The organism is Halobacillus sp. Nhm2S1, assembly GCF_019599545.1.
Classification (GTDB): Bacteria; Bacillota; Bacilli; order Bacillales; family Halobacillaceae; genus Halobacillus.
On sequence record NZ_JAIEZV010000001.1, the window covers coordinates 749,729 to 980,414 of the forward strand.

250 protein-coding genes, 4 pseudogenes and 1 other annotated feature (2 of these 255 cut by a window edge) are annotated in these 230,686 nt (G+C 43.6%); of the genes and pseudogenes, 64 read left to right on the forward strand and 190 right to left on the reverse strand.

The features are described from left to right. The 8 genes and pseudogenes from K2225_RS03815 to K2225_RS03840 all read right to left on the reverse strand — a co-directional run. On the reverse strand, positions 1 to 260 hold the start of the coding sequence (locus K2225_RS03815) for a Gfo/Idh/MocA family protein (RefSeq protein WP_370632718.1). Its footprint begins 433 nt before the window's first position; 260 of the gene's 693 nt are visible here — the first part of the coding sequence; its start codon is at positions 258 to 260; its stop codon lies beyond the left edge, outside the window. Beyond that, positions 243 to 377, reverse strand: a pseudogene (locus K2225_RS20175) (Gfo/Idh/MocA family oxidoreductase); the annotation flags it as partial. The gene K2225_RS03815 and the pseudogene K2225_RS20175, both read right to left, overlap by 18 nt. Then, positions 371 to 553, reverse strand: a complete 183-nt coding sequence (locus K2225_RS20180) for a hypothetical protein (protein WP_370632696.1) — start codon at positions 551 to 553, stop codon at positions 371 to 373. The gene K2225_RS20180 and the pseudogene K2225_RS20175, both read right to left, overlap by 7 nt. 163 nt (positions 554 to 716) lie before the next feature. Continuing rightward, positions 717 to 2,162, reverse strand: coding sequence for a PTS mannitol transporter subunit IIBC (locus K2225_RS03820; protein WP_305038433.1), 1,446 nt, complete (start codon positions 2,160 to 2,162; stop codon positions 717 to 719). 63 nt (positions 2,163 to 2,225) lie between these two features. Beyond that, on the reverse strand, positions 2,226 to 2,666 hold the full coding sequence (locus K2225_RS03825; RefSeq protein WP_220583546.1) for a PTS sugar transporter subunit IIA: 441 nt from the start codon (positions 2,664 to 2,666) through the stop codon (positions 2,226 to 2,228). A gap of 20 nt (positions 2,667 to 2,686) precedes the next feature. Next, positions 2,687 to 3,850 carry a mannitol-1-phosphate 5-dehydrogenase gene (locus K2225_RS03830; RefSeq protein WP_220583547.1) on the reverse strand — a complete coding sequence of 388 codons (1,164 nt, stop codon included), beginning with the start codon at positions 3,848 to 3,850 and terminating at the stop codon, positions 2,687 to 2,689. A gap of 231 nt (positions 3,851 to 4,081) precedes the next feature. Then, positions 4,082 to 4,642, reverse strand: coding sequence for a 6-phospho-3-hexuloisomerase (hxlB, locus tag K2225_RS03835; protein WP_220583548.1), 561 nt, complete (start codon positions 4,640 to 4,642; stop codon positions 4,082 to 4,084). Continuing rightward, positions 4,635 to 5,345 (reverse strand): ribulose-phosphate 3-epimerase, encoded by a 711-nt coding sequence (locus K2225_RS03840; RefSeq protein ID WP_220583549.1) that lies wholly within the window; start codon positions 5,343 to 5,345, stop codon positions 4,635 to 4,637. The genes hxlB and K2225_RS03840 overlap by 8 nt, the downstream gene beginning before the upstream one ends. A gap of 180 nt (positions 5,346 to 5,525) precedes the next feature. Between K2225_RS03840 and K2225_RS03845 the strand changes: the two genes are divergently transcribed. Further along, positions 5,526 to 6,278: a DeoR/GlpR family DNA-binding transcription regulator gene (locus K2225_RS03845; protein ID WP_220583550.1), complete on the forward strand. Its 753-nt coding sequence runs from the start codon at positions 5,526 to 5,528 to the stop codon at positions 6,276 to 6,278. Positions 6,279 to 6,402: 124 nt separating this feature from the next. Here K2225_RS03845 and K2225_RS03850 read toward each other — a convergent pair whose 3' ends face one another. The 3 genes from K2225_RS03850 to K2225_RS03860 are packed head-to-tail and all read right to left on the reverse strand — an operon-like array spanning position 6,403 to position 8,422. Further along, positions 6,403 to 6,774 carry an FAS1-like dehydratase domain-containing protein gene (locus tag K2225_RS03850; RefSeq protein WP_220583551.1) on the reverse strand — a complete coding sequence of 124 codons (372 nt, stop codon included), beginning with the start codon at positions 6,772 to 6,774 and terminating at the stop codon, positions 6,403 to 6,405. 50 nt (positions 6,775 to 6,824) lie between these two features. After that, on the reverse strand, positions 6,825 to 7,301 hold the full coding sequence (locus K2225_RS03855; RefSeq protein WP_220583552.1) for a GNAT family N-acetyltransferase: 477 nt from the start codon (positions 7,299 to 7,301) through the stop codon (positions 6,825 to 6,827). Between the two features lie 35 nt (positions 7,302 to 7,336). Continuing rightward, on the reverse strand, positions 7,337 to 8,422 hold the full coding sequence (locus tag K2225_RS03860) for a hypothetical protein (RefSeq protein ID WP_220583553.1): 1,086 nt from the start codon (positions 8,420 to 8,422) through the stop codon (positions 7,337 to 7,339). A gap of 374 nt (positions 8,423 to 8,796) precedes the next feature. Here K2225_RS03860 and K2225_RS03865 point away from each other — a divergent pair, with 374 nt between their 5' ends. Together K2225_RS03865 and brnQ are read left to right on the forward strand one after the other, a co-directional pair. Further along, positions 8,797 to 8,976 carry a hypothetical protein gene (locus tag K2225_RS03865; protein ID WP_220583554.1) on the forward strand — a complete coding sequence of 60 codons (180 nt, stop codon included), beginning with the start codon at positions 8,797 to 8,799 and terminating at the stop codon, positions 8,974 to 8,976. Between the two features lie 221 nt (positions 8,977 to 9,197). After that, complete coding sequence (gene brnQ, locus K2225_RS03870; RefSeq protein ID WP_220583555.1) at positions 9,198 to 10,580, forward strand: branched-chain amino acid transport system II carrier protein; 1,383 nt, start codon at positions 9,198 to 9,200, stop codon at positions 10,578 to 10,580. A 41-nt stretch (positions 10,581 to 10,621) separates the two neighbouring features. Here brnQ and K2225_RS03875 read toward each other — a convergent pair whose 3' ends face one another. Further along, entirely contained in the window at positions 10,622 to 11,278 is a 657-nt protein-coding gene (locus tag K2225_RS03875; protein ID WP_220583556.1) for a YdeI/OmpD-associated family protein, read from the reverse strand. Between the two features lie 74 nt (positions 11,279 to 11,352). Beyond that, positions 11,353 to 11,706, reverse strand: a complete 354-nt coding sequence (locus tag K2225_RS03880; protein ID WP_220583557.1) for a glyoxalase superfamily protein — start codon at positions 11,704 to 11,706, stop codon at positions 11,353 to 11,355. A 317-nt stretch (positions 11,707 to 12,023) separates the two neighbouring features. On the opposite strand from K2225_RS03880, the gene K2225_RS03885 reads away from it, so the two are divergent. Beyond that, complete coding sequence (locus K2225_RS03885) at positions 12,024 to 12,875, forward strand: protein-glutamine gamma-glutamyltransferase (protein WP_220583558.1); 852 nt, start codon at positions 12,024 to 12,026, stop codon at positions 12,873 to 12,875. A gap of 102 nt (positions 12,876 to 12,977) precedes the next feature. After that, a complete protein-coding gene (locus tag K2225_RS19985) occupies positions 12,978 to 13,157 on the forward strand; it encodes a YjcZ family sporulation protein (RefSeq protein ID WP_255574173.1) in 180 nt (59 codons plus the stop codon). A 102-nt stretch (positions 13,158 to 13,259) separates the two neighbouring features. Here the strand turns inward: K2225_RS19985 and K2225_RS03895 are convergent, their stop codons facing one another. The 3 genes from K2225_RS03895 to K2225_RS03905 form a co-directional block, all read right to left on the reverse strand. Further along, entirely contained in the window at positions 13,260 to 15,191 is a 1,932-nt protein-coding gene (locus K2225_RS03895; RefSeq protein WP_220583559.1) for a fructose-1,6-bisphosphatase, read from the reverse strand. 223 nt (positions 15,192 to 15,414) lie between these two features. Then, complete coding sequence (locus K2225_RS03900) at positions 15,415 to 15,810, reverse strand: nuclear transport factor 2 family protein (protein ID WP_220583560.1); 396 nt, start codon at positions 15,808 to 15,810, stop codon at positions 15,415 to 15,417. Between the two features lie 166 nt (positions 15,811 to 15,976). Next, positions 15,977 to 16,972 (reverse strand): NADPH:quinone oxidoreductase family protein, encoded by a 996-nt coding sequence (locus K2225_RS03905; protein WP_220583561.1) that lies wholly within the window; start codon positions 16,970 to 16,972, stop codon positions 15,977 to 15,979. A gap of 167 nt (positions 16,973 to 17,139) precedes the next feature. On the opposite strand from K2225_RS03905, the gene K2225_RS03910 reads away from it, so the two are divergent. Next, on the forward strand, positions 17,140 to 17,733 hold the full coding sequence (locus tag K2225_RS03910) for a TetR/AcrR family transcriptional regulator (protein ID WP_220583562.1): 594 nt from the start codon (positions 17,140 to 17,142) through the stop codon (positions 17,731 to 17,733). Between the two features lie 71 nt (positions 17,734 to 17,804). Here K2225_RS03910 and K2225_RS03915 read toward each other — a convergent pair whose 3' ends face one another. From K2225_RS03915 to K2225_RS03960, 10 genes are read right to left on the reverse strand one after another with little or no spacing between them, the layout of a single operon-like run. After that, positions 17,805 to 18,809: a sugar kinase gene (locus K2225_RS03915; protein ID WP_220583563.1), complete on the reverse strand. Its 1,005-nt coding sequence runs from the start codon at positions 18,807 to 18,809 to the stop codon at positions 17,805 to 17,807. After that, complete coding sequence (locus tag K2225_RS03920; protein WP_220583564.1) at positions 18,806 to 19,441, reverse strand: bifunctional 2-keto-4-hydroxyglutarate aldolase/2-keto-3-deoxy-6-phosphogluconate aldolase; 636 nt, start codon at positions 19,439 to 19,441, stop codon at positions 18,806 to 18,808. The genes K2225_RS03915 and K2225_RS03920 overlap by 4 nt, the downstream gene beginning before the upstream one ends. Before the next feature lie 13 nt (positions 19,442 to 19,454). Continuing rightward, complete coding sequence (locus tag K2225_RS03925; protein WP_220583565.1) at positions 19,455 to 20,300, reverse strand: SDR family oxidoreductase; 846 nt, start codon at positions 20,298 to 20,300, stop codon at positions 19,455 to 19,457. After that, positions 20,297 to 21,349, reverse strand: coding sequence for a mannonate dehydratase (gene uxuA / locus K2225_RS03930; protein WP_220583566.1), 1,053 nt, complete (start codon positions 21,347 to 21,349; stop codon positions 20,297 to 20,299). Before uxuA ends, K2225_RS03925 begins: the two co-directional genes overlap by 4 nt. Further along, positions 21,350 to 22,759, reverse strand: a complete 1,410-nt coding sequence (gene uxaC / locus K2225_RS03935; protein WP_220583567.1) for a glucuronate isomerase — start codon at positions 22,757 to 22,759, stop codon at positions 21,350 to 21,352. Between the two features lie 22 nt (positions 22,760 to 22,781). After that, complete coding sequence (locus K2225_RS03940) at positions 22,782 to 25,163, reverse strand: glycoside hydrolase family 31 protein (protein WP_220583568.1); 2,382 nt, start codon at positions 25,161 to 25,163, stop codon at positions 22,782 to 22,784. A gap of 15 nt (positions 25,164 to 25,178) precedes the next feature. Continuing rightward, positions 25,179 to 26,486 (reverse strand): TRAP transporter large permease, encoded by a 1,308-nt coding sequence (locus K2225_RS03945; RefSeq protein WP_220583569.1) that lies wholly within the window; start codon positions 26,484 to 26,486, stop codon positions 25,179 to 25,181. 1 nt (position 26,487) lies between these two features. Further along, positions 26,488 to 26,976: a TRAP transporter small permease gene (locus K2225_RS03950; RefSeq protein WP_220583570.1), complete on the reverse strand. Its 489-nt coding sequence runs from the start codon at positions 26,974 to 26,976 to the stop codon at positions 26,488 to 26,490. Further along, complete coding sequence (gene uidA / locus K2225_RS03955) at positions 26,969 to 28,768, reverse strand: beta-glucuronidase (protein ID WP_220583571.1); 1,800 nt, start codon at positions 28,766 to 28,768, stop codon at positions 26,969 to 26,971. The genes K2225_RS03950 and uidA overlap by 8 nt, the downstream gene beginning before the upstream one ends. Positions 28,769 to 28,820: 52 nt before the next feature. After that, entirely contained in the window at positions 28,821 to 29,828 is a 1,008-nt protein-coding gene (locus K2225_RS03960; RefSeq protein ID WP_220583572.1) for a TRAP transporter substrate-binding protein, read from the reverse strand. Between the two features lie 128 nt (positions 29,829 to 29,956). Here K2225_RS03960 and K2225_RS03965 point away from each other — a divergent pair, with 128 nt between their 5' ends. Further along, entirely contained in the window at positions 29,957 to 31,123 is a 1,167-nt protein-coding gene (locus K2225_RS03965; RefSeq protein ID WP_220583573.1) for an ROK family transcriptional regulator, read from the forward strand. 65 nt (positions 31,124 to 31,188) lie between these two features. Here K2225_RS03965 and K2225_RS03970 read toward each other — a convergent pair whose 3' ends face one another. The 10 genes from K2225_RS03970 to K2225_RS04015 all read right to left on the reverse strand — a co-directional run bounded on the left by K2225_RS03970 (position 31,189) and on the right by K2225_RS04015 (position 37,786). Then, on the reverse strand, positions 31,189 to 32,070 hold the full coding sequence (locus K2225_RS03970) for an NAD(P)-dependent oxidoreductase (protein ID WP_220583574.1): 882 nt from the start codon (positions 32,068 to 32,070) through the stop codon (positions 31,189 to 31,191). A 145-nt stretch (positions 32,071 to 32,215) separates the two neighbouring features. Beyond that, positions 32,216 to 32,707, reverse strand: a complete 492-nt coding sequence (locus K2225_RS03975) for a hypothetical protein (RefSeq protein ID WP_220583575.1) — start codon at positions 32,705 to 32,707, stop codon at positions 32,216 to 32,218. A 46-nt stretch (positions 32,708 to 32,753) separates the two neighbouring features. Continuing rightward, a complete protein-coding gene (locus tag K2225_RS03980; RefSeq protein WP_220583576.1) occupies positions 32,754 to 33,758 on the reverse strand; it encodes a DUF3231 family protein in 1,005 nt (334 codons plus the stop codon). Positions 33,759 to 34,155: 397 nt separating this feature from the next. Further along, positions 34,156 to 34,308 carry a DUF6366 family protein gene (locus K2225_RS03985; RefSeq protein WP_370632719.1) on the reverse strand — a complete coding sequence of 51 codons (153 nt, stop codon included), beginning with the start codon at positions 34,306 to 34,308 and terminating at the stop codon, positions 34,156 to 34,158. Positions 34,309 to 34,620: 312 nt separating this feature from the next. After that, positions 34,621 to 34,935: a hypothetical protein gene (locus K2225_RS03990; RefSeq protein ID WP_220583577.1), complete on the reverse strand. Its 315-nt coding sequence runs from the start codon at positions 34,933 to 34,935 to the stop codon at positions 34,621 to 34,623. Between the two features lie 490 nt (positions 34,936 to 35,425). Continuing rightward, positions 35,426 to 35,866 (reverse strand): NUDIX hydrolase, encoded by a 441-nt coding sequence (locus tag K2225_RS03995; protein ID WP_220583578.1) that lies wholly within the window; start codon positions 35,864 to 35,866, stop codon positions 35,426 to 35,428. An 18-nt stretch (positions 35,867 to 35,884) separates the two neighbouring features. Next, entirely contained in the window at positions 35,885 to 36,139 is a 255-nt protein-coding gene (locus K2225_RS04000) for an MreC domain-containing protein (RefSeq protein ID WP_220583579.1), read from the reverse strand. A gap of 122 nt (positions 36,140 to 36,261) precedes the next feature. Next, complete coding sequence (locus tag K2225_RS04005; protein WP_220583580.1) at positions 36,262 to 36,825, reverse strand: GNAT family N-acetyltransferase; 564 nt, start codon at positions 36,823 to 36,825, stop codon at positions 36,262 to 36,264. 115 nt (positions 36,826 to 36,940) lie between these two features. Continuing rightward, a complete protein-coding gene (locus K2225_RS04010) occupies positions 36,941 to 37,096 on the reverse strand; it encodes a hypothetical protein (RefSeq protein WP_220583581.1) in 156 nt (51 codons plus the stop codon). 132 nt (positions 37,097 to 37,228) lie between these two features. Further along, positions 37,229 to 37,786, reverse strand: coding sequence for a GNAT family N-acetyltransferase (locus tag K2225_RS04015; RefSeq protein WP_255574180.1), 558 nt, complete (start codon positions 37,784 to 37,786; stop codon positions 37,229 to 37,231). A gap of 491 nt (positions 37,787 to 38,277) precedes the next feature. Between K2225_RS04015 and K2225_RS04020 the strand changes: the two genes are divergently transcribed. Continuing rightward, entirely contained in the window at positions 38,278 to 38,580 is a 303-nt protein-coding gene (locus K2225_RS04020) for an EthD family reductase (protein WP_220583583.1), read from the forward strand. A 240-nt stretch (positions 38,581 to 38,820) separates the two neighbouring features. Here K2225_RS04020 and K2225_RS04025 read toward each other — a convergent pair whose 3' ends face one another. From K2225_RS04025 to K2225_RS04095, 16 genes are all read right to left on the reverse strand, one after another. Beyond that, entirely contained in the window at positions 38,821 to 39,651 is an 831-nt protein-coding gene (locus K2225_RS04025) for a GNAT family N-acetyltransferase (RefSeq protein ID WP_220583584.1), read from the reverse strand. Positions 39,652 to 39,793: 142 nt separating this feature from the next. Next, positions 39,794 to 40,813 (reverse strand): S66 family peptidase, encoded by a 1,020-nt coding sequence (locus K2225_RS04030; RefSeq protein WP_220584008.1) that lies wholly within the window; start codon positions 40,811 to 40,813, stop codon positions 39,794 to 39,796. A gap of 470 nt (positions 40,814 to 41,283) precedes the next feature. Beyond that, complete coding sequence (locus K2225_RS04035) at positions 41,284 to 41,673, reverse strand: IolE/MocC family protein (RefSeq protein WP_220583585.1); 390 nt, start codon at positions 41,671 to 41,673, stop codon at positions 41,284 to 41,286. Between the two features lie 183 nt (positions 41,674 to 41,856). Beyond that, positions 41,857 to 42,204, reverse strand: coding sequence for a hypothetical protein (locus tag K2225_RS04040; protein ID WP_220583586.1), 348 nt, complete (start codon positions 42,202 to 42,204; stop codon positions 41,857 to 41,859). Between the two features lie 336 nt (positions 42,205 to 42,540). Next, a complete protein-coding gene (locus tag K2225_RS04045; RefSeq protein WP_220583587.1) occupies positions 42,541 to 42,693 on the reverse strand; it encodes a hypothetical protein in 153 nt (50 codons plus the stop codon). 129 nt (positions 42,694 to 42,822) lie between these two features. Continuing rightward, complete coding sequence (locus K2225_RS04050) at positions 42,823 to 43,203, reverse strand: hypothetical protein (RefSeq protein ID WP_220583588.1); 381 nt, start codon at positions 43,201 to 43,203, stop codon at positions 42,823 to 42,825. 169 nt (positions 43,204 to 43,372) lie between these two features. After that, complete coding sequence (locus K2225_RS04055) at positions 43,373 to 43,594, reverse strand: hypothetical protein (RefSeq protein WP_220583589.1); 222 nt, start codon at positions 43,592 to 43,594, stop codon at positions 43,373 to 43,375. 394 nt (positions 43,595 to 43,988) lie between these two features. Beyond that, complete coding sequence (locus K2225_RS04060; protein ID WP_220583590.1) at positions 43,989 to 45,986, reverse strand: ABC transporter permease subunit; 1,998 nt, start codon at positions 45,984 to 45,986, stop codon at positions 43,989 to 43,991. Between the two features lie 316 nt (positions 45,987 to 46,302). Next, positions 46,303 to 46,959, reverse strand: a complete 657-nt coding sequence (locus K2225_RS04065) for a Type 1 glutamine amidotransferase-like domain-containing protein (protein ID WP_220583591.1) — start codon at positions 46,957 to 46,959, stop codon at positions 46,303 to 46,305. Positions 46,960 to 47,126: 167 nt separating this feature from the next. Next, entirely contained in the window at positions 47,127 to 47,504 is a 378-nt protein-coding gene (locus K2225_RS04070; protein WP_255574181.1) for a GNAT family N-acetyltransferase, read from the reverse strand. Between the two features lie 2 nt (positions 47,505 to 47,506). Then, on the reverse strand, positions 47,507 to 47,683 hold the full coding sequence (locus tag K2225_RS19990) for a GNAT family N-acetyltransferase (RefSeq protein WP_246139252.1): 177 nt from the start codon (positions 47,681 to 47,683) through the stop codon (positions 47,507 to 47,509). A gap of 713 nt (positions 47,684 to 48,396) precedes the next feature. Beyond that, positions 48,397 to 48,966 carry a hypothetical protein gene (locus tag K2225_RS04075; protein ID WP_146813064.1) on the reverse strand — a complete coding sequence of 190 codons (570 nt, stop codon included), beginning with the start codon at positions 48,964 to 48,966 and terminating at the stop codon, positions 48,397 to 48,399. A gap of 254 nt (positions 48,967 to 49,220) precedes the next feature. Continuing rightward, positions 49,221 to 49,409 carry a hypothetical protein gene (locus K2225_RS04080; RefSeq protein WP_220583592.1) on the reverse strand — a complete coding sequence of 63 codons (189 nt, stop codon included), beginning with the start codon at positions 49,407 to 49,409 and terminating at the stop codon, positions 49,221 to 49,223. A gap of 327 nt (positions 49,410 to 49,736) precedes the next feature. Beyond that, complete coding sequence (locus tag K2225_RS04085; RefSeq protein WP_146813062.1) at positions 49,737 to 50,801, reverse strand: hypothetical protein; 1,065 nt, start codon at positions 50,799 to 50,801, stop codon at positions 49,737 to 49,739. A gap of 722 nt (positions 50,802 to 51,523) precedes the next feature. Next, complete coding sequence (locus K2225_RS04090; RefSeq protein ID WP_220583593.1) at positions 51,524 to 52,606, reverse strand: mechanosensitive ion channel family protein; 1,083 nt, start codon at positions 52,604 to 52,606, stop codon at positions 51,524 to 51,526. Between the two features lie 144 nt (positions 52,607 to 52,750). Then, complete coding sequence (locus K2225_RS04095; RefSeq protein ID WP_220583594.1) at positions 52,751 to 52,960, reverse strand: transcription initiation factor TFIIIB; 210 nt, start codon at positions 52,958 to 52,960, stop codon at positions 52,751 to 52,753. 235 nt (positions 52,961 to 53,195) lie between these two features. On the opposite strand from K2225_RS04095, the gene K2225_RS04100 reads away from it, so the two are divergent. Together K2225_RS04100 and K2225_RS04105 are read left to right on the forward strand one after the other, a co-directional pair. Further along, positions 53,196 to 54,299 carry a GGDEF domain-containing protein gene (locus K2225_RS04100; protein ID WP_220583595.1) on the forward strand — a complete coding sequence of 368 codons (1,104 nt, stop codon included), beginning with the start codon at positions 53,196 to 53,198 and terminating at the stop codon, positions 54,297 to 54,299. Positions 54,300 to 54,429: 130 nt separating this feature from the next. Next, entirely contained in the window at positions 54,430 to 56,208 is a 1,779-nt protein-coding gene (locus K2225_RS04105) for a sulfatase family protein (RefSeq protein ID WP_220583596.1), read from the forward strand. A gap of 284 nt (positions 56,209 to 56,492) precedes the next feature. On the opposite strand, the gene K2225_RS04110 is transcribed toward K2225_RS04105, so the two are convergent. The 15 genes from K2225_RS04110 to K2225_RS04180 all read right to left on the reverse strand — a co-directional run bounded on the left by K2225_RS04110 (position 56,493) and on the right by K2225_RS04180 (position 68,965). Beyond that, the gene (locus K2225_RS04110) at positions 56,493 to 56,792 is read right to left on the reverse strand and encodes a hypothetical protein (RefSeq protein ID WP_220583597.1); all 300 of its coding nucleotides are present in this window, start codon (positions 56,790 to 56,792) and stop codon (positions 56,493 to 56,495) included. 139 nt (positions 56,793 to 56,931) lie between these two features. Continuing rightward, positions 56,932 to 57,375 carry a GNAT family N-acetyltransferase gene (locus K2225_RS04115; RefSeq protein WP_220583598.1) on the reverse strand — a complete coding sequence of 148 codons (444 nt, stop codon included), beginning with the start codon at positions 57,373 to 57,375 and terminating at the stop codon, positions 56,932 to 56,934. Positions 57,376 to 57,472: 97 nt separating this feature from the next. Next, positions 57,473 to 57,652: a hypothetical protein gene (locus tag K2225_RS04120; protein ID WP_220583599.1), complete on the reverse strand. Its 180-nt coding sequence runs from the start codon at positions 57,650 to 57,652 to the stop codon at positions 57,473 to 57,475. A gap of 20 nt (positions 57,653 to 57,672) precedes the next feature. Further along, entirely contained in the window at positions 57,673 to 58,029 is a 357-nt protein-coding gene (locus K2225_RS04125; RefSeq protein WP_220583600.1) for a hypothetical protein, read from the reverse strand. 116 nt (positions 58,030 to 58,145) lie between these two features. After that, positions 58,146 to 58,583, reverse strand: a complete 438-nt coding sequence (locus tag K2225_RS04130; protein ID WP_220583601.1) for a cell wall hydrolase — start codon at positions 58,581 to 58,583, stop codon at positions 58,146 to 58,148. 153 nt (positions 58,584 to 58,736) lie between these two features. Next, complete coding sequence (locus tag K2225_RS04135) at positions 58,737 to 60,698, reverse strand: phospholipase D-like domain-containing protein (RefSeq protein WP_370632699.1); 1,962 nt, start codon at positions 60,696 to 60,698, stop codon at positions 58,737 to 58,739. 210 nt (positions 60,699 to 60,908) lie between these two features. Continuing rightward, positions 60,909 to 61,268, reverse strand: a complete 360-nt coding sequence (locus K2225_RS04140) for a hypothetical protein (RefSeq protein WP_220583603.1) — start codon at positions 61,266 to 61,268, stop codon at positions 60,909 to 60,911. A gap of 78 nt (positions 61,269 to 61,346) precedes the next feature. Beyond that, positions 61,347 to 62,186, reverse strand: coding sequence for a DUF817 domain-containing protein (locus tag K2225_RS04145; RefSeq protein ID WP_220583604.1), 840 nt, complete (start codon positions 62,184 to 62,186; stop codon positions 61,347 to 61,349). Positions 62,187 to 62,196: 10 nt separating this feature from the next. Then, a complete protein-coding gene (locus tag K2225_RS04150) occupies positions 62,197 to 62,409 on the reverse strand; it encodes a helix-turn-helix domain-containing protein (protein WP_089650949.1) in 213 nt (70 codons plus the stop codon). A 10-nt stretch (positions 62,410 to 62,419) separates the two neighbouring features. Next, positions 62,420 to 62,902, reverse strand: coding sequence for a DUF2975 domain-containing protein (locus K2225_RS04155; RefSeq protein WP_220583605.1), 483 nt, complete (start codon positions 62,900 to 62,902; stop codon positions 62,420 to 62,422). Between the two features lie 128 nt (positions 62,903 to 63,030). Further along, positions 63,031 to 63,339, reverse strand: a complete 309-nt coding sequence (locus K2225_RS04160; protein ID WP_220583606.1) for a hypothetical protein — start codon at positions 63,337 to 63,339, stop codon at positions 63,031 to 63,033. An 18-nt stretch (positions 63,340 to 63,357) separates the two neighbouring features. Next, positions 63,358 to 64,677 (reverse strand): aspartate aminotransferase family protein, encoded by a 1,320-nt coding sequence (locus K2225_RS04165; RefSeq protein ID WP_220583607.1) that lies wholly within the window; start codon positions 64,675 to 64,677, stop codon positions 63,358 to 63,360. A gap of 41 nt (positions 64,678 to 64,718) precedes the next feature. Further along, positions 64,719 to 66,116, reverse strand: a complete 1,398-nt coding sequence (locus K2225_RS04170) for a YjiH family protein (protein WP_220583608.1) — start codon at positions 66,114 to 66,116, stop codon at positions 64,719 to 64,721. A gap of 87 nt (positions 66,117 to 66,203) precedes the next feature. Beyond that, a complete protein-coding gene (locus tag K2225_RS04175) occupies positions 66,204 to 67,565 on the reverse strand; it encodes a sigma-54 interaction domain-containing protein (protein WP_220583609.1) in 1,362 nt (453 codons plus the stop codon). A 230-nt stretch (positions 67,566 to 67,795) separates the two neighbouring features. Then, positions 67,796 to 68,965: a lactate 2-monooxygenase gene (locus tag K2225_RS04180; protein ID WP_220583610.1), complete on the reverse strand. Its 1,170-nt coding sequence runs from the start codon at positions 68,963 to 68,965 to the stop codon at positions 67,796 to 67,798. A gap of 266 nt (positions 68,966 to 69,231) precedes the next feature. Here K2225_RS04180 and K2225_RS04185 point away from each other — a divergent pair. Together K2225_RS04185 and K2225_RS04190 are read left to right on the forward strand one after the other, a co-directional pair. After that, positions 69,232 to 70,074: pseudogene (locus K2225_RS04185) on the forward strand (aldo/keto reductase). A gap of 286 nt (positions 70,075 to 70,360) precedes the next feature. Next, positions 70,361 to 71,089, forward strand: a complete 729-nt coding sequence (locus K2225_RS04190; protein WP_220583611.1) for a PAS domain-containing protein — start codon at positions 70,361 to 70,363, stop codon at positions 71,087 to 71,089. 90 nt (positions 71,090 to 71,179) lie between these two features. Here the strand turns inward: K2225_RS04190 and K2225_RS04195 are convergent, their stop codons facing one another. Further along, on the reverse strand, positions 71,180 to 71,482 hold the full coding sequence (locus K2225_RS04195; RefSeq protein WP_146813687.1) for a DUF3243 domain-containing protein: 303 nt from the start codon (positions 71,480 to 71,482) through the stop codon (positions 71,180 to 71,182). Between the two features lie 181 nt (positions 71,483 to 71,663). Between K2225_RS04195 and K2225_RS04200 the strand changes: the two genes are divergently transcribed. After that, positions 71,664 to 71,852, forward strand: a complete 189-nt coding sequence (locus K2225_RS04200; RefSeq protein ID WP_146813689.1) for a YjzC family protein — start codon at positions 71,664 to 71,666, stop codon at positions 71,850 to 71,852. A 66-nt stretch (positions 71,853 to 71,918) separates the two neighbouring features. Here K2225_RS04200 and K2225_RS04205 read toward each other — a convergent pair whose 3' ends face one another. From K2225_RS04205 to K2225_RS04250, 10 genes are all read right to left on the reverse strand, one after another. Then, positions 71,919 to 73,133, reverse strand: coding sequence for an aspartate kinase (locus K2225_RS04205; RefSeq protein ID WP_220583612.1), 1,215 nt, complete (start codon positions 73,131 to 73,133; stop codon positions 71,919 to 71,921). Positions 73,134 to 73,156: 23 nt separating this feature from the next. Further along, on the reverse strand, positions 73,157 to 74,968 hold the full coding sequence (locus tag K2225_RS04210; RefSeq protein ID WP_220583613.1) for an IucA/IucC family protein: 1,812 nt from the start codon (positions 74,966 to 74,968) through the stop codon (positions 73,157 to 73,159). Positions 74,969 to 74,984: 16 nt separating this feature from the next. Continuing rightward, positions 74,985 to 76,322 (reverse strand): lysine N(6)-hydroxylase/L-ornithine N(5)-oxygenase family protein, encoded by a 1,338-nt coding sequence (locus K2225_RS04215; protein WP_220583614.1) that lies wholly within the window; start codon positions 76,320 to 76,322, stop codon positions 74,985 to 74,987. After that, the gene (locus K2225_RS04220) at positions 76,297 to 76,878 is read right to left on the reverse strand and encodes a GNAT family N-acetyltransferase (protein WP_220583615.1); all 582 of its coding nucleotides are present in this window, start codon (positions 76,876 to 76,878) and stop codon (positions 76,297 to 76,299) included. The genes K2225_RS04215 and K2225_RS04220 overlap by 26 nt, the downstream gene beginning before the upstream one ends. Then, positions 76,868 to 78,616, reverse strand: a complete 1,749-nt coding sequence (locus tag K2225_RS04225; protein ID WP_220583616.1) for an IucA/IucC family protein — start codon at positions 78,614 to 78,616, stop codon at positions 76,868 to 76,870. Before K2225_RS04225 ends, K2225_RS04220 begins: the two co-directional genes overlap by 11 nt. Then, complete coding sequence (locus K2225_RS04230) at positions 78,613 to 80,124, reverse strand: pyridoxal phosphate-dependent decarboxylase family protein (protein WP_220583617.1); 1,512 nt, start codon at positions 80,122 to 80,124, stop codon at positions 78,613 to 78,615. The genes K2225_RS04225 and K2225_RS04230 overlap by 4 nt, the downstream gene beginning before the upstream one ends. 4 nt (positions 80,125 to 80,128) lie before the next feature. Continuing rightward, complete coding sequence (locus K2225_RS04235; RefSeq protein WP_220583618.1) at positions 80,129 to 81,478, reverse strand: aspartate aminotransferase family protein; 1,350 nt, start codon at positions 81,476 to 81,478, stop codon at positions 80,129 to 80,131. A 292-nt stretch (positions 81,479 to 81,770) separates the two neighbouring features. Continuing rightward, on the reverse strand, positions 81,771 to 82,718 hold the full coding sequence (locus K2225_RS04240) for an alpha/beta hydrolase (RefSeq protein WP_220583619.1): 948 nt from the start codon (positions 82,716 to 82,718) through the stop codon (positions 81,771 to 81,773). Continuing rightward, entirely contained in the window at positions 82,715 to 83,353 is a 639-nt protein-coding gene (locus K2225_RS04245; protein WP_255574195.1) for a GNAT family N-acetyltransferase, read from the reverse strand. The genes K2225_RS04240 and K2225_RS04245 overlap by 4 nt, the downstream gene beginning before the upstream one ends. 264 nt (positions 83,354 to 83,617) lie before the next feature. Next, complete coding sequence (locus tag K2225_RS04250; protein ID WP_220583620.1) at positions 83,618 to 92,998, reverse strand: BMQ_0737 family morphogenetic spore coat protein; 9,381 nt, start codon at positions 92,996 to 92,998, stop codon at positions 83,618 to 83,620. 383 nt (positions 92,999 to 93,381) lie between these two features. Here K2225_RS04250 and K2225_RS04255 point away from each other — a divergent pair, with 383 nt between their 5' ends. The 3 genes from K2225_RS04255 to K2225_RS04265 all read left to right on the forward strand — a co-directional run bounded on the left by K2225_RS04255 (position 93,382) and on the right by K2225_RS04265 (position 97,311). Beyond that, positions 93,382 to 93,609: a hypothetical protein gene (locus K2225_RS04255; protein ID WP_220583621.1), complete on the forward strand. Its 228-nt coding sequence runs from the start codon at positions 93,382 to 93,384 to the stop codon at positions 93,607 to 93,609. A gap of 333 nt (positions 93,610 to 93,942) precedes the next feature. Beyond that, a complete protein-coding gene (locus K2225_RS04260; RefSeq protein WP_220583622.1) occupies positions 93,943 to 95,529 on the forward strand; it encodes a M4 family metallopeptidase in 1,587 nt (528 codons plus the stop codon). A gap of 882 nt (positions 95,530 to 96,411) precedes the next feature. Then, entirely contained in the window at positions 96,412 to 97,311 is a 900-nt protein-coding gene (locus K2225_RS04265; protein WP_255574196.1) for an alpha/beta fold hydrolase, read from the forward strand. 154 nt (positions 97,312 to 97,465) lie between these two features. Here K2225_RS04265 and K2225_RS04270 read toward each other — a convergent pair whose 3' ends face one another. The 4 genes from K2225_RS04270 to K2225_RS04285 all read right to left on the reverse strand — a co-directional run bounded on the left by K2225_RS04270 (position 97,466) and on the right by K2225_RS04285 (position 99,993). Beyond that, a complete protein-coding gene (locus K2225_RS04270; RefSeq protein ID WP_370632703.1) occupies positions 97,466 to 97,978 on the reverse strand; it encodes a DinB family protein in 513 nt (170 codons plus the stop codon). A gap of 230 nt (positions 97,979 to 98,208) precedes the next feature. Next, entirely contained in the window at positions 98,209 to 99,054 is an 846-nt protein-coding gene (locus tag K2225_RS04275) for a DUF2785 domain-containing protein (RefSeq protein WP_220583623.1), read from the reverse strand. Positions 99,055 to 99,083: 29 nt separating this feature from the next. Continuing rightward, complete coding sequence (gene fosB, locus K2225_RS04280; RefSeq protein WP_220583624.1) at positions 99,084 to 99,509, reverse strand: metallothiol transferase FosB; 426 nt, start codon at positions 99,507 to 99,509, stop codon at positions 99,084 to 99,086. A gap of 100 nt (positions 99,510 to 99,609) precedes the next feature. Beyond that, entirely contained in the window at positions 99,610 to 99,993 is a 384-nt protein-coding gene (locus K2225_RS04285) for a VOC family protein (RefSeq protein WP_220583625.1), read from the reverse strand. A gap of 79 nt (positions 99,994 to 100,072) precedes the next feature. Here K2225_RS04285 and K2225_RS04290 point away from each other — a divergent pair, with 79 nt between their 5' ends. Beyond that, entirely contained in the window at positions 100,073 to 100,252 is a 180-nt protein-coding gene (locus K2225_RS04290) for a hypothetical protein (RefSeq protein WP_146813715.1), read from the forward strand. A 12-nt stretch (positions 100,253 to 100,264) separates the two neighbouring features. Beyond that, positions 100,265 to 100,447, forward strand: coding sequence for a hypothetical protein (locus tag K2225_RS04295; protein WP_220583626.1), 183 nt, complete (start codon positions 100,265 to 100,267; stop codon positions 100,445 to 100,447). 292 nt (positions 100,448 to 100,739) lie between these two features. Here the strand turns inward: K2225_RS04295 and K2225_RS04300 are convergent, their stop codons facing one another. From K2225_RS04300 to K2225_RS04335, 8 genes are all read right to left on the reverse strand, one after another. Continuing rightward, entirely contained in the window at positions 100,740 to 101,126 is a 387-nt protein-coding gene (locus K2225_RS04300; RefSeq protein ID WP_220583627.1) for a VOC family protein, read from the reverse strand. A gap of 40 nt (positions 101,127 to 101,166) precedes the next feature. Continuing rightward, positions 101,167 to 101,985, reverse strand: coding sequence for an MBL fold metallo-hydrolase (locus tag K2225_RS04305; protein WP_220583628.1), 819 nt, complete (start codon positions 101,983 to 101,985; stop codon positions 101,167 to 101,169). Between the two features lie 147 nt (positions 101,986 to 102,132). Next, positions 102,133 to 103,071, reverse strand: coding sequence for a ribose ABC transporter substrate-binding protein RbsB (gene rbsB / locus K2225_RS04310; RefSeq protein ID WP_220583629.1), 939 nt, complete (start codon positions 103,069 to 103,071; stop codon positions 102,133 to 102,135). Between the two features lie 10 nt (positions 103,072 to 103,081). Beyond that, complete coding sequence (gene rbsC / locus K2225_RS04315) at positions 103,082 to 104,038, reverse strand: ABC transporter permease subunit (protein ID WP_220583630.1); 957 nt, start codon at positions 104,036 to 104,038, stop codon at positions 103,082 to 103,084. Beyond that, positions 104,031 to 105,521: a sugar ABC transporter ATP-binding protein gene (locus K2225_RS04320; protein WP_220583631.1), complete on the reverse strand. Its 1,491-nt coding sequence runs from the start codon at positions 105,519 to 105,521 to the stop codon at positions 104,031 to 104,033. Before K2225_RS04320 ends, rbsC begins: the two co-directional genes overlap by 8 nt. A gap of 14 nt (positions 105,522 to 105,535) precedes the next feature. Further along, entirely contained in the window at positions 105,536 to 105,922 is a 387-nt protein-coding gene (gene rbsD / locus K2225_RS04325) for a D-ribose pyranase (RefSeq protein ID WP_220583632.1), read from the reverse strand. Next, positions 105,919 to 106,809: a ribokinase gene (rbsK, locus tag K2225_RS04330; RefSeq protein ID WP_220583633.1), complete on the reverse strand. Its 891-nt coding sequence runs from the start codon at positions 106,807 to 106,809 to the stop codon at positions 105,919 to 105,921. The genes rbsD and rbsK overlap by 4 nt, the downstream gene beginning before the upstream one ends. 5 nt (positions 106,810 to 106,814) lie before the next feature. Then, a complete protein-coding gene (locus K2225_RS04335) occupies positions 106,815 to 107,792 on the reverse strand; it encodes a LacI family DNA-binding transcriptional regulator (RefSeq protein WP_220583634.1) in 978 nt (325 codons plus the stop codon). A gap of 145 nt (positions 107,793 to 107,937) precedes the next feature. Here K2225_RS04335 and K2225_RS04340 point away from each other — a divergent pair, with 145 nt between their 5' ends. After that, entirely contained in the window at positions 107,938 to 108,606 is a 669-nt protein-coding gene (locus K2225_RS04340; protein WP_220583635.1) for an HAD family hydrolase, read from the forward strand. Between the two features lie 47 nt (positions 108,607 to 108,653). On the opposite strand, the gene K2225_RS04345 is transcribed toward K2225_RS04340, so the two are convergent. Then, positions 108,654 to 109,490 (reverse strand): LysR family transcriptional regulator, encoded by an 837-nt coding sequence (locus tag K2225_RS04345; protein ID WP_220583636.1) that lies wholly within the window; start codon positions 109,488 to 109,490, stop codon positions 108,654 to 108,656. A gap of 137 nt (positions 109,491 to 109,627) precedes the next feature. Here K2225_RS04345 and K2225_RS04350 point away from each other — a divergent pair, with 137 nt between their 5' ends. Both K2225_RS04350 and K2225_RS04355 read left to right on the forward strand, forming a co-directional pair. Then, positions 109,628 to 109,960 (forward strand): DMT family transporter, encoded by a 333-nt coding sequence (locus tag K2225_RS04350; RefSeq protein WP_220583637.1) that lies wholly within the window; start codon positions 109,628 to 109,630, stop codon positions 109,958 to 109,960. A 2-nt stretch (positions 109,961 to 109,962) separates the two neighbouring features. Further along, positions 109,963 to 110,262 (forward strand): DMT family transporter, encoded by a 300-nt coding sequence (locus K2225_RS04355; protein ID WP_220583638.1) that lies wholly within the window; start codon positions 109,963 to 109,965, stop codon positions 110,260 to 110,262. 48 nt (positions 110,263 to 110,310) lie between these two features. Here the strand turns inward: K2225_RS04355 and K2225_RS04360 are convergent, their stop codons facing one another. The 4 genes from K2225_RS04360 to K2225_RS04375 form a co-directional block, all read right to left on the reverse strand. Then, positions 110,311 to 110,490, reverse strand: a complete 180-nt coding sequence (locus tag K2225_RS04360) for a hypothetical protein (protein WP_220583639.1) — start codon at positions 110,488 to 110,490, stop codon at positions 110,311 to 110,313. Positions 110,491 to 110,517: 27 nt separating this feature from the next. Further along, entirely contained in the window at positions 110,518 to 110,901 is a 384-nt protein-coding gene (locus K2225_RS04365; protein WP_220583640.1) for a hypothetical protein, read from the reverse strand. Positions 110,902 to 110,947: 46 nt separating this feature from the next. After that, on the reverse strand, positions 110,948 to 111,823 hold the full coding sequence (locus tag K2225_RS04370; RefSeq protein WP_220583641.1) for an aminoglycoside 6-adenylyltransferase: 876 nt from the start codon (positions 111,821 to 111,823) through the stop codon (positions 110,948 to 110,950). A gap of 164 nt (positions 111,824 to 111,987) precedes the next feature. Next, complete coding sequence (locus K2225_RS04375; protein ID WP_220583642.1) at positions 111,988 to 113,328, reverse strand: S8 family peptidase; 1,341 nt, start codon at positions 113,326 to 113,328, stop codon at positions 111,988 to 111,990. Between the two features lie 228 nt (positions 113,329 to 113,556). Here K2225_RS04375 and K2225_RS04380 point away from each other — a divergent pair, with 228 nt between their 5' ends. Genes K2225_RS04380 through K2225_RS04390 form a run of 3 tightly spaced genes read left to right on the forward strand, consistent with a single transcriptional unit; the run spans position 113,557 to position 115,305 of the window. Continuing rightward, positions 113,557 to 113,997 carry a nuclear transport factor 2 family protein gene (locus K2225_RS04380; RefSeq protein ID WP_220583643.1) on the forward strand — a complete coding sequence of 147 codons (441 nt, stop codon included), beginning with the start codon at positions 113,557 to 113,559 and terminating at the stop codon, positions 113,995 to 113,997. 44 nt (positions 113,998 to 114,041) lie between these two features. Next, entirely contained in the window at positions 114,042 to 114,521 is a 480-nt protein-coding gene (locus K2225_RS04385) for a DUF2243 domain-containing protein (RefSeq protein WP_220583644.1), read from the forward strand. Then, positions 114,514 to 115,305, forward strand: a complete 792-nt coding sequence (locus K2225_RS04390; protein ID WP_220583645.1) for a cytochrome c oxidase assembly protein — start codon at positions 114,514 to 114,516, stop codon at positions 115,303 to 115,305. Before K2225_RS04385 ends, K2225_RS04390 begins: the two co-directional genes overlap by 8 nt. A gap of 6 nt (positions 115,306 to 115,311) precedes the next feature. On the opposite strand, the gene K2225_RS04395 is transcribed toward K2225_RS04390, so the two are convergent. From K2225_RS04395 to K2225_RS04415, 5 genes are all read right to left on the reverse strand, one after another. Next, positions 115,312 to 115,782: a tetratricopeptide repeat protein gene (locus K2225_RS04395; RefSeq protein WP_220583646.1), complete on the reverse strand. Its 471-nt coding sequence runs from the start codon at positions 115,780 to 115,782 to the stop codon at positions 115,312 to 115,314. A gap of 67 nt (positions 115,783 to 115,849) precedes the next feature. Then, the gene (locus tag K2225_RS04400) at positions 115,850 to 116,470 is read right to left on the reverse strand and encodes a nucleotidyltransferase domain-containing protein (protein ID WP_220583647.1); all 621 of its coding nucleotides are present in this window, start codon (positions 116,468 to 116,470) and stop codon (positions 115,850 to 115,852) included. 25 nt (positions 116,471 to 116,495) lie between these two features. Beyond that, a complete protein-coding gene (gene tyrS, locus K2225_RS04405) occupies positions 116,496 to 117,737 on the reverse strand; it encodes a tyrosine--tRNA ligase (RefSeq protein ID WP_220583648.1) in 1,242 nt (413 codons plus the stop codon). A gap of 43 nt (positions 117,738 to 117,780) precedes the next feature. Next, positions 117,781 to 118,006 (reverse strand) — a binding site (T-box leader). Positions 118,007 to 118,172: 166 nt separating this feature from the next. After that, the gene (locus K2225_RS04410; protein WP_220583649.1) at positions 118,173 to 118,799 is read right to left on the reverse strand and encodes an FMN-dependent NADH-azoreductase; all 627 of its coding nucleotides are present in this window, start codon (positions 118,797 to 118,799) and stop codon (positions 118,173 to 118,175) included. Between the two features lie 117 nt (positions 118,800 to 118,916). Then, positions 118,917 to 119,063, reverse strand: coding sequence for a hypothetical protein (locus K2225_RS04415; protein WP_220583650.1), 147 nt, complete (start codon positions 119,061 to 119,063; stop codon positions 118,917 to 118,919). A 555-nt stretch (positions 119,064 to 119,618) separates the two neighbouring features. Here K2225_RS04415 and K2225_RS04420 point away from each other — a divergent pair. Beyond that, positions 119,619 to 120,344, forward strand: a complete 726-nt coding sequence (locus K2225_RS04420; RefSeq protein ID WP_220583651.1) for an alpha/beta hydrolase — start codon at positions 119,619 to 119,621, stop codon at positions 120,342 to 120,344. A 46-nt stretch (positions 120,345 to 120,390) separates the two neighbouring features. On the opposite strand, the gene K2225_RS04425 is transcribed toward K2225_RS04420, so the two are convergent. The 5 genes and pseudogenes from K2225_RS04425 to K2225_RS04445 all read right to left on the reverse strand — a co-directional run bounded on the left by K2225_RS04425 (position 120,391) and on the right by K2225_RS04445 (position 122,991). After that, positions 120,391 to 120,618 carry a hypothetical protein gene (locus K2225_RS04425; protein ID WP_220583652.1) on the reverse strand — a complete coding sequence of 76 codons (228 nt, stop codon included), beginning with the start codon at positions 120,616 to 120,618 and terminating at the stop codon, positions 120,391 to 120,393. Positions 120,619 to 120,735: 117 nt separating this feature from the next. Continuing rightward, positions 120,736 to 121,086 (reverse strand): annotated as a pseudogene (locus K2225_RS04430) (GNAT family N-acetyltransferase); the annotation flags it as partial. Between the two features lie 31 nt (positions 121,087 to 121,117). Then, entirely contained in the window at positions 121,118 to 121,312 is a 195-nt protein-coding gene (locus tag K2225_RS04435) for a DUF2298 domain-containing protein (protein WP_220583653.1), read from the reverse strand. A gap of 109 nt (positions 121,313 to 121,421) precedes the next feature. After that, complete coding sequence (locus K2225_RS04440; RefSeq protein WP_220583654.1) at positions 121,422 to 122,459, reverse strand: hypothetical protein; 1,038 nt, start codon at positions 122,457 to 122,459, stop codon at positions 121,422 to 121,424. Next, the gene (locus K2225_RS04445; protein WP_220583655.1) at positions 122,452 to 122,991 is read right to left on the reverse strand and encodes a sigma-70 family RNA polymerase sigma factor; all 540 of its coding nucleotides are present in this window, start codon (positions 122,989 to 122,991) and stop codon (positions 122,452 to 122,454) included. Before K2225_RS04445 ends, K2225_RS04440 begins: the two co-directional genes overlap by 8 nt. 140 nt (positions 122,992 to 123,131) lie before the next feature. On the opposite strand from K2225_RS04445, the gene K2225_RS04450 reads away from it, so the two are divergent. Then, entirely contained in the window at positions 123,132 to 124,064 is a 933-nt protein-coding gene (locus K2225_RS04450) for an oxidoreductase (RefSeq protein ID WP_220583656.1), read from the forward strand. A gap of 300 nt (positions 124,065 to 124,364) precedes the next feature. On the opposite strand, the gene dnaN is transcribed toward K2225_RS04450, so the two are convergent. From dnaN to K2225_RS04465, 3 genes are all read right to left on the reverse strand, one after another. Further along, a complete protein-coding gene (gene dnaN / locus K2225_RS04455) occupies positions 124,365 to 125,480 on the reverse strand; it encodes a DNA polymerase III subunit beta (RefSeq protein WP_220583657.1) in 1,116 nt (371 codons plus the stop codon). Positions 125,481 to 125,586: 106 nt separating this feature from the next. Then, entirely contained in the window at positions 125,587 to 126,054 is a 468-nt protein-coding gene (locus K2225_RS04460; protein ID WP_220583658.1) for an NUDIX hydrolase, read from the reverse strand. Positions 126,055 to 126,068: 14 nt separating this feature from the next. Beyond that, the gene (locus K2225_RS04465) at positions 126,069 to 126,329 is read right to left on the reverse strand and encodes a hypothetical protein (RefSeq protein WP_220583659.1); all 261 of its coding nucleotides are present in this window, start codon (positions 126,327 to 126,329) and stop codon (positions 126,069 to 126,071) included. A 359-nt stretch (positions 126,330 to 126,688) separates the two neighbouring features. Here K2225_RS04465 and K2225_RS04470 point away from each other — a divergent pair, with 359 nt between their 5' ends. Continuing rightward, on the forward strand, positions 126,689 to 127,141 hold the full coding sequence (locus tag K2225_RS04470) for a PH domain-containing protein (RefSeq protein ID WP_220583660.1): 453 nt from the start codon (positions 126,689 to 126,691) through the stop codon (positions 127,139 to 127,141). A 182-nt stretch (positions 127,142 to 127,323) separates the two neighbouring features. Here K2225_RS04470 and K2225_RS04475 read toward each other — a convergent pair whose 3' ends face one another. The 6 genes from K2225_RS04475 to K2225_RS04500 form a co-directional block, all read right to left on the reverse strand. Continuing rightward, positions 127,324 to 127,854 (reverse strand): 2'-5' RNA ligase family protein, encoded by a 531-nt coding sequence (locus K2225_RS04475; RefSeq protein WP_220583661.1) that lies wholly within the window; start codon positions 127,852 to 127,854, stop codon positions 127,324 to 127,326. 12 nt (positions 127,855 to 127,866) lie between these two features. Next, a complete protein-coding gene (locus K2225_RS04480) occupies positions 127,867 to 128,049 on the reverse strand; it encodes a hypothetical protein (protein ID WP_220583662.1) in 183 nt (60 codons plus the stop codon). Positions 128,050 to 128,149: 100 nt separating this feature from the next. Beyond that, a complete protein-coding gene (locus K2225_RS04485; RefSeq protein ID WP_220583663.1) occupies positions 128,150 to 129,109 on the reverse strand; it encodes a DUF2268 domain-containing putative Zn-dependent protease in 960 nt (319 codons plus the stop codon). An 80-nt stretch (positions 129,110 to 129,189) separates the two neighbouring features. Then, positions 129,190 to 130,056 carry a DUF4097 family beta strand repeat-containing protein gene (locus K2225_RS04490; RefSeq protein ID WP_220583664.1) on the reverse strand — a complete coding sequence of 289 codons (867 nt, stop codon included), beginning with the start codon at positions 130,054 to 130,056 and terminating at the stop codon, positions 129,190 to 129,192. A 262-nt stretch (positions 130,057 to 130,318) separates the two neighbouring features. Continuing rightward, on the reverse strand, positions 130,319 to 130,765 hold the full coding sequence (locus tag K2225_RS04495; protein ID WP_220583665.1) for a glycosyl-4,4'-diaponeurosporenoate acyltransferase CrtO family protein: 447 nt from the start codon (positions 130,763 to 130,765) through the stop codon (positions 130,319 to 130,321). Next, positions 130,765 to 131,838 carry a glycosyltransferase gene (locus K2225_RS04500; protein ID WP_220583666.1) on the reverse strand — a complete coding sequence of 358 codons (1,074 nt, stop codon included), beginning with the start codon at positions 131,836 to 131,838 and terminating at the stop codon, positions 130,765 to 130,767. Before K2225_RS04500 ends, K2225_RS04495 begins: the two co-directional genes overlap by 1 nt. 101 nt (positions 131,839 to 131,939) lie before the next feature. Here K2225_RS04500 and K2225_RS04505 point away from each other — a divergent pair, with 101 nt between their 5' ends. Both K2225_RS04505 and K2225_RS04510 read left to right on the forward strand, forming a co-directional pair. Next, a complete protein-coding gene (locus K2225_RS04505; protein ID WP_220583667.1) occupies positions 131,940 to 132,818 on the forward strand; it encodes an alpha/beta hydrolase in 879 nt (292 codons plus the stop codon). Between the two features lie 93 nt (positions 132,819 to 132,911). Further along, on the forward strand, positions 132,912 to 133,736 hold the full coding sequence (locus K2225_RS04510) for an alpha/beta fold hydrolase (protein WP_220583668.1): 825 nt from the start codon (positions 132,912 to 132,914) through the stop codon (positions 133,734 to 133,736). 35 nt (positions 133,737 to 133,771) lie between these two features. Here the strand turns inward: K2225_RS04510 and K2225_RS04515 are convergent, their stop codons facing one another. Both K2225_RS04515 and K2225_RS04520 read right to left on the reverse strand, forming a co-directional pair. Continuing rightward, positions 133,772 to 133,987: a hypothetical protein gene (locus tag K2225_RS04515; RefSeq protein ID WP_220583669.1), complete on the reverse strand. Its 216-nt coding sequence runs from the start codon at positions 133,985 to 133,987 to the stop codon at positions 133,772 to 133,774. A gap of 21 nt (positions 133,988 to 134,008) precedes the next feature. Further along, a complete protein-coding gene (locus tag K2225_RS04520; protein ID WP_370632705.1) occupies positions 134,009 to 134,512 on the reverse strand; it encodes a GNAT family N-acetyltransferase in 504 nt (167 codons plus the stop codon). Positions 134,513 to 134,824: 312 nt separating this feature from the next. On the opposite strand from K2225_RS04520, the pseudogene arr reads away from it, so the two are divergent. Further along, positions 134,825 to 135,239: pseudogene (arr, locus tag K2225_RS04525) on the forward strand (NAD(+)--rifampin ADP-ribosyltransferase). Positions 135,240 to 135,317: 78 nt separating this feature from the next. On the opposite strand, the gene K2225_RS04530 reads toward arr, so the two are convergent. Further along, positions 135,318 to 136,517: an MFS transporter gene (locus K2225_RS04530; protein WP_255574202.1), complete on the reverse strand. Its 1,200-nt coding sequence runs from the start codon at positions 136,515 to 136,517 to the stop codon at positions 135,318 to 135,320. A gap of 488 nt (positions 136,518 to 137,005) precedes the next feature. Here K2225_RS04530 and K2225_RS04535 point away from each other — a divergent pair, with 488 nt between their 5' ends. From K2225_RS04535 to K2225_RS04550, 4 genes are all read left to right on the forward strand, one after another. Continuing rightward, positions 137,006 to 137,200: a helix-turn-helix transcriptional regulator gene (locus tag K2225_RS04535; RefSeq protein ID WP_220583671.1), complete on the forward strand. Its 195-nt coding sequence runs from the start codon at positions 137,006 to 137,008 to the stop codon at positions 137,198 to 137,200. A 3-nt stretch (positions 137,201 to 137,203) separates the two neighbouring features. Then, entirely contained in the window at positions 137,204 to 137,638 is a 435-nt protein-coding gene (locus tag K2225_RS04540) for a hypothetical protein (RefSeq protein ID WP_220583672.1), read from the forward strand. A 285-nt stretch (positions 137,639 to 137,923) separates the two neighbouring features. Then, on the forward strand, positions 137,924 to 138,874 hold the full coding sequence (locus tag K2225_RS04545; RefSeq protein WP_220583673.1) for a nucleoside hydrolase: 951 nt from the start codon (positions 137,924 to 137,926) through the stop codon (positions 138,872 to 138,874). A 137-nt stretch (positions 138,875 to 139,011) separates the two neighbouring features. Further along, positions 139,012 to 140,424 carry a glycoside hydrolase family 18 protein gene (locus K2225_RS04550; RefSeq protein WP_220583674.1) on the forward strand — a complete coding sequence of 471 codons (1,413 nt, stop codon included), beginning with the start codon at positions 139,012 to 139,014 and terminating at the stop codon, positions 140,422 to 140,424. A gap of 27 nt (positions 140,425 to 140,451) precedes the next feature. Here K2225_RS04550 and K2225_RS04555 read toward each other — a convergent pair whose 3' ends face one another. The 4 genes from K2225_RS04555 to K2225_RS04570 form a co-directional block, all read right to left on the reverse strand. Beyond that, complete coding sequence (locus tag K2225_RS04555) at positions 140,452 to 140,895, reverse strand: hypothetical protein (protein ID WP_220583675.1); 444 nt, start codon at positions 140,893 to 140,895, stop codon at positions 140,452 to 140,454. A 189-nt stretch (positions 140,896 to 141,084) separates the two neighbouring features. Further along, positions 141,085 to 141,378: a hypothetical protein gene (locus K2225_RS04560; RefSeq protein ID WP_220583676.1), complete on the reverse strand. Its 294-nt coding sequence runs from the start codon at positions 141,376 to 141,378 to the stop codon at positions 141,085 to 141,087. Between the two features lie 112 nt (positions 141,379 to 141,490). After that, positions 141,491 to 141,964, reverse strand: coding sequence for a hypothetical protein (locus K2225_RS04565; protein WP_220583677.1), 474 nt, complete (start codon positions 141,962 to 141,964; stop codon positions 141,491 to 141,493). Positions 141,965 to 141,976: 12 nt separating this feature from the next. Further along, positions 141,977 to 142,129, reverse strand: a complete 153-nt coding sequence (locus tag K2225_RS04570; RefSeq protein ID WP_220583678.1) for a hypothetical protein — start codon at positions 142,127 to 142,129, stop codon at positions 141,977 to 141,979. Positions 142,130 to 142,249: 120 nt separating this feature from the next. Between K2225_RS04570 and K2225_RS04575 the strand changes: the two genes are divergently transcribed. Next, positions 142,250 to 142,645, forward strand: coding sequence for a hypothetical protein (locus K2225_RS04575; RefSeq protein WP_220583679.1), 396 nt, complete (start codon positions 142,250 to 142,252; stop codon positions 142,643 to 142,645). A gap of 64 nt (positions 142,646 to 142,709) precedes the next feature. Here the strand turns inward: K2225_RS04575 and K2225_RS04580 are convergent, their stop codons facing one another. Continuing rightward, a complete protein-coding gene (locus tag K2225_RS04580; RefSeq protein WP_220583680.1) occupies positions 142,710 to 143,138 on the reverse strand; it encodes a VOC family protein in 429 nt (142 codons plus the stop codon). A gap of 249 nt (positions 143,139 to 143,387) precedes the next feature. Here K2225_RS04580 and K2225_RS04585 point away from each other — a divergent pair, with 249 nt between their 5' ends. Next, complete coding sequence (locus K2225_RS04585) at positions 143,388 to 144,755, forward strand: TrkH family potassium uptake protein (RefSeq protein WP_220583681.1); 1,368 nt, start codon at positions 143,388 to 143,390, stop codon at positions 144,753 to 144,755. A gap of 16 nt (positions 144,756 to 144,771) precedes the next feature. After that, entirely contained in the window at positions 144,772 to 145,437 is a 666-nt protein-coding gene (locus K2225_RS04590) for a potassium channel family protein (RefSeq protein ID WP_146813820.1), read from the forward strand. Between the two features lie 35 nt (positions 145,438 to 145,472). Here the strand turns inward: K2225_RS04590 and K2225_RS04595 are convergent, their stop codons facing one another. The 16 genes from K2225_RS04595 to K2225_RS04670 form a co-directional block, all read right to left on the reverse strand. Beyond that, complete coding sequence (locus K2225_RS04595) at positions 145,473 to 145,718, reverse strand: hypothetical protein (protein ID WP_220583682.1); 246 nt, start codon at positions 145,716 to 145,718, stop codon at positions 145,473 to 145,475. Positions 145,719 to 145,736: 18 nt separating this feature from the next. Then, on the reverse strand, positions 145,737 to 146,294 hold the full coding sequence (locus K2225_RS04600; RefSeq protein ID WP_220584014.1) for a DEAD/DEAH box helicase family protein: 558 nt from the start codon (positions 146,292 to 146,294) through the stop codon (positions 145,737 to 145,739). Positions 146,295 to 146,342: 48 nt separating this feature from the next. Further along, on the reverse strand, positions 146,343 to 147,083 hold the full coding sequence (locus tag K2225_RS04605; RefSeq protein WP_220583683.1) for an ABC transporter permease: 741 nt from the start codon (positions 147,081 to 147,083) through the stop codon (positions 146,343 to 146,345). Then, the gene (locus tag K2225_RS04610; RefSeq protein ID WP_370632720.1) at positions 147,080 to 147,994 is read right to left on the reverse strand and encodes an ABC transporter ATP-binding protein; all 915 of its coding nucleotides are present in this window, start codon (positions 147,992 to 147,994) and stop codon (positions 147,080 to 147,082) included. The genes K2225_RS04605 and K2225_RS04610 overlap by 4 nt, the downstream gene beginning before the upstream one ends. 438 nt (positions 147,995 to 148,432) lie before the next feature. After that, positions 148,433 to 148,783, reverse strand: a complete 351-nt coding sequence (locus K2225_RS04615; protein WP_220583684.1) for a cupin — start codon at positions 148,781 to 148,783, stop codon at positions 148,433 to 148,435. A 47-nt stretch (positions 148,784 to 148,830) separates the two neighbouring features. After that, positions 148,831 to 149,094 carry a hypothetical protein gene (locus K2225_RS04620; protein ID WP_220583685.1) on the reverse strand — a complete coding sequence of 88 codons (264 nt, stop codon included), beginning with the start codon at positions 149,092 to 149,094 and terminating at the stop codon, positions 148,831 to 148,833. A gap of 17 nt (positions 149,095 to 149,111) precedes the next feature. Continuing rightward, the gene (locus K2225_RS04625; protein ID WP_220583686.1) at positions 149,112 to 149,288 is read right to left on the reverse strand and encodes a hypothetical protein; all 177 of its coding nucleotides are present in this window, start codon (positions 149,286 to 149,288) and stop codon (positions 149,112 to 149,114) included. 239 nt (positions 149,289 to 149,527) lie between these two features. Next, a complete protein-coding gene (locus K2225_RS04630; protein WP_220583687.1) occupies positions 149,528 to 149,725 on the reverse strand; it encodes a PspC domain-containing protein in 198 nt (65 codons plus the stop codon). Positions 149,726 to 149,745: 20 nt separating this feature from the next. Continuing rightward, positions 149,746 to 150,018: a hypothetical protein gene (locus K2225_RS04635; RefSeq protein ID WP_220583688.1), complete on the reverse strand. Its 273-nt coding sequence runs from the start codon at positions 150,016 to 150,018 to the stop codon at positions 149,746 to 149,748. 35 nt (positions 150,019 to 150,053) lie between these two features. Further along, complete coding sequence (locus K2225_RS04640) at positions 150,054 to 150,302, reverse strand: hypothetical protein (protein ID WP_220583689.1); 249 nt, start codon at positions 150,300 to 150,302, stop codon at positions 150,054 to 150,056. Positions 150,303 to 150,464: 162 nt separating this feature from the next. Beyond that, complete coding sequence (locus K2225_RS04645; protein ID WP_220583690.1) at positions 150,465 to 151,130, reverse strand: response regulator; 666 nt, start codon at positions 151,128 to 151,130, stop codon at positions 150,465 to 150,467. Further along, entirely contained in the window at positions 151,120 to 152,640 is a 1,521-nt protein-coding gene (locus K2225_RS04650) for a GAF domain-containing sensor histidine kinase (protein WP_220583691.1), read from the reverse strand. Before K2225_RS04650 ends, K2225_RS04645 begins: the two co-directional genes overlap by 11 nt. Before the next feature lie 47 nt (positions 152,641 to 152,687). Beyond that, positions 152,688 to 153,206, reverse strand: a complete 519-nt coding sequence (locus K2225_RS04655; protein WP_220583692.1) for an NADPH-dependent FMN reductase — start codon at positions 153,204 to 153,206, stop codon at positions 152,688 to 152,690. A gap of 105 nt (positions 153,207 to 153,311) precedes the next feature. Beyond that, a complete protein-coding gene (locus K2225_RS04660) occupies positions 153,312 to 153,797 on the reverse strand; it encodes a hypothetical protein (protein WP_220583693.1) in 486 nt (161 codons plus the stop codon). Between the two features lie 69 nt (positions 153,798 to 153,866). Continuing rightward, on the reverse strand, positions 153,867 to 154,577 hold the full coding sequence (locus tag K2225_RS04665; protein ID WP_220583694.1) for a helix-turn-helix transcriptional regulator: 711 nt from the start codon (positions 154,575 to 154,577) through the stop codon (positions 153,867 to 153,869). Positions 154,578 to 154,684: 107 nt separating this feature from the next. Further along, positions 154,685 to 155,230 (reverse strand): GNAT family N-acetyltransferase, encoded by a 546-nt coding sequence (locus tag K2225_RS04670; RefSeq protein ID WP_220583695.1) that lies wholly within the window; start codon positions 155,228 to 155,230, stop codon positions 154,685 to 154,687. 197 nt (positions 155,231 to 155,427) lie between these two features. Between K2225_RS04670 and K2225_RS04675 the strand changes: the two genes are divergently transcribed. After that, on the forward strand, positions 155,428 to 156,261 hold the full coding sequence (locus K2225_RS04675; protein WP_220583696.1) for a hypothetical protein: 834 nt from the start codon (positions 155,428 to 155,430) through the stop codon (positions 156,259 to 156,261). Positions 156,262 to 156,348: 87 nt separating this feature from the next. Here the strand turns inward: K2225_RS04675 and K2225_RS04680 are convergent, their stop codons facing one another. From K2225_RS04680 to K2225_RS04720, 9 genes are all read right to left on the reverse strand, one after another. Next, positions 156,349 to 156,606 carry a hypothetical protein gene (locus K2225_RS04680; RefSeq protein WP_220583697.1) on the reverse strand — a complete coding sequence of 86 codons (258 nt, stop codon included), beginning with the start codon at positions 156,604 to 156,606 and terminating at the stop codon, positions 156,349 to 156,351. A 269-nt stretch (positions 156,607 to 156,875) separates the two neighbouring features. Then, positions 156,876 to 157,049, reverse strand: coding sequence for a PspC domain-containing protein (locus K2225_RS04685; RefSeq protein ID WP_220583698.1), 174 nt, complete (start codon positions 157,047 to 157,049; stop codon positions 156,876 to 156,878). 76 nt (positions 157,050 to 157,125) lie between these two features. Continuing rightward, the gene (locus K2225_RS04690) at positions 157,126 to 157,470 is read right to left on the reverse strand and encodes a VOC family protein (RefSeq protein WP_220583699.1); all 345 of its coding nucleotides are present in this window, start codon (positions 157,468 to 157,470) and stop codon (positions 157,126 to 157,128) included. After that, positions 157,467 to 157,691 (reverse strand): hypothetical protein, encoded by a 225-nt coding sequence (locus K2225_RS04695; protein ID WP_220583700.1) that lies wholly within the window; start codon positions 157,689 to 157,691, stop codon positions 157,467 to 157,469. Before K2225_RS04695 ends, K2225_RS04690 begins: the two co-directional genes overlap by 4 nt. 108 nt (positions 157,692 to 157,799) lie before the next feature. After that, positions 157,800 to 158,117 carry a hypothetical protein gene (locus tag K2225_RS04700; protein WP_220583701.1) on the reverse strand — a complete coding sequence of 106 codons (318 nt, stop codon included), beginning with the start codon at positions 158,115 to 158,117 and terminating at the stop codon, positions 157,800 to 157,802. 258 nt (positions 158,118 to 158,375) lie between these two features. Continuing rightward, positions 158,376 to 158,531, reverse strand: a complete 156-nt coding sequence (locus K2225_RS04705) for a hypothetical protein (protein WP_220583702.1) — start codon at positions 158,529 to 158,531, stop codon at positions 158,376 to 158,378. Between the two features lie 15 nt (positions 158,532 to 158,546). Next, positions 158,547 to 161,957, reverse strand: coding sequence for a hypothetical protein (locus tag K2225_RS04710; protein WP_220583703.1), 3,411 nt, complete (start codon positions 161,955 to 161,957; stop codon positions 158,547 to 158,549). 143 nt (positions 161,958 to 162,100) lie between these two features. Further along, positions 162,101 to 162,292, reverse strand: coding sequence for a hypothetical protein (locus tag K2225_RS04715; RefSeq protein WP_220583704.1), 192 nt, complete (start codon positions 162,290 to 162,292; stop codon positions 162,101 to 162,103). A gap of 54 nt (positions 162,293 to 162,346) precedes the next feature. Beyond that, positions 162,347 to 163,237: a TIGR01777 family oxidoreductase gene (locus tag K2225_RS04720; protein WP_220584016.1), complete on the reverse strand. Its 891-nt coding sequence runs from the start codon at positions 163,235 to 163,237 to the stop codon at positions 162,347 to 162,349. 203 nt (positions 163,238 to 163,440) lie between these two features. On the opposite strand from K2225_RS04720, the gene K2225_RS04725 reads away from it, so the two are divergent. Together K2225_RS04725 and K2225_RS04730 are read left to right on the forward strand one after the other, a co-directional pair. Continuing rightward, the gene (locus tag K2225_RS04725; protein WP_220583705.1) at positions 163,441 to 163,893 is read left to right on the forward strand and encodes a LytTR family DNA-binding domain-containing protein; all 453 of its coding nucleotides are present in this window, start codon (positions 163,441 to 163,443) and stop codon (positions 163,891 to 163,893) included. Between the two features lie 2 nt (positions 163,894 to 163,895). Next, positions 163,896 to 164,309 (forward strand): DUF3021 domain-containing protein, encoded by a 414-nt coding sequence (locus K2225_RS04730; protein WP_220583706.1) that lies wholly within the window; start codon positions 163,896 to 163,898, stop codon positions 164,307 to 164,309. Between the two features lie 49 nt (positions 164,310 to 164,358). Here K2225_RS04730 and K2225_RS04735 read toward each other — a convergent pair whose 3' ends face one another. The 4 genes from K2225_RS04735 to K2225_RS04750 all read right to left on the reverse strand — a co-directional run bounded on the left by K2225_RS04735 (position 164,359) and on the right by K2225_RS04750 (position 170,135). Then, entirely contained in the window at positions 164,359 to 165,012 is a 654-nt protein-coding gene (locus K2225_RS04735) for a lysozyme family protein (protein ID WP_370632706.1), read from the reverse strand. A 181-nt stretch (positions 165,013 to 165,193) separates the two neighbouring features. Next, positions 165,194 to 166,372 carry a type III PLP-dependent enzyme gene (locus tag K2225_RS04740; RefSeq protein WP_220583707.1) on the reverse strand — a complete coding sequence of 393 codons (1,179 nt, stop codon included), beginning with the start codon at positions 166,370 to 166,372 and terminating at the stop codon, positions 165,194 to 165,196. 21 nt (positions 166,373 to 166,393) lie between these two features. Next, positions 166,394 to 168,322, reverse strand: coding sequence for an IucA/IucC family protein (locus K2225_RS04745; protein ID WP_255574210.1), 1,929 nt, complete (start codon positions 168,320 to 168,322; stop codon positions 166,394 to 166,396). Next, complete coding sequence (locus K2225_RS04750; RefSeq protein WP_220583708.1) at positions 168,303 to 170,135, reverse strand: IucA/IucC family protein; 1,833 nt, start codon at positions 170,133 to 170,135, stop codon at positions 168,303 to 168,305. Before K2225_RS04750 ends, K2225_RS04745 begins: the two co-directional genes overlap by 20 nt. Before the next feature lie 212 nt (positions 170,136 to 170,347). On the opposite strand from K2225_RS04750, the gene K2225_RS04755 reads away from it, so the two are divergent. Then, positions 170,348 to 171,091, forward strand: coding sequence for an IucA/IucC family C-terminal-domain containing protein (locus K2225_RS04755; RefSeq protein WP_220583709.1), 744 nt, complete (start codon positions 170,348 to 170,350; stop codon positions 171,089 to 171,091). Between the two features lie 204 nt (positions 171,092 to 171,295). Here the strand turns inward: K2225_RS04755 and K2225_RS04760 are convergent, their stop codons facing one another. The 6 genes from K2225_RS04760 to K2225_RS04785 form a co-directional block, all read right to left on the reverse strand. Further along, entirely contained in the window at positions 171,296 to 172,441 is a 1,146-nt protein-coding gene (locus tag K2225_RS04760) for a mannitol-1-phosphate 5-dehydrogenase (RefSeq protein ID WP_220583710.1), read from the reverse strand. Between the two features lies 1 nt (position 172,442). Then, positions 172,443 to 172,880: a PTS mannitol transporter subunit IIA gene (locus K2225_RS04765; RefSeq protein WP_146813884.1), complete on the reverse strand. Its 438-nt coding sequence runs from the start codon at positions 172,878 to 172,880 to the stop codon at positions 172,443 to 172,445. 13 nt (positions 172,881 to 172,893) lie between these two features. Then, positions 172,894 to 174,987, reverse strand: coding sequence for a BglG family transcription antiterminator (locus K2225_RS04770; RefSeq protein WP_220583711.1), 2,094 nt, complete (start codon positions 174,985 to 174,987; stop codon positions 172,894 to 172,896). A 424-nt stretch (positions 174,988 to 175,411) separates the two neighbouring features. After that, positions 175,412 to 176,887, reverse strand: a complete 1,476-nt coding sequence (locus K2225_RS04775) for a PTS mannitol transporter subunit IIBC (RefSeq protein WP_220583712.1) — start codon at positions 176,885 to 176,887, stop codon at positions 175,412 to 175,414. A 175-nt stretch (positions 176,888 to 177,062) separates the two neighbouring features. Then, positions 177,063 to 177,410, reverse strand: a complete 348-nt coding sequence (locus K2225_RS04780; RefSeq protein ID WP_220583713.1) for a hypothetical protein — start codon at positions 177,408 to 177,410, stop codon at positions 177,063 to 177,065. Then, the gene (locus tag K2225_RS04785; RefSeq protein WP_220583714.1) at positions 177,407 to 177,826 is read right to left on the reverse strand and encodes a hypothetical protein; all 420 of its coding nucleotides are present in this window, start codon (positions 177,824 to 177,826) and stop codon (positions 177,407 to 177,409) included. Before K2225_RS04785 ends, K2225_RS04780 begins: the two co-directional genes overlap by 4 nt. Positions 177,827 to 177,963: 137 nt before the next feature. Between K2225_RS04785 and K2225_RS04790 the strand changes: the two genes are divergently transcribed. Together K2225_RS04790 and K2225_RS04795 are read left to right on the forward strand one after the other, a co-directional pair. Beyond that, complete coding sequence (locus K2225_RS04790) at positions 177,964 to 179,598, forward strand: acetolactate synthase large subunit (protein WP_220583715.1); 1,635 nt, start codon at positions 177,964 to 177,966, stop codon at positions 179,596 to 179,598. Between the two features lie 9 nt (positions 179,599 to 179,607). Beyond that, positions 179,608 to 181,041 (forward strand): aldehyde dehydrogenase family protein, encoded by a 1,434-nt coding sequence (locus tag K2225_RS04795; RefSeq protein WP_220583716.1) that lies wholly within the window; start codon positions 179,608 to 179,610, stop codon positions 181,039 to 181,041. 35 nt (positions 181,042 to 181,076) lie between these two features. On the opposite strand, the gene K2225_RS04800 is transcribed toward K2225_RS04795, so the two are convergent. From K2225_RS04800 to K2225_RS04810, 3 genes are all read right to left on the reverse strand, one after another. Further along, positions 181,077 to 182,384, reverse strand: coding sequence for a Glu/Leu/Phe/Val family dehydrogenase (locus K2225_RS04800; protein WP_255574211.1), 1,308 nt, complete (start codon positions 182,382 to 182,384; stop codon positions 181,077 to 181,079). Between the two features lie 84 nt (positions 182,385 to 182,468). Next, on the reverse strand, positions 182,469 to 183,443 hold the full coding sequence (locus K2225_RS04805; protein WP_220583717.1) for a cation diffusion facilitator family transporter: 975 nt from the start codon (positions 183,441 to 183,443) through the stop codon (positions 182,469 to 182,471). Positions 183,444 to 183,620: 177 nt separating this feature from the next. Beyond that, on the reverse strand, positions 183,621 to 184,247 hold the full coding sequence (locus tag K2225_RS04810; protein ID WP_220583718.1) for an FMN-dependent NADH-azoreductase: 627 nt from the start codon (positions 184,245 to 184,247) through the stop codon (positions 183,621 to 183,623). A gap of 306 nt (positions 184,248 to 184,553) precedes the next feature. On the opposite strand from K2225_RS04810, the gene K2225_RS04815 reads away from it, so the two are divergent. Then, complete coding sequence (locus K2225_RS04815; protein ID WP_220583719.1) at positions 184,554 to 184,739, forward strand: YjzC family protein; 186 nt, start codon at positions 184,554 to 184,556, stop codon at positions 184,737 to 184,739. A gap of 54 nt (positions 184,740 to 184,793) precedes the next feature. Here the strand turns inward: K2225_RS04815 and K2225_RS04820 are convergent, their stop codons facing one another. Further along, positions 184,794 to 185,018, reverse strand: a complete 225-nt coding sequence (locus K2225_RS04820) for a hypothetical protein (RefSeq protein ID WP_146813904.1) — start codon at positions 185,016 to 185,018, stop codon at positions 184,794 to 184,796. 97 nt (positions 185,019 to 185,115) lie between these two features. Beyond that, positions 185,116 to 185,748, reverse strand: a complete 633-nt coding sequence (locus K2225_RS04825) for a hypothetical protein (RefSeq protein WP_220583720.1) — start codon at positions 185,746 to 185,748, stop codon at positions 185,116 to 185,118. 100 nt (positions 185,749 to 185,848) lie between these two features. Between K2225_RS04825 and K2225_RS04830 the strand changes: the two genes are divergently transcribed. The 7 genes from K2225_RS04830 (at position 185,849) to K2225_RS04860 (ending at position 191,995) form a co-directional block, all read left to right on the forward strand. After that, positions 185,849 to 186,166, forward strand: coding sequence for an ArsR/SmtB family transcription factor (locus K2225_RS04830; protein WP_220583721.1), 318 nt, complete (start codon positions 185,849 to 185,851; stop codon positions 186,164 to 186,166). 65 nt (positions 186,167 to 186,231) lie between these two features. Further along, complete coding sequence (locus K2225_RS04835; protein WP_220583722.1) at positions 186,232 to 186,663, forward strand: DMT family transporter; 432 nt, start codon at positions 186,232 to 186,234, stop codon at positions 186,661 to 186,663. Positions 186,664 to 186,675: 12 nt separating this feature from the next. Continuing rightward, positions 186,676 to 187,134: a DMT family transporter gene (locus tag K2225_RS04840; RefSeq protein WP_220583723.1), complete on the forward strand. Its 459-nt coding sequence runs from the start codon at positions 186,676 to 186,678 to the stop codon at positions 187,132 to 187,134. Between the two features lie 311 nt (positions 187,135 to 187,445). Next, positions 187,446 to 188,681 carry a Zn-dependent hydrolase gene (locus K2225_RS04845; protein WP_220583724.1) on the forward strand — a complete coding sequence of 412 codons (1,236 nt, stop codon included), beginning with the start codon at positions 187,446 to 187,448 and terminating at the stop codon, positions 188,679 to 188,681. Between the two features lie 15 nt (positions 188,682 to 188,696). Further along, positions 188,697 to 190,307: an amidohydrolase gene (locus tag K2225_RS04850; RefSeq protein ID WP_220583725.1), complete on the forward strand. Its 1,611-nt coding sequence runs from the start codon at positions 188,697 to 188,699 to the stop codon at positions 190,305 to 190,307. Then, complete coding sequence (locus tag K2225_RS04855; RefSeq protein ID WP_146813912.1) at positions 190,304 to 190,525, forward strand: DUF3311 domain-containing protein; 222 nt, start codon at positions 190,304 to 190,306, stop codon at positions 190,523 to 190,525. The genes K2225_RS04850 and K2225_RS04855 overlap by 4 nt, the downstream gene beginning before the upstream one ends. Next, on the forward strand, positions 190,526 to 191,995 hold the full coding sequence (locus K2225_RS04860; protein ID WP_220583726.1) for a sodium:solute symporter family protein: 1,470 nt from the start codon (positions 190,526 to 190,528) through the stop codon (positions 191,993 to 191,995). A gap of 141 nt (positions 191,996 to 192,136) precedes the next feature. On the opposite strand, the gene K2225_RS04865 is transcribed toward K2225_RS04860, so the two are convergent. The 4 genes from K2225_RS04865 to K2225_RS04880 form a co-directional block, all read right to left on the reverse strand. Beyond that, on the reverse strand, positions 192,137 to 192,697 hold the full coding sequence (locus tag K2225_RS04865) for a histidine phosphatase family protein (RefSeq protein ID WP_220583727.1): 561 nt from the start codon (positions 192,695 to 192,697) through the stop codon (positions 192,137 to 192,139). A gap of 13 nt (positions 192,698 to 192,710) precedes the next feature. Then, positions 192,711 to 193,085 carry a hypothetical protein gene (locus tag K2225_RS04870; RefSeq protein WP_220583728.1) on the reverse strand — a complete coding sequence of 125 codons (375 nt, stop codon included), beginning with the start codon at positions 193,083 to 193,085 and terminating at the stop codon, positions 192,711 to 192,713. A gap of 130 nt (positions 193,086 to 193,215) precedes the next feature. Continuing rightward, positions 193,216 to 194,682 carry a sodium/pantothenate symporter gene (gene panF, locus K2225_RS04875; protein WP_220583729.1) on the reverse strand — a complete coding sequence of 489 codons (1,467 nt, stop codon included), beginning with the start codon at positions 194,680 to 194,682 and terminating at the stop codon, positions 193,216 to 193,218. After that, the gene (locus tag K2225_RS04880) at positions 194,679 to 194,960 is read right to left on the reverse strand and encodes a YhdT family protein (RefSeq protein WP_255574216.1); all 282 of its coding nucleotides are present in this window, start codon (positions 194,958 to 194,960) and stop codon (positions 194,679 to 194,681) included. The genes panF and K2225_RS04880 overlap by 4 nt, the downstream gene beginning before the upstream one ends. Before the next feature lie 278 nt (positions 194,961 to 195,238). On the opposite strand from K2225_RS04880, the gene K2225_RS04885 reads away from it, so the two are divergent. Next, positions 195,239 to 195,541: a hypothetical protein gene (locus K2225_RS04885; RefSeq protein WP_220583730.1), complete on the forward strand. Its 303-nt coding sequence runs from the start codon at positions 195,239 to 195,241 to the stop codon at positions 195,539 to 195,541. Positions 195,542 to 195,734: 193 nt separating this feature from the next. Here the strand turns inward: K2225_RS04885 and K2225_RS04890 are convergent, their stop codons facing one another. The 8 genes from K2225_RS04890 to K2225_RS04925 all read right to left on the reverse strand — a co-directional run bounded on the left by K2225_RS04890 (position 195,735) and on the right by K2225_RS04925 (position 202,632). Continuing rightward, positions 195,735 to 196,262 carry a GNAT family N-acetyltransferase gene (locus K2225_RS04890; RefSeq protein WP_220583731.1) on the reverse strand — a complete coding sequence of 176 codons (528 nt, stop codon included), beginning with the start codon at positions 196,260 to 196,262 and terminating at the stop codon, positions 195,735 to 195,737. 52 nt (positions 196,263 to 196,314) lie between these two features. Continuing rightward, positions 196,315 to 196,701, reverse strand: coding sequence for a VOC family protein (locus K2225_RS04895; RefSeq protein ID WP_220583732.1), 387 nt, complete (start codon positions 196,699 to 196,701; stop codon positions 196,315 to 196,317). Between the two features lie 16 nt (positions 196,702 to 196,717). After that, complete coding sequence (locus K2225_RS04900) at positions 196,718 to 197,374, reverse strand: HAD family hydrolase (RefSeq protein ID WP_220583733.1); 657 nt, start codon at positions 197,372 to 197,374, stop codon at positions 196,718 to 196,720. Beyond that, the gene (locus K2225_RS04905) at positions 197,371 to 197,814 is read right to left on the reverse strand and encodes a GNAT family N-acetyltransferase (RefSeq protein ID WP_220583734.1); all 444 of its coding nucleotides are present in this window, start codon (positions 197,812 to 197,814) and stop codon (positions 197,371 to 197,373) included. The genes K2225_RS04900 and K2225_RS04905 overlap by 4 nt, the downstream gene beginning before the upstream one ends. Before the next feature lie 4 nt (positions 197,815 to 197,818). After that, positions 197,819 to 198,244: a DUF1801 domain-containing protein gene (locus K2225_RS04910; protein WP_220583735.1), complete on the reverse strand. Its 426-nt coding sequence runs from the start codon at positions 198,242 to 198,244 to the stop codon at positions 197,819 to 197,821. Positions 198,245 to 198,352: 108 nt separating this feature from the next. Further along, positions 198,353 to 199,894, reverse strand: coding sequence for a methyl-accepting chemotaxis protein (locus tag K2225_RS04915; RefSeq protein ID WP_220583736.1), 1,542 nt, complete (start codon positions 199,892 to 199,894; stop codon positions 198,353 to 198,355). A gap of 144 nt (positions 199,895 to 200,038) precedes the next feature. Further along, positions 200,039 to 201,181: a D-alanyl-D-alanine carboxypeptidase family protein gene (locus K2225_RS04920; RefSeq protein ID WP_255574218.1), complete on the reverse strand. Its 1,143-nt coding sequence runs from the start codon at positions 201,179 to 201,181 to the stop codon at positions 200,039 to 200,041. Between the two features lie 287 nt (positions 201,182 to 201,468). Further along, positions 201,469 to 202,632, reverse strand: coding sequence for an iron-containing alcohol dehydrogenase (locus K2225_RS04925; RefSeq protein WP_220583737.1), 1,164 nt, complete (start codon positions 202,630 to 202,632; stop codon positions 201,469 to 201,471). A gap of 247 nt (positions 202,633 to 202,879) precedes the next feature. On the opposite strand from K2225_RS04925, the gene K2225_RS04930 reads away from it, so the two are divergent. Then, positions 202,880 to 203,689 carry an alpha/beta fold hydrolase gene (locus K2225_RS04930; protein ID WP_220583738.1) on the forward strand — a complete coding sequence of 270 codons (810 nt, stop codon included), beginning with the start codon at positions 202,880 to 202,882 and terminating at the stop codon, positions 203,687 to 203,689. Between the two features lie 290 nt (positions 203,690 to 203,979). Here the strand turns inward: K2225_RS04930 and ilvA are convergent, their stop codons facing one another. The 9 genes from ilvA to ilvE form a co-directional block, all read right to left on the reverse strand. After that, positions 203,980 to 204,909: a threonine ammonia-lyase gene (gene ilvA / locus K2225_RS04935; RefSeq protein ID WP_370632707.1), complete on the reverse strand. Its 930-nt coding sequence runs from the start codon at positions 204,907 to 204,909 to the stop codon at positions 203,980 to 203,982. 44 nt (positions 204,910 to 204,953) lie between these two features. Continuing rightward, positions 204,954 to 205,559, reverse strand: coding sequence for a 3-isopropylmalate dehydratase small subunit (gene leuD, locus K2225_RS04940; RefSeq protein WP_220583740.1), 606 nt, complete (start codon positions 205,557 to 205,559; stop codon positions 204,954 to 204,956). A gap of 4 nt (positions 205,560 to 205,563) precedes the next feature. Further along, on the reverse strand, positions 205,564 to 206,976 hold the full coding sequence (gene leuC / locus K2225_RS04945) for a 3-isopropylmalate dehydratase large subunit (protein ID WP_220583741.1): 1,413 nt from the start codon (positions 206,974 to 206,976) through the stop codon (positions 205,564 to 205,566). 21 nt (positions 206,977 to 206,997) lie between these two features. Then, entirely contained in the window at positions 206,998 to 208,104 is a 1,107-nt protein-coding gene (gene leuB / locus K2225_RS04950) for a 3-isopropylmalate dehydrogenase (RefSeq protein ID WP_220583742.1), read from the reverse strand. A 16-nt stretch (positions 208,105 to 208,120) separates the two neighbouring features. Beyond that, the gene (locus tag K2225_RS04955; RefSeq protein WP_220583743.1) at positions 208,121 to 209,665 is read right to left on the reverse strand and encodes a 2-isopropylmalate synthase; all 1,545 of its coding nucleotides are present in this window, start codon (positions 209,663 to 209,665) and stop codon (positions 208,121 to 208,123) included. After that, the gene (ilvC, locus tag K2225_RS04960) at positions 209,652 to 210,683 is read right to left on the reverse strand and encodes a ketol-acid reductoisomerase (RefSeq protein ID WP_160912133.1); all 1,032 of its coding nucleotides are present in this window, start codon (positions 210,681 to 210,683) and stop codon (positions 209,652 to 209,654) included. Before ilvC ends, K2225_RS04955 begins: the two co-directional genes overlap by 14 nt. Before the next feature lie 24 nt (positions 210,684 to 210,707). Beyond that, entirely contained in the window at positions 210,708 to 211,229 is a 522-nt protein-coding gene (ilvN, locus tag K2225_RS04965; RefSeq protein ID WP_089654003.1) for an acetolactate synthase small subunit, read from the reverse strand. Further along, positions 211,226 to 212,941, reverse strand: a complete 1,716-nt coding sequence (ilvB, locus tag K2225_RS04970) for a biosynthetic-type acetolactate synthase large subunit (RefSeq protein WP_220583744.1) — start codon at positions 212,939 to 212,941, stop codon at positions 211,226 to 211,228. The genes ilvN and ilvB overlap by 4 nt, the downstream gene beginning before the upstream one ends. 460 nt (positions 212,942 to 213,401) lie before the next feature. Beyond that, on the reverse strand, positions 213,402 to 214,304 hold the full coding sequence (ilvE, locus tag K2225_RS04975) for a branched-chain-amino-acid transaminase (protein ID WP_220583745.1): 903 nt from the start codon (positions 214,302 to 214,304) through the stop codon (positions 213,402 to 213,404). Positions 214,305 to 214,807: 503 nt separating this feature from the next. On the opposite strand from ilvE, the gene K2225_RS04980 reads away from it, so the two are divergent. Continuing rightward, positions 214,808 to 214,933: a YjcZ family sporulation protein gene (locus K2225_RS04980; protein WP_160913727.1), complete on the forward strand. Its 126-nt coding sequence runs from the start codon at positions 214,808 to 214,810 to the stop codon at positions 214,931 to 214,933. A 509-nt stretch (positions 214,934 to 215,442) separates the two neighbouring features. Here K2225_RS04980 and K2225_RS04985 read toward each other — a convergent pair. Together K2225_RS04985 and K2225_RS04990 are read right to left on the reverse strand one after the other, a co-directional pair. Beyond that, positions 215,443 to 215,628 (reverse strand): hypothetical protein, encoded by a 186-nt coding sequence (locus K2225_RS04985; RefSeq protein ID WP_220583746.1) that lies wholly within the window; start codon positions 215,626 to 215,628, stop codon positions 215,443 to 215,445. A 284-nt stretch (positions 215,629 to 215,912) separates the two neighbouring features. After that, positions 215,913 to 216,152 carry a ferredoxin family protein gene (locus K2225_RS04990; protein ID WP_146813959.1) on the reverse strand — a complete coding sequence of 80 codons (240 nt, stop codon included), beginning with the start codon at positions 216,150 to 216,152 and terminating at the stop codon, positions 215,913 to 215,915. A gap of 286 nt (positions 216,153 to 216,438) precedes the next feature. Here K2225_RS04990 and K2225_RS04995 point away from each other — a divergent pair, with 286 nt between their 5' ends. From K2225_RS04995 to K2225_RS05005, 3 genes are all read left to right on the forward strand, one after another. Next, a complete protein-coding gene (locus K2225_RS04995; protein WP_220583747.1) occupies positions 216,439 to 217,296 on the forward strand; it encodes a thermonuclease family protein in 858 nt (285 codons plus the stop codon). A 243-nt stretch (positions 217,297 to 217,539) separates the two neighbouring features. Further along, positions 217,540 to 218,553 (forward strand): TAXI family TRAP transporter solute-binding subunit, encoded by a 1,014-nt coding sequence (locus tag K2225_RS05000; protein WP_220583748.1) that lies wholly within the window; start codon positions 217,540 to 217,542, stop codon positions 218,551 to 218,553. 62 nt (positions 218,554 to 218,615) lie between these two features. Further along, positions 218,616 to 220,586 carry a TRAP transporter permease gene (locus tag K2225_RS05005; RefSeq protein ID WP_220583749.1) on the forward strand — a complete coding sequence of 657 codons (1,971 nt, stop codon included), beginning with the start codon at positions 218,616 to 218,618 and terminating at the stop codon, positions 220,584 to 220,586. Between the two features lie 15 nt (positions 220,587 to 220,601). Here the strand turns inward: K2225_RS05005 and K2225_RS05010 are convergent, their stop codons facing one another. Further along, the gene (locus tag K2225_RS05010; protein WP_220583750.1) at positions 220,602 to 221,510 is read right to left on the reverse strand and encodes an EamA family transporter; all 909 of its coding nucleotides are present in this window, start codon (positions 221,508 to 221,510) and stop codon (positions 220,602 to 220,604) included. A 491-nt stretch (positions 221,511 to 222,001) separates the two neighbouring features. Between K2225_RS05010 and K2225_RS05015 the strand changes: the two genes are divergently transcribed. Both K2225_RS05015 and K2225_RS05020 read left to right on the forward strand, forming a co-directional pair. Then, complete coding sequence (locus K2225_RS05015) at positions 222,002 to 223,681, forward strand: serine hydrolase domain-containing protein (RefSeq protein WP_255574220.1); 1,680 nt, start codon at positions 222,002 to 222,004, stop codon at positions 223,679 to 223,681. Positions 223,682 to 223,840: 159 nt separating this feature from the next. Next, positions 223,841 to 224,167, forward strand: a complete 327-nt coding sequence (locus K2225_RS05020) for a nucleoside triphosphate pyrophosphohydrolase (protein WP_146813969.1) — start codon at positions 223,841 to 223,843, stop codon at positions 224,165 to 224,167. Positions 224,168 to 224,215: 48 nt separating this feature from the next. Here K2225_RS05020 and K2225_RS05025 read toward each other — a convergent pair whose 3' ends face one another. After that, positions 224,216 to 224,695, reverse strand: a complete 480-nt coding sequence (locus tag K2225_RS05025; protein WP_220583751.1) for a M50 family metallopeptidase — start codon at positions 224,693 to 224,695, stop codon at positions 224,216 to 224,218. Positions 224,696 to 225,057: 362 nt separating this feature from the next. Between K2225_RS05025 and rlmN the strand changes: the two genes are divergently transcribed. Together rlmN and K2225_RS05035 are read left to right on the forward strand one after the other, a co-directional pair. Continuing rightward, complete coding sequence (gene rlmN, locus K2225_RS05030; RefSeq protein WP_220583752.1) at positions 225,058 to 226,143, forward strand: dual-specificity RNA methyltransferase RlmN; 1,086 nt, start codon at positions 225,058 to 225,060, stop codon at positions 226,141 to 226,143. A 318-nt stretch (positions 226,144 to 226,461) separates the two neighbouring features. After that, the gene (locus tag K2225_RS05035; protein WP_220583753.1) at positions 226,462 to 226,890 is read left to right on the forward strand and encodes an excalibur calcium-binding domain-containing protein; all 429 of its coding nucleotides are present in this window, start codon (positions 226,462 to 226,464) and stop codon (positions 226,888 to 226,890) included. A gap of 117 nt (positions 226,891 to 227,007) precedes the next feature. Here the strand turns inward: K2225_RS05035 and K2225_RS05040 are convergent, their stop codons facing one another. The 3 genes from K2225_RS05040 to ccmA are packed head-to-tail and all read right to left on the reverse strand — an operon-like array spanning position 227,008 to position 229,419. After that, the gene (locus K2225_RS05040) at positions 227,008 to 227,667 is read right to left on the reverse strand and encodes a TetR/AcrR family transcriptional regulator (RefSeq protein WP_220583754.1); all 660 of its coding nucleotides are present in this window, start codon (positions 227,665 to 227,667) and stop codon (positions 227,008 to 227,010) included. Positions 227,668 to 227,698: 31 nt separating this feature from the next. Further along, positions 227,699 to 228,709 carry an ABC transporter permease gene (locus K2225_RS05045; RefSeq protein WP_220583755.1) on the reverse strand — a complete coding sequence of 337 codons (1,011 nt, stop codon included), beginning with the start codon at positions 228,707 to 228,709 and terminating at the stop codon, positions 227,699 to 227,701. Continuing rightward, positions 228,706 to 229,419, reverse strand: coding sequence for a heme ABC exporter ATP-binding protein CcmA (ccmA, locus tag K2225_RS05050; protein WP_220584023.1), 714 nt, complete (start codon positions 229,417 to 229,419; stop codon positions 228,706 to 228,708). The genes K2225_RS05045 and ccmA overlap by 4 nt, the downstream gene beginning before the upstream one ends. A gap of 259 nt (positions 229,420 to 229,678) precedes the next feature. Here ccmA and K2225_RS05055 point away from each other — a divergent pair, with 259 nt between their 5' ends. The 3 genes from K2225_RS05055 to K2225_RS05065 form a co-directional block, all read left to right on the forward strand. Then, positions 229,679 to 229,861 (forward strand): hypothetical protein, encoded by a 183-nt coding sequence (locus K2225_RS05055; RefSeq protein ID WP_220583756.1) that lies wholly within the window; start codon positions 229,679 to 229,681, stop codon positions 229,859 to 229,861. 65 nt (positions 229,862 to 229,926) lie between these two features. Continuing rightward, positions 229,927 to 230,544 (forward strand): DedA family protein, encoded by a 618-nt coding sequence (locus tag K2225_RS05060; RefSeq protein ID WP_220583757.1) that lies wholly within the window; start codon positions 229,927 to 229,929, stop codon positions 230,542 to 230,544. Continuing rightward, positions 230,535 to 230,686: the start of an undecaprenyl-diphosphate phosphatase gene (locus tag K2225_RS05065; protein WP_220583758.1), read on the forward strand. 661 nt of this gene lie beyond the right edge of the window; only the first 152 of its 813 coding nucleotides appear in the window; its start codon is at positions 230,535 to 230,537; its stop codon lies off the right edge, out of view. The genes K2225_RS05060 and K2225_RS05065 overlap by 10 nt, the downstream gene beginning before the upstream one ends.

Genomic DNA, 230,686 nt, shown 5'->3' on the forward strand with positions numbered 1-230,686 from the left:
CCTACATCATAGAATAACCCGGCACCGCTTTTTTCCGGAATCACCCGCCACGGCCAATTCCCATCCTCATCTTTTTGAACAATCGGTTGCGTCTGCTGAATCGATACAAACCGAACCTCTCCAATCGAGCCGTTCTCAATCAACTCTTTTACTTTAAGAAATCTCGGAAGAGACCTCCTATAGTAAGCGACGAATAATGGGACCCCGTACTTTTCGCAGGCGTGCACCATCTCCCAGCATTCTTCTGAGTGATTCGCCATCGGTTTCTCCACGTACACAGGCTTCCCAGCTTCGGCTGCCATGAGTGTATATTTCTTGTGGGTGGAAGGAGGTGTGGCAATATAGACAGCGTCCACTTCGTCATCATAAATTAAATCTTCCGCTTGATCATACCATTTCGGTACCCCATGGCGTTCGGCATAATCTTTCGCCTTTTTCCATTCCTTCTCATCACAGCTACAAGGCTGCTGTGATCGACTTTCTGAAAAGCGGGTCCACTTTTAACTTCTGTGACATTTCCGCAGCCGATGATTCCCCATCGTATGTGGTTCATCTCATTTCCTCCTTTTTCTTTTACGGGTTTTACTATCTAAAGGGCAATACCCTACGAAGGGCATACTGACACTAAATAAATCAAGGATCGACATACCATTGGAATAACAACAAAAAAGAAGGTTCACATGGAACCTTCTTTCCGAGACTGCCTAAACGATCACTTACCGCTCCTCCAACCTGTCCAGCAATTCTTCCAGGTTTGGATCACTGATATAGTTTTCAATGGTGATAATCTCTTTATCCTGATGCGCGTGTTTCGCTCGGTCATAGAGATCTTTATGAACGACAATGATGTTCGAATCTTGTGGCGCATCTTCAATTCTGTAGTGTTTCACTTCCATTCCTTCGATTCCTCTTTTTTGCAGTTTCTTTCTGAACGTCGTGGCACCCAGGGCACTACTTCCTGCACCTGCGTCACATGCGAAGGAAATTTTATCAATCTTCTCTTCCTTTTTGCTGCTGCCTGCCACTTGTTTTCCTTGTTGTTTCATTGCTTTCGATTTTTCGATAGAATCGGAAAGTTCATCTTCTTCCTCATCTTTGTTCTTTTCCATTTTCAAAATCAGCGATGTGATCAGGAATGTGACAGCAGCGGCAGCGAGGACGCCTGCGATGATGCCGATAAAGCTTCCTTTAGGAGTAAGTCCCAGGTAAGCGAAAATCGAGCCTGGGCTTGGTCCCGCGACGAGCCCTGCATCAAACATACTGAACACGGCGATCCCTGTCGCACCCCCGGCGATCATTCCGATGATTGTAAGGGGTTTCATTAATACGTAAGGGAAGTATAGTTCATGGATACCGCCGAAGAAATGAATAATGATTGCACCTGGTGCGGTCCGTCGAGCCGTCTTTTTACCGAAGAACGTAAACGCCAGCAGCAATCCAAGGCCTGGGCCTGGGTTGGATGCGACAGTAAAGTAGATGGACTTGCCTGTTTCAGCTGCCGCCTGCATGCCGAGCGGGTAGTAAATACCCTGGTCGATCACGTTATTCAGGAACAACACTTTTGCCGGTTCGTTAATCAAGGATAGTAAAGGAAGTAACCCTGTAGCCACCAAAGCTTCAATCGCTGAAGTAACGAAGTTGTTCGCCGATTCGATGACTGGACCGATGAACAGGAACGATACGATCATTAACAAGAATCCTAGAATACCCAGGGAGAAGTTGTTCACAATCATCTCAAACCCGGCAGGAATTCTGTTTTCAACGGCACGGTCAAATTTCTTTATGATCAAGCCGCCTAAAGGACCGATCACCATCGCGCCTAAGAACATAGGAATATCGGATCCGACGATCAAACCAATAGCCCCGATCGCCCCCATGACAGCTCCTCGTTGGCCACCGACCATACGTCCGCCGGTTATGGCGAGAAGCAATGGAAGTAAGAATTTAATGGCTGGACCGACGATTTGCGCCAGCTGCTCATTAGGGATCCATCCTGTCGGAATAAACAAAGCGGTCAACAGACCCCAGGCGATAAATGCGCCGATATTCGGCAGGACCATATTGGTTAAAAAGCCGCCGAAAGCTTGTACTCTGGCCCTTGCAGAAGGACGATTCATGTCTACTACATTGCTATCTGTTGTTGCCTTAGCTGGACTTGCCATCTTTCTCATCCCTTTCAAATGTTAAATATGAAAATTCATCGATTTACAGTCAGGTGATTGGACTTATTCTACCGTTTGGAGCAGATCCAGGATTTCCTCTTCACTGTTTGACTGCTCGAGTTTTTCTCTTACGTCATCTTCGATCAACAAGGAAGATAAATCAGAAATCAAGTCTAAGTGGCCGGAGGTATCTTCAGCAGCTAGTGTGAACAGAAGATTGACCTTTTTATTTTCTGGAAACGGTACGGCCTCTTCTAACTTTAGAAGCGAAATCCCTGTTTTTTTGACTACGCCATCTTCATTTTTCGCATGTGGCATAGCGATTCCTGGAACGATGACGATATACGGACCATTTTCGTGGACGTTTTGAATCATATCCTCCACATATTTAGGAGTGATTGACCCGCCATCCAGCAAAGGAGTTGCTGATTCTTTGATCGCTTCCTCCCATGTACTTACAGAATTTAAGAATTGAATGTTTCCTTTTAATTGTTGGCTTAGCATAGTGTCAGCATCCTTTCCATTCAGCTTTTTAGCGATTGTTCTTGTTTCAATTGCACATAATGACTTTTGATTTTTGATACGATGGAGTCATCTTTCCATCCAGTGAAATGAGCGATGGCCGCTTCGACTCCTTGATTTTTTATATAATCTTGGAGCTGTACAGCTTCCTCATCTTCAGGGTTATCAAATAAAAGCGCGGCCGCAATCGCAGTAGTCAAATTTTCAATCGGCAGGCCCAAATCGTAAAGGACTCTAGTTGGTTTGACTAACCGTTCCTCAGACCCGAGCTTCCGGATCGGAGCCCTTCCCACACGCAAAAGATCATCGCTGATGTTTTCATTTTTGAAACGATCGATGGTTTTTTCAATAAAAGCTTTCAGCCCATCTTCGTCCATATCATGGATATGGGTGAAATAGCGGGCAGACTCATGAAGGGTTGCTCTTAAGAACTCCTCCAGCTTGGCGTCCTTTAATGCCCGTTGAATGGTTGGATAGCCTCTCAAATAACCCATGTAGGCTGTAGCCGCGTGCCCCATGTTCACCATGTACAACTTGCGTTCAATGTGTGGTTTTAACGTGTCGACGTAGACAGCATTTTTCACTGGAGGAAGCTCCTTATTCACCATCTCAGTACGGTTGATGATCCATTCATAATAGGGTTCCACAAGGGCGATTTCCCCTTCCTTCCGTTTTTCAGATAGCGAAAGCCGGTCAATTGCGGAGTTCGGAAAACCAACGGAAGAGATCAGGTCATCCATTTGTTGTTCAGAAACTATTTTTTTCACTTCCTCTTTCAATTGTGAAGAAGCATTGATGGTATTTTCATTGGCGATCACGTCGATGAGAGGTTTGCTCTGTTGCGTTCTTAACAGAAGCCCTCTGGATAAGATCGGAGCAATTCTTGAAAGATTTTGTGCTCCTACAGATGTCGTGATGAAATCCGCTTCTAAAATAGCTTCGATGATTTCATTCTGAGCACTTGTATGCAAGGCTTTCACAGGAGAAACCGTCTCCTGCGTGTGATTTTCATCTAGTAACTCGATCACATACTGTTTGTTCTGATTGATGTTTTCGACCAGCTGGTGGTCTGCATCCACAAAGCAGACTTCATATCCCGTCTTGTTCAGGAGATATCCGATTAAGCCTCGCCCGATATTTCCCGCTCCAAAATGCAGCGCTTTCATTTGTGGACCTCCTTTACGTCAGGCTTTCTCTATTGATCCATGCGTCAGTAAACCATAAAAATCAGTATAATAGGACAATGGAAAAGCGTCTATAGAGAAAAAAGAAAAATACCCTTTTCGTATAATTTTACATATTTTCTCATTTACTTATTGATTTAGGAATCGCTTAAGGATTCCATGGCCTGCCCCTCTAATTTTCCTTCAAAGGGGCTTGCCATTTCTATAGGTCTCCTATTCTAAGTTCGCGTGGTATTCCCAGAGCGATTGCAGTTCGATGTTTTCTTTTTTGACGATCATTAACGCGATGGTATCTCCTAATAGAAGAAGGCTTTGTTCAAATAGACTCTTCATCGGCTGGTTGGATTGCACTTCTTCTTCTGTTTCTGGATTGGAACTTATAGGGAGTCGAACGAACGCATCAGCGTATTGACTCATGGAACTATTCGGATTCGTCCCGATGTGGGCCACCGTTGCGTTCAGTTCTTTCGCTTTTTTTGCAATAATAAGAGGAAAGGCAGTTTCGCCACTGCCGGATCCAACGATCAGCAGGTCCTTCTCCGTCATGGCTGGTTCTGTGATCTGTCCTACCACGTAGGTCTGAACACCGAGGTGTGCTAACCTTTTGGCGATAGATTTCAATGATAATAGCACCCGTCCGACACCTACGAAGAATACTTTTTCTGCTTGATTGATCTGTTGGATCAAACGTTCAATCTCCTGGCTGTCCACGTTGTTCAATGTGGATGTAATTTCATTGGTAATGACTCCTGCTGCTTCTTTATAGTTAACCATTGATTCCAACCTCCTCATGCAATCCTTCTTGTATCAGTGATTCCATCAATTTTTTGTTGTCTTTCAAAGAATTGCTCTTTTCAAACAAACTCGTGCTTCCGGCCACCAGGATGTCCGCTCCGGCTCTGACCAGTGTAGGAATCGTATTCAAGGATACGCGGCCGTCCACTTCAATCTTCGTATCTAAATCTTTGGAGCGGATCAGCTTAGCCAGATCCTCTACTTTTTTCGTAGCATAGGAAACTTGCTTTTCACCTTTATCTGTCGCAAATCCAGGGTTGATCAACATCAAAAGGACCGTGTCTACTTGCGGCAACACATAATCCAGGACCGATAATGGTGTAGCTGGGTTTAATGCGATTCCCACTTTGGTGTCATGCTTTTTAATTAAGTTGATGTAGCGGTCAAGGTGGAAGCTCGTCTCCACATGGAAGGTGATTTGTTCGACGCCGATCCGCAGCATCTCCTGTATAAAGAATTCATTGGTGTTGGCCATTATATGAACATCGAATTTCATATCCGTAATTTTCCTTAATTGTTCAATCGTATTGATTCCTAAAGGCATGCTTGGACTGAAGGTTCCGTCGATAATATCAATGTGTAACGTATCTAATCCTGCTTCTTCAATCTCTCTGACACTTTTCTCAAGATTGCAGAGATCCGCACACATGATGGACGGTGCAATCGTTATATTTCTTTGCATGTTTGTGCCTCCTTGTTTGTGTTTATGCGCCTTTGTCAAAATATTAAGGCATAAACAAGAAATTGTAAAGCGTTTTCTTGCATGTTTTTGCTTTTATTTGCACATTAATGCTGTTTTGAGATTTGTGAAAGCGAAGATCCGTGATATACTGGAAGAAATCATAGAAGGAGTCTTTCGTGTATGCTTAAACAAGAACGCCAGCAAACCATTATCGATATTGTAAATGAAGAGCACAAAGTCATTGCCAGCGACTTGAGCAGACGGCTGTCTGTGTCAGAAGATACCATTAGAAGAGACTTGAAAGAATTAGACAGCCAGGGCGTGATCAAAAGAGTTCATAGCGGGGCATTAAGAAAAGGACCGCCCGTTCAGGACTTTTCTACAAGACAGGAGATTTTCAATGAAACGAAATCGAACCTGGCGAACAAAGCCCTACATTATATAGAAGACGACATGGTCCTGTTGATCGATGGCGGGACAACGAACTTACAATTGGTCCACCAGCTCCCTTTGTCTTTAAAAGGGACCGTGATTACCAACAGCCCACCGATTGCTATGGCCCTATCCAATCACACCGATGTCGAGGTCATTATGATCGGAGGAACCTTATTTAAACAGTCGATGGTGAATTTAGGCATCGACACCTATGAAGCATTGAATACGATGAGAGCCGATCTATATATCATGGGCATTTACAACATAGATCCTGAAATCGGAATCAGTATCCCCCGTTCATCTGAAGCATTGATCAAACGGAAAATGGCGTCTATTTCCACGGAAGTGTTAGCCATGGTGACGAATGATAAGCTGGATACCGTTTCCAACCATATCGTCTGTCCAACCGACCATTTGACGTACTTAATTACAGAAAATGTGCATGCGGATATTAAACGTTTGTATGAAAAACAGGGCATTACGATTATTGATCAGTAATAAGCTAAAGATATGAGGTATACAAGAAAGAAACACAAAAAAGCCAGCCGAACCGGCTGGCTTTTTTCATCGATCTCTTTACATCCTTCCTTCATTCAACAGACCTTCCATTCATTATAAAAAATTAATCCCGGATGATTCCGTGACTCGAACCGATCAACACTTCTTTCCCTTTTTGATTACGATACACAGACTTCATCTCCACTTTCTTGTGTCCTTCCGCCTGAACAACCTTATCCAACGTCACTTCACAAGTAATCGTATCCCCAGTAAAGACCGGCCTGACAAACTCACTGACCATATCCCTTGCGATATAGTGTAAATCCCCACCGATCTTCGTTCCGATGGTCGCCGTTAGTAAACCTTGAACCATCAGCCTTCCCTCGTCATCCGGCTCCATATGATGTCTCCCTTGATCTCCGGAAATCCGGCCGAACTCCAATACTTCCTCATTCGTAAACGTCCGCTTCCACGTGTACACATCGCCTGTTTTCATCGGCCTCTCTCCTTTACATGATTGATGAATCCAATTTTCATCGTGAAATCTTATATCCCTAAGTTTTTTTCAAAATGGTAGCGCTGGCCATCATCTGAAAGAAGGTAATAACCATTCGATGTATATAGCCGTACAGCACTTTCCCAAGTATTGTGTGTCTCTAATACAAGTCGTTCATACTGGCTTGATCGTGCCGCATCCTCAAGCTTCGCAAGCATCCTTTGACCAATACCCTTCCTTCTGAATGTCCTCTTCACAGACATCCGCTCAATTCTTCCCACCCGATGATTCTCTTTCGTCACGGCACCTGTCGCAACCATCTCATCATTCTCAAAAGCAACATAGAATACATGACCATCCTTACCATAGGTGCCCATCATATCTTTCAAGTCGGGGTTCAGCGAATGATCAATAAACCCAAATCGCTCGAAAAACCCGGCCAATATGAGGTTTCTGGCATCGTCCTCCACGGCTTTATGTAAAGGCAGGATGTCCAATGTGAAAACCTGCTCGTTTCCCTTTCCCAAAGCCCTCTCCTCCTTTTCCCAAGCTCCCTTTCGTATTAAAAATTCTCTAACTCGATCAGATAGAGTCGCAGACGCTTTTCAATTTGGTCTTTGGTTCCAAACCGGATGATCTGTTCCTTTGTCAACGTTTCTTCCTGAAGCAATTCAAGGTGAGTATGAGCCATCGTTACAAGTTTCAAGAACACTTCAATATGTAAATCCGTCTGCTTCTGCTTTGAACCTTGTGTATAGCCATCCACAAACCCGTCTACATGAGCCCTCAATAGAGGGACGTGGTGATGATAATTTCCTTTTGCATATCTCCTTGTATCGTAGACCGTTGGGAAAAAGGTGTGATAGTTGAACACATGGTTAGCGGCAAGTGACGTCCCTGTATAAAGGATTGGAAAAGGGTCGATCATTTTCACGCCGCTTCTTGTAAAAATTAAATTTTCAGGTGATGTGTCCTGATTGGTCAGGATCCGCTTTTCCCTGCCAATGGACCGGTTGGGGATCAATTCCTTTCCGGTGGCAGTCACTTTTTCTTTATTGAATGCATAGGAACTTGAAAGAAGGGCATCCAGTTCTCCTTGATATTCTCCTCTCTCTTCGACGATACACGCGCTCAGATCCATGTCGAGACCGCCTTTCAGTTCTCCGTTTCCTCCGACTTCCAAATATCCGATGCCTTCAAAAGGAGGATCGATATCTTCAAGGGCGCGGAAGAACTCACCGATCTCGCTCCCGTATTGCTTGGATTGTTGTAACGTCTGTCTTTCCAGTCCTTCAGTTGTACCCAAATAAGATTCAACCGTATAGCTAAGATCTTCACTGATAAAATAACGGAAGTATTCAGGACATATGCCTTTCTCCGCCTGGTTTGCTATCTTGTAAAAAGCTTCTGTAGACCCGTATTCTGCCGTCAATTGATCCCGGTTGAAATCGACGGCTTGATCATACGCAAACTTCTTAGGAATGCGGAGGACAAGCTGATCACCCTCGACCAGGTAAGCATAGTGCCAGGCCCCCTCCCCCAAGCGTTTGATATCCGATTCTCCAACTAATCGGTGTACCCCTTCGTTTTCCAGGGCTCGATTGATTTGTTCGAATTCGGTGACGGATTGTTTCGTTAAAAAATCCATGTTTTCCTCTCCTTTTTCATCCTGACGCGTTCTTCCTTATATAGCGTGGCGTCATTTGGTTAACGGTTACAAGAAAACATGTACTTCCAGAACAGTTAATCCTTCAATATTTTAACATATAATTCCTAATTATCTGAATAAAAGAGAGCCCTTCCACAGAAGCGCTCTATCCCCAGAATACTTCCACCTTGTTCAATAAGGACGATAAGCTTCCCTTGCAGAAAGACCCTCGTGGCTTTCCTTATGAAGTAGGCCTGTCCAAGCTCAAGAACGCGCGGGACTTCTCATTTTGACTCATTCAGTTATAGACGTTATACTAGAAAAACTCTTGAGGCTTCGGTACTCATTTAAAATCAGTGATCAGGAGTGAGCATATGTCAAAAATCGATGTAGGGCAGTCCATTATGGAAAGATGCACAAGCTGCTACCATAATGTCCTAAAGGTAATCAAAGTCGTTCCGAAAGAATTTGAAGATAAAACGGCTTATGTTGTCTGGACCCAGTGTCCGGAATGTGGAAACAATGATCATCAACTGACTCAAAAAGACGCATAGAGAACAGGCGATCTTTTCCAGGATCCTGCCATAAATATCGAGCCAACCGTAAAAGGACTTCCTTAATCAGGAAGTCCTTTTACTTTTATCCATTTAGAAAGCGGTACCACAAGAATATTTTCTAACAATATTGAAAAGTCTATTGTTCCCTCCAGCAATTCTTGTTAGGATTATCTTTATTCCTTTAAAGCAAACCAATACATCAAGAAAGGAACGAACCTATGAAACAGAAAACCTCTTTCTCTACGTATGCCGTCATCGGGACGATGCTTTTCGGCCTCTTCTTCGGTGCCGGCAATTTGATTTTCCCTATCCAACTGGGGCAAATGGCAGGAACTTCCTTCTGGCCGGCGTTGATTGGATTTCTCGTAACAGCAATCGCCCTGCCTTTGATGGGCATCCTTGCCATTGTATTGTCCGGGAGTCAAGGGTTGAATGACCTGGCCGGCCGGATCCATCCGTTATTCGGAATCTCTTTCGCTATCATTCTCTATTTAACGATCGGTCCTTTTTTCGCGATCCCGCGAACAGCAACCGTTCCTTTTGTCGTTGGATTTGAACCCTTCATCCAACCAGGCCAGACGCAACTTTGGCTTGCGGTGTTCAGCTTTGCATTTTTCGCACTCGTCTATTATTTTTCTCTGAACTCAGCCAAAGTCATGGATATCATCGGAAAATACTTAACACCGACATTCTTATTATTTTTATCCGTACTCATCATTACCACGATCGTCAAACCTATGGGCGATTTCGGTGCCCCGACCGGCGATTATGCATCCGTACCTTTCATGACCGGGTTTACGGAAGGGTATAACACGATGGATGCTCTCGGCGGTCTGGCGCTCGGGATTGTGGTCATAACAGCGATTCGTCACATGGGCATTACCGACACGAAGGCGATTGCCCAAACGACATGGAAATCAGGGCTGTTCGCCATGGTACTCATGATGCTCATTTACGGGCTCATCGCCTACATGGGCGCTTCCAGCGTATCTGTCGTCGGGAATCTTGAAAATGGCGGCCTCACGTTTGCCGCAGTTGCTGAACATTATTTCGGTCCTTACGGAGCGATTCTACTAGCCATCATCATTGTCCTTGCCTGTTTGAAAACAAGTATCGGACTGATTATCGCCTGTAGTGAATTTTTCCATACGGTCTATCCGAAAATCAGCTACAAAACATTCGTGCTGCTTCTTTCCTTGTTGTCATTCATGATCGCGAACTTCGGTCTGACAAACATTATCCAGTACGCCATCCCTGTGCTGATGTTCTTATACCCGATGGCGATCGTCCTGATTCTGCTCGGCCTCAGCTCCAGACTGTTCCATCATAAACGTACGGTCTATGCCGGAGCGATGATGCTGACCGTTTTCGTCAGTACCATTGATGGCTATAACGCACTACTGGGAACGATCCCAGCCGCAGCTAATCCTCTGATGGAAACTATGAGCAGCTTTTACAGCGCCCACCTTCCTTTATACGGAATCGGACTAGGGTGGATCCTCCCCGCGCTGACAGGGGCGGTCATCGGTTATGTATGGAAAGAAGGAAACAAATCGAATACTTCCGTTCTTACTCAACAAGAGGAACGTTTATCCCATTAATAAGAAAAGACCAACCCCCACGGGTTTGGTCTTTTTTTCACCTACTTTTTCTTGCGACGGTACAAATCCAGTGATTTATATCCCTTCGATAAAACCTCGATCATCTGATTTGTTCGTTTGTCTCGGGTCGACTGCTGTTTTGCTGAAAAAATCTGCCGTGCCCAATCCCGTTTATACCCCGGTGTCAAGCTTCTATAAAATTCCTGTTCGGCCGGATGATCCTCTAATAACTGATCAACTTCCTCTACTTTGTCTTCATAGTCTGCCACACACTGACTGGCCGGAGTGGTTTTCTGCGCTTTTTTCTTCTCCCGCTTCATACCGATCACTGTGAATACTTCATCCATACTGACCATACGTGAAAACTTGATGTCGCTATCTTCAATATACTTATCTTCTCCGATCCTTAATGCCGGAAACATGTCATCCCTGTGTATGTACGTATCATAACGTGTATTTCCTTTTTTAGGATAGGCAAAGAAAATATACCCTTGTTCCGTTAACACTTCCTTACGTTGTAAAAACGTTTGTAAGTTTGTTTTCATATCCTCCAGGTTCTTTACAAAAATGAAAACCGCATCGTGGTGCTCGGATAGAGTTGACGATTCCTCATCAAATAAATCATAGTCTTCCGGCTGGTGAAGCACTGCTAGATTCTTATATTTACTTAACTTTAACTTGTCCTTGATCGTTGCCATGATCAACTCCTCCTCTTAAGGTCAATCCTAAGTATGATACTAAAATAATATAGCAGAATTGCTTTGGTCGATCGTTATTTCTTCGTATTCATAAACCGAAGCTCATTTCCATCTGGATCGCTGATTCTTAACATACGTATGCCTTCGATCATTTCGTACGGAGGATTTATTTCAAGTTTTTCCTGCGGTAATGTCTCATAAAAATGATCGACATCATCGACGAGGAAATGAACCAAACCTCCTGACTGGCAATCCCCTTCATGCCCGGTCAAGTATAGCAGGTAATCTCCCTTTGAGATTTGCATAAATACGGGAAAACCAGGTTCAAAACGGTGCTCCCAGTCCACTCGAAATCCGAGAGCATCTATATAAAAAGCCTGACTCTTTTCCTCACTTGAGATTTTCAACGTCGGAATTACCTTCTGCATTCGCTCTCCCCCTCCGATTACAAGACGATCATCTTTCTATTATAAAGAATATTCTTAAAAAAATAACAGGTTTATGCCGTGGATTTGGCAGTTGATCAGCTTTTTTCCTCGATGGAAGCATGGGACTAAGATTCCCTTTTCTTGTGCGTGGTGTTCACTACTTGCGCGCGGTCCTTGATTCTCACGCGCCGTTCTCGGGGGACACAACTCCATGCATACAACACCCCTCACACCGTAAGCCGCTACACATCATCCCCTCCACACATGAATAGGATAGGTACAAGGACAGTTGCGTCACTTCGCAAAGGAGGAACCGTATGATCCAGGTATCCGGGATGCCGTTTCAACCAAGTGATTCGTGGAAAGCCGATCCAACAGAAATGACAATTATAGAAGCTTTACAGAAGACTCCGAATGTCTACTCTTTTTCCTCAGAAAAGGAGCTTTTATTTGAAGTGAAGAGCAGAAAAAACATCATCGCCAGTGCAAAAGAGATGGATGAAGGGGAATCCACCTTTGCTACTTTCCGAACAGCCCGCTGCAATCCTGACTATTGGCAGTTGACGACAGCTGGCGGGTTCTTATTAAAACGTCAGGTCTCTCCCGCTGATGCCATCCGAGATATCTTCACCAATAGTGATTTGTATAAATTCGAATGTGCGACTGCTTGTGTGATCAACTTTTATCATGGGCTCCTGAAAACGATGGGCGCCTCTTCTTTCAGCACTCTTTTTCCGAACCTCTACTTATACAGCTGGCATACCGATGATGACATGGGTTTGTATTCTTTTTTTGCCAATCATTATATTCCCGGAGATGTGGTGTATTTCAACAATCCTGATGTGAATCCAACGACACCTTGGTTCAGAGGCGTCAATGCGATCGCCATCGGAAATGATGAGTTTTTCGGCCACGGATTCAGCATCCGGACGGAAGACAAGATGATTGAAGGTCTCAATACAAAAAGAAAACCCGACAGCCAGCAGTCCTCTTATTTATCCGGCTTGATCACCCGCCCATCGTTCCAGCCGTTAGCCAGATTTTCCACAGGGCGTACGATTCATAAAACGCGTCCATTTGTTGTCCACCACAATAAAACTTCCGTCTCTTTCAGGCAGTACCTGTACGAGCTGAGTTATAAGCCTAACCATCGAAGGCTCCTGTTTTGAGCACCCGTGACATGCACCCATTTTTAAGGTTGACGGGCTCAACTTTCCGCTAGGCGAGTACAATATAGTGACAAAGAAACAAAACGAAAGGGATGTTTTCACATGGAAAATGTTAATGCTCCGTACACGATGGGTGCAAACGTGAACGCGCCATATATGGGTGCAAATATGCCTCACATGCCGGTTGCTCCATACCACTGCCGTCCACGTCGAAACAATTTTGTTTTGATTGTGGTATTGTTCATTCTTTTGATCATTGTCGGCTGCAGCATCAAGTGGTAGACCACTACTAAAATCGTCCGTCAGGGAAACTCCCTATGGACACAGAGAAAAACTAAAAAAGGACGATGGCTCCTCATGAGCTATCGTCCTTTTTATATCGTCTTACTTCATATATTTGTATTCCATCAAACTGTTCAAGATGTAAATCTCCTGCAGCAGTTCTTCGCCGACGTTCGTCTCCAGAACCTTCTTCCTCTCAAGCTCTTTATCTACCAATCGCTTCACAGATAAAACATCCGTTCCATCCCGCAGAACCTCTTCCTTCGAGTTGAAGCGTTTATGGGCGACAAGCTGCATGCCGAAAGAGTTATACAATAAGGTGTACCCGGCAATCCCAGTCGTCGACTGATAGGCTTTTGAAAAACCTCCATCGATGACGACCATCTTTCCGCCTGCTTTGATCGGGTTTTCCCCCTCAATCTCTTTGACAGGTGTATGGCCATTGATGATATGGCCCTGGTCTGGATTCAAGTCGAATTCAGCAAGGATCTTCCGGCAGACCTCCTCATCTTCCCGCAGATAATAGTAAGGATTTTTCCTCTCTTTATGGGTAGCTTTATCAGAAATGAAGTAACGCTCGAATGTAGTCATTTCCCTTTTTCCGAACAGGGAGGAGTACTGCCCCGTCCATAAATACCAGACCATATCGGTCGCGAGGTCATCCGTTTCTTTTGGATTCGCAAACGAATGGCGCAGATAATGCTCAAAAATATCAAGCAGCTCCCGCCCGGCATAGGACTTGTCTTCGATCGTCATCTTCTCCATATTTCCTTCTTCATCGACCGGGATGCAACCGTGAATCAACAAGTTGCCATTATATTTCAAGTAAAGGCTGCCCTTTTTAACGAGGAACTTCATGTGTCTGGCAAGCTTCTCCGAATGCTGGATGGAAAACAACAGCTTCTCGATCACCTGCTCTTCTTCCTCCAGGAGACGGTTCGGATCTTCTGGATCGATCGTTGAAAAGCAAGGATTCACAAGCGGATACGTGTTTCCGTGGAGGGTGATTTCCTCCCGGTCATAATCCACTTTTTCAAGCAGTAACCGCTCAGACATGTTGAAATAAGGTCGTCTTTTAATAATCGAACTCTCCAGCTTGAACTGAATCATCGCAATCGCCTGATGCATTTTTGTAATCTGCAGCTGCTCATGGTCCGATGGTTTATCATCGGTATGAATTTTAGGTCTAAACGCTGCATGATCGCCATAATATTTTTCGGCAAGGTTGAGCAGCGGTCGTAAGTTGATGCCATACGCATCTTCAATGATTTCCAGATTGTTATAGCGGGCGCAGATGCGAAGGATGTTGGCTAGACACACCTTTGATCCGGCAAAAGCACCGATCCATAAGACATCATGGTTGCCCCACTGAATATCAACCGACGGATAATGAATGAGGGTTTCCATGATTTTATCCGGTTCCGGTCCCCGGTCGTAAATATCGCCAACAACATGAAGGTGGTCTACCACTAGTTTTTGTGTAGCATAAGCAAGACCACTGATCAGCTTGTCCGCCTGGCCGAGGGAAATGACCTGCTGAACGATTTTTTTATAGTACGATTCTTTATTTGTAATGTCATCCGTCTTGTAGAGCAGTTCTTCTATGATATAAACGAATTGCGTCGGCAGAGCCTTACGCAGTTTCGAACGTGTGTATTTGGAAGAAGCATAGGAAATGAGCTTGATCATACGGTCGATCGTACACGTGTACCACATTTCCAGCTCTTCGTTATTGTCAAAACCGTTCTTGATGAGCTTGATTTTTTCTTCCGGGTAAAACACGAGTGTCGCGAATTCATCCAGTTCCTTTCCAGACATCTCCTCTTCAAAAAGATCCCTGATTTTCTCTTTGACCCTCCCTGATCCGTTCCTCAGAACATGTTGGAACGCCTGGTATTCCCCATGAAGGTCACTGACAAAATGCTCGGTTCCTTTTGGCAGGTTAAGGATCGCTTTCAGATTGATAATTTCTGTAACGACTTTTTCTTCGCTGTCGTACTTTTGAGCAAGTAGGTCTAAGTATTTTGTATTCAAGGTTATGTATCCCCTTTCAAAATTCACCATGAGATCATTTTTTTAAAGACGAACTCTTTGACAAGCCTTGCTATTCTCTTAATTATTTCAAAGGATCCTGTCTAAAACAATACTCTTTGATAAAAAAAGGGATTCTCCGTTCAGAGAATCTCTCTATCGAAAGTTAGCCTAATACAAAACAAACCTCGAGCTTCACACTGGTTCATCAAAAACACAATCTGACTCAGAAAGCACCATTTTCATTCGGTGAATCTTCCGGAAGCGGTTGACCGATATCCCACAACTCTATGATTTTCCCTTCTTCAAACCGCATCATATGGACAACGGCAACACCATTGTCTTCCTGGTGTTGTTTAATATGAGAATGGACGACCACGATCCTTTCTTCTTCCATTGCACGATGGACTTCGAGTGTCTTCTGAGGGTTCCTGGATGCATCCTCTTCCATTGCACTCATGAGAGAATCTTTATCTCCTCGGAAGTAAGGGTTGTGATGGGAAAAATCAGGATGGATGTACTTTTGATACGCTCCCCTCACCTCTCCACCTGCCACTTGCTTTAGAAAAGATACGGCTCTTTCTTTGTTGGAAGCTGCCGTAGTGTTCTGTTCTGAACTCATAGGTAAACACCCTTTCATCAATGATTTGGTTATGTATCTTTCAATTATTTCAAACACTTTCCAAATACTCAAGATTCATGAAAAAAGCGTAACCCTTTGAAAGGGTTACGCTTTTCGTATGATTTGATTCTAATCTAAAAGGGGGCGGTTACACCCTTTTGGCGATTTAGGAAAGGATGTTCACAACCGTTCTACCTCTTACTTTTCCTTGTAAAATATCAGACAAAGTATCAGGAAGTTCTTTTAGAGAAACTTCCTTTTCGATTTCTCCTAAGTCATCCGGCTTCAAGTCCGTAGCCATACGCGTCCATAGTTTCTCTCTCAAGTCTTTAGGGCAGTAAACGGAATCAATGCCGAGCAGATTCACTCCTCTAAGGATGAAAGGGAACACTGTTGTCGGCACTTCCACCCCGGCAGTCAAACCACTTACAGCAACGGCACCACCATATTTCGTATTGCTCAGGACAGAGGCCAGTGTTTTTCCTCCCACGGGATCGACCACACCTGCCCACTTCTGCTTACCGATCGGGCGGATCTTCTCCGGGGTCACTTCTTCCCGGGAAATGATTTCTTTTGCGCCTAATGTTTTCAAATACTCATGTTCCGATTCTTTTCCTGTGCTAGCCGTCACATGATACCCACGTTTAGCGAGCATGGAAACAGCCATACTGCCGACACCACCGGTAGCACCTGTCACAAGAATCGTTCCGTCTTCGGGTTTGATGCCACTTTCTTCAAGACGATGGACAGAGAGCGCGGCCGTGAAGCCTGCTGTACCGAAAGCCATCGCTTCTTTCAACGTCATATTCTCCGGCAATGGCACGACCCAGTCGCCAGGGACGCGTGCATATTCACTGTACCCACCATAGTGGGAAACGCCTAATTCATAGCTGGTGACGACAACCTCGTCCCCTTCCTGATAGCGGTCATCGTCAGACGAGACGACAGTCCCCGCAAGGTCGATACCCGGGACGAAAGGATAGGACTGAACGATTTTGCCGTTCGGAATACTTGCCAACCCATCTTTATAGTTGACGCTGGAATAGTGGACTTGAATCGTCACATCCCCTTCCGGCAGATCTTCCAAAGTCAACGATTCTACATTCACTGAAAAATCTTCCTCTGTTTTGTTCACGACAAGTGCATTGAATTCTTTTGTCATCCGTTCATTTCCCCTTTCTGCTTCCTCATTTACTAGTTTATAAATCTATCATAGACCATTTTATACTGACTGGTCAATTTATTTTGACCAGTCAGTATAAAAGATTCGAATATCCTCTCTTTTTCTTGTATAATAAACAGAGCATCCAATGGAGGTTATATTAGATAATGGCAAAAAAAGCAGAACAGAGACGCAAACAGATATTAAAAGCTGCCTTCCAAGCCGCAACCGAAAAAGGCTATGAATCCGTCACCTTACAAGATATCGCCGATTATGCCGATGTCAGCAAAGGGGTCACGAATTATTACTTTAAAAATAAATCCGATGTGTTCACGCAATTGTTTGAATGGATCACGACACGCATCTATGAAAAAGAAGCCGCATCCATCAGTGAACAGGAAACGGCTATAGGGAAGCTTGAAGCTTACATCGACCGCGTGTTCATCAGTCCAGAAGAAAATAAAAATTTCTACCGTGTGTACCTGGACTTTTTATCCCAAGTGAAAAATAACGTTTCGTATAAAGAGATCAACCAAAAATTCTACGAAAACTGTTGGTCCATCGGCAGGGAGATCATTCATCAAGGACTGGAAGAAGAAATCTTTGAAGTCGATGATGTGGAACAAACAGCAATCAGTATCCGCTGCATGATTGATGGGAGTTTAATTCAATGGCTGATGAGAGATGACGATCAACTGCATGACTATTACCGGACGGCCTGTTACGAGTCCATTCTGAAAATCCTTAAATACAAAAAGTAAAGCGACCGTTATGCGGTCGCTTTTTCAGCTGAGGAGCTTACAAGATAGAATCCCTCTCTTTTTAAACAATATTATCTACTGACATCGCGTCCACGTTTTTCAATCCAGCTGTACACTTCACTCTCAGCAAACTGGTTATGATCTCCTTTTACTGTATGTTTAAGCACAGCAGCAGCTAAACCGAAATTAATTATGTCCGTTGGCTCCACCTTTTTAAAGATTCCGTGAAGAATCCCTGCAGCAAAAGCGTCTCCACCACCAATACGGTCAAGTACATGGAATGCCTGGTGATCAGTGGTATAAAATTTACCATCTTGGTAGTAATAACCTTTAAGTTCTTGCTCCTCTTCTGAATGAATTTTTCGATTCGTTGAAGCAAAAATTGATATATTAAATTCCCGTTCCGCTTTTTCATAGCATGACATCAAATCATGCTCATTAAAATCCTCACTCACCCCTTTATATCCAAGGAGGTACAAGAAATCTTTGTACCCAGCAAAGCAAATATCAACGAAAGGAAGAATCTTCTTAAATGCATGAGACGCATCTGAAGCATTCCATAACTTAGATCTAAAATTACAATCAAAACTAATTGTAATTCCTCGGTTATTCGCTTCTTTCAAGGCTGAGAGCATAAAGCTCAAGGCTTCCTCGTTCAGTGCTGGTGTAATCCCGGATACATGAAGGCCATCGACCTCAGAAAAAACACTTTCCCAGTCATGCTCTAGCTTTACGAAATCAAGAAAAGATGTTCCTTTCCTATCGTAAATCACATTAGCTCCCCGAACAGAGTATCCAGGTTCGTGATAGTAAATACCAACTCGATCTCCACAATCAACTATAAATCGAGTATCAACATCGTTAGTTTTTAAGAATGTCTTTACAGCTTGACCGGTTTCGTGAGAAGGAACACCCGTGTACACTCTAACCTCATGTCCATAATTCGCAAGCGATACAGCAACGTTTACTTCCGCTCCACCTATAAAACGTTGAAAAATTTCTGAATCTGCTAACCTCTTACCATTTGTTGAACTCAATCTAAATAGAACTTCTCCAAGCGTTACTACTGTACTCAAGCTATGACCTCCCGCTTTAGTAACTCCACAAATTCAGCGGCGTTTCTCTTGACACCTTGGTAATCACCTTCAGTAGCCGGTCTAGTGATTTCACCACCCACACCAATCATACATGCTCCAGCAGAAAGCCAATCTGGTAGATTATTCAAGGTTATTCCTCCTGTTGGCATAAGATCTACCTGTGGAAGCGGTCCTTTTACTGCTTTAATAAAAGATGGTTCATATACTTGACCAGGGAATAGCTTAATTACATCTGCTCCAGACTGAAGGGCTTCTGTCATTTCGTTTACTGTCATACATCCTGGCAAGTAAGGGATTTTGTACAGATTACAAATATTAGCCGTTTCGTGGTCAAAGGCAGGGCTTACAATAAATTTTGCACCAGAAAGAATAGCAATTCTGGCTGTATGCGCGTCTAGAATAGTTCCAGCCCCAATGAGTGCTTCGTCCTTATCAGCAAGATTCTTAATTACATCTGCTGCACCAGGAACTGTAAATGTTATTTCTATCGTTTTGATTCCACCATCTATACAAGCTTCAGCCGTTTTCATTGCCTCATAGACTGTTTCACCTCTTACAACGACTGTTAACTTGTCATCAATCATTCTCTGTAACGTATTATATTTCTGCATCTAACCACCCCTCCTATACACCTGAATAAGCTGAAAAGCCACCGTCAATAGGTACCACAACACCATTCACAAATCCAGACGACTGTTGATGAACAAGCCATAGCATAGTTCCAACCAATTCATCTGCTTGTCCAAACCGTTCCATTGGTGTCTGGGATATAATTTTTTCCGCCCGTTCACTGTATGATCCATCCTCATTTAATAAAAGATTCTCATTTTGCTGAGTCAAAAAGAAACCTGGAGCAATCGCATTTACTCGAATGCCTACTTTAGAAAAATATACAGCGAGCCACTGTGTTAAATTAGAAATCGCTGCTTTTGCCCCACTATAGGCAGGAATTTTCGTAAGCGGCGTATAAGCATTCATTGAAGAGATATTGATAACGGTTGCACCTTTTCGATCAACCATTTCCTCTGCAAATACTTGTGTAGGTAGAATCGTCCCAAGATAATTCAAATCGAATAACCGAGAGATGACACTAGCATCAAGATTGAAAAAGTTTCTCTCATCAAATGAGGAAGGAGCAGAGAAATATTCTTGTCCCGTTGTTGCCTCCGGATGGTTACCACCTGCGCCGTTAACTAAAATATCACATGCGCCAAACGCTTCCTTCACTTGATTTCTGGCATTTATTAAGTCTTCCTTATTTAGAACATCCACACTGATCCCGATTGCTTCTGCTCCACCTTTCTTTATTTGAGAAACAACTGTATTAATCTTCTCCTGATTCCTTGCAAGTATGGCTACCTTAGCACCACATACTGCTAAAGCTTTAGCCATAACAGATCCAAGTACACCACTCCCTCCAGTGACGACAGCTACCTTATTCTTTAAATCAATTTGAAATGGAAGGTTCATATGAATTCTCCTTTTCTCGCAGTTCTGTAGGTATCAATGATGCCATTCAAGTAGGTGGCACCAAGTGCTCGATCGTACAATCCATATCCTGGTCGGCCTTCTTCACCCCAAATCATTCTTCCATGATCCGGACGAATTGGTCCATTATATCCAATTTCTATCAGCTTTTTAATGACCTCGACCATTGGGAGAGATCCATCGTGAATAGAGTGAGATGTTTCTTGGAAGCTTTTCGTTCCCGTCCATTTCACATTCCGAGCATGAACAAAATGAATACGATCTTTTGCAACATCGATGATTTGCAGCAAATCATTTTCATGTAGGGCACCAAATGAACCTGTACAAAAGGTTATGCCGTTTGATGTTGAATCAACTGCTCTCAACATCTTCTCTACATTGTATTTATTAGTCACAACTCTTGGAAGTCCAAAAACTGACCATGGTGGATCATCCGGGTGTATAGCCATCAGTACACTTTCTTCTTCAGCAACCGGAATAATCTTTTCTAGAAAATATATAAGGTTATCCAATAAATTTTCTTCTGATACCCCCTTGTATGTTTCCAATATCCCCTTTAATTGCTCTGTTTGATAAGAAAGGTCCCAGCCTGGTAGAGTAAGCTCACCACTAATTGGATCAAGCTTCTCCAGTGTAGCTTCATCATAAGAAAGGGAATGAGATCCATCAGGAAGAGGTGTATCTAGCGATGTCCTTGTCCAATCGAAAACTGGCATAAAGTTGTAGCAAACCGTTTTAACACCTGCACTCGAAAGGTTTCTAAGCGTCTCTATATAGTTTTCAATATAAGTGTCTCTAGATGGCAAACCAAGCTTGATGTCTTCATGAACTGGAACACTTTCTATAACACTGAGTTTTAAACCAGCCTTTTCTATGGAATCTTTTAATGCTATGATCTTCTCTTTCGGCCAAACTTCTCCAGCTGGAATATCATAAATGGCAGAGACAATACCTTTCATACCAGGTATCTGACGAACATGCTCTAGTCGCACTGGATCGTCATTTCCATACCAGCGAAAACTCATCTCCATTTACTTAACACCTACCCTTGAAAGCCCAAAGTAGTTACGAGCATTGAAATAAGAAATCTCTTGGACATATTCTCCTAACAATTCAACATCATCAGGGACCAAACCGCGCTTACTCCAATCACCGAGAATATTACATAAAATCCGACGGAAGTATTCATGTCTGGAAAACGATAGAAACGATCTAGAGTCTGTAAGCATACCGATAAAATTCTTTAAAGAACCAACATTAGCTAGAAGTTTCATTTGCTCTTCCATTCCATCAATATGATCGTTAAACCACCAGGCCGTTCCAAACTGAACCTTCCCCGGAAATTCTGCACTCTGAAAGTTACCTGCCATTGTGGAAATAATATAATTGTCTCGAGGATTTAGTCCATAAAGCACAGTCTTAGGTAATAAATCCTCTTGCTCAAGTGTATCCATAAAATTTGAGAGTGGCTCTGCTAATTTCGAGTCTCCAATTGAGTCAAAACCGCTATCTGGCCCAATCTTCTTGAACAATTTTGTGTTATTGTTTCGTAATGGACCAATATGGAGCTGCATCACCCAGTTTTTCTCCGAATACTTTTTGGCTAATTTTAACAATGTGTACGTTTTGAATTGATCAACATCAATTGATGACAGTTTCTTACCATCTAAACGACTCGAAAAGATACTACGAACTTCCTCTAAAGAAGACTTTTCACAAAACATCTCTTTTAATCCGTGATCCGAGGCGCGGCACCCAAGCTCATCGAAAAGATCGATACGCTCGTACAACGCCTCAAGAAAATCATCATAAGTAGAGATTGTTTGATTAGTAACCTTAGCTAATTTTGCAATCCATGATACAAAATGGTCTCCTTCAATGTGCAGTCCTTTATCTGGTCTAAAAGATGGTGCTACTTTATATGGAGCTTCTAAATCTTGAAGATCCATATGATCCTGTAGATTGTCTGTTGGGTCATCTGTAGTACCAATGAATTCAACATTGTTCATTTCTAAAAGAGTTTCAGCTGACATCTTTTCCAATTTTTTATTCCCTTGTTGCCAAATCGTTTCGGCTGTTTCTTCATTCAATAAGAGCTCTATATCAAAAAAGCGTTTCAGCTCAAGATGAACCCAGTGATAAAGTGGATTTCCAAGAAGCTGGGGCACAACGCCTGCCCAGGCAAGAAACTTTTCCTTATCCCCAGCATCTCCTGTAATATATTTCTCTTCCACTCCACATGCTCTCATTGCTCGCCACTTGTAATGATCCCCTTCGAGCCAGATTTCCGTCATGTTTGAAAAAGATCGATCATGCAGAATCTCTTCAGGCTGTAAATGGTTATGGTAATCGATAATCGGTAAGGCTTTTGCGTAATTGTGGTATAGTCTTTTTGCCATTTCCGATTCTAATAAAAAGTCCTCTGTCATAAATGTCGCCATGCTGGTCACTCCCTTCATACAATTATTTGTTGGTTATATGAATGTTTCCCCCACTAAAGGGTTCGTTGTTTACTGTAATCGAACGCTTTTCTGATTTCGGAAAGTGTAAATTGATTGTTTCATAAGGTAACTCATAAGAACCGCTGGTGGAAATTTTGATGGAAACAGCTTCTTCTGTAGTCTCCATTTCTACCTTAATTGTTGAGGTGATGTCTCTCTCGTAGTCCATACTAATCCCATCATCTTCAGTAAAGGTATGGTAGGACTCCCCTTCTCCTTTAGTCGGAAAAATCAATAACCCTCTGCTTTCTTCCTTGTTTTCAAAGGATATTTCGCCATCCTGAATTGGGAAGACAGCCCCACCTTTTGCGAACTTAGGAATGACGTTTAATGGCGCATCTACGGTTACGGATTGTCCACCTTCATACCAACGATCACTATTTATGTCGTACCAGCCTTGGGGTTGTTGTGGTAGATAGAGAGTGCGTTTTTTGGCGTGACGGTCCATGACTGATGCAAGCAATAGGTCGCTCCCAACCATCATTTCATCATTTTCCTCAAAGGTTCTTTCATCGTCTTGAAAATGATAAAGCGTTGGTGCAAGCAATGGTTCATATTTATTATGGGCTTTATGAAGAAGGTCATATAAGTAAGGAATCCATCTCACACGCTCCTTCATGAGTTCGCGAATTTCATCAACATGCTCAGGATACATCCACGGAACATTTACGCTTCCGTCTTCATTCCATGAGTGAATCGTAAAACGTGGGTGGAATATTCCATTTTGAATCCAACGTATAAACAACTCGGGTTCCGGCGCTCCACCAGCAAAACCACCCACATCATGACCGAAGTTGTAAACACCAGAAAGGCTTAAACCAAGGCCCATTCGCTGGTTAAAGCGTATTGTCTTCCATTCTGTGAAATTATCGCCAGACCATGTTTGCACATAGCGTTGCATACCCGGTGAGCCAGACCTTGATATTAAGTAAGGTCTTTCGTTTGGATGGTATTCCTTCTGAGCTTCAAACGATGCTTTCATCATAAGTAGTGTCTCGATAGGTTTTATATAGTGGGCAGGAAGACTTTCACCGAATCCGTTCGCCATTGCTTGCTCATCTAAAACCTGGTATTCGTTGTTGTCGTTCCAAGTAGAGTCGATGCCATATCTCATCAATTGCTTCTTCACATTGTCTTTCCACCACTGTATCGTTTCATAATTTGTAAAATCCAGATAAGAACCCAAATCATCCCAATATTGAATAATATCTGGTTCGTCCCCGTGTTTAATGAACATCTCTCTTGTTGCAAGTTCCTCATACATCGGATGACCAGTGAGAAGACACGGCTTGATGTTTGCACTCAAGCGAATATCATGCTCATGAAAATGATTAACCATTTCATTCGGGTTAGGTATTTTTGACGTGTTCCAATTAAAAACATATCGCTTATCTTCAATGGATGTATATCCTGAGGAAAGCTGAAAGGACTCACATGGAATATCGAACTTTTTACAGTTTTCAACAAACTTTTTAAGCTCTTCTTGCGCATTTGGTGCATCCGTATAAGTCATCGTAGACCCAGAATAGCCCAGACTCCACTTCGGCGGGAGAATCATTTTCCCTGTTAACCATGTATGTGTTTTTACAACATCTTTTATTTGTTGACCAGCGATAAAATAGTAATCCAGGTCACCCTTTTTCGCTCGATAAGATCTGAACCGACCATGGTAGTAATCTTTTTCATTTCCTAAGTCGAATTCACTATCATTGTAGTTATCGTACAGGATTCCATAAGCTTTGCCATGGTCGGGATTAAACGTGATATAAAATGGGATGTGTTTATAGAGAGGATCTGTGTTCTCTGCGTCATATCCCATCGCATCTATGGCCTGCATGCGAACCCGTCTATTTGCTTTATTCAAGTCTCCACCTTTTTCACCCAGCCCATAGTAATGATCATTTTCCCCATGGACCATGTAGTGAAAGACATCCGAACCAAGGTTTCCATTTGCATTATAGGCCTGAGTCTGTCGATCCTCTGTAACTTTCACCCACTGACCTTGCTCTTTCACATACCAGGTGATTTTAAAACCTACTAATGAAATTACCGCTTTTAGAGAATTGGTATAGATTGTAACTTCATAGTCATTCTGCTCTACTTCATAGGAGGGAAGTGAAAAAGGCGTTAAATCAAATCGATCTCTACCTTCAAAAGGAATATCAGACATTCCTGGAGCAATACTCCAAGTTTTATCTAATTTAACCTCTTTGTCGTAAGGGATGTACACTCTGAAAATTTGTTCTTCAAGAATGAAAAGCTTGATTTCTTCCATTGATTCACTTTCAAATTTCAAGACATTGTTATGGTGATTTACTAGTTTTATAACATCATTTTTAATCATAATAATCCTCCTTATTTAAGATAAAAGTCCAAATAATCTAGGTAGAGCAAGACTAATCCATGGTACATAAGTAATAATAAGTAACGCCACGATTAAAGCCGCAAACATTTTTGTTAAAGGCTTAAGAACCGATTCAATAGACACTTCTGCAACACTGCAACCTACAAAAAGACAACTTCCTACCGGTGGGGTCATCACTCCAATACTCAGGTTGAAAACGAGCAAAATTCCGAAGTGCACAGGATCCATGCCAAGCCCTATTGCAATAGGAAGAAAAATTGGTGTGAATATGAGTACTGCTGGCGTTAAATCCATGAAAGTACCTACCATCAGTAAAATAAGGTTAATTAAGAGTAAAATAATAATTGGGTTATCAGAAATACTCAGCAGGGCATTACTAATTGCGGTTGGAATGTCTGTGAAAGCCATGACCCAAGACATGATTGAAGAGGCTCCTACAAGAAAGAGCACAATGCCCGTCATCACTACCGTCTCTTTTAAAATTCGAGGGATATCACTCCACTTAATTTGCCGATAGATTGCTGCAAGTATAATAGAGTAAACGACAGCAACTGCGGCCCCCTCCGTTGCAGTGAAAATCCCGGCGACAATTCCTCCAATAACCACTACAACAAGGAGTAAGCTAGGAATGGCATCGATAAAAATTTTAAAGCCTTCGGAGGCCTTTGGTCGCTCAGAGACAGGATAATTCGCTTTCTTTGCCATAAAATAAGCGACAGTCATAATCGATAATCCCATTAATATCCCAGGTAAATAACCCGCTATAAACAATGCAGAAATTGACGTCCCACCGCTCACAAGTGAGTAAAGGATCAGGACACCACTTGGAGGAATAAGTAATCCAGTTGGAGAGGATGCGATATTAACAGCAGCAGAGTACGGTTTATCATACCCTTCTTTTTCTTGAAGAGGCGTCATTACCTTACCGATTGCAGCTGCGGAAGCTACAGCAGAACCTGAAATCGATCCAAATAGCATGTTTCCAAGAACATTTGTATGGGCGAGAGATCCAGGTAATCTTCCACCAATAAGCTTAGCGAGATTAATGAGGCGAATGGCAATACCCCCGTTGTTCATGATACTTCCTGACAAAATGAAGAAAATGACAGCAAGTAAAGCAAAACTATTGATCCCTTGAACCATCTTTTGGGCTGCAGTGAAGACGGCTACATCAAGTGGTACAACTATAAGTGCAGTAATGAAAGAAGATACACCGATTCCAACGGATATAGGAACCCCTATGGCAAGAAGCACAAAAAACAAGGCAAATAATAAAAGTGCTGCCTGAAAAGCTGTATCCATGTCATTCCTCTCCTTTCCACTGTAGTTCTTCCTTAAATTCACTTAGTAATAGAATTTTATAAATGACGATTAGCACTCCACAAATAGGAACAATGGAATAAACATAGCCCATAGGAATATTTAGAATAGGCGTAGTCTGGGTTAATGTAATTTGAACCACTTCTAACCCACCTTTAACCATAATTAAAACAGCGAACGCCAAGATAAAAAGGTCGTTGATAATACGAATGGTTAACCGCCGCTTACCAACCAGCTTGTTCTTTATAAATGTGATCGAAAGGTGCTGATTTGAACCAAAGGCGTATGTGGCACCAAGAAGTGCAGTCCATACTAGTAAAAATCGAAGAAGCTCACCTGTGAATGTGCTAGGGGCATTGAATACATAACGGCTCGTAACCTGCCAAACCGCTCCAATAACAAGAAGAATCGTTAATAGAGAACTGGCTGAGAGAATAATGGAATCTAAGGTTTTTTTTATTTTATTAATCATAAATAACTCCTTCCTGCCACCGTTGACGGAGGTGGAACGCAGCAGATTTCGGTTCTCTACTACGTGTAAATACACCTTTTTTGTTCCCATCCACCCTCACGGTATCCTGTTTCGTCATGAAGTCAGCAAAATTCCATACATGCTCACCACACACATAGGACATTTGGTCAAATACTCTTTGATAGGTTTTTAAAAACTCCACTTGAAATTCTTCAGAAAACATCACTGGAGGTAATTTGTGGAGACCCGCAATGGTATCAACACCAAACTCGGTAATTAGGATAGGAAGTTTAAATTCCTTTTCCCACCGGTTCAAGTAGTGTCTTAGATCCCTTTCACCTTGTTCAAGTTCCCCAGGTGTCGAATACCATCCGTGATAGACATTAAGACCAATGACGTCGCAATGTTTAGAAACGACGCAGCGTTCAGGTTCAATAAGCATTAAATTTACGTTCATAACTGGCCGGTTATCTAACTCTCTTACCATCTGAATAAGAGACTTGAAATAGGGCTCAGCTTCTTTTTCCATCGTCGATGCTTCATTTGATATTGACCACATGACTACCGATGGATGATTCCAGTCTCGGTAAATGAGTTCCTTTAACACTTTCTTATGATGTTCAAACAACTCTCTGGAAACCTTTCCAGCCTGAAATACCGGCTGCAGTTCTCCTGTAGCTGGTACTCCTTGACTGAGCAAACCAACAGCAGAAGTTTCGTCGATCACGAGAAACCCCATTTCATCAGCAAGATGGAGAACTTCTTCTGCGTAAGGATAATGAGCCGTTCGAAAGGAATTAGCACCAGACCATTTCATTAATTGGAAGTCACGAAGTGTTGTTACTGCATCATATCCTTTACCTCTTATGAGAGCATCTTCATGTTTGCCAAAGCCCTTCAAATAAAAATTCTCACCATTCAACAGAAAATGACCATTAGAGATTTCAACAGTACGCAACCCTATTTTCATAACGTAATGATCAATTAATTTACCGCCTTCTAAAACAGTGATATGGAGGTTATAAAGATACGGATCCTTTGGGGACCATTTTCTTGGATGATCAATGAAGAGTTTAGATTCACCACCCTTCCCCGAAGAGACAGTCTTCCCTTTGTGATCCTGAACTGCTACCTCAATTGTCTGACTGTCACCCACGTGAGTGACCCACGACTTAACATCCACTATACCTCTATCATCTAAAAAACTAGTGTTAACTCTTATTTGTTCAATGTTTATAGAAGGTTTTGTGTAAATAAAAACGGAACGATGAATACCAGCGTAATTAAAGAAATCATGTTGTTGTTTCACCCGTTTCTTTATTCTTCCATCCAGTCTTTTTTCCTCTACTACCTTACCTGGAGGAAGCATGTCCCATGAAAGTTCATTATTCACTTTAACGGTCAGACGGTTCATTTGGTTTTTATGTAAGTGTTTTGTGACGTCGATTTCAAATGGGAGGAACCCGCCTCGATTTACTTTTATTTTCTTACCATTCACATAGACTGTAGCCGTGTGGGATACAGCTCCAAATCGAATGAAAATGTTCTCCTCAAACCATTCATCATGTACATAGAACGATGTTTCATACCATGCGTCACCAACAAAATCCCTAATATCTTCCTGTGTAGTGATGTCGTTAAAACTTGATGGAACTGGCATAGGTATAGGGTCCGTTAATTGACCATCCTGCCAGTTGTCCTTTTCTCCTCTTCCCGCTTGATCAAGCTGAAATGACCATATACCATTTAGATTTTTCACTCTTCTCGATTGGGTTTCAATTGGATACAACATCTCTTTTCACCTCTTAAAGAGAGAAGGTCCTAGATTGGACCTTCTGGTTGATTTATTCTAATTCTTTTATGTCCTCCATAAGTTTTGCAATATCCGCATCTTCTTTCATTTCTTCATGTAGGGGCTGAACTTTTTCAATGAAAGGTTCTTTATTGACTTCGGTGAAAGTTACACCCATTTCTTTTGCTTTTTCTGTCTCTTCAGCAATCGATTTATCCCATTGTTCAGAGTGGTAAGCGGTTGCCTCTTGAGCAGATTTCTCAATGACACTTTTCTCATCATCACTCAAACTTTCCCATGTCTTCGTGCTAATGATACCGATATCAGGAATCATTGTATGTTCATTACGTGAGAACACTTTAGCTACTTCTCCGTGTTTCCCTGTTGTTAGCGCTGTCACATTACTTTCAGCTCCATCAACCACTCCTTGTTGAAGGGCTGTATAGATCTCACCAAATGGCATTGGAGTAGGAGTTCCTCCTAATAGTTCCACCATTTTGATCGCTGTCGGGCTATCCATCACTCGGATTTTTAATCCATTTAAATCTGCGGGTTTCTCAACCTGTTTATCAACGGTATAGAAACTTCTTGCTCCTGATGTAAACCATGTAAATCCAATAAAACCATCATCTTTCGTAGATTGATAAACTTGCTTTGCAACATCAGAATTCATGACTTCATGATAATGTTCTTTACTAGTAAAAATGTAAGGGAGTGAAAATACTGAATATTCTTTCGAAAAACTTTCCAAAGCACCTGCACTTACCTTTGTCATATCGACTGCACCACTTTGAAGTTGCTCTAACACTTCCTTTTCACTTCCAAGGACACCATTTGAATAAATCTTAACCTTAAGCGCTCCATCAGAATTTTGCTCAACATTTTCAGCGAATTTAGCAAGAGCTTTATGAACCGGATGATCTTCACTTAAATTATGAGCTAGTTTTAGTTGCTTCGATTCTGAACCAGAAGCACTCCCACTGCTCGAAGTGTTTGAACTGCAGGCAGAAACAAATAGACAAAGCGTTAACACCAATACCCAGATACTCTTTTTCTTCATAATTAAAGTTACCCCTCTCAGATTTAATTTCCTTTACAAAAACTTTGTTTGTTTACCCAACCAACTATATGTATTATACTATATGTAAGCGCTTTTAAAATCAAGGGGTAATTTGAAAGGAGTTTCATATGAGCATTGCAGATTCTAAATACATCAAATCAATGAATAGAAAAATATTGATAGAAACGATCCTTGAGAACGGGTCTATTTCAAGAAGTGAACTGGCTAGGAAAACAGGCTTAAATAAATCAACGGTCTCAGACCAAATCAGCGGTCTGATTGAAGAGAATCTTTTGATTGAAGAAGAAGCCACCTCCTCAACCGGCGGGAGAAAACCGATCAACCTTCACATAAATAAAAACGCTGGCTATTCTATCGGAATTGATTTTGATGAACCCATTCTTTTTATACAAGTAACCGACTTATTAGGAAATTCTATTGAATCCCGTTCATTAGAATTGGAGAACCTCTCCTTTCAAAAAGTCATTGAACTACTTATTGAAGAGTTGGCCAATATACGACATTCCTTCAATTCGAATTACAAGCCTTTTGGATTAGTTGGAATAGGGGTAGGCATTCACGGGATTGTGAGAAAAGATGAACACGTTGTTTTCACTCCCAAACTTCAATGGACAGACATAGATATAAAAAGTTCATTAGAAGAAACTTTCAATGTACCTGTGTTTATTGATAACAACGCTAACCTGTGCGCCTATGCTGAACAGGTATTTAATTACTCCATCGAAGACTTGTTTTGCGTAACCATGTACTCAGGTATTGGACTGGGAATTATTAAAGACAGACAAATCTATAGAGGATATCAAGGGTTCGCAGGGGAAATTGGTCATATGATCGTGGAGAGAGATGGAAAGCTTTGTCCCTGTGGTAACAGAGGTTGTTGGGAGAGGTATGCTTCTGAGAAAGCAGTTTTCGATGAGTTTAAATCACAGCAAATAATTACTGATTCTATAAACATAAAAGAGATGCTATTGAATAAACAACATATGGATATATTTGAAAGCTTTTATGATTATCTAGCCATAGGACTAAACAATATTATAAACATTTTCAATCCTGAAACGATTATTCTTAACGGGGATATCCTTAATAAGAACCCACACATCATTAAGGAAATTGAGGATCGATTGAAGTCGAGAATGAACAATTACAGTCAAATTGTACCCTCCTGTCTAGGGAAAAATGCCGGTGCCCTAGGGGGAAGTGTTGTATCTCTTCGAGAGTTTTATGGTGTCAATCGAATCAATTTAACAACAAATAAAAATGAAGTTATCTAATCACTAAGATGGACAGCATTAAAAGAGTCCTTGGGAGCGTTCATCTCCTCAAGGACTCTTTTCTACTAAACTGGCGTCATCATTTGATAGTACTTATACAACGCCTGCGTTCCGTCATTATCCCCACCCGCTTCACTCAGTTCCTCATATAACTGCTTCGCAAGTTTCAATCCAGGGACGGGAATCTGCATGTTCTCCGCAGAATCAATAGCAATTTTCATATCTTTGATAAAATGCTTCACATAAAATCCTGGATCAAAGTCTCCATCAATCATCCTCGGTCCAAGATTAGACAACGACCAGCTTCCTGCAGCACCGAATTGAATGCTGCTTAACACTTTCTTAGGGTCGAGACCGGCTTTTTCTGCATATGTAATGGCCTCACAGACCCCCAACATGCCGGATGCAATCGCAATTTGGTTACTCATCTTCGTATGCTGACCGGCTCCTGCTTCTCCTTGGAGGACGATATTTTCTCCCATCGCTTGAAAAATAAGAAGGATTTCATCAAACTTTTTCTCAATGCCGCCGACCATGATCGTGAGCTTCGCGTTTTTAGCTCCAACGTCCCCGCCTGACACAGGAGCATCATACGCGTGAATACCCTTCGCTTCAGCCTTTCCGGCGATTTCCCGGGCCAAATCAGGGGAAGAGGTCGTCATATCGATGATGTAGGAACCTGGCTTCGCATTTTCTAAAATTCCATCTCCACCGAAATATACTTCTTCTACATCGCTTGGATATCCGACAATCGTAAGGACCACATCCGAATGCTCAGCTAGAGCGGCTACGCTTTGCTTCCAATTTGCCCCTTCAGCTACAAGATCCTCCGCTTTTTCTTTCGTACGTGTAAACACGTTCAGCTCATATCCAGCTTTCATCAAGTTGCGTGCCATGCTTTTCCCCATCACACCTGCGCCGATGAAACCAATGGTTTGTTTCGTCATCTGCCTCTTCCTCTCTTACATAAAGTTGTTACAAGTATAGCAACTTTAGTACTTGATATAGAAGAGAAACATATTACAAGATATAGGAAAAACAATTAATTATGTGCTGTTAAATTATTGTGTTCTTTCTCTAATGGACTTTCTTTCAGACGCTTTCCTTTGGGAGATCTTTCAATAATAACCTTCTCACACTCTCCCCTATACCTAAACCAACCGGCAAAAAGAGAACAGGGAGCCAAAGTGGCCCGATGAAGTATCCAAAAAGTGTAAATTCGGAAGAAAAGATTAGACCTAAGGTCACAAAATAGGCGGAGGAGACAAATGGCAGATAAGCAAAAGGCTTTTCCTCCCCACCCCCAGCATCTTTATAGGCATCCCATATCGAAAAGAAATACAAACACGGATAAAACATGAGCCACATATAATTGGTTTCAGTGATTGCTTCCTCAATCCTAAAATGAAAACTCAAAATAATGATCTTATTAAAGTTTCCCATTACATTAACAAGCAGTTCTAAAGCCACTAACAATATTCCTTTGATATATTTCCCATTCAGCAATTGCCCGAAGCCCGGCAGAGCAATACTCCATAATAAAACTTCTAATTGCTTACTTTTTTTTGAATAACCTATTCCCATAACTACTTCACCTAATTTGCTAAGCCTTTTCTATCAGAGATTCTATTCACTTATCTCTTGCTATTTCCTTTCTATTTGGGGCAAGTGGAGGCTCTTCCAACCATTTATTTTTAGTCATCAAATTAAACCATTCTTTCGTAATCATTATATTTTTCAATATGATTTTTTCGTAAGTGGCTACAAGATCGACGCGCATGGCTGAGGCTAAACCTGACCCATGGTAGGATTGGGCAGATTGTAATAGGAAACCTATGTGGTATAAAATTAACTTATCTGAAAAGGGAGAAGCCTGGGAAGTCGTAACTTCTGACTCCCAAGACATGGGAACAGGCAAGTTGTCTCCTTCTAAGATATTGCCTAATGATTGAATTTGTTGGTTGGATTCATCCTGCATACTTTCCAGAAATTTTCTAACCTCTTTCGATTGGGCAACCTGACTAAATCCTATGGATAGTGATCTTTCCAATATTTTTTTCTTTAAATTGAGGGAAACCGCAATAATCTCTGTTGCAGCTAAAGGGCGTTTTCCGTTTGAAAAACCTTTAAGGAATTTTTGCCCTGACACATAATCTGTTTTTGTTTCAGGGTAAAAGAAAGGATCCCTTTGAAAATGACCTTTTTCCAACAGCAGATCGGTAGTCCGCTGATACATACTCATAGCTTCCTTACTACAAGTTTCATAAAAATCTCTTAAATCCCTTCTGACAGAAGAACTGAGTGAGGTCGTATGCCCTATTAGACCGTGCAGCGTCATAATATGCAAATAGTGTAAACAAAAGATGTCAGAAAACAATCGTTCCGTGCCTTCATTAAGGTCTGAATCTGAAAATCCATCTGGAACTGGGAACCCATCGTTTTGAATAAACTGTTCTATTTCCCGTAATTGATGATCTGAAGTTTCAATTGAGTCCGTGAATATTTGTTTTATTTTCTCATCTTCTATAATGGACAACATATATTTGTTTACCATTTGAATGGCCGTTCCATTTACATACTGCCCCCACAATGTCCCTATTTCGGCAGAAGTGAGTTTTACTTGATCCTTATCCATATAATCACCTCTTCTTCATAATGCCCAAAGAATGAGGGTTTTATATAGATCGCTGCTCGGAGAATTCAAGCTAATGGTCCAGCCTATTAAGTTTTTTTAGCGGCGTGCAACATTATCTTTAAATTGCTTAATGGTTGAAGACTCAAAGATCATCAATCTTTCATTCCCATTCCGTTTTGGTCTTTCGCTTAGTATATAGATTCCCATTATGTATGTAACTGTTTGAAAAACCCTCCTATCAACAGTAGGCCAGGATGTATCCTGATCAACTTAAAGGAGTTCTTTTGATTGATGCGACCTCTCCTCTCACCAAAAACTATAGACTCAAGATTTTCCACTCTTATCTCTCCTTTAGAACATGTTTCTAATAACCCGAAATATGAATACAAATAGATCTTCAACGAAAGAAATGAGCAAATAGGATAAATCCTACAATTAAAAGAAGAAGGATGATCCCAGTTGCTTTCCACCCTAGATTCCCAACTAAGTCAGGAAGTCCACCGCCGTGAATACTCGCCGAAGGACTTTTTTTAATTCCTCTTGTCTTAATCTTTCCCTCTTCGTTTCAGGTTTTTCTTCCATCATTAGAATCATTAACCCCCCCATAGTTCTACACCTTCATTTACGATGAACGCGCTCCTGTAACTTATAATTTCAAGATACCTATCTATACGATTATCTAAGAACACCATTTCAAACCATTCACATCTTACTTCAATTTTAATCCCATGTCCTTTTCCTTACATAACACAACAATGAAGACGATTATCCATATGGAATAACCGTCCTAAATTGAATGTATTAGTTTGTCAGCATGATTTTTGATATCGTAATTTGAATCCTACACAGAAAGTAATTTCAATCAAACATCCCGAATTCTCCTTGAACGAAATACTAAATACCACCAGTAAAGCAAATAGACAAAGATCACCAAACACATCCATGCCCATAACTCAAATTCCTTTACACGATCAATGAAGTATTCCCATTCATTTTGATTCCCTCTCCCTATACTTGAGAAAACAAACAATACAGTGGAAAAAGGAATGAAGATAACCGCAATGATCGACGGGACGACTAATTGTTTTTTTATGATCTTTCGAATAGCTAGAGCAAAAGAAATCATTATGAATAAGTAAAAAACAGCAACCAGCCAGAACGGGACTGTTGGTGACAAATGATTACCACCTTTCAATAAAAAGAATCCTATAAAGCTTATCGACTTTAAGGTTTATAAAAACGCCTTACGAACCGGATCATCTGAAAAACCATAAAGCCGATGATGTAAAGCCCAAAGAACATACATAAATAGGAAAGTGGATACTTTTTAATGATAGTAAGATTACATCAATCGTATAAATATCACTGCAATACGACACATCTTTGGGTGTAAAAATAAATTGCGGCTTACAATTTTCCTGGGACCAAAAGGCGATTTTTGATGTCATAAAGAAAGAATATAAATAGGTAACTAAAAACAACGGAATACTCAAAAACCACAAGAACCACCACTTTTTCAATACGACCACCCTTTTGTGTAATTTTACACTAAAGGGGTAATTAATACATTATTAATGGCTAATTATTTGAATTAATATGACGTCGAACATTATACTCTTCCCACAAACAAAAAGACGATCCTCCAGTTAAGGCATCGCCGCTCTCTTTTATGACTCGTAATTACTCGGAACAATAAATGAACCCTGGAATGTATAAGGAGCAGATGATTTCAGTAATCTTATTACCCCGCCGGTATAGTAAGGCATTAGTTTATTTGCGGTATCTATATCTGTCCGCTTAAGTTCATCGATCTCGTCTTTATGTATGATTTCAATAGCACCTTGTACAATCCTCGCTTTGTAAGTAATGAACAGAGCATGGTGGCCTTTATTTTCAAAGAAAGCTTCATTTACGGCAACGATGTTCTCAACTTCTATTTTTAAATTAGTCTCCTCCTTAACTTCTCGTATTGCTGCTTGTTCGAATGTTTCACCTTTTTCAACAGCACCACCAGGAAGAGACCATCCACTACCTTTGTTTTTCACCATCAAAACTTTCTCTTCCATTTCATTAAGAATTAAGACGTAAGCTATATCAACTCGATTCACTTTAGATTACTCCTCCCTTCATGGTTTACTACGGTAATATTCTAATGCTTCTTTTAATCGTTCATTTTCCTGTTTAAGTTCTTCTATGTTATTTTCTTGTTTCCATTTGTAAATTAGTAATCCAACTACGGCTGCTAAAGATAGCCCCCATCCAATTAAATAAAAGGTATCTGGTTTTCCTGAAGTAATCCAAGTTAAAAATCTATACTGTAATATCGTAAATGTAATCAACATTACAAAAGCAGTGTAAAACCATTTCCACCAATTCTTCAAGTAAACATCCCCTTAATTACCTATTCCACCTACCTGCTCCTTTAGTTCAATACTTTCATCCACATAGTTTAAAAAAACAATGTATTGTTCATGATTTGCCCCCATTACTTGAAGACTTGATTTCAAGATAAATTGAGTCTCTTCTTCGATTGTAGTCTTCCGTTTTCCAAATCCTCAACCAGCATTCCAAACACTATACTGTCTGTCCACTCACCTTTACTCCAGTAATCCTGTTTGAAGTGCGCTTCTTTTCTCATCCCTATTCGTTCACACAACTTTTGAGAGGCTAAATTCCTCGCATCCAAGGTGGCTTGGATCCGATGCACCTTCACTACTTCAAATAAATACTTCACTAATTGACTAACTGCTTCTGTTGCATATCCCTTCCCTGAATTTTGAGAAGAAAAGCTATAGCCAATTTCCACCGTATCTTTAACCCCTGTATACCATATAGATAAATCACCAATCACATTTGAACTGTCCTCTACGGCCAGACTTAAGCTAGTTTCTTTAGTAAGAGAACTGTTCTCCAATTTTTTCTCGAATAACTCCTGCATGTTTTCACGTGTCCATTTATCGTGCAGTAGATACCTACATGTCTCCTCGTTATTGTAGATGTTAAATACAGCTTGTAAGTCAGTACTTTTAAACGGTCTGAGTTTCAACCTTTCAGTAGTGAATTCCAAAAGAACCTTCCTCCTTATCCCCTTTTAAACCTTCTCCTAGTTGTTATTTTAGAATTGCCCCCGTTAGTTGAAGACTCAATTCCAAGATAATATTTATTCACTAGTAAAGAAACGACTACATATTATAATTTATCTTTTTCCCAATGTTATAACCCGTAATAATACCAGCAATAGTAAAGATAAGTATGCCTTCATCAAAGTCATTGAAAATCAATCCAAAGCCTGTCCAGACTACTAGAAAAGCTATTATTGAACTTACTAAAGCTCCCAACTTCCCCCACCTCTCCCCAAGTACTTTTCTTTGTGCACCTACCCGGTACTATGTATTGAGCGAATGCTTATATCGCAAACGACCCTTTAGTTTAAGACTCTTAATTAAGATAATAATAAACTCTTTGTAGGATCAATACTCACTTTCCAATATGGAATACACTACTGTATCTCTAAACTCGCCCTTTATAAACTCATTCTTTCTTAAAGTGCCTTCATAGTTCATACCTAACTTTTTCATTACCTTTTGAGAGCCGAAATTATCTGTATCGGATCTACCCTCAATTCTGTTAAGGTATAGTTCGTTAAATCCGTAGCGGACGAGTTCTTGAAGTGCTTCAGTGGCAATTCCTTTTCCCCAATACTCTTCCGACAAAAAATACCCCAACTCTACGCACTTATGTTTATTACTCCAATCAATAAAGGCTGCCACACCAATCACTTGGCCGGTTTCAATCCATTCAATTGCCCATTCACCAGATTCACCTTTTCCGTATCCTGTAATCACCATATTTAGAAACTCTTCGGTTACATCTTTTGACTCATTTACTTCCCATGTCATAGGTCGAGCTACATTAGGATTAGAACAGAAACTAAACACATCTTCTAAATCTGAAAAAGCAAGCTTTCTTAATGTTAATCTTTCAGTATTAAATTCAGGCATGTTTTTTAAATATGTTTCAACTGCCATACGACCACACTCCATATATATCTTGAATTTTTCAAAAATAAATATTATGACATCATATCGTTATTTTACATAATTTTCAATACTTTCCGAGTAATCATTACCTGTTCTTCTGTTCTCACAAAAAGAGGACGATTACTCTTATTGAATAATCGCCCCCCCTTTATTTGAAAACTTGAATTCAAGATACCCTGATATTGTTCAAAGTCACATAACGTGATCAATAGTTTAAGCACATACCTCCACAAAAACATTAACTTAAAAAGAGGGATAAAAATTCTCTATCAACTTAAAAGTTAAGCATCAATCCAGTCATGAAAGCGCTTCCTTATAATGTAGTATGTCTTTACTATAAGTTGAACTGGGAGAGGAGAGGAGAGGAGAGGATAAAATATTCTGAAGGAACGGGGATATGAATGCCAAATCAATTATGGAATTTTTTTATAGCAAAAGAAATATAATGACTACAGAATCCCCATAGGAGGTAATAAAATTTGGCTAAAATTATTGTGTTGTACGAACGTCCAGAAAATCTAGAACAATTTGAAAATCATTATTTCAATGTTCACATTCCTCTTGTTAAAAAAATTCCCCAGTTGAAAGATGCGTCTGTAAATAAGGCTGTCCAAACACAAAACACCGATTTAGACATTAACTTAGTGGCACAGTTAGAATTTGAATCCATGGAAGACCTAAGCAGCGCATTATCCTCCGAAAGCGGAAAAGCGGTGTTGGTTGATGTTGAGGTTCTTGCAAAGTTTTTACCATGTCCTCCAATCGTTATGATAGTCGATTAAAAGCAAAGAATGTCTCTCCGAGGTCCTTACCGTCAAAGTCATAAATAAAATAATTCTTAAAAGAAGGCTATGTAAAAGTTTAGTGTTGATATTACTAACAAAAAGAACTTCCAATTCTATGGAAGTTCTTCTTTTTTATTGGGCTTATCCAACTCAAGCCCCCGTTTCCGTAAGACTTGATTTCAAGATATTAAAGCAGGTATTATACTAAACTCCCATAAGTTGCATAGCACATTTACCTTAATCAAACGGAAATATGTACACTGTATAATTAAAATAATTCTCTAATCCAATATTCTGAGCAATTATATTAGAAGGCTTATTTGCCTCTTCACAATCCCAGTACGGAATCATACCCTTACTCAAAGAATCTTTCAAAACACAATGAGCTGCCTTTTGACCTAGTTTATTACCTTGATGTACTTCTATTGTTTCTATATCTATTCCGTGGACTTTTTCAGCTACAAACCCCGAAAAACATAAACTCGCAACCTTATTGTTGTAGACAATACAATAACCGATTCCTTTTTGATAAAAATCCTCAGGAGAAGACCAGAATTCTGATATTTTAGAGCGTAAAAATCCTATATTTTCAAGGGAATTGTTCTTATCCTCAATAAGCTCATTGTCGATTTTTAATACGGTATAATCTTGACTAATCGAAGGTTCATTATTATCTTTATAATGATTTTCCCACATCGTATAAACCTTTTGATTTGATTTCTGCATTTTACGATGTTTAAAAACTCTTTCTATGATTTTTTCCCACCCTGGATGATTACCAATTGCTATAAAGTTATTTAACCTCAGCTTCTGAGCTTCAGGAAAAATTACTTTATCAATAAAATCGTTTATGTGGTTATTAAATCCCTTATTTTCTTCATCTCCAATAAAGAAAAAACCATCATTATTACCCAACCAGATAATTCCTGTCTTTGGAGAATCAATATGATCTACAAAAATTCGACCTGGGTTATTTCCTTCAATTACTGCTTTAACTTCTAAATGACCCTCCCCATTTATCAACTTTTCACATTTATAGAATTCAGATTTATCAAGTTCACGAATCATATGTAGCCCTCCTACTGGAATAACATCATCGCCAAAATTGTTATTTAGTCTTTTATAATCTTACTGTTTGGCTATCACAAGTAGTGACCTCCAATGTGCAGCTAAAGCCCCCGTTTGTTTAAGACTCGAATTCGAGATATCCCTAAATATACTGCATCCTTATTGTCCCTTTTCCATCTTGATAAGTTACCGTTGAGTATGCTCCATTTACGAGTATATTCTGTGGAGGCATATGTCCAATATCTGCGTCATATATAACTGGTATCTCTTTTCCAAAAACATTCATCAAAGCATCCTCTAATTCGAAATCTTTGGTTGGTGAGTACCCACTCGCTCTTCCTATAAGTACTCCATTGACATTCTTAAACCATCCACTATATTTCATCTGCCACAAACACCGATATATTTCTGCAGCACTCCAATCAACAGATTCCAAGTACCAAATTACTCCCTCCTTGGCATGTTGAGTAGTGAATTCCTTTACCTTATCGTAAGGAGTACCAATCAAGGTTTGTAATGTATTCATGACACCTCCTAGTAATCTTCCTGAAAACTCATGAGATTTCTGACCGGTATGTGATTTCCACTCTGTTTCTGTATCAAAGTAAAAACCTGTAGCTGGGTTCTCAAATGTTTGAGTCCATGATGATTGGTATTGATTTGAGGAGTATTGAATCACACCCTGACCTTTATTACAGCCTAAAACGTCCGTCCATTTTGAAGTGAGTTCGTCCCATTTAGGAGCTGATAACTCATTAAAATTCGTTCCATGTGCTGAAGCATTCCCAGTTATCGTCGTATATGCTAACAGGATCGTGCTAACGTCTGAATAACCCAAGATCCATTTAGGGGGTAAGGTCTTTAGGTAATTCCAATCAATCATAGGTAGGACTTCCATGGAAAACTGCCCTCCCCACGGAGGGATAATTGCCTTAACATTCTCATCCTCGAGAAATTGGGTCAGTTCTTTTGCTCTTATAGATGCCTTAGCACTTCTAGATTTTGTTTCTGTCCATACTGTCTCACCTATCTTTACTATGAATCCTTTATTCTCAACATTTTCTTTAGCATTATGTACTAACATATGTAATTGCTCTTCTACCCCACTTGAAGGAGCTGTTACAGCAATCTTGTCTCCTTTTTCTAATGCTGATGGATACATAACCACTCGTTTGTCCTCCTTTTCCTTACCAAGATAATTATTTCATTATTGCAAAATCCGATACCATTATCAACCATTTATATGATAAAAAAGAGCGACTATCCTATTAGATAATCGCCCCCGTTTCTTGAAGACTTGATTTCGAGATAAAAGGTACTTTCGTCTTATAAATCAACTTTTAGGCTGTCTCATCTTCCCCAAATTGCTTAAAAGTAGCTGACTGCTGATTATGGATAAAAGAAATATATTACCTGGTTCACCTGTACTCCATATAGAAGTTACAATAAAAAACAAAGGTACTGAAACGCTAATTAATAAAACAATATAGATAAATGAACTTATTATTTCAGTCATACTTAACCCTTTCTAAATGAATTATTTTATAAGAATGCACCTGTTTGGTTAAGACTAAATCCAGATACCTTGGTACAAATTTTTAACTTACAAACTCGGAATTTCAACAGGTTTTGTTATTTAGAAGTAACTTTCAAGTCTTCTCCTATAGCTTTAGTTGCTTCATAAATCACACCATTATCATGAGATTTAATATCAAAAAAACCATTATATTGATTCCAAAATTCTGGTGAGTTTGAGACTTGTTCAAAATTATGCAATATGTTGTTAAACATAGCAGTTGCTTCTTCTTGTGATGGACGCTTTTCAACCATAAGCCTAAATTTCACTAGATCCTCATTTTCTCTAAATGAAGCTGCGGTTGTCGTTATTTCTTTTAATCCTCTAAAATAATCTTCTGTCATTCTCACTGTTTTAGAAAGATCCCCTTCTGGCTGCTGATTACAAGCAACTGTCAAAAGCAATAAAGCAATTAAATAGGTATGCACCAATAATCCTCTTTTCATAAAGCACTCCCCCTTTCTGGAATTCTCGCTTCCAGATTCTTTGAAAATACTTAACCAGTTCATGAACTATGTCTAAGCATATGTAATAGGCGAGAGCATATTAAGCAATCGCCCCCGGTAGTTGGAGACTTGAACTCGAAATATCTTCCCCCTAATCTAAAACAACCCTATAGGTTGCTACACTTAATCTTTCTCAGTTACTTCAAACACTAATCGATTCATATCCCATACATCTTCCTCATAATTTTTGATCACTTCCACCTCTACCTCTTGCCCTACATCATATTTCTCTGGATTGGGCACTTGTATCGTAATCGCTTCCGATTTTAACTCTTCTTTAAATTCAGATGACTCTGTAGAAGATTCTTGTTCGTTAACTGTTGTCCAATAAGCCGTCTCGATTTTCATATCACCGCGTTCCTCATTGATTTCAATTATTTCTCCTCCAACAGCCATTCCTTTATTAGAATCGCAGCCTATTAGTAGAATGGCTAAAGCTACTATTATAGAAAAAATCTTGCTTTTTATCACAAAATCATCCCCTTTGCTCTGTCGGTCATTATTTGATTAAATGATATCTTCCCAGTCTTTAACGAGTAAATGACGATTCCCCTTATTTAGGAAGTGCCCCCGTTAGTTTAAGACTCGAGATCGAGATAACTTAATCATATAAAATTATAAGGCTCAATACTTTCTATTCCAGAATCCATATTTTTAACTTTTAATTCATTATTTCTTACTTCTTCCTCACCGATATTGATTGAATATACACTGAGTTTTAACACTTAGCATTTCTAAATAAGATTCAAGATTTTTAATTCTTCCAACTCTCAATTCACCATAGAATAAGGTGCAATTATTCACTTTTCACTCTTTATCTAGAACTTCCTTAAGTTTATCTTCTATTGCCTTTATACGATTTTTCACATTTACTAACAATGAGATAACTGTAAGGAATAAGAGCGGAATACCAAAAAATAAAAACAAAAAAACCAATTCATCTAAATAATACGTATTCATAATAATCCTCCTAGAGCTGTATAAGTCCTCCCCAAGAAGCGATCATTCATATTGAACAATCGCCCCCATTACTTGAAGACTTGAATTCGAGATATATCATCACTAATACGCCCTTTAGTCTACAATCACTTATTGTTTGCTTAGTTTAAATGTTTCAGTTTTTTCATTCCACTCTACTGTAACTTCGACCTCAGTGTGTTCGGAAACTTTGGCATTCGTAGGATTAGATGTAGCGCTGTCAACAATAGTGCCGTTTTCTTTTAATGTGACGCCTCCCCTTCCGAAACTCCCAAGACTATCTACATTGTAATCAATAGGGCCAACTTCGTTTACATCATCACCCTTATACTTTAGTACTAACTCTTGGCTTTGATAATCATCACTGGTTTGATTTACTTTTAAGTCAGCACTCCAATTTTCCGTCTCTCCAGAATAATTAAGAGTTTGCGTGCTACAAGAAGCAAGGAGCAGCAAGGAAATTAGCAATACCACCAAGAACTTTCTTTCCATATAAATCCCTCCTTATATTTATCAATGGCATCCTTGATCTAATAAGAAAGGTACTCTCATTATTGAAGTAAAGCCCCCGTTACCGTAAGACTTGATTTCGAGATATTTTATGTAATTTACTAACTTTCCCACCTTACTTGAATCAGGCAGATGGTCATCCTTATCAAATTTAAAGAGATAATGCTCCTATTAATACAATAATTACAGCTAGGAATAATAAATATACTGCGCGAGCTTTCGTTTTATTTTGAAACTCTGAAATGCTGTAAATTAAAAGTATGGTTCCAATAAAAAACTGAGTATAAGATAGGATTTGTTTGTTATCGGTTGTAAAACTAAAAACTATTAAGGATAATGCAATGATGGCTGATACAATCCTAATCACTTTCAATTGAAGCCCCCCCTATCCTCTTTCCATAATAAGTATTCTTCAACGTTAGCACATAAGGCAATTGTCCAAGTAACGCCCCCAATTTATGAAGACTCAATATCAAGATAGCACCGAGGATTTTTTCTTTTTTCTAGAGTGTATGTACTTTTGAGTTATCATTCCTGCATTAAAAACCGATACAATCATAATGAAATAGAAGAGTATCCGGTTGAACAAGAATTTTTCCTCACCAGTAAACTCAACATATGAAAATGAATGAATTACAAAACAGATAGCAGCTAATAGCATCAAGATAAACTGCCCTTTCAAAGACTTAACCATAATTAATAATCGCTCCTTATTGTTTTCAGGATTTGCCCCCGTTAGTTGAAGACTCGAACTCGAGATAAATTACTCAAATATACTTTCCCTCTTTAACAAAGGAGAACATTTCCTTATCTTTATGTGATTTACCCTCTTCATTAAATTCCATTGATTTCTTTACTTTTGGTTTTAAATGAATCCCTATCTTACGTTGCTGATTCTCAATAAGACTTTTCACGACAGCTTGAATGGACAAGATGAGAAGGACGTATAACACTAAAACAGGAATGATTAACCAATACCTCTCTGTCATTATTCCAATTCTCATCGTCTCAAAGAGCGATGTCCATTCATAGATCAAAGATTGAGAAGCCCCCTCTCTATTTCCTCGAATTGTCCCACCTAAGAATATGGAAAGCACACCAAGGTGCAGGAGAACCTGTAGAACTTGAATCATTTGTTGTCCAAGCAATAAAAATAACCTTGGAACCAAATGGGGAGTCATGTGTTTAAAGAAAATCCTTACCTTACTTGCTCCGAGAAGCATAGCAGCTTGCGTGTACTCTTTTTTCAAGATTTCATCAGATTCCTGTCCAATAACATTCAACAAGACTGGGAGAGCGAAAACAATTAAAATAATCAATTCTAATACTATATTAGAAACCATTAGCGATTCAGCAAGTTGTTTTTGATGTTCCTCAAAAATCACGATGTCCACAAGTAAGACATAGGCAATTAATGTCATAGGCAAAAACTGCATTCCATCAGCTAATCCATTAATGACTTTCTTGGACCGCGCTTCTAACCAGAAGGTGTAAGGAATGCTGAGTAAGTAACCGATAACTACTCTGGCAAGAGCAACTAAGAGGGTGAACAAAATCGTGTACTTCGCACCAACAATCAACATTTGTAGAACAGGGTATCCATTTAAATTGGAGCCAAAAATTAATTTCCCTTCACCCCAGGAATGAGGAGGAGCTTGAATATTTCCCTTTGCGTCTTCCACTAACCCCGCATTTTCAACCGGTGTGTTATACAATATACTGATGCCCAGCAGAAAAATAATATACCCTAGACCCACAAGAAACTTCGGTCTTTTAAGTAATAGCAAAAGTTGTTTAACAAGTGCACTCCACACGGAAATCAATCTTTCCATTAACCCTTTAAGCGAAAATTTTTGGAGATGAAGAACTTCGGCATTTTTCAGCATAGAAGGCGGAGATAAGGTGCCCGTTTTTGTTTCTTCTCCAACCAGCCAATCCAACAAAGAATAAATGAAATAAAATGGAGTGAAAATTAGAATCAATGATACCGCCATGATAAAAGGTCTTGTATCAAAAAAGATTAACCGCACAATTCCATAGAAGTTATGTAAATACTCGATAACTAATAAACTCGACAATGTAAGCCACAGAATCGGCTTTGATTGAATAATTAGGTTTCTTTTAATATTACTTAAACAATGCTTTACAAGAATAGTCGTGTTTCCTAGCCCCTTACTTTTAGCTAATGTAACATAGTCTTTTCTCCATTCTTCTTCCAGTAGTAAAAGACAAGTCCTGTAAAATAGCACAGTTGGTAAAATACATAATGACAAAATAGGAGAGAGGTAAATTTTTTCTTCACCTAAATAGACAAATCGAAAAAGTAAAAGATCAAACGACTTAAAAAACCAAACCACGAACATTTGTAATAAGAATATAAACAGAATATCTGGCAATGCTTCTAAACTATTTAAACCAGTATGTATGGCCCGACTTACCTTTCTAGGTAACCCAAAGGTCGATATAGCTAATACAAGTCCCACTATAATGGCAATGGCTAGCGCGGAAAATAAAATGGTCATAGAATAAAGGTAGTTATCTGATATATAAGAGAAGAGAGGCTTTTCTAAGTATTGATAATTAAGACGATGTTGGAAGACCCATTCTGAGGGAGTTATTATCTGCTTTATTACATGTGCAACGCTTTGAAAATAGAGCGGTATATTCCATTTAAATCCATTAGAGAATATAACTGATATACAACTTATTAAAATTATACCTATGACACCAAAAAGATATTTAATGCAAAATTTAACGACCTTCAAACGAATCCCCCATTTCTATCTTGAAATTCTATACGATAACTAAGGGGCAAAGTTTCAATTTTTTGTAATTTAAAATATGTATAATTTCATACGTGAATGTAGAGGGAGATGGTAGATCCCCCACACCCTTCATGAAAATTTATTCCGAAACTGAGACTTCAACTATCCTGAACGATAGTAAAAAAGCGATTGCTCTTATTGAACAATCGCCCCCGTTAGTTGAAGACTTGAATTCGAGATAATCTTATATTTTCAACCTACTACTCAGTTGTCATAGCATATGTAATACATTAGCTTTTTTAGCCACTCATAATAACTATATCGTCTCAGCCAATTTCTGAATTTTTGATTTAGAAATTAAGTACACATCACCAATAATATCAATTTTGTCCCCCTTTATACGAACAGCGCAATCTTTGTTCGAGGCATAAATATTTATTTCTTCTGACAAGGGAGACAGTTCTTTTTGAACAAGCTCCATGTTATTTTCTAGATCAAAATGAGATAAGACAGAAAACTCGTCAAGGCCGATTCCTTCGTAAACAGAGCTTGTTTCAACTTCATCTCCAAAGTTTTTTGAGCATAACCATTTAGCAGACATGTTAATTGCACCAGCACTTGCCCCCATCACAACTGCGTTGCTTTTTTTAATCCAATCCGACAATTCATATTCCATCAAAAAACCATTTTGTTTAAGTATATCTCCACCCAGTAAGAAAATAACTGATGCATTGTGAATTAATCTTTGGGCATCTTCTTTCTGGACGCGATGATTAATTAAATGATATTCATCAAACATAATGCCGGCATGATCAAGCCACGACCGTTCAGTAGCACCGTCATCTTCATAAAGTGATGGATTGGAGCTAATCATAACAATTGATTTTCTATCAATGATATCCTCCTTTAATACCTTTCTCAGATTCTCTGGAAAAAAGTTTTTAAACCAACCTAAATAATAATGAATTCTCATAAGTATCCCCCGTAGCAAAATGTAAATAATATGAATTTTCTTCGTACTCAATCTGTTTTCTAACACCAACACAATAATGTCAAAGTGGACTCAGAAAGTAATAACAGCTGATTTGCCCCCGTTAGTTGAAGACTTGAAACCAAGATAATAATAAACTCCTTATAGGATCAATACTCACTTTCCAATATGGAATACACTTCTGTATCTCTAAACTCGCCTTTTATAAACTCATTTTTTCTTAAAGTGCCTTCATAATTCATGCCTAACTTCTTCATTACTTTTTGAGAACTCAAATTATCTGTATCGGACCTACCCTCAATTCTGTTAAGGGATAGTTCGTTAAAGCCGTAGCGAACAAGTTCCTGAAGTGCTTCAGTAGCAATTCCTTTTCCCCAATATTCTTCCGATAAAAAGTACCCCAATTCTACGCACTTATGCTTATTACTCCAATCAATAAAGGCTGCTACACCAATCACTTGACCTGTTTCATTCCATTCAATTGCCCATTCACCTGATTCACCTTTTCCGTAACCTGTAATTACCATATTTAAAACTCTTCGGTTGCATCTATTGACTCATTTACTTCCCATGTCATAGGCCGTGCTACATTAGGATTAGAACAGAAACTAAACACATCTTCTAAATCTGAAAAAGCCAGCTTTCTTAGCGTTAATCTATCAGTATTAAACTCAGGCATGTCTCTTAAATATGTTTCGACTTCCATACGACCACACTCCATACATCTTTTTAATTTTTCAAAAATAAATATTATGACATCATACCGCTATTTTACATAATTTTCAATACTTCAGTTCTCAAAAAAAAGAGGACGATTACTCTTATTGAATAATTGCCCCCGTTACTTGAAGACTCAGTTTCAGGATCTTTTCGTGCAGCTCCCAAACTAAATCCCCGCTTTAGTTGTGTATTTGTAATTAAATTTTATTACTTAAATGTCTCAGCTTCTGTTTCGGTTAACCACTTATCAATTGCTTTGACAGGAAAGTAGTACTTATATCCGAACTGTATGTATGGAATATTACTCTTAGTAACGTTTCCCTCTTTTTCAGGTAATACCATTTCTAATTGCTCGTCGTTTATGCTTAAATATCTTTGTAACTCTAAATAGCTCATCAATTGCTGTTTCTCTGGTGCTGTATTCACTGTAACTTGTTCAGTCCTATTTTTGAAAAAAATCCTCCTCTCAATTACTCTAAATGAGTCTTCCAGGATACCAATTATTTCAAAACAGACTAAGCAACTCAACCCCTTTTCCACTAAAAAAAGCTTATCTCTATTGCAGATAAGCCCCCTTTTCTTGAAGACTCGAAATCGAGATAATCCTTTACAATTTTGTCATAGAAAAACCGCCATACGGCGGCTTTTTGCATGCACTTAATATAGGAGCTGGAATTAAACAGTAAAGTCAGACATTTCTTACTCTAGCTCGGAATACTGTTCTTGGATAGATCGAATCACCTTCTTCGAATACTCTAAGTCCTCGAAGAACTTTCTCACCTTATCCGGCGAACGGTCAACGTTGTCTTTTTCCCAATTATATGTGTCAGAATGAAACTCAGCCAAATTAGTCCTTTTCAAGACGGGTAACCTTCGATTCAAAATATCATCAAAGGTCAAATTAAAGGAAAATTTCGGGTCACAATTTTTACCATACAGTGAGACCAATGAACCTTCCGTTTTCTCCACCATTCCGATTTGAGCGTTCAGCTGATATGGAGAGCATCCCGTCGGACTAGTTTTAAACTCCAGGGTCATATAATCCTCTATATCCCTTCTGAATCCATCAATATCACTAAAAGGACCCTTAATGCCCCTAGCCAATTTATCTAAACACCAGGCCCCCTCAATGTAAGCCTTCACACTGCGGATTTTCTTTGGAGTTTCCAGTACATCCATATGGATTCCGTTTGAATCGCAGAAATTCTTCAACTTATTGAATTGAACATCATTTTCACTCGCGGGCAACTCAATCAAAATACAACTCATACCATACCGCTTCCTTTCATAAGGTTAATTAAACCCGTGCATAGAAAGGTAAACGATATGCTGATGACAGCCGTCACTGTCAAAAAAAGGGTGGATAATCCTAAAGGAGCACCTACAAAGGTGTTCCTTTCCTATGATGGCCTTTAAGTTCAATTCCTATTCATTTTTTCGAGGTCGTGTATCAATACCGGCTCCCTGATTTACAAAAAAACAAAGGCATCATATGGTGTTTAAACCAGACGCCTTTTGTCATATTATTTCTTTTTTCGTTCCCTCAAGATTTCTTCTTTAATTTCTGGGTAATCCTTCCCCTCTGAAGCTTTAAGGCCTGCGTTTGACCATTCTGTTGTACTCATCTTATCTAATCCCAGGGAATCTCGCCATCCCTCAGCTATCTTCCTCTCTGTGTCATCCTTTAACTTACTGATGTCTTTATCCGGCACACGAATCTCCTCCTCATATTGTTTTGCCACTACCCTTTTTATCTCCACAGTCACACAAAATTAAACATCTTCGGTTAGCCGAATAAGCGCAGAATTCTTAATCCTCCAGACCCAGCCTGTACTCCAGCAGGATAGTCAAAACAAAAAACCGCCAGAATGGCGGTCTTTGAATTTATTCTTCAACTAAGTTATCGGATATTGTTGCACTAGGTAGCTAGACCATTAACAATTGATGAACACCCATCTGAAATTTGCTTAAATAATGTAATGTCATGCTGTTCGAGTAACAAACAGTGCTAAACATAAATAGCAGCTAGGCTTGTTTTATTATGAATAGCTAAGAAAATCATCAAGCACATGTAATTTTAGCTGTTCTTGCGTTTCATAGGGATTTAGATATTTCTTCATATCCAAAAACACATTCTCTATATTCGCTAAGTCGGAATCTGTATAAATAAGAGCATATACTCCAAATTCTCTAAAATAATCTTTAAGTTTTCTCATTTCCTTTTCGAAATTCCCTAAAGCTATTGCGTTAATGTCTTTTTGCAACTTACCTTTAGTACCTGATAAATAACCGTGTGTTGACCAAGGAGATAACTCAAAACCGTACTTATTTAATGTATTGGGGTCAATTATAGTGAAATCAAGTCTATATTGGTGTTTCCTTGCTAAACCGCCATATCTAAACTCGGGAATTAACAGAGGGATTTCTTCTGGCTGATCTGAATTTCGAACAAATTCACAATAATTATTAGCAATCTCAAGTTCATATTGTGAGCCCGATCCCCGAACTAAAATATTCTTAAAAAACTTTAAATATTGATCCGTATCAGAGAATTCTATTTTTTCATTTTCAAATGGTACCACAATCCCTGTCTCTAATACATGACCTATAGTCCAATATTTCTTTTTAAAATGTCTTATTTCGCTTACATCATTCTCCCAGTTACCATTAGAGAATCTTGGAGTAACAAGAATTCCATAATTCGCATTTTCTTGGCCTATCCACATTGTTGCTTCCTCAACTTTAGGGCGTTTTTTCGATAAAGCAGTGTAATTCCTCATGTAAGTTCTTTCTAAGAAAGTAAAGGCATAGTCCCTAACAATGGGATATTCTTGTATGTATTGTAAAAGTTCGTAAATATTACTACTTTCCTTATATTGCAAATTATCTAGATATTGAATCAAACCCTTCATCCATAAAGCTACAAAGTGATCTGGTGACAATATAACCTCGTTATTAATATCCATAAAATCTGCGTTTTTGCCACCAATTTTTGCATTCAAGGACTTATGCCCGTATCCCGTAATTTCCATAACTTCAGGAAGTATGTGATTTAATTTTCTAGTTTTTGAAGCTAAATCCTTTTGAAAAGCAGACCACGCCATAATTTACCCCCTACAAAATAATTGTTATTTTCATAAAAATTAAAAATAATTCCAAAGATATGTAAAAATGATTAGGATATAATGGTCCTCTGATCTCCCCATTAGCTTAACAAGAGATAGTCCATTTGTAGGTATCGCCACCTTTTCTTGAAGATATAAATTATTTTACTCTCTCTGAAAAATACAAGTAGTCAATTAAAGTCAGAGTATAGCGAAATACGTTTTATTAAAAATATTAACTAGAGATTCTTGCACTTGCTCAAGTTCTATAATTGTTGGGTCGTTCTAAGGTATTTAGATTTAATTTTCTTATCGTTCCACTCAAACGTTTCTTTGAACTCGATTTTATAACTCTCACGTCTATTCAGTATATCTCCTTCAATCTGTGAAAAAAATTCTTTTAGAAACTCTTCTGAAACTCCTTCATGAAGACTCAAAAGCACCCTTCTCCCTAATTTTATTTTCCCTGATGTATTAAACAATTTACTTCTCATACCTCAAATTTTATGTAGGAACCCTACTCTTCCATAATTCAACAAAAGAGAGAATAAATCCTTTGTTATAGCATTGGTCCTAGTCCAATATCTCGAAACTGAGTCTTCAACTAACCTGCCCTATACTTGAAGACTCAGTTTCGAGACATTCTATAATATTTCAATAAATCAAAGACCAAAAAAAGCATAAGTCCCTATTTTAGACTTATGCTTAAAGTAACCATTTACTCAAGTATCCTTATGCTGTCCATCAATCAAGGATGCAGGAGCAGACTTGATGTGCAAATCTCTTTGAGGAAAAGGAATTTCAACCCCGTTTTCATTCAGCTGCTCATAAATGGAGAAATTCAGCTCACTTTTCATACGGATCACCTCTTTGGGATCGGAAATCCACACGAACAGTTCAAAGTCGAGCGATGAATCACCAAATCCCTTGAAGTTCACAAAAGGTGCAGGGGAATCCAAAACGATGGCGTTCGTTTGTTTAGACAACTGAGCCACATGGAGAAGGATTTCTTTCACTTCTTGCGCATCACTCCCATAGGCCACTCCGATGGGAATGGTTAAGCGCAGCCTTGGATCGGTGAACGAACGGTTGACCACTTTTTCCTCTAGAAAATAGGAGTTCGGAATAATGATGTGCTCATTTTCAAGCGTTCGGACCACTGTTGCTCTCATACTGATTTTTTCAACATCCCCTATGACGTCATCAATAAGCACTCGGTCTCCGACTTTTATCGGGCGTTCGAAAAGGAGGATCAATCCTGAGATAAAGTTGGAGGCGATGTTCTGCATACCAAAACCGATTCCCACACCTAATACACCGGCAAATACAGTCAAGGCACTCAAATCGATACCGACGGTCGTCAAGCTGACTAGTATCGCAACGACCATAATGACATAGTGGACGACCCGCTCCATCGTGAACTGGATGCCTTTATCCAGATGGTGGCGTTCGAAGAAAAATGGCAACAGGTGCTCGTTCAAAACCTTGGATAATCTGTAGGCGAAGGTAATGATCAGCACGGCTATGATGATCAGGAATAATGTAATATCCACTTGACCGATCGTGAATAGCGGATACAGCAGCCAGGCTGCATCGGAGAAGTAGAAAATGACGAATAAAAGCAGGCCATTGAACACCACCCAATTAATCAAGGAGAAGGCCGCTTTCTGAATGCTCCCCTTTTCCCGGAAGATCCGGTTGATCAAAAAGCTGGACCCTAGGCGAAGGAAGAATAAAAACAATAAAAAGCCCATCACGATAAGAATATCTGTCCAGGGCCACTCGTTTACCTGGTTAAAAGACATAAGTACTCACTCCATACAAAACGATCATCCTTTCATTCCTCTTTGAATCTATTAAGAATAAGATAGGAACCTCTTTCGATACGCACCCTTCATAACCGGACTCCTATCTCGTTTTCTATTAACTTTTCTTTCTTTACTATGCGATTAGTCCATCGTCCCTTTGAACTTCCCAGGCTTTTTCACATAGCTCTCGACGATATACCCACAGCTTGTGCAGATGATATGTTCCACTTCGGAACCAAACGACATGGCTTTATTAATCGGAAGCATAACCGCATATCCGTTCTGCTTTCCTCTGCCTAGTTCCCTTTCACCACATTTCGGGCATTTTTCTATATTCGTTCGATAAGTCATTTTTGTCCCCTCCTTCTGCGGTGATGCAACGGTTCAGCCAGTCTTATAGACTGAACGCAGCATTTTTAGAGTTTTCTAGTTTCTTCCTTTATAAGAAAAGTATATAATACTACACAGGCTATACCAAAGATATTCCCTTTTCTCTTATATATATAGTTGCAGAAGAACGATAGTAGTGACTGGAGTTTAAACCAACCTCACTTGCGAGGAATTTTCACATACACAGGTGATCCCAATGATCCTAAAAGAACTGATTTCCAATGTAGCCCTTTTAATTGCATCCTTATTCGTTTATTCGCAGTCGACACAAGCCATGCCTTTGAGCCGGTCTTCCACGTTGAAAGCCAAAATTGTCTCAGGTTTTCTGGCAGGGATCTTAGCCAATGTCCTTATGCAATACAGCATGCATTTTGACAATACCATCGTGGATTTACGCCATATTCCCGTGATTTTAGTCGCTTATTATGGAGGAGCGGTTCCAGCGCTCGCGTCGATGTTCCTTGTGATTATCGGACGCTTTTTTATCGGATTTAATACATCATCGCTGCTTGCTTTATTCCTAATCGTTTCTATTACACTCCTCACGTTGGCCATCACAAGACTCAACATGTCCAAGCGGGTCAAAATCTTCTTGACCCTAACGTCATCGAATGTCATGTTCACGATTTTGATCGTCTACCTTTTACAAAGTGTAAGTACCCTGACTGTCTTGATTCCATCTTTTTGGATCATCTCTTATATGGCTGGATTTGTATCTTTCTATGTGATTGAATTCGTACGGAGAAGTCAGAATCTGTTGAACAAATACAAAGCAGAAGCTGCCACAGACGGATTGACCGGGTTGAACAATGTTCGTAAGTTTGACCAATCCTTTAATAAAATTGCTGCCCAGGCGGTACATAAAGAAGAAAAACTTTCACTTTTATACATAGATATTGATCATTTCAAAAAGGTCAACGACACCTACGGTCATAAAGAAGGCGACCAAGTATTGATCGAGCTGAGCCGAATATTGAGTAATACGGTACGTTCTTTCGATATTGTAAGTAGAAACGGGGGAGAAGAATTCACGGTCATTTTAATGGATTGTCCCACAGATCGTGCCCGTGATATCAGTGAAAGAATTAGAGAAAAAGTGGAAAACCACTCTTTTCTTTTAACCACAGGTCAAATGATTCACGTGACCGTTTCCATCGGACTCGCCTGTTATAATGAAACGACGAGCGAGCCGAAGTTACTAATCAAAGAAGCGGATCATGCGTTGTATGATGCCAAACAAACAGGCAGGAATAAGGTCTGCATCTCCCCTGGTTACAAATGGGCGAGTCATCGAGCGTAACTCACAGTTACGCTCTTTTTTTGTTCTTTAAGCAGTGGGGAGAGGAACGGGGGCCAAGGTTTTCTATCCGCCAAATAAAATCAGTGCGGCCACATATATTTAGACTATACTCAAGACAGGGGTGGTAGATATGGAAAGAAAGAAGCGGCCGAACATCCTTTTCCTGATGGTCGACCAGGAAAGATATCCATCCATCTATGAAACGAAGGAATTGAAAAAATGGCGGACAGAAAACTTGGTGACGCAGAATCTGTTACGTAAAAATGGGATGGAGTTCTTAAGTCATTATGCTGGCAGTACCGCTTGCTCACCAAGCCGGGCAACCCTTTACACCGGGCAGTATCCGTCGCTCCACGGAGTGACGCAGACGACGGGGGTCGCGAAAGGCCCGTTCGATCCAGATGTTTTCTGGCTTGATGCCAATACCGTGCCGACGATCGGCGATTATTTTCGGGAGGCCGGGTATCAAACCTACTGGAAAGGAAAATGGCATGCTTCTGATGAAGACATCTTAGTTCCCGGGACAAAAGATGCTTTTCCAAGCTATGATCCCAACACAGGAGTACCGGTTAAAGAAAAGGAGAAACTCTATCAGGACGCGAACCGACTGGACCGTTTCGGTTTTACCGGCTGGATCGGGCCGGAACCCCACGGGTCCAATCCGCGTAACTCCGGTTCATCTGCAGCTCTTGGGACCAGTGGACGTGATGAGGTTTATGCTACGGAGACCATCGAGCTGATCCAGGATCTCGAAAAACAGTCCGATAATACGCCATGGTTCCTCATGTGTTCGTTCGTCAACCCTCATGACATCGCCCTATATGGAGTTCTGACCGCCCTTTCACCAGCCTATCAGTTCAACATCGACCCTACACTTCCTCCAATTCCACCAGCACCCACTCATCAAGAATCGCTATCAACGAAGCCTGATGCTCAGGAAAGTTACCGAATAACATATCCACAAGCGCTACAGCCGATCATCGACCAACCCTTTTACCGAAAGCTCTACTACAGCTTACAAAAGCAGGCGGATGATGAGATGCACCGAGTTTTTCGAGCTTTCCAAAAATCCTCTTTTTATGAAGATACGATTGTCATTTTCACTTCGGATCATGGAGAATTGCTTGGTGCTCACGGTGGCCTTCATCAGAAGTGGTATAACATGTACGAAGAATCCATTCACGTGCCGCTCATCGTTCATAGTCCGAAGCTTTTTTCCGAAGCAGAGCAAACAGACATGTTAACGAGCCATGTCGATCTTCTTCCTACGATGCTCGGTCTTGCTGGGGTTGACGCAGATGAAATACGAGAGAAGTTGACCCGCTCCCACACCGAAGCCCAGCCCCTGGTCGGAAGGGATTTGACACCACTGATCAAAGGAAGATCCCATTTTTTCAGAGCCAACGAGCCTCTCTATTTTATGAGTGATGATGATATTACCAAAGGATTGAATCAAACGACGGCCGCCGGAGTTCCTTATGAATCTGTTGTGCAGCCCAATCACATTGAAGCCGTCATTACAAAAATGAAAACCGGAAAGGACCATGCAGAAGAGACGTGGAAGTTCGCCCGCTATTACGACAACCCTCAATTTTGGAGTGACCCGGGGTACAGTGATACGGTTCAGAAAAAAGGAAAGACGATGAAGGTCGAAGGTGACATCCAATGTTCCTGCTGTGTGAGCACAACGAAAACCGAGCCCGTTCCATCCCAATATGAACTTTATAACCTGACGACAGACCCGCTTGAAGAAAAGAACTATGCCGACCCTCAATATGCGACACCAGAATCAAGGATCGTGGAAGGTCTTTTGCTGAACACCCTGGAGCAACAATGCAACCAGAAGAGACTAGAGCCCTCCAGCGGAGAAGTGCCTGGCATGCCCTCATGCAACTGTCAGGAAAACTAGTGAATCTCATATAAGAAATGATAAAAAGGGTGAACGCTTCTCACGTTCACCCTTTTTGTATCGTTTAACTCTAAAATTAAAACAGCCATATGGACAGGGCACCTAAAGAAGCACCACTGATCAAAGGAAGCAGGCATCCCATGCCAACACATCCTTCAAGCCAACCATCTAAAAACCTTAGAAATCTTCCTTGTTTACTTTTGTGATTACCATTCAGCTCTGTCATTCTATCTTTTCACCAATCTTTTTCCTGTAGTATAAATGGAGCTCTTTATATTCTCATGCTAGCGAAAAAATACGATAGCCCCCATAAGTAGTAAGGAAACAAAGAAGATCATAAGCAGATAAAGGGAAACGTTCAATAATAGAGACTGTTCTTTCAGGAAACGTATGATATTCCCCGTCTTTTTCACAGGCCCTCCTCCCCCTTTACGACTAGTCGTCTTATCATTTAATCTTTTTATTTTTCTTTCCCAGTGTCTTTTTCCTTCCTCTGTGTATTGAAACCAATAGATCAGTAGAGCTCCTCCGATCACAAGTGAGCCCTGCATTAAATAGTTAAGAATGATTAAAAACGTATCCATGTTATTCCCACCTTTTCCCACGGGCCATGCTATCAAAGATCTATCTCTATGGATGCAGGAAAAGTATTCCATAGAGTCTGGTTAAGAAAAATGGCAAACCTACCGTTGGTAGGTTTGCCAGACTTAAGATAGGAAACTCTCATACGAACATTTGCATCTCAATATCCCGGTCCTTCTGCGATACTCTCTTAAACCCGATTTTTTCATAAACACGGATGGCTGCTTTATTTCGTTCATCCACTTCCAGTCGTATTTCATTGATCTCTTCATCATAATGACGGAAACCAAAAGCGATGCCCTGCTTAACATAGGTTGCGCCTATTCCTTTTCCAATCCAATCAGGACGTAAAGCTAACCCAATCTCCATGATTCTTCCATTCACGTTGTATTCAAACAAACCCACCACTTCACCTTCCCGAAAGGCCGCATATCCTTCGCAGCCACCAGGACCTTGCAACTTGCCTGTTTGGTTGAGTGATTCAAAATAAGGCGCCATTTCTACTTTTTCTACGAAACCTTCATAGTTCCATGAATCGATTTGCTTCAAACCTTCTAACGTAATCGGTCTGAACTCAAATTCCATTAGACTCTCTCCTTTATGCAATCTTTCTGCAATTCTTCATACGATTCGTACATCTGGTTAGAGGACATTAAATGAGAGTAACAGGACGTTGATGAAGCTAACTCCTTTTCCCCTGCCTCTTCCTTACAAAAAGAATGACGATTCCATAGCCGAACACACCGCCGATGATTGTCAATAACAGCTGGCTGCTATCAAAAGTACTGTGGGTGAACCTATTGGCTAGAATTAACCCAAACAGCACGCCTAAAAGCAGAAGGATAGCTGATTTTACATTCATGTCGTCTACACCTCTCCTCTTTAATTGATGAAAGGAATAATGAGATCAACCAAAATAGGGGCGATCAGTAAAAAGCCCAAGATGGCGATTACATATAAAACAGGAGTAGACACCCTCTTCGATTGATTCATTTCGTCTAACTTTTGATTCATTTTTTGAATTTCATTTAAGATTTCTTTTTCTCGCTCTTCAGACATAAAAACCTCCGTGATTGAAGTAAAGGGGTAAGTCAACCACACTACGTTGAAACCAGGCCAACTCCTATGTATGCTGCCTAATGTTCGCCTTTCCCCTGATTTTGCCAAAGCCCTCCAATGTTTCATTGAATAATCAATATGAACTTCCACCCCCAACACCTGAACTTCAAAATAAGTCATAAAGGCCCTGGATCCAATTATTTCAAACCCCGATCCATTCCTCAAGGGGCACTAAATAAGCGCAACCCCTCAGGATTGCGCTCATCACCAACCTTCCCCAAAATTCACCGATTGCATTAACGGTAGACACTGGCGCATGTACCCGGTTGAGGTTCATAGTAACAGTGGTTCTTATACCGTCCTGTAAACTGCTGTCCATACCATGTAGGAGGGCATTCCGTATAAGGGTTGAAATACCATAACGCATACTTCGCTGGATGCATCCGCCAATAGTCTAAGTTCTTCTTGGCTAATCTTTTCTCCGTAGAGCGCGCCCGGTTATAAAAAAGATTTCCTTTCTGAACCGCTTCAAAAGAATAGTTCCCACCCTGCACCTGGTAAATGACATCGTTGATTGTTCTAACATCCGTAAAGTCCAGGCAGGACGCTGCTGCACGGTTCACGATCACATTGCCGACATACAACATTCCCTGTTTGCCTTCCCCCACGGCCTCTGCCCGCATCATGCGAGCCATCAGAGCCACATCTGAATCTGTATATTTCACTCTCGCCATTTTACTCACCCCAACATATTGTATGAAAAAAAGCTGGGTTGATGTCATCATTTGGGATGGAGTCCCTCTGGACGGCCTCGATCAGCGTTTTCAAGAATAGATAAAAAAAGTTCCCCAGCTGTTGAAAGCTGAGGAACCTTTTTCTCTGCCCATTTACGGAGTGGGAATCGCTCCACCCGCGGCTTCATACCGGGCATAAAACTCTTGTAAGAATTGATTCGTTACTTTTTCATCATGGATGAACAGCATGTTTTCATCGTTGATATCATTTCCGTTCGTGCTCCAATTCGTTGAGCCGACAATCGCGGTCGGATCACTGGACGGATGTGTGGCATCAATCAACATCGTTTTTGCATGCATTTTACGATCTTCCGCATCCTCATAAACGGGAGCGGCGTTATTCCATCGTACATTAGGGTTGTTCGTTGAAGATTGGCTTGCGGTACGGCCGGTCATTTCAATCGAAGCGGACCACCACTGGTTCCAGAAGCTTTGATCAAATACACCACGCACATCAAATCCGGTCAGACTTCCTTCCAGGTCGTTGTAAGAGCCTTCCCACTTGTACTTCAACTCATCGACAAGGGCCTGATCACTCCAGGCAAAAATAGAAAAGTAACTGCTGAAATCTGCCTCATTTTTCACATAGGAAGTCATTTGTCCAACAGCATCATCCCCTGCAGAAAAGTACACATCCACTTCTTTTCCACCCACATCGACGGTATGCAGCGTGTTGTCCACTTTACGTCCATGATAATTTGAAACAGCTGGGTCAGGATTCAAAGTCGCACTTCCCCACATTTCATCAAACTCGGTTTTGAAAACATCAGCGAGGGCCGTTGAGTTCAGTTCTACCACATGTTGCGTATTGCCGCCAAGAACATCATTCTGCATGTTTTCCTCTGATCCGTACAGTCCTGTCACGGTGAAATTCCAGCTTCCTGTGAATACCCATGTTCCATCGATGACGGCGAATTTGTTGTGCATCTGCTGTCCGGGCGAGTAATAACTGCCCGCTTCTTTTTGTTCAGCATCAACAAGTTTGTATCCGGTCTCCGTGCCACTTCCTACTTCGACCGTCACTTGTTCCATGCCGTTCGTTGCAGCCGGAAGTCCGTACTGTTCCCGCAGCGCCTGATCTTCCACAGCAAACATGATAGAATCAGAAAACACTGTCGTATCATCGCTTGTTCCGATGACATTGTCCTGTCCACGCACCAATTTCTCTACATACAAACGCATCGTTTGATAGCGCTCTGTATAGTGAGGGTCACTGCCGTCTTTCGCATCTGCGATCACGCGCACATCGACACCCTCAGCCGCTTTGGCCATCAAAGCATCAATGATGCCCGGCAAATTGATTTCATAAGTGGCAAGATCGATCGACGTTGTCGCCTGATTGATACGCTGGATCAACCGGTCTTCCAAGTTCACGTTATAGTTTGCTTCGTTTCCGGAAGTCGCGTAGCCATCATAAGCACATTTGTTAAAGTACACATTGATGCTTCCCGCAGACTCACTCACATTGTTCAATTGCTCAGTCGTGGTTGAACATCCTGCTGAAGTCGATGAAGAGTTGGCAGAAGGTGTTCCAAGTCCTTCACCATATGTATCCGTTGCTGTACGCCAGTTCGAAGCATCCGTCCCCACTGATAGTGGATCGATTCGCTCCATCGTGGCTTTACTGTCGTTATCACCTGCATACCATGCGTCGACAGAATCAATCACTTGTGTCCCATCACTCAGTTCAAGCACCTCACCGGAGTTACTCAAAGACCCTGAGTAGATCAAGTCGGCATCTACAGCCGCAACCGTTGAATCGTCCGTTCGTTCCAGCAAATAATGCCCTCCGGCAGGAATCGTACCCGATAATGAGATGACCGGTGATCCGTCCGCTGCCTTCAGCGTCCACCCTTCAAGTGAAAGGTCTGTACCAGTCGGATTGTAAAGCTCCATCCATTCATCGTTATAACTCACATTCGTCCCCATCCAGGCAACTTCGCTGATGACTACATCATTTGCTCCTGCGGCTTCAGTCACCTGCCCGATAGGAATGCTTGTCCATCCTAAAACAAAAATAAGTACAGCTATAAATCCAGGCTTCCATCTCTCCACGTTTCCATCCCCCATTCATTTTTTCTCACATTTCTCAACGTACCATAAATGGAACGGGCAAATTCTGAATTTACGCATCATTTACAATAAACGATTCGATGGACCCGGTTGGCTTATAGACAAGTGAAACCCTGGGCACACAAACTTTCCTCATTTTTACTTTTTATTGCCAAAAAATAACGACTGGTTCATCCAGCCGTTTTCTTATGACTACATCTGAGACAACCCTTCTAAAAAAAGCACAAAAACAAAGCAGATCAAAGTAAAACCAGCCAGAGGCACAGCAAAAGCGGCATTGTTCTTAAATTCCCACCCTGCAAAAACAGCCCCAAGCGCGCACATCACCATCCATGCGGGGAGGAAAATAGCATCGGCTACCCTTACAGGAAGCAATGCATAAAAACCCGATAACCATAAAACCCAGTGGACAAGCAGGACACTGCCAATCGTCAAGGACCTCTTATACGGCAGAGGTCCTCTTCCGCGTTTTCTCACGATACGGGAAGAAACAACAACGATCATGAATCCTATGAGTAATAAAATAACTAGCAAAATCACAGAGATCCCCACATCATTTCTCCCTTCACCGAAAGTTTAAGATAGCGCCTGTCCTTACTTTGAGGACGAAGATTAAAAAGAAACACATGTTCACAAATACGATTTTCCGCTTCCATAACGACCCTGTACGTTTGGGATTCTCTCCTCAGCCTTGAAGCTGCGGCTCTCTGCAGTACTTTTCTTCACTCGCTTCAACGTCGCTACAATAAGAAAGCTTACAATCACCAACAACAGCCAGGAACTTACTTTCCCTACATGCACAAGACTCCACGCATCCGCCTGGTTCGGGTATTCCCATGCACTGAAATAAGTCGCGATATTTTCTGCGATCCAGATAAAAAAGCCGATCAGCACGAACGAAAGCGCGAGCGGCATCCGGTAACGTGTACCGTTGACCTCGTAGCGAACCCAGGCTTTCCAAAAAACGAGAATCACAAGCGCAGATAACCACCAGCGGATGTCGAGCCAATAATGGTGCGTGAAAAAGTTCAAATAGATGGCAGACGCGAGAGGAACGACGAGCCAGGAAGAAGGCCACCGCACGAGCTCCACCTCAAGCCTTCTCCACGCCTGGCAGAGATAACTCGCCACACTCGCATACATGAATCCGCTATATAATGGGACGCCGAAAACTTTTGAAAATCCTTCTTCCGGATAAGACCAGGAACCCATATGAACCTTGAATAGTTCGAGCGCAAGCCCGATCAGGTGGAACAAGGAGATCACCTTCAGTTCATCCCGTGTTTCCAAACCAGCCCGGACCATCCACCACTGCATCAACAGGCAGATGATCAGCAGCCAGTCATACCTTGGCAGGAAGGGCATCGGCACCCATTTAGTAATGGCCAAAGAGGCAAAAATAACGACAGGGAACAAGCACGACAACGCCTGTTGCCAACCAAAATGTAAGAGTTGTTTCACCGCTCGCATCCGATCCCTCCTAATCTTCGTCTTCCTGATATTCCAAAATATCCCCCGGCTGACAGTCGAGCGCTTTACAAATCGCCTCCAATGTAGAGAAACGGACGGCCTTCGCCTTGCCATTTTTCAAGATAGAGAGATTCGCCATCGTGATCCCGACCTTCTCCGAAAGCTCGGTTACGCTCATTTTCCTTTTCGCAAGCATTACATCAATGTTGATAATAATCGCCATGTTGACCACCTCAGACCGTAAGATCATTTTCAGATTTGATAATAATCGCTTCCTGCAAAAGTCTTTGCAGGACAGCAGCAAAGACAGCAATAACGGCAGAAGCGAAGATGATGACCATCGCGATGACAATCAGACCAGGAGCATCATCGATTTCAGCGACCGTATAGATTACCGGCATGAGCACAACGTAAAGAACGCTTATGGTAATGGCACAAAATTTGATCACTCTCAAAGCTTTGACGGATAAGTCAGAGAACGCATCATTGCTGTCAATATAATTCAGAAGCTTAAACGCTTGATACAACGCAAAGTAAAATGGGACAGCTGTCAAATACATATAAGTGAAGACAACCGGTTCAATGATCGGAAAATCCGACAGCAGCGCTCCCGCATATTCCGCAAACTCAGGAACAAAAAATATACACAGCGCAAGAACCGGCAGACCAATTAAAATGACCGCCAGCTTCAAAAAGAGTGTCGAACCACGTTTCATAACAAGCACCTCATTTCCTAATATCTTTTTTCATCATACCTTCACATTTATCGTTTTTCAATAAAAATATATCATTTATAAATACTTAATTATCGATATAGGTGTGTTCAGCCTCTTACATGCTTCATTCAAAAAAACGCAGATCTCCTAGAACTAGGAGATCTGCGTTTTTCATTTATCATAGGATTGGACAGCTTAATAGATCTTTTGCCGCGACTGGACATCCTTTTGGCGCGGTTCGCCGCCTCTTTGGCGCGATTCATCACCCCTTTGGCGCGGTTCGACACCTCTTTGGCGCGATTCAACACCTCTTTGGCGCGACTCATCACCCCTTTGGCGCGGTTCGACACCTCTTTGGCGCGATTCACCACCCCTTTGGCGCGATTCGACACCCCTTTGGCGCGATTCACTACCCCTTTGGCGCGATCCACCACCACTTTAGCGTGATTCTCACCTTAACCTCGTACCGCTAAACTTTTCTCATACGCCACAACAGCTTCTTCAAAGACGGCAAGCCCCCGTTCAATCTCTTCCCGAGATACAACAAGTGGCGGAATCATCCGGATGACTTCCTGGTGCTTACCACAAAGGTAAAACAACACCCCTTTTTCGAGAGACAAATCAAGAACACGCATCATCCCTGCCCCATCTGGTTGTCCGGTCACGGGATCGACAATTTCAATGCCAATCATAAGTCCGACACCACGGATATCGCCGATTACCCGGTGTTTTTCCCGCAATTTCTCCAAACGATCTACGGCATAAGCACCAAGTGTTCTCGAGTTTTCCAGCAGGTTCTCTTCTTCGATAACGTCAAGCGTGGCTAGTGCGGCTGAGCAGGCGAGGGGGTTCCCGCCGAACGTCGTCCCATGCGTACCCATCGGCCACTGGCTCATCAATTCTTTGGAAGCTACCGTAGCACTGAGCGGCATCCCTGAAGCAATGCCTTTGGCGATCGCCATGATATCCGGGGTCACACCAAACGTTTGTGCAGCAAACCATTCTCCCGTCCGTCCGAAGCCGGTCTGCACTTCATCAAAAATCAACAGGATGCCGTGCTGATCACAAATGTCGCGTACTTTTTGAAGCCACTCTTTCGGAGGAATGATATATCCTCCTTCCCCAAGAACCGGCTCAACGATCATACACGCCACCTCTTCCGGGGTCACTTGGTGGTCGAACAGCATCTCAACGTCCTTTTCCAGTTGATCCACACAATAGACAGCAGGATCTTCCCCTTCCGGACAGCTCTTTGGATCAGCATAAGGAACCTGGTACGTCAGACCATTGGGCTGTAAAAATCTGCGGTACTTGCTTTTTGAAGTACTGACACCGAGAGCTCCTAATGAACGACCATGAAAACAGCCGGTAAAGGAAACGACATAAGGTCGTTTCGTTACATATTTTGCAAGCTTCAGCGCCCCTTCAATCGCTTCGGTCCCACTGTTGGCAAAAAAGAAACAATCCAGATTTCCAGGTAAGATTCCCTGCAGCCGATCCGCGACACGCAGAATCGAATCATACATGATGACCCCGGAAGGCCCGTGCATGAGCTGGTCCACCCCTTCCTTGATCGCCTCTACGACCTTCGGATGCCGGTGCCCGGTATTGGCTACGGCGATGCCTGAGGTGAAGTCCAAATACTCTTTTCCATCAACCCCATAGTAATAGCACCCTTCTTCTTTTACGACCGGTAAATTGGGGTGATCTTTCGCCATGCTGGGTGCGAGCAAGTCTGGTAAGCGTGTGTACAATTGATCGAATGTTGGTTTCATTTTTTCCATCCCCTTCTATATCTTTGGTTCATACATGTTTTTTAAAATATGAAATGGGCAATGACCACAATAATCGGCAGAGTAATGACAGTCCTTTGCAGGAAGATTATGGCCAGCTCCAAAACGGAAATCGGAATTTTTGATTTAACGAGCAGTACTCCGATTTCGGACATGTAAATCAACTGCGTCAGCGATACAGCGGCGATGACAAAGCGTGTCAATTCACTTTCAATACCCGAACCGATGACGGCCGGCAGGAACATGTCAGCGAACCCGACGAGCATGGCAGGAGCCGCTTGGGCCGCTTCAGGAATCCCCATCCATTGGAGGATAGGAACGATCGGCATCGACAAATACGTGAAAAATGGTGTGAATTCCGCAATAATCAAGGCCACGGTTCCAAGTGCCATGACTAATGGAATCAAAGCGAAATAGATATCAAGAACCGTTTGTGCCCCTTGTTTACCGACTTCTTTTACACTCTTCACTTGTGAGGCTTTGTGGAGCGCTTTTTCCACTCCCCATTGAAAATTGGAAACTCCCTCAGGGGTTTCTTCAGATATTCTCATGCCTGTCCCTTCGTAATAGGTATCCGCCTTTCTCGATAAAGGAGGGATGCGGGGACAGATAAACGCCGCTACCAATCCGGCGACAACGACAGTCAGATAGAAAGGAACAAAATATTCTTCCAGTCCGATAAAACTGATCACGACCAAACTGAAAGCAATCGAATTAATGGAAAAGTTTGTGGCAATGATCGAGGCTTCCCGCTTCGTATAGTACCCCTCTTCGTATTGCTGAGTGGTAATGAGGACACCGACCGTCCCTGCTCCCATCCAGGAAGCGAGCGCATCGATGGAAGACCGGCCGGGCAGCTTGAACACCGGTCTCATCACCCGGCGGAGCATGGTGCCGATAAAATCCATCAAACCAAACTGCATGAGTAACGGCATCAGGACCCCTGCAAATAGGAACCAGGCAGCAAGCACAGGGACAAGGGCATAGAGCATCGTTCCTCCTGTCACTTCAGACGTGATAACGGCTGGCCCTACTGCAAAAAGCGTCATAAGAGCAAATACAGCTCCAAGAATTCTCGTCACCAACCAGAAAGGATGAATATAAAAGAGCTGTTTCATAAATGGACGGTTCATGATCAAGGAAGGCTTAAAAGCTTTTGCAAAAATCGGGACGATGGCGGAAACCACTAAAATCCCAGTCATCAACCCTGGTAGAACGGGCTCTAAGTAGGCCTGTACCGTTTCTGCGAGAACACCGACACCGATTGTAATTTTCCCTCCGTAGGGAATCGGGAATAAAAATAAAAACACGCCCAATAACGAAGGAACGATGAACCAAAGGAAATTCCTTTTGGTTCGATAGCTTTCCGGTTTTGACTCCGTATAGTCCTTCTCAAAGTCGTCCGTCTGTTTCACTTCCATGTATTCCACTCCTTATAAAAGTAATAAAAAAGGCAAAGGAAATTTTCCATCCCTCACCCTTTGTATCGCAAGAATCATGCCAACCCTTCATTTTATTCTGTATTTTTTAAGTTTTCTGACTACTGTTGGTTGACTGATCCCTAAAGCCTCCGCCATCTTCGTGGTCGTCCTGAATTTTTCTTTTGCTCGTTCAAGTCTATCTTTTTCCACTCGATTTAGAGTTTCGGCTAATGTTTCATCAAAATTATTCATTTTTGAATAATCCTCTCCCCTTTTACGATATCCTTCGGGTAAATCAGCAGGGTAGATGACTGGATTCGGAGAAGTCACCACTAAGCGCTCTAATAAATTGATGAGCTCTCTTACATTGCCACGCCACTCGTATGTATTCAAATCGTGCATGACTTCTCTGCTCAACACTCGCTTCCGTTTGTAACGGGCAGCGAAATGATCCAAAAAGGTATGGATGAGTGGGGTGATGTCTTCTTTCCGTTCTCTCAAAGGAGGGATCGTTATCGGTACGACATTCAACCGAAAATAAAGATCCTCCCGAAACTCCTTATGATCGACCGCTTGATCCAGTTCCTTGTTCGTTGCACTGATTAACCGGAAGTCGGACTGAATTTCTTTGCGCCCTCCGACAGGATAAAATGATTTTTTCTGAATCAGTTTCAGAACCTTCACTTGATTCTGTAAGGAAAGCTCACCGATTTCATCCAAGAACATCGTCCCTCTATGGGCTAGTTCCGCGAACCCCTTTTTCCCGCCTTTAGTCGCTCCTGTGAAAGATCCCCCCTCGTAACCAAAAAGTTCAGCTTCAAACAAAGCGTCAGGAATCGCCCCGCAATTGACTTCTATAAAAGGTCCGCCCGCTCGACTACTCTTTTCATGAATCCTTCTTGCGAGCTCCGTTTTCCCGACCCCGGATTCGCCGAGAAGAAGGACATTCGCATCCACTCCCGCCACCTGATTGGCGGTTGCAAGAACTCTGCGCATCTCTTCACTTTTTCCGATGAAGGTTTCTTCCTTCTCTTGTTTCAAACGGTTCAACTCGTCACGGACACGCTCCATCTCAATCGTCATTTCTTCCATACCTGCTTTGATTTCCATAAGTTCGGTCACATCATGAGAATAACTGACCACTCGAACGAGTTCCCCCTCATCGTCAAAAACGGGCAAACCTGTCACGAGCAGCTTTTTTCCATCGGCAACGGTTTGGACGAACGTCACCCGTTCCTGTGATTCCATCACCATAGGCGTTGCCAGGGGCGTAAATAATCCCTCTTTTTCCAAGTCATAAACCGATCTCCCAAGCAGCTCATCGGCATGGACGTCATAGACTTTTCCTGTCGCTTCACTCACTTTGACAATCGTCCCATCTGTATTGGTAACAAGGATATCTTCCTGCAGTGAATGTAAAAGTGTTTTATATTCGGACCATTCGGACATGAAATCCCCCACATTATTCATGATTGAATACTTTCTACAACTCTTGTCAAAACCTCTTCATTATCAATAGAATTATTATTCATTTCTGAATATTTACAATTTATTATACCATAACCTTTGGTCTTAGTTGAGGAACGATAAAGTGATAGGATTTCAGTAACCACTCATCTCGAAAAAACTAAAAAGCGCAGAACTTTGATTGAAAGTGTTCTGCGCTAAACCCACCTTCATCACCTTTTGGGATCAAGAAGGATGGTTTGATTCAATTCAGCAATCGACGAACAGCCACTTAAAGCCATAGTGATATCCGTATCCGCCAGTAAATTCCTTAAAACCTCCTGCACTCCTTGTTCTCCGGCAACAGCCAGCCCGTACATGCAGGGCCGACCGACAAGTACGGCTTTCGCTCCTAGAGATACCGCTTTGACCACATCAGCTCCACGACGGATTCCACCATCCATCAGTACAGGGAGTTCTTTTCCTACGGCTTCAACAATCGCTGGAAGAGCGTCCAATGAACTCACGGCTCCGTCCACTTGCCGTCCACCATGATTGGAGACAATGATTCCATCCACGCCGTACTCATGCGCCATCTTCGCATCGTCCGGATGAAGAATGCCCTTAAGCAAGATTGGTAAATACGTATGCTCTCTTAAGAAAAGCAGATGTTCCCACGTTAACCCCGGATTACCGAACGTCTTTGTCCAGTGCATCACCGCCTCGGTAGGATTCTCTTCCGGTGAGGATTCAAGCCGGGAACGGAACACAGGGTCTGTAAAATAGTTCCCGACCCCTTCACCGATCAAGAATGGCAGGTACACATGCTTCAAATCCTTTTCCCGCCAGGCCATCATAGGTGTGTCCAGTGTGACGACAATCGCATCATATCCAGCCGCTTCTGCCCGCCGGACAAAACTTGCCGTCACCTCTGGATCTTTGTTCCAGTAAAGTTGAAACCATTTAGGCGCGTCCCCCATGACTTCGGCAATCTCCTCCATCGTTTTCGTAGAGGCAGAACTGGTGATGTATGGAATGTTCAAAGCAGCAGAAGCCTTTGCTGAAGCTAATTCTCCATCCTCATGAATAATCGACTGGACACCAATCGGGGCCTGCAGGAGAGGAGAACCATAGCTTTTCCCGAATAATTCTATGCTCAAGTCACGGGCTTCGACATTTGTGAGCATTCGCGGGACGATTTTATACCGGGTAAAGCTGTTAAGGTTATCTTTCAACGTTTCTTCGCCGCCTGCCCCTCCCGCTACGTAGTAGAAAGGACCATCTTCCAGAATTTCTCTCGCCTTCGCTTGCCATTCTTCATACGAAATAGGAAGCCGGTCAGGATCGGGCTTTGTCATCGTCTGGTAAACCTTGAATTGAACTTTGTTTCCAAAATTGGACATCCGTTAACCTCCTCATTGCTTTCAGTGTAACTGGTGCATTTTCCCATCATGCACTTCTATCCTATCACATAATGTAAGCGCTTCATAAATGCTGTTGTATGAGATTAGAACGTATCCACTCGGTCAATCCTCGCTTTTTTCAACAATCTTCCAATGTACACGCTTACACTTGTTTACAGTTCCTCAGAGAAGGTAAAAGAATAAATGTTTACAGATCGAACGGCTTCCACCTGGAGCAGAAAATTAAAAAAGGAGTGCATGCCAAGATGAGTCAATCCATCCCTGAAATTCAACTGAACGATGGTCTTACAATTCCTGCCTTAGGATTCGGGACCTACCGTCTGAACGGTAACCGCGGAGCTTCCGCCGTTCAAAGTGCCATAGATTCAGGCTACCGTTTAATCGATACCGCCTATAATTACGAAAATGAGGCGACGGTCGGAGAAGGAATCCGCCGCAGCAGCATCCCAAGAAATGAACTAAGAATTACATCCAAACTCCCTGGCCGGTACCACGAATACGACAAAGCCGTCACGGCCATCCAGGAATCCCTGTTCCGCGCGCAGCTGGACTATTATGATCTTTACTTGATCCACTGGCCGAATCCAAAGGAAGATTTGTATGTAGAAGCCTGGCAGGCGTTGATCGACGCCCAGAAATGGGGGCTGATCCGCTCGATCGGAGTATGTAATTTCCTCCCCGAACATTTGGACCGTCTGGAACAAGAAACAGGCATCAAACCGAGCATGAATCAGGTGGAGCTCCATCCGTTTTTCAACCAGGAGGAACAAAGAGCTTATCATCAGGAGAAGCAGATCCAAACACAATCCTGGAGTCCATTGGCCCGCGTCCAAAACATCCTCGACAATGAGGTCATTCAATCCGTAGCCGATCATTACGACAAAACGGTTTCTTAAGTCATTCTGCGCTGGCATTACCAGCTCGGGTCTGTCGCTATTCCGAAGTCTTCTTCCCCTCATCGTCAGAAGGAGAATTTATCGATTTTCGACTTTGCTCTTACTGAAGAAGATATGAACAGAATCAATCAATTAACTCAACCCGAGGGCCGAATGAATGACCAGGACCCTGCTACTTATCAGGAATTTTAATAACTGAAAGAGGAAAACAGGCTTCCAGCTGGAAGCCTGTTTTCCTCTATTTATATAGAAGCACTTTAATACGAATTCCATTCCCTTATTCCTATGATTTGAAAGCCTTGAAAACATATGTTTTGACTTCTATTCCTATATAATGAATGATGGCGATGCAAGGGATTTTACTACATAAGAAATCGTTCAAATAATATATGAATATATGAAAAGGGTTTTCCACTTAAGAAATCGAATTTAATACAATAGAGATCACTGCACCAATCAAGTTTTAAGGGGGAGCAATATGACGCCAGAAAACCAAGTTTTTGATCAACTGTCCTTGGGTGTGATGGTGATCGATTTAGACTATCGGATTACGCAAATAAATGAAAAAGGCGCATGGCTTTTGCAAGTAAACACAGAGGATGTAGTAGGAGAAAGTGTATACGACCTCTTTCCTGATGCCCCGGAAGAAGTACGCCACGTGGAACGAACTTTGCGGACATCCAAGGAATTTACGTTTGATGCGGTTCCTTTTCAGTGGGGAAAATATAATTTTTATTTTTCCATTCGCACCCGAATTCTAGAAAATAACGGAGAAGTTTATGGAGCGATGGTCGAGTACAATGATGTGACAGATTACTACGAGAAAGAACAACGGATGCGGAAATGGATGGAAGATATGTCTGTAAACGTCATCCCGTTGTCTGATGGCCTCGCCCTGTTACCCTTACAGCCGACCATGGACCAAATCGAATTCCAATACATTCTGGACAGGGGCTTACAGAATGTAGTAGATATGAAAGCCAACCAATTAATCATTGATTGTTCGACCCTCAGTACGGTGGACATCGTTTTCTTTGAAAAACTATCAAAACTCATCCAATCGCTATCATTAATGGGTATCCACGTGACGATTTCCGGGATGAAGCCCGTACTATCCAAGCTGTGGGTGTCTTCTAACCTTCCACCGCTCCATGTAAAGTTTTTCACCAACTTACAGGTAGCTTTAAAGGATTTAAACAACAAATAAAGCAATCACGTTCTTTCTGTTTCGAATAATAAACGGATCGATACAGCATAAGAAAAAAAGCGCCCCACCAGGCTGGGGACGCTTGTCACATTAATTGGTTTGATCTGTTAATTTAACCAATACATGAGCCATATGTTCACGCTCTTCCTTATTGGCTACATTCCATAACTCGTTTAAGACTTTCTCTTCTCGGTTTCTTGGTTCTTCGTGCTCCGCCAGGTAATCAGCCACCCGCTTAGCTCCTTTGGAAAGACCTTCTTCTCCAAGTCCTAATTTTTCACCTTTTTGAACTTGATCACCTAAATAATCTTTAAAGCTGTCAAAATGCTGGAGAATCTCTTCTTTCTTTTCTTCATTCATTTGTTTTGCTGCGTGTTTCGGATCTTGTGCCATTCGAACTCCTCCTTTTATTCATGTGTATAGGTCGCTTCCTTTTTTTACATATTACTAAACGTTCGAACGCGCCGTTATGAATCATAGAATATCCAGCAAAATTTCCATGTTTTAACATTAGTTAAACGGGTATCAGTAGGTTGTGCGCACATAAAACCAATACAAAAAGGAGTTTTCAACTATGGCTGATCGTTACAAAACAGGAGAAAAAGCACCAGAAAACGGAACCTATGAATTTGATGGACTAGTAAACGAAGGTAATGAAAATGAGGTTACCAGTGACGAAAAACATATCGAATTATCAAGCGGAGATCAGTTCCCTCCGATTCGCTCCAATAAAGAAGCAGCTTATTGGAAAAAAGCCAAGTAGAAGAAACATTGAAAATTCCTGAGCGGAACAGCTCAGGAATTTTTAATGCAATTCTGGATGAACACTTCAGGACCCGAAGGCCAACGCAGGCACACCACTCCCTATCACCCAATCATAAAGGTTTTGAGAGAATTTCACGCTCTTTTCTTCAGGAACCAACAGGCTCCATACAGAAGGGTGGCCGTCCATGGTCAAGACTTCCCCCCATCGATCCGATATCCTTTCTTTTATAGAAGAAACGCGCTTTCTCTTTTCTTCCCTACCTGCGAACACGAAGTGAATGGCTGCCCATCCATACGTCTGCTCCGCTTCCTTTATCCCTAAGGAAACGGTGTGCTCCTTCAGCGTAGACATGACCCGATCCAAATGGTCAGCTCTTATAGCGAGGAACGTTTCATCCTTACCACTCCATCCAAAGGAAGTTCCCACCGTGAGAAACTCATCAAGCCAATGGAAGAGATCACCATTGTCTGCTTCCGTGTTCAAACGTAAGAGACAGAGATTCTTTTCGTATGTCATCCCTATGGCAGGAGAACCTCCTCCACTTCCTTTACAATCGTGGATCACCGTTCCTTCCTCTAAGGTGAAGCTTGATCGGACCACAAGAGGAATGTTGTGCTTTTGGGCATGGCGAACAGCGCGAGGGTGGATGACCCCCGCTCCCATTTCCGCCATCGTCTGCATCTGGTCATAATCCATGCTGTGAATCTTTCTTGCGCCGGAAATGATACGTGGATCAGCGGTATAGACGCCATCAACATCTGTAAAGATTTCACACCGATCGGCTTTCAGTGCTGCAGCAAGAGCGGCTGCCGTCGTATCCGACCCGCCTCGTCCGAGCGTACAGATCTCTCCATTTGCTGCACACCCCTGAAATCCGGCAACCACGGCAATTTTACCTTCATCCAAGACTTCCTGAATGTTTCGGGTATGTACCGCTTTGATTTTAGCGTTACCATGGACATATTCGGTCTCAATTCCTGCCTCCTGTCCCGTCATCGCGACGGATCCAACGCCCAGCTCTTGAAGAGCGAGGGCCATAAGCGCGGAAGAAACTTGTTCGCCAGTGGATAGTAGCAAGTCCTTTTCCCTTCCGCAAGAGGATGGGTTTACTTCCTGACAGAGTCTCATCAGTTCGTTTGTTTGGTCCCCCATAGCGGAAACAACGACAACGACGTCGTTTCCTTTTTCTTTTTCTGAGCGGGCACGTGCGGCCACTTTCTTGATTCGTTCCGGTGACTGCAGGGAACTACCTCCGAATTTTTGTACAATAATGGCCATCCTTCATTCCTCTTTTCGTCAGATTATCCGATCGGCTGTTCTTTAAAAGCAGCCAGTGCATTGGTCACTTTTCCAAATTCCGATGCATGCGGACGATCATCTCCATCGGCATAGCCATAATCGACCATGCGGTTGCGGTTCAGACAAAGCTTGGTCATTTCCGATTTAAAGAAGTCAAACAGCTCAAACCGTTCTTTCAATTCAGGGAACCTTTTCTGATAGTCGAGGATCGACTCGGCAAGCAGCTGCCAGAAGACTTCTTCATCCAGGAGATGATGCTTCTCTAGAATATGGCTTAAATAACGCAGGTGACAGATGAAGAGTCCAGTAAAGATGAACTGCGTCAAACCTTCCGGTGGTTCTGTCCGAAGCACGGCTTTCATCTCTTCTGTTACATGCTGAAGTTCAGGAAATGGCTGATCCGTCACATTCACATCATCGACAAAGTCTTTGACGGCAAGACGATGCGGCTCGTTATTTTTCAGCACGAGAATCGCATTCTGCCCGTGTGGCGAAAAGACCGTGCCATATTTGTATAAGTAGTGAAGCAATGGATCCATGACCACTTTATAGAACTTCTTCATCCAATCTTCCGTGTCCAGGGCAGAAGATTCGATTAATGATTGAATAAAGGGTTTTCCGTGATGATCTTCGTGAACGAGCGCCGCAAGTGTAATGGCCTGCTCGCCGTCCTCCAGATACGTATAGATGCTTTCACGCCAAATCGTCCCCAGCATTTCAAGGTACTGATAAGGAGCATCCTTAACCGCAGCGTACTGCTTTTGATCCACATTGATGCTTGCGTTTTCCCCAGGCAGAATCACCCGGCACTCATTCTTCAAAAAGTCGTCTTGTTCATAAAGGCCTTTGATCCACTCCGTGACTTTTGGTGCGATCACCGTCCGCTCGGAAGGCAGGCCGCGGTATACGAGAGTATTAAGGATACTCATCGGAAGCTTGACATGATGTTTCTCTTTGGAACTTCTATTCACAAACGTACGGATCGACTGTTGCGGTAGATAAGCGTCGTCTCCATCTCCCACAGCAATGATCTCCTTTTTTGCGATTTCTTCCGGGAAGTTTTGGATCAGCTGGTTTTTCCACTGCCATTCATGGACCGGGAAAAAGTAATAGTCTTCCGGATCACGGTTCTGTTTCCTCACCTCGGCAAAGAAGCTTTCCCGCTCTTGTTCACTCAACTCCTCATTGAGAAGTTTTTCATAACTGAGGTTTTGAACCGATTGGAAGGTGGCTAGATTTTTATGAGCGGCTATCCAGGAAAGCTTTACTTCCTGCTGATGCTCGGGAGCAAAACGCATGTAGTCATCGTAACCAAAGCCAATTCTTCCTTTGTTGTAAGTGATCCACGGGTGCCCCTTCATATACCCTTCAAGCTCTGCATAGTCGATGGAAGCGAGCTCATCAGACGAACGGTCTGTCTTTTCCATCAAATGCACGTCAGCGATTAAAGTGGCGTTCATTTCTTTGATCAGATGACCGATCGTTTCTGCAAACATGCCGATGATTTCCTTTAAGTCAATCAGCAGTTCAATGGCATTGTCTGCTTCTTTTTCCTCGCCCTGCTCCACTTTTTTCAAATCCTCAGCCGAGACATCAAAACTGTCGAATAAACGTTTTTCAGCAACGAAGTGGTACGATTTTTCTTTGGATACGGAGAGTTCATAGGCTCCTGTTTTCCCATCTACATGTAAAACTTCGGGCTGAATCATATCTTCATACATATATTCAGCGAACATTTTCGCCATCAATTGTTGATTGGCTTTTTTCCAATTCTCTATATTCAATTGTTCATGAATGTCCTGTTGAAATAACAAACCGATCCCCTCTTTCTTATGATTGATGTGGAGTGACCAAGGACTTTTTCGTTCCGAACGTTTGGAAGACGTTATTTTGCTGTATCGAATAGATGTCTCTTTCTGCAATCCTGTTAATGATCACCGCATTGCGATGCGCCCCAAGTCCAAGGTCAGGTGCGCCGACACCGTGGGTGTGAAGTTCGCCATTCTGGATAAAAATGTGCCCATCCGCCTTGAGGTCCGTAACCAGGTGATAGCCTTTGTTCACAGTAAATCGCCCCTGATCATCCCAGGCGATACTGTCCTTTATCCTTGAGAAAAAGGCGGGCACACGAGGCTGATAGCCTGTCCCTAAAATAACCAGATCTGCTTCCATTTCCACAGGCTCCTCTGAAACCATCTGATAACCTCTTAAGCTCAAGTGGTCAACTTTTTCTTCAATGGACGTCACTTCTGTCATCGCCTGGAGATGGATGGAAGGATCGGCATTGCCGACTGTCCGGTCATAAAGGTGGTCATAAATAGCAGCGATCGTTTCTGCACTGATGCCTTTGTAAAGAAGACCCTGCTTATGTAACAGCTGGTCTTTCTTCCATTGAGGGAGCTCGTAGAAGAAATCGATGTAATCCGGAGAGAAATACTCAAGCCCAAGCTTTGAATACTCCATCGGAAAGAACCCTTGCGACCTTGTGTACCACTGAAGCGAGCCGCCTGTTTCCTCCTGAAGTTTCGCTACATCAAGGAAAACTTCCGCCGCACTCTGTCCCGATCCGATGACGGCTACAGACTTGGATAAGTCACACGATGGTTTTCTCTTCAAATATTCGGACGTATGAAAAACGGATGCTCCAAGTGCGTCCTGCAGCGCCTCCGGTACCCGGGGCTCCGTGCCAATGCCCATTACGATGTTTTTTGCGGTGTATGTGTGTTCCTCACCTGTCGTGGAATTCAAAGCTCTGACTTGATAGAGCTTCTTTCCATCGAGTTCTACAGTGCTCACCTGGGTGACTTCCTTGCCGAACCGCAAGCTGTCCAGCCGGTCACTCACCCAGCGGCAGTAGTGATTGTATTCTTTCCTCGGGATATGGAACTTCTCCAAAAAATAAAAATTGTACAAACGGTTATGTTCCTGCAGGTAATTTAAAAAGCTGTGCTTATTCGTGACATCCGCCATGCTGACAAGGTCTGCGAAAAAAGGCACCTGCAGCGTCGTCCCTTCCATCAACAGATGAGGATGCCACTGGAACTCTTCTTCTTTTTCTAAAAACAGCGCGGACACATCATCAACGGGATCCAAGAGCGCAGCCATTCCTAAGTTGAACGGTCCAAGCCCGATGCCGATCACATCAAAGATCTGCTTTTCTGTATTCATCGTTCCACCTCAATTCAAATGTGTCTCGTTCACAAAACATCAGCTGTGCCTTTTTATCCGGCAGCTGGATGGGAGCGATTGGTGTAAACCCGCACTTTTCAAAAATATGAATCATCTTGTTGTTCCGAATATCAGGCTCTGCCACCACTTTCGTTGTCGCATCATACTGAAATTGAAAACGCACCATCGCTCTTAAAAGGGGCAGGGCAAAGCCTGAACCGAGGTAATCCTTTTCCCCGATCAATAGATGGATGCCCTGATCGTAAGCTTTTGGAGAGTATGAGTTTTCTAAGACATCCCCTTTGACCCAGTAGGCCTCCCAATAGCTCATCACTTCCCCGTCGATCATGCCGAGATAAAGCGTCTGATGAGTGTCGTGCAGTGCTTTCCGATAATGTTTTTCAAAACGGTCAAACGGCAGATTCAACTGCCAAAAGGGATGCACATGGTCCTCATTCATCCACTTGTGAACCAACGCGACATCTTCCATTAGAGCTTTCCGAAATGAAAGGGTGCGGTGGATCGTTTCATCATAAACCTCAAATTCAATGCTCATGGACGACTCCCACCTTTGCCGCAAGCGGGTTATCGACGGCTGTATAAACCGACTGTGCTTCCATCGGACCGACCAATTCATCCATATCATACAAACGGGTCAGCAGATTCGCTTTACAAGGAAGCTTGTTTTCTTCCAAGAGCGTCTGCACAAACGAAGATGGAAGATGCTCGATCAATCGGCGGCGAAGAAGGTCGATCAATTTTTCTTCATTGACTAATCGACTGACACCGAACCCATTGATCAGACCATACAAATGATTGAAAAAGAAATAATAGCGTAGACGTTCATCTGCGACGTCATCTTCACAGATGGTATCGCTTTTGCTGTTTAATGAAGGAAGCAGCTCTGTCAGTTGATCCGCTTTGGACCGGCTGAAGTAGTAGCCCTGGTTATCCCTGTAATAAAACGTGGAAGGATACCCTTTTTCCAAACGAACAACGGAATTCTGCTGATGGGCTTCAAGAGCGATCCCGTACGTGTGATGCAGCCAAAGGATCGGGTCGAGGCTGATCGACAAGTACTGATCAAACCAATCGAGACTCACCTCTTCCACCGCTCTTCCTTCCCTTTCCGCAATACTTCGGATGATTGTGGAGATTCTGGAAGGCCCTCCATACGCATGATCCTGAACCAGCCCTGCGACAAGACTCACCTGCTCATCATCATCGTAAAAAGGATTTTCCCTCATGGAAACTTCAAATCCTGAGAATTCTTGCGGTAAACGAAGGTTGATGACTGCAGGATCTTTCAACATATGGAAATTCGGATGATGTTTCTTCATTTGATCTCCAAGCTCTGTTTCAAGCAACCGCGAAACTTCCACGCCTCTTGCCAATTCTTTCGGCTGGTTGGCCCTTAAGGAGTTCGTGATCTTGACCGGGACAGAGAATTTGTACATAAAACGGGAAGACTCACTGTAAAGCGTCCGGAACGACGAAGTCGCTGTAAAACGGAGGCCGGCTTGTCCAAGATGCTTGATGTCTCCCGAATGAAGGTACTTTTGGACTGCCGGGTCCTTTAATACCACAGGCACCTGCAGCGGATGCATGGGCACTAAAACGCGTCCTTTGTCCCATTCCTCCACAAGTAGCTCCGCCCCTTCCGTATCTTTTACGCCATCGAAGATGCAGGTGGACGAGGAACGATTCAAGCTGGAATCTTCTTCAATAAGATCGGGATTCACACTGAAATAGTGGAGCTGGAAGCGTCCTTTATATTCCGGGGAGTACTGACGGTCCTCAACATCAGTCAGTCCTTGTTTGCTTTTCGGTGTCGGGTGCAGCAAATGCCCGAACAACAGTGACTGTTCCGCTTCGATAAATGTAAAGTCTTCGTTCATCAGCTGGTGACGGTCCGCGAATCTTGCTGCTACATACTCTTTCATTTTCTTACAGCTGAGCAGCACACGCAGGACAAGCTCATCTTCTGCCCAATCCTGTCCATTGCCGATGAGCCATTCTTTTACAAGGAGGGTCGTCATTGTGACATAATCAAGAGGATGAGATTCTTCCTTTCCTTCTGTTTGATAAGTCACCGGGAAGTCAAACAAGTGCCTTCCGGTCAACGACCAATAGTTCACAGATACATGGATGACCAAATGCTGCCTGACCAAAGGGATGGACAGCATTATTCCATTGTCCGTATCCACCCACTCATAGTTGCCTGTTTCTCTTAAATAGCAATTCAAAAAGCTTTGCATCGTCGCCTTTTCGGCCATTTCTTTTGCTTTATTCAATGAGGTGTCCCTCCTAAAATCTGTTTCGCTGTATGTTCAATCTGATCAATGACGGCCAACACATCTTCTTCCGTGGTCCGAGGATTCAAGATCGTGAATTTCAAATAGGTTTCTCCCCTGACCGAAGTCTTCGCAATCACGGCCGTTCCTTCATGAAAAAGCTTTTGCTGGATTTTCCGGTTCAAACCGCACACATCCCGGCTTTCTTCCGGCTGATACTGAAAGACGACAGCCGAAAGTTCAGGAGACGGATTTTCTACACAAAAATCAAAACGTTTCTCCAGTTCTCCTGCAGCAAACCGGGCGACTTCCATCGTCCGATCCACCATGCTCCCCAGCAAGCGCGTACCGAGGACCTTCAAGGTCAAAAGAACTTTCAGCGCATCAAACCTGCGTGTCGTCTGGATGCTTTTGTTCACAAGGTTCACAATGCCTTCTTTTTCATCTTCCTCAGGATTCAAGTAATCGGCGTGGTGTGATAACAGCCGCAGGTGCTTCCGATCTTTGACGGCAAACATTCCACAGCTGATCGGCTGAAACAGCCATTTATGGAAGTCGAGGGTCACCGAATCCGCACGGTCCATACCGGAAAGCTTGTCTCCATGTTTCTCACTAAGCAGAAGTCCTGCCCCGTACGCTGCATCCACATGAAGCCAAAGGCCTTTTTCTTCACAAAGATCTGCCAAACCATCAAGCGGATCGATGCTACCGTAATCCGTCGTCCCACAGGTGCTGACAACCGCATAAGGCAGAAGCCCTTCCTGCTCGAGTTGTTCAACCGTATGCCTAACCTCATGGTGATCCATCCGATGGTCCTCGTTCACAGGAACCGGGACGACCGCCTGCTCGCCAAGCCCGAGCTGCGAAACTGACTTTTTCACAGAAAAATGTGCTTCCTCAGAACATAAGACTCTCATCTTTTTGAACGATTCCGGCAGGCCGTCTTTTTGGACGATGTGCCCCCATTCCGAGAGACAAAATTCATCACGCGCGAGCAGCATCCCCATATAGTTGGACTGTGTCCCGCCACTTGTGAAGACCCCGTCTCCCTGTTCTGATAACCCGATCAGCTGGCACCAATAACGAATCAGTTCTTCTTCGACATACGTTGCGGCAGGGCTCTGATCCCATGAATCCATCGATTGGTTAAGCGCTCCGATAATCAGTTCGGCCAGTACGCCGGGTAAAACCGGCGGGCAGTGTAAATGGGCCATGCTCCTCTCGTGGGAAACGTGGAGACTGTTCCTTATGACCGGTCCTTTGATTTCCTTGAGGACTTCCTGTAGCGACTGTGGTTCTTCCGAAAGAGTAAGCACCCCGCGGAGTTCCTGCTGGATGTCATGAACGGTCTTCCCTTCCAACGGTCGATCCATGGTTTGAAAAACTTCCGCTAGTATATCGACGACGAGTTCGACATGATTTCGAAAATGCTCGCCTCCCTCTTCACCGTGTTGAAGGAAAAATGAATCAAAGGCGGAAACAGCTGATTGATTGGTTGTCGTGATCATGCCCTCACTCCGCGACAGAAGCAGCTACGGCTTCTTTGAAGATGGACAAAATCGTGTCGACTTGCTCTTCTGTGATGATGAGTGGTGGCAGGAACCGGAGCACAGATCCATGGCGGCCTCCACTTTCAAGAATCAACCCACGGTCAAAACAGGCTTTCTGAATCCGGCTCGTCATATCAGGGTCTGCCGGGTAACTGCCATGCTTGCCGGCTTTACCAGATGGATCGACGATTTCCACCCCGAGCATCAAGCCTCGTCCGCGGACGTCCCCAAGCTGCGGAAAATCTTTCTGCATCTCACTTAGTGATTGAACAATCTTTTCGCCCATTTGTTTGGCGTGTGCCGAAAGATTCTGTTCTTTTACATATTTGAGTGTGGCTGTACCTGCGGCCATCGCCATCTGGTTTCCCCTGAAGGTCCCGATATGAGCGCCGGGCTCCCAAGCATCGAGGTCACGATCATAAACGACTACCGATAACGGAAGACTACCGCCGATCGCTTTCGACAATACAAAAGCATCCGGAACAATACCTGCATGTTCGAAGGAGAAGAGTTCTCCGGTCCGTCCGATCCCTGTTTGGACTTCATCGATGATCAGTGGAATCCCACGTTCTTTTGTGATTCGGCGCATTTCCTGAAGCCACTCAATAGGGGCCGGGATAGAACCTCCCTCTCCTTGAACGGTTTCAAAAATCATCGCTGCCGGAGGGAGAATGCCGCTTTCTGGATCATCAAGCAGCTGTTCGATGTATGTAGCACTCAACTCTGCCCCTTCTTGTCCCCCTTTTCCAAAAGGACACCGGTAATCATAAGGGTATGGAAGGAAGTGGGTATCCGGTATCAATCCCTGCACCCTCTTCTTCGGTCCAAGGTTCCCACTGATGGCCATCGTCCCGTGGGTCGCCCCGTGATACCCTCCCTGGAAGGTGAGAATGCTTTGTCTTCCCGTCGCTGTTTTGGCAAGTTTCAAGGCCGCTTCAATCGCATCTCCTCCGGTCGGGCCGCAAAACTGAACCTTTGCACGGTCCCGAAATTCTTCTGGAAGACTGGAGAAAAGCTCATCCACGAATTGTTCTTTCACTTCTGTCGTAAGATCGAGCGTATGTAAGGGCAGTTTATCGTGAAGGACTTTTTCCATCGCTTCAATGACAGCCGGGTGATTATGACCCAACGCCAATGTTCCCGCACCGGCCAGACAATCGATGTAACGATTGCCCTCCATATCTGTGATGTAAACCCCTTCTGCTTCCTGGATCGCTAATGGAAAACGGCGCGGATACGACCGCGCATTCGATTCTCGCTGATTCTGTTGATTCAATAATTCCTGATTGGATTTCTTTAACTCGACACTCATGTGATTCCACTCCTTTGCGTTAGCTCAATGTCTTACCGCTATACTATTTGATAATGATTATCAATGTCAACACTAATTGAAAACCATTATCATTATCAATTAAAGCCCTGCCCTTTGGTACAGAGCGGTTTTTGCCAGATCAGAAAGGCAGTTATTTTTCTGATAATTAAGGAATTTGTCACGAATAAGAGCAGGCGGTTTTAACTAGAGAAAAACCATTTTCTAGGTTTTCCTTCCTCTGTTTAAAATTGGATATAAAAAAGTCCACCTTCGCGATTGAAGGTGGAACATGTTATTTATACAGCATATCTTTTAGTGTCCTCGTCATTTTCTCCAGGGCTTCCGCTGACCGGTCGACGACCCCTGCCATATTGATAAAACTGTGGACGAGATCTCCAAAATGGAGATGATTTACAGACACTCCAGAGGCTTGGAGGCGCTCCGTATAAGCAAAGGCTTCCTCTCTGAGGGGGTCGTATTCTGCGGTCACCATCAACGTAGGAGGTAACGTGGCCATGTTCCGGGCCCTTAATGGGGACACGAACACACCCTGCCCATCTTCCTCCTTCTTCAAATAATGCCTAAAGAACCATTTCATTTTTTCATTCGTCAGGTTGTATGTATAATTCGCCTTATAAGAAGCCGTATCAAATTTATAGTCCAACACAGGGGTAATCAGAAATTGATGAGAAATTTCTATTTCCTCATCATCCATGAAATAAAGAGCTGAAGCAGCAGCCAGGTTACCTCCAGAGCTTTCTCCCCCTATGGAAAGAAGACTGGGGTCACCTTTCCATACCCAGGCCTTTTGCGCCACCCATTGGATGGCATCCACCGCATCGTTAAAAGCCGCCGGATATTTATGTTCAGGGGCTAATCGGTAGTCAACAGATACCACAACCGTTTGCGCATACGACGAAAAATACTTGCACACATTTTCTGAGCTGCTTAGATCCCCAAAGACCCAGCCCCCTCCATGAAAATAAACGAGGACAGGAAATGGTCCCATCTCATAAGGGGTATAAACTCTTATCGGAACTTCATGACCGTCTCGCCCAGTAAAAGACGAGTGAATCACAGAAACTCCTGTCACAGGAACGTCTTTGAAGAAGCCCCTGGCTACCTGGTAATAGTCTCTTGACTGAGCAGGAGTCAATTCAGCCAAAGGAGGATGCGCGAGTTCTCTCATCTTGTTCCCTACACTTTCAAGTAGTTGTAGGACTTGAACATCTACCCTCATTCGACCAACCTACCTTCTGGCAGAGTGATTCGGTGCAGTATCTCCATTTGAATTTGATCTTTCTTTAGTTTTTCAACAATGGCTTCTTTTTCACCTATCGTCAGAAAGGCTTGTTTATGCGGCAGCTGAATACGATTCACCACTTCTCCTCCTAATTCCTTCAAAATTGGTACAACAATTCTATTTCGCCGGTCTGGTTCACCAATAATCCGTTCAGCATCGTAACGATCCAACAAGAAAAAAATCATCGCACGGATCAAGGAGAGTCCGTCTTCCTTGTTTAGTAGTGGACGTGGACCAATCAATAAATGCATCCCGAGGTCTCCTTCATAATAGTTATAATAACCTTTGATAGGATCCTGCTTGATGCTGTATGCAATCAAATAACAGACAGGTTCACCTTCATAGGTACCAATATAACAATCTTTATATTCTGCTTCCTCTGATTGTTTGGCCCAGGATGCCAGTTCAGACTTTGGAAGGTTTAACTTCCAGAAAGGGGCAATATGCTTCTGGTGCATCCAGTCATAGAGCAGATCCACGTCCCTCTCTGCATCAAGTGGGCGAAAGGAAAAATGCTTCTCCTCTTCTTTGTTCTTCATAATCAATGCCGTTTCACTGATGGAATTGTTCATCGTCTCTCCTCCTGCAACTTTTAATGATAACAATTATCATTATCATTTGTGCTTGATTATATGAAAAACGTAAGATCAATACAATAGTCACAATGACCTACACGAGGGAGTCTTATAAGTCATAGAGCCATATTTCACCTCTATTCCAGCAAGCCCCCTTCCAGCTTCGTTTCCATCCTCTTTTTTTAATTCCAAAAAAAAAGCCCCGTCTTGGACAATTTCTCATATGTCCTAGAAACGAGGTGTTGTTCGGAATCGTTTGACTTAATTAAAGTCGCATGCAAATTTCAGTTCATCCGCGGAGATTCTGATTTCTCTTTCAATACAGGACTGAATCCAGTCGAGGACACGCGTAACATTCAAGCATATCCCTTTCTCATGTAGAGTCTGCATGTCATCATTTCGACTAGAATGGACCTGCCCATTTGTATGAATCGTCGCATCCATTTGAGTCTGTAAACTTTGATAGTATTGAAGGTGAAGAATTGCTGCGTTCAGATTCCCATTAGTGCAGACAAGGTCCACTTGGCACTGATTCGGAGAAACAGTGCCTTTGATCTCTGTTGAAGGTGGAGCACACAGAAGAACTTGGTTACAGACGGTTCTCTGCATCGGTGCACTCACACACCTCCCGTTCGTTCCTTCCACTGTAATAACGATATCGAAGGTAGTTGCTACAGTAATTTTCTGAATCTCTATCTCTTCCCCCGCCGGCAATTGGACCCAGATGCTTTCCCTATTCCCCGGGTCTCCCTGTTCACGTAAAACCATATTGCTCAAACGGCAGAAAGCTCTTGGAGCATCGAGCACACATGGGTCCACAATCTGCAATTCCTCACGGACGTAGGTGGTCTCACCTTCTACCACTACAATGGAAAGAGTTTCTGCCTGATACCCGGATCTGGAAATACGAAGGTCATACGTCCCTCCGAACACATCATCAAAGCGGAATAGGCCATCCTCATCTGACATCGTCGAAGCAAGTACGGTTCCATCGCTGGCGACCAACTCGATAATGGCACCTGCAAGGGGGAACGTCGTTTCTTCATTGGCGATCTGCCCAATGACTCTACCAAGTGGGATCGGCTGAAGATTGACGACCAATTCCAAGACGCTCCCTGGTTCAATTGTGATGCTCTGCAGGTCTACGATATAGTTTTCTTTACTCGTAGATAGGTTCAAATCTCCTACTGGAAGACCTGAAATCAACACTTCTCCATCACTATCGGTGACTCCGCCACCCACAACAATTCCCTCAGGGAAAGTGACGGTAACGTTGGCACCCGGTACAGTTTCTCCTGTGTTGTTGTCGATGACTTTCACAGATAAAGTCCCTGGGTCATCTTCAAGGAAGATGGTAACGGTTGTAACCTGGTTGGCTGTAATGGATATAGCTAGAGCGGCTGTTCCATAACCTGGAGCTGATGCAACGATCACGTAATCACCCGGAGTTAAGTTCTGTACGGTAAATGCACCAGATGGATCATCCAACACCGTCTTGAGGAGCTTGCCTTGATTGTCATATACCTGAATACTCACACCTTGCTCCGCAATAGGCGCACCTTCAGCATCAACGACCTGACCTGCTGCTGCTCCGACTAGTGAATCCAATGGAAGGTTCACTCTCTCAGTCACGTCTGGCTCCACAACCACTGGAAGAACATTAGTTCCATATCCATCAGCATTTGCAGTAACAGTGTAGACGGAAGGGGAAAGACCTTGCACCGTATATCTTCCATTTGAATCTGTCGAAGTGCTAGCCACTACGGTTGAAGAGCCATCTACCCATCTTCTTATCAAAAGATTTGCACCTGCTAGAGGGAGGTTGGTCCTTGAATCAAATACAATGCCTGTTATACCACCAGGGTTTGATTCAAGTACTGCGTTGAGAGTTGTATCCTCACCCTGATTTAGATTGACACCCGACACCATATCTTCAAATCCAGAGGCCCTGAAAATGACGGTGAAGGCCCCAGATGGCAAGTTCCCTACAATGTAGAATCCATCTGCTGACGTAATTCCTGTTCCTACAACCGTTTCGTAAGGGTCGAGGACACGGACCGTAGCTCCTTGAATTGGAAAACCGTCCACATCTGTCACGATCCCACTTATGGAAGCAGGATCACTGACGAGGAAAAGATCGGTTGAGATCAGTTCACCAGCATCCACGGTAGCACCTACGGATCCGCTGGAATACTCGTTTGAAGACGCTGTGACGATATATTCTCCGGGATGGACTCCTTCAAAAAAGTAGAATCCGTCTTGATCCGTGACCGCCACGGCGATTGAAACAAGACTTTCCACAGGAAATAGTTGAACGATGGCTCCTGAAATAGGGACTTCATCAAAAGCGTCAAAAACAAAACCTTCAATTCCACCCGGGACAGGGTCTAAATCAGCATTGACAATCGTCGTTTGCCCAACCGAGATGCTCGCTCCTAAACTCAATGACTGGAAAGATGGATGAGAAAAGACGACGGTGTAGGTGCCCGGTTCCAAGCCCGCGACACGATATCTCCCCTCATCGTCGGTCTGAGTCAAAACGAAAAGTTCTCCTGAATCCCCGTACACAGAAATACTTGTATCCCTCAACCGCTCACCGGAAATCGACGAGGTCACCACTCCTTCTAATGTGCCCTGTTCTCTAGAAAGCTCGAGCCTAACTGTTGAAGGTGTATTCGCGCTGACGATCACAGAGGCGGTTTGCGTCCCGAACAGTGGTGCAGCAGCTGTGACAGCATAGACCCCTGGAGTCAACCCAGTCACGTAAAAGGCGCCAGAGCTATCTGTGGCCGTTATTTGAACAATAGGCCCGGTTGGTGATAAAGCACGGATGACGACCGTTGCTCCTATGATCGGCATGCCACTGATTCGTTCCAGTACCAGTCCTTCAAGACTTCCAGGGTTTTCTGAAAGCGAGAAGTCGGCCCGGGTCAATTGACCAACCGTCACTTCTATATCTTGAACGGCATTTCCGAATCCTTCTGCAGATATTACGAGACGATACTTTCCAGCGGCCAACCCACTGAATTGGTAGGCTCCATCAGGATCGGTCACTATAGTAGCTGCTATAGCCCCGTTGCTATCAAAAAGCCTTACGACTGCTCCTTCTATGAAGTCTCCGCTGTCTTCAGCTGTTACGACTCCTATCACACCTCCCGGATTAGGCTGGAGGAAAAGGGTCGTTGTGATAGTAGCATCTGGTGATAAAAGTACAGCCGTCGAAGACGTGCCATAATTTGCAGCAACTGTCGAAAGGATAACTGTGCTCGGAGGAAGACCTGTGATGGAAAAGTTCCCTTCTCCGTCTGTAAGAGCAACTGTAATAGGAAGACCGCTGACATCTGACACCGTTACAAGCGCTCCCCCTATCGGAGATCGTGTCTCCGCATCAATAACTTGGCCCAGGACCCTGGCAGGACTCGAATTTAAAGGAATAGTAACGAATGTCGTTCCTCCCGCTTCGACAAAAACGCCGACCGTAGCTCCAGCATAATTTGGCGTTGTGACAGACAGGGTATAAGTTCCTGGAGACAGATCCGGAACTGAGAATTCACCCAGAGCATCAGCCAACACCGTTTCAATGAGGATCCCCTCTTGATCGAACACTTTGATTTCAATCCCAGCGTTCAGAATTGGCATCCCTTCTGTATCCGTAACCACACCTGCTATCTTCCCGACTACAGGCGATAGCGAAATATCGACGGTTGTCGTCTGACCACTTTCCAAAATTGCTCCAACGGCAGTGACCGCATATCCAGGAGCCGTACTTGAAATGGAATAAGACCCTGGGGCCAATCCATCAATTAAATAATAACCGTTTTCATCCGTTGCACTGGAGGCGACGATCACAGGTACGCCTGCGACTGTTCTTATGACACTGATCGCACCCACAATTGGTTGACCTGTTGAACGGTCTGTTACCTGTCCTTGAACAGTTCCAGGGTTCGGTTCCAAAACGAAATCCACATCTTCAATCAGGTCACCTCCTTCGAGTATGACGCCCCTCGTCATACTCGAATAATCGACGGCTCTAACGATGACCTGTAGATTCCCTGGAGGCAAGTTGGAAAATCCATAGTTTCCATCCCCATCCGTAACTGTAGACTCAAGGACCGTTTCATTTTGATCCAGTACGACCACCGAAGCGTTTGGAATAGGTTCTCCAGATGAAGAACGTACATTACCAGAAATGGATGAAGGCGTGGGAGACAATAGGATCGTTGAACTGGATGTTTCATTCGGGGCGACCGATACTCCCGTCTGCCCTGTCGAGTAATTTACAAAAGTAGCTACGAGAAGGTAAGAACCTGGAGCTAAACTGGATAAAGAAAAACTTCCGGTACCATCCGTAACCAATGTAGCAATCGGAAGTAAGCCCAAAGAAGGAAATACTCTGACAGAAGCCCCTATCAAAGGCACTCCCTCAGGATCCAGTACGCGACCAGCAATGGCGCCCGTGTTCACTCCTAGAATGGCATCCACCACAACTGTTTGACCAGGAGTGGTCATGAAACGAATCGTTTCAGGTTGGTATTCCGGGTTAGAGAAAGATGCCGTATATTCACCAGGCGATAATCCATCCAGTCGATAGGTGCCATCTGCACCTGTCTGAGCGGTTGCAATCAAGACACCATTCGCATCAAATATTTGGACGAGTGCATTCTCAATAGGGTCTCCCGTACTCTCGCCTGTTACGGTCCCTTCGAGGGTTGACGTTTGTTGGGATAGAACAAAATCCTCTGTAACTATGCTCCCAGGTTCTAAAATCAAAGAAGACGTTTCCTGGGCATAACCATCCGCTTTTGCTATCAGAATAAACGTCCCTGGAGGAAGGGAAGTGACTAGATAACTTCCATCAGTCTCTGTGATAGCGGTGGCAATAATCGGCCCTGTGGAAGTGAACTGCCTGACGACAACTTCCGCACCGGGAATCGGATCTCCAGCTATATCCGTCACTGTCCCCTGAAGAGTTGCCGGAGCAGGATCTAAAGCAAAACTAGCAATGGACGTCTCTCCTGATACGACTGAGAATCCGATAAGCTGAGTGCTGTATCCTTCCAAACTGGCTTTTGCCGTATACCCCCCCGGCGATAGCCCAAAAGCCCTGAAATTTCCCAGTGCATTCGTAGAGGTGGATAAAATGAAAGCCCCGGTGCCATCAAAAATTTCTACACTTGCCCCTCCAAGTGCTTCCCCAGTCAAACGATCACTCACGGAACCAGCTACATCTCCAGGGTTCGGAGACAGTGCCAGGGTTACCAGTGTCGTTTGACCAGATTCAAGAACTACCGATGTAGAGACAGATCCGAAACTAGGCGCAGAAGCGGTCACATTAAAGGATCCTGTCGCCAGATTTTTAAGGATAAAATTCCCATCCGCGTCTGTAAACGTATCCCCTACGATGTTTCCTGTAAAAGGATCGGAGACGCTTACGGAACTCCCACTGATCCCTGTTCCCGTGTTTTCATTAATTACTTGACCTGTCAACGTTGCTGGAAAAGCTTCCATAGGAACAGTGGTTTGTGTCACCTGTCCGGAATTTACGGTCACCCCGACGGAACTCGATTGGTATCCAGGGACGGTAGCTGTGACGATATAGTTCCCCGGAAGAATGCTTTCAAAAAGGAAGCTGCCATCAGGCTGCGCCAGAGCTGTGGCGATGACGACGTTTAATTCATTAAGCAATCTCACCTGCAATCCAGTACCCGTAATGGAATTTCCAGTTGTATCTACCAATTGACCTTCGATGGATCCCCTTAACTGAGACAATGCTATATTGCCATTGGCATTGACATCACTGATAACCGTAACACCAAAGGTCTGCGTACCGTACCCTTCCAGGGAAGCCGTAATGGTGTAGCTTCCAGGTGCGAGACCAGTGACCGTATAATTACCGAATGGATCTGTTGTCACCGTGGCAACCGCCTGGTCTTCCGTCCCCGATTCTCGGATGACGACACGAGCGTTCGGTAATGGATTTCCCGAAAAATCATCCGTCACCTCGCCACTGATCCCTCCTGGATTTGCCATTAGTACAAAATCCACATTGGTCACGTCTCCACCCGGCGGAAGAATGATTTCCGATAGGACAAGGCTGTACCCAGGAGCAGTAACTACAATCGTCGATGCTCCTGCTGGCAAATTGCTGAGGGAATAGAATCCGTTGGCGTCCGTTCCAGCTATCCTTATGGGCACTTCATTTGCATCCAGCACGCTAATGGTCGCATTTGTGACCGGATTTCCTCCCTCATCCAAAACTGTACCTGAAAAGGAAGCAGGATTGGCTGTTAAGGTCAAGTCGATCGTCGTTGTCTGGTTAGAATCGACCACCGCTCCAGCTGAAACTGTAGTATAATCAGGCGCGCTTGCAGAAACGATGTAGTTTCCAGGAGACAGATTGGGGAATACATAGTTGCCATTGGCATCAGCGATCGTACTCGCCAAGAAGACTTTTTCTGCAGTATAAAGCTGAACGAGCGTACTCGGCTGAACGGGGCTGACCGTGCCGGATATAATACCAGGTTGCTCTTCCAGGGAGAGATCGACAACGCTCGTTGACCCGGACAGAACGATCGCTCCCCCTACTTTTGTTTCAAACCCTTCCGCACTTGCCACAATACTGTAACTGCCAGGAGGTAAGCCCGAAATTGTATATTGTCCATTCTGGTCAGCAACCACACTATCCAACTGGACGTTGTTTTGATCAATAACTTTGACGACAGCCCCCGGGACCGGATCCCCAGAAGTTTGAGAATTGATCGTCCCTGTTACCGTCCCTGGATTTGGTATCATACCAATGATCACATTTTCCATCCCGCCTGGAGGAATCGTAACTGACGAGAAGTTGGTCTGGTACCCGCTGAGAGAGGCAAACACCGTATAGGTCCCGGGTGCAAGCTGATCAACGAGATAATCGCCATTTGTATCTGTAAAAGTAGTTTGAATTACAGCCCCGTTGACATCCAGGATACGAACTTCAATCTCAGTTCCTGTTAGAGGGTCCCCTGTTTGACTGTTAATGACAGTTCCTGTAATGGACACAGGCGTAGGACTAAGCGTGAAATCAGCTGTAGAAGTCATACTGGATTCAATGAAGACACCTTGTGAAATCGATTGGTAATTTTGTGCAGTAACGGTTACATTATAGGTACCCGGCGCCAGTTGAGGGATGGTATAAAAGCCAGTATCATCCGTAACACCAGTAGCCACTACCACATTTCCCTCATCCGCCCGGGCTGTAATTACCGCTCCAGGAATAGCCCCCATGCTATTATCCATTATCGTGCCCTCAAGGGAACCAGGCTGTTGAAGTAAGGAAAAGTCGACAACAGTAATTTCACCCTCATTGATTTGAGCTCCAAGCACTTGTGTTTGATAATCGACAGCTGATGCACGCACGGTATAATTACCAGGCTCCAAATTAGGGAACGAAAATTGGCCCGAGGCGTTCGTTAAGGTTGAAGCTATGGCCACACCGTTCAGTAGAAGCTGGACGGTGGCATTGCTCAGAAGTTGACCTGCCTCGTTTTCGACGACACCTTCAAGATCCCCGGCATTCCTTGTCAGCTGTGCAACCAATGTCGTCGCAGTGCCAGGAGAAATAATAGCACCGACCGTTTCAACCGCATACCCCATCTGACTGATTGTAACTGTATAAGAACCAGGGGGAATATTTCCAACCGTATAGCTGCCAGTAGCATCTGTAAGAACCGAAGCCACTGTCACTCCACTCTGGTTCACTACCTGGACGGTCGCCCCCTCAATCGCGTCTCCTGATGCTCCATCTGTAATGCTCCCACTTAACGACCCAGGCTGATCAACTAAAGTTACATCCTGCGTTACCGTGTCTCCTTGTTCAACGGTAAAGCCTAGAAAACTTGTTTGATAGCCGGGGGCAGAAGTCCTTAATGTGTAGGTACCAGCTGCTAATTCATCAATGGTATAGCTGCCTGATCCATCTGTCATCGTTGTCGTAATCACGTTATTGGCACGATCCAAAACTTCCACAGTGGCATTCGGAATAGGGACGCTTGCTTCCGATTGGACTGTCCCTGTAATGGTAGCCGGTGATCCTGCAAGTTCAAAATCTTCTACCGTAGTCAGATTTGCCTCCACGGTGGTCCCTCTCGTCTCCGCTTGAAACGTAGGCGCACTGACAGTCAGAACATAAGTACCCGGTGAGACTGTATTAAATACATAATCTCCTTGAGCATTTGTAACAGACGTATCAATGACCGCATTGAAGCTGTCGATCAAGCGGACTTCCGCACCTGAAATAGGTACACTTCCAGCAGAAGTAACCGTTCCACTAAGAGATCCCGGATCCGGATTCAACAATACATCGACGACCTCGATCTCACCACTCGTTAACGTAACCGGCTCCACAACAGTCATAAAGTCGGGATAGGAGAAGGTAACGGTGTAATTCCCCGGCGCCACCCCATTCAGTGAATATTCCCCATTTCCATTGGTCATGACCGTGTCTACTAACACATTCATTGAATCTCTGAGTTCAACAGTCACTCCGGTGAGAGGGAGTCCATTCTGTCCTGATATAACCTGACCGGTTACAGCCGCATCCGTCTGAACATCGATGGTGTTCGTTACAGTTTGCTCAGGAAGTTGGTCACCACTATAATCATCCACCCCTGTTCCTGTGACCGTATTCAAAGGCTGTGTACCTGAGTTAGTAAAAATCCCCACCACAGTATAAGTCAGTAGTGCTGTCTGCCCGGGATTTATGTTTCCGACATCCCATGACAACGTCTTCATCTCACTATTATAGATAGGCGACCCCGACGTTGCAGAAATGTTACTCACATTTGTCAACTGATCGATTTGAATCAGATCATCGACTACGATTTGTCTAGCCAATGATCCACCGTTATTCGTTACAGTGACTTCCTGTTCCCATGTTCCTTCTTCTCCATTTAAAATACTGTTTGGACCTGAAGTGATGACTTTCGTTACATCTAATGCTGCACGTATATCTCCATCTTCTATAGCTACAGGGTTTGAAAAAGCATTTTCGAATTCAAATCCCTCGCTTGTACGTAAGGAATCTTTATTGTAATTGTTCGCATTGGTTGATGAGAAAATAATGAATTGAAGTGGATCATTTTCCGTTATTCCAAGCGTCTGAAAAAAGACCGAAGCGGAAAACTGAACATCCACGAAATAATCGGGGTCCCCCCCGAAATCTGATCCATCATTGGTCAACACCGCACGTGCCACGTCAAAATTGACAATTGGTCTCGAATAGTTGGGAGCGCCACTCCCATCTGTTCCTTCAGCCGAATCTGTCCAGGAATTGAAGTCCTGATCGGTATTTTGAATGAGGTTGATCGTACTGTCCAACCCGTTAACGTTTACCAACCAATCGTAAACCCCCGGTGTTCCGGACGTATTCACCAAAACCCCCCACGCAAAATTCCTAAAACCGGTCCCTTTATTATTAACAGGGTCATCGTTTACTCGAATTCGGAAAAAAACATTCTCACCATCATAGGCGAAATACCCAGCAGGAAACTGAGAATCCCCTACAATGTCGACAGAACCGGGATTTTCATCTCCCAGAAAATCATAAATAGGCTCCGCTCCTAAATTAAATGACTGAAACTGTTCATTGGACGGAAATGACATCGTTTACCTTCCCTCTCATTGCTTTATCTTATTAGTCTATTTTCTATCCAACTTTTCGATTATCACATCGCCTATTTTTTTAACAATATGAAAAGCCACAGTTGTATGGAAGGATGGATTATTTGCTTCCTTGTATGTATGTACGGACGGACTAACAACTTCACATACAAACTACTAATTATAAAGCGCTGTGCTCATTAATCACGATTTCCTCATTAAATACTCATTTAAACTCGATATCTTGAGTAGTCTGGTTTTGCAGTTTTAAATACCATTAAGTAAAAAATTTGTAAAATCGACAATTTTTTCTTAACAAAAAAAACAGAGCAGAGTAGTATATGAGGTGGACATAGCATTAGGTTATTTTTGTTAGGAGGGAAAGCATGAATGTAAAAACGGTTTATGACCGACTAAATAATGATAAGGTTGTCGGAATGTATTACAAAATTCTAACCGAAATTTTCAAAGGAACGTTGTCGGATGTCATGTTTAACGAGGTGGATTTATTAGAGGAAATTGCCGCAAAAAGAGGATTTTATCTGTCTTATTATAGATTCAGGGAGCATTTAAACAGGCCTTCACAATTAATCATTTTGATTAGGTTCCATTAATTCTTGAAATCAAGTCTCTCTGAGGAATCCTTTATTAGCCTCATAAACTATAAAGAACGCCTCCGAATGAACCCTCCCTTCTGTCCTCACTCTACCATTCACTAGACTACAAACTTCAGCCTCCCTTCCACCATGCTGGCACCAATTCTCTCTATCTAATTGAAAGGACTCTACATACAACCTCTATTCAATATTTTCAACACTATAAAGGAAATTCCCAAGTTCCTTAACTTATGTGCATTTAAGCACCTTTTTCAACCCCTGGATTTCCCAAACACGAATTCAGAATATTATGTTACGTTGAATATGTGTTAAAAATACAGGAGGGATTCAATGAACTGGAAACACACAGTAGCTACATTTGTTTTAGGTACGAGCCTGGTGACTGGCGGAACCATGGTTCACGCAGAGGTTGGAAATAATGGGAACGGGAAAGCAGAAAACCCTGTTTTCATGAAAGAAAACCTGCAAGGGAAAAAAGTCAAGTCTGAAAAGGGAGTCAACGAGTTCTTCAAACAGAACGATGCCCTTTTCCAACTCAACCCAAATAGTGACTTGAAGTTGTTGAAATCCGAAACGGATGATCTTGGGATGACCCACTATACATACCAACGCGTAATTGGTCAGGTTCCCGTAGCGAATGCAAAGTTGGTCGTCCATACCGATCAGGAGGGCCAGGTAACAGCTGTAAACGGGGAATTTCATAAAGATGCTCCAAAGAAGATAAAACAAACGAAGGAAATCAAAAAGAAAGAAGCGCTGGATCTGGCTTGGGAACAAATTGACGCTTCCCGTGAGGAAGCGGATCATGTCCAGAAGAGTTTGAAAGGTGAAGACTTCCAAACGTTGACGGAGAACTCCGATCTAGTCGTTCATTATGAGGATGGAACATACACACTTGCTTATCATGTGGAACTCCAATTCTCCAAACCATACCCTGCCAACTGGCAGATCTACATCAACGCTGAAAATGGAGAGGTCCTTAAATCTATGAACCTTGTTCATGAAGCGACGGGGACAGGCACGGGGGTTCTAGGAGATACGAAGTCTTTAAATACTTATTTCTATAACAATACGTATTATCTTTTTGATACGACAAAACCGATGAGTGGCGTCATTGAGACGTTTGATAACTATGGTGGTGAGTATTACAGCCTGCCTGGTTCTTATGTTACAGACTCCGGAAACACCTTTTACAGCGAGCGTCAAAAGGCTGCAGTCGATGCTCATTACTATGCAGGAGAAGTCTTCGATTATTACTATAATCAATTTGGCCGGGTCAGTTATGACAACCAAGGAGCAGACGTTCGTTCAACCGTCCACTACGGGAGCAATTACAACAATGCGGCTTGGACAGGAAACCAGATGATCTATGGGGATGGGGACGGCTCGACTTTCACCTATCTTTCAGGAGCCGATGATATCGTTGCCCATGAATTGACACACGCTGTAACGGATACGACAGCCGAATTGGTTTATGAAAATCAATCGGGCGCACTGAACGAATCCTTCTCAGACGTCTTTGGATATTTCGTAGATTCAGAGGATTGGTTGATGGGTGAAGATGTGTACACACCAGGGCAGCCAGGAGATGCTTTGCGCTCCATGTCCAACCCGAACGCCTACGATCAGCCTGACCATATGAATGAATACCAGAACCTGCCGAACACAGAAGCCGGCGACTGGGGCGGCGTCCACATCAACAGTGGTATCCCGAACAAAGCCGCTTACTATACGATCAACAGTTTAGGCATTGCACAATCCGAGCAGATCTATTACCGTGCGCTGACCGTGTACTTGACTCCGAACAGCAATTTCACAAATGCCAGGGAAGCATTGGAACAGTCTGCTTTGGACCTTTACGGTACATCTGCAGCGAATGCAGTATCTCAAGCATGGGATAATGTAGGGGTTTATTAAACGAAAACGCACCATTTATCATCTTTCGTGTGGGAAGACCATTGAAAGAGATGACTCACAGCCAAGCGTCTAAGGGAAACCTTAGACGCTTTTTATTTTATCAGCTGTTCTCATCCTCCTCCCCCTTTTTACGTTGGGAAGGGGGAGAACCTCGTGTTAACCTGTTTCACACAATAATTAATAAAAAAAAGGCTCTGTTAAAGTTTAATGTTGATATTTATATAAATCAGGACTTCCATAAAACTGGAAGTCCTGATTGGATTATTGTCTTATTTCACTAACGCACCCGATAGCTTAAAAATTTCAATTTTACGTATTTATAAAAGTAAGAATAGCTAAAACAATCATACCTATTCCTAATACAGAAAAAAGAACTCTAAAAATCCAATAAGGTAATTTACATAATATATGACGGGTGAATATTCCAGCCCAAACTTGATTTTTCCAATCCTGCTTTCCATGATATTCTTTCGTATATCCTTTTGCTGCATAAAATAGAAATAAGCCAACGAGTATGAAAAATATGGGACCGAACCAATGCCACATCTGTAAATATCACCATCCTTGAATGTAATAACGCCGTATTTCTTATGACACTATTCTGCTCCGTTAGTTGTATAAAGAGATACCTTTATACAGTAAACTTAGATAATCTAAATGTATCATAGGTTTCCATACTATTTGATGGCTCCATTATAGAACGTTCGTTTGAACCAATCAAATATCAACAACGAACTTTAACAGAGCCAAAAAAAAATGAAACCAAAAATTAGTCCCCTTCGTAACATAAAAGAAATGTTCCTTGGCTGGAAGCTATAAATTCAGGAGGGGATTAAGATTATAATCAATGTCCTGCTCATTTTAATTAGTGGTGTGTTATTGATGATTGCAGCTAGTGCTGGCTATCACAAGTTTCGTTTAGCAAAAGAACGAGAATTATTTGTCCCTATGGGTAGAATGGTCGAGGTTGATCATCAAATGATGCATGTGTATCAGGAAGGCAGGGGGCATGAGACGCTGGTTTTCATGTCAGGAAATGGCACAAGTTCTCCAGTCATGGATTTTAAATCCCTTTATACACTTTTAAGTGACCATTACAAAATAGTTGTCGTGGAGAAGCAAGGGTACGGGTTGAGTGACATCACCGATAGCCCCCGGGACGTCCACACCATCATGTCACAAACACGGAAAGCACTTGGGGAAGCAGGTATTCGTGCCCCTTATATACTGGTTCCACATTCAGCTTCAGGAATCGAAGCCTTATATTGGGCGCAAAAGCACCCCGAGGAAATAAAGGCGATCATCGGACTGGATATGGCGGTCCCGGCAGCTTATGAAGATCTTAAGATAAATCTACCATTGTTCCGTTTCGCATCATTCTTAGCCAGAATAGGAATGACCAGATGGATCCCCAACGCGTCAGAAAGTTGGGCTATGAAGTGCGGGACGTTGACGGAGAGGGACAAGGAGATAAATCGAGCCATCTTTTATCGAAGAACCGCTACGAAGAATATGTTGAATGAAGTGAAACAGATCCAATCAAATTCTGAGAAGGTTGGATCACTGCCCATACCCGACGTCCCCTTATTATTATTTGCTTCCAACGGTCAGGGAACGGGTTGGAATGAGCAGACTTGGTCTAAAAGACAATCGGAGTTTATCCAGGATGCAAGACAAGGAAAAATGGTAGTTTTAAATGCTTCTCATTCCGTTCACAATATTGACTACCATAAAATTGCAACAGAAACGAAAAAATTCTTAAGTCATGAAGCAGCGATATAAACTTTCTATATTTAATAAAAACTACACCTCAGCTAAAACAGCTGGGGTGTGGTCCAAAAGACAGATAAATACAAAATAAGTTCAGGCATTGCCTTGTCCCTTGATCAACTTTAGGAACTAAGAGGGAAAGTTTAGCCGTTCATAAAATCACTCGTTATACTTTAGGAAGCATTTTTCTGATCACTCTCATCTGCCCTCTATGATTAATCTCATCTTCCAACACATGAAACCAGATGAAATAGTTGTTTGAGGAGTGATGATCCCATATCCTCTCCTCATATAACCAATCATCCGTCCTTTGTGAAAGTTCTTCCAGCGTTCGTTCCCTCACTTTTTCAAGTTTTGAAAGGTAGTATTCCAACGGGTGTCCTTTGATGTCCTCTCTTCCTTTTTCTCCAAGGCTGTAAGCAGCCCCCCATTCCAGCATTTCCTGCTCGCTCGGCGTTCGACCGTCAAAAATTTCGATTTGGAACCCTTTCTCCACGGCTGCGATATGTAACAATAACGCTCCGATACTGTTGCCGTTCTGACTAGTTAAAAAATCCAGTTCAGCAGTGGTAAGTCCTTCTACAGCTTGTCGTGTTGTTTTTCTAGCATAGTTCATTTGGGAGACCAGCAGACCTATTTGCGGGGAGTATCCCTTCAGCGGCTCTACTTTCACTTCCACATCAAACACCCCTTATTCTTAAAACTAACAATCATCGATTCTCTGTTTTTCATCTTTATTAGCCGTGGCCTCATTCCCGAAATAAGCAGCAACGATCGGTTCATTGCTAGCCGTCAGTGGTGGCAGGGAATCAGCAGCGAATACTTCAATTCCCGGAAATCGAAAACACGATTCACTAAATAAACTTCATCCCATTCGGCAGGTGACATGCTGACTTTCGCCCGAATCACTCATTTCCCGAGTAATACCTCCACTTGTCGTTGAAGGCGGTCAAATGGAGAGTTTTGATCTAATTGGATATACAGGCTCTTCAAAAAAGCTTTGGCGTTGTTTCGGAATACTAAATACTGCTCCATAGTGGCGCTGTTTTTATGCTCGTTCCAATCTAAGGAGAGCTCTTTCATGTGATCCTCCACGAGTGTAATATCCAATCCACGGTTCAACATTTCCATGATCGGCGTCAAGATCCTATCCTCTTCCCCATGAATATAGGCATGATCATAGATAAGGACCTTCGACCATAAAGCACGGAAAAGCTCAGGATATGCGTCACTGTCCGTTTTTTCGTTTCTGACAAGTTCATCAACGGCATCAGCCGCATGGGCCATGCTATGAGCCCAGCCTTTCACTTTGACATATCCCCTATAGTCTTCCTCTAACGAGAGGTAACGCAGAAACGCTTCTTTCACTTCGACCACTTTCGTTCCGCTCAAAAAGTCATCTTCCTTATCCCGATACAGTAGCAGAGCCATCAGTAATGAAGTAAAAGCTCTGGTGAACACGGTGTTTGTCCCTCTTTCTCCAATTCCTTTAAAAAGTAAATCCTGCAGACACAGATCCATCATTTCTTCCATCAGCTCCGCTGCCAGCTGATTCTTTTCTACAATCAACTGAGCGAAGATAGAGAAAATCAAATCATCCCGAAGCTCAGCATCCAGCGAGCCGATGTGAGCCATCATCGAGGAGATGACCTCCTGTTCATGAACCTCGGTCCATGGAATCTCTCCCGCTTTCACTCCTGATAAAATCCTCTTCAATTGCTCTTCATTCAAAGGTGCAGCTTTTACATGGATCATCAAACGTCCCCTTTTCTGACTAGGTACTCTTATGAATCATAAAAAGTCATATGAGGTTTAGCCTCTTTGTAATAGTCGATCCGATCCTTCCTTGTTCCTGTGTGGAATTCGAACTTATGACCATCTGGATCCGTAAAATAGATGGATCGCTTATCCCTCTCGTCACGCTCCCGCCCCGGAAGAATATTCACTCTGAGTCTGATCAGTTCATCATAGGCGTCATCAAAGTCACTTTCTTTGATCGTGAAGGCTATATGCGTATAGGAAGAGGCCCTGTCATCTCTGGCTATATCCTTTTCTTCATTTAATGCGAGCCACATCCCCTTCAGATCAAAGTAGGCGGTCGTCTTTCCTCTGACCAGTAACTCGGCGCCGAAAACGTTTTCGTAAAAAGGGATGGATGTATCTAAGTCAGATACCGAGAAAAGAAAGTGATTGAGGCCTTGGACCTCCATTTCAGCACCTCCTTCAAAAGTTATTAGGTGGGACAACGTGCAGCCGTTACCCTTTCAAGCTTCTTCTTTCCAAGCGTCCAACCTTTCTGTTTCCACCCTCTCACATGATGGATTCATAGATTTCCAGAAGGTTACCGTCGGGGTCCCTGAAGTGAGCGACCTTGATCCCCCAATCCTTCTGCTCCACGGGTTCTGTAATAAACGTCACTTTATCCTTCCACTCCCGATACGTCTCCATTACGTTGTCCACTCTTAAAATAAGCACCGCTCTGTCGTCCCTTGTGCCATTCTCTGTATAAACATTCCCAAGTGCTTCCACCATCTGCTTCCGTTCAAAGACGCCAAGCGTCACCCCTTGGAATGCAAAATCGGCATAGTTGGAGTTCTCATCTCCCCACGTCACTTCGAAACCGAGCGTGTCCCGGTAAAAGTTAAAACACGTTTGGTAGTCATCGACGAGTAATCGTACATGAGTCAATTCCATATCCATCATCCTTTCTTCATGTTTTCGGTTTGATGAAAAAGGTAATAACAGGAAGTAAACCATTTATGGAGCTGATCAAATGACCCGGAGTCAACAAATCTTTCTTGGACTTGCCCTCGGATTCGCCCTTGTCTTAGGATTCCAACTGGGATTTACGGTTTCCGATCAATGGATCGTCATCATTCTCATTGCTCTGGGATGTGGATTCATTACCCGTTTCGTACTGCAGTGGTTCTTCAAAAGGAGAAATCATGGGTAAGGAGGTATTCATATGGGGAAAAGACTGCTATGGGGATTCACCACAGCTTTAGGATACTTGATCGTTTCATTGATTCTCGGCTATATAATTGTTGGAGAACCCGATGTAAGCCTTATTTTAGGACTGACTTCAGGCGGATTCATTTCCGGGATTACCTACCTGAATCCTCCTCCAAAGAAATGGCGGGAAGGTTAAGGTTTTGTTTCTCTCCATGGACATCCTTCCTCATTATAGTTTAATAGTATATGATTTCCAGTTACACGTCCATGGCACTCCTAACCCTGTCCTCTTATGCTTCGGAGAGCTCCGCTACCCTTCACAATTCTCCCCTTCGGCGTGAATTTCTATTGATAAATATTCCTCCCTCTCTTTATGATGGTGCCTAAACCGCTACACAGCAACTGCACGGGGCTATGGCCCTTTTATAATCAACCCAAATGATAACTTCACAACCCTTGTCATCCCCTAGCCTATATACTCCTGTTTGTTAAGTACGAGGATAGGATGCACTCGTTGCATTCATTTCCCCTAATTCAATGCGGTTTCTATCCGGATCAAGTAAAACCGCAATCGTCCCCCAGTCAAATACACACCGCTCTTCTAAAAAATGGATGCCGCGTTCCTTCAGGTGATGGACTTCTTTGCTGAGATTTTCCACATCGAAACGAAGGACGGTCGGATTATGGATCCTCGTTTTCTCCCCCGGTTGAGCCACCCCACCCTTTTCCACCATCAGATAACCGGTCTGCAGTTCGAAACAGACGAGCGTGTCCTGACTCCTTCTTACAGGTAATTGTAAAAGATTCTGATAGAATTTTACACACTGTTCAAAACGTTCCACAAACAAAATCAAACCGAATTCATCAACGTTCATCCTATTAAACTCCCTTTCCGTCTCAAATAAGGACACTCTTTTATGTTGTGAATAATGTGCCTTGAATGGCACGAATATAGCGTTCAGCAGAATCCCGGACCACTTCATCCGCCCTTGTTTTTACGATGTTATGAAAAGCATTATAAATGCGTTCGAAAGCAAGACCATCAACTATCTCTGCTATTTCCGCGACTTTTGCTGCCGGGAGGGGAATCAAGTTAGGATAGCTGTACATAAAGCTCACCCATTGGTTATCTGCAACGACCTGGATGATATCTCCAGTCATCAGCAACCCTTCTGCACCATTTTCAATGTGCAGGACCGCTCCCCCTTTGAAGTGTCCACCTAAACGATGAAGAGAAAGATTTTCTGAGAGTTTCATAGATTCCCCGTTCCAGAAATGAAGGGACTGGCTTTCTTCCATGACCCATTCCTGGTCATCCGCGTGAAGGTACACGGGAGCATCAAACGTTTCCGCCCAATCGGTCATCCTTGAATAGTAATGCGGATGAGAAATGGCGATCGAATCAATGCCGCCAAGATCGCGAATGACATCCACCGTCTCTTGATCAAGGTAAGTGATGCAGTCCCAAAGCACATTCCGTCCATCTTTTTGGATGAGGTAGGCCGTTTGACCAATCCCTACTTTTGGAGTGGTAGTTATGCTGTACAGTCCTTTTTCCTCTTCTCTGATCAGGTTTTTATAATGTTTTGTCTGAACCAGTTGTTCATGTGTGGCCCATGTCTGTCCCTCAGAGTTTACATACTGCCTCTCTTCGCTGCATATCCCACAACGATCTGGTACTTCTTTTCTTTCCGAATACTGAACACCGCAAGTCTCACAAATATACTTCTCCATGAATCTTCCTCCTTGGATTGTTCCGCTTTTGTTCTATCTTCAGCTTAGCTGGAAAATGAGAAAGAGAGCACCTGCCATGGATGGAAGAATTTCTACAACTTTCGGAGTATAAAAAAAGAGACTCATTACGAGTCTCTCTTCTCATCTTTATTCTTTTGTTTCCAAATCCGACTCCTGCGTGACGAGCTTCAAAGGTACCGGAATCGTATCTTCAACTTCCTCGCCTTGCAGCACATCGGCCCCTGCCTGAACGGCAAGCTTGCCAATTTCCTCTGGCTGCTGAGCAACAGTAGCCGAAAGGTTTCCATTTTGAATACTAGTGATCGCATCATCGTTCCCGTCAAATCCTACGACCAGAACATCCCGACCTGAACTTTGAATAGCCTGGTAGGCTCCGAGCGCCATTTCATCATTGTGAGCGAAAACAGCTTCAATGTCCGGATTTCCCTGGATGATGTTCTCCATCGTAGTCAATCCTTCCGTCCGGTCAAAGTTCGCCGTTTGTTTAGCTACAACATCCAGTTGTTCATCGGCAATGTTATGGAAACCAGCGCCGCGTTCACGTGTCGCGGATGCGCCGGGGACACCTTCTAGTTCAGCTACTTTGGCCCCTTCACCAAGCTGCTCAACCAAATACTCCCCTGCCATTTCGCCGCCTTTTTCGTTATCTGAGCTGACCAATGTCGCAACTTCCCCTTTTTCTGCCGAACGGTCAAGCGTCACGACCGGAATGCCTAAGCTGTTGGCTGACTGAACGGCCGTCGAAATAGCCGAAGAATCGGTAGGGTTGATCAGCAATACATCGACACCTTGCTGGATCAAATCCTCCACGTCATTGATTTGTTTAGCTGCATCATTTTGCGCATCTACAACTACGACTTCCATCCCTTGAGCCGCGGCCTCATTTTCTACCCCTTCTTTCATAGAAACGAAGAATGGGTTATTCAACGTAGATACAGACAGGCCGATTTTAATATCATCCGGATTTTTATCCCCTTTAGGTTTCGCCCATTCCGGTGGCTGCAGCGAGCAGGCACCAAGGAATACCAGGGATAAACTCATCAGTAATACGACTAGCTTTTTCATGTTACCCCTCCTATGCTGCTTTCTTTCGATCGATGAGTACGGCGATGATGATGACGACACCTTTGACCACCATTTGGAAAAAGGACGACACGCCGAGAAGGTTCAAACCGTTGTTCAATGTCCCGATAATCAGGGCACCAATCAATGTGCCGATAATCAAACCACGTCCGCCGGAAAGGCTTGTCCCGCCAAGAACAACAGCAGCGATCGCATCTAGTTCGTACGATGTACCCGCTGTCGGCTGCGCCGAGTTCAATCGTGATGTAAGGATAGCCCCGGCAAGTGCTGAAAGCAGACCAGCAAGAGAATAGACCAGCACTTTGATCCGAGAAACTTTGATACCTGAGATAAGGGCAGCCTTCTCGTTTCCTCCAATGGCATACGTTTTACGGCCGAATGGGGTTTTATGCAAAATCACCCATAGGACAGCAAAAGCAAGCAGCATCGTAATCGCTGGAACCGGAATTCCAAGGAAATATCCTCTTCCGAACAGTTGGAAAGCATAGCTGTCGCCAAGCCCGGTAATCGGGTTCCCATCTGTATAAACAAGTGTCAATCCGCGGAACATCGTCATCGTTGCAAGTGTCGCGATGAACGGAGCCATTTTCCCTTTGGTAATAAGAAGACCGTTAACCGCTCCCATGAGTGCTCCAAGCAAACATCCAATCAATATCGCTAAAATCGGATCCACACCTGAGACCATCATTCCGGCCATCAAGGCACTGGATAAGGCAAGAATCGACCCGACGGATAAATCGATGCCCCCGGTTAAGATGACGAATGTCATTCCATAGGCAATCAGAGCATTGATCGCGACTTGTCTTAATAGATTCAATAAGTTCAAGGGTTCAAGAAAACTAGGGTTAATAATAGAAACTGTCGCCATCAATACAAGTAAACCAACGAATGGCCCTAACTTCTGCATCACGTTTCCGACATGATTCGTTTTTTTGATTGCATTAATCATTGACTTTACCTCCTGTTGCCAGTGTCATAATTTTTTCCTGATCGGCTTCGTCTTTGGAAAGTTCCCCAGCAATGGTTCCTTCATGGACGACGAGAACACGATCACTCATTCCCAAAACTTCCGGCAGCTCAGAAGAAACCATGATGATGGCTACTCCTCTGTCTGTCAGTTCATTCATCAATTGATAAATCTCCCGTTTCGCACCAACATCGACACCCCGAGTGGGCTCATCCAAGATAAGAACTTTCGGACCGATCCCGATCCATTTGGCAATGACAACCTTTTGCTGGTTTCCACCGGATAAATTCTTTGCTTCTGTTTTGGCAGATTCGGTTTTGATCGTCAGCCTTTTGATCAGCATATCGACAAATTCGCGTTCGCGTTTTTCTCCAATGAGTCCTTTGTCTGTGAAACTGTACAAACTCGGAAGCGCAATGTTGTCCTGAATCGGGAAATCAAGAACGAGTCCCTCTTCTTTTCGGTCTTCCGTAATGAAACCGAGGCCGAGCTTGACCGCCTGACTCGGGCTTTTCACCGTCACTTTTTCTCCATTGATGAAAATGTCGCCTTGATACTTGCCATCCAAACCGAAGATGGTCCGCATGATTTCCGTACGCCCTGCACCCATTAACCCCGCCACACCGACGATTTCACCTGAACGGGCACGAAAGCTTACATTCTCGAAGAGACCTTTCCTCGTAAGATTTTTCACTTCCAACACAGCTTCTCCAGGCTTTGCATCTCTCGCAGGAAAACGATCGGTCAGTTCACGACCGACCATCTTCCGGACGACATCATCAAAATTCGTTTCAGGGATCGGTGTGGTATCCACCGTCTGCCCATCACGCATGACCGTGATCGTATCACAGATCGTGAAGATCTCCTCCATCCGGTGAGAGATGTAAACAATGGATACGCCGGATTTTTTCAAGGAGCGAATGACTTCAAAAAGTTTCTCTATTTCCCTGTCCGTCAAAGCGGCTGTCGGCTCGTCCATGATGATGACTTTGGCATCTGTCATGAGTGCTTTAGCAATCTCGATCATCTGCTGTTCACCGACCGAACACTGCCCTGCTTCTTTATGGAGTGGGATTGAAATGGACAGCTTCTCAAACTGCTCATTCGCAATCGCTTTCATTTTATTCGTTTGAATGAGACCGAAAAGTGTAACCGGTTCCTTATTGATGAATAAATTCTCCAGCACCGTCATATCCGGCCACACATTCAACTCCTGGTGGATGAAAGCAATGCCGAATTCTTCCGCTTCCTTTGGGTTGGCAAACGTTTTTTCCTTGCCATCGATTTCGATTGTACCTTTGTCCTTCTTATGAAGCCCTGTCAGGATATTCATGAGCGTAGATTTACCTGCTCCGTTTTCGCCCATCAGGGCATGAACTTCTCCGTCTTTTATGTGAATATCAACGCCTTCAAGGACTTTATTCTTACCGAAAGCTTTATGAATCTCGTTCATACGGATTTCCATGATTGCTCACCTCTTTAAAAAGTTACTCCAGCGTGAAGGATACAATTTGCATAGGGGGTGATCTCCCCTGTCCGCACCACCGCTTTGGCCTGTTTCAACTGATCTTTGAGTGCTTCATGAGTGAGAGAATCCATTTCGCCAAACCACTCGTTCATCCCTTCATGAACAGAGGGGTTCTGCTCCATTTCCTCTGCAACGGTGACTCGTTCGACAACCATTTCTTCTTTCAATACCTCCACGACGTCAAGAAAAGAAGGGACCCCCTGTTTTAAAGAGAGGTCGATCTTTTTCACTCCGTCCGGCACGGGAAGCCCCGCATCCGCAACAACGATCGTATCAGTGTGCCCGAGATCTGCAAAAACTTTGGATAGATGACTGTTCAAAATGCCATGTCTTTTCATTCCGTAAGTCCCCTTTCTACTTCTTCCCGCCCAGGCATGCCGCCTTGGGCTCCAAACCCTGTAACGGACAGGGAAGCCGCTCGATTCGCGAAGCGCAGACTTTCTTTCAAGTCCATCCCTTCGGCTATTGCTGTTCCGAAGGCGGCATTGAATGTATCCCCTGCACCCGTGGTGTCTATGGGTTTCACAGGAAATGACGGAACGAGCACCTCTTCTTTCCCATCAAAATAGCGGACGCCCGCTGCTCCTTCCGTAATGAACAGCTTATTTGGATGTTTCTTTAATGCGGTAGCTGGTTCTTCTCCATGAAAAAGGAGGGCAGCTTCATGTTCATTCGGCGTAAGGTAACTCACTTGTTCCACCACCGTATCAGGGATTTCCCTGGCTGGTGCCGGGTTCAATAGCAAGGGCACGCCAAGCTCCTGGCACAGCTCGGCTGTTTCAATCACGGTTTCTTCAGGGACTTCCTGCTGGATCATCACAAGGTCACACGTTTCAATGAAGTCTCTCTTTTCCTTCACATAGGCAGGAGTGACGTGATCGTTGGCTCCTTTGACGACAACGATGCTGTTGTCTCCTTCCGCTAAAATGATGTGAGCCGTTCCACTCCTTTCATGTGTAACCGGTTCCACATAATCCGTCTGAACGCCATTCGATTTGAAATTATTTAAGATCGCTTCCCCGTAGGCGTCCTCTCCTACTCGGCCGATCATATACACTTCTGCTCCGAGACGGGCGGCGGCAACAGCCTGGTTCGCCCCTTTGCCTCCAGGTACTGTTTCAAAAGATTCACCAAGAACCGTTTCGCCCGCGCCCGGACGCCGGCTGGATGTCACAACTAAATCCATGGAAGAGCTGCCGATCACAGCTATTTTAGGTTTTCTCATACGTTTCATTCCTTTCGTGTCGTCTTTCGTTCTACTAATTCCACAGGCATTTGAATGGTTTGTTCAACACCTGGTTCTTTCTTTATCGTCCGTATCAACAGCTTTGCCGCTTCCCTTCCCATTTCATAGGCGGGCTGGCGGATTGTGGAAAGAGTCGGATAGGACAAACGGCTCTGTGGAATATCGTCATAGCCGATGATTTGTACATCCTCAGGAATACGCTTTCCACGTTCCATAGCCTCATGTACGATCGCGATCCCGACAATGTCGTTACTCGCAATAACTCCATCTGTATCTGAGAACTTATCAAACAGTTCTTCTGCCCATCCCTGTGCCTCTTCGAAAGAATAGGAGGTCGTGGACAGTACAGAAAAATCAACATCTGCCCGACTCAGCTCTTCGATCGCTCCTTGGAAGCGGTCCTGGGCGGGCTTGATATTGGCCGGTCCTTTCACGAGCGTAATCCTCTCTGCCCCTTTTTCAACAAGGGTCTTCGCTGCTAAGCGCCCACCCTCTCTTCCATCCGCGTAAACCGCTGGATAGTTTTCCGACGCCCGGTCCAGGAGGACGAGTGGCAGATCCAGAGCCTCATAAATTTTATAATCAACATGATTGGTTGCTGTAATAATTCCGACCACATTATTCTGGATGAACGTTTGTATATATTCTAATTCTTTTTGAATATTTTCATCACTATTCCCGAGCAGAAGCCGATATCCAGCCTGGCTCAGTTCATCTTCCACACCTCTTGCCAGCTGTGGAAAGAACGGGTTCGTAATATCAGGTAAAAGCAGACCGATCAGACGGGACTCCCTTTTATAAAGAGAACGTGCCACTTCGTTCGGACTGTAGTTCAATTCAGAAATGGCTTCCATCACTTTCTTTCTCGTATCTGCTCCAACATAGCCATTATCGTTTAACACACGTGAAACGGTAGCCACTGAAACGCCTGCTTCACGTGCAACATCTTTGATTGTTACCATACGTTCACCTCTGTGTGTAACCGGTTACAGATAAAGTACCACATCTTTGTAATCGTTTGCAAGAACTTTTTTATAGAGATGGGACATGTTTGATCATAAAACTGATATGATGAAACTCACAACCTATGAAAAGGAGCTCTTACATATGCTACGTGCCATCATTTTTGATATGGATGGAACCTTGTTCCAGACAGAAAAAATCCTTGAAGTATCACTTGTAGAAACGTTTGATCACTTGAGAGATTCCGGTGAATGGGAAGGAGAAACACCTCTTCAAAAGTATAAGGAAATCATGGGTGTTCCTCTCCCTACGGTGTGGAAAACCCTGCTCCCCCATCACTCGGAGGAGATCAGACACCAGGCAAACGTCTACTTTCTAGAAAAACTCATCCTTAACATTCAAAAAGGGAAAGGCGCGCTCTACCCTCATGTTGAAGAAACCCTTGAAGCGTTGCATGAAGAAGGATACTCCCTTTACATAGCCAGCAACGGTTTAATACATTATTTGCAGGCCATCGTCGAATACTATCGTCTGGATCGCTGGGTGACAGAAACGTTCAGTATCGAGCAGATCGACTCGTTGGACAAAGCAGATTTGGTGGCGGCCATCCAGGAAAAATACGACTTTAAACAAGGCGCAGTTGTCGGAGATCGCCTCTCAGATATACAGGCCGCTGAGAAAAATGGTTTAACTTCCATAGGCTGTCGGTTTGACTTTGCTCAAGAAGCTGAACTTGCTGAAGCCGATCATGTCATTGACGACTTTCCTTCACTGAACGAAGTGATACGAGTCATTGAAAAGTTGCACGTTTGACGGATGCATAAAGAAAGCAGCTACCCTTGTCACAGGCAGCTGCTTTTTTATTGGATATCTGTAAATAGACCGCTCAAGTAATCAAGGTTCTCCTCTGTTCGTGCGTAAAGATACATGTCTCTTTTAAAAGGATTGTCTTGAATCGGTAAAAACACGACGCCCCGATATTCCACTTGTTGAACCATCATCTCCGGAAGGTAAGCAATCCCCATTCCAAGTGATACCAACCCCGCCATAGCGTGATATTGGGATTCTATCACTTCACCTGTGAATTCATACTCACGCATGACCGTCCGCACTTTTTCAGATAAAGGCCCCTCTGTCGGGATGATTTGAGTTTCCTCTAAACATTCCTCTAGCGTGACGGCCTGTTTTTCTGATAATGGAGAGGTTACGGGGATGGCAGCTATAAAGTGATCGGTGAACAAATAGGAGGACCGCAGCGTCTTATACGAAGGTGTATCCTGGATAATAGCTGCATCAATCTCGCCTTTCTCAAGTAATGGAAGAAGATCTTTACTATCATCTTTAATGACTGTCACATGAAGGTTCCCTCTTACCAGCTTATCGTAATACTTGGGCAGATAATAGGAAGTAAGCACAGGTGTAGAACCAAAACGGATGTGATCTTCATGGGACTGGTATTGTTTCACGGTTTGATGAATATGCCCGAATAACGGCGTCAGCTCCTCCACCATCCCTTTGCCTTTTTCCGTCAGCTCTACACCATAGGAAGCTCTGTTGAAAAGGGAAAAACCAAGCTCTTCTTCCAATTTTCTCATCTGTTTACTCAGTGCCGGTTGAGAAATATACAAACTTTCTGCTGCTTTCGTAAAACTCCGTTGTTTGGCGACTTCGATAAAGGCGTTTAATTTCTGCAGCATGCTCTTACCCCTTTTCTGTATTTGTAGAATATCTCTATTATAACCTCAGGTTATGATGGTATGACAATTCGATTGTTACTACTTCCTCCGGTTTCTTTTATCCTGAGAATAGAAGAAAAAAAAAGGAGGACGGAAGGATGAAAACCTATCTTTTATTAGGAATCTCCATTTTGTTTGAAGCTGCTGGGGCGACGGCGATGAAATATTCGGAAGGCTTTACGAATGTCACGGCCAGCCTTGTCGTCATTTTCTGCTATGCTCTTGCCGTTTCCTTCTATATATTTATTACTAAAAATCATGAAATCGGGATGATCAACGCCTTATGGTCGGGCGGTGGGACGCTGCTTGTCACATTATTAGGAGTTGGTTTGCTGGGGGAATCGGTGACGATGTCCAAACTTCTCGGACTGACGTTGATCCTGGCAGGAATGGTGGGATTGACAGTACCAGGTAAAGAAAGGAGTGTATAACCATGGGTTATTTGATACTTTCTCTAGTATTTGCGACAATCGGCAACATTTCTGTGAAATTATCCTCCGGTTTCAAGCGGCTTATCCCCAGCATAACAGCCTTCGTTTTCATTGGAGCATGCCTGTATTTTCTCACGCTGAGTGTCCAGACAATCGAAGTCGGCATTGCTTATGCCATTTGGAGCGGGGTCTCCATCATGGCCACCACGATCTTTGGAATTCTACTTTTCAATGAAAAAGCAAGCCGAAGAAAGTTCCTCTTTATCATTCTCATTATGCTTGGCGTGATGATTATTAAATAAAAGGAGAGAAGGGTTCCTGCAAAGGCACTCTCTCCACTTTGATGGAAGTCATTCTTTTTTTCGTTCAATAATGCGATCCACTTTTTCTTCCACTCTGTCCAGCTGACTCTTCCTTCTTTTTATCGAAAAGAAGATCGCAACAACCCCTATGATCACGCCGATAAAAATAGCAAAAAACAAAAGTTGTGCGATCATATCCCCTATAACGAAACTTCCTGCATTCTCCACTTCCAAACTCCCCTTTTATTTCTATCGTTATTCTATGTACTCCAAATCCAGTGTCTCTTCCTTTTCTCCCCATTCAATCGTAACCTGGATCTCGTGATCTTTTCTGGTCACCGCACATCCAGAGCAGTAGTTCCCCATTTTTTGAACCATCCCATCGTTCAACAAAACGTAATCTCCTCCTCCACCGCCTGTAGGACGATCCAGGGTGTAATCGATATGTTCAGGAGCTTCACCTTCTCCTATATACGTGATGTGTACACCAGTCGATTCACGATCTTCCGATTGGACATCCGCTATGTATTCTACCTTCCAATTTTCGGTTTCTTCTTGAAAGTGCAGGGTTTTCTGTCCAAGACAGCCTGTTAAAAGGAAAGCAAAGCTCAGCCATGTGATAACCCCCGTCTTTTTCATAGCACATCTCTCCTTCATTTATTCTATTGTTTCCTACCTACAACCCTTAGAAGATACGTTCAGCCGAGGAAGGTAATTTTCTCACCTGTTTTAAATAACGCGTCATGTTTTCGTCCTCGTCCCCTCGATACGTGTAAGAGAACTCATCCGCTACACGATGCGCCAGCGTGCGGAATAAATGACCGGCGGCAAACAGTGCATCCCAGATGTGTTCCGGGTCTCCATCCGCATAAGTCGCTTCATACATCGTCCAATATTTTTCAGGCAGGAGCTTCTTAAAATAATTCCCGGCCTTCCCTGTCGACACCTGAAAATCTGTCTGGATCCCAATATACCAGGAAACCATCTGATCCAAGTCCCTGCGGATGATACACTCCAGCATGAACTGCGCATAAGGTATTTCCTCGCGCCACAGGCTTTTCCCTACGTTCTGCTGACACCACCAGAAGTTATTGCAGCGAGCGAGATACTCCTGTTCCGTCGGCTTCTGCACATGATAATCTTCATCTGTCGCATCAGGAATTTCAGGGAGACAATCCTCCTTATCCAACAAAGGCACCGTAAGCTTGTCCTCCCCGTAGTGCTCCTGCATATGCGGAAGGGTTTCGATATGTAAATCGATCCGGTTGCCATCCGTAAAAAGCATCAAATAACCATAAAAGTCCACAAAGTCCCCATCTGCACCCTGATCATTTTTATCCGGTTCCTGCATCATCAACCGCTCACCGAAGACATCCACCCACCCCTCATCTTCCAAAAAAGAAGCCGTTTCCGTTACAACGTAGACAATGTCGTAATCCTGAAAAAGATCTTTTTCCAGTATGGGATTTGTTCTTGAACCGTTCATGTAAACCACACGAATTCGTTCATCTTTCTCAGCAACAGTCAAAAGTAAATCCATCATTTCCTTTTCTGACCGCATCCTTTGCTCCCTCCCCTTTATTCTTTTTCCCTCTACCCTTCCAAACAATTATTACCATTTTATCACAATAGATTAAGAGATTTCATATGTCCTTCAACTCAAGACCATTCATCAGTTAAACAAAAAAATAAGCAAGCCCATGGGGGCCTGCTTAACATTAATCATTAAGGATTCATCGCAACAGTAGCCGGCTGGGCGACTGCTTTTACAGCTTCATATGCATTCATGTAACCGGCACCTACTTCATGATAGTCATAACCAGACATAAGGTCGGCCGTACCCTGAAGAACACCCAGCGCTTCTGCAGGAGAAAGGTTTGGCGCTGCTTCTCTCATCAATGCAAGTACCCCTGACACATGAGGAGTTGCCATACTCGTCCCACTGGAAGTCGTGTAGTACAAGAGGTTCTCAGGCTCAATATACTGAATATCTGTCGTAAAACCAAGGGTATTCAAAACTAACCCTGTGGAAGACTTTGTTGCTATAATGTCCACCCCTGGCGCTGTAATATCCGGATGTAGAAGCTGGTCACCTGATACTCCTCTCGAAGAGAAATCAGCCAATTGACGGTCCTTTGTTCCTGCAGCTACTGAAATGACCCACGGAGCTGCGGAGTAAGGATTTAATGTATTTTCCTCAGGCCCTTCATTTCCTGCCGCAAACGTCACGATCATCCCTTTGTCGTGAGCCACCTTCGTTGCTACATTTATTGGATCATCAGCCGCGTATTCCCCTGTCGTTCCCCAGCTATTGCTGATAATATCAATCCCATATTCTTCCTGATGTTTAATGGCGTAGTTTAATCCTTCCAAGGCCCAAAGAATATTGATACCTTCTCCGGTGCCTATCCCGACGAGTTTAGCGTCTGGAGCCACACCCGTGTACAATCCATCGCTGGCTTCCCCAAGCCCGGCAATGGTACCGGCTACATGGGTTCCATGTCCCGAGGAAGTATCCGTATTCAAAACATTTTCCAAATATAAACCTTCCTCACCAAAGCTCCCTCCACCGACCAGCATTTTTACGTTTTGTATAACTTTAGATCCGTAAGGGAGGTCCGGGTGAGTTGCATCAATGCCGCTGTCAATCACGGCTACGGTCGTCCCTTTCCCCGTGTACCCAAGATCCTTCCACACAGCTTCAGCCCCTATCAATTTGCGACTATCCTTCATTTTGTATTCCAGACCTTTATTTTCGTAGATTGAAAGAGCTTCTGTCGGGCTGCTCAAAAGGTTCTCCAATTGAAGTGCCGTTCCTTTCACACCTACTATAGGCAGTTCACTATATTTCTTTGTTGTCAATCCCAGACTTTTCAACAATTCCAATTCTTCCGTTCCGGGCTCCTCTTCATAGGTGACAACGGCCTCTAATAAGACAGTATCCTTGACCTTACTTAACGTATTCCTTAGCAGTTCATCCACTTTTACTACGTTTTCCTGGGCTGAAACTGACCCGGATGTTACCATAGCCAGCAGTACAACAACTACACTTAAAATGTATCGCACTACGTTGCCTCCTCTAATGATTCGTCTCTATTCAAGTATATCGGTGATGATCCGACTTTTGTATTGGGAATGTTCAGTCTATTTAACCTATGTAAAAGAGTACTTTACCCCCTCTCTTTCCCAACAAAAAATAAAGGACCTAGGAATCTTAATCTCTGTACTATCATTCCATAAGTCTATGAAGAAGAGTATAGTAACTATAAAACACAAAAAGGATGTGGTGAATTTATGGATAAATCGAACTTACAAAAATTAGAAGAGAAGCACCTCCAACTAAGTGTACGAAGATCATCTGAACACTTGCATGAGATATTGGCGGATGATTTCTGGGAGATCGGCAGCTCTGGTATTCCGTATGACAAGGAGTTCTGTTTAGAACAAGGGGTGGTCCTGTCTCATATGACGCTTCATCATTACGAGGTCCAGACCCTGTCAGAGGATATGGCCCTTGCCACTTATTATGTCGAAGACACAACGAGAAACCGGAACACTCTCCGCAGTTCCATTTGGAAGAAAATCGATGAGCGCTGGCAATTATATTTTCATCAAGGAACCATTACACACTTACATAAAGATGAGTATAAAAGAAAGGCGTGGTCTTTGATTGTGTCATCACCTTCCAGTCAAAAGTCCTTTTTCAAGCCAAGTACGTTTGTGTACTTTAAGTGATGGGTACACCATAGGAAGAATTTTGAAGGACGGGAGGTTTCTCTATGAGTTCAAAAACCCTTCATTCTGATCCAAAACACACCTTAAAGCGCAGCCTATGGTCCGGAGTCCTTTTCGGAATCGGCCTTGCTGCTTTTATCGATGAAACGATTTTCCACCAACTGCTAAGATGGCACCACTTTTACGATCAATCCACCACCGACATCGGGCTGATATCCGACGGTTTGTTTCACGCGTTCAGCTGGTTCGCAACCATTGGCGGCCTGTTTCTTTTGGCCGACCTGAAAAGGAGGTATGGCTTGTCGTCGAAGCAATGGTGGGGCGGCGTGCTGCTTGGGGCAGGCTCCTTCCAGTTGTACGACGGGATCATCCAGCATAAACTGATGCGGCTGCATCAGATCCGTTATGTAGAAAATGTGATCCCTTATGATCTGGTGTGGAATCTATCCGCTGTCGTTATGATTGCTGCAGGTCTATTCCTTCTCAAACGCACCAGCAAAAAAGGAGCCCCTTCCGATGCATGAGGCGCATGCGGACGGAAGTGGGCTCCTGTTTGACTTGACTTTGTCGTTCCCTTTCCTCTTAGCCATTGGCTTGTACATAGGAGCGGGCTTCGTCTCTAATCGTTCTCCTCATTTACAAAAATGGCCGACTTGGCGTTATGTGTGCTGGTCCATCGGGGTCCTGTGTGCAGGGTTGGCTGTCATCGGCCCGCTCGCTGACCAGGCGCGCATCGATTTTCGCGCTCACATGATGGGGCACTTACTTTTAGGCATGCTCGCCCCGCTCCTGCTCGTCCTCGCCGCACCGGTCACCCTTGTGCTAAGAACGCTTCCCGTTTCCGCTGCAAAAAAACTGACCTTTCTTCTGAAAAGTACTTATGTACGTGTTATCAGCCACCCGATCTCTGCATCCATTCTCAACATAGGTGGATTATGGGTGCTCTACACCACAGATTTATATCACATGATGCATCAAAGTTTGTGGATTCATGTGCTCGTCCATGTGCATGTGTTCCTGGCCGGTTACCTTTTTACAATGGCCATGATTTACACCGAACCTGTCGCTCATCGCTACAGCTACCTTTACCGGGCCATCGTATTCATCATCGCTCTTGCCGGCCACGGAATTTTGTCGAAATACTTGTATGCTTCACCTCCCGAAGGAGTTAGCCAAAGGCAGGCAGAGGCAGGGTCCATGCTTATGTATTACGGAGGCGATGCCATTGATGCCGTTCTTATTTTCATCCTCTGTTTGCAGTGGTATAAAGCCACTCAACCGGATAAGAGCATCCCAGCTAGTCAATGAAAAGCCCTACCACGTTTGATCCAGCCTCCCTGCATAAAAGGATATGGCTTTTCTGTACTTCTTCATCCAGGGGCTATCCGCATGAGAACCAAGGACGGTCAGCAGTTGTTTCACAGCTTCTGGCGACTGTTCCAAGTTGTATAAGGTCATCGCGTGGAAAACCTTAATCGCGGGATTGCCTGAAAATTCCCGCGCTCCCTTTTCCAGGACTTCCCTCGCTTCATGATACTTTCCCGTGCACCGAAGACTGCTTCCCAGCTGAATATAGGCCTGGGTTCTACGATCGCCTTGAATTCCATGGTCGATGGCTTTTTCATAAAACGGAATGGCTTCCCGCTCCATCCCCTGTGCATCATGGGAGACCGCACACAGGTAATTCACCTCTGCATTTTCCTCATCCACTTTCAGATGATCCAATGCTTCCACTCTTGCTTTCTCAAGCTCTCCTTCATCCAACAATAATTGGATTTGATTCATGTCATCCCCCCTTCCTTTATAAACGAATGGATATATCCTCAAATCAGCCGATAAACCAACGATAGACTTACAGCTTCTGCAAGTGATCGATCCAAGCATCCAACCGCCTGCGATCTCCTGGTCCCTCCAGAAGCTTATCGTAAATCCTGTACCCTTCCTCATCGTGTTCCCGTAACCAGTTCAATGATTTTTTCGGTCCAAGGTACCACCGTCCGATCATCTCAAAATAAATCTCAAGGCTTTCCTTCACAAGCCAGTGAAAGCGATAGCGCCCCTCCATATCCCCTTTTCTCGAACGTATCTTCATCTTCGTCAGCCAATCTTTCAAAAACTGCTTCTCCTTCGGCTTCAAAGATGCCGGCCCCTTCTGGAAGATGGAATCAATTTCAGACATCCAGGGTTTCGCACGTCCGTGGTCATCAACAAGCACATTGGCGCCATGGACTTTCAAAAAGTTGGCTGGCTCTTCCATCTCTTCGGTTTTATGGACCCATACATCCAGGAGCTTCCCGCTGAAAGTTTCCACTTTGTTCTGTGTTTCCAGTTCATCGGAAAAACCGATCAGGTCGACATCACTTTCTTCCGTGTAGTCATCCGTCTGGTAGGAACCGTACAAAAATACCGTATGGCACTTGTAATTCTCCCTCATATGCCTGGTTGCTTTTTCTAAAAACAGCTCACGATCCATCATTCATTTCCCCTTTTCCCTCAATTCAGGAAGACCTTCTTAATCGGACGAACTTTCTTTTTCCGACTTGAACGATCGTTCCATCCTGCCCTTGCACCATCTGGTTTGCGTCCGTCACTTTTTCCTGATTGATCCGTACGCCGCCATTCTTGATCATTCTTCTCACTTCGCTCTTTGATGGCAAGAGTCCAAGCTCCTTGACGAGGTCGACGACACTTACCTCCCCATCTTCTTCCCACATCACTTCAGGGATCTCGTCCGGCATCGTTTTCTTTTGAAAAACATTCGTAAAGTGTTCACGGCTTAGACGGGCCGCTTCTTTCCCATGAAGCATTTCAACAAAGGAAGCGGCAAGCTTCATTTTGGCATCCCGCGGGTGAAGCGTCCCTTCATCAAGACTCCGTTTCACGTCCTGCACTTCTTCGATAGATAACGGTGACACGAGCTCAAAATATTTCATGATCAACGCATCAGGAATCGACATCGTCTTTCCGAAAATGTCCTGCGGCCGCTCATCCACGCCGATGTAATTGCCTTTCGACTTCGACATTTTCTCTACACCATCAAGCCCCTCCATTAACGGCATCAGCAGGACCACTTGTTTTTCCTTCCCGAAGTGCTCCTGCACATGACGGCCAAACAACACATTGAATTCCTGATCGGTTCCACCGAGCTCGATATCTGATTCTAAAGCATACGAGTCGTATCCTTGCATGACGGGGTAGAAAAATTCGTGAAGGTGGATCGGTTTATTCGCTTTGTACCGGTTATGAAAGTCATTGCGCTCGAGCATCCTCGCAACCGTCACCGTACTCGCGAGTTTCAGGACTTCTGAGAACCCTACTTGAGAGAGCCACTTCGAATTGTAATGGAGCTCCACTTTTTCCATATCCATCACTTTGCCGAATTGCTCGAAGTAGGTCCTCGCATTGTGCTCCACTTCCTCATCCGTCAATGCGGTCCGAGCGGTCGCTTTCCCCGTCGGATCCCCGATTTTCCCGGTGAAATCACCGATGATGAGCTGGATCGTATGCCCGAATTCCTGGAACTGTTTCAGCTTATTCAAAACAACCGTATGACCGAGGTGGACATCCGGTGCCGTCGGGTCGAGTCCCAGCTTCACTTTCAGAGGCTGTCGGTTTTTGATCGACTTTGCGATCTTGTCTTTAAACTCTTCTTCCGGAATGATGGAGGATACACCATAAGATAGAACCTCCCATTGCTTTTCCAATTCTTCTTTTTGTACGTCATTCAATTGTTCATTCATCTTACAGCCCTCCCATTTTAGAATACAAAAAAGACACGCCCCCTCATGGGACGTGTCTTCATCACGCGTTACCACCCAAGTTGAAGACGAATCTATTCATCCTCCCCTCAAAAAGATAACGGATTTACCGTCTTCCACTACTCACCTGAGTTTTCGTAAAAGAAGCTCCAGAAGGTAATTCATGACGAGATGTGTATCGACTCGCAGCAACCGTCGACTCTCTGAAAACAGGGATCTCTTCACTACTGAATTTCTGTCATTGCCGTAGGTATTAAAGTTAGGATTATGTTACGCGGTAAGGAAGAAGATGTCAACGCTTTTGTCTGAATCTTTTATATTTTGACCTTTTTTATGTGGTCAATGTTATCCGTTTATTCTTTCTACTCAAAGGAAAGATCGACTAATAAAATAAACAGACAACAGGTAAATAAAAACTTAAAAAGTCTGAGCTGCACCCTTTGCCCTGTCAATCGCATGTTCTCTAATCTCATCCGCCTGGTCCGGATTCGCTGCGTGTCCTTCAACAAAAATACCATCGAAGGACGGGACGCCGAAAAACTGCATGACAATGTTCAAATACCGATGCCCCATCTCCATTCCTGCCGCCGGTCCTTCCGAGTAAATTCCCCCGCAGGCCTGAATGTGGAAGGCTTTTTTATCTGTGAGCAAACCAATGGGACCCTGCTCTGTATATTTAAATGCTTTGCCCGCTACGGCAACCGAGTCGATATAAGCCTTCATCACAGGAGGAAAAGAGAAGTTCCACATTGGGGTGACGAAGACGTACTTGTCTGCAGAGATGAATTGATCACTCAGCTCCCTCAGTCGCTCGACTTTCCTTTTTTCTTCGTCAGAAAGTTCATCACCGGATTGCAGTTTCCCCCACCCGCTGAAAATATCAGCATCAATATGAGGAATGTCTTCTCTGTATAAGTCGATGTGAATAATCTCATCCCCGGCATTCACTTCTTTGTATTTGTCGATGAATGCCTTGCCTACCCTCATGCTGTAAGAGGCGGTCTCGTCGTGTGGATGAGCGGTAATATATAAAACCTTTGCCATACGTATCCTACCTTTCGATTTAAGATAGTATAGTTTGGATAAAAACGACTCTTTTTACTTATTAAATACATAAAAAAAGAATCCGTCCTGATTAGGATGGATTCTTAATAACAGCTGTTACTCCTTTTCAGCTGTAACCTCATGCAGGTAAGGATTAGCTGCTATGTTCTTTCTTGCTTCATCTGTAATCGCAAACTCCTCGTGTGGTACTCCCTCTTGATTTACAGCGGATCGTCCATCGTAGTGAAAAGGTGTGTTTTCCATACGGTCGCCTCCTTTCGTGCTTTTTTCAATAGTTTCCGCTTTTAACAAGCGAATATTCCCAAGTTATGAAAAGGGGCTCTATTCTAAATTTCTCTATGTAAGACTTCGAGCTCGTTGCAAGAACCCCTTTTTTTATCCTAATCAAATGAAAAAAAGGATGATACAGTCACGTCCCTTCCTTTTTATCGTCTTACTAATCCAACTATAAAGTACCAATTTTATCCTTTTTATTCTTCATACTGGAATGGAAATGCGTCAAACATGCGGTCAGGCAATACTTTCTTTAGAACAGAGTGTGGCATAGACACAAGTGTGTATCTATAAACAGGTGTAACTTCGGATAGATGTGGAAGTGATGATGAAGATGAAAAAAGTCGTTTTCATCAATTGGCTCAATCCAAACAGATTTACCTCAAATTGCCGCTATCCTCTGATGGAACCAGTGTTACACTTCACTGTATCTGGATCACTAGGGCAAAACCATTGCTATAGGGCGATACCCTTATTATAATTTGCTTACATAAGTCTTTTAATGAAAAGAAGGAGGTCGGGAAAGTGAAAAAGTGGCTAAAGTATTTATTGTTCGGTCTCCTTGCCCTGATTAGTGTTGGAATCCTCACCTTCATCATCTGGACCCAACAAACGTATGACCCGTCTGAAGAAATGAGTCGTCTTGTCGAAGACACCCACCAAAAAGACGGGTGGGTCGTCCATGAGCCCGAAGATATCGGTACAAAAGGAATTATCCTTTACCCTGGAGCTAAGGTCGAACCAGCTGCATACAGCTATCTGACTCAACACCTGGCGAGCGAGGGATATGTGATAGGGATTCCGGAGATGACGTTGAACTTACCCATCCTGAACGGAAATAAAGCGCAGGAGCTAATGGAACGATACGATAAGGTTGAAGAATGGTATGTGGGGGGCCATTCCCTTGGCGGGGTTGCCGCTGCCTCTTTTGTAAAAGAACATCCGGATGATACAAATGGATTAATTCTCTTAGCTTCTTATCCCACGGAAGGGAGCAGCTTTGCCAAAACGGACACTCCGATTTTATCCATTTATGCTGAGAATGATGGGTTAACGACTGAATCAAAAATAGAAGAAACGAAATCATTGCTTTCGACAGACACGACTCTTTACCAAATCGAAGGAGGTAACCATGCCCAATTCGGTATGTATGGTCCACAAAAAGGGGATCAGCCGGCTGAAATTCCCGCCAAGACGCAACAAGAGATCATCGTCCGGACGATCCATGAGTGGGTCGAAAATCAACCCTGACATTCGAAAAGACCGGAGCTTCCTAAAAAGTCCCCGGTCTTTTTCATCAATGAAAGCCTCCGAACCCTCCGTGGTTCCCTTGGTTCCTCGACTGTTGACGAACTTTGTCCTTCTGAATATCTGCTTGATCATAACGTTTTTCAACAGAGTTACGTTTTTGTTTATTCATTTCATCTCCGTGAAATTTGTTCCTGTTCCATCCGAAAGCATCGCGCAGGAACCCATACAAAAGCGGCACGACCAACAAACCTACAAGTACGAGAACTCCCCACATATGTGAAACCCTCCTTTTCGTCTTATTACAAGTACGTAAAACCACCAGGAAAGGTTTCAATGCTTTTCTTTTTTCGTTAAAGTGTCCGTTTTAATGGTCCGTATTATCCCCGCAAAACTATGCATCCTCCGGGTTAATAATCGCAAGGACTTGATGGTCTTCCCACCTTCCATTGATCTTTACATTTTTCTTTGCTTTCCCCTCTTTGTGAAAGCCCGCTTTCTCAAGCACACGAATGGATGCTTTGTTGTGAGGCATGGCCCCTGCTTCAATCCTATGTAATTGGAGGTGGTTAAAAGCATATGAGACAAGAAGTTTCACAGCCTCTGTCGTATAGCCTCTCCCATTATAATCCTGATCAAGAAAATAACCGATGAACGAACTTTGTAATGGTCCGCGGATCACTTGAAAAAGATTGACCGTTCCTATTAGCTGATCTGTACCCTTCTGGAAGATAACGAAAAAGTAAACTCTCTAATATAAACCGATCCCCCGTTGATCACATTCCGTCACCTCCTCCAGGTCCCCCACGAAAGCCTTTTTCTCGTGCCACTGCGCGTTCCACTTCTTTTTCCTGCTCTGTTTTCCGAACGGGAGGCTGCCCTCTGCGCTTTTTGGTCTTTTTCCTGTCCAAGAAAATCATAAAGGCAATGAACAATACAAGAAACAGTCCCCACATAATGTTTGCAAGCATCCAACCTCTCCTTTCCTATGCTGAACTTAGAACATTCATATCTCATTCTATTATTTCAAAACCTATGCACTCCTTCAATGAAGACGCCACCTTACTGGTGACGTCAGGATCATTTGATGTTTATCTTGTCTTTACTGAGAACATAAACCTCATATTTATCGTCTCTAATCGGGGTTGTTTTTTCTCCGGTTTGTATGAAGAGGTCAATTTCCTCTCTCATTTCTTCAGCAATCTCCATTGAACTTTCACTTGGGTGATCAAGAGAAGTTTTAATTTTGATTTGGAGTGGATATGGATGAAAAGAGTAAGCAAAACCTGTCACTGGATATTCTTCCGATTCCATCATTGCCTGGGCAATATCGTTCACCGCTCCCGTTTCTTCCCACCGTTTTTCCTGTTCCCTCGCTTTCTTTTCTACTTGACGAATGTCGAGTTCTGGTTTTTCGTTATATACCCGCCCCTCTTCCAACATGATATCTTCCAAGAGACTTAACCTTGTTTCTGTTTCTGGAACAATGACATTGATATAAACCCCTCGAGTCGGGTTCATCTGAACTTGGACCGGAAACATAAGCTCAAAATTTTCTTCTTGCAGTCGTGCTATTAACTTTCCTTCCAGTTCCTTCGTATTTTTGTGGAACTGTTCCATTTCCTCTTCGGTCACATCCGACTGGTAGACTCTTTCTTCAAAAGGCTTCACTGAGACCGAATAATTATCAAAACCGTTCTCTTCTAAATGATCCTCAACAATGGTTTGGATTTTCCGTTTCCCATCCTCCATATCAATCAGTTCAACGATGACTTCCTTATCATCCTTACTGACCTGCATGTTTCCGATCCGATACCCCTCTTTTCCAATCGACTGGTGGGCCTCATTGAAAAATGTCTCCATCCGCTCCATGCGATCTTCTTCCTGTTCGATAAACTGACTGATATAAGGAATTTTTGCAACGACGTGCTCCATCCCGGGTTTAAATAATAATCCACCCAGCAAAAGCACGACGACAGCAAAGGCCATCCAAAAGCGTCCAATCTTTCTTTTCCTTACAGACCCCGGGCTTTGTAAACGTTCTAATACTTCCTTCTGGCGCTCTCTTTCGAACTTCATCTGGTTGACCTTTTCAGGATACTTCCATCGGTTACTCAAAGACTTCTCCCCCTTTCAACATTCTCTTCAAACTATTCCTAGCCCTGTGCAGCCTTGTTTTAACTGTATTCACATTGACATCCAACAGCCTAGCAATTTCCTCTACCGATAATTCTTCGTAATAAAAAAAGATGATGACTTCTCTCAACTTCACAGAAAGCCTTAGCACCTTTTGAAAAAGAACCTGGCTTTCCTCTTCTTTTAACATTTGCTCACTTATACTGTTCGTTTCCTCTCCTTTTTCTAGCTTCACTGGCTCAAAAGGAATCAAATTCCGGAACGACCAGCTTCTCACATGGTCTTTGCAATGATTGACTGTTATGCGATACAACCAGGTTTTGTAGCTCGATCGGTGTTCAAACGTATGTAAATGCTGATAACAGCGAATAAAAACTTCCTGCGCCAAATCCTCAGCTAGCTGCCGGTCTTTCACATAGGTAAAAGCAATTCTTACGACCATGGCACCATAGGATTCCATCAAGTCGACTAAAATCTCTTTATCTGTTCTTCCCTGCATTTGTTCCTCATTCATAAGCTCCCCCCTTTTGTCATTATCTTGGACGAAATGGTTTATGAAGAGGTTCCATAAAATTTTATGTGCTCATTTGAAGGCTATTCTTTTTACATATATGAGGAATTTTCTTACTATTAAATCTATAAGGAGTGATAAGGATGAAAGTACAAGCGTGGACGAAAGAAGATATTCCTTCCTTGAAAGGTCAAATAGTGATTGTAACTGGAGGGAACAGCGGTTTAGGGTATGAATCAGTGAAAGCTCTTTCCAAACGTGGGGCAACGGTTATTCTTGGTACACGGTCCATGGAACGGGGGCAGGAAGCCTATTTATCCATACAGAAGGAAAACCCGAATGCAGAGATTGATGTCATGGCTCTCGACTTAGCCGATCTGGAGTCGGTGAAGACGTTCGCCGAGTCCTTCAACGAAAAGTATGAGCGTTTGGATCTACTACTCAATAATGCAGGTGTCATGACAACCCCTTACGGAAAAACAAAAGATGGTTTTGAACAGCAGCTCGGCATCAACCACCTCGGTCACTTTGCTCTGACTGGACATTTGTTTGAAGTGTTAAAGAAAACCCCAAACGCTAGAATTGTAAACATTTCTAGCAATGCCCATAAGTCCGGGAAAATGAATTTCGATAACCTGATGTTCGAAGGCGGCAAAGGGTATACACCAATGAAGGCTTATGCCCAGTCTAAGCTTGCGAATTTATTATTCACTCAAGAACTGCAACGGAGAATTGAAAAGAATGGGTTGGACATCACCGTAACGGCTGCTCACCCCGGGGTAGCAAGCACTAATCTTATGAGGCACATTGAAGATAAGTTCCTATACAAGATTCTTGGTCGTCTGCTTGCACCAATGACTCAGGAAGCTTCAGACGGAGCGCTACCTGGTTTGAGGGCAGCGACAGACCCGGAGGTACAAGGAGGAGAATACTTCGGCCCAGGAGGCAGGTGGGAAATGAAAGGCGCCCCTGTCACAGTCGCTCCAATCACAAAGTCTTACGATGTCATGGATGCCGATCAATTGTGGAAAGTATCCGAGGAATTAACTGGCGTCATCTACCCTTTAAATCAATAACCTTAGTCCGTTTACACCAAGCTGAAGAGACCGTCCTCTTCAGCTCTTTTTGTTATACATTCAGGTATTAAGTCGAATGAATTACCTTCATTGGAATAATAGGGGTATAGAAAAACGGAGAGGAGCATCACCGAGGCACAGTCCTCAGGAGAAGACAGGGATTCCATATAGGCCTCCAGTTAATAGCCACATAAACTAGGATGATACTAATTGTATAGCGGTGATTGCGTTTTAGAAACATCTCTTTGGATGTTTTACATTTCACTTTTGACTAGTTAAACCGACATCGCCTCCATCCTCTTATGCTCGAACAGGCGAAATGACATGAACCTGTTCGTCATTTCCTTTGCTGCGAAGGATCAGTGGACTCATTGTTCCGTTGTAAAAGATCTGGATGTCTTCTCCTTTCGTAGCTTTTAAAGCTTCTAACAAAAAGACGCTGTCAATCCAAACATCCATAAGATCCTCTCCTGAAGCTTTTATTAAAGGGATGTTTTCCTCAATCATTCCTACTTGCGGAGAGAAGGAAGAAATGTTCAGCGTCTTCTCTTTTGTCGAACGTAGTTTGATTTGGTGGTTTCTACTATCTTTCGCAAACAAACCAGCTCTGTCCACACTATACATCAAACGATTCTTATCTATGACCAGTTCTGCCTTTGAAGATTTGGATAAGAAAGCTGCCATATCGGGGAATGCTCCATCAATCAACTTTGAAGTCAGTGTCACTTCGCTCGATTCGATTTTGAATAGTTGGTCGGTGATGCTTACCTCCAAACAATCCTTTCTATTTTTAAAAAGTTTCACTAGCTCTCTCAACGTTTTCATTGGTACCGTACAGGAATGTTTTTTCCCGCTATTTAATTTTTTCTTCACAAAAGCTAATCGGTGGGAGTCTGTGGCTAGAGCCTGCACGTGATTTCCGGAAAATTCAATATGGATGCCTGTTAATACGGGACGACTTCCTTCTTCAGCTGCAGCAAAAAGGGTTTGTCGGACCAATTCCACCAAATCTATACTACTTATCGAAATAGAGCCATCCGAATGAACTTCAGGGAGATGGAGATCCTCTTCGGTTGAGAGGACGGACAAGGAAGTTTTAACTTCTCCGGATTCAATCATCATCCGGTCATTTACTTTTTTCATGTGTACAGGACCAGGCATTTTCTTTACCAAACCCTGAAAAAAATCAGCTGGTAATATACAAGCTCCTGGTTCAAGCGATTCGAACCCTCCCTTATGGACCGGGACCACTTTCTTTATCATGAGCTCTCCATCATACCCAACAAGGATAAGCTCTCTTTCCGTTACCTCCATCCTAATCCCATTTAGTACAGGAAGCAGCGATTTTCTTCCGAGAACAGAGGCTGTTTCAGAGACAGCTTCTTCTAATGTATGTTTATGTATTCGTAATTCCATGACCAGAACCCCTCCCTTTCTATATCCCTATTCGACACGAACGTACGTTTGTCCTTCTTTTTCAAAAAAAGAACTCCCTATATTTACAGGAAGTCCCTTTCCATCATTATCCTACAACTGGTGAAACACGTTTATTCTTTACATCTTTAATAACCTGCAGATGGTCTTGAAAGATGTCATCGGGAAGATCATCAAGATCAAAAAAGCGATTATTCAATGATTCTTCATTCTGCTTCACCAACTTCCCTTCATAGGAACGGCAGCTAAAACATATTTCAACGATAGCAGCCTTGTCTCCATTTCCAAAGACTTTGTGCTTATGAGGACCAGAGTAAATACCGAAAAGTTCCATATCGTTCAAGGTCAATCCCGTTTCTTCAAAAACTTCCCGCCGTGCCGTTTCCTGAACGGACTCTTCCAGTTCCATAAATCCACCTGGTACCCCCCAGCCTTCCGAATCCGTCCGTAGCTGCAGCAATAATTGGTTCTTTTCGTTAAATACAAGCGCTCCTGCGACGACCATCAGCACCTTCTCATGACCGACCATGGAGCGCAAATGACGAATATAATCCATGGTGTTCTCCTTCTTCATGAAGATTCTCTTAATGCCTTATGTACCACATCGACCTTCTGCATCCGTCCGGATACACGGTAATCATTCGTATTCAAGCGGAAATAATGACGAGCACCTGTATAAGTGGTGTACCAAAGGTTATTTATGATGACTATTTCTTTTGTTCTCTCATCCATCTTAATCGGATGAAAGGAAGATCCAAAACGTTCATCTTTTCGTTCAACGACGCCGAGCCTGCCAACTTCATCCAACCACATCGCTAATATACCACACATCTTTTCCGCCCCCTTATTTACATGTGAACGACTGCTATGAGACTTCTCTCGTCAACTGTCCTGGTTCCTAGGCTTTTAACCCCCATTCAAATCGATGAACCTGATTAGAACATATCCACCATCCTGACACCAAGGTTACAGAAGCTATTTTTTTCTATACAACAAGGATAGCGAATTTTCATCGCTATTCCCTCAGGTAGTGGAATGATTTCATCTACGACCTAAGGAGGATAAAAGGAATGCTTCAGGTTATAGATCTGCTTGCCTCTCTCATACGGCCCTGTATAAAAAAGGAGAATGACAATTTCTTGAAACCTTTTGAAAAAGGTTATCGTAACTTATAGAAAGGAGGAACCGTTATGTATTTCCCATCCAAAAGAAATATCTTTTATTCAATAACCGTCTGGGGCTTGATCCTTTTCATTTTTTTCATCTATCTGTTCGGAGGAGAACCCATCGGTTTTCAAATCATCACCTACCGTGATCCTTTAGGTTATGTGATGTCCGGAGGAATGATCGTTCTTTTATTATGGATCTTGTTCCGTACAGGTTACACCGTTAAGGACGGACATATGTACATTCATTCTGGACCGCTGCGAAAGAGGATTGCCATCGAGGATATAAAGAAAATCAAATCAACCAAGAGTCTGATCTCATCCCCTGCTTTATCCATAAGAAAACTCGAAATTCTTTACGGTGAATTTATGTTTACGTCGATTTCCCCAAAAGATGAACATAAGTTCCTCCAAGTTATGAAGAAGGAAAATCCTCACATTAAAATTGATCCCATGCTGACGCAGGAGAATAATTAAGGCAGACTATTCCGAGCTCTTTCCAAGAAGCCTTCAGGAAAGAGCAGGGGCCAACTCGATCAGTATGTACCAGAGAAAACAGAGAGTTTCCATGCTCATCATTCTTCAGACGGATTCGTTTCTTCCCCATGGACAAGTACTTACAGACAAGATTCAATTTAAGAAAAGGATTCCAACTCCATTCAACCTAATGTTATGTCTTCAAGCTTTCTATATCTATTCGGACTACCTTCTTCATAAACTCTGACCCGGTCCACCTCAAACGCTGGGAAAGGACGAAACTCTTTATCCGCAGCCTTAGCCATATCGAACAGGTCTAGTTTAGATAAACCATATGTCGTCTTTGCGAGCGTCAAATGAGGGACGAAATGTTTCAACTCAAAATAATCATCCACCTGCTTTGAAGTGGGTTCGGCGATTTGGACCATTTGTTTATGTAAGTCATAGACTTTTTCTGAACGCACACTCAAATAAAGCACGTCTTCTCCAAAAAAAGCGGGTCCTCCTAATTGGACACGAAAGGGATTGGTTCTCCGGCACGTTTCCCTCACTTGGTCCAACCATTTCCGGTCAGGGGTCAGACCTCCTTGAGCCTTTAACGTGATATGGGGCTCGACAACTTCTGTGATCGTATTTCCGCTCCACTTTTTTTGAAAGTGAATGACCTTCTCTTTGAAATCTTCCGGTGGTACCCAACCAATGAAATGCTGCATGTTTCTCTCTCCCTACTCAGGTACGTATTTATATCTCGTCACATAGGGAGATCCCATCAAGCCTGCGATAAACAGACTTAAACCTCCCAATAGATTCAATGAATGATTTTCAAACGGAGATATCAATGAACTAAAAACCACTAAAGGAACAACGGTGATCATGATCACCAAAAAGACTGCCCACAACATTTGCATCGTGTCATCGTCCGCACCTCCCTATCTTTACTACGATGAAGTGACCCCGGAAGTTTCATAGATTGGAAACAGAAAGCCGGTGGAACATTACTTATCCTCTTCAACCATCCATCCCGCTTCCTTCAACCACCGTTTCAGAAGATAGATTCGTCCACTCTTCTACCGGCATGTCCGGATGCTTTTCCATAAACTTTTTCATGATTTGATAACCGATCCGATATACAGCTCTTGGCGCAATGTCCTGTTCTGGGTAACCATAAAAAAAGTCGGCAATGATCCGCGGGTCTTCAGAATCCGCATATTCAAGAAAAAGGTCCACGGTTTCTGATTTATACCTGCCCCGCAATGGCTCGGTAAATGAACTCTCCCCTTCTGGATAGACTTGCTTTGCAAAAAACTCTGCTTTCCCTTCAACTACTGTATTCTCCCTAAGCGTATAACGCGGTTCATTCCTTTCGTTATAAACCGTATGATGGTATTCATGTGCAATCAGCTGTTTCAATGCTACTTCAGAAAAATTACGCCCTATCGTAATCAACATGAACTCTTCATTCCAGGTCACTCCAGATAGGTCATCGACACGACCCATACCGAACGTATTGTCCGGGTTGGTGGGAAAGACATGGATATCCTTATCCCCACCTGGAAGCAAATCTACAGAATCTTGGATCGCCTTTTGAATGGTTTCTAGAATCATAGCCTCTTCCTTTTCTAAATACACCAATGTCTTCTCGAGGGAACTTTTATTTTCAGGAGGTATGAAATGCCAGTCCTCCTCGCTGACGAGCGAATACCCTTCGTTTTCTCCGAAAGCCTGAGTGCGGAATGATTCTAGCACCGTGGAATGATAGATATCCTTTAAATCATCCGTATCCATTGCCCCTAAATAATTGCCGTACTCTTCTTCGTATGTAATGATTTCAAAATCCTGGTCTTTGTAGGAAAAAAATTTCGGATCTTCTTCCACGTACGCTTTTTCCTCGACAGAACAACCAGCAAGGACCCCCAGCCAAACAACCAGCCAGGTCATAATTCTCCTTGTGGTGGTCACACTATTCATTCAAGCTTCCTCCATTTCTCCTGTAGGAATGATGCCGACTAGAACAGGATGACAGTAAGGGTATGTGTTAAGCCTCATTCCTATCCGACCTTCAAATCACCTGAGCTCGTCTCAGCCGTTAGATGGTACTCGCCATCCGCTTTTGTCCCCCGCACTTCATTGTCCTTTTTCACTTCATAGTCAAGACCCGTCCAGTTAATCTCTGCTTCTCCCGAATTCGATATATAATCGAGTTTACAAGAGGCCGGTTCTTCCTCATAGAAAAAGCGGATATCCCCGCTTGAAGTAGAGGCTTTCACATCTCCCAGCATCTTTGCTGCCTGGATGCGTATTTCCCCCGACGAGGACCCGAACACGGCTGTCCCGTAATTGAACTTCTCCCCAAACAATTCCCCGCTGCTTGTATGAATGTCTGAGTTCCCGCTCTGTACCCTTTTCAGTAAAACATCACCACTGGACGTTTGGATTTGCAAGTTCTCTTGAACGACATCCGCAATGGTCACATCCCCTGACCTTGAAGTAAGCGTAGAATGGTTGATTCTTAAACCTTCGACATCGATGTCAGCGGAGGTCGTTTCTATCATGAAAGAGCCAAGGGTTTCCGCTGGAACTTCGATGAATAGTTTCATATCTTTCCGCATTCGAATGCCGAACCGCGTCTTTTCCTCATTCACTCTCAAGGTCAAGTTCTCCCCTTGTCGATCATGGGAAAGAGTAAAGTGCTCCTTGTCTTTTTCATAGACCGTTCCGGTTAGATTGACACTCCACTCCTCGCGGTCCACCTTCACCACTTCCACATCCACAGACGTCGATTCCACCTGTAGATTCTTAATTACACCTGCAAATCCTTCCAGCTCATGTAGATGATAGGTCTTGCCTCCATTTGATCGTTGGTAGAGAAGTGCTATACCGACAATCGCTATGATCAAGATTAGTATAAGTTCCATAATCTATTACTCCTTTATATTTCTTATGACTTCAGCCTCCCCTAAAAATTCGACAAAACTTTCCAATTCCCTTCCAACATCAGTAAAAATCCCTGGTCCATAACGACCAGGGATTCGTATTTTACCGCTCTTTATACGTGTTTGGTATGAACGTCCTCTAACTCGTATCCAATGTCCTTGTTCTCCACCTTCATATCCTCTAACTGGAATCTAGTATCCCCGTTCTCCGTTTTAATGCCTTTTAACCCGAGGGCCATGTCCTCTATCGCTTGAACACACGATCTTTCAACCTCATCAACCGAACGCGGTTATATCTTTGTACGATAATAAAAGGAAGGTTGAATAATAGAGCATAAGCGACCATAATCCAACCGGCCCACGGCGGGTTGAATAAGAAGAAAAAAGGAGCGGCGAGCATTTGCATCCAGTGGGAGAGCTCCGATCGATTCGTCTGCTTCTCGAAACGCTCCCATTGTGACGGATTCCGCATATGAGCCGCTGACTTTTCCCTTCGAAACCACTTTCTTGCTTCAGGGAGACGGTCTTTCCACTTTTTCACACCCAGCCGTTCATAATAATCATCCTGCGATTCCCACCTTTTCACACGGTATAATCCAGCGAAGGCATTCACAAAAGGATCCGGCACAATAGAGACGAGACCACTCACACCCAGGTGGATACAGAGCCAGGCGACTACATTAGCGACCATTAGGAGGGACTCCTTTTCTTATCAACAATCGAACGTCCTTTCCATGTCGTTTCCTTCATAAAAAAGGTCTTCCACAAAGAGTAGGCAAAGACGAAGACGAAAAAGAAGAAATGCAATGGGAACAGGAGCACATCAAACCACCGGAAGTTCCCGATTTCCCTCCATGTTCGGTACAACCAAACGGCTAAGGCCATATAGCCAAGCATCCCCCACCAGCCCAGTGCAGGAAGATTTACCAAAAAGGAGAAAACAGCCGTAAGCCACACGACATTTGCAAGCGTCATGATGGGGGACGCTGTTTTAGCCCCTGTTGAAAAGCTTTTGGCCCACCCTTGAATCACGTGTTTCAAATCAGCGTCATACATCCGCATATTCAAAACCCCGCGCCCGCTATAGGCTTGTGTTTTTAACCCTTTGGAAGATGCCATTCTTGTAAACGCCAGGTGTTCGACGATCTCTCCCCGAATAGCTTCATGACCTCCAAGCTTCCAATAAGTATCAGCGCCGATGACCAAGCAAGGGCCGAACCCGCCTTGTGTTCCGAGTTTGTCCTTGAAAACAGTCGTCAAACCGGAAGATGCCATAACGACCAGATGAAAAACACCGGAGAACTTTTCCCAAAACGAGCGCATCTCATGAAAAGGATGAACGGTCATGACCGCTCCTTCTCCGTCAAAAGCTTTCACCAAACGTTCTGCTCCTCCATCCGAAAACCATGTATCCGCATCAAGGAAAATGAGCGTTTTTCCTTTTGCTGCTTTCGCCCCGTTATAGCACGCCCAGGACTTGCCCATCCAAACGGGAGGTAAAGGAGGATTGCCCACCACTTGCACGCCAAAACTTTCCGCAACACCTCGCGTCGCATCCTCTGAATCATCATCGACAACAATGATTTCTCGTTCTCGGTCCTCAGATGCTATCGTCGGCAGCAGGCGCTTAAGGTTTTCCTCTTCGTTCCTCGCCGGGATGATCAATGTGTACATCTCTGTATTCTTACGTTTTTCTATAGGAAACGATAATTTATGCCAAAAAAGGAGAAGGGTTGATAAAACAGCCAGAATCATCACCCACATTCCGATCACCTCCCTATGTACTTCCATTGTCACCTTAGAAACACTTGATTATACAAGGACAAGACAGGGTACAATGGTTATTAAAAAAAGAGGGTTCAATGATGCTTAAGTTATGGATGGCACGATTACTGCGACTTTTCCCCAATCAGGCAGAAAGAAACCTGATGGTCCCGTTTCAATATGTACATAAGAAAGTAGACCTGGTCGTCGATACCAAGGTGAAACCGACGCCCATCAGCTTATACTATCCGGCTGCACCTGATGGGAAAAGGTTCCCCGTTTATATGAACATGCACGGAGGCGCCTTCATCATGAATGAAAAGAGAATGGACGATCCGTACTGCCGTTTCCTTGCCAATGAAACAGGATGCGTCATCGTCAATGTCGACTATGCAAAAGCGCCTGAATATCCATTTCCAAAACCTGTCGAGCAGTGCTACGAGATTTACCGTTGGCTCAAGGCCCATGCAAAAGAACTTCAGCTGGATGCCGATCAAATGATGGTCGGCGGGCAAAGTTCAGGTGGGAATATGGCCGCTGCCCTTTGTCTTCTCTTAAAGGAGCGCGCTGAGAAACAGCCCCTTCTGCAAGTACTGTCCTATCCGATGCTAGACTTTGTCACTCCACACAGCGATAAACCGGAACCGGATAAATGGCGGGCGAAGTATCCAGAGGCTGCTCATTTTCTCAACTATTGTTACGTTCCGGAAAAAAATCAAGCCGAGCACCCGCTCGCTTCCCCGGTTAAAGCAAAGAAGGTGGAGGGACTGGCTCGAGCGCTTTTCATTATTCCTGAATACGATGCTTTTACTATGGAAGGGAAAGCATACGCAGAAAAATTGAAACAAGCGGAGGTTGATGTAGACGTCAACGTTTTTGAAGGCTGCGCCCATGCTTTTACCCACCAGGGACCTCAGGATCAAGCAGAGGAAGCCTGGCGCCTCATTTCAAAAACGATGCGTCAGGTCACAGAATCGTAACAAAACCAGACCGATTATCCTTTGCTCCCCCCTGCTTTTTGACTTATAATGACGATTAGTGTCGTATTGAGTTTTATTAAAGCAGGTGATCCATTGTTAGAATATAAAGTGTTAGGCTCCGACCCTTCCAAGGAGTATGTCATCTTCCTCCATGGAATCGGCGGAAGCGTCAACATCTTTTTTCCACAAATGAAAGCGTTTCGAAAATCTTTCAATATCATAGTCGTCAATCTGCCCGGTCACAAGAATTCACCAAGCGTGTCCAGTTACAAAGAGAAATTCTCCTTTGAAACCGTGACCGACGAAGTACTCGGGGTCCTTGATGATGTGGGTGTGGAGAAGGCCCATTTTGTAGGGATTTCTTTAGGTTCTGTCGTCATTCAACATGTCCTGTCCACCGCCCCACACCGTGTTCGAACGGCTGTCTTAGGAGGAGCGATCACACGGATCAATCTTTTGGCGAAGTTTCTTCTTATGCTGGGTACGATGCTTAAAAATGTTACCCCGCACTTGTATCTGTATTCCTTGTGCGCCCGCATTTTAATGCCCCGGAAGAATCACAAAGAGTCCAGAGATGCCTTTATCCATGAGGCTTCCCAAATGAAGAGGGAAGATTTCTTAGGCTGGTATAACATCGTCTATTCCGTTCCCGACACGTTTACACACGTGAATGAGAACGCTGCTTCTGTACCCAAGTTATACATCACAGGGGAAGGCGACCACATGTTTAGAGATGATGTGATGAAAGATACACGGCACATGCCGAACACCTCTTTTCTCCTTTTATCGGAAAGCGGGCATGTCGTGAACTTAGATAAAACCGAATCATTTAACAAACTGGCCATATCCTTCATTAAGTCGGAAGGTCAAATGGATTTGACGAACGTTACAGAGGAAGTCATCAACTCCAACCATTAAAAAAAGCGCCGGCAGCATGCCAAGCGCTTTCTTTTTTATTTCGACTCCCAACTCTTAATCAACCGGATGGCCCAATACAAAACAATCCAGGGAAGGACGTATTTTGTCACCCATTCCACAATTGCCATCAAGGAGAGCAAAATCCAATAAGGGTCCACTCCAAAATGAGGGAGCGTAAAATAAAGGACGACGATAAATGCCAAACCAATGATGATATCTTTCCACTCGATTCTCCTGCTCCCTACTAGCATCCATTCACACTTCTTTCCCAGTTAAATTTTCTTGCAATATCTTAGCGACGTGTACTTTTCTGCTTTTTCACTTCCATAGCCTTTTTGTTTGTGAGAGAAAACGAACCCTTTGGCTTCATAAAAAGGAATGCCCTGATGGTTTCCTTCCTGTACAGAAACCCACAGCTTCTTCGCTCCATATTCTGCTTGTTGCTTTGTATAAGCTTTTAGAAGCTCAGTCCCAATCCCTTCATTTTTTCTGCCTGGATCCAGGTACATGACGTAAAGTTCAGAGGCATCTTCTGCAATCATCCCGCCCCCACACGCTCCGACAACCTCTTCACCGTCAACGGCGACGATATAGCCGCCCCATTCTTTTCCTGTCTGCGTGACCTCATCCATGATTCTTCTCTTTGTGTAAAACTGTTGAATGATCTCTTCTATGTAATCGGCGGGGTATAACTCCGCGTATGTAGTCCGATTACCTTCTGAACAGACCCGCACAATTCCTTCCACATGCGCCGGTCCCGCTTTTAAGATTTTCACCTTGTTCTTTCTCCTTCCATAAGCCCCCATTATATTTCCAAAGTCCCTGAAGGTGATTAAGTCGAGGCCCCCCTATCATAACCCATGCCAAATCACCGATATAGGAGAGTTTGGGCATGTGTTCTTTTCTTAATGCTTATAATGAAACGTATGTAAGATCTAATGCAAACATAAAAATAAGAGGCTGTTTTTCCCCGCCCCTCTTTCTACTTTCATTATACTACCAATAAAAGACAATTTACAGACTACTTTTTCTGTCTTTTCGCCCCTATACTTTTATATACAAATCTGAAACATGAGAGGAGTAGCCATATGAATGATAAAAATAATGCGATCGATCCTGGCCCTTTCTTCCATGGCACAAAAGCGGAACTTAATATTGGAGACCTTTTACAGCCCCAGCACTTGTCCAATTATCAGGACAAAAAGTCCAACTACATCTATTTCACCGCAACCTTAAATGCTGCTAAATGGGGAGCTGAACTAGCAAAGTAATTCTGAAGAAAGGATTTATATCGTAGAACCTTTAGGTGAGTTTGAAAATGACCCGAACGTTACGGATAAAAAATTCCCCGGTAACCCTACACGATCTTATAGATCCAAAACACCTTTGCAAATAGTAGCTGAATTAAAAGCATGGGAACGACATTCCGAGGAAGAAATAAAGCAAATGCTTGCCTCATTAAGAAAGTTGCGTGAACAAGGGAAATTTGTAATTTACGATTAAGCCTCATCTACAACTTTTAAAAAGGGATAGGGCTAACCACCCCCTATTCCTTTTTAACCAACCTTGTCACTTCGAACCCTAAGAGGTACTTTTAAGTTCCTGCTCTTCTCTGAAGTATCCTGATTTGCTCGGCTTAAGAACCAGCTTGATCTGCCAAAAGCTCACCAGCAGCATCAGGGTCGAGGCACCTATGATACTGTATCGCACTGGAATGATATCCCCGGTAAAGCCAATCAGGAATATAAAAATAATCTGAAGGACACTCTGAAAAATTCCATAGATACTCGAGATCCTCCCCATCATTTTTACCGGCACGTTATTTTGATAAAAAGTCATAAATCCCGTACCTGAAAAGGAATTAAAAAAACCCAATACCATGAACCCCATGGCCACGGTCCAGAATGAAACGGAGAAAGCATAGATTAAATAGCCCACCGCTACCAATAAGTACCCGCTGATCATCAGAGCTTTTATGGATAACTTTTTAGACAAAAGAGAAACAGTGGCTGCACCTAAAATAGAACCAACTCCAGTCAGACTGATCAGCAAGCCGTAATCTGTTTCAGATAAATATAGGACCTCTTGAGTAAAGACAACCTCTTGAGCATCCATTCCAAGGGCTAGGATCATAAAAAATTGAGCTATGAAGTACACCTTTACAATATATAGGTGGCGCTGACTGTATCGAAACACTTCTTCCCAATCGCTTTTCATCATATTCAAACTAAATTTATGAACCGCTTGGTCTGCATCCGTATGCACGTTTGGTAACAAATACACCAGGATCGCTGATACAACAAATGAAAAAGCATTCATCCATATCGATATATGTACCGAAGTAAGGAGCAGCAGCGCTCCAGAAATCGCAGGACCAATTAAAAACGCACTGGAAGTGATCAAACTTCTAAAAGAGTTAAATTGTTTTCGATCGTTTCCGGGAACCACATGCGTGATGTAGGTAATCGCTGCGGGTTCAAAAAACGCTTTTGAAATGGATAGAAAGAATAGACAGACATAAATCGGCCAAATAGAGTCGAAGAAAGGAATGATCGCTACTAAAGCTGCACGAATGAGGTCTGTTCCAATCATAATTCTCCGTATGTTCAAACGGTCAATCATACTCCCGGACCAAAATTTTGTTACTAACGAAGCGATCGGTCCTATCATCCATAAGCCGGCAACTGCAGCAGCTGAACCGGTTAAATTCAAGACCAATATATTGATGGCTACGAGATAAATAAAGTCCCCTAACGTAGATATGCCCAGTCCGAATAACAATAAAAATGAATGTTTCTTTTGGGAAAAGCTGTGTCTAATAGGATCACCCCCCTCAGAATCTCTACTAAACACATCTTCTGTAAAAAAACGGCAACCACCTGTGAATTTTACAATCTGTCACAAAACCTTCATAACCAAAGAAAGGCTGAGAGTCTAGACTCTCAGCCTCTTAAACAGCTTATTCAGCTGTAAATTCTTATCGTTCTGATAGAGAGACTCATTGACTAATTTCAGTGTTGCTCTTAAGGACAAACGATCACACCAAAATTATTTGTAAGTTTGCTTATGTAAATAAGGTTTATTTAAAGACTGCCTTACTATTTTGAAGGTTACTCGATTTCCCCCTTAAAAACAACTCCAGATACCTACGCGTTAATATTATTACGCCAAATTGAACCCTCCACAAAGCACATTACGAAAAGTAAAATATAATTGACATTTTGTAATGTGTCGCATATTATAAATGTAGAAGGAGGAGATGAATCCTTTTGAAAAACAAAAAAATGAAGATCGCCCGTGCGGAAGCCGATGTTTCACAAGAGAAGTTAGCAGAAATCGTCGGAGTCACCAGGCAGACCATTAATCTAATTGAAGCAGGTAACTACAATCCGAGTCTGAAATTGTGTACGGCCATATGTAAAGCCTTAAACAAAACTTTAGATGAATTATTCTGGGAGGAATGATCAATGAGTGCTGAAAAATTAGTTAAGGAAACTAAATGGACCATTGGTGTATCATTATCTGTCAGCTTGGCACTTTTTGTCACTTGGGTGATCTTTGAAACAACGGAAGTTTCTTTTACCGACAACAAAGCCTTTCTAGCCTTGTCCCTTATTCCTTTCAGTGCAGCACTCGCTTCCTTCCTCAAACTTACGAAAATCAAAAAGAATCCTAAAAGGATTGTATCTGAGACCGATGAGAGACTTGTAGCCGAGAAGAATGAAGCCGATGCGAAAACTTTGAAAGTACTTCAAGGTGTTTTGTTCTTATCCTATTTGGGATACACATTTATAATCCCAGAGGACACATTTTCATCGATAGCATGGTGGATAACGCTGGGTATTCTTCTTTTCTCTTTATTCGCTCCATTCATTTTCCGTCAAATGATGAAAGAAACCTGACCAATACCTTTGCGTTGAAAAGCTTCATCTACTTGGGAACTAAAAAAGGGAACCTCATGAAAAGAAGAGGTTCCCTTTTTTAGTTATACAGAGTTCTACCAAAAAGCCCTTCAGGTCCATCCCTCTTTCGTTTAATACTTCCCAGCACTTATTTGGTGATGAGGAGGCATTAGACGTTCAGCCCCCCTTTTATAATGTCATCCTATCAATACTGTAAATATAGAATGTTATTTATTAACAATGTCACACATAAAATAGCTTATCTATATTTAAAGGGGGGGTTCTATGCATAATGTTCTCCTGTTCTGTGACCCAGGGATTGATGACTCACTAGCCATCATGTACGCACTCCTAAATCCAAAAACCAATGTGGTCGGAATTGTTTCTGGCTATGGAAACGTGCCCCAAAAACAAGCAACTCAGAATGTATCCTACCTCTTAAAACTAGCAGGAAGAGAAGACATTCCCATTATCGGAGGAGCCAAAAGTCCACTCAGTGGTGAAGTAGCCGTCTATTATCCCGAAATCCACGGAGAAGAAGGTTTAGGACCCATACGTCCTCCAGAGACCCTTCAAAGTGAGCTAGTAAATTTCGATGAAATTTTTAAAATCATCGATTCCTACGAAAACAACCTAATCATCCTGGATGTAGGAAGGTCAACGTCTCTTGCGATTGCATTTTTGTTAGGAGGCATAGAGAATTTACGCAAAGTAAAGGCTATTTATTGTATGGGAGGCGCCTTTTTAGTACCTGGAAATGTAACCCCTGTTGCTGAAGCTAACTTCCATGGTGACGGGATCGCTGCCAATCTCGTATTAAACAAATTAAATCATATCTATATCACTCCATTGAACGTTACGAACCACGCCATCATCACACCCGAAACCATTCAAAGAATAACCTCTCAATCTTTCAATGCGTTCACCCATCTGATCAAGCCGATTTTTGACTACTACACCGCAGCCTATAAAAAATTAGCCCCAAGCCTTTCCGGGAGTCCTCTGCATGATGTATTTACTGTATTTGCCTTAGCGAACCCAGAACAAGTCCGGTATATCGAACGCCAGGCTTCTGTATCCATTAACTTTGATAATACTAAAGGTGAAAGTATAGCCGACTTCAGACCGAATTCCAGCGAAGAGCCGACAGAAAATACGGATCATATTGCCATATCATTTAACTATGAAGCATTTGTAAAGGATTTTGTTACTGTGATGACTACACGATATATATAAAACTGTCGTTCCATTTAAGAATGATCCAACGCTCAAAAGTTCTAACACACTTACGATCTAACTATGACTGCTTATACATAGGGACAAATTCCCCTTGCATATCTTCATATAAAGAAAGCGCAAAAAGGAGGGGCGAAATGATCATTCATGTTGTTGAAGTTGGCGACTCTCTATGGAAAATTGCCCAGCGGTACAGGGCGGATATCAACCAAATCATCCTTCTGAACCAGCTGAATAACCCCGATGTGGTCGTGGTCGGTCAGGCACTCGTCATCCCTGAGCCGAATAAAGAATACGTGATCCAACCCGGAGACAGTCTATGGAACATTGCAAACCGCTACGGTGTCCGTGTTCAGGACCTGGCCGAGAAAAATAATATTGCAAACCCAGCGCTCATTTTTGTCGGTCAAATGCTCCTTCTTCCTTTTACAAATTATACAGTTCAGGCAGGTGACAGCCTTTGGAAGATCGCCAACCAGTTCGGCGTATCGGTGTCGGAGATTGCGGAAGCGAATGGCATTGAGAACCCAGCGGTTATTTCTGTCGGTATGACGCTTGCTATCCCTTCCCCTCTTCGTCCTGTCAAGGAAATCAACGCCTACATTACAAGGACAAATGCCGAAGGAGCAAGGGAAGTGAACACGCTTGGCAGCCATTTCACCTACCTCTCTCCTTTTACACGCACCATCCAGACAGATGGAAGCCTGACAGATTTGGATGACGCAGCGGTTTTACAGGCGGCTGCAGCTCAAAACATTTCTCCATTGCTGGTAGTCACTAATTTCGTCGGAGGCAGCTTTGATTCGGATCTTGCCGCCACCTTCTTAAGAAACCCCGGGATTCAGGATACCTTCATCAACAACCTTTTCGAACAGATGCGATCGAAAGGCTATTCAGGAGTAAATTTCGACTTCGAATATGTGTACCCGGAAGATAAAGAAAACTACAATGCCTTTCTTAGAAAAGTCGTCAGTCGTCTGCGCCCAGAAGGTTTCAGTGTCTCTACCGCCCTCGCGCCGAAAGTACGCGAAGATCAGCAGGGGCTGCTTTATGAAGCTCATGATTATGAAGCCCATGGTAACATTGTTGATTTCATTGTACTCATGACCTATGAGTGGGGATGGTCAGGAGGAAGGCCATGGGCCATCGCACCAATCAACAAGGTACGTGAAGTACTTGATTATGCCGTCACCGTCATCCCACGTGACAAGATTCTGATGGGTATGCCTCTGTATGGACGCGAATGGGAAATCCCATGGGTGCAGGGCACTTATGCTCGAACAGTCAACCCCCAGGAAGCCATCCAACTAGCAGCAACATACGGGGTCCCTATCCAATACAACGAAGAATATCAATCTCCCTTTTTCCGATATACCGATGCAAATGGTCAGCAGCATGAAGTCTGGTTCGAAGACGCAAGAAGTGTGCAGGCAAAGTATGATACGGTCGAAGATTACGGTCTAAGAGGTGCAAGCTACTGGGTTCTAGGAAGCCCTTTCCCACAAAATTGGCCGATCCTTCAGCGCCATTTCAAAGTGAAAAAAATGTGAGGCCTCCGCTCCTTGGGAGGCTTTCTTTTATTCTAATATTTTTAAAGTGAAGCCCCCTGCTTCTACTTTTTTCCTCTTCCCCTCTACTTCTACGATATAGATGAACGGCTTATCCGTGGAATGGATCTCCCCCACCTTTTGATTCCTTTCATTAAAGAAAGATCGGATTTCGCGTTCGTCCTCAGCATCTATCCTTCTAGCCGGTTCATCTTCCTCTTCATATGTAAAATCAATCTCAGAAGATTCATGATCCCTATTTTGATCATACATCCCTTGCAGCAGATGGATCACTTCTGCAAAACCAAGAAATAGAAGCCCTGTCACGAAACTGCTGACTAATACACCTACACCTGTAATGCCCACCCCAAACTTTTGGTTAAGAATGATTGCAAAAAAAGAAAGCACACCGAGGCCGAAGATGGCTATAGCACAATAGGTCAAAAGCTTAGCAATCGTATTGGATCTCTCCACTTCACATTCCTCCTTCATGCCGTCGATCCAGCTCTTTTTCACGCTGACGTACTGCCCCTTTTAAAGACAATCTTCGTATGCAGATATCAAACAACCCTTTTTGCAAAATTTTTTTGGTCAAATCCACCTTCAGGAAGAGGCAGGGCAGAAACTATAGGATGGTCGGTTGTCATCCATCTATTCCCCCTCTTAATGAACAAAACTAGTGGAGATAAAAAAGCCTAGCGGAATCGTCAACCACAACGTAACGTTAGTCACCACGATGTCCACATACGTGACGCTGTCCCACTCTCTTTTTGAAAAGTAACGCCAAACAAGATAAGCCCCGACTCCCCATATAGGAAGAAGCAAGAAAAAGTCCGGCTCCACTATAGATGTATGCGTCCGCCTTCTTACCAGTGGTCCATTTGCAAAATAATAAAAGACCCACAAAGCAAACAAACCGCTTCCAACAATATTTCCAATAACCAGGAAAGGCTTCAAAACGAACACTCCCATTTGTAAAACTTTCACAATATAGAAGTCTATTCCCTTTCCTGTTCTTCCTTTAACGTTATGGCTCCCAATCCTTTTCCAAGAGCTCCCAACTATGAAATCATGGCACAAGGTTATGTAAAATTGTTTCACTCTCGTGAACGAGTTCAACGTATTGAGCACCGATCCGGAACGATGCAAAGGCATACAAAGATATGACTACACCAATCATCACCGGTCTCCATTTTTCAGAAATCTTTATCATCCTTGCCAGAGACACCTTCCATAACCTGGATAGCCATTCCAACACGATCGAGTACACGAGCACTAAAAAAAGCAGAACACCTGCAGCAAACGTCTGCTTAAACTGGCTTTCTAAAATTAGGATTCCCACCTTTTCCTCTGAATCGATCTCTTGGATAGAGAACCCTTTGACGACATCCCCTCTCCAATCATACCTCTCTACCATACGCTCCTCCTCATGCAAGGAAACCCCAAAAGGAACAGCATAGTCTCCAATAGAAAGATACATATTGAGCCCCAAAATCACTGGCATAACCAAAAAAGGAGAAAACCGTAACCATGTCTTCTTCACAATGAGCCTCCTTTACCCTTTCTTCTCAGCAAGCAGTTCCTTAATTTCTTGTAAGTGTTGGAGTTGCTCATCTTGTCGATCTGTTACCCTTTTCGTTATTTTTTCCAGCGTTTTCGTAATGGACCATAAGGAAAGAATGATCACTATACATATAAAAACAGCCACGAGTCTCCCTCCTTCTCACTCTATTAAAATACGAATGTCAAAATGATTCATAGAAAAGGAAAGCTTTGTCCCCAAAAAGAAGGATAGTAAAATGAGAGCCCTATAAAATAGGAGGATCCTATGAATAAAAAAGAAGGACTGATCCTTTCATTCATCCTACTTTCCTTTGCCGGTCTATTTATATGGTACAGCTCCGGAGCGAAATCACTGACCGGACAGTCCCAAAGTTGGTCTGGCCATTATGTAGGTTATGAAGAGAGCGGGACCATGTTCAGAGAGCTTACGATTACCTATACAGGAGAGCAGAAAACGGATGGTCTTCCTGTTACCTACACAGTGAACACAGAACCTACGTGGACCGGGAGAGAAATCAGCTGGAAAGGCTCAAAACAGCTGTCCGGTCATCAACTTCACTTGGAACTAAAGTGTAATGACTGTCGCATCGCGCTTAAAAGTGAAATGACGATCACCCTATACTGGGGAGGTAAACAAGAGAAACTCGTCTTATCCAAGTGAAACGTCTAGAGCGTCTAGTCTCTAGACGTTTCTTGGTTTCCTCCGATTCACGTTTAAGAACTACTTATTGTGTTGTCCTCATTTTTTCCTGTTGTGTCCTAACATTCTCCTTATGAAAAGGAGAATTCAAATCCTCATCCACCACACTGAACACATTTTGATCCGGATCGAAAAAGTCAAAATGCTTCATGCCGCCGAAGTCCTGGATCTCTGTTGTCTCAACCCCTGCATCTTTCAACTGCCGGAAAGCGGCATGGATGTCGTCTACAACAAAATTGAAAAAGCTGTTCTTTTCACCCTTGTTTATTTCGAATTCCGTAGACTGCGAACGAGAAACTTCAATCAGCCCAAACTGCACAGAGCCTTGTGGAAAGAAAAAACCAGCTCCTCCTCCCCATGAATCGATTTCCTTTACACCCAGGTGTTCTTCATACCATTTTTTCGACTTTTCAAGATTTGTTACTGGAACGAATACACTTCCGACTTGAAACATGCTACATTCCTCCATTTTAATGGACTTTTTATGCAGAAGATTACCGGTGAAACGAACTTCCTTATGTATCTCCCTGATGATGGTCATAACCTTCTACATATCCAACCGTTTCCCCCCCTCCATTATCCCACTTTCTTTATTTTCTGTAAATTTAATCCACCCCTATGATTCCAAAGGGAGTTGTAATCATAATAGAGAACATATAAAATCCATGTATAACTTGATTTCTTCACCTGAAGGAGCATCTTTATGTTTAATGACCTAAAAACCAAATTCAACAAATACTTTGACCGTTTGACTCCTTTTCAGGTAATTGTATTGTTTTACGCTACGGCCGTCATTGTTTCCACCATACTCGTAAGCCTGCCCTTTTTACATAAGGAGGGTGTCGATTTAAGCTTTATTGACGCTCTCTTTACTGCCGTAAGCGCCGTGAGCGTAACCGGGTTAACGGTCGTATCTACGCTGGATACGTTTAATACCGCTGGGTATTTTGTTCTCATGTTTATACTCCAGTTCGGCGGAATCGGCGTCATGACGCTGGGAACGTTCATCTGGCTGATGCTCGGTAAAAAGATTGGATTGAAAAGGAGACAACTCATTAAAACCGACCAAAACCGCTCTACGTTTGCGGGAATGGTCAATCTGATCAAACAGATCCTATTGATTATTCTTTTGATTGAACTGGTGGGTGCCATCATTTTAAGCGTCTACTTTACTCAATACTTCCCGACAGTAGGGGAAGCCGTCGTTCAGGGAATGTTTGCATCCGTCAGTGCCACGACCAATGCTGGGTTTGATATAACGGGCGTATCCCTTGTCCTATTCGAAAACGATTACTTTGTGCAGTTTATCAATATGCTGTTATTAACACTTGGAGCCATAGGGTTTCCGGTGCTCATTGAGATCAAAGATTATCTGACACATAAACAAAAAAATGTCATGCACTTTTCCCTTTTTGCAAAATTGACGTCTGTTACGTTCGGGGTCCTCGTGGTTGTGGGGACAGTGCTGATCTATCTTCTGGATAGGAACCATTTTTTCGCAGACAAATCCTGGCACGAGGCTTTCTTTTTCTCCCTTTTCCAATCCGTGACCACACGGAACGGAGGACTGGCGACTATGGATGTAGCAGAATTCAGTGTACCGACCTTACTGGTCATCTGTATTCTTATGTTTATCGGGGCATCTCCGAGTAGTGTTGGAGGAGGAATACGGACAACGACTTTCGCAATTAGTGTATTAACGGTCATCGCCTATGCAAGAGGGAAAACTCATGTACGGGTGTTTAGAAGAGAGATCGATCCGGATGATATCTTCCGTTCGTTCATTGTTATTAACACGGCCATTGCGATTACAGGGATTGCGGTAATCTTATTGAATTACTTCGAGCCGCAGTTTTCTTTGATGCAGATTTTATTTGAAGCATGCTCAGCCTTTGGAACGACCGGTCTTTCGATGGGAATTACCCCTGACTTGCATACAGCTGGCAAAATCATTATCATTACTCTCATGTTTATCGGAAGGATCGGCATTTTCTCCTTCTTATTCATCATACGAGGAAAAGGCGTCAAAGATAAATATCATTATCCGAAAGAACCGATGATTATCGGCTGATAGGAGGCAACCAACGATGAAAAAAACATTTGCTGTAGTGGGACTTGGCCGTTTCGGCGGAAGCATCTGCAGAGAACTCAGCCGGGAGGGCATGGAAGTCCTCGCTCTCGATCTCGATGAAAACAAAGTCAATGAATACCGAGAGATCGTTTCTCATGCCGTCATGGCTGATTCCACTGATGAACTCGTCCTCAAAGAATTGGGTTTCAGGAATATTGATCACGTCATCGTAGCCATCGGAGATAATATCCAAGCCAGTATGTTGACGACGTTGATTTTAAAGGAAATGGGCATACGAATGATTACCGTCAAAGCCCAGAACGATTACCATGAGAAAATATTGAACAAGATCGGTGCCGACCAAGTTGTTCACCCGGAAAGAGATATGGGAAAACGTATCGCCCATCACATCATTTCTGATAATATCCTCGATTATATCGAGCTATCTGATGATCACAGCGTCGTCGAGGTAAAAGCAGGAAGAAAGATGAGCGGAAAAACATTGATCGATTTAGATATCCGCGCCCAGTACGGGTGTAATATTGTAGCGATCAAAAGAGGAAAAGATGTCATCGTTTCTCCAATGGCGACCGAACAAGTCAATGCAAGTGACATATTGATTGTCATCGGAGCCGATAAAGACGTCAACCGCTTTGAGAAAAACCTCGTCGTCGAGGATTAATAAAAGCAGCAGCTGTCCGACAGCTGCTGCTTTTTTCAAGATTTAAATATCGCTTGATTGACTCGGGTGACCACGCCGTAAACCACCCGGAACATCAACGGAAACATAAAAAGATCCGTGATGAAACTGAGCCAAAATTCTACGTCACCAGTTAAAACAGCTGCAGCCAACAGTAGGATTGAAGCAAATATGTACATACAATCGGCCATCCAATAATACAAAGTCATAAGCTTTGATTCCTTATAAGGTCGGCCAAACAAGAACGTAACGATCCTTTTCATCAATCATTTCATCCACTTTTACAAACCAAGTCTTTCTTGAATCTTCTTAGCCACAGCAGAAGGTTCAAGATCTGAATTATCGATCTTGATGTAATTCTTCTCATTAATTTCACCATCTTTTGTATTCATCCGCAAACGGTCCATGGAAGTCATCATCCTTTCTTCCGATGCTTCCACATCTCGTTTGGAAGGTTTGTGCTCGAGCCTGTTCGGCGTACGGTTTCTCCTGACCCGTTCTTCCACATCTGCCTGCAGTTCCACGAAATACACTTCTCCTCCTTCACGTTGGAAGATGTCAACGATCGTTTCAACATAATCCCAATCTTCCTGCTTATTGAACGCCCAAATAAACGTAAAGATCATGCCATACTCATCACTTTTCGCATAAGTACGGAAGATTTCTGTTCTGAATAATTGAGACAAGTTCCACATCTCGTCAGTGAATCCAAAAAACGGCTGAAGTAGCTCAATGGTCATATGATTATGAAAAAGCTTCAGCCCTGTTAATTTTTCTAATTCTTGTCCAACCGTCATTTTCCCGACAGCTTGAGGTCCAAATAATAAAACAAGTTTTATTTCTCTCACCTCTTTCCTTTGTAAAAATCTCCTTCTTTCGGGAGACCGTTATTGATCGCTCCACCTGAAATACCGGGAAGCAAGCACAATAGAAACGACCGCGATTCCTAGTAAAATCCCGACTTCGAGTCCGAATTCAGAGATGGGAGCCTCATTCCACGTGCCACGCAGCAATTGAATCACATAATATAATGGCAACACTTTGGCTACATACTGTAGAACCGTCGGCATCATCTCTATCGGAAATGTGGCACCAGAGAGAAAAAGCATTAAATTTAGAAAAAGGGAGCTGATTGCCGCTGCCGACTGTGTATTTTTAGCTAGTGAAGTAACGAACAGGGCAAACGGGAAAAAGGCAAGGATGCTGATGAACAGAGCCAAAAGCGTACTTCCAATATACATAGGAGCCTGAAGGTCGTACATGACCATGCCGAAAACCATGAGTAATATGGCAGAAATAATAAAAATCACTGTCCCCTGCACCGTGTGGGCAGCGAGAATCTTCCACGGTTGAAGCGGTGTCGACTGATACCTGCGCAGGACCCCCGTTTCTCGATAACCGGCAAGAACGGTTCCTAAAGTAAAAAACGAAGTGGTGACAATATTGACACCGATCCATGACGGAATGAAGACTTCAGCAAAGGTAAAAGGACCAGCCATGTCTCCACTGAACATCGAACCGAATAACCAGATCATCACCACAGGAAAAAGGAACGTCCAGAAAACACTGAGACGGTCACGGAAGAACATTTTAGTTTCCAAGTTTGCCAGCTTCATTACCGTATTCATCCGGTTTTCTCCTTTTCCAAGTATTGAACAAACAAGTCATCAAGCGATCCTCGCTCAAACTTGAAGTTCTTCAGTTCAATGTTCTCGTCATGGCAGTAGGTAAAAATTTGATAGGCGGTATGCTGGAGATTCTCACTGAACACTTTGAAGTCGCCCTTTTCTTTTTCCACCCGCACCACATCACTTAATGTCAACAGGTACTCATAGGACATCCGTTCACTATCAAAAGCAAGGTAATGGGTCGCGACATCATCCAAAAGAGCATCAGGAGTATTCAATGCTTTGAGTTCCCCGCTGTAAATCATCGCGACACGATCACAAAGCTTTTCGGCTTCCTCCATATAGTGTGTTGTCACGACAATCGTGCTCCCATGACCTCTTAAAGTACGAATCATCTCCCACATTTCACGTCTGGCATGGGGATCCAGGCCCATACTCGGCTCATCCAGAAACAATAGTTCAGGCTTGTGCAACGTTGCCAAAGCAAGGGTGACCCGCTGTTTCCAACCACCAGAAAGGTCTTCAAAATGGACGTTGAGTTTTTCTCCGAGTCCGAGCATATCGATCAATTGATCTTTTTGGGTTTTCCCTTTGTAAAAGCTTGAGAACAAGTCCAGCGCTTCTTTCACTTTCATCTTTTTCTGAATAGAAGTCGCCTGGAACTGCACGCCTATGAGGCGATTCAGTTCACGCAGCTGTTTCCCGGGATTCAGCCCCAGCACCTCCACTTCTCCTGACGTTGGTTTCTGGATTCCTTCCAATATCTCAAGTGTCGTCGTCTTTCCGGCTCCGTTTGGTCCGATGATCCCGAAGATTTCTCCTTTTCTTACTGCAAACGAAAGGTTTTTAACCGCTTGTGTTGCTCCGAATGACTTGGATAAGTTTTCGACCTGGATGACCTGTTCGATGATGACCGCTCCCTTCTTTCAAGTTCTATATATGCATCTACGCGTAGATATCAAAGAAGTTTCACAAGAAGTTTTATTGCCTCATGCCATCTATTTGATGATTTTTTTTGACTTTTGCACGGGTTTCGAAAATGAACCAACTCCGCCCCACGTTAAAATGTAAAATCAGCACCTCACTATGTGTATTCCAATAGGGAGTTAATTTTTCTCTTTCTTCAAATTTTTCTTTAACCCAATCCCTATTGATGTACCTATCAGACCGCCAATACTGAGACCGATGATAAGTCTCCAATCGATTCCCTCACCGTTCCATAAACTAATTAGGGATATTCCTACAAGGACACCGATCATCCAGCCGAACCAGGATTTAAAGAATCTTTTAATAAGAGTACCCCTTTCAATAAGCACGTGTCCCGTTTTCAAAGTCCACTAGCGTTTTTTCTATATGGTTGCTAAAGCAGAGACATCCAACTCTTCACTCTCAATGACAATCGCTGTCAATCCAGTCTCGGTTTTCGTTTCATGCCATTCGTCTTTTCTCCAATAGACAGCGTCGCTCCTTTCTACGGGAGTAAACCTTTCCTCTTCCCCTCTGACCATTCCTTCTCCTTCGACCACCAGCAAGAGCTGCGGAACGATAGCCTGATGGTAACCGATCACTCCATGTTCTCCTAAATGCATACATCCGATATGAGCATCTTTATGAGTCTTGGTTATGCGTGACATGATGAAATCCGATTGGAACTTCTCAATCTTTTTACCCGTTTCTTTCTTAAAAGAGTAAATATCCATTTGTACCTCCTGATTTTCTGTGATCAATGACTGAGTATCTTATCCATTCATGAAGATGGTTGTGAAGCGACAGGCATATATCTCGTAAAATAAGCACCTAACATGATGAGGACAATCGTGATCCCCCAACTTACGATTCCAAGACCATCTAACCAGGAAGCCAAAAGGTTCAGTATAGCAATGGCGTAAAAACAGATGGATGTCAGCGCCGTTTTCCATCCTTTTACTCCTTCTTTCTTTCGCTTGTATATGAATACAGAAACCGAGACCAATAGAGCTAAAAACAATAAGCTAGAGAGCAGGATCTCCATCAAAATCAATCCTTTTCTTAATATTTTTCTATATAAGCCGTAAACTGAATGGTAAACCCGACAAGAAGCAGAACCCCAATAAGAAGACATCCAATATGGATGATCCTCTGTAATAACGTTTCTTCCTTCACTTTTTTAATCGTCACAAGCGGAAGCACTGTCAAGAGAACGCCAAATAGTAAAGCCAAATCCATAATTTCTCCCCTTTAGTGATAACAATTGTCATGACTCGGAGTGTCTACCCCGGTCACGTTACCACTTTTAATACAACTTGTTTCGACTATTTCTGATTACAACTTCCAGTAGGGCGATCACCGCCATAGAAACGAAAAACAAAAGGATTATGTTTTCCGTTGAACCCCGAACAGCATGGATGTTTGAAAAAATGAGGCCTCCATATAGAAAATATTTCAGCACAAGTTTCCCTCTCCTTTTACTTCCTTACCTGTTGATCCGTCGGCATGACGATCGCAGCCACAAGGTAAATGAGCCAAGTCAATCCTCCTGTGAAAAATCCAGATACTACAACGAGGATTCTCAGGATACTCACATCAATGTTAAACGTTTCACTGAGACCGCCGAGAACCCCTGACAACTGGCTTTCATTCGTGGAACGATATAATTTCTTCAAATCCTTTTCCTCCTTGATCACTATTCAAAGACCCACTCAAAAAATGTGATGACGAAGTACAAATTGAAAAAATACACGACTTGCATACCTAAAAATAGAACCATGACTACCAGTGCCCGCTTCATCGTGGGCTGCTTCAATTGAAGATAGTAACCGATACCCCAGATCACATAGACCAATAGAATACTAAGGTTTTCACCTATATAGGGATCTTCCTGTTCTACGAAGTGGGTACCGAAATAAAGAAAAAACCCCCATGCTAATAAAAGGACGAATAACATCAGATTAGTCATATGAACCTTTTCACGAATGTTAACCACTCCTTTGTTTAAGGTTCGCTGATCCCCATCGCAAGAAGAAGAAAGAACATCATGATCAGCACCCCGCCGTTTACTACAAATCCTGCCGTACCTGCGATGATTTTTTTAGATAGCACCGCACAGACGATGCCTATGATGGAAAGAGAACTTCCAACGATTACGACCAATGGCAGATTGACGTTTGGTCCCCGCACCAATAGGAATAAAATAAAGTTAACGATAACCATCCCTAATGACGTCCAAGCCCACTTATTCATATAATGTCTCCCCTTTACAAGTAATCAGCGTTTCGGCCTTCGTAATCCTAGTGAAGATCATCGTTGTAAGAAAAAGCCATTTCTTCTTTCATACGGTTGTTCCTCCCCGAGGGTTTCATTATTTATCAATAAAAAACATCCCCCTAAAAACGGGAGATGCTTTTACTTACTTTCTTCAGACCGATCAGCAAATAGATTTTCTTTCATCGCATAAATCGCCGCCTGTGTACGATCATGAACCTGCAGCTTGCTTAGAAGATTACTTACATGCGTTTTGACCGTTTTTTCTGTTATGTACAAGTCGCTCGCAATTTCTTTGTTGCTTTTCCCGAGCGTGATTTGAAAGAGCACATCTTTCTCCCTGTTCGTCAGCTTGAAATGAACGTCAGGTTCCTTCTTTTCTCCTCCACTGCTCATTTGCTCCAAAAGTAGATTCGTCGCTTTTGGGTGGAGCAGTTTCTCGCCTTTGGACGCGGCTCTGATTGTTTTCACAAGTTCATCGGGGTCGACATCTTTGAGCTGGTACCCGACAGCCCCGGCCTGCAAAGCGGGAATAACATGGTCTTGATCAGAATAGCTCGTCAGGACGACCACCTTTGCTCCCGGATGGGCTTCACGTAATTTCTTCGTCGCTTCTACTCCATCCATGACCGGCATCATCAAGTCCATAAGCACGACATCCGGCTTCCATTTTTCATACGCGTTCAATGCTTTTTCTCCATTTTCCACTTCACCGATAACCTCGATATCTCTCTGCGTATTGAGAAAAAATTTCAACCCTCTCAATACGACGAGATGATCATCCACGAGCATCACTCTAATTTTCATGCTCACTACTCCTCTCCCTCCGGTACGGTAAAAAGACATCAATCGTTGTGCCTGCCCCCGGTTCGCTTCTCACAGAAAGTTTCCCACCTAAGAGTTCTGCCCGTTCTTTCATACTGATCAGTCCGAGCGTCCGCCGATCGTCATCCGCTTCGATTTGAAATCCACTCCCACGATCCCTCACCGTCATGCCCGCTCCTCCTTCTGTATCAAAAAGGTGGACCGTCACCTCTTTCGTATTCGCGTGTTTCGCGACATTGTTCATCGCTTCCTGACTAATACGCCATAGCGTTTCTTCTGCCTGGCGCGACCAGTCAGGGAGACGTTCCATATCAAACTGAACACAGAGCCCAAGGTGCTCGCCATATTTCTTCATAGCTGACAGCAATCCCTCTTCCAGCCCCACCGGGCGCAACTGCCATATTAAGGAGCGCATCTCTTTCAATGACTGCTGTGACATGGACCACATGTCATCCATTAATTCCCCAAGAGAAGAGTCGTACTTGGACACCATTTCCTTCGCGCCTTTAGCCGTCAAAGATAAGGAGAAAAGTTTCTGATTCACAGAATCGTGCAAATCACGGGCCAGCCGCTTCCGCTCTTCATGAAGCAGCAACTCCTGCCGTTTCTCTTTTAGATTGATATTTTCATAAACGAGCGACAAATGCCGTCCCAGTGCGATCAAAAATTCATCATCACTAGGTTGGAATGAAGTGCTCTCTTGTGGTTCAATCCAAACAGCACCTCGGACAGCTTTTTCTCTGGTGATTGGGATCACCGCCAAATCCTCATGGAGTCTGACTTCATCCGACATCACGAAAGCCGGTTTCGTGCCTATATGACTTTCAATGTAACAACCAACCGAAGACCAGCCGAAAGTCTTCTGTCCTTCCCTCTGTAATATCTCCCGCAATTCATAAAAGTCATCCGCAGACCATAAAAAACCGGCAAGCTGGTTCAATTTTTCAAAGCTTTCTGCACGCCTCCGTTCATCTTGATATAAACGGGTCCTGCGTATGGCTGTACCAATTTGGAACCCTAGCGATTGAAGCAGCGTCAATTCTTCCTGAGAGAATTTTTCCTTACGAGGGGAAGCGACATTCAATAAGCCGAAAGATTCCGCTCCGTCTCCAAGCGGAATCGTGGCATGGTGGGTAATCCCATTTGTATCCCCCCAAGCATGCTGGATGGCTTCATTCAGTCGTTTACATTCAATGATGTTGACCGGCTGATTCAGCTTCCCATTGCGATAACGGCTCAAGCAATAACAATCTCCGCTGCACATCGGCTTATAGTCCCCCCATGATAAAGCAGGAGGAAGTCCATGATGCGCAGCGAGTACATATTCTTCTGGATGATCAAGGAGAAAAACCCACCCCGCATCCAGCTTCGTCAATTCCAGCAACTTTTCCAGTACGGTCTGAAGCATCGTCGTCATGTCGTTACAACGGTTAAGCGTTTCAGCAATAACTTTCATAATGTTCAATTCTTCTACCCGTTCATATCTACTCATTGTTCCACCCCCTTCTTCGTATTGTCGAATTCTCAAATAACGCCCATTCAACTACTCTTCACGTTCAGAAAACGAACAGCCATAAATTCCGCCAATAATAGATCGAGCTTCTCTTCCATCTCCGCTCTCAAACGATCCCCTTCAAAGTGTTCCGGATCAAAAATCAGCTGCCCGGGAGCCACAGCTGCGTAGAGTCCACGTCCAACGGTGCGCATCTGGTTCAGTGCATTGATGCCGCCTTTCCCACCTCCGGAAACAGCAAGCAGCAAAGTGGGTTTCCCTTTAAATTGTGAGCCGCTTAAAAACTCTAGCGCATTTTTTAGCGCGCCACTCATACCATTATGATATTCCGGCGACACCCATATAAAACCATCCGCTTCCGCGACAATTCTTCGCAGCCACTGGACGGAAGGTCGGTTTCCCTGTGACTCTTCTCCATTAAATAAAGGGAGATCCAGCCTACTTAAGTCGACCAGGGTTCCATCCAATTTATGCTCTAATGCCTGAGCAACAACCTTTGTCCGTCCATTCTTCCTCGGCGTTCCACTAAAAATCACGATACTCATTCTTCATAACCTCCTTACTTCTTAGGTTATGGGAAAAGGCATCATCTTGAATCCGAGAATGGAAGGAAGATCATCTACACCATTGGACCGAAAACATGCGTTCGTCTATAAAGAAAGGAAATCATCCGGTTGAATGGATGGGGCCGGCGGAAGGGGTTGAACATCCCCGCCTTCTCCTGGAGGGAGGGGACGGCTGTGGATGATAGGATAAAAAAGTTCGAAGAAAGCTGTTCTGGACATGAACGTGGTTTCTTCGCCTACATCCAAGTAGACGTTTTCCCTGTCCTTCCCATAATAGATGTGGATCAATTCATCATCTCCGAAGTCCAACGTTCCTAGTTTCCCGTTTTTAGTCCATTCACCTTTAACACGGGCCGCTTCATATACACCCTCCCTAATCGTCACAATCTCTTTGATGGATTCGATCTCTACTTTTCTTTTCATCTCAGAATCATGAAGAATGATGGTTGATGGAACTTGGGTGAAATCTACGTCCCTAGACTGCTCTAAAGCTTCCTCTTTGACGACAAAAGCATCCACAGGCATGGCACCAAATAGCACAAAAATAATGACGAAGGTCAACTTCTTCATCCACTCACCCTTTCTGGGATTTTATACAAAAAACACTTGAACCTTCATGGATTCAAGCGTCTCTTGCTGCTATTTTTTGAATAAGGACATAATTTTACCGAGGGTTCCACGGGAATTTTTGACCGAATGTTCCAACCGTTCATTGAACTCGCTTTGAGAGCGCCACTCTTTCTTTTGTTCCTCGCGCATCTCCCGGATTTCTTTTTGGAGATATTCCGACTTTTCTTGTTCTTCACGCAACAGTTCTTCATACTGTTCTTTCTGCTGCTGCATCATCTTATCCATTTTCGTATGCGTCTTTTGTGAAAAGTTCCCGACTCCGGAGCTGATCACATGGTGATCCTGTTTTAAACGGGATACGGTCGTTTTCAGTTCAGCCATATCATTTTTCAACTGAACGTTCATTTCTCTTGAGGCCGCAAGCTCACTGGCCAGGAAACGGAACATCTCTTTCATCTGATCGGAATCCTGCATCTCCGTTCCGTCATATGTATCGGAAAGTGCGAGTTCGCGAGACTCATAGCCTGCGAGAAGCTCCTTCTGTTCTTCTACGATTTCTTTAATTTTATCTTCTTTCGGCATTTCTGTATCACGAATTTTTATGAGAGCCTCGACATCTGACCTCACAAAGATCCGCCGGTCGCCGTCTTTGAAAAACTCATACCCGTTCTGTTCCAAAAGCTGCCCATACCGTCTGACCGTCGTTGTGGCGATCCCGACTTCTTCGGCTACTTCCTTTGTTGAGAAAGCACGTTCGTTCGGTTGTATATCGTGTCGCATATCGGGCCTCCTTTTCTTTCTATATAATCGTTATCAAACATCACTACATCTATTATAAGAGTTTTTCGACTTTCTGCCCATCCACATTCCGTTTTATTTTTCCCCTATTAATCTTCTTTGTTTGACTTGATTCCTAAGAATTTCTCCATACGAATGTCCGCCCACTTGCTGCCGTTCCAATACGTGAAATCCGGGATCCTTGCAATCTCTTCATACCCGAGCTTCCTGTACAGCTTCTGTGCCTTCTTATTAAATTCGAACACCCCAAGCTCCACACGGTCTAATCCTGCCTCTTTGATCCGGTCTTCCAAGTAACGGATAGCTTCGAATCCAATTCCTTTCCCTCGACCGGCTGCCTCACCAATGGTAATTCCGATCCAGGCTGTATCTTGTTCTTTTTTATGTAGATGACCAGGGTTGATCATGTAATTCATTTCACCAACGAGTTCACCATCCATATAAATAAGGAAAATTTCATGGTTCTTCAATCGCTGTTTCAAACTTTCCGCTGTCACTTCATACCTTTTCTCCAATGCCTCCTGATCCTGATTCGGTCGAACCATCGGTATGAGTGCAGTGTCGTTCTCCCACCGATGATAGGCCGATGCGATCTTTACTGTTGGCTCTGTCAGTTTCTCAAATGTAACTCCCATGGGTGTTTCCCCCTTTCGCTTCATCACTTCAATGATTTTATCCGCCAAATTTCCCATGCTATAGTTTTCGGCATGTTTTCTTTATATATGGGAGTCTCTATCGAATCCTTGTTCTTCTATTAAAACATATCTCAACCCTTCCAAGCATAGATTCATTGGTTTACAATAAGATGAGCTTGAACACCAGGAGGTCGAATGTGAAGAAAACAACACTCATGATCCTCATGCTTCTCACCGTTCTCACCGGTTGCATGAATGAATCAACAAGTAAGAGTGCTCAGGGAATAAAGAAAGAAGGGAAAAGCCAGGCCTATACCGCTGACAACGTCTATCAATGGCTCAATGAATCCAACTTGCTGGAAGGAGAAAAGGAGCCATTGCCGGATAGCGTGCAGGAACACGACCAATTCGTGAACGGCTACTCCATAGGAGATATCGACATCATCGAATACGAAAACGCTGAAGGAACAGAGCACCTTAAAGATCATCCGATCGCCCTTGTCCATGAGAATATCGTCCTCATGTTCCTCGGTCAGATGTCACAAAAAGATAGCTTTCAAGCCGTCCTTGAAGCAAGAAAGCCTCTTGATGGACTTTACAGAGGCTACTTTAACTCTGCAGAACAACAGTCTTTTGTCCGCCAATTCAGAGATGAGGCATTCAATGGCTTCAAAGAAACGATCACCCATTTTTACAAGCTGGAAGATTCGTTGAAGTCTGATACGTTCACAAGGTTCCTGTATCAAAAAGAGGTGACATGGAAAGGCACACTTGTCCAAACGTTCCCTGATTTTATCGTTGTCTATGCGGGCGACGCTTACAATGGAGAGAATTGGCTGAATATCAAAACGAACAGCACAGAGATGCTGCCCTACACCTTTGTCGTTGAAACCAAGAACCTTGAGGGAAAATCATTGGAGTTGGATGTGGAAAGAGGAGACACCATTACTGTCAAAGGGCAGATTAATAAGCAGGGATCTTTAAAGAAGGAGACTCATTGGGGATTGGAGAACGGACTGGTCATTCAATAAGGGGTTCAGACAATTCTGGAACCCCTTTACAGAAAAACATATCGCTTCATAGGCATCCGATGGTGAAGGTTCATGCCTTTATTACAACTATGGAACAGGTACAGGGACGAACTCGAACAGATACGTAAAAAACAATACAAATGCCATAAAGGAAACGATCAGCTTACGCTTTCTGAATTCGATGATGGCAAATGTTGCAATGCCTACTATGGTTAAACCATAGAAAACAAAATCGAACCAGCGCTCTTCTATATAGAAAATTTTCACCGTATATAATAGCCAGTAAAAAACCACTGCATAAAGGTACCACATGGTATGTTTAGACTCTCTTTTCTCATCTGTCATGGCTACTCCCCCACAAAGGAAAAATGGTTGCATCTTTTTTATGTCGTTTTCATTTTCCCTTTCTCCATCAAACGAATCATGATCCATCCGTGTATTTGTAAAAACGCGGCTTGCTGAAATAAACCCCTGTAAGCAAAAAGAAGAGCGAAGCAAGCACACCTGCTGCAGCCTGGTTCATGAATAGAGAAATAGGAAGAACAATCGCTTCTCCTCTCGTGAAAAGTTAAGTACTCTTTAAGGTGATAGATATAAAATTATGTAAATAGCAGCTAAAGGGAAGGATGGTCAACATCCATCATATTTGCAAGAAGGATGTAAAAGAAGAAAGAGATCGGGAATGTAACAATAAATAAAAGACGAATGGCCATAGGATAAAGACCCACCTGAGCAGCAATTCCTGCACAAACCCCATGCAACGAATGGTTCGTGACGGATCTTTTCATTTTTCAATCCCCCTTTACAGCTCAACAAATTCTATAAAACCCTTATTTCTTTACAGGCAGCAAAAATTTCAACATTTCAACGATAACAACAAACTTGCAGACGGTTACCGTCCAAATCATAAAAATCGAAATAATCGTTTTCTTGGTCTCTTTGCTTGTCGTCAACGTTCACCTTTCTCTCTTTTAACTGTTCATACGTCTCATCTAAATGGTTCGTGAAAAAGATGGGATAGTTTTGATTTGATGTATCCACGCTTTCCTTCTCTTCAATCGTCAAGGGTACCGGATGATTGCCAATGGACAGGACACAGTACCCTTCTCCTTTAAAAGAGACGGTAAATCCCAGCTTTTCTTCATACCATGAACTGGCTTTTTCCACATCCTTTACACCCATACACATCGTATCGATCTTCTCAATCATACCGACCCTTCCCCCTGCCCATATATTTTCCTCGCATCCGCCTTTTTCTGCGCCTGCCACGTCCGAATCATATTGGGAACCCCGACACTCAAACTGACTAACAAACTCCACATGACATAACGCCACTCCCCTGTAAATAAAGCGACCACCATAAAAAAGGCGAGCTGCCCCACAAGGGCAAACCATGAAGCAATCCAGGCAAACGTCAGGTTTTCTTTCATCCCATCCCCACTTTCTCATGGTAAATGATTCCTTTTACTCATCGTATCACAAAAATAGTGAAACAGAACAAAAAAGCCACTGAATCTTTTCAGTGACTTTCATGGTGTTTACCACCAATATGGATAATAATACGGCCACCACCTGCGTATCCCCCAAAACGGGAAACCGAAGAGCCCGAACGGTCCAAAGAATGGGAAAAACAGGCGACTGTCCTCCTGGTTAACGCTCCTATTCTGCCCCTGCTGGCTTGTGGGCATAAGCAGGTTCATTTGATTTTGATCATAGCTGTGCAAGAGTCCTGTATGTGTCTGCCCATCATCCATTTCAATTTGTACCATTTGATAAAGGTTTTGCCTACAGAAGTCATGAACATTTTGAGGCTGGCTGCTACTTCCCTGCATCTGTGGGTTCCCTGTATTGTTCACCCCATCACCCTCCTTCGACTCCTCACATTTTATGCTGGGAGCCCAGGAAGGTGATAAGAACCAAAGCACTAATTCCGTTTGATGTCGAGAGCCTCTCTATCTGCTTCCGAAGTTTTATTAACCGTTTTTAAGCACTTATTAGCGACTCCGAAGCATTTATTGGCACCTTTTATACATTTCTTTGCATCTTCTAGTGTTGATTAAATGATCTGTGCGCGTGCTCAGGATATTTCTCTCAACAAAAGACTGATGAACTTCTTATATTAGTAGATTCCTTATATACAGAACCCCATAGATGACTCCGCCCAAAAAACCGATAAATAATCCGACCATGATAAATCCATACGCGAACCCTTTAATCATGGAGATGAAGTCAAGAGCCATGGTTTTTAATGTGTCCAAAATATAATTCATGTGACGACTCCTTCTCTACTGCCAGTTCATAAATGCCTTCCAAAGCTTTTTCCACTTTTGTTCCACAGGCTTTTCTGATTCCGAACGTTGTTTCTGCCATTCATTGTAACTTGCAATCCCGATCAAAACGAGCCCGGCAATCAATAGGTAGACCCACCATGGGAGGTTGCCCCAGTACGGGCGCGTCTGGTAGATGATGTTAAAAATAAGCACACCCATCCCAACAAGGAAATAAGATTTGATTCGGAGCTGCATGCCGGCAACCATCGAGGTGAGCGACAATCCTCCAATGATCCAGGCATCCCAAATGGTGTGGCTCTGGATCGCATCAAGGACAAGATAACCTGAGATGAAAAGTAATACAGCGACCTGAACGTAATTCATCGACTCCGAGGAAGCGGACCATATGTTTTTCCTGACAAACGCTAGGACAAGCAAAACCGGCAGGGCCTGAATCTCTGCGATGATTAAATCAGGGATGTATTCACTGTACGCGGCTACAATCATCAAATAAGCGCCATACACACTGGCTGCCGTACCTGTGTAAAAGACGTTCTGAAGAAATTTTTCTGAACACTTCTTCCCGCCAAGATAAAACCACAAGCTTAGCAGCACAACGGGGAGAACGCGTATCCATACATTTTCATCCCATAAGGTGTACAAATTCAAATAACCAATATATAAAAGTGCCGTCCATGTATAGGCATCCGCATTGATTTCAGGGCCAAACAGTCTTTTCTGCCAAATCTTCCCTGCCACAAGAAGAACGACGATACCTAAAGCCAGCACAACAACCATGTCCATATCGGTCCAAAACACCCGGAGTTTTTCCCATAATCCGAAGGTGAGGATCAATGGGACGAAGCGAACGATCGGCCATGGTCTCTGATGCAGGAAAAAAAGGTTGAAAACAGTGTAGGCGATCACCAGCATCCATTCTCCCTCCCCTTTAAAAGGAACGTCACTGATTATGACGAACAGACCTAAAAGGGAAAATGGAATGATGTACCACTCCAGCCGATTTCTCCACTCGGCAGAGACGAAGAACCAGAGAAGCGCATACAAGAAGCTGCTGGCAAAAAACGCATATTCATAAGGAATTCCATCCCACCCGAGCTCTTTCGGAAGGATGACCACGAGGAGATACCCTGTCGTCAAAGCAGCATACAGCATGGTTTTTGTTCCTGATTCTCTACCTGCTTTCAAAGTGCTGAAGACGTACACCGTTAATGGAATGATCAACAACACAGGATGAACATTTTCTGTACCCAGCTGATCGAATAGAATAAGCAGGACAATGAACGGCTGAACGATATGTCCCAGTATATAGAAATGAGGACGCATCCCTTTCGATTTCTTTTCTCCCCATTCTCCTATAGCAATCAAGAGCACAGGAGCGAAGACCATATACATGAGTACGTTAGAAAATGAATCGATACGCAGTGGATCGATCAATGATGTATAAAAACCTAGTGATGCGACAGAAACGAAACTCCAGTAGTACGTTTTATTTGAGTAGCGGACAAGCAGGTACATCATAGCGATGCCCACAAGTAGCAAGATCGGCCGTACAAGGATCGGGTCAACTCCATCATCTACGAACAGGAGCAGCATGGCAGCTGCGTAAGTCCCCTGGGCGATATAAAAAGTCGACATCTCAAAATCGTCTTCTTTCGCTTTTTTCCATAAAAAGTGCAGTCCAAGAAGAAGTACGCCCGTAAGAGCCAGATGGAAGGAAATCGAGTATCCTGTGCTGTAAGCAGGTACCCACTCTAGAAACTTTTGATAGAAAATGGCAGAAGCAGCCAGCAATCCTGATGGAAGCACCCAGACTGCCGTACGCTTCATATCGTCATGTGAATCACTCTTTTTCACGAAAAAGGCAAGCAGACTGACGATGAGCAGCATGAGGGCACTATACCCGTACTGCAGGTCATAGAGACCGAAGTATAAACACCCCGTCAACACAAATAAAGACGTGTAAAGACTGCTATCCTTCAGAGGCTGCAGCCACGTGACTTTAGTCCATATTCCTCCATAAAGAAAAAGGAGAGAAGCAGCTGTGAACAAAAAGACGAACAAGGGTCCCGTCTGAATCAAATCCCATAGCTGTGCTGTGGATACAAAAAAGAACACAGGAGCCAAATATTTGAAAATCACATGATTTGTCACGTTGGATAAAACGATATAATTCACCATGATGACAACGTAAGCGGCAAGCAGGAACCATGAGCTGCTTTGCTCCTTAATCAGAATGCTCTCATAGGTGATATAGATGAACGCTAAAAAGGAGACAATGCCGCTCGTCCAGCGAAATACCTTCTCGATGAACGTATGATTCCTAAACGCGTAGGCAAACCCGATGTAAAGCATGCCGACAAGCGCATAAACAAGTGATTCCATGGCATATAACGGTGTATTTTCAACAAGTTGATACACGCCGTACACGAGCATGACCGAAAAGACAAACTGATATTCTTTCGTCTTGTAAACAAAAACCATCGCCATATAAACACTGGCTGTCAGTAACAGGTTGAAGCTGTAAAACACTTCATTTTCAAAGAAAAACAGCATCAACAAAGTGGAAATGATTAGATTCAACTGGGCGAATAATGGCACCTCGGTGATGAATAACTGAAGGTGTCCTTTAGTTTTCAACCAGACATAAGCGACAAGCAATCCTGCATTGTACAGCATCAATCCAAGGTAAAAGGCATCAAGGGATAACGGGAGCGCTCCAAGCATGAACCCTATGGAAAGCGATAGAAACAAGAGCGAAATCCATACATAAAGACGTGAACGGTGAACGAACGCATGCCTTACATATAAAGGAAGCGGGATCGCCGTTCCCATTAAACCGAGCAGATGCCTGCCTTCTCCATTCAGGGATAGGTAAGGGCCCAACAGCTGAAAATAACCAATCGCGACAATCACAATCGGAATGAGTAAACTTCCGAGTGTCAAAAAGGCAAAAGCTGTCTGTTTGATTTTCAAAAATCGGCCGGTCCCATAGCTTAATGCGAAGAAAAAGAGCGACACACAGGAGATGGAAATGACCTTGGTCGCTGCTCCCATTTGATCCCACTGACTCGTCGCAACGATTAAGCCCGTGATCAGCAGGATGGAAACGCCCAAGATGAGCGTCCACGTGATGTTGCGTTCGCGGATTTGTTCCGGCGTGCGTTCTTTTTTCTTTTTGAGCGGCTTGGGTTTTGGTGCCGGCTTTGGCTGCCGGACAGTTTCTGGTTGAACCTCTTCGTTGTCCACACGTTCGCTGGGCTTTATAGATTCATTGTCTTCCAGATAAGCCCCCTGTGCCTGCATCAGTCGAGAGAACTCTTGATCTGTTATGTACCCATTCTCTTTAAGGTGATTCAATTGCTCCCGAAATACCTTCTGTTTTTCTTCCTTGGATAATGCGGCCATTTCTTCCCCTCCCCCGATCGTTATTTCGGTGTAATTTTACACCAAAACTAATAGGACTTCAACATTTTTCCAACAATTATTAAATCCTTCTCACAGCTGAATCCGGCACCAAAAAAGAAGGTTGCCCACTTCAGGAGCAACCACTACCTTATTTCAACCAAATGCTTCTTAGGAGTCCATTCCCCATCTAAGACCATGGCTACTTTTTCTGCAGCTTCAGGGATTTCATACGTCGATTCTGATATGATTTTTGAATTTCCTTTTGCGGAAACTCCAATAAAAAGAATCAGCACCAGACCAACGATCAACAAGCGTTGTCTTTTCCTCTTCTCCATTCAACCCCCTTCACTTACATTTTTTGTAATTACATAGTAACATATTCTCCTAGTCTATTTGCTTAGTATTTCCTCCAAGGTTTGATCAAGCAGCGGATATTGAAAAGTAAATCCCTCTTCCTCTAATCTTTGCGGGATCACCCACCTGCTCTTCAATACAAGCTCGGTTTCCGTTCGAATGAGGGCCGAACCAATTTCAAGCATCCACTTCGGTGCAGGCAGCCCGAAAGACCGGTCTGCCTTTTCCCGAAGAAGGCGCATCAGTTCTTCATTGGTAACAGGGCTTGGTGCTGAACAGTTAAAGACTCCTTCTAACTTTTGATTCTCTTTCAAAAACAGACAGATCCGGAAGAGGTCTTCCACATGAATCCAACTGAACATCTGCTTTCCAGAACCCTGTGGGCCACCGAGTCCAAATCTCACCAAATTTTTATAGGGTGTCATCACACCGCCTTCTTCGCCTAACACGATGGCTGTCCGGAGAGCGGCTTTTCGAGTATCAGGTGTGCGGAAAGCGAAAAAGTTTTCTTCCCAATTCGTAGCCACATCCACGGAAAAACCCGTGCCGATTTCTCCTTGTTCTTCTGTCATCGGACGATCTTCCGCGTGACGATAGATGGTAGCCGTACTTGAGTTCAGCCAGACTTCCGGTGGATGATCGCATTTCTGAACCGCTTCTCCAAGGATGTTCGTAGTGACGACTCTCGAAATCATAATCTCATTCTTGTTCTTAGCGTTATAACGGCAGTTGACCGATTTACCCGCTAGATTGATGAGGATATCCGCGCCATCAATAGCCTTTACGATAAGCTCTTGATCCTCCCAATGAATGAACCCTTTCCTTCTGGAGATGACTTTCACCTCATATCCAAGGTCCTTGAATCTTTTTTGAAAATATTCTCCTATAAAACCGGTTCCTCCAGCCAGGACAACCTTTTTCATAATGATCGACTCCCTTCTCAACGTTTGTTCCTTCTTCTTATCCATTCTAAGGAGTCCCTGTTTATTTGTACAATTTTCCAACGCAAGTGACCGATCACTAGGAACCACTGACCTTTCCCTTCCTGCCACATACCTCCCAGTCCATGACAGATCACCCCTTCCCATCTATACTGACAATAGAAAGACAGACGGGAGGCAGAGGGAGAATGAAACTGATTGTAGATATCAATGAAACGTATGAAGAAACAAAGGTAACAGTGGAATGTAAGGAAGTCGACCCTTCCATTAGAAAAATCCTGGATGCTTTGGAAGAAAAGAAACAAGACTTGGTGGTAGGAGATCGAGCAGATCGTCAACACCTGCTCAAGCCCATGGACATCGAGTATTTCTACACGGAAAAAGAAATCGTCCATGCCGCTCATAAGGATGGGCCATACAAATTAAAGGAAAAGCTATACGAACTGCAAGAAACGCTGCCTTCTCACCAATTCATCCGTATTTCAAAATCCGTCCTCGCAAATCTATATAAAATCAGTCATTTTGAACCCTCTTTCCACGGCACCTTGGTCGTTCATTTTCATTCCGGCACCAAAGAGTACGCGTCCAGGCATTATGTAAAAGAAATCAAAAACACGTTAAAAATGAACAGGAGGAAATAAAAATGAAAACATTTTTATTCAGAAGCATGGTCGGCATTTTCTTCGGCGCATTTCTCGCGATTCTTATGACATTCGCCGTTATTTGGTTCGGGGATGTTCAAACACTCTCGGGTGATGCTTTCATCCGAAATTCGATGGGCAGTATGTTCTGTGGCTGGTTTTTCTCTGTAACGCCTTTATACTTTGAAATCACCACACTCAAACTCTGGCAGCAAACCCTTTTACATTTCCTCACCGTCTCGCTGCTCTACTTCATCATCAGCTTCGGTATTGGATGGATTCCATTTCAGCTAACATCTGCCCTTTTATCCATCCTTTCATTTTTGCTCATTTATTTGATCATATGGATCGGCTTCTACTTCTATTTCAGGTCCGAATCTAAGAAGTTGAATGAGGAATTGAATCATCTCCAATAAAAAAAACGACGACAACCCCTGTAAGGGTTGTCGTCGTTTTTATCCTCCATCAGGAAGAGGTCGCAAGTAGGTCCCCATCTTCTTCATAGTGGTCCAGTACAGCATCTACATAATAAATATCTCCATAACAGGCATCATACTGTTCTGCTTCTTCACGGATACAGCTGTATTTCCCTGTATGCTTTAATTCTTCATATTTCTTGGAGGAAAATTCAATGGCCAGTTCCTGCGTATATTCTCCACCATGGTTCATGACAAAATCAATGAACCCTGCACCAAAATTGTACGATTGAAGCGCTAGTTTCACATCCCCATCAGCACGCTCCAATGTCTTTGCGAAATAAGCAACCCCTTGCTCGATGGACTTCTCAGGATTGTCAATACAGCCAACTTCCCCACAATGGGATTCTGACGCCTGCATCGGATCGTCACCACGTCCACCTGACTCCTGCGTCATCAAAGCGAGCAATATATCCTTGTATTCCCTGATCCCTTCCTGCTCCGCGTACATTGCAATATCATCTTCATACTGCAGCACCTGCTGGGGGAGGTCCGGTTCTTTTTCTTCAACAGTTGACCAGCTGCTCATGATTCCATCCCCAAGCTGACTTTTCATGGTTAAGAAAACGAGTCCAAGTAGAAAGACGGGGAGAAGGAAGGCTCCCCATGAGCGGCCTCTGTTTCTATCATTCTTCTTATTCACCCTTCTCCCCCTCTCTTCGACGCTAATCTATTTATATCTTACCATTTCCCACTTGAAATCACTGTAAAAAAGCATCCAATAGAGCCGATTGGGGACTACATATTTCCTCTTAATCTAGGAAGCACACTCTTTCTTACCCAGGATTGCTTATAACAAAAAAAGCCGCCACAACATGTGACGACTATTTCTTCTCTTCCAAATAGATGAATTCCGGCTCGGGATGACTTAAAAATTCATGATGTGAAATCGTCCATGCATAAGCACCAGCATAATCAAAAATCACAACATCTCCCGCTCTCAGCTCTTCTACATATTCATTTTTCACAAGAACATCATTCGGTGTACATAACTCTCCGGCAATGGTCACTTCCGCATCCTTCATACCCGGCCTTTCATAGGGAGCTTTCCATTCCTCGATGGGATAAACCCGGAAAGGGTGACTCATTTTCCAGGCAGCAGGGAGGCGGAGGTGATGGGAGCCACCCCGGATGAGGGCAAAATAATGATCATGGTTAGCCTTTACATCGATGACCTCCGCCACATATGATCCGGCAGCTGCCGTCATGTACCTTCCCAGTTCAAGCACTAAAGTCAGCCCGTCCATTTGGGATTCCATTTTATGAAGTCCTGAAGTGAATAAGTCCCAATCAAACGCCTCTTCAGGATTCCAATAATTGATGCCAACGCCTCCTCCAACATCGACCATGTGGATGTCCAATTCAAAGCGGTTCCGCCAACTCTTCGATTTTTCCAAGCACATGGATATAAATCGCACATGAGCCTCAGCATTCAAGTTGTTGGACATCGCATGAAAGTGAAAACCTTCTATACTTACATGGTCCATCTGTAGCGCCTTTTGTATGATCTGTGGCACTTCACGTTCATCAACACCGAATTGAGTCGGAACGCCGGACATCATATGGTGACTTTCGGGGACATCACGACTCAAATTGACGCGGATCAAGACCGGAGTGACGGTTCCTCTTTCTTTTGAAAGCCATTCGATGCGATTTAAGTCATGGAAACTTTCTACATTAATGGCTTCCACTCCAGCATCAATCGCTTCCTTTATTTCCTCCTGTTTCTTTGCAGGGGCTCCAAAAAGCACTGTTTTTTCTTGATGCACTTTATGCAATTCCCCGGCCGAAGCGACTTCAAATCCATCCACAATAGGGGCGAGAGTTCCTAGAATACGTGGATCAGGATTCGCTTTCACCGCATAAAAAAGCCGGCAAAAAGCCGGAAGACCGCTTTTTAACGTATTCACATGCTCTCGTAATCGACCTAAATCATAAACATAGGCACAAATGGGACCACCATGTACCCGTTTTTTATTTTCAATATACTGATCAATTCTCATGACTACATCCTCACACTTTCTTCAAGCTAAAGGGTTTGGCACTTCGGTGTATGCATCCCCTTTACTGTTGTTCAGCCTCATTTGAGTCAATGACTTATGCATGACCGTCGGCTGGAATAGGAACGTTCGATCTTCCGCCACTTGGCCCGCCAACTCATTCGCCAGTCCCAAACGATCCAGTTCTTCCTGTACCCCTCTTTTTACTTCCATCCAAAATGTTTCTTCCGCTAGTCCGGAATACCGCACAAGCTGACGGATGATTTCTCCTAAATGGTTTTGAAAGACGGTGTAATACAGTTTGTTATGCATCGAAGAACAATCATTCGTCACACTGACCGAATCTGCAGCAAACTTTGGAGAAATCCCCTGTTTCCGAAGGCGTTCCGGATAAACCCTTGCTCCGCCCCAGTCCCGGAAAAAGAAGCGGGTTAAACGACCATTCTTAAATACAGGAACACTGTTCTGAAGATGTCCTTCCAACGCCACTCCATACTTGACCATCATCGTCATATAGCCTGGAAGCACTTTTTGTATATAATGATAGAAAAACTCGTTGGCTGCCTGGGTCCGATTCAGGTGATGTTTCGTCTGAAATTCCTGGACCAGCTCATGTAGGATTGTCAAACCACTGATTGGGGACCGGGCGTACAAGCTCATTCCAGCAACGGCGACTTCTCCTTCTTCCAGGTGCGGTTGGAGAGATTCCCGTACTAACATCGTCAAATTACGGCTTTTTAACCGCTCCTCAGATCGGAAAGCAGCCCCGCCCCATTCATTTAAAGGGACAAAGGAATGTAACTGCGGCTCTTTATCTTTGATTTCCTGAATCATTGTTGAGAAAACGGTAGAATTCATCGCTGTCTGCGTAGAAATGGAACGGACGGTCGACGTCATCTGGCTGTTTACAGCAAGTTTTATCACAGGGGCGTCTTTCCTCTTAGGAGCTACAGTCCTGAACGAAGAAGTCGCCTCTACATTCATAGGTCGTGAAGATAAAAGGATCACTTCTTCATCTTCGATTTCCTTTTGATAAATTTCCGGTATCGCATGGTCGTACTGCCAAGGGTGGACAGGCAGAATCGTGTACAGGCTCTTCTCGTATCCCAACTCCGTTAATTCCTTATGCCCAGCCTCAACGCTTTCCGGAAAACTGGATTCAAACGTTGCTCCTGTACTCAATATCAATGACTTCTTCACGGCCGCCATGCGGATTGGAAACGTCTGATGAAACTCCGGGGAGTAACGGACCGTATCTTCATAGGTCAGTCCTATTTTCGTCTTGGCCCCAGGATGGAGGTGGTGCCCATCAACAACAAGCTGTTCGAAAAATAGATGAGCGTCTTCCCCTTTTTTCAACACATAATCGCTGGATGTATCCACATCCATACTGGCAGCTTCTGTGCGAACGGTCTGCTTCCATTCCTCATGAATAGTTAGAGCGAGGGCAAGGTTTGCCGTTCCATTATTCAACTCCTGGACAAAAGTGTCGCGATTTGGGTAGTCTTCTTTTTTAAACAAAAGAAAGACGAGCTCTGAGGCGGAAGATACGGCGCGAAGTCCTCGCTCCTCAATCAGCAAAGGTACATCGACTTCGACAAAGCGGAAAGCCGATTGATTGATGACCGGAAATAAGAGTTTGTTTCCCTGCTTTTGCACAAGTAAATAAGTCCGGTCATTCTCCAGTAGTGATTCCTTACCAGCAGGAATCGTCCTGCATAGATAAGCTACACCGCCCTCCAGGATCTCAGCACCCGAATATAGACCATCTATGTTCTCCCGAATAATGGAATTCGCAAGCTTCAATAAGATCCCTTTTCTTGCTTCTGCGCGGCAGTCCCAAAAAAGGTCAGCATAGGCAGGGTATGCCCTTTTCAAAAATTGAAAGGCCTGATCTTCTTCTTTATGCAATCCAGGCCACGACTTCATACGTTCAGTTAAGGGCAGAATCATGTTGTTTCACCTCTTTTCTTTTGGAAAAAGGATGAGGAATTTCCACATAAAGATTGTCGGTATATTGATCAGACAAACGCATTTTCACGAGAGCCTTCATCTTCGTGGGCTTTGTAAGAATTTCCTCTTTATCAAGCAATGCTTCTGTTGATATTTGTTTATCCTCTTTCATTTGGTTATATGTTTCGTGGATCACGTGTTCCACATGACTCCACATTTTTTCTTCCTTTGCAACTGTTCGTCGGGCGAGTGCTACGATAAGCTCTCCTAAATGATTATGAAAAAGCGCATGGGAGAACACATCCAATAACTCAGACCGCTCTTTTGTTAGTAGATTTGTACTTGGGTCGATTGGCTGCTCATCAAAATATTGTTCTAAGCGGTCATTCAGGATCCGGATGCCACCGTAATCACGGAGTACCGCCTTTTCCGGCTTTCCTTTTTTAAAAATAACAACACAATTTTGGAGATGAGCTTCCATACTGATGCCATATTTCGTAATCAATGTAAGCACACCGGGCAGCACCGTCTTCGCATAGTCATAGATGAACGATTCGTATGAAGGGTACGCCTCCGCTACTTCTTCTACGATCAGCTTTCCTGAAAACGGAGAAGGCGCGAGCAAAGAAGCCGCCGGAATCGCAACTTCATCGTTTTTCAAATCACGTTCTGGGTTCTCTCGTAGTATAGCCGCTGCATTTTTTTGCAGGAAATTCTCGTTCACTTTTTTAGCAGGCTTATAATGAATTCCCACTTCCTCTCCCATGACGGATAATGAGCGGGATAGTCCCTGATCGCGACTAAAGATCGTTTGTAAGAGTCGCGATAAAGTAGGACCATTTTTTGTCGATGCCGCTGAAACGGTACGGACCGCACTTGTCATTTGCACATTGACAGCGGTTTTGATGTGATGCTTGAACCGATTGTCTAGCGGTGCCATCGACCGGAAAGAAATGAGTGCAGATGTAGGGATGCTGACATCTTTAACCGGAAATAGTAATTTTCCTTTTAAGTCATCCTTATAATATTTTGTGATGGTATGTTCCCATTGCCATGGATGGATCGGAATCATTTGATAGTCTTCTGCATCTAAGTCATGATTTTCACAGATGTGTTGAACGGCTATATTTAACTCCGGGTACTCTTGCAAAAGGATGGACTTCGTGCTTTCACCGTTTTTGGAAGTCATATGATATCGATCTTTATGAACGAGCAGTGGCAGGAGATTGGGCTTCCCTTCCCATTCCGGTGCGTACCGGGAGACATCTTCAGGCGTCACGCCTATTCTCGTTCGGCTGCAAGGGTGGATGGTATGCCCTTGAATCACCCACTGCTCAAAAAAGTTCAGTGGGCTCTTGAGAGTAGCTGCATAGGATAACGCGTCTTCTGCCAGGTTTTCGATTTGTCTTTTTCTATGCTCCGCTACTGTAAGTGCCAAGGCCAGATTCGTCACACTGTTGAGGACTTCCTTATAAAAATCGGATTGATTATTTCCCGGGAAAAGCAGTTCTAAGCAAGTTTCGGATTTATCGACTAAGACTTGATTTCCATCCCGATTCAAAAACCGGATATCACCATCAATATCGATGTGATGAAATATGTAAAGATTAGCTACAGGTACGTGAAGTTCTCCACTGGTTACATAAAAAACCAATGTCTTTCCCTCGTTCCTCCATTCAAAAGGGAAGACACGCTCCCGAAAGGTCGCTTGTATTAATTGATGTAAAGTGAGGAGATCCGCTTGATTCATATTTTCTAAAAAAGTGGATTCATAACCCGGTAACTTCTTTTGTATTACATTTATGGCTTCCATTGTATTCACCTCCATGGAGGAATGATGTAGTTTTGTAAACTTGCCTATTCCCTAAATCTGTGGATGGTAATCGACCCATCTTGTGCCCATGACCTTAGCTTACTCCCAAGTCCATGTCCATTATGCTTCTTAAGTTGTTGTATTAATGGTTTTATTTTATAATTGAAAACAGTTATCAGCAAAAATAAAGCTTACAAATGGGAGACATCGATATGAAACGAGTATTTGAACAAATTCGGAACGATCATCGCATCTTTGTTGGTTCTGAATACAAGGACCGTTCTCATTACAAAGTCGATGACCTCATACAAAATAAAAATGCGATGAAAGCATTACTGGAAATACAAAAAGATCAGTTGGGTGCCCCTAACATGGCCATTACTGGTTTATTGTTCGGGAAAATGTATTCTGTGCTCACGATGGGATTGTTCGAGACGATGATCAAGCACGGCGTCATCATTGATGCAAGCCCTGAAAACATCAGCATCGAACTGAAAGAAAAAAATGCGATGAATTATATAGTTGACGATTCAGCGGTTCACAAAATTGCGGACCTGCCGGAAGATAAAGTGAAAGAATACGTTCATACTTTCATCACCCAGCACTTGCAGCCATTGTTCCAAACCGTCGCACAAGTGTCCAAGTGCAAGACGACACATGTGCGTTCCATCGTCTCTCACAACCTTCACCAACGAAAGTGTGCGCTTGTGAAAGAACAGGCAGATGAATGGACAGAGACCGTTTTCCGCTGGTTCACCACCCATGAACTGTTCAAGGAAAACCGTAGGAACCCTCTCCATTTCAAGTTCCGCTTTTACCAGGCAGACAATGGAAATGAAACCTACGTCAGACGTCACTGCTGCATGAAATATATGCTTCACGATGCTGATAAATCAAAATGCTGTCCCACCTGCCCCCTTATTTCAGACGAAGAGCGCGACGACCGCATCAAATAAAGCCCGAGCTAACCAAAGAGCTCAGGGCTTATTTTTATGGAAATAAATGTATGACCTGGTACACCAAAATATGTAAGACCTGGTCACACAATAACTTGTATGAACTGGTAAACCAACACTTCCCACAACCTTGTGTCCTATACTCGTTACTCATTAATGACGAAAACTCCCTACAAAATTTATATTGTAGGGAGCTTTTATTAGTTAGTTCATGTCTTTATACATTTTTTCTACCAATTGGACTAATCGATGATCATTACTTAGTTCGGAGATCTCCTGAAAAGCCCCTGTAAGTCCTTGGTCCAAAATTTTATCCTGCAGCTCTTTTGCTTCAGTGTCTGATTCATTTTTGTAGCTCAGTGCAGCTGCAATAACAGTTACTAAATATTGCGGGTCCGCTTTCACCCGTTCTAAATATTCAACCGCCGGCCTTACAAGACGGTCTTTCGGTCCAAGCTTCCGAATCGGAGCACGCCCCACACGGGTGACTTCATCCGACAGGTCCGGGTTTAAGAAACGGTTGATGATCTGGTCTATATAAGCCTCATGTTGATTCTTGCCGAAACCATACTTCTCAATCAGGACCGCTCCCGTTTCACTTAGTGCGCCTGCAACCTTTTCCTTGACTCTATGATCGTCCATCGCGTCCTTGATTGTCGAATGTCCATAATAGCTTCCGAGATAGGCCGTCGCTGCGTGACCTGTATTGACTGTAAACAGCTTACGTTCAATATAAGGTGTCAGGTCCTCCACATAGGTGATCCCTTCGACTTCCGGCTGAATTCCTTTGATCGCCGGTGTTTCCACAACCCATTCATAATAAGGTTCAACCTTGACCGTCAACGGATCTTCATTGTGTTGATCCGGCACAATCCTGTCTACGGCTGCATTCGGAAATCCGATCAAATCTTCCAATTGACCCTGCAACGTTTCATCCATGCTTTCAAGCACATGTTGCTTCAATGCTTCAGATCCACCAATCATGTTTTCACAAGCAATGACATTCAAAGGTCCTGCTTGATCTGTGATACGTCTTTCTAATCCTTCTGCCAAAAGCTTTGCGATGACAGGAAGAATGCTAGGTCCAACAGCAGTCGTGACAAGGTCTGCTTGAGCGATGGCAGCCACAACGTCTTGAGGCTGTTTCATACTGTTCAATCCACTGACATTCTTAACCTTAATGGAAGCATCGTCCCCAGCCAACTCCACCAGGTACTGATTGCGTTCATTCAATAGATCGATCAACGTCTCGTTCACATCGACAAAAACAGTCTCGTAACCAGACTGATCAAGAAGCGCGCCGATGAAACCTCGTCCTATATTTCCTGCTCCAAAATGAACAGCTTTCATTTTACTCCACCTCGCTGAACGTCTGGAGAACTTCTTCCTTCGTTTCTGCTGCAATCAATTTTTCAACATTCTCTTCTTCCGAACAAACGATAGCAATCTGAGAAAGGATTTCTAAATGCTCGTTGCCTTTTCCAGCAATCCCAATAAGGAGCTTAACGATATTTCCGTCTCCAAAATCAACGCCTTCTGGTACGGTAACTACAGAAATACCTGTTTCATTGACGGCTTTCTTCGCATCCTCTGTACCATGTGGAATGGCTACGAAGTTCCCCATGAAAGTGGATGTGATTTCCTCACGCTTCAGCATTTCTTCGATGTAAGCTTCATCTACATAGCCTTGTTCATTGAGAATGCCTCCTACATAGCGGATAGCTTCTTCTTTCGTTGCCAAGCTCTTGTTCAATTCGATGTTTTCTTTTTTCAAAATGTTTGTAGACATTATAAAAACTCCCTTATCCTTTTGATTTTAAAAACGTATAAAGTTGGTTGGCTAAATAATGGAGGATGTTCTCCTCCTGTTCTGATTCTAATATCGACGTACACTCTTCATCTTCTATAATGAGAGAACTAATGAAACTCAACGTCTCTAACCCTTCTTGACTCGGTGCTTCAGGTGCGAGCATAAGGAGCATCGTTTTGATGGTCATTTCTTCTCCGTCCATCCCCTGCACCTTCAAAGGCTCAGTCAAGATATGAACCGAAAAGGAAGGCTCGTCAATGGAAGAACTACGAGCATGGTAGAGCGCGAGTTTTGTACCCGGGATCCCAAGACCGCCGACTTTTTCCCTTTCCAGCAAGTGGCGAACAATGCCTTGCACATCAGACACAGCTCCACTTTCTTTTAAATCCCCCACCGCATGTTCCAATGCACGGTCCACATGAGAGGCATCTATGTTTGTCACAACTAGATAATCAAGAAGCTTTCTCATGGTATGAGCATAGCGTTCATAAGCCTCGATGCTTTCTCTTATTGACTGAAACGACTTCTCATCCTGGATCTTTTGTACCATTGCCGGCTTTCTCATTTGCTTCGTCACACGCACACGTCGAATCGCATGCTCAATTTTGTGAATATCCTTTTGAGGTAATACAGGACTCACCTGCACATAATCCTCTATATCCACAAGACGAATGGTTGATATGATTAAATCGTAGTGAGCTCTATCCATTCCTTCAAGATCAAACAGAGAATGGTGTTCAATCTGCTCAATTTCATTGAATTTCTTTTGTAGTTTGGCCGCCAGTATTTTAGCCGTGCCGATACCGCTCGAACAAACGACAAGGACATTAATCCCTGCCACACCTTCCATGTTCAGGAGCGCCGATGCAAAATGCATGACGATAAAGGCGGTTTCTTCACGCGGGAACTGCAATCCTGGAAAAACTTCCTGAAGCGACTTTTCCACTTCTTTGAACAAAACAGGGTAATCTTCTTCCATCTGATCAGTAAATGAATTTTCGATATCCATGTTATGTTGCAAACGGTACACACTAGGTTTCAAGTGGACGACAAGATCATTCAATAAACGATCATACTCGTTGAAATCCATCCCTACACGCCGAGATACTTTAGCGATCAGCTGCTTCGCTTTAAAAGCAATACTCATACTTGAGTCCTCAAGCAAAGAATCTCGATTGTACCTGGCCTTGGCTCCCATCAAATGCATCGTAATATGGCCGGTTTCCGCTTCTGGTATAGAGAGTTGGAACGCGCCGGCTAATTGATCGATCAAGCCTTCCGCAAACGTGTACTCTTTTGTAGAACGAAGCTTTTCCAACTGTGCTTCATCGATATGAATCTTTTCCCCTTGCTGCATACGTTCAATCGCTAAAGCGAGGTGTACGACTAAGGCTATATAGGCACTATCTGCGAGAGGGTACGATAAGTCTTTCCGCAACTCATCGACATGATGTTCGATAAGCGCAAGCGTTTCTTTATTTATGATGTCCAGCAACTGTGTGGATAAAGAATCTTCTACCGTCTGATTCCCTTCCTGGATGTTCTGTCTTACCATGGAGAAAAAATCAGGCTCGTTCATGTGGGTCATAATCAATTGGCTGATGGCTTCTCGAATGCCGGATTCATCTCCGACTACTTCAACACCGTAGCCCCTTTTTCTAACAAGTTCTAATTGAAAGTCCTTGAGGTGTTCTTCAATCTTATCAAGGTCATGACTGATCGTTGCTACCGTGACACCAAGATCATTTGCAATCGCCACAAGCTTGACAGGTTCACGAGTTTCCAAGAGTTTAGATAAAATTAACACATGCCTCTCTTCCGGCGTATAATCCACCGAAGCTTGCTTCCTCAACTCCATTTTCAGCGTTTTCATCTTATTCAAAGGTCCTTTTATCAAAAGGACGCCCCCGGATTCTTTCTCGAGTGACAACTCCATTTCGCCCAGGAGATCTTCCAACCCTTTCAAATCCCGATGCACCGTTCTTGTGCTGATATCGAGTTCTTTGGCCAATTGTTTTACGGTCACTTGCTCTTCCTGACCAAGCAGGCGATCTAAAATTTTTCTTTCACGACCTGTCACATACATCCCTGATCCACCTCCTTCAAGGACAAGATTTAACAACTATGGTTTCTATACTTCTATGATAGGTTGCATCGTAAGGGTTTTCAATGATTAGAAAAGTCATCTTCGTCACACGATCTGTGACAAAATTTAATAACCTATCCTTATTTTTAAAAATGGCATGACGATCTAGATAATCAACGCGGGTCGCATGTATCAAAGGTTTTTGAACATTTATCGGGTTTCATGCATTTATCCGTGGCTTTTGGTCATTTATCGGTGAATTTCCTACGTTTATCAGCGGGTTTTTGTCATTTATCGGTGAATTTGACATCTAATCAGACCCTTGAACTCTTATTAGCAATTTCAGTACTATTAGCAGCTTTAAAAGTTCGAAGCTTGAAAAAGAATACAAAGGCCCGATCGCAGGATCAGGCCTTTAGAGTTGTTATTCAGATTTAAGTTCGTTTACGAGTTCATCATACTTCGGACTATTCAAGAAATTGTCAACAGAGATGTGGTGAGCACCTGGTACTCTTTGTACCGCACGTTCCGTCAAGTCTTTGTGAGTGATGACGATATCAACATCACTTGGAAGATCGTTGATCGCCATATTCGTTACATCGATTTGGATTCCAGCTTTCTTGAACTTGTTCTTCAGGAGAGACGCTCCCATCGCACTGGATCCCATTCCCGCATCACAAGCAAAGATGATTTTATCGACATGGCTGCGGTCTACAGAAGGAACGACATCTGTGTTTCTTTCTGAAACCTCTTCATTCACTTCTTCTTTTTGCTCTCCTTGTTGAGAATTCAACTGTCCAGAAACAGAGCTCTTCTTCCCTTTCATTTCTTCCATTTTAGCTGTAGCTTCGTTCAAATTCTCTTCCTCGTCATTTTTGCTGAATTTAAGGATGAAGGAAGCGACTAGGAATGATGCTAGTGTCGCAAGAAGAACACCTGCAATGACACCAAGGTGATCCCCTCTGGCTGTCAATGGCATAAGAGCAACAATACTTCCTGGAGAAGGAGTCGCCGTCAAACCGACACCGAAAGCGACGAACGTTGTTGTTCCGGTTACACCACCGGCGATGGCTGCTAAAATCAAAGCCGGCTTCGACAAGATGTACGGGAAGTAGATTTCGTGAATACCACCAAAGAAGTGGATGATGGCAGCCCCTGGTGCGGTCTGACGGGAAATTCCTTTTCCAAAGATACTGAAGGCCAAAAGAATTCCGAGTCCAGGACCCGGGTTTGTTTCAAGTAAGAATAAAATCGATTTTCCGATTTCCTGTGTCTGATCCACAGCGATTGGACTTAAAATCCCGTGGTTGATGGCATTGTTTAAGAATAAGATTTTCGCTGGTTCTATGAAGATGTTAACAAGCGGCAATAATCCCGCATTGACTAACGCTTCAACAGCAGAACCTAAAACATTTGTCAGTCCTGACATAATCGGTCCAATAATGTAATAACCGATGATTGCAAGAATCGCTCCCACAATTCCAGCAGAGAAGTTGTTGACAAGCATTTCGAAGCCCGACTTGACCTTGCCTTCAAAGAGCTTATCCACCCATTTGATGGCTAGACCACCTAGGGGACCGATGAGCATCGCGCCAAGGAACATTGGGATCTCCGCTCCGACGATGACCCCCATCGTAGCTGTCGCACCTACGACACCTCCGCGAAGTCCATGGACCAACCGTCCACCTGTAAAACCGATGAGTAGGGGCAGCAAGTAGGTGATCATCGGACCAACCATTTCTGCTAAATCTTCATTAGGAATGTATCCATCTGGAATAAATAAAGCCGTTATAATACCCCATGCAATAAATGCTCCAATGTTCGGCATGATCATTCCACTTAAAAAGCTTCCAAACCGCTGAACACGAGCTCTTGCACCTGTTTGTTTTTTCTCACTCATGAGATTTCCTCCTCGTCTCGTTTGTTCTCTTTTTTCTGTACTTTCATAATAAAGCGGTTACACCCCTATGCTCAAGACAATCTAAATGCAGCTTTGTCATAGAAGACGTGACAAATCTAAAAAAGGCTGAAAAAACGGAAGAAACGCCGGTCACAAACTATGACCGACGTCCTTTTCAATCTCTTCTTTTTTTCAAGCCTGCCTTTATTCCTTTTGCTATCCAATGGTGAACGAAAAGGGCCGCACCGATTCGAAGAAAGCTTTCGAATTGAATCAGAAAAAGAGATATGAGTGATTCATAAACTCCCCAAGTCATTAGAACGGTCAGTGTAGAGGACATGAAACCGTGCAAGATGGACTCGCGAGAAAAGTATTCCAAGTGAGTGAGCATGGTAAAACCAGTGAACAAAGAAAGACTTCCAACCCACTGTTTCCCACACCATAGATGATTAAATAAAGCGAAGATAATCAGGATGAATGCACCACTAAATAAAACGGCTCTCTCAGAAAGGCGCTTTTTCATCCAGACTCTTTTTTCTTATTCATGAGCTGTTCAATGTAAGGTTCAATACCTGTCCATTTGCTGATCAATTTCAGCATCAGCAAAAAGAAAATCCCTTCCAGGGTCACCCCTTTCACCGTATCCGCAGATAACCACTGCTCATAAATGGTGATCGGAACCATATCAATGAATTCGGAAAAAGCAAAAGTTAATCCAAAAGCAAAAACCAGAAGGCCGAAACCCTTCCATATGGGATCCACACCTAAAAACCAGAGCAAGTAAACCACCAAGCCTATAGAGATGATTATGACCTGCTTCCCAAACTGAAGGTGAGTCCCTGTCAAAATGCCACCAATAATCATCATAGCGATAGAGAAAAATACCGCTATAAGTAAATGCTTTTCGTTCTTTCTTAAATGATGAATAAGCTTTTTCATACGTTACCTCCCCGCAAAAATACCGGTCTCCATTTTATCGCTCGACCGTGAGTGAGAACAATGGAATCATTCTCCACCCTTTTACTCATAACTTCTATTGCGATAACGCAAAATAAGACAAACAAGGAGGAAAAGATATGAACGTTGCGCAACTATTAATCAAATGCTTAGAAAACGAAGGCGTCGAATATATCTTCGGTGTGCCAGGAGAAGAAAACATCGATGTCATGGATGCCCTTCTAGACTCTTCCATCCAGTTCATTACGACGCGTCACGAAACAAGTGCCGCCTTTATGGCCGGCACCTACGGAAGGCTGACGGGCAAGCCCGGCGTCTGTCTGGCCACGCTCGGGCCGGGGGCGACCAACCTTTTGACTGGTGTGGCCAATGCGAACATGGACCACTGCCCGCTTATCGCGATTACGGGTCAGGCGGGGCTCAACCGTCAACACAAGATCTCGCACCAGTACTATGACCTTGTAGACATTTACGCTCCTGTAACCAAGTGGAACGCACAAATTAAAACAGGAGAAATTGTCCCGGAAGTTGTTAGAAAAGCGTACCAGTTGGCGATGCAGGAAAAACCAGGAGCGACCCATATTGATTTACCTGAGGACGTGGCGAGCATGGAAGTATCAGCTGAGCCTCTTCCGATTACCGGTCATTCTCTTCCACAAGCTGATGAAAAAGTCATCAAGGAAGCGGCGGAACTTCTCACCAAGGCAGAAAAACCTTTGATTTTAGCAGGGAATGGAATCACTCGGGAACAAGCGACAGATGAACTACAAGCGTTAGCTGAAAAAGCGCAAATCCCAGTCGTTCACTCTTTCATGGGAAAAGGTGCCCTGTCCTGGAAACACGAACTTAGTCTTCTCACAGCTGGACTAAGTGGAAAAGATCATATCACCTGTGGTTTTCAAAAAGCTGATCTAATCATTCCAATCGGTTTTGATATGGCAGAAACACCGCCGCAAAACTGGAATCCGACCGGGCAAACCCCAATCTTGCATATCGATACGGAGGAAGCAGAGATTGATGCGTACTACCCTGTCTCCCTGAACGTTGTCGGAAACATCAAAGAGAACTTAAAACAACTGACAGAAGCTGTTTCGGAAAAAGAGAGAAATCTTGACTGGGCCGCTTCCATCCGTAAAAACGTACTGGCAGACTTTGAAGAACATCAAGAGGATCAAGCTTTTCCTATCAAACCGCAAAAAATCATTGCGGATTTACGAAACGCCATGAGAGATGAAGACATCGTCATCTCAGATGTCGGCGCACACAAAATGTGGATGGCCCGTATGTATCATACATCCAAGCCCAACACTTGCCTGATATCCAATGGACTTGCTTCTATGGGAGTAGCGGTTCCAGGAGCGATTGCAGCCAAAATGGCCGCTCCGAATCGTAACGTAGTCGCTGTTTGCGGAGACGGTTCTTTTCTTATGACAGGTGCAGAACTCGAAACCGCGGTAAGGCTGAACCTGCCGATCATCATTCTCCTTTGGAGGGACGATGGCTACGGGCTGATTGAATGGCACCAAATGAAAAAATTCGACCGTCCATCGAACATTGAATTTGGCAACCCGGACTTTATCAAACTCGCTCAGTCTTTCGGCATGGAAGCTTTACGTGTCGACCAAACCCAAGATCTGCAGAAAGCTCTGGACCAAGCGATTTCCATGAATAAACCTGTCTTGATCGACTGCCCTGTCGACTACAGCGAAAACATGAAACTGACGGAAAAACTAAAAAATATCACATGCGAATGAGGTGAAATCATGAAAATCGGATCAATTATCAACGGTGAAGAATTTCGCGAAGATGACCGCGAGACGATGACGGTCAAAAGTCCTTACAATGCGGAGGTTTTTGCGGATCTGGCCTTAGCTAAAGAAGAAGACTTAAACAAGGCGATCGACATCAGCTACGATACATTTCATCAGACGATGAAGAAAATGGCTGCTCATGACCGGGCGGACATTCTTTTGAAAGCATCCCAACTTTTGGAGGAGCGCCAGGAGGAATTTGCTGAAGCTATTACTAAGGAAGCAGGGAAACCTTTACAGTATAGTCAGGGTGAAGTGCAGCGTTCGATTCAAGTCCTCCGTTTTGCGGCAGAAGAAGCCAAGCATATCGAAGGAAAAGTCATTCCGATGGATGCAGCGATCGGTGGAGAAAACCGGGTCGGTTTCACGAAGCGGGTGCCGCTCGGGGTCGTCGCGGCAATCACACCCTTTAATTTTCCGTTGAACTTAACATTGCATAAAGTCGCACCAGCTATTGCAGCCGGCAACACGATCGTATTAAAACCAGCGGAGAAAACGCCGGTATCCGCCTACAAACTCGTGAAGCTTCTCCATGAGGCGGGACTACCAAAGGGGGCTATTCACTTGCTGCTTGGAACTGGAAAAGAAATCGGAGACCCCCTTGTGAAGCATGATAAAATCCACAAGGTAACGTTTACCGGAAGCCTGCCCGTAGGACGCACGATCCGCGAGAATGCAGGTTTTAAGAAAGTGACGCTCGAGCTCGGTTCCAACAGTCCTAATATTCTTTTTGAAGATGCCGACCTCGACTATGCCGTTCCAAGTTTAGTTAAAGGCGCATTTGCCTTTTCAGGACAGGTGTGTATCTCCGCGCAGCGAATTTATGTGCATCAGAATATCTACGATCGCTTCTTAAAGGCGTTCATAGAAAAGACCGAAGAACTGAAGATCGGTGATCCGATGAGCGAAGAGACGGATTTTGGTCCGATGATCAATGAGGATGAAGCGAAACGCGCCAAAATGTGGATTGATGACGCCGTGGAAAATGGAGCAAAAATTGAAACCGGGGGCAAGCGTGAGGGCTCTTTATTAAGCCCCACCATCCTGACTGATGTGAAAAGCGATATGAAAATCATCGCTGAAGAAGTATTCGCTCCGATTGTATCAGTCATTCCATTTTCATCTGAAAACCAAGTGGTTAGTCAATCAAACGACTCTATCTATGGTCTCCAAGCAGGTATTTTCACAAGAGACATTGATCGAGCCTTTCGTGTAGCCGATCAGCTGGAAATGGGTGGTGTCTGGATCAATGAAATGTCCACTTATCGGCAGGACAACCACCCTTATGGAGGCGTAAAGCAAAGCGGAATTGGACGAGAAGGTGTCCAATATGCGGTGGAAGATATGACAGAATTGAAGTTTTACGGCATTCGACTAAATGGATAAACGAAAAACAGTCGCCCTGGTAGGACGACTGTTTTTTAATGATTTTCTTTTTCTCCAATCCAACCACGGGCATCCATCGCTTTTACCAAATGCTTGATACCTACCATATAGGCTGCATCACGCATCCGACACCCTTTTTCCTCTTTCATTTCAATCACCTTCTCAAACCCTGAGAGCATCTTTTCTTCCAGCTGCTTGTTCACTTCGTCCACTTTCCAATAATAATTCATGTTGTTCTGCACCCATTCAAAATAGGAAACTGTTACTCCGCCGGCATTACAGAGGATATCAGGGATGACGAAAATCCCTTTCTCTTCAAGAATTTGGTCCCCTGCTGGAGTTGTTGGTCCGTTTGCGGCCTCGGCCAGGATTTTTGCTTGAATCGTCGGGGCCGTCTCTTCCGTAACCTGATTTTCAACTGCTGCCGGAATAAGAATATCTACCGGAAGGCTGAACATTTTCTCGTTTGTGATCGGTTCTGCTTTTTCATAAGAAGAAGCATACTGATCCCCACCGTTCGTATAAGCTAGCAAATCAGGGATATCCAATCCGCCTTCTTTGTAAATTCCGCCTTTAGCATCCGTCACAGCTACAATTTTCACACCTAATTCATGCAAGAACTTAGCCGTCATACTTCCTACGTTACCAAACCCTTGAATGGCGGCTGTCGCTTCTCCCATTTCAATTCCGAGGACTTTACACGCTTCACGAATTGTGAAAACTACCCCTCGTCCCGTGGCTTGAAGACGACCGAGTGATCCTCCGAGAACCACTGGTTTTCCTGTCAGCATGCCAGGAATGTTATATCCCCGGAGCTGATCGAATTCGTCAATCATCCATCCCATGACTTTAGGGCTTGTGTTGACGTCAGGAGCAGGGATATCCTTCTGAGGACCAATGATCGGAGTGATTTTTTTAATGTAATTGCGACTTAACTGCTCCAACTCGCGTTCGGAAAGTTGTTCAGGGTCCACAATGATGCCACCCTTACCACCACCAAATGGTAGATCTATGATTGCAGCCTTCAAGGACATCCATATAGAGAGCGCCTTCACTTCATCTAGATTGACATCCGGATGAAAACGGATCCCGCCCTTCGTAGGTCCAAGGATATCCATATGCTGAGACCGATATCCCGTGTAATTCTCAATTCGTCCATCATCCATTCTTACAGGGATCGAAACTTCAAAAACGCGCATCGGCTTCTTCAACAAATGGTAGATGTTCTCATGAAGACCGAGTGTCTCCACCGATTCCTTCAGTAACCCCTTAACGATTTCATAAGGATTATGTCCATGCGTCATAATATCCGATTCCACTTTATCGTACTTTTCCTTACCCATATTCCCACCTCATCTATTCCATATTTTTCTACACCAGGTCTTACATTTTCCTCCTGACCAGGTCATACAATTATTTCCAATTCATTACACTTGATTATTATCTGGATCGTATGACAATTGATCATCATCTTCATCTGATTCAATGATCACTTCTGTGACCCCACGCTGACTCAGGATTTTCTTCTCAATACCATCGAGGACGCGATCCACTTGCTCGATCGACATATCCGGATCGAACTCAAGCTTCAGTTCCACATGCAGCTCTTCTCCCTCTTTCATGACCATCAGCTTTTGTATGTCCTGTACTTCAGGATGTTCAAATACGAATTCACCGATTTTCTTTTCCATTTCTTCATCCGCTACCCCAAGTACACCTGCTGCATTGTCTAAGAAGATTCGACCGACCACATAAAACAGCATCAATCCGATGATGACAGAAGCATAGCCTTCAGCTGTATGAAAAGGGGTATAAGTTGCAATTAAGATCGAGATCATCGCAATCAAAGCACCTGATGTAGCCACCATATCCTCCAGGAAAACCAACTTCGTAGCAGGTTTTGCTTCTCCGATGTTTGCCAAACTTACTTTTACAACCTCCATGCCTTTGACATTCTCCTGTCCGATATCTTGGACGACTTCTTTCATTGCTTTGTACAACACAAAAGACTCAAGAATTGCAGCAACTCCAAGTACAGTCAAGTTCAGCCAAAGCCAGGATCCTGCTTCTGGAGGATGAAGGATGTGATGAATTCCTTCTTTGATCGTTTCGTATGCCAATATGCCGACGATGATGACAGCACCAAGCAATACAAGGTTTACAAGTCGGGCAAACCCATTCGGAAATTTATCGGTCGGTGCTTTTTTACTAAGAGCTGAACCGATGAATACAAAGAATTGGTTGGCCATGTCACCAATGCTGTGCATCATTTCCGCAAACATCGCCACATTACCTGTAATGAAATAGGCAATGCCTTTGATCAACGCAATAGTCCCGTTAATGATGCTCGCCCATAAAGCCGGTTTATTGCCTTTTTTCAACAAGACGAATAGCTCTTTCATCCCTTACCCCTTTCCATCCCCAGCTTCTCTCCATAGTTTCTCAAGATCGAGCGGAAATCATTCCATAAAATGTCTGACCAGGTCTTACATATTCTTCCGTACCAGGTCTTACATTTTATTCCATTAAAAATCATAAAAAAAAGCACCCCATTATGGGATGCCATTTTTTGTGATGGTTTAGAAAGAAACAGCTGCCGATGCGGCTTCTTCCAGGCCATCTTCAATAATTTTTTCCGCGCGATCAGGGAATTGGTTATGACCTTCGACCACAAGTGTCGTGATATCTTCGATTCCCCAGAATTGCAGGATATTTTCCACGTAATTAACGGCCATCTCAGCAGATTTTGCTGGTCCTTCAGAGTAAACACCACCACGGGCATTCAAGATGGCCACCTTTTTATCAGGAAGCAATCCGACAGGTCCTTCCTCTGTATAGCGGAACGTTTGTCCAGCTTGTGCCAGGTAGTCGAAATACGTGTGGAGGACAGCAGGAATGGTAAAGTTCCATAGCGGAAATGCAAATACAACTTTGTCTGCAGCTAGGAACTGATCCAAGTATGCTGTTACCGTATTTGTCGCTTCAATTTCAGCTTGAGTAAGCTCCATGCCTTTGGAAAGCTTGAACATACCATTAATTTTATCATTGTCATAGTAATCAAGGCTTTCCTCGAACAAATCCAGTTCTTCTATTTCGTGATCCGGGTGAACCTTTTTATAGTTATCCAAGAATGTGTGGTAAAGTTTGACGCTCACAGACTGCTCCATCGGTCTGGAATTCGCTTTTACGAAAAGTACTTTTGTCATCGTGTGAACCTCCATTTATATAAAATTAGTTGTTGTAGCAACCTAAAGTTATGAGGTTAAACCTAATGATAGCTGTTAGAACGTGGATATAGGTTTTATGTCCGTAATTCAAGATGTTGCTACACAAACTATTCAACGTGATCTATGTTATAAACTTATCATCTACTTGTCAATCCACAAGGCTCGGAACATGGAAAATCCTCCAAATGTAACATTTTTACAAAAAGAGGTTTTCACTTCTCTCTATGCGGTTATATAGCTTATGTGCGCACAACTAAAACCAATTTCGAAAGGATGTATTTCTAAATGGCTGATCGTTTCAAGACTGGTGAACAAGCTCCAGAAGCAGGTACTTACGAATTTGATGGTTTAGTGGATGGTCGTAAAAATAATGATGTAACAGAGGATGAGAAACATATCGAGTTGAGCAATGGAGATACGTTCCCACCTCTTCGCTCCAGTAAAGAAGCAGCTTACTGGAAGAAAGCATAATCTACACACAACACATAGAAAAGTCCTGGACATCCCCCTGCCCAGGACTTTTCGTCATTTTTTCTTACCATTAATCACCTTTAATGTCGGCGCTTGTTTTTCATCTGGCTGACGTTCAAAGGACGTAATCGTCGCCCCAATTCCAATTGTGAGTGAACCATCTGACTCCACACGGAACAACGTACCGGGCTCTTTAACGCGGACGGATTGGACATTGTGTCTGGCAAACACCTGCTGCAAGTCACCAATCAATTCATCTTTTCCATATGTGAAACCCATTTTGTCACTCCCTAAATGATCCTCTATTACTAGTAGGATATGTAAAAAGAGAGACAAACATGCCCATGAATTCCAAGAGCTTTCTTACGCGTTCGCATCATTCATAGAGGGACATTTCATCACGCGCCATATATAACTCAAGCGCTCTTAGATGAGTGGCTTTCGCTCTCTGCTGGGTCCGCTCTTTCACCTCAGGATAATTTTCTGCTTCTACATAATCCGCGAGGACATCAATGACGTCATCTAACAACTTGGCCTTAAAATAAAGCCTCATGCGCTCAACTACCTGCTTTCCTGCAAGGTCTCTTACTTTCTCCTCCCAAATCGGCCAGTCTTTACTATAAACCCAAGGCCAGAGCAAGGAAGCATTTGCTAAGATTTCACCCTGCCACGCCTGCCCCTTCCATGTGTCTCCTTCAAAAAACTCAAACACAAGACCATAGGGGTGACCAGGGATGACTTCTTCATGGATTTCCATGAGCAGCTTCGGAACATGATAATTTTCTGTCAAATACTCGTGAATATGTGCCCACTGCTTCAGCCTTGCTATATGATCCTTTTTAACAAACTTTACATGCAAGCACTTCTCCCCATCCGAGATTTGATAGGACTGATTGACAAACCCTCCAGGATTCCATATGTACTGAATAGTGATGTTTTCTGAATCCAAACCAAGTCCTGCTTTTTGTGCCCATTCTTCCAAAGATCTCTCTAGTCTCTGATCAGTCACAGTTATTCCCCCCTTTCTCTCTAGATTCGCTTCTCCACTTAAAATTCCTTGCTGAAATCAATGGATTGACATATCGAAAATCATCGATTAGTATGGGCCTATGAAAAACTACGTAGACATTTTCAAAGTGTTGGCCAACGAAAAGAGATTGGATATGCTGCAATGGTTAAAAGAGCCAAAAGCCCATTTCGACAAGCCGACGGCTCATTTATCCAAGAACATCAGTGAAAAGGGAGGCGTGTGTGTTGGAGATATACAGGAAAAAGCCGACATGTCACAATCAACGGTCTCTCACTATCTCTCCATGATGCAGAGTGCCGGACTTCTAGAATCCGAGCGCCACGGAAAATGGACGTACTACCGTCGGAATGAGGCTGTCATTCAAGAGGTAGCTGAATTTCTAAAGAAGGAGCTGTAAGGCTCTTTTTTTAGCGTAAACATATCGACAATTAGAGATATGTAGATATGAAAGGGGTTGTGTATATGAAAGCATGTATTTATCTTTTCGCACTATTTGCAGGAGTTTCTTTAAGCATTGAAGGAGCCATTTATGGAGAGCTTGGAGAAACCGTAGGAAAATTAGAAAGCAGCTTTTATAATTTTTTCGTCGGTTCCATTATTTTAGGAATTGTTCTTCTTTTCTTAGGTCATGGGTCTTTGAGTCACACATTCAAAGCTCCCAAATGGCAGTTAAGCGGAGGTTTTCTGGGCGTGATCTATCTGACAATTTTAATTTTCGCCATTCCAATCGTGGGAGTAGGTGCTGCGATGATCAGCGTAATCGTCGGTCAGTTAGCGATGAGCATGGTTATCGAACATAAAGGATGGTTGGGCAGCAAGGCGAACAAAGTAAAAAAAGAAAAAGTGATGGCCGTCCTGCTTATGACCATTTCTTTGTTTTTAATCTTTTCGTAGGAGGTATTTGAAATGGCTATTCTATTGTTATTGGCCGCAGTACTTGGAGGCACGATGCTAAGTGCACAATCTTCGATCAATGGTTCCCTTAGTACAAAAGCAGGCACTTATGAAACCACTTTTCTTACATTCATTACCGGAGCCCTGATTTTATTCCTTCTCGTCTTGTTTTTTGGTGATGGTGAGATCGGTTTAATATTAGAAGCTCCAAAATGGCAGTTGAGTGCTGTATGGTTTGGCGTGGGCTATTTGTTTCTAACCGTACTTGCTGTGCCCCAAATCGGTGTAATCGCCACAAACATCTCAACGATCATCGGGCAATTAGGGGCTGGCATTATGATCGACCATTACGGATGGTTTGGAGGAAATCAAATCCTCTTTGATTGGAAAAGGGGACTGTCATTTCTTCTCATGCTCATCGCCCTCCGCTTCATTTATATCGCAGACAAAAAACAAGTAAAGGGTGGCTGATTGTACCACCCTTTCTCTCATCAATGAACCATTCCTTTCTTCTGATATTCTTGAGACTTTATCAATTGGATACTTTGTCCATGATCAGACTATTCACATATACCCAAAACCTGAGCATGAAAAGTAAGCCGTCGCTTCTTTTTCCTTACTAAATCCTTTAGAAAAGGACTAAATGAGCACCCTACAGGTCGACAACCCAATCAAAAGTCTCCCCTCTCTCCCCCTCCTTCTAATGAATCATTTAACATTATGTCAATTGTCAGACAATTATGAACTTGATATAGTTAGTTCAAACAAGGAGGAGATCCAACTTGAAGATCAATCAAAAAAGATTTCAGGAACACATCGAAACCCTAGCCAAAATCGGAAAGATTGGAGAAACCGGCGTCTGCCGCCTCGCACATTCAAAAGAAGATCGTGAAGCGGTCGATGTTGTCCGTCTTTGGATGGAAGACGCCGGACTAGATACACATATCGATGGATTTGGAAACTTAGTTGGTCGCATCGAAGGAAAAGAAAAAGACAAACCGATCCTCATGTTAGGATCCCACATCGACTCCCAGCCTTATGGAGGACGTTTTGACGGAACGTTAGGTGCTTTAGGCGCGATTGAAGTTGTACATACGATGAAAGAAGAAGGCATTACCCCCAACCGATCCATTGAGGTCATCTGTTTTGCTGACGAAGAAGGGTCAAGGTTCAATAAAGGCGTTTTCGGCGTCCGTGGAATCATCGGCCAGCTAGAAGAAGGCGAACTCGAACGCAAAGATAAAAATGGGGTGACCCGCTTAGAGGCTCTCAGAGAATTCGGCGTGGAACCGGATTTAAGCCAAAGTCCTGTTTACAAACCTGGAGATATTGAAGCTTTTCTTGAACTTCATATTGAACAAGGACCTGTCCTCGAATCGCAGGACAAGCCCGTTGGAATCGTATCGGCCATATCCGGTCCGATCTGGTTGACGGTGACTCTTGAAGGTTTTGCTGGCCACGCAGGATCCGTGCCAATGAACTTGAGACAGGATGCGTTTCTCGGAGCCTCCATTATTACAAAAGAGTTTAATGAACTTGTCCGCAATGAAGGCACGCCGAATACAGTCGGTACCGTCGGCAGTGTCCAGACTTTCCCGAACTCCCGCAACATCATCCCTGAAAAAGTCGAGTTCACGATTGACCTTCGCGATATAGACTTGGATGCCCGCACAAAACTTGAAAAGAAACTGTACGAAATCATCGAACGCACGAGCAAAGAACTCAACCTCGAGTACTCCATCAGTGAAGACACACGCAGTGATCCACGCTATTGCGCAGACTGGATCAAAGACATCATGAAAACAGAAGATGAACAACTCGGTTACGATTCACCAACCTTGATGAGCGGACCTTTTCACGATGCCTTATTCATGTCCTACATCAGTGATTACGGTATGATTTTTGTCCGTTGTGAAAAAGGCATCAGCCACAACCCGTTGGAGTTTGCCGAAATGGAGGACATGGAAAAGGGCGTGGAACTTCTTTATCACACAGCGATGAAGATCGCTCAGTCTTAAATGGAGGGAGATGAAATGAAAGCAACCAAAGTATTCATTAATGGAGAAGTCATCACCTCCGATCAGTCAGGCACCGTTCATGAAGCCCTCGCTGTCAAAGGAGAGCGCATTCTCCAAGTTGGAACGACGCCCGACATCATGGAACGGTGCGATGCTCATACAGAGATCATTGATTTGAATGGGAAAAGTCTGCTTCCTGGATTCAACGATGCCCATGCCCACCTCGAGTTGTACGGTACCAATCAACTCGGCATCAACCTGAAGCATGAGGATTCCATAGAATCTATCATTGAAAAACTTCAAATGCGGGCTGAGGAAACACCCTCTGGAGAATGGGTCCGCGGCTGGGGTTACAATCAGAACGCACTGCTCGAGGATCGTCATTTAACCAAATGGGATTTGGACAAAGTGTCCACGTCCCATCCCATCATTGTCGTACGAACTTGCGGTCATATTTCATGTGTGAACAGTAAAGCTCTGGAAATGGCAGGTCTCACGTCACAAACACCTAACCCTCCCGGTGGAACCTATCAAAGAGAAAATAAGGAACTTACCGGTCTATTGCTGGAAGCCGCCCATATGGAGATGTTCCAGCTTGCCGATTATTCAGAAGCAGAGGTAATGCTCGGACTGCAAATAGCCTCGGATCATTTTTTAAAAAACGGGATAACGAGTGTCCATGATGCAGGTGGATACGGCACCAAACACATCCGTTATTTACAAAAGGCTGCTCAAGAAGGAAAGATTACACAGCGACTCTATGTCATGTATGGTTCCCTCTACGATTCTCCATCCGTTGTCAAAGCTGGTGTAGAGAGCGGAATCATGACAGGACTCGGAGACGATACATTTAAAGTCGGCCCTGCGAAAGTTTTCATCGATGGAAGCAGCAGCGGTCCGACATGCAAAACCCGTGACCCATATACGAGTAATCCGAATGATTCTGGCATTCTATATATGAATCAAAACAAGTTGGACCGACATCTCCTACCCGCGCATAAACAAGGATGGCAGATCACGGCACACGCCATGGGGGATGAAGCTGTACATATGCTGCTGACCACAATTGAGCGAGCGCTCACTCATAGTGGGAATATTAACCACCGGCACAGGCTTGAGCATGCAGGAATCACTCCCCCTGACCTTGTAGAAAGGATAAAAGCGACCCGGGCTGTCCCTATACCAAACCCTGCTTTTCTTTACGAATTCGGGGATGGATATATCAACGATTACGGTCACAGAGTCCACCACTTCTTCCCCTTAAAAAGTTACGTGGATCAGAACATTCCGTTTGCCATCGGCTCTGATAGCCCGATTACAACGGTGAATCCGATGATCGGCATCCACGCAGCCGTCAATCGGACAAGCAAACACGGCCACCCTGTCGGGCAAAACCAATCCATTACGGTCGAAGAAGCGATCCGTGCTTATACATGGGCAGGGGCCTATGCCAGTGGTGAGGAAGATTTAAAAGGAACCTTAGAACCAAACAAGTACGCGGATCTTGTCATTCTCGATCAATCCATCTTGCATTGCCCTTCTCAGCAACTTAAGGACATCCAAGTAGAAATGACAATTCTGAATGGAGATATCGTGTATGAAAAACAAAAGGAGGATGCCCATTGACTAAGCAAAAGTTTATTAAAATTTACTGTCTTTCTTTAACCATCCCATTTTTACTTCTCGTCTTCCCGTTGTTCTCCATCGCCAACAGGGAAACCCCATTCATTATCGGTTTACCTTTTTCAGTATTCTGGGTCATTTTTTGGATCGTCGTTACATTCATCATCGTTTTATTCCTGTACAAAATCGACCCTGACAAAGACGAAAAGGAGGTCCACTAAATGGCACAATGGCAAATTGCAATGATCATGATGATCGGTTATCTCGTCGTCGCTTTATTCATCGGAGTTTTAGCTGGCCGTAACCAGGACAAAAGTTCACTAGAAGAGTTCACCACAGCTAAAGGAAACCTCGGGCTGTTCGTCATGTGGTTCCTCATGGGTGGAGCGGTCTTCAGTGCCTTCTCCTTCCTTGGCGCACCAGGATGGGCCTTTTCCCGTGGTGCACCTGCTTTGTACATCATCACCTATACCGCCTTCGCCATCTTACCTTGGTATATCATTGGTCCGAAAATCGGTGCCATCGGCCGCAAACACAACATTTATACAGTCGCCGGATTTTTACAATTGCGCTACTCCAGCCGTGTGATCGCCATGATTATCGGAATCGTTGCTTTACTAGCCTCTATCCAGTACTTGGCCACACAAATGAAAGGGATGGCCTATATTTTCAACATCATGACAGAAGGACGGATTCCTTTTTGGCTTGGTGCGCTGCTTTCTTACGGAATCGTTGTCGTTTACGTAGCCACAGGAGGACTACGTGCTGCTGCCTGGTCGGATGTATTCCAAGGGATTCTCATGATCGTCATATCCTGGACGGTCGGGCTTACGATCGTCAATCAGCTTCACGACAGTGTGCCGAACATGTTCCGTAATTTGACCCAGGACAACCCGGGCTTTCTGCAAATCGGTGCCGAAGGTTCAACGATGTCCACGATGGCCTACACCACAACCATTCTGGTATCAACCATCGGGTTTCTCATGTGGCCGCACTTGTTTTCAAAATCCTATGCCACAAAAGCACGTACCATCAAGAAAACCGTGCTCGTCTATCCGATGTTTGCCTTGTTCCTAATCCCACTTCTGTTTGTCGGGTTCTCTGCTGTCAACGTCATCCAATCCGACCAAATCGGTTCACCGGATGAAATTCTGCCCTACCTGATTACAACGGTTCTTACATTGCCTGGCTGGGTCTATGGCCTTGTCGGTGCTGGTGCGCTTGCTGCAGCCATGAGTACCGCAGATGCCATCACGCACAGTGCATCCCTTGAGTTTACAGATGGTTTGATCCGCAACGTGAAAAAGGACCTTTCATCGAAAGCCACGCTCTTAATCATGAGAATCGGCGTATTTGTCATCGGTGGACTCGCCTATTTCATTACTGTCTTTGGTGGCCAGGGATTAATTGCCCTCCTCCTCGGAGCCTACGGATCAATCGTCCAATTCGCCCCGGGGGTGTACGGTGCTTTATACTCGAAAAAAATCACCGCTCCCGCTGTCATTACAGGGCTAATCTCGGGTACTGTCGTCAACTACTACTTCCAGCTTGTCGCAGACGCTCCACCATTGGATATTAATCCTGGTATCCTCGGCTTAATCGTCAACGTTGGACTCGTCGTCCTGATCAGTGCTTTTTCTCAAGGAAAAGAAATGCCAATGGCAGAGGAATATAGAAAAATCGGTTCATAATAAATAGGACGCTGAGTTTACTAAACTCAGCGTCCTTTTTCATGAATAATCAAGCGGGGGCAATCTCTGCAAAGATAAACATCAAGAAGAGGGACCCGAAAAGAATAGCCCTTGTGACTTTGATAGGACAAGGGTGCTTGCTTACACCCTCAACCTTATCCAACCCGTCTCTTTGGGAAAGTCCCCACGAGTCAATATTCTCCCTTCGATCCATTGCCTGTAGGCTGTCATGGTTCCATCATGCGTAACGACAAAAACGCGGTCTTTCCCTTGTTGTTTACACCATTGAATCAGTTCAGAAGCCACATCCCCAAAATCCTCTTCAGGGATTTCGTTAATCCCCTCTTTCCATCGTTCACCAATCAAGTGAAAGTCCGAAAATTCAGCAGACACCTGTTTTTCACCTAATGTCCGATCGCAAGGTAGAGTAGTCCATTCCTTCTTCTGTGGAAACATCCGAGGACCGACGGCAGGGGAAACAAATCTCCTGCATGGAATGCCTTCACTCCAGATATCAGCCGTTTGTAAAGTTCTTACCGTCGGGCTTGCGATAAGTAGATCATCAGAAGACAGCGGCCATGTTTCTTGTAATTCCTTTGCTTGGCTTTCTCCACCTTTGGTTAAAGCCGGACGGGGGATATGTAATCCATCCGGCTTTTTTGTATGTTCCCCTTCCCCATGACGCACAAATATAAGCTCCATGATTATCCTCCTTTTATGATCCTTTCAATCCAAGATTCCTTACATGGCTAAGGATTGTATATACAAGAAAGTACATCCAGGCACACCCGATGATAAAAGCGGTAACCATAAGCTCCTCTCCCCTTTCTAGTGAGGAAGTAACCATGACCACCCCACTTAGGCCAAGACTTATGAGCGTATAATAGGAAAAGCTTTGCCACCATTTTTGTCTATGCCGTGCACGGGCGATGAAAATAGATAAAGGAATTCCTAAGAAGAGATAAACAGGGAACGCGAACAAAAACATAGGAGTTGAAACATCCCCTTCACCAGTCAAAAATAAGTTTACCGTCATTGATAGAATGATGGATGAAAAGAAAGCAGCAAGAATCGCCCTATAAATGCTCATCAGCATCCCCCCATCCTGACTTTTTGAACGTAAAGTTATTTCCCGAGCAATATTTATCCATACTGTAACACAGCCTATGATTTGTTTTCTAACAAAAAAAGGATGGAGCCTCCTCCACCCTTTTTGGTATTTAAGCACTCCACAGTTTTTGGAACACGTGTTTCTGAATGTCCGCATGCCGTTTTACCGTCAATAAGCTAAACAGGATGTAAGCCAGCAGACTCAAAAGTACGGGCAGGACGACTGTATGCATTCCGAACGCCTGCGGCATAAAGCTATGAAATAGGATATAGCTTCCTACCCCTGTCAAAATAGAAGCAATGGCTCCACTGGCATTGCCTTTTTTCCAGTAAAGTCCCATGATGACAGGCCAAATGAAAGCTGCTTCCAGCCCGCCGAAAGCAAATAAGTTCAACCAGATCAGTAAATCCGGTGGCTGAACCGCCATAGCAAATACGAGAATTCCAATAACAGCGGTGACGGAGATACTTAGTCTCTTCACCTTCTTCGCACTTGCCTCGGGATTTACATAGTTCAAATATACATCTTTCACCACCGCTGAACTGACAAGCAGGAGGAGAGAATCAACGGTCGACATGATGGCGGCCATCGGAGCAGCGAGCACAATTCCTGCCAGCCAGGCGGGCAGCACCTCCATTGCAATTCGCGGCATGACCGTATCTCCGACTTCAATTCCAGGGAGGACAGGTCTTGCAAAGACACCTGTCAAGTGCATACCGAGCATGATGACACCGACCACAACAGTACCGATAATCAAAGCCCTGTGCATCCCGCGTGAGCTTTTATAGCTCATGGCACGGACAGCGACTTGCGGGAGACCGACTACACCGACACCCACAAGAATCCAGAAGGACGATACATACACTGGCGTAAGGGAACGATCCGCTCCGTACGGTGAAATCAAGTCCGGGTTCTCTGCAGCAAGATCGGAGATGATGCTCTCAATTCCGCCTCCTGCGATAATCGTCCCGACCAAAATGATCATTGTACCAAAAAACATGATAATGCCCTGCACAGTATCTGTTATCGCAACAGCACGAAACCCACCGATAATCACATATACAAGCACGGAAACAGCAAAAATGAACAAGGCTGCTGTGTAGGAAAGGCCTGTAAATGATTCAATCAGCCGTGCGCCTCCGACCCACTGGGCCGCCATCGCCGAGAACAAGAAAATGATAATACTTGCAGCAGATAGGATGACTACCCACTTACTCTGATAACGTTCCTTCAAGAAATCGACAAGCGTGACCGCACGAATTTTTCTTGCCATGATGGCGAACTTCTTTCCAAGTACCGACAGGACAAAATAACCTGTCGCAAGCTGTGTCATGGAAAGCAAAACCCACCCAAGCCCGACGGTGTAAGCAACTCCAGGCCCTCCCACAAAGCTGCTTGCACTTCCATAAGTAGCGACCATCGTCATCGCTAGAATGAATCCACCAAGCTGACGACTTCCCAAAAAATATTCCTGCAGGAAATCCGCACTCGACTTTAAGTATTTCGAAGCATAAAAGCCAATAAAAAATATGATGACCAAAAATAGTAACAGCGGTATAACAACGCCCCAATTCATTTCTCATCCTCCTCATCCAGCGGTACTTCTTTAAACAAAAATTTGACCGCAAGAATCACGAGAAGAAAGATGAGGACTGTGACGGCGATACAACTATAAAAAAACCAGGCGGGAAAACCAAAAATGTAGTCATACTCCTCAACGGGCCCGGATCCCATGCCATAGGCAAACCCATACCAAAGAATAAAGTTTACAATAACAAGCACGACTCCGATCAGCGCCTCTTTATTCGCAATTTTGTACCGCGGATCTTCCATCCGCTTATCTTGATGATTCATAGAATATTCCCCCTTGACCATCCAAATGTCTAGTTATCTCTGTATTTGTCCGGTGCTACCTTCTTGTTTTCTCCTTTTCCAAGCTTACCGAAAAATCGCCTTTCTGTCTGCACCCTTTTTTTCACAAAAACGTGCTACTCCAACCTTTCCAGACATAAAGTATGAATGGTCCATTTTAAGTTAAACTTGACTACGTTTAGATCAGAAAACTTTTGCTTGCGTAAACAGCTGCATCATGTAAAATAAATATATTAATAGTTACAAAGGGAGTGCGCCGAATGCAAAGACACTCAGCCTTATTCATAGTCATCCTGCTTCTTAGTTTTGCATTGCCGTTCACAAACGGTGAACACCACAGCGGCTATCTTAAAGGCGACGTCCAGGAAAGCACTCTACTTGAAACCACGCCCTCAAATGATGATCACACAGACAAAACGTTTGTCATTCCAGCTTTATTCGGATTTCTTTTGATCCTACATTTGTGTACAAATGTTCCATCAACACCTATGAGGGCCATTCGCAAGTTATTCTTTTTGAACCCTGTATTCTATCAGTCCAATTACGTGATTCATAACCTTTGATGTTGTCCGAAAAGCCAACAATCAAAGGAGGTTTCACCCATGTTATGGTTCAGAATGATTATGATCGGAATGTTCTCGTTGACAGCTTTGTCTCTATTATCTTATCAGGGAACAGAGATCTACCATGCTTTCCTCGAATTTTTCAGCAAAAAATAATTTCAGACCCATACGCGATACACGCGTATGGGTTTTCTTATAGCCGTTTCTCCAGCTGAATATCTCTAGGCTCCCGGGCATAAATCGTTGGATGAATTTCTTGAGCAGGTACACACCCCATCTTCTGATAGAACCTTTGTGTCTCCACCGAGGGATGGGCCCCTATATACAATTTCTCTGCTCCCAGAGCTTTAGCGACCGTTCCAGCTTTCTGAAAGAGTCTTTTCCCTATCCCTTGACCACGAAGATCGCGCGTTACGTGTATGTACGATAATTCCCTATACCGAGATTTTCCACCAAAAAAAGTCGGTTCAATGACTGCGAAACCTTGGACTTGCTGCTCTTTCATAACTGCCACCACAGCGCCTCCGTTCATGCTCACAAATCGGAAGTGATGGATGATCTCTTGTTTATTCTCAAGGGTCCAATCTTCTTCAAAGGAATCGGATTCTTCCACGATTCCCCCTGAGTCATCCACCCAGACTCGGTCTGTTTTCTGATACCTATGAAATGTGTCCAACATATGAAGGTCCATGTCATACACCTTCAATTGTAAAACCTCCATAGACTTCCCTCCTAGTCGCGAAAAAAGAGCACCTCTTGCGGTGCTCCTCTTCTCACTTGTAAAGAAGATTCAAACGTTCTTCCTCTTCTTTTTTATCATGATATTCATAAAAGCCAACTCCGTTGCCCCAAGGATCTTCAAACGTCCCCCACTTGACAGGAACTTCTTCACGCGAGTGAATATTAAAAGGGGCAATCCTTAATTCATCAACCAGAAAATCTCTCGTTGCTTCAAGATCTGTAACCCCAATACGGAATGGGCCGCTGTTTTCAGCTGGTGTTCCCTCTGCTAACTGCAGCCAGAACCCTGGGATGACCTCCCATTCGACAAAACCTTCATGAGGAATGAAATCAGGTTTCTTCCCGAGTAATTTCTCATACCATTGCTGTCCTTCTACAAGATCAGGGACACGGATTTGATTGGTCACTTCAAATAACATGGGCGTTCCTCCTTATTTAATTTTTTAACAGTGTTGGGAGTTCGTTCAAATGATAGATCGAATAGCGAACGGATGAATTCTCGTCTTGTCTACCTTTTTTCCATATGGCGGTCATCCCGATGTCTTCTGCTGCTCGAACATCTTTTTCCAAATGATCCCCCACATACACACAAGCATCAGAACACAGATTCATCCGTTTTATGGCTCGTTTAAAAATCGTCGGATCAGGCTTTTTCACTCCTTCCCACTCGGAGATGAGTATGGTTTCAAAAAATGGCTGAATTCCTAGAGCCAGAATGTTGTCCATTTGAAAACGTCCATTTCCATTGGTGATCATACCTAAACGAAGTTTACTTGACCTTAACTGTAGCAATACCTCATGAAGTCCTTGAAAAGGTGTACAATATCGTTGGAAAGAATCGTTGTAATCCTGATAAAGCTCTTCCTCCACCTGCTTCTCCAAATCCAGTTCAACCATCAGTTGTTGATAAACTTGATCCTTAGGTCTATATCCCCCCTGATCCAATTCAATAAATCTTGAGGTGAAAACTTCTTTTGATACAGACTCTAAAGACAGCTTGTATCGATCATATTGATGGTTGATGAAGTGCTCTACACTAGCATCACGATCCAAAAGCGTACGGTCCAAGTCGAAAATGACGGCTTGTATCATAGGCGATGCCCTTCGTCTCTTGCTTTTCGATAGCCATAAAAAGAGCAGTTTTCCTCTACCTGAAAACCACATGACTCATAGAAAGAGAAGTTTTCTTCAGAGGTATGGGCAAACCAATCCCCATGCGGCAGTTTTTCCATACATAGTGAAATTAACTTGTGTGCAAGTCCTTTTCCACGGTACGGTTCCGAAACGGCCAAGTCCATGATTGTCGCCATCATGATCTGATCCGACACGACTCGGACCATCCCTACCATATTTTCTTCTTCCCATACGGTATATGCCCATGTAGAGTTCTCAAATAGGAGAGAAAATTTCTCATCTTGCCACGCAGGCCCTCCTCGTGACCAGCCCACTTCTTCAAACAGCTGTTTTACAAGTTCGGAAGGCACTCCGGTCGTGCCTTCCCGAATCGTCAATCCTTGATAGTATTGATACATCTCCTCATTCCTCCGGATACGTTTGTTGTAAGAATGTGACGGATTGGAGGATGAGTGCTTTCAAAACCTCTTCATCAATGTCGTCCACTTTGTTGATGTACACACACGCTTTTCCGCTCTTGTGTTTCCCGAGTTTTTCAAGAAGCTCTTCACGTTCCGGGTCGCCCGTGGCGAAATAAAGACTGATATTCGCTTTTCGTGGAGAAAATCCGACAAGCGGGGCATCCCCTTCATGACCTGTCTTATATTTGTAATGATAAGACCCGAAGCCAATGATTGACGGCCCCCACATTTTCGCTTCATACCCAGTTGCCTCCGTGAAAATGTCCAACAGGCGGTATGCATCTTCCTTTTTTTTCGGGTGATCCACCTCTTCAATGAATTCAACCACACTTCGATCATTTTGCTTTGTCTTTTGTTCGTAAGCCAAGTCTTCCGCTCCTTTCTACCGTGTTCTTTAAGTATTTCCACTACCTCCCCTCCATTTCCTGTTAAAACAGAAAAAAAGGAGGCCCCATCCTGGCCCTCCTCACCTATTTCAGCTGACTATTTTCAAGTCAGGTTTACTTTCTTCTTTCTGTCCATCCATATCGTTCGTAATGCGTTGGACGTCCTGGACCATTTCTGACATGCGTTGCGCTTCCTTAGCAACGTTTTCAATACGCTCGAGCTGCTGCTTAGAAAATTGGACCATATTCTGGTTCTGGCCTTTTCCTTCTTTCGTAAAATCCAACATGCTTTCAAAAGAATGAGAGAAAAGATCCACCGTAGACAATAGCTGTTGACTAGATGCCCCGATTTCATCGGTCTGCCTTTCCACTTCTTCAGACTGTTTCAGAATCCCCTTGAAGTTCCCTTCCAAATGCGAAACATAGTCTAAACTTGTTTTCATTTTCTTCCTTCCGTCTCGAGCATGGAGGTCTGCTTCTGACACATGCTCCCTGATTGAATCCACAATTGAAAAAATACGCTCCGTAGCATTCCCCGACTGTGCTGCCAGCTTTTGTACTTCCTGGGCAACTACACTGAAGCCTTTTCCGTGCTCTCCTGCCCTTGCAGCTTCAATAGAAGCGTTCAGCGCAAGCAATTTCGTATGATCGGTAATCGAAGCTATTTCCTTCGTAAGCTGACTGATTTGCTCAGAGTATGTTTGTAAGACCTGGATATTTTCTCCGGTTTCTTTGAAGCTGGATTCTGTTGAATGAAGATGAGTGGAAATCTCAGTTAAAGAAGCTTTGCCATCTTGAGTGGCCGTCGATGTATGCTTCGCCTGTTCGGATACCACCTCAATGCTTTCCGTGATTTGTTCCATTGCTGCTTGAATATCCGACAGATTCAGCGCCTGATTCTCTGCCTGCTCTACTTGCTCATCAGCATTTCGCCCTCGCATCTGGATCATTTCTTCCATTTCATTAAAGGAATGCGATGATTGATGAGAGGTTTGATTAATGACATCCGACGTTTCTTTTAGAGAGTTCCCGACTGAGTGGAGTTGATGGAGTAGTTGATCAGCTTCTGCTTCTTTCTGCTGAGAAAGCTTTTTCAGTTCCTGTACGTGGGCATTCTTTTGAACGATCTGGTAGGAGGTTCCCGCACTCGTCAATACCAAGTAAACGGCATGAAGGGCAAACATGAACCATGAATAATTATCTGTTCCATAAAAGAACTCCATGCCCCAAAACATCGTGATGAAATGATAAAGTGCAAAGAGTAGCGTCATCATCGTAATGATTTCTATCCGGTCATAAAAGGCAATCAATGCCACGACAAGAAAGATGGAAAAATGATAAACCACCATACCTTCTCCACTCGTAATCATCCCAATACTTAGGAAGGTGTACATAAGACTCATCAACCAGGGGATAGCGACATGATCGCGTCTTTTAAAATAAACGAAAAGAGTCAACCCATACAAAGCAAAGGGAATCATCAAATATGTATATAAATAAGGAGCATAATTCTGAAAGTCATTCATACTCCAAATCAACAATGAATTTCTGTGAATAAAATGAATGACAAGGACCAGCAATAGTCCTACAGCACCAAACATAAGCATGGTACGATTCTTTTTCTTTTCCATAAAACCACCCTTAATTAAGACTTAAGAACTATAATAACGAAAAAATCCAAAAATATCATTTATTTCGACTTCAAAAATTTAAATCCAAAGATAATTTTTCCGAAAACAAAAAAACCTCCTGGCATAGGAGGTTTTTCATATCCATTATTTGATTTGTTCATAGATTTCGGTCACCCAAAAGTGGCGTGGAAAAATGAAGAGAGGCCAATAATCCTGCCAGCTTGGCTTTTCGGTTTTCTGCTCATTCACTTGTCGCTCGGTTGCTTTTTCCTCTACTTTCGCCAATTGGGTCGAATAAATGGCTGTCCCATCTGGATAGGTAATAGAGAACTGACCAGAATCATCAATTTCTGTCTTAACCGCTTCTTCTTTCAAATGAGTGTATGAAACCTCATCAGGCAGTTCGTATTCTTCATTTACATCTGCTAGAAGCTCTTTCCCGGGTTTTAAGGTGGATGTTTGATAATGATCAAAGCCATAGTCTAACAGCTTCTTCGTATCTTCATAAGACAAATTCTTCGTTCGGCTTTTCATTGTAATGACAATCAAATCCATATTCTCACGGCTCGCGCTCGTAGCCAACGTGAAACCAGATTGTGGGACATAGCCGGTCTTTCCGCCAGTCACACCTTCATAAGGGTCCTCTCTCATTAAACGGTGATGCGTGTATAGTGTGGCATCCCACTTTTCTCCATTCCAATCCAGAACCTCTAATCCGTATATTTCATTAAATGTTTGATTTCCTTGTGCATATTGCGTAATTTTCGCAAGGTCTTTCGCAGTCGTTCTATGCTCGGAGTCAAATAAGCCATGAGGATTCTGGAAATCCGTCCGCTCGACACCTGCTTTTTCCTCAAGGTAAGCATTCAAGTCTTCAGAGAACCGCTCGACACTCCCACTCAAATGCTCGGCAATGGCAACACCTGCATCATTCCCGGAGTTCAGAAGCAACCCCTGGACCAGCTCTTTTAATGTCGCCTGATCACCCTCTTCAAGAAAAACACTGGAGCCACCTGTTTCATAAGCTCTTTCACTGACAGTTACAGTCTCATTAAGATCCCCGTTTTCAATCGCGTAAATGGCTGTTGCAATTTTCGTCAAGCTAGCCGGATACATACGCGTCTCGGCATTCTTTTCATATATGACTTTACCTGTATTCGCTTCAAGAACAATAGCCGCTTCACTATTAATCGATGGAGTATCCGGTTTGGACTTTGCCATCGTTATGTTTAGATTGATACTAAAAGTGGTATATAAAGCTACAATGATTACTATAAGTTTCTTCATTTAATGATGACTCCCTGTACACAGTTATTAATTTCACAAGACACGTTCTGTATTTAACCATGTATCAGTATATACATAATTGTCGCAATTTGAAGAAAACCCACGAATTCTTAAATAAATTGTAACCCTTTTGTAAACTATCTGGCTATTTCCTGAAAATTTTCCAACAGTTGTTTCTTCTAGCGAATCGCTGAATTATAGGAAACTTAACATTTAAAACTATGCTTTTTTAGAATAAGGAGTAGAGGTAACAAAAAGAGAGGCTCGGTTAGAGCCTCTCCTTTTGTTTATAATGAGCGCTGCAGAATATCTAAAACTGCTTCACGATTCATTTCTTTGTATGTGCCCACTCCTGGTTTAATGAATGTCTTTTCCACAATATCGTCAAATGCTTCATCTGTGATGTCATAATCCTTAAGAGTGCTTGGTGCACCAAGAGAATTCCAGAAATGGCGTAATGCTTTCGCTCCCTCTCGTGCAACTTCCACATCCTTCTTTCCTGCAGCGTCGATACCAAATACATTGGTTGCCAGCTGCTTCACCCGGCTAGGATCCTCTTCCAAGACATGCTCAAGCCAGTTTGGGAACAGAATAGCAAGACCTCCCCCGTGCGGGATATCATAGATGGCGGATACAGCGTGTTCGATACGGTGTGTAGCCCAGTCCCCTCCATCTGTTCCATTCATTAAGGTTCCATTAAATGCGGTTGTACTTAAATACATCATCGTTTCCCTGTGTTCATAGGATTTCTGGTTCGCTATCAATTTTGGTCCGGTTTGGATAGCCGTCCTTAAAAGGGACTCGATGAACCCATCAATCATAGGTGTGTTTTCCGTCCGATGGAAGTAGTGCTCCAAGGCATGGGACATGCTGTCGACGATTCCGTACACGGTTTGGTTTTCAGGTACCGAGAAAGTGTATGTTGGATCCAGGATGGAAAATGTCGGATACACATGAGGAGATCCCCACCCGAGTTTGTCTTTCGTTTCCCAATTCGTAATGACGGAAACAGCATTCATCTCAGACCCTGTGGCTGCAAGCGTCAAAACAGTACCGATCGGCAGTGCCTTTTCAATGGGAGCCTCTTGTGTGATTAACTCCCAGGCATCTGCATCACTCACTGCCCCAGCGGCAATGGCTTTTGTACAATCGATAACGCTTCCGCCTCCAACAGCAAGCAAAAAGTCGATCCCTTCATTTTTACAGATATCGACACCTCTGCGGACTGTTGTCAGTCGGGGATTCGGCTCTACACCGGACAGTTCATAAACGGTAGCTTCAAGCTTCTCTAATTGTTGCAAGACGTCCTCATAAACACCGTTCTTCTTAATGCTTCCCCCACCATAGATGACAAGCACTTTTGCTCCTTGACCGATTTCATTAGGGATTTGCTTGATTTGCCCCTCGCCAAAATAGAGCTTTGTAGGGTTATATTGTAAAAAATTATTCATCTTTCCACCTCACCTTTTTTATAACTTTTCTATTGTATCACTCCATAATCAAATCAGGTAACGATGATTATTGATCGTACACATCTAAATCTTTGATGATCCCCCTTTTTATTTTCTTAAAAAACGCTCTCTCAAGTGTTGAGAGTTATATAGAATGCCTAAAAAGGGATTTCCTAATTATGATCTGTTTTATATGGAAGAAAAGGGGAATATCCTTCATAACATAAAAAAAGGAGTTTTTCTAAAAATGTCACTCTATATCGAAGTAGATCACGATCACCATATCGACTTATTTGTAGAAGATATTGGACAGGGACGGCCGATTGTATTCCTTCATGGATGGCCACTGAACCATAAGATGTTCGAATATCAAATGAACGAACTACCTCAAAAAGGCTACCGCTTCATCGGAATCGACCTGCGGGGATTCGGGAAATCAGACAAACCTGCTTTCGGTTATGATTACGATACACTTGCCCATGATGTAAAAACGGTTGTAGAATACCTTCAACTTGAAAACTTCTATTTAGCTGGATTTTCCATGGGTGGACCAATTGCGATTCGCTATGCAACAAAATTTGCAAATAATGAATTTGCACAGTTGATTTTGGCAGGACCGGCCGCTCCGAGTTTTACTCAAAGAGAGGGCTACACCCACGGCATGAAGAAAGAAGAAGTAGACGAATTGATTGATTCCCTCCAAAACGACCGCCCAGCTACATTGAAAGACTTTGGTGAGGGATTCTACCATTCTGATATCTCCGAACCTTTTGGAGAATGGTTTCACAGCCTTGCCCTTGAAGCATCAGCTCACGCTACCATCGCTTGCGCAAAGTCATTGAGAGACGAAAATCTACAGGAAGAAGTCGGTCAGATTGATGTACCTACCCTCCTGCTTCACGGCAAACACGATGAGATTTGTGATTATGCTTTTTCCGAGATATTGAACGAGAAGATCCCGAACAGCACACTCATTCCTTTTGAAAACAGCGGGCACGGAATGGTTTATGATGAAAGAGAAAAATTCAACCAAACGCTGCTTGATTTATTGAAATAATAGAAAAGGAGAGCCCATATTCATATGTGGCTCTCCTTTTTTATTATTTACATTATATGTACACTAAAGCACTTTCCCTTCTCCCATTCCTTATCTACTAATCTTTATCGTATAGGAGAGGAATCAGACGACAGTAATTGTTTTAAAATCGATAATAAGTATCTATAGAGCTATTAATGATACCGGTAAACCCATCTAAATCACTGATAAATCAAATAAACCCACTGATAAGCGATCAACTTCTAATAAAAAAGCCAGGAAGAGTTCAATCACTCTCCCTGGCTGTCATCTTAAGCGATGACCACTTTCTTCGGATTGGCTAGCTTCTGGATCAGCGGCAATCGGGATAGATCCATGTTTCCTCCACTCAAGACCACACCGCATTGCTGTTGTTCAAACGTGTCACACGTACTAAGAAGACCTGCAAGCGCCGTTGCTCCTGCTCCTTCGACCAGTGTTTTTTCCCGTTCAAGCAGCATCAGCATGGCTTTAGCGATTTCATGTTCTTCCACCGTAATCACTTGATCCACGTATTTTTGGATACACGTGTAGGTGAGTCTTCCTCTTTCCTTCACGGCGATTCCGTCTGCAATTGTCGAGACAGATGTCAGTTTTTCAGGTCCTTTTTTGTACAGAGCATTGTACATGGATGGGGCTTTCGCGGATTGAACACCGATGACTTTAATGTCCGGCTTCAGCTGTTTAGCTGCGAACGCGATGCCCGCAATCAGCCCGCCTCCTCCGATTGGCACGAACAGACGGTTCAAATCCGGCTGCTGTTGCAGCATTTCAACGGCGACCGTCGCTTGGCCGGCCATCACATCATAGTCGTCAAACGGATGAAGAAAAGTAGCCCCCGTTCTTTCCTGTTCGAGCAAAGCGGCCTGGTAAGCTTCCTGGAATGACTCGCCGGTCAGAACGACTTTTGCTCCGTATCCTCGGGTCGCTTCCACTTTCGCTCTAGGTGTTCCTTCCGGCATAAAGATTTGTGCCTGGATGCCCCGCTTCGCTGCAGCGAGAGCGACTCCTTGGGCGTGGTTCCCTGCAGATGCTGCAATCACACCGCGGAACGCTTCTTCTTCCGTCAGACAAGCCACTTTATAAGAGGCCCCCCGCACTTTGAAAGCGCCTGTTTTTTGCTGATTCTCCATCTTCAAATAGACGTGCTGTCCGGTTTGCTCATTGAAGGTGGTTGATGTTTGCAGCGGGGTGCGGTGCACCACCTCCTGCAATTGCTCCTGTGCATCCATCACTTTAGCTAGCGTTAAGAAATCCCCAACGTCTTCACTCCTTTGTTTTGTTTTTCGTACTGGTCGATTTTGTCTTCATACGTCAAGGTGACAGCAATCTCATCCCAGCCGTTCAATAGCATTTCTTTGTGGTAGGACTGGATATCGAAGGACACTTCAAGGTCACCGTCATCAATGATCTGTTTTTCCAAATCGACCTTCACTTCATACTTCTCTTTCGTCGCCTTTTCCATCAGCTGATCCACAACCGGCTTCGGCAACTGAATCGGCAGGATTCCGTTTTTGAAGCAGTTGTTGTAGAAAATGTCGGCGAAACTCGGGGCGATGACCACTTTAAAGCCATAATCCTGAATCGCCCATGGTGCGTGTTCCCTGGAGGAACCGCACCCGAAGTTTTCACCGCCGACAAGAACAGAAGCACCATCATACTTCGGGTCATTCAGGGAAAAGTCTTCCCGCAGTGTTCCATCCTCGTTGAATCGCCAGTTGTAGAAGAGGAACTGGCCGAAACCCTGTCGTTCAATCCTTTTCAAAAATTGCTTCGGAATGATCTGGTCGGTATCGACATTCGATCGATCCAATGGGTAGACCAGACCACGATGTTGTTTAATCGGTTCCATCTCTTCACCCTCCTACCGTACTGGCGTATTTTCTGACATCAACAAAATGACCTTCCAGCGCTGCCGCTGCTGCCATTTCCGGACTGACGAGATGGGTACGGGCACCATTTCCCTGACGCCCCTCGAAGTTCCGGTTGGAAGTGGAAGCACAGCGTTCCCCAGGTGGGACGATATCATCATTCATCGCTAGACACATGCTACAGCCAGCATCACGCCATTCAAATCCTGCGGTCAAGAAAATCGTATCCAGTCCTTCCGCTTCTGCTGCATCTTTCACAGATTTAGAACCAGGGACGACAAGAGCTCTCACCCCTTCATGAACACGGCCTCCACGAACGATTTCTGCCGCTTTACGCAAATCGCTCAACCGGGAGTTTGTGCAGGAACCGATGAACACGTGCTCCACAGGGATCGATTCGATGCTCTGGTTCGCCTCAAGTCCCATATATTCGATGGCCCGCTCGATGCCGTCTCGATCTTCTTCTATCGAATCAGGATCAGGTACGCGACCGCCGACAGGAACACATTGAGAGGGGTTCGTACCCCATGTGACCTGCGGTTCAATTTCATCTGCATGAATCGTAAGCGTCTGGTCATATTCAGCCCCTTCATCGGAAGCTAAAGCGAGCCACTGTTCAGCTGCTTCGTCAAAATCTTTTCCTTCCGGCACATAGCGTTTGCCACGCATGTAATCAATGGTCGTTGCATCAGGACTGATCAATCCGGCTCTTGCTCCGGCTTCAATGGACATGTTGCATACAGTCATGCGTTCCTCCATTGAAAGGTTGCGGACCGCTTCACCGGTGTACTCGATCACATGACCTGTGCCAAAGCGGACCCCATACTTCCCAATAATCGCAAGAATTAAATCCTTCGCTGTGACGCCTGTCCCCAGCACCCCATCGACGTTGACTTGAAGGGTTTTTGGAGGGGCCTGCCACAAGGATTGGGTGGCGAGCACGTGCTCCACCTCACTTGTGCCGATTCCGAAAGCCAGCGCTCCAAAAGCTCCGTGGGTAGAAGTATGGCTATCCCCGCAAACAATCGTTTTCCCCGGCTGGGTCAAGCCAAGTTCCGGCCCGATCACGTGAACGATCCCCTGGTCCGGGTGATTGATGTCCGCCAGGCGGACACCGAACTCTTCACAATTTGTTTTTAATGTTTCCATCTGCTTTTTGGAAACTTCATCTTTGATGATATTCCGGTGGATTGTTGGTACGTTATGGTCCATCGTCGCATACGTACGATCCGGTCTTCTCACTTTCCTTCCGGCCATCCGCAATCCTTCAAACGCCTGGGGAGAGGTCACCTCATGAATCAGATGCAAGTCGATGTAGAGGAGGTTCGGCTTCCCTTCTTCTTCATGGACGACATGCTGATCCCAAATTTTTTCTACAATGGTTTTTGGATGACTCATTCCGTTCCGCTCCCTTCGTGGTTATACGTAACAACGCATGATATTTTCAGTCGTATCACTTGTGGTGATTTGATCGACCACTCTTCGTGCCAATTCACTGCCGCTGACGACGGTACCTCCGACGAGATCGATGTCTGCCGTGTGGTAGCCCTCGTTCAACACTTCCTGTACAGCCGCTTCTACTTGTTCTGCTTCTTCTTCCATGCCGAAAGAATGCTTCAGCATCAACGCAACAGATAGGATACTAGCCAGAGGATTCGCTTTATTCTCTCCTGCGATATCAGGGGCAGATCCGTGGACCGGCTCGTAAAGTCCGACGCCAGTTTCATTTAAACTGGCAGATGGCAGCATACCAAGCGACCCTGTCAGTACAGAAGCTTCATCGCTCAAGATGTCCCCGAACATGTTCTCTGTGACGATGACATCAAAATAAGCAGGATTCGTCACCAGTTTCATTGCAGCGGCATCTACAAGCATATGTTCAACTTTTACATCTGGATAATGTGCTTTTTTCTCCTCCACGATTTCCCGCCACATGCGGCTCGACTCGAGGACGTTCGCTTTATCGACAGATGTGAGATGCTTCCTTCGCACCTGCGCGCTTTGGAATGCCTGTTCAACGATCCTTTCAATTTCCCGGCGTTCGTATGCCAGCGTATCGACGACGGCATTGCCATTGTTGCGTCGTTCTCTCGGTTCTCCAAAGTACAACCCACCAGTCAGTTCACGGACGATCAACAGATCACTTGCCGCGACGACCTCCTGCTTCAAAGGTGATGCATGGAGCAACTGCGGAAACGCTTTGACAGGACGGAGATTCGCAAACAACCCCAGTTGTTTCCGGATTCCGAGCAGACCTTTTTCCGGTCTCATATGTCCGGGGAGTTGATCCCATTTCGGTCCACCGACCGCTCCTAGGAAAATGGCATCCGCTTTCCTTGCTGCTTCCACTGTATCCTCCGGGAGGGGCGTTTCGTGATTGTCGATCGCCACTCCTCCGATGTCATGACTCTCAAAAGTGAAGGTGTGCTGAAAGCGGTCCGCTACCGACTGCAACACGTTTTTAGCGGCTTTTGTAACTTCTGGACCAATCCCGTCTCCTGGCAAAAGTACGATATGTTTTTCCATGTGCATCCCCCTTTAGTTATACTTGCACTTTTTGATGATTCTCCATTTTGCTTCTATATAATGTGCGGTTCACTGCGTTCAAGAAGGCGTGAGCCGAAGCTTCCAGAACATCCTGTGCAGACCCTCTGCCAGATGCTTTGATTCCATCGACGGTCAATTGAACGTGGACCTCTGCTAAAGCGTCGCGCCCTTTACCGATGGAACTCAATTGATAGTCCTGGAGATGAACATCGGCATCAATCAAGTCATCCAGCGTGTTGTAGATGGCTTCGACGCTTCCTTCTCCCGTATTGGCCTTCTCGACTTCTTCTCCATCCGGACGTGTCAAAAGTACGGTCGCTGTCGGACGGTTGATGCTTCCATATTGGACCTGGAAAGCTTTCAACTCGTATTTAGGCTGGTCTTCGTTTTCCGTCTGAGTATCTGTCAAAATGGCGAAGAGATCGTCATCCGTCACTTCTTTTTTCTTACCTGTCAGTGTCTTAAATGATTCAAAAGCTTCTTTCAGCTTGTTTTCATTAAGATCAAATCCAAGTTCTTCCGCTTTCTGTTTGAACGCATGCCTTCCAGAGTGTTTTCCTAACACCATTCGATTGGAATCGATGCCAACCATGGCTGGGGTGATAATCTCGTATGTCGTGGACTCCTTCAACACGCCGTCCTGGTGGATTCCGGATTCATGGGCAAAAGCGTTGCGTCCTACAACGGCTTTGTTGCCTGGCACCTGCATCCCTGTCAAACGGCTGACGAGATCACTGGTGCGCTTGATTTCTTTCAGCACAAGGCCTGTTTCAAAATCAAAACGATCTTGGCGGATTTTCAATGCAACAGCGATTTCTTCAAGCGCTGCGTTTCCGGCACGCTCGCCGATTCCGTTGATCGTCCCTTCGATTTGTCTCGCGCCATTTTCAATCGCTGCCAAGGAATTGCTTACGGCCATTCCCAAATCATCGTGGTTGTGGGTAGACAAGATTGCCTTATCGATGTTCGGTACGTTCTCTCTTACATACCGGAAAAGCCGTCCGATTTCGTCAGGTGTTGTGAAACCGACCGTATCCGGAAGATTAATGACACTCGCTCCGGCGTCAATTACCTTTTCAATGATATGAACGAGAAAATCTTGATCGGATCTCAGTGCATCTTCTGCTGAGAATTGGACGTGTGGAAACTTCTCTTTCGCATAGGCGACCATTTCCACCGCTTTTTGGACGACTTCATCCGGTGTCTTTTTCAGTTTATGTGTCATGTGGATCGGGGAGGTAGCGATGAAAACATGCAGCCTCGGCTCCGCTCCACCTTTCAATGCTTCCCATGCAATGTCGATGTCACGTTTGTTTGCTCGCGCTAAGCCGGTTACCGAACAACCGCGGACGGTATCAGCAATCTCTTTGACTGCTTCAAAATCAGCTTGAGAGGAAGCAGGAAATCCCGCCTCCATAATATCTACACCTAAACGTTCCAGCTGTTTGGCAATTTCCAACTTTTCCAAACGATCCAAATTGACACCAGCGGATTGTTCTCCGTCTCTCAAGGTTGTATCGAAAACGTTAACGTGAGCCATGTGTGACCACATCCTTTTCTTTGGATTGGGACTTCTTGACGAACGGCATCAGTTCACGGAGCTCTCTACCCACCTTCTCGATTTGATGATTGTTTTCACGTGCATTGATTGCATTGAACTCTGGACGATTCACTTGGTTCTCAAGGATCCAGCCTTTGGCGAACTTGCCTGTCTGGATATCTGTCAACACGTCTTTCATGCGGGCTTTCGTACTTTCGTCAACAACACGTGGACCTGATACGAAGTCACCCCACTGTGCTGTATCGGAGATGGAATAACGCATACCTTCAAGACCGCCTTCGTACATCAAATCAACGATCAATTTGAGCTCGTGCATACATTCGAAATACGCCACTTCCGGCTGATAGCCAGCTTCTGTCAACGTTTCAAAACCAGCTTTCACAAGGCTTGAAAGTCCACCGCAAAGGACGGCCTGTTCACCGAATAGATCGGTTTCCGTTTCTTCCTGGAAGGATGTTTCAAGGACTCCTGCACGGCCACCGCCGATTCCTTTCGCGTAAGCAAGCGCGATTTCTTTCGCTTCCCCCGTGACGTCTTGCTCGACACCGATCAGTGCCGGTACACCTGCGCCTTCTTCAAACGTACGGCGGACAAGGTGTCCTGGTCCTTTTGGTGCTACAAGGAAAACATCGACATCTGATGGAGGAACAACTTGGTTGAAGTGGACATTGAATCCGTGAGCGAAAGCGAGGGCTGCTCCGGATTTCAAATTCGGTTTGATGGACTCTTCATAGACTCTCGGCTGATATTCATCAGGAAGAAGAACCATGACCACATCAGATTCTGCTACAGCATCGGCAACACTTTTCACTTCCAGTCCGTCTTGTTCCGCTTTATCCCATGACTTTCCTTTACGAAGACCGACAACGACGTTATGACCGCTTTCCTTCAAGTTTTGAGCGTGTGCATGACCTTGGGAGCCATAACCTACAACAGCGACCTTTTTATTTTTTAGTACCTCGTCTTTAATATCGTTGTGATAATATACGTGTGCCATTTGTACATCCATCCTTTCGGGAAATTATTTTAATAGAGAGTAAGATTTGAATTCTGCTACTTGCGGCTGATGACCGCGGGTGAATGCGGTTAAGCCTGTTCTGGCTAGTTCTTTTATGCCATAAGGCCTTAATAGATCGATGAGCGCATCGACTTTATCCGATTTACCTGTCACTTGAACCGTGACGCTTTCTTTACTGACATCGATGATTGATGCACGGAACGGTTCAATGATCCCTTGGATTTCGCTGCGGATCTGCGGGTTGCTGATCACTTTCACCATTGCGAGCTCCCGGGCGACAATCGCTTTGTCTGTGATGTCCGATACCTTTAGAACATCGATCTGTTTGTTCAGCTGTTTGGTGAGCTGCTCGAGCTTGCGGTCATCTTCGACCTCTACGACGAACGTCATTTTCGAGACGCCTTCGGTCTCTGTCCGTCCGACAGAAATGCTTTCAATGTTGAATTGCCGTTTGGCAAGTAATCCTGTTACCCGGTTCAGCACACCGCTTCGATTATGAACGGTTGCTGTGACGATTCGCTTCATCGTTTCACCCCAATCATTTCATGTAGTCCTTTTCCTGGTGCGATCATCGGATAGACGTTCTCTTTTTGAAGGACACGGCAATCGATGACCGCCGGCTGATCATCCCCGAGGACTTTCGGCAGGACTTCCAAGAGTTCTTCCTGAGTCTCAATCTTATAACCAGGGACCTGGTAGCTTTCTGCTAGTTTTACGAAGTCTGGCTGCACATCGATGATTGACTCTGAGTATCTCTCACTATAGAACTTCTCCTGCCACTGCCTTACCATGCCTAACGCCTGGTTGTTGACGATCAATATTTTGACCGGCAGTCTCCGTTCCTGTAGAACAGACAGTTCCTGCAGCGTCATTTGAAAACCACCGTCACCGACAACAGCGACACACGTGGAATTCATGTCAGCCAGCTGGGCTCCGATCGCTGCCGGAAACCCGTAGCCCATCGTTCCAAGTCCGCCTGAGGTGACCCAGCGGTTCGGCCTGTCAAATTGGTAGTATTGAGCCGCCCACATTTGATGCTGTCCAACATCTGTCGTAACGACTGCTTCTCCACCGGTATATTCATAGACTTTCTGCATGAGCCACTGAGGAACGATGAGTTCATCCGGCTGGTCATGCCAGAGAGGGTAATCGATTTTGTTTTGGCTGATTGCATCCATCCATCCTTTGTGGTGCAATCCTTTCACAGTTTTCGCGTTCAATGCTTCCAGCGCTGCTTTGGCATCCGAAACGATCGGAATGTGCGTCGGGATGTTTTTCCCGATTTCAGCAGGATCGATATCGATGTGGGCGATTGTCGCGTTTGGGGCGAAGTGTTTCAAGTTTCCTGTCAGTCTGTCATCAAAGCGAGAACCGATATTGATCAGCAGGTCGCATTCGTAAAGAGCTGTATTTGCGGAATACGTTCCATGCATTCCAGCCATTCCAAGGGATAAATCACAGGTGCCCGGGTAACTGCCAAGCCCTAGAAGCGTTGTCGTAACCGGAAGTTGGTAATTTTGGACAAATGTTTTTAACTCTTCCGATGCACCTGCATGAATAACACCGGATCCTGCGAGTACCACCGGTTTTTTAGCTTCCACAAGTGCGTCATGCAATTTACTGACTTGAAGTGGATTCGGTTTCACGGTTGGCTGATAGCCTGGCAAATGAAAATCACTCTTCACTTCCTTTGCGTAAACCGTTGAACTGATATCTTTCGGAATATCCACAACGACTGGACCTGGTCTGCCTGTTGTCGCAATATGAAAGGCTTCATTCACGATCCTTGGAAGGTCCTCAATCTCCTGCACTTGATAATTGTGTTTGGTAATCGGCGTTGTAATCCCCATGATATCGGATTCTTGGAATGCATCGGTTCCAATGACGCCTTTAGCCACCTGCCCGGTAAAAATCACGAGAGGAATGGAATCCATCATCGCATCCGCAATTCCTGTGACTAAGTTTGTCGCTCCTGGTCCAGATGTACCGATGACGACTCCTGCTTTGCCTGACACTCTTGCATATCCTTCCGCTGCGTGGATCGCGCCTTGTTCATGTCTTGGAAGAATATGATCAAAACTGCCTTCTGCCCGGTAGATCGCATCATAAATCGGTAAAACCGCGCCACCTGGATATCCGAATAACGTTTCAACACCTTGACCGATCAAAGCTTCTACGAGCAAATCGGCTCCTGTCTTTGTTGCGGTCTCTTGTTCCGCACTTGCCTGTGCCTTCATTTTTTCATCCCTCCTGTGTTGAAAATATATCTTTTATGAAAAGCGGATGTTAGAAGTGATGCTTTTTCCGCTTCGAACCTTTCGTCTTTCGAACAAAAAAGAGACCTTCTTCCTCCTCAGATTCCTGCAACACATAACAGTGTTATAAGAATTTGAGGGGTGAAAAGGTCTCTCTTTACTTCCACGGTACCACCCTCATTTGTGAAGCCTAGTTCCAAGCTCCACCTCATGGGATTCATCATGAACCCCTTTTGATAACAGGTGCGGTGAAACACCTGGTCCCGCCTACTGGTTAAACGTTCGGCGTGGACACTCAAGGATGATGTCAGAATAAGATGTATTTCCGGGCTTCCAGCAACCCCGGCTCTCTGGGAATACAAGCACTTATTCCTTTATTCCTTTCATCGTGTTCGTATAATTCATTTGTCAGTGGCCTCAGACTCTACTCGGCTTTTCTCTACTAACTCACGTGCGCTTGATCTTTGCTGTACACTTTGTATCCATCTGTGGTCGTTACTTTTCTGAACTCTGAAAGCAGGTGGTTTGTGACAACGCCTGGCTTTCCTTCTCCAACTTTTCGCTGATCGACTTCCACGACGGCGATGACTTCTGCCGCTGTGCCTGTTAAAAATACTTCATCCGCGACGTAAACATCGTGTCTAGTAAACGGCTGTTCTTTGACTTTGTAGCCTTTTTCTTCGGCTAGATCGATAATAGCGTTCCGTGTGATCCCTTCTAAAGCACCTAAATAGGTCGGCGGAGTCAAAATCGTCCCATTCTTTACGATAAAGATGTTATCGGCAGATCCCTCCGTCACATAGCCTTGGTCATTCAGCATAAGCGCTTCATCTACTCCAGCTTGATTGGCTTCCATTTTCACAAGGATGTTGTTCAAGTAATTCAACGATTTCACTTGAGGCGGTAACACGTCCGGTCGGTTTCTTCTGCTTGAAACAGATGCGAGCCGGACCCCGCGTTCATATAATTCTTTCGGAAACAAAGCGAGTGCTTCAGCAATGACAACCAAGCGTGGATTTGCACAGCTGGCCGGGTCCAGACCCAGATTGCCGGCGCCTCTGGAAACGACGACGCGTATATATGCGGTTTCCAACTGATTTCGGCGGACTGTTTCAGCGATAATCTCTTCGAGTTCCTCCTTGCTATGTGGAATCTCGAGCATGATCGACTTCGCTGAATCATAAAGACGGTTCAAGTGTTCATCAAGCTTAAAAATGTTGCCTTCGTATACGCGAATCCCTTCGAACACCCCATCTCCATATAAGAAACCATGATCATAAACGGAAACAACGGCTTCTTCTTTCTTCATGTATTCGCCGCTCATATAAATCCATTGGCTGCTCATTTTCAGCACTCCTTTCTTTTATAGTTTAATGTTTGAAATGATTAAAGAATGATAAAGAAAATGTGGACCCTTCTGGTAAGCAATGATCTTACATTTTCAGGGTCCCAATCTCAGGTCTTACGCATGAACCAACCGGACGATTGAAGCGATCGATGTGGTTGATTGAGGACTACTTTAAACCCATTTCGAGGGAAGGTCAACAGGTTTTAAGTAAATTTTCTGAACACTCAAAAGATTCTACGAATAGGTTAAGCGCTTACACCGTTGAGAGGCTTGGCATCCCGGCTTTTTTTCTCTTTTCTTTTTTTCTTTTTTATCTCAAATGAGCTTGAATTCAGCTTGGAAACACACGAAAATATTCAGACAATTATTCGCATTTTTTCTGCAAGAAAACCATTTTTGTTCACGGAAATCTCAAATAAAAAATAGTGGACATTCGCCCTGCCTTCAGAGCCCGTCCCTTCATACAGTGTCGTATAGGATTAAAAAAGGTGGTGAAAGATATGGGCTGGTATGGTGGCTGCGGCGGATACGGCGGCGGTTATGGCGGTGGATACGGAAGCACTTTCGTATTGATCGTTGTATTGTTCATCCTTTTGATTATTGTAGGAGCTTCTTTCTACAACTAAAAAACCTTTTCGTGTGAACCACCTTTACCCGTTATAAGTGGTTCACACAAAAGCGGATTGTATCATTACAACTTTCCGCTGATCAGGTATGCATAAAAAAAGAACCAGAGGTCCTCACCACCTTCTGGTTCATTGTTCGTTATCTTTGCAATTGAAAGAATTCGATAGAGAAATTGTTTTCTCAATATAGGTTTGGTTATAATAGACGGCGAGACATATTCTCTACAACCTCTACCTGTAGAATGTCTCCCTCTTTCAATACCAGGGCGTAGCCGCTCTGGTTTTTTTATGTAAGTATACGTTTATTATACCGATATAATGACTATACTCTTTTGTGGGCCGGTTTTCATCACGTAATTCATCGCCGCACACCGGCCTTCCTAAAATTACTTTTCAGATCACCAAGAATCTTAGTTTAAATCATGCATAAAGAAGCGAGTCGCCTATACAAAATAGCCGTCCGCTTCTTTTTAGTTCCGAAGATTTCTTTGGTCCGGAATTTCCGCGTTTTAATTTTCAAGTGCACACTCTCTTTGATACTCTAAGTTGATGAAAATTTGCTGCAACTCAGGCAAAGTCATCTCAATTGTCCTTTTTCCAAAGGCATCCTCTGTGTAACCTAAATCCCTCAATTGATCGATTAAATAATATCTTTCTTGATATGATCCTTCGGGTGGATAAACTGACATGAGCATCCAATCAACTCCTGCACAAAGATTATTATATAAGTTCTTTCTACTCTCATACCCTTTATTCCTCTTTTAAATCACATAAAGTTATCTAAATTATCTGATTTCAACAAAAAATTACATAAAGGGTCCTCTAAGAACCAACAAAACACTAATTTCTAATAAGGTCTCTTATTTTATTTAGTTAAGGTCTTTTCTTACACAAGCCCCGTATATTGAATCATTCTAAGTTCAATCGCAACGTATGATCAGGCAAATAAAAAAACGCCCATAAAATGGACGTTTTTTCTCTATATGTTGCCGAAGAACTTCTCCGCTTTTTCTAAATACGGCTCTTCTTCGGGCATCAGCTCATACTCTTCGACAATTGCGTCTACCGGGCACACCGATACACACGCGCCGCAGTCTATACATAAATCAGGGTTGATGTAGTATTGGTCTTCTCCTTTTTCTATGCAGTCGACAGGACAAACGTCGACGCACTCCCCGGCTTGCTCGCCCTGGCAAGGTTGTGTAATGACAAATGCCATATGTATCTCTCCCTATTTCCTTATTAGTATTAGTGTCTCGAAAAGCAAGGGGTTTTGTCAATCTTTGTACTTTTTATTCTATCAAAAAACTTCAGACAGATGGTTATAAAGAGAATGTCCTCTTTGTCTGTTTGCCAATGAAAACAGCGGCTAGTAGAATAAAAATAGCAATTGTAAGGCTGAGAACATGGTGAAAACGCACGAAATCTGAATAGAGGATTTGGATTTGTGTGTTTTTTTCAATACTGCCTCACTATTATTGTTAGAAAAGGAAGGAGGGATGTCCATGTCATCATGGAAACGACCTTTTCATCGTCTCATCGTATGGCTGGTTCTATCCATTTCAATACTTACCGGTTGCTCAGAAACCCAGCCAATCGAAGAAGAGTCTGAAAGTCAAACCGAACAACTACAAACTTCCGAAACAAATGCTACCTTAGAGAAAGAGGAGGAAGCTCCTCTAGAAAAAGAATCAATGGCATCTGATGAAGGAAATCAGCCCGGAGATGTTGATGCTACCGTTACGAACGTTGTGGACGGAGACACCATTGACATTGAGATCAACGGCAGAGAAGAACGCGTTCGTTTGTTACTTGTCGACACACCTGAAACCGTTCATCCCGATAAGCCAGTCCAGCCTTTTGGAACTGAGGCCAGTGACTTTGCAAAAGAAAAGTTGTCCGGAAAGGAAATACGTTTCGAATATGACGGCCCGAAGCGAGATTATTACGACCGGCTTCTTGGCTATGTTTGGGTTAACGGAGAGAATTTCAACCAGCAATTACTGGAAAAAGGACTTGCCCGATATGCATATGAATATGATCCACCCTACGTTCATTCAGCATCTATGAAAAACGCAGAGACTCGTGCCAAACAACAAGAGAAAGGGATTTGGAGTAGGGAGGGTTACGTTACAGATGAGGGATTCCAGGGAGAGAAGTCTTCAAAAGCGGAGGAAATACCAGCCTCCTCCCCCTATGAAGGTAGTCTTCCCTATGATCCTCAAGGACCAGACAGGGATTGTGGTGATTTTTCTTCCCAAGAATCCGCACAAGCCTTTTATGAAGCAGCAGGGGGCCCCGCCCAGGACCCCCATCGACTAGATGGACACGATCAGGATGGTCTCGTTTGTGAAAGTTTGTAAGTAAATATAAATATCCGACTTACGCGAAGGTTCCTTTCATCGCTGATCGGTTGAAGAGGGTCTCCCACCAGGAGGTCCTCTTCTTTTTATACCCTTCGTCCTTTAATCGTCTTAATTTTTGTAATATTATTGTAATTTACCCATAAACAAGGTAAAATCATGTAAATATAAGGAACTTTTTGATTTAAATGGAGGAATGCGCTCCTTTTAAATCAGTCCAATATCATAAGAGGGGGTCTTCAAATGAAAAAGTATTCATGGTTGATGTTCGTTCTCCTTTTCACTGTAAGCCTATTCTTGAGTGCCTGTGGTGAAAGTGGGACAAGCGGTTCCGCAGGAGAAGACGGCGGAAGTGATGGTGGCGAAGAAATGACAAACCTGACAATGGGGACAGGTAGCGTCGGAGGCGTTTACTATCCACTTGGAGGAGAAATGGCGAACCTTTTCGCAGACAATATTGACACTGAAGGGTTCGACGTTAGTTCCGTAGAATCTGGAGCTTCTGTTGAAAACATCGCCAAAATTCAATCCGGAGATTTCCAGCTGGGGATTGCCCAGAATACGACAATGATTAATGCTGTTGAAGGAATGGGTGAATTTGAAGGAAAAGATGTTGGGAATGTCGGTGTCATCGGCTCCCTATACCCAGAGGCCCTTCAAGTGGTCACGCTGGATTCTACAGGAATTGAGTCCATAGAAGACCTTAAAGGTAAGAAAGTAGCCGTCGGTCCTCCAGGGGGAGCGACTCGGGAAGCTGCTGAGATGGTTCTTTCCGCTTATGGCATCGAAGAAGGCGACTATGAAGCGTTCGAAGAAGGATTTGGTGATGCGAAGAGTAAACTTCAAAACAATACAATCGACGCCTCCTTTGCAGTTGTAGGTGTTCCATCCTCAACAACGGATGAACTAGACGCGGCTACAGGAGAAGTGAAATTCCTGAATATTGAAGGGGACGCTTTAGATGAAGTCGTTGCCAACAGTCAATACGAAGCGTACACAGTGGAACCTGGAACGTATGAGTGGCAGGAAGAGCCTGTAGAAACCATTACTGCAATGGCACTTCTCCTCGGTTCAACAAGCCAGGTCAGTGAAGATTTAGCGTATGAAATGACAAAAACACTTTATGAAAATGCTGGCGATATGTCGATCGCTCAAGCGAAGCTTATCACTCAGGATAGTGCTTTGACAGGTGCACAAGATCTTCCGCTTCACCCTGGAGCAGAGAAGTACTTTAAAGAAGCAGGCATTCTAGAATAAAGGGAGCAAATGGAACCGGACATTGTTTTGTCCGGTTCTTTATAGCGCTGATTAAGAAATGAATGGAGGGAAAAGGCGTGACAAAAAAAGATAATAAGGAAGTTGACAAGCAAGAAATGATGAAAAAATATGATAAAGAGAGCACATTCCGCACAAACCTCGGAACATGGGGTTGGGTGACTTTGATCCTTGGAAGCGCTCTGACTATTTTTCAGCTTTATACGGCCTACCGTGGCGCTTATGTTTCACTCATTCAGGGCGCGATTCACCTGGGCGCGGCTCTGTGCTTAGTCTACCTTCTTTATCCGATTAAATCTTCATTGACGAGCAAACGTGGCATCCCATGGTATGACCTGATTTTCGCTGCCATTGCTCTTTATTCGAACTTTTATATCATACAAAATTATGACCGTCTAATAAACGAAGCCATTATTTTCGGCTTCACTTATATGGATCAATTTGTCGCAACCGCAGGTATCCTTTTATTACTTGAAGCGACAAGGCGAGTCGTCGGACTTCCTATTGTTATCATAGCTATTCTCGCCCTGCTCTATGGCATGTTTGGGAACTTCATTCCTGTCATAGGTCACGCCGGCAATGACTGGCCGACGCTCGCCACGAAGATGTTTTTCAGTTCCAGTGCCATTTTCGGAATTCCGATTCAAATATCATCCACTTACATTTTTCTATTCCTTTTTTTCGGAGTTATTCTTGTCAAAACAAACATAGGACAGTTCTTTAATGATCTCGCCCTCCGTTTAACAGGAAAATACACAGGCGGAACAGCCAAAGCCGCTGTAGCAGCGAGCGGACTTCAAGGGATGGTAAGCGGAAGTTCCGTCGCCAATACCGTAGGCTCCGGATCCTTTACGATTCCGATGATGAAAAATGCAGGTTTCAAACCTCACTTTGCGGCAGCCTCTGAAGCTTCTGCCTCAACCGGAGGGCAGCTCATGCCACCAATTATGGGTGCCGCAGCATTCATCATGGCATCTTATACGGGAATCCCTTATAACGAAATCATTGTCATTGCGATTGTACCCGCTCTTTTGTATTTTTCAGGGGTCTTTTTAGGCACACACTTTGAAGCAAGAAAACAAAACATCCGCGGACTTTCCAAAGAAGAACTACCTAAAACGAATAATCTGGTCAAACGTCTAGACTTGTTCCTGCCGCTTGTCATTATTATCGGATTCTTGCTTGCAGGACGGACCCCGACATATGCCGCTTTATTTGCAATCGTGACGGCTTTCGTGATCAGTTTTTTCCGTAAAGAAACACGCATGTCCTTAAAAGGAATCATTAAATTGCTTGAAGAAGGAGCCCGGGTCGCCCTCCCCGTTATTGCTGCCTGTGCGACTGCAGGAATCATTGCAGGAACAGTAACCACTACCGGTCTCGGACCTAAAATTGCAGGAGGAATCATCGATCTTGCCCAAGGGCAGTTTTTCCTTGTCATGTTCTTCACTATGATTGCATGTATTATTTTAGGGATGGGGCTCCCGACGACAGCCAACTATGTCGTAACCGCTACCATGGCGGCTCCAGCCTTGTTAGCGTTTGATGTTCCTGTCATTGCCGTTCACATGTTTGTCTTCTATTTTGGAATTGTCGCAGATATCACACCTCCGGTTTGTCTCGCTGCTTATGCAGGAGCAGGTATTGCCGGAGCAAATCCGATGAAAGCTGGAGTAACCGCTGTAAAACTTGCGATTGCTGCGTTTATCATTCCGTATGTGTTCGTGACCAACCCGATTTTATTACTTCAGGGAGACGTCACTGCACTCAACTTATCCATCAGTGTCATTACAGCCTTATTAGGAATGGCAGCCATCAGCTCTGCACTGATTGGATATTTTGCCACGAAAGTCACATGGGTCGAACGAATTGCCCTCATCGCTTGTGGACTCATGCTCGTTTATCCGAACCTGGTCATTTCTCTCATCGGTTTAGGCGTCTTTGGGGCCATTTCTGTCTTCCAATATATAAAAAACAAAAAAGACGATTCTCAGAAACAAGAAGCTGTCGTGTGAAACAAAACCAGGCCTTTACAAGGCCTGGTTTTTTCTTGACATTTTTCCTCTCAGCCATGATCCCCCTAGCTGATTAATGAATATAGCGACTATGATTAAAACCACTCCCAACCATTGAATCAAGGAAACAGATTCAGCAAGGATGATCATAGATGAAACGATGGCAACCGGTAGTTCAATAGAACTCAAGACATTTGCTAGTCTTCCAGAAATCAATGGGGCTCCCTGTGCAAAAAATAATGGAGGAATGACCGCTCCAACTAAAGCCACTCCTGCCCCAATGCTCCATAACTGCACGTCGAATAGAGGCAGTGTTGGGAGGTCTTGAACAAATACAACCAGTACAAGAATCAACGAGCCGGTCACCATTAGAGCACTTCGTGCAATCGGATCGCTGTTCGTTGCGACCTGTCCGCTGAAGAAGACAAAACCTGCATAAGAAAACCCTGAAAGCAATCCAAGCAAGACCCCTGCCAATGGAAGGCTGAAAAAACCTCCTCCAAACACCCCTGACGCGCACACAACCCCTGAGAGGGTAACAACCAGTGAAAAAAGATTTATTTTTGCAGGAATAACTTTCGTAAAGATCCATTCGTAAATCATTCCAATCCATACGAATTGAAATAGTAGAATAATGGCAATCGAGGCTGGTAAATACTGCATCGCACCATAATAGAAGATACTAGTCAAGCCGACGGATGTGCCGGTCAACATCATTTTGAAAAGATCACCCTTGCTTGTTCCTTTCAAGGATATCCTTTTGAAGAAGCTAATCCCCCATAAACAGACAAAGGCGATGAACATTTGCACAATGTTCAGTTCTCCGAGGGTGTAGCCTAATGAAAAGCCTGTCTTCACGAAAATTGGTGTAAACCCAAAGCTTGCGGCCCCGATTAATACGAGAGTCATGCCTTTCCCCTTCATACACCATCCTCCTCTCTCGCATCCGAAGTGTTTCTTTTACCCTTTTTCATAAAAAAAGGCCCCTCTTTAAAAGAGAGGCCCTTTCTATGTGTTTTGAATTATACGATTCTCTTAATCAATCTTCCTAAAGTACGTGGAATGAATAAGAGAATATCTACGATCGTATGGATTACCGAGCGAATCAGTTTCATTTTCATTCCTCCTTTTTTGATTTATAAATAAATACCTCAAATAAAGTAAGATGAAACTTCGTACCTTTATTTAGGGTGAATTGTCCTATCTTCCCTCATTTAAAAGTCCTGACAGCGAGAGAACGACCGAAAGGGAACAACGGTTGCTTGATTATTTAAAAACGGACGAGTGATTCCTTTATCCCATACCAATATAACCCTTTCCACCATAGTATAATTTTTCCATTACTACTAAAGTGGTATAGACAACTAGATTGTTTAATTCTATGATTGAATTATCTGAAAAAAGGAGGTCATGAATTGAAAAAGAAAACCGTATCCATTTTATTAACAACTGCTTTAGGAGCAACTCTATTCATTCCAAATTCAAGCCTTGCATCACCTGGACCAAGTATTGAGAAAAGAGTGAAACCAAATGTCCATGCGAACCAAAGAACTGTCCACCCCTTTTCATGGGATCAACCTGGTCCTTCCTCACCAATCCTGCACCCTGGATCTGTACGAGGAGCGGGTATGAGAGAAGAGCCTTTACAAGAAATTGATCCTCTCTTAACTTCTGCTATTGAAGATCACGTTATGCCAGGGGCTGTTGCTCTTGTCGCAAGAAGGGGGCATATTGTTAAAGAGGATGCTTACGGATATGCCGTGAAGTATGAAGACGATGAGTTTACACCATCTGAAAATCCAATCCCCATGACGAAAGATACCATCTTTGACCTTGCTTCCATCAGCAAAATTTTCACTACAACCGCCGCCATGATCCTGTATGAACAGGACGCCTTCGAATTGGATGACCCTGTTGCGAATCATCTCCCGGAATTTTCTGCAAATGGAAAGGAAAACGTAACGATTGAGCAGCTTTTGACTCATACCTCAGGCTTCAAACCATGGATCCCTCTTTACACCGTTGAAGGTGACAGAACCGATCGTTTACAACATGTCTTACAATATCCTCTTACTAATGAACCTGGTTCGACCTACACTTACAGTGATTTAAATATGATTACATTAGGAGCTCTCGTCGAGCGCCTCTCAAATATGCGCTTAGATGAATTTGTAGAAAAAAACATTACCAATCCATTAAAAATGGAAGATACGATGTATAACCCAGGAGAGGAATTGAGATCACGCATTGCTGCAACGGAAGATCAACCTTGGACGAATCGCGGTCTTGTATGGGGAGAAGTACACGATGAAAGCGCCTGGTCACTGGATGGAGTAGCCGGTCATGCTGGAGTTTTCTCTACAGCACACGATTTGGCCAAATTCGCACACATGTTTATCAATGAGGGTACATATGGGAACCAAAAAATTCTTGAGCCTGAAACCGTCAAGCTGCTCACAGAAAACCGCATCCCTCAGTTTGAAGGTGATGACCACGGGTTAGGATGGGAACTTCAACAAGGTTGGTATATGGATGCTCTCTCAAGCCCCCGAACATATGGGCATACGGGTTACACAGGAACATCTATCGTAGTAAACCCGGAAAATGAAACGATCGCTATCTTATTAACAAATCGTGTCCACCCAACAAGGGAAACGGTCTCTACAAACGGGGCGCGCAGAGGCTTTGCCCGTAAAGTTGCGGATGCCATCCCAATCCAAATGGATAAAAAAGCGACGCCATGGTTCTCAGGGTATGGGGATCACTTGGAGAACCAGTTGACGGCAGACGTAACCCTTAACGAATCGGCCACCCTGTCATTCCGCACATGGTTTGAAATCGAAAATAGTTATGACTTCGGAACATTAGAAGTTTCATCTGATGGAGAAACCTGGAATACACTGGACCAATTTACAGGCGATAGTAACGGATGGGGCTCACAAAAGATCGTACTCCCATCAGACACTACTCATATCCGCTTCACTTATAAAACCGATGGAAGTGTGAACAACCGGGGCTGGTACATTGATGATATAGAACTAAATGGAAAAGCAATAGATGTAAGAAGTGATTCATGGAAGAAGAGACCCTATTAACAGATCTCTTATTAGTCAGACAAGTGGAGGCACTTGTCTGACTTTATTTTTGATAAATTCCCAACTTAATCACCTTGAACAAGCATTTTAAAGTATTTCATAGTTTTCTTTTTCCTGGAAACGGTTAAGGATGGATATAGCCGAAAGGAGAGTGGAACATTGACAAAGCACAACAAGCTCGTTCGAGATCACATCCCTAACTTATTAAGAGATTCGGGGAAAAATATCCGCACTCGAACCCTTGACCACAAGGAGTATGATGATTCATTGAAACACAAATTAAGAGATGAAGTCGAAGAATATTTCAACACCGCTGAGAATAAAGATTCGTTGACGAAACTCGCAGACCTTTTGGAAGTCATTCACGCCTTATCTTATACACATGGAGCAACAATTGAAGAACTTGAGCATATTCGTCAACATCGCAGAAAAGAACGTGGAGCTTTTCATACCCGCACCATGCTTTTGGACATTGAAGACGAGTAATCACACAAAAAAGGGGATGGCCAGAGTGGCTTTCCCCTTTTTTCTCTATTAATCAATCGGATCTTTCGCCTTGCCATAACGAATGACATCATAAATCGCCATACCGTCACTAGGTTTGCCTTCCTCATTTCGATAAGGAAATAGAGAAAAGAAGATAAAGTACACAGAAAAATAAGAATACTGGTAGAAGAACAAATCCACAGGAAGGACCTCCTGTATGATTAATACATTTAACATCAAAATGACCGCTAAATTAAAAAGGCTTCCGGCAAGATAGATCGACACATGCGCCCACGTCTTGTTGTAGGAAAGCTTTTCGTACTGACACCAGCCCTCCATAAAGTACATGCGTCTCACTTCCAAAGGACCCACATGAAACAGCAGTTTCCCTGTCCCTATACAGTAGCGTATCTTCCCCCCAAATATACGGGCGACAACGACATGACCCGTTTCATGAACGAGCGTGACGAGAGGCAGAATTAGAAAAAAATTTATAATAAACATCGGGATGTCATTCAAAGTAAACATAGGCATTCCTCCGTAATGATGTGAATGGAAGTTCTGAAAAGACACCTTCCCTTTTCTGTAAAAAGATAACGTAAATGCAGAAAACTGCTTCCATAGCCTCAGTAAAGTGACCATTGACGTAGGATAGTATTGTTTCATCATGAGAGAACGCCACCCCAAGTCCAAACATCCGAATACTATTGGGCGTTTCTACCAATCAACAATTCTGACTCTCATACTTTCCAGATCTCCATTTCAGTGGCCTCCATATAGAAGTTCAACTGCAAAGTTTTGTAAAATTTCAACATTCCTCATCCTGTTGTTTTAGCCTTCGATTTAGAGTATGATAGGAATAGCGATTTTTTTTAAAGAGGAGCGTATTTATGAAACGATCCATTTACGGATTGACGTTTGACCAACTGACTGATTGGCTTATAGATCACGGTGAGAAAAAGTTCCGCTCCAAGCAAGTATGGGACTGGCTCTACCAGAAGCGTGTAACAGACTTTTCACAAATGAAAAACTTGAATCAATCGTGCATCGACGTTCTCGATGAACATTTTACGATTGAGACACTTTCTGAAGAAATAAAACAAGAATCAAAAGATGGAACCGTCAAGTTTCTATTTAAATTGGATGATGGGAACGTCATAGAGACAGTTTTAATGCGTTTTAATTACGGCTTATCCGTGTGTGTCACAACACAGGTCGGCTGTAACATTGGCTGTTCCTTCTGTGCCAGTGGAATTCTGCGCAAGAGCCGAGACCTATCCAGCGGCGAAATTGTTGAGCAGATTATGCAAGTCCAACAGCACCTGGACAAACAAGGCAACGATGAGCGTGTCAGCCATATCGTGGTCATGGGAATTGGTGAACCATTTGATAACTATGACAACTTGATCGACTTCTTGAAAGTTGTCAACGATCAAAAAGGGCTGTCCATTGGAGCGCGTCACATCACCGTATCCACAAGTGGAATTGCACCGAAAATGTATGAGTTCGCTGATGAAGGCATCCAGATCAACCTGGCCCTTTCCATTCATGCGCCAAACAATGAACTACGTACTCAAATCATGAAAATTAACCGTGCTTATCCACTAGAAAAACTGATGCCGGCTATTGATTACTATCTGGAAAAGACGAACAGGCGGATTACCTTCGAGTACATTCTACTCAAGGACGTCAATGACCATAAGAAGGAAGCGGAAGAGCTTGCGGATTTGTTGAAGGATAAACGACACTTATCCTACGTCAACTTGATCCCTTACAATCCTGTCGCTGACCACCCTTATGAGCGAAGTGAAAAAGAAGCGATTCTTACGTTCTACCAAACGTTGATGGACCGAGGAATCAAGTGCGGAGTGCGTACCGAACACGGGACCGACATCGATGCCGCCTGTGGACAGCTGCGCAGTAAGCAGATTGAAAAAGAAAAAGCACGCAAAAAGAAAAAGTTGCAAACAAACTAAAAAACATGAGGCTCAGGCCTCATGTTTTTTTTAACCCTTTTAACGATCTTCTATATAGCCAGTCATCCCGTTAACGTTTTAAATCCTGCCCCTTCCCCACTGCTGTACTTCCTCTACCTCCCTCCCCTGTTTTGGATTGTAATCAAAATACCCGTCATTTTCTTTAAGAACATCCTCGTCCCGGCATTTTATGCTCTCCCTTGATTGTTTCATATAAAACTAAAAAAATGGTTTTATTTGTAAAAATATAGGCAATAGAAGACTATACAAAAATATCCAAGGGGTGATGGGAATCTATCAAAAAGGAGTTTTTCCAGGATGAGAAAATTTTTAGCATTTCTTTTTGTTTTCACTTTAACCTTTGGCAGTGCTGGGGTTGTAAGTGCAGACAGTCATGACGGAGACAAAGATTGCAGTGACTTTGATTCCACAGCAGAAGCAGAGCAGTATTGGGAAGAAAATGGATATGATGAAAACAACGATCCAGATGGACTGGACCGAGATAAAGATGGTGTACCATGTGAAAGTTTAGGAAACAGCTCTTCGGATGATGGATCTGGTGATTCAGAAGCTACAGATGAAGAAGCTATGGATGATTCTGAAGAAAATGGAACACAAGAGGAATCCTCTGACGAAGAAGGTGGAGAGCTTCCAGAAACCGCAACGCCGTATGCTACATATGCGTTACTCGGGATGGGGCTGTTTGTATTGAGTGGCGGACTGTTGTTTGTACGCAGGGAAAATTAAATGACTTTACCCATCCCCCTCTTCAGCGAACCATATATGGTTCGCTCTTTTTTTGGAATCCTCTTCTACTCTTAAGACTAAAAACAGATCTATCCTATATATAGGATAGATCTGTCATTATTTCCGTGCCAGCCCATGCATAATGAAGTCAATCGTATCGTCAATTTCCTTATCGTCATCCCAGTTTAAATCGGGTGCAATAATAAAACGGGTGACCAGAAACCCAACCACGGAAGAGATAATCATACGTATGATGGAGGCATTCGGTATTTCTACAAGTTTTCCTTTATCTTTCAATTGATTTAATGCTTCCTCGAATTTAGGGAATATTTCTTTAAGGAATACTTCCTGGAACTTTTCCTGAAGTTCAGGGTGAAAAGCCATTTCCTGGATCACAATGCGTAATAGAGGAGCATTCTCTTTGGCGAATTCAAAGCGATTCTTCAAGAGGGTTCGCAATAAACTTTCCAATTCCTCAGGAGGCTTTTCGAAAACTTTGTTGGCGAAATGAGAAGCAAAGAACGGCAAAGTGAACTTCGTCATAAATGGAGTCACGATGGAGATCAAGAGCTCTTTCTTCGTTTTATAATGACGGAAAATCGTCCCTTCGGCCACATTTGCTCTTGCTGCAATTTCACTGGTGGATGAAGAAGCGTACCCCTTTTCAGCAAAAATCTCTACGGCAGCTTTTAAAATTTGTTCCTGTTTCGGTGTTAACTTCCGATCTTTCTCTGTCGTCTGTTCTAATGTTTCCACCATTTTCTTAAAGTCGGTCATTCTTCCATCCTCCTCGAAGTCCATTCTACCATTATAAACGCCGATGCTTTTTCAATGCGAATATATTCAATGTCGTGAACAATGCTGTAAACCCGAGCAGAACATAAATTTCCAGTTGGATATCCGCAAAAGAAGCTTCGCGCAGCATAATCCCTCTCATGGCTTCTGCCCCATATGTTAAAGGCATCATCTGGCCTAGGACCTGTACCCATGTTCCAAGCCCCTCTGTCGGGAATAAACCGGAGAAAAACACCTGGGGAACAATGATCAAAGGAATGAATTGAATCATTTGAAATTCATTCTTAGCAAATGCGGATACCAGTGTACCAAGGCTCAAAGCCGCTAGAGCAAGTAATATAGTAACCATGAGTACATAAAAGAAATTCCCTTCCATAAATACCCCCAGGATGTAGATGGAAAAGGATGCAATCACGACTGATTGGAGGATTGTGAACAGTCCAAATCCTGCGAGATAGCCAAACACGATTTCGGATCGTTTGATTGGGGTAGCCAACAATCGTTCCAACGTCCCCTGTGTACGTTCTCTTAAAAAAGATACCCCGCCCACAATAAATACAAAGAAAAAGACGAAAAAACCGATGAGGACAGGTCCCACGTAATCAAATAATCCGAGATCCTCTGAACCATGGTAATACTCCACATCGACAGGATCTTTCTGATTCGTCCTTAAAGATTGCAATTCTTTTTGGAGTGCACCTGCAGCGTTTGGATCACTTCCCTCTAGAAGCAGGGATATCTCCTGATTTTCAAAATATAACACAGCATCCAACGTGCCTTCTTCCAGCTTTTCTTCTGCTTTAGTGGAAGACATCGTTTCAACAACAAGGGCGTCAGACGACAACTTTTCAAGCATCGATTCTGGAACGTTGACGGCTCCTAATTCCAGGTTGGATTCGTCATGATCCAGTACCATCCACATGAGTGACAAGACGAGGAGTGGGGCCACCACCATCAGGGCTACACTTCTTTTATCCCGTCTAAATTGGAGAAGAATTCTTTTCATGACATGGAAGGTATTCATTTTGTTTCACCTCCGTAATGCAAAAACACGTCTTCCATAGACGACACATTCACTTTTTCCTTCAAGCTTTCCGGAGTATCCATAGCGATCATTTTTCCATTTCTGAGCAGAGCCAGACGATCACACTTCTCCGCCTCGTCCATGACATGGGTGGTTACAATGATCGTAACGCCCTTATGCTTCAAATCATTCAGTTCATTCCAAATGGACTGCCGTAAGACAGGGTCGATGCCAACCGTAGGTTCATCAAGAATAATCATTTCCGGTTCATGGACGAGAGCTGAAGCTAGAGACAAACGTCTTTTCATCCCTCCAGAAAATGTTTCGACGGGCTGATCTTTAGAAGAGGATAAATCAACCATTTCAAGTACTTCCCTGATTCTTTCCCTTCTCTTCTTTCTTGATAGGTGATAAATGGAGGCAAAAAAATCAAGGTTTTCCCATGCCGTCAGTTCTTGATAAAGAGCATCTGATTGGGCCATGAACCCAAAGTTCTTCATCTGCGAAAGATGCTGCAAATCGGACCCATTAAGGGAAATGGTTCCTTCTGAAGGCTGTAGGATTCCTGCCATCAACTTTACAAGGGTGGTTTTTCCTGCTCCTGAAGGGCCCAGCAATCCAAAAATCTCACCTTTTTGAATGGAAAGATTCACCTGGTCAATAATCGTATTTTTACCGTACCGGTGTATAACGCTTTTCATTTCAACCATAGTACTCAATTCAACCCCTCCTAAGTGAGTGATTACTCACTTTAATTATACACCGCTACCTCCACAAGTAAAGAAAGAAATAATCCTTTGCCCCTTCAAGCGCGTTTCCAAGGACGTCCATTTATTTCAAAAAAAACAAAAACGGTTTATTCTGTTCAATCAATATTTAATATTAGATATCCAACCGCATTTTCAACTGCTATAATATTCTCAACCACCAAGGGAATGTCTGTTCGCAAATAATGAAAGGGGTAAAACGTTGAAAAACCATCAAGATCGCATGTCCCTTTACTACCTGTTTTCAGGAATAATACTCGCATTGTTTTTTGGAGTCATTTTTTTGGCCGGATGGCTTACAGGCGCGGACTGGAGCACCTATTCCATTGAATTCAGTTGGAGTATGTTGAATACCGATACGCTTAAAGACATATTCACAAACTGATTTCAGGTTCTATTTTGGAAGCTTGTTCGATACAATACATCGATCATCTTTTGGAGGAGAAGTTCATGGAAGATTGGATCATTTGGATGATGGAACAGTTCGGGTATCTTGGGGTTTATGCGTTGATGGCGATTGAAAACCTCTTCCCCCCTATTCCATCAGAAGTTATCCTGCCACTCAGTGGGTTTATGACTGTCAGAACGGATTTAACGATGGCGGCTGTCATTATTTATGCAACCTCGGGTTCTTTGACCGGCTCCCTTCTGTTGTATGGAATAGGGATGTCCATCAACAGAAAAAAACTGGAGGAATGGGTGGATCGTCACGGAAAATATCTTCGTCTCACCAAAACAGATGTAAACAGAGCTTTCCATTGGTTTGATACTTATGGGTATTGGACCGTCTTTTTTTGCCGTATGCTTCCACTCGTCAGAAGTTTCATTTCTATACCTGCAGGAATGGCCCGTTTCCCTATCATCCCTTTTCTTTTCCTAACCTTTTCAGGAAGTTTGATATGGAATACAGCTCTGATTTATACAGGGGCCATCCTTGGAGATTCATGGCGCGATATTGTGCATTATATGAAGGTGTACTCCATATGGACGTATGTCGTCATCGTCGTTGTTGCTTTCCTTACCATCTGGTGGATGCGTAAAGGGAAAGGTGTTCGTTTATGGAGATGATAGAGTTCCTCAAAGTCGTGATTCTTGGCATGTTTGAAGGTTTGACAGAATTTGCGCCCGTTTCTTCAACCGGGCACATGATTCTGGTTGATGAAATGTGGCTGAGGACGGACTTGTTTCTAGGAGACTATGTTGCAAATAC

Coding starts and splice junctions, on each gene's coding strand:
- K2225_RS04655 (WP_220583692.1), bottom strand. CDS start 153,206: ATGAGTATCGTGATTTTTAGTGGAACGCCGAGGAAGAATGGACGGACA.
- K2225_RS04680 (WP_220583697.1), bottom strand. CDS start 156,606: ATGACAGATGAGAAAAGAGAGTCTAAACATACCATGTGGTACCTTTAT.
- K2225_RS04050 (WP_220583588.1), bottom strand. CDS start 43,203: ATGGAAAGAAAGTTCTTGGTGGTATTGCTAATTTCCTTGCTGCTCCTT.
- K2225_RS04290 (WP_146813715.1), top strand. CDS start 100,073: ATGACCCGGAGTCAACAAATCTTTCTTGGACTTGCCCTCGGATTCGCC.
- K2225_RS04770 (WP_220583711.1), bottom strand. CDS start 174,987: ATGTATGTGACAGGTCGTGAAAGAAAAATTTTAGATCGCCTGCTTGGT.
- K2225_RS05005 (WP_220583749.1), top strand. CDS start 218,616: ATGGAGGGAAAAGGCGTGACAAAAAAAGATAATAAGGAAGTTGACAAG.
- K2225_RS04540 (WP_220583672.1), top strand. CDS start 137,204: ATGAGTGCTGAAAAATTAGTTAAGGAAACTAAATGGACCATTGGTGTA.
- K2225_RS04850 (WP_220583725.1), top strand. CDS start 188,697: ATGAAAGCAACCAAAGTATTCATTAATGGAGAAGTCATCACCTCCGAT.
- uxaC (WP_220583567.1), bottom strand. CDS start 22,759: ATGGCGACATTTATGACAGAGGACTTTTTATTAGAATCGGAAATGGCA.
- K2225_RS04340 (WP_220583635.1), top strand. CDS start 107,938: ATGCTACGTGCCATCATTTTTGATATGGATGGAACCTTGTTCCAGACA.
- K2225_RS04990 (WP_146813959.1), bottom strand. CDS start 216,152: ATGGCATTTGTCATTACACAACCTTGCCAGGGCGAGCAAGCCGGGGAG.
- K2225_RS04505 (WP_220583667.1), top strand. CDS start 131,940: ATGCTTAAGTTATGGATGGCACGATTACTGCGACTTTTCCCCAATCAG.
- K2225_RS04435 (WP_220583653.1), bottom strand. CDS start 121,312: ATGCTTGCAAACATTATGTGGGGACTGTTTCTTGTATTGTTCATTGCC.
- K2225_RS04590 (WP_146813820.1), top strand. CDS start 144,772: ATGAAAAAAACATTTGCTGTAGTGGGACTTGGCCGTTTCGGCGGAAGC.
- K2225_RS04025 (WP_220583584.1), bottom strand. CDS start 39,651: ATGATTCGTGAACTTGATAAATCTGAATTCTATAAATGTGAAAAGTTG.
- K2225_RS04090 (WP_220583593.1), bottom strand. CDS start 52,606: ATGTCTTTTAACCAGGTAAACGAGTGGCCCTGGACAGATATTCTTATC.
- rlmN (WP_220583752.1), top strand. CDS start 225,058: ATGAAACGATCCATTTACGGATTGACGTTTGACCAACTGACTGATTGG.
- K2225_RS04085 (WP_146813062.1), bottom strand. CDS start 50,801: ATGGCGTGGTCTGCTTTTCAAAAGGATTTAGCTTCAAAAACTAGAAAA.
- K2225_RS04580 (WP_220583680.1), bottom strand. CDS start 143,138: ATGTTTCAAGTCGGAAGTGTATTCGTTCCAGTAACAAATCTTGAAAAG.
- K2225_RS04860 (WP_220583726.1), top strand. CDS start 190,526: ATGGCACAATGGCAAATTGCAATGATCATGATGATCGGTTATCTCGTC.
- ilvB (WP_220583744.1), bottom strand. CDS start 212,941: ATGAAGGCACAGGCAAGTGCGGAACAAGAGACCGCAACAAAGACAGGA.
- K2225_RS03970 (WP_220583574.1), bottom strand. CDS start 32,070: ATGACGAAACAAACCATTGGTTTCATCGGCGCAGGTGTGATGGGGAAA.
- K2225_RS04795 (WP_220583716.1), top strand. CDS start 179,608: ATGAAAATCGGATCAATTATCAACGGTGAAGAATTTCGCGAAGATGAC.
- K2225_RS05010 (WP_220583750.1), bottom strand. CDS start 221,510: ATGAAGGGGAAAGGCATGACTCTCGTATTAATCGGGGCCGCAAGCTTT.
- K2225_RS04095 (WP_220583594.1), bottom strand. CDS start 52,960: ATGACTTATCGAACGAATATAGAAAAATGCCCGAAATGTGGTGAAAGG.
- K2225_RS04905 (WP_220583734.1), bottom strand. CDS start 197,814: ATGTATCAATACTATCAAGGATTGACGATTCGGGAAGGCACGACCGGA.
- K2225_RS04105 (WP_220583596.1), top strand. CDS start 54,430: ATGGAAAGAAAGAAGCGGCCGAACATCCTTTTCCTGATGGTCGACCAG.
- K2225_RS04925 (WP_220583737.1), bottom strand. CDS start 202,632: ATGAATAATTTTTTACAATATAACCCTACAAAGCTCTATTTTGGCGAG.
- K2225_RS04595 (WP_220583682.1), bottom strand. CDS start 145,718: ATGAAAAGGATCGTTACGTTCTTGTTTGGCCGACCTTATAAGGAATCA.
- K2225_RS04150 (WP_089650949.1), bottom strand. CDS start 62,409: ATGGCGATTATTATCAACATTGATGTAATGCTTGCGAAAAGGAAAATG.
- K2225_RS04515 (WP_220583669.1), bottom strand. CDS start 133,987: ATGCTAGTAGGGAGCAGGAGAATCGAGTGGAAAGATATCATCATTGGT.
- K2225_RS04930 (WP_220583738.1), top strand. CDS start 202,880: ATGTCACTCTATATCGAAGTAGATCACGATCACCATATCGACTTATTT.
- K2225_RS03900 (WP_220583560.1), bottom strand. CDS start 15,810: ATGAGTTCAGAACAGAACACTACGGCAGCTTCCAACAAAGAAAGAGCC.
- K2225_RS04260 (WP_220583622.1), top strand. CDS start 93,943: ATGAACTGGAAACACACAGTAGCTACATTTGTTTTAGGTACGAGCCTG.
- K2225_RS04035 (WP_220583585.1), bottom strand. CDS start 41,673: ATGAAAAGAGGATTATTGGTGCATACCTATTTAATTGCTTTATTGCTT.
- K2225_RS04715 (WP_220583704.1), bottom strand. CDS start 162,292: ATGGAGAAGAGGAAAAGACAACGCTTGTTGATCGTTGGTCTGGTGCTG.
- K2225_RS04390 (WP_220583645.1), top strand. CDS start 114,514: ATGCATGAGGCGCATGCGGACGGAAGTGGGCTCCTGTTTGACTTGACT.
- K2225_RS04765 (WP_146813884.1), bottom strand. CDS start 172,880: ATGTCTACAAACATTTTGAAAAAAGAAAACATCGAATTGAACAAGAGC.
- uxuA (WP_220583566.1), bottom strand. CDS start 21,349: ATGGAGATGAGTTTTCGCTGGTATGGAAATGACGATCCAGTGCGACTA.
- ilvE (WP_220583745.1), bottom strand. CDS start 214,304: ATGAGCAGCCAATGGATTTATATGAGCGGCGAATACATGAAGAAAGAA.
- K2225_RS03940 (WP_220583568.1), bottom strand. CDS start 25,163: ATGATTAAAAATGATGTTATAAAACTAGTAAATCACCATAACAATGTC.
- K2225_RS04145 (WP_220583604.1), bottom strand. CDS start 62,186: ATGCGAGCGGTGAAACAACTCTTACATTTTGGTTGGCAACAGGCGTTG.
- K2225_RS03965 (WP_220583573.1), top strand. CDS start 29,957: ATGAGCATTGCAGATTCTAAATACATCAAATCAATGAATAGAAAAATA.
- K2225_RS03920 (WP_220583564.1), bottom strand. CDS start 19,441: ATGCAGAAATATAATACGTTACAGAGAATGATTGATGACAAGTTAACA.
- K2225_RS04265 (WP_255574196.1), top strand. CDS start 96,412: ATGATTGCAGCTAGTGCTGGCTATCACAAGTTTCGTTTAGCAAAAGAA.
- K2225_RS03840 (WP_220583549.1), bottom strand. CDS start 5,345: ATGCAAAGAAATATAACGATTGCACCGTCCATCATGTGTGCGGATCTC.
- K2225_RS04695 (WP_220583700.1), bottom strand. CDS start 157,691: ATGAAAGAAAACCTGACGTTTGCCTGGATTGCTTCATGGTTTGCCCTT.
- K2225_RS04350 (WP_220583637.1), top strand. CDS start 109,628: ATGAAAACCTATCTTTTATTAGGAATCTCCATTTTGTTTGAAGCTGCT.
- K2225_RS04645 (WP_220583690.1), bottom strand. CDS start 151,130: ATGAAAATTAGAGTGATGCTCGTGGATGATCATCTCGTCGTATTGAGA.
- K2225_RS04650 (WP_220583691.1), bottom strand. CDS start 152,640: ATGAGTAGATATGAACGGGTAGAAGAATTGAACATTATGAAAGTTATT.
- K2225_RS04865 (WP_220583727.1), bottom strand. CDS start 192,697: ATGGAGCTTATATTTGTGCGTCATGGGGAAGGGGAACATACAAAAAAG.
- K2225_RS03825 (WP_220583546.1), bottom strand. CDS start 2,666: ATGCTAAGCCAACAATTAAAAGGAAACATTCAATTCTTAAATTCTGTA.
- K2225_RS03960 (WP_220583572.1), bottom strand. CDS start 29,828: ATGAAGAAAAAGAGTATCTGGGTATTGGTGTTAACGCTTTGTCTATTT.
- K2225_RS03850 (WP_220583551.1), bottom strand. CDS start 6,774: ATGAAAACAGGCGATGTGTACACGTGGAAGCGGACGTTTACGAATGAG.
- K2225_RS04285 (WP_220583625.1), bottom strand. CDS start 99,993: ATGGAATTGACTCATGTACGATTACTCGTCGATGACTACCAAACGTGT.
- K2225_RS03880 (WP_220583557.1), bottom strand. CDS start 11,706: ATGCAGAAGGTAATTCCGACGTTGAAAATCTCAAGTGAGGAAAAGAGT.
- K2225_RS04355 (WP_220583638.1), top strand. CDS start 109,963: ATGGGTTATTTGATACTTTCTCTAGTATTTGCGACAATCGGCAACATT.
- K2225_RS04750 (WP_220583708.1), bottom strand. CDS start 170,135: ATGGAAGCCATAAATGTAATACAAAAGAAGTTACCGGGTTATGAATCC.
- K2225_RS19985 (WP_255574173.1), top strand. CDS start 12,978: ATGGAAAATGTTAATGCTCCGTACACGATGGGTGCAAACGTGAACGCG.
- K2225_RS03830 (WP_220583547.1), bottom strand. CDS start 3,850: ATGAAAGCGCTGCATTTTGGAGCGGGAAATATCGGGCGAGGCTTAATC.
- K2225_RS04620 (WP_220583685.1), bottom strand. CDS start 149,094: ATGGAGATCCTGCTCTCTAGCTTATTGTTTTTAGCTCTATTGGTCTCG.
- K2225_RS04740 (WP_220583707.1), bottom strand. CDS start 166,372: ATGAGAATTGATCAGTATATTGAAAATAAAAAACGGGTACATGGTGGT.
- K2225_RS04870 (WP_220583728.1), bottom strand. CDS start 193,085: ATGAGCATTTATAGGGCGATTCTTGCTGCTTTCTTTTCATCCATCATT.
- K2225_RS04165 (WP_220583607.1), bottom strand. CDS start 64,677: ATGAAACCAACATTCGATCAATTGTACACACGCTTACCAGACTTGCTC.
- K2225_RS04245 (WP_255574195.1), bottom strand. CDS start 83,353: ATGAACAATTCCATCAGTGAAACGGCATTGATTATGAAGAACAAAGAA.
- K2225_RS04800 (WP_255574211.1), bottom strand. CDS start 182,384: ATGGGTAAGGAAAAGTACGATAAAGTGGAATCGGATATTATGACGCAT.
- brnQ (WP_220583555.1), top strand. CDS start 9,198: ATGAAACAGAAAACCTCTTTCTCTACGTATGCCGTCATCGGGACGATG.
- K2225_RS04275 (WP_220583623.1), bottom strand. CDS start 99,054: ATGATCCATGTAAAAGCTGCACCTTTGAATGAAGAGCAATTGAAGAGG.
- K2225_RS04485 (WP_220583663.1), bottom strand. CDS start 129,109: ATGAATAGTGTGACCACCACAAGGAGAATTATGACCTGGCTGGTTGTT.
- K2225_RS04230 (WP_220583617.1), bottom strand. CDS start 80,124: ATGATCACGACAACCAATCAATCAGCTGTTTCCGCCTTTGATTCATTT.
- K2225_RS04730 (WP_220583706.1), top strand. CDS start 163,896: ATGAAAACATTTTTATTCAGAAGCATGGTCGGCATTTTCTTCGGCGCA.
- K2225_RS03950 (WP_220583570.1), bottom strand. CDS start 26,976: ATGATTAATAAAATAAAAAAAACCTTAGATTCCATTATTCTCTCAGCC.
- K2225_RS04880 (WP_255574216.1), bottom strand. CDS start 194,960: ATGAATCATCAAGATAAGCGGATGGAAGATCCGCGGTACAAAATTGCG.
- K2225_RS04980 (WP_160913727.1), top strand. CDS start 214,808: ATGGGCTGGTATGGTGGCTGCGGCGGATACGGCGGCGGTTATGGCGGT.
- K2225_RS04915 (WP_220583736.1), bottom strand. CDS start 199,894: ATGGAAAAGAAAAAGAATCGTACCATGCTTATGTTTGGTGCTGTAGGA.
- K2225_RS04775 (WP_220583712.1), bottom strand. CDS start 176,887: ATGAGTGAGAAAAAACAAACAGGTGCAAGAGCTCGTGTTCAGCGGTTT.
- K2225_RS04410 (WP_220583649.1), bottom strand. CDS start 118,799: ATGGCAAAGGTTTTATATATTACCGCTCATCCACACGACGAGACCGCC.
- rbsB (WP_220583629.1), bottom strand. CDS start 103,071: ATGAAAAAGCTAGTCGTATTACTGATGAGTTTATCCCTGGTATTCCTT.
- K2225_RS04200 (WP_146813689.1), top strand. CDS start 71,664: ATGGCTGATCGTTACAAAACAGGAGAAAAAGCACCAGAAAACGGAACC.
- K2225_RS04175 (WP_220583609.1), bottom strand. CDS start 67,565: ATGTCCGAATGGTCCGAATATAAAACACTTTTACATTCACTGCAGGAA.
- K2225_RS04240 (WP_220583619.1), bottom strand. CDS start 82,718: ATGAGGGTAGATGTTCAAGTCCTACAACTACTTGAAAGTGTAGGGAAC.
- K2225_RS04335 (WP_220583634.1), bottom strand. CDS start 107,792: ATGGTAACAATCAAAGATGTTGCACGTGAAGCAGGCGTTTCAGTGGCT.
- K2225_RS05045 (WP_220583755.1), bottom strand. CDS start 228,709: ATGAATACCTTCCATGTCATGAAAAGAATTCTTCTCCAATTTAGACGG.
- K2225_RS03875 (WP_220583556.1), bottom strand. CDS start 11,278: ATGGCAACGATCAAGGACAAGTTAAAGTTAAGTAAATATAAGAATCTA.
- K2225_RS04900 (WP_220583733.1), bottom strand. CDS start 197,374: ATGATACAAGCCGTCATTTTCGACTTGGACCGTACGCTTTTGGATCGT.
- leuD (WP_220583740.1), bottom strand. CDS start 205,559: ATGGAACCGATTAAACAACATCGTGGTCTGGTCTACCCATTGGATCGA.
- K2225_RS04155 (WP_220583605.1), bottom strand. CDS start 62,902: ATGAAACGTGGTTCGACACTCTTTTTGAAGCTGGCGGTCATTTTAATT.
- K2225_RS04605 (WP_220583683.1), bottom strand. CDS start 147,083: ATGAATACGGTAATGAAGCTGGCAAACTTGGAAACTAAAATGTTCTTC.
- K2225_RS04415 (WP_220583650.1), bottom strand. CDS start 119,063: ATGGAAAACACACCTTTTCACTACGATGGACGATCCGCTGTAAATCAA.
- K2225_RS04995 (WP_220583747.1), top strand. CDS start 216,439: ATGTCATCATGGAAACGACCTTTTCATCGTCTCATCGTATGGCTGGTT.
- K2225_RS03845 (WP_220583550.1), top strand. CDS start 5,526: ATGCTTAAACAAGAACGCCAGCAAACCATTATCGATATTGTAAATGAA.
- ilvN (WP_089654003.1), bottom strand. CDS start 211,229: ATGAAGCGAATCGTCACAGCAACCGTTCATAATCGAAGCGGTGTGCTG.
- K2225_RS03980 (WP_220583576.1), bottom strand. CDS start 33,758: ATGGATAAGGATCAAGTAAAACTCACTTCTGCCGAAATAGGGACATTG.
- K2225_RS04835 (WP_220583722.1), top strand. CDS start 186,232: ATGAAAGCATGTATTTATCTTTTCGCACTATTTGCAGGAGTTTCTTTA.
- K2225_RS04895 (WP_220583732.1), bottom strand. CDS start 196,701: ATGTTATTTGAAGTGACCAATCAAATCCGTGTCCCTGATCTTGTAGAA.
- K2225_RS04490 (WP_220583664.1), bottom strand. CDS start 130,056: ATGGAACTTATACTAATCTTGATCATAGCGATTGTCGGTATAGCACTT.
- K2225_RS04705 (WP_220583702.1), bottom strand. CDS start 158,531: ATGAATTATATTTTGGACACATTAAAAACCATGGCTCTTGACTTCATC.
- rbsK (WP_220583633.1), bottom strand. CDS start 106,809: ATGAGAAAACCTAAAATAGCTGTGATCGGCAGCTCTTCCATGGATTTA.
- K2225_RS04220 (WP_220583615.1), bottom strand. CDS start 76,878: ATGAGCATTGAATTTGAGGTTTATGATGAAACGATCCACCGCACCCTT.
- K2225_RS04015 (WP_255574180.1), bottom strand. CDS start 37,786: ATGGCAGTTGAAACATATTTAAAAAACATGCCTGAATTTAATACTGAA.
- K2225_RS04615 (WP_220583684.1), bottom strand. CDS start 148,783: ATGGATATTTACTCTTTTAAGAAAGAAACGGGTAAAAAGATTGAGAAG.
- rbsD (WP_220583632.1), bottom strand. CDS start 105,922: ATGAAAAGACATGGCATTTTGAACAGTCATCTATCCAAAGTTTTTGCA.
- K2225_RS05060 (WP_220583757.1), top strand. CDS start 229,927: ATGGAAGATTGGATCATTTGGATGATGGAACAGTTCGGGTATCTTGGG.
- K2225_RS04790 (WP_220583715.1), top strand. CDS start 177,964: ATGAACGTTGCGCAACTATTAATCAAATGCTTAGAAAACGAAGGCGTC.
- K2225_RS04805 (WP_220583717.1), bottom strand. CDS start 183,443: ATGAAAGAGCTATTCGTCTTGTTGAAAAAAGGCAATAAACCGGCTTTA.
- K2225_RS05000 (WP_220583748.1), top strand. CDS start 217,540: ATGAAAAAGTATTCATGGTTGATGTTCGTTCTCCTTTTCACTGTAAGC.
- K2225_RS03905 (WP_220583561.1), bottom strand. CDS start 16,972: ATGACAAAAGAATTCAATGCACTTGTCGTGAACAAAACAGAGGAAGAT.
- hxlB (WP_220583548.1), bottom strand. CDS start 4,642: ATGGTTAACTATAAAGAAGCAGCAGGAGTCATTACCAATGAAATTACA.
- K2225_RS04120 (WP_220583599.1), bottom strand. CDS start 57,652: ATGAATGTAAAATCAGCTATCCTTCTGCTTTTAGGCGTGCTGTTTGGG.
- K2225_RS04400 (WP_220583647.1), bottom strand. CDS start 116,470: ATGGATCGTGAGCTGTTTTTAGAAAAAGCAACCAGGCATATGAGGGAG.
- K2225_RS04075 (WP_146813064.1), bottom strand. CDS start 48,966: ATGAGTTGTATTTTGATTGAGTTGCCCGCGAGTGAAAATGATGTTCAA.
- K2225_RS04470 (WP_220583660.1), top strand. CDS start 126,689: ATGTATTTCCCATCCAAAAGAAATATCTTTTATTCAATAACCGTCTGG.
- K2225_RS03975 (WP_220583575.1), bottom strand. CDS start 32,707: ATGGGAATAGGTTATTCAAAAAAAAGTAAGCAATTAGAAGTTTTATTA.
- tyrS (WP_220583648.1), bottom strand. CDS start 117,737: ATGAATGAACAATTGAATGACGTACAAAAAGAAGAATTGGAAAAGCAA.
- K2225_RS04030 (WP_220584008.1), bottom strand. CDS start 40,813: ATGTATCCATCAGCATTAGAAAAAGGAGACAAGATTGCTGTAACAGCT.
- K2225_RS05025 (WP_220583751.1), bottom strand. CDS start 224,695: ATGTTTACTTTGAATGACATCCCGATGTTTATTATAAATTTTTTTCTA.
- K2225_RS04550 (WP_220583674.1), top strand. CDS start 139,012: ATGATCATTCATGTTGTTGAAGTTGGCGACTCTCTATGGAAAATTGCC.
- K2225_RS04840 (WP_220583723.1), top strand. CDS start 186,676: ATGGCTATTCTATTGTTATTGGCCGCAGTACTTGGAGGCACGATGCTA.
- K2225_RS04670 (WP_220583695.1), bottom strand. CDS start 155,230: ATGGGAGTTACATTTGAGAAACTGACAGAGCCAACAGTAAAGATCGCA.
- K2225_RS03820 (WP_305038433.1), bottom strand. CDS start 2,162: ATGGCAAGTCCAGCTAAGGCAACAACAGATAGCAATGTAGTAGACATG.
- K2225_RS03925 (WP_220583565.1), bottom strand. CDS start 20,300: ATGAACCTTCCATTTCAAATTGATTTAAAGAATAAGGTAGCTGTCGTC.
- K2225_RS04785 (WP_220583714.1), bottom strand. CDS start 177,826: ATGAAAAAGCTTATTCATCATTTAAGAAAGAACGAAAAGCATTTACTT.
- K2225_RS04660 (WP_220583693.1), bottom strand. CDS start 153,797: ATGAAGAAGTTGACCTTCGTCATTATTTTTGTGCTATTTGGTGCCATG.
- K2225_RS04745 (WP_255574210.1), bottom strand. CDS start 168,322: ATGATTCTGCCCTTAACTGAACGTATGAAGTCGTGGCCTGGATTGCAT.
- K2225_RS04810 (WP_220583718.1), bottom strand. CDS start 184,247: ATGACAAAAGTACTTTTCGTAAAAGCGAATTCCAGACCGATGGAGCAG.
- K2225_RS04130 (WP_220583601.1), bottom strand. CDS start 58,583: ATGGCGAGAGTGAAATATACAGATTCAGATGTGGCTCTGATGGCTCGC.
- K2225_RS04585 (WP_220583681.1), top strand. CDS start 143,388: ATGTTTAATGACCTAAAAACCAAATTCAACAAATACTTTGACCGTTTG.
- leuC (WP_220583741.1), bottom strand. CDS start 206,976: ATGAGTCATCCAAAAACCATTGTAGAAAAAATTTGGGATCAGCATGTC.
- K2225_RS04450 (WP_220583656.1), top strand. CDS start 123,132: ATGAAAGTACAAGCGTGGACGAAAGAAGATATTCCTTCCTTGAAAGGT.
- K2225_RS04295 (WP_220583626.1), top strand. CDS start 100,265: ATGGGGAAAAGACTGCTATGGGGATTCACCACAGCTTTAGGATACTTG.
- K2225_RS04955 (WP_220583743.1), bottom strand. CDS start 209,665: ATGGCTCACGTTAACGTTTTCGATACAACCTTGAGAGACGGAGAACAA.
- K2225_RS04320 (WP_220583631.1), bottom strand. CDS start 105,521: ATGGAAATCCGTATGAACGAGATTCATAAAGCTTTCGGTAAGAATAAA.
- K2225_RS04365 (WP_220583640.1), bottom strand. CDS start 110,901: ATGAAAAAGACGGGGGTTATCACATGGCTGAGCTTTGCTTTCCTTTTA.
- K2225_RS04460 (WP_220583658.1), bottom strand. CDS start 126,054: ATGGATTATATTCGTCATTTGCGCTCCATGGTCGGTCATGAGAAGGTG.
- K2225_RS04115 (WP_220583598.1), bottom strand. CDS start 57,375: ATGGAATTTGAGTTCAGACCGATTACGTTAGAAGGTTTGAAGCAAATC.
- K2225_RS04445 (WP_220583655.1), bottom strand. CDS start 122,991: ATGAATGAGGAACAAATGCAGGGAAGAACAGATAAAGAGATTTTAGTC.
- K2225_RS04180 (WP_220583610.1), bottom strand. CDS start 68,965: ATGTCCAATTTTGGAAACAAAGTTCAATTCAAGGTTTACCAGACGATG.
- leuB (WP_220583742.1), bottom strand. CDS start 208,104: ATGGAAAAACATATCGTACTTTTGCCAGGAGACGGGATTGGTCCAGAA.
- K2225_RS04110 (WP_220583597.1), bottom strand. CDS start 56,792: ATGGATACGTTTTTAATCATTCTTAACTATTTAATGCAGGGCTCACTT.
- K2225_RS05040 (WP_220583754.1), bottom strand. CDS start 227,667: ATGACCGACTTTAAGAAAATGGTGGAAACATTAGAACAGACGACAGAG.
- K2225_RS04065 (WP_220583591.1), bottom strand. CDS start 46,959: ATGAGAATTCATTATTATTTAGGTTGGTTTAAAAACTTTTTTCCAGAG.
- K2225_RS04195 (WP_146813687.1), bottom strand. CDS start 71,482: ATGGCACAAGATCCGAAACACGCAGCAAAACAAATGAATGAAGAAAAG.
- K2225_RS04685 (WP_220583698.1), bottom strand. CDS start 157,049: ATGAAAAGATCCGTCACGAACCATTCGTTGCATGGGGTTTGTGCAGGA.
- K2225_RS03860 (WP_220583553.1), bottom strand. CDS start 8,422: ATGGATTTTTTAACGAAACAATCCGTCACCGAATTCGAACAAATCAAT.
- K2225_RS04830 (WP_220583721.1), top strand. CDS start 185,849: ATGAAAAACTACGTAGACATTTTCAAAGTGTTGGCCAACGAAAAGAGA.
- K2225_RS04480 (WP_220583662.1), bottom strand. CDS start 128,049: ATGCAAATGTTGTGGGCAGTCTTTTTGGTGATCATGATCACCGTTGTT.
- K2225_RS04725 (WP_220583705.1), top strand. CDS start 163,441: ATGAAACTGATTGTAGATATCAATGAAACGTATGAAGAAACAAAGGTA.
- K2225_RS04545 (WP_220583673.1), top strand. CDS start 137,924: ATGCATAATGTTCTCCTGTTCTGTGACCCAGGGATTGATGACTCACTA.
- fosB (WP_220583624.1), bottom strand. CDS start 99,509: ATGGAGGTCCAAGGCCTCAATCACTTTCTTTTCTCGGTATCTGACTTA.
- K2225_RS04250 (WP_220583620.1), bottom strand. CDS start 92,998: ATGTCATTTCCGTCCAATGAACAGTTTCAGTCATTTAATTTAGGAGCG.
- K2225_RS04760 (WP_220583710.1), bottom strand. CDS start 172,441: ATGAAAGCTGTTCATTTTGGAGCAGGAAATATAGGACGAGGTTTCATC.
- K2225_RS05035 (WP_220583753.1), top strand. CDS start 226,462: ATGAGAAAATTTTTAGCATTTCTTTTTGTTTTCACTTTAACCTTTGGC.
- K2225_RS04395 (WP_220583646.1), bottom strand. CDS start 115,782: ATGAATCAAATCCAATTATTGTTGGATGAAGGAGAGCTTGAGAAAGCA.
- K2225_RS03865 (WP_220583554.1), top strand. CDS start 8,797: ATGTCAAAAATCGATGTAGGGCAGTCCATTATGGAAAGATGCACAAGC.
- K2225_RS04890 (WP_220583731.1), bottom strand. CDS start 196,262: ATGGAGGTTTTACAATTGAAGGTGTATGACATGGACCTTCATATGTTG.
- rbsC (WP_220583630.1), bottom strand. CDS start 104,038: ATGATTAATGCAATCAAAAAAACGAATCATGTCGGAAACGTGATGCAG.
- K2225_RS04125 (WP_220583600.1), bottom strand. CDS start 58,029: ATGACTTATTTTGAAGTTCAGGTGTTGGGGGTGGAAGTTCATATTGAT.
- K2225_RS04215 (WP_220583614.1), bottom strand. CDS start 76,322: ATGAATACAGAAAAGCAGATCTTTGATGTGATCGGCATCGGGCTTGGA.
- K2225_RS04690 (WP_220583699.1), bottom strand. CDS start 157,470: ATGATTGAGAAGATCGATACGATGTGTATGGGTGTAAAGGATGTGGAA.
- K2225_RS04820 (WP_146813904.1), bottom strand. CDS start 185,018: ATGGGTTTCACATATGGAAAAGATGAATTGATTGGTGACTTGCAGCAG.
- K2225_RS04205 (WP_220583612.1), bottom strand. CDS start 73,133: ATGGCCATTATTGTACAAAAATTCGGAGGTAGTTCCCTGCAGTCACCG.
- K2225_RS04710 (WP_220583703.1), bottom strand. CDS start 161,957: ATGGCCGCATTATCCAAGGAAGAAAAACAGAAGGTATTTCGGGAGCAA.
- K2225_RS03945 (WP_220583569.1), bottom strand. CDS start 26,486: ATGGATACAGCTTTTCAGGCAGCACTTTTATTATTTGCCTTGTTTTTT.
- K2225_RS04425 (WP_220583652.1), bottom strand. CDS start 120,618: ATGTGGGGAGTTCTCGTACTTGTAGGTTTGTTGGTCGTGCCGCTTTTG.
- K2225_RS04385 (WP_220583644.1), top strand. CDS start 114,042: ATGAGTTCAAAAACCCTTCATTCTGATCCAAAACACACCTTAAAGCGC.
- K2225_RS04380 (WP_220583643.1), top strand. CDS start 113,557: ATGGATAAATCGAACTTACAAAAATTAGAAGAGAAGCACCTCCAACTA.
- K2225_RS03885 (WP_220583558.1), top strand. CDS start 12,024: ATGATCCAGGTATCCGGGATGCCGTTTCAACCAAGTGATTCGTGGAAA.
- K2225_RS04815 (WP_220583719.1), top strand. CDS start 184,554: ATGGCTGATCGTTTCAAGACTGGTGAACAAGCTCCAGAAGCAGGTACT.
- K2225_RS04640 (WP_220583689.1), bottom strand. CDS start 150,302: ATGAATAAGTGGGCTTGGACGTCATTAGGGATGGTTATCGTTAACTTT.
- K2225_RS19990 (WP_246139252.1), bottom strand. CDS start 47,683: ATGGAAGTCGAAACATATTTAAGAGACATGCCTGAGTTTAATACTGAT.
- K2225_RS04370 (WP_220583641.1), bottom strand. CDS start 111,823: ATGCGGTCAGAAAAGGAAATGATGGATTTACTTTTGACTGTTGCTGAG.
- K2225_RS04045 (WP_220583587.1), bottom strand. CDS start 42,693: ATGAATACGTATTATTTAGATGAATTGGTTTTTTTGTTTTTATTTTTT.
- K2225_RS04345 (WP_220583636.1), bottom strand. CDS start 109,490: ATGCTGCAGAAATTAAACGCCTTTATCGAAGTCGCCAAACAACGGAGT.
- K2225_RS04495 (WP_220583665.1), bottom strand. CDS start 130,765: ATGGTCGCTAATGTAGTCGCCTGGCTCTGTATCCACCTGGGTGTGAGT.
- K2225_RS04190 (WP_220583611.1), top strand. CDS start 70,361: ATGACGCCAGAAAACCAAGTTTTTGATCAACTGTCCTTGGGTGTGATG.
- K2225_RS04235 (WP_220583618.1), bottom strand. CDS start 81,478: ATGAGTGTCGAGTTAAAGAAATCCAATCAGGAATTATTGAATCAACAG.
- K2225_RS04625 (WP_220583686.1), bottom strand. CDS start 149,288: ATGGATTTGGCTTTACTATTTGGCGTTCTCTTGACAGTGCTTCCGCTT.
- K2225_RS20180 (WP_370632696.1), bottom strand. CDS start 553: ATGAACCACATACGATGGGGAATCATCGGCTGCGGAAATGTCACAGAA.
- K2225_RS04575 (WP_220583679.1), top strand. CDS start 142,250: ATGAATAAAAAAGAAGGACTGATCCTTTCATTCATCCTACTTTCCTTT.
- K2225_RS04885 (WP_220583730.1), top strand. CDS start 195,239: ATGCAAAGACACTCAGCCTTATTCATAGTCATCCTGCTTCTTAGTTTT.
- K2225_RS04475 (WP_220583661.1), bottom strand. CDS start 127,854: ATGCAGCATTTCATTGGTTGGGTACCACCGGAAGATTTCAAAGAGAAG.
- K2225_RS04305 (WP_220583628.1), bottom strand. CDS start 101,985: ATGGAGAAGTATATTTGTGAGACTTGCGGTGTTCAGTATTCGGAAAGA.
- K2225_RS04500 (WP_220583666.1), bottom strand. CDS start 131,838: ATGTGGGTGATGATTCTGGCTGTTTTATCAACCCTTCTCCTTTTTTGG.
- K2225_RS04070 (WP_255574181.1), bottom strand. CDS start 47,504: ATGGTAATTACAGGTTACGGAAAAGGTGAATCAGGTGAATGGGCAATT.
- K2225_RS04985 (WP_220583746.1), bottom strand. CDS start 215,628: ATGCTCATGTCAGTTTATCCACCCGAAGGATCATATCAAGAAAGATAT.
- K2225_RS04635 (WP_220583688.1), bottom strand. CDS start 150,018: ATGACTAATCTGATGTTATTCGTCCTTTTATTAGCATGGGGGTTTTTT.
- K2225_RS04255 (WP_220583621.1), top strand. CDS start 93,382: ATGAATGTAAAAACGGTTTATGACCGACTAAATAATGATAAGGTTGTC.
- K2225_RS04300 (WP_220583627.1), bottom strand. CDS start 101,126: ATGAACGTTGATGAATTCGGTTTGATTTTGTTTGTGGAACGTTTTGAA.
- panF (WP_220583729.1), bottom strand. CDS start 194,682: ATGAATTGGGGCGTTGTTATACCGCTGTTACTATTTTTGGTCATCATA.
- K2225_RS04170 (WP_220583608.1), bottom strand. CDS start 66,116: ATGGAAGTGAAACAGACGGACGACTTTGAGAAGGACTATACGGAGTCA.
- K2225_RS04920 (WP_255574218.1), bottom strand. CDS start 201,181: ATGAAGAAACTTATAGTAATCATTGTAGCTTTATATACCACTTTTAGT.
- K2225_RS03910 (WP_220583562.1), top strand. CDS start 17,140: ATGGCAAAAAAAGCAGAACAGAGACGCAAACAGATATTAAAAGCTGCC.
- K2225_RS04465 (WP_220583659.1), bottom strand. CDS start 126,329: ATGTGTGGTATATTAGCGATGTGGTTGGATGAAGTTGGCAGGCTCGGC.
- ccmA (WP_220584023.1), bottom strand. CDS start 229,419: ATGGTTGAAATGAAAAGCGTTATACACCGGTACGGTAAAAATACGATT.
- uidA (WP_220583571.1), bottom strand. CDS start 28,768: ATGTTGTATCCAATTGAAACCCAATCGAGAAGAGTGAAAAATCTAAAT.
- K2225_RS04665 (WP_220583694.1), bottom strand. CDS start 154,577: ATGCGACACGATATACAACCGAACGAACGTGCTTTCTCAACAAAGGAA.
- ilvC (WP_160912133.1), bottom strand. CDS start 210,683: ATGGCACACGTATATTATCACAACGATATTAAAGACGAGGTACTAAAA.
- K2225_RS04100 (WP_220583595.1), top strand. CDS start 53,196: ATGATCCTAAAAGAACTGATTTCCAATGTAGCCCTTTTAATTGCATCC.
- dnaN (WP_220583657.1), bottom strand. CDS start 125,480: ATGGAATTACGAATACATAAACATACATTAGAAGAAGCTGTCTCTGAA.
- K2225_RS04780 (WP_220583713.1), bottom strand. CDS start 177,410: ATGAAAAAGCGCCTTTCTGAGAGAGCCGTTTTATTTAGTGGTGCATTC.
- K2225_RS04755 (WP_220583709.1), top strand. CDS start 170,348: ATGAAACGAGTATTTGAACAAATTCGGAACGATCATCGCATCTTTGTT.